Genomic DNA, 230,686 nt, shown 5'->3' with positions numbered 1-230,686 from the left:
TGCCCCCATTTGAGCCTTCGATCACGATGTCTCCTACATCGTCGACATAATAAATATCATCGCCATCTCCACCACCAAGTATATCAGCGCCCGCGCCGCCGTTAAGAACGTCATTGCCAATGGTACCGACTATGGTGTCTTGACCCGAGGTGCCTGTGGCGATGGGCGTGTTTTGGGCCAAAACCGTGATGTTGATGTTGTCGATACCGACGTCGGTCTTACTGCTTCCGTAACGGAAGGTATCGTTTTGCATCTCTCCGATGAATATCTGATCAAAACCGTACTTGGGTAGAAAGGAATGTCCAAGCAGCTGATAAAATACACTGCCATCTGGTTTGGTTACGGACAAAGCAGCCTGGCTTGCGCTTGCATCATATTCAAGTTTCACGTGATACCACGTGTTGAGCGTCACCGTTACGGGGTTCGAGTGACTATCGTTTAGGGTTCTGAGGTTGAACCACGAAGGGACACGGTCAGCCCAGTTGACCGTAAAAGCCGAAGATAAGGAGGTCGCGTAATTAGTTGCGGTATTCGTTGATGGATTAATTGGGGTCTGGCTAGAATCCATGAAGTAGATTCCGGGGTAATTGCCCCAGGTCGTGTCGATGGGATTGAAATCGAATTCGATTTTGAAATTCTGATCCGTATTGACTTTTTGGAAGGTTGGGCTGATTCCGACAGCGGCCCAATTGGCCCAATAATCCCAGACCGAGGCTTTATAGTATCCACCCGATTGCCCACCCGTTGATTGCCAACCTACGGTGCTGCCAAAATTTGCCGTGTTGGTGGAAACCACGCTGGTGTAATTCGGATTGGTATCAAAATTTTCAGCGTAAACGACCGTATCCGTCGTAGCTTGCCCGGCCGTTACATTGACGGTGACCGTGGCACTGTCGAACTTGCCCTTAGGATCAACCGTCGTATAGGTGAACGTATCTTGACCGGTGAACCCAGCTTTTGGGACATAGAATACGGTTGATGCACCTTGCGCGATAAGAACACTGCCGTTGCTGCCACTTGTTGTGCCGCTGATGGTCAGAGCATCGCCGTCAGGGTCCGTGTCGTTGGCCAGTACATCAATTTTGACGAAATTTCCAGCCGTAGTGCTCGCGGTGTCATTGGTCGCGACGGGGGCTTGGTTTGGGTCTGTGACGGTTACGTTTACGGTGGCGGTGTTGGTAAGCCCGCCTGGGTCGGTGACAGTGTATGTAAATGAGTCTTGGCCGATATATCCGGCGTTCGGCGTATAGGTGACGGACTGCCCGCCCGCAGCAATCACGACCGTGCCGTTCGTGCCATTGGTTTTTCCGCCGATGGTCAGGGTGTCGTTATTGGCGTCCGTATCATTTGCCAACACATTGATGCCGACGGCCGTCCCTTGGGAGGTGGTGGCCGTGTCGTCCGTTGCCACCGGCGCGACATTTGCCGCTGCGACATTCACGGTCACGGTTGCCGTGTTCGTTTTTCCGCCTGGGTCGGTGACGGTATAGGTAAATGTATCCTGACCAACATAACCGGCGGTGGGCGTGTAGGTCACTGATGAGCCGTTCGCGGCAATCGAAACGGTACCGTTGGTTCCATTGGTCTTGCCGCTGACGGTCAGCGTGTCATTGTCGGCGTCCGTGTCGTTGGCGAGGACATCGATGGTGACTGGGATGTCGAGGTAAGTCGATGATGTGTCGTTGTTCGCTACCGGTGTTGTGTTGGGGTCGATGACGGTAAACGTGGCCGTGGCGGTGCTGGATGCAGTGCCGTCGCTGACGGTGTAATTGAAGCTCGCCGTTCCGACGAAGCCGGTGGTGGGGGTGAAAATAACATGTCCGCTGGGATCGACGACCGCCGTCCCGCCGACAAAGTTCGATACGCCGGTGATGGACAACGTATCCGCCACATCGAGGTCTAGGTCGTTCGCCAACAGAGACAGCTTATTTATGGCGCTGGGGGTGTTGAGATAGACGTTACCGATTGTGTCGTTGTTTGCAGTTGGTGCGGAATTGCCAACCGTATACGTAAAACTAACTGTGTTACCCGTCAGTCCGTAATCGCTGGCCGTTGCCCTAAATGTAAAGCTGTCGCCCTTAACGGCATTTGATATTGCAAGCCAGTCTGTCCCAGTAAAAGAACCATAACCAAACGTGAGTGAAGCCTGGGGTGCCAAGGCTTTGCCGAGAATGGTAACCAACCCAGCTTGGGTCGTGGCGTTGCTTAGGGTAAGAGTTAGATTGATTTTGTCGCTGTTGGGGTCGGTTGCCGAAAATACAGGCGTTGGGGTCGTGTCTACGGTTCCTAGAAAACTTGGACTGTTGACGGACACGGTCGGTGCAACCGCTTTATCTGGCGCATAGGTCCTAGCAACCACAGATCCGTTTGTTTGCCTATAAGCACCATTTGAATAAACAATTGGATGGATTTCGAATTGGTTGGATCCATAACCCCCGACCAAACCATTGACGTCATATATACTATAGTCTGAACTATAAAAGACAGTGCCAACGAGGCTTGCGCCTGCATTTGTATAGAAGTATCCAATTCCACCCTGTGTGGTGCCCGTACTTGCAGCAGAGCCCGCAACGGCTGTTTTGTCATGAATTGTATAACCGACAAAACTTTCATATGTGCCCCCTGTTACGGTGAATAGTGCTGTTGCGGCAAAACTATCCGTGTAAGAGGCAAAGACAGGCTGTGTCTCAATAAGTGTGGCGCCATTGGTTGAAAACGTATCATTCCCACCGGGCGCAGAAGGTGGGGTTGCGGAAGTTTGGAAGTCGCTGTCAGGAATTCGATTAACAATATCCGATGCCGTTTTGGTCCAACCACTTCCAGAGAACGTCCAGTTGTTAAATTGAGAGCTGCTGAGGGTAGTGCTTTTTGTGCTGTGAGCTGTGAAGAAATCAGTAACGATGATAATGTCATTACCCTTGATGATTTTTAGATCCAGGTAGCTTTTTTCAAATGCATAGCCAGAAAATGTATTAAAATCGATGCCGGTAAATTGGAGTGTCCCGCCATCGTCGATGACCTTATCGGCACCCCATGTACCACTAAACACATATGTGTCCGCACCAGACCCACCCTTTAACGTGTCATTTCCCGCGCCGCTAGATAGAGTATCGTTGCCGCCATTTCCCAGAAGAATACTTCCTGTGGCCGCATTTGCATGCATAACATCGGCACCACTTGAACCATTAATGCTAATTGAAGGTAATAACCCGGTAATTGCATCTTGTTGGTCTTGGTGAAACGGAATGTCATAGAGTAAGGTGCCATTTGACAGGTTATGAAGTAATGTATTGACAACATCATTCACCTGGCTCTCAGTCGTCGCACCATATAAGTCTGTTACGAATGAAGCGGCAAAGCTGGAAAAACTACCAGTAAACTGTACTATCCCCTTGAGCCCAGCACCAAAAACATTAACAGCTGAGGAAAGCGCCTCGAGTGCATTTGTTAATGTGTATTGTGCCTCTTGAGATGAGACGTACTTCGCAATTTCCGTTGCAAGAGAGAAAGTGGACATGATGAAGTTAAAGTCATGAATCGCACTCTTAATTAAAGCAATGTCAATAGAACCCTGAGGGTTTTGTAACCAATTCGTTATCCCTTTATCATTTAATTGTTGTATTTTAATTTCGGCTTGATGGATCAGGTCCGTGGAGATGCGTAGGGGCTCAGCTTTCCGTTGTGCGCTGCTGTAGCTAAAGTACGTTGAGCCCGCAGTTAGGGCTGCGCTTATCGCTGCTGCCCCTAGAACCGTCCACCCAACTGGGTTTGTCGCCAAGGCAAGACCTGCAATAATCCCTACTGTTCCACCAACAGCTGGGATTGTAATGCCCTCACCAACTATGCCTTGGTGTATTGCATTTGTTGTGGTACGCAGATCACTAAATGAATTAATAACATTATTGCTATCTGTTGAATAGTTTAGGTCTCGTGATTGTAAAATCCATAATGATTGGCTTGATGAAATTAGATCCGTAATAACGGAATCGGAAGGCCTCACATATTCATTGCCGACTTTAACATAAAAGCCATTTTGAATACTTTGAGTACCGCCTACAGAAATAGGAGCCAAAATAGGTATTACATAATTGGTGCTATTAATTGTAATGATGGCTTCAGCCATTTCGCGTCAATGCCCCCTCATGTAAACGCACGTTGACGTCCTAAAAAATCACGCAAAAAATACCCACAACTCTCGTATGATGAACTACCATTTTGCAGGGCTAAAGTCTATCTATAGGGTTCTATAGGTTGTTCTGCGCCATTGACGCGCGTACGATTATTCATATTAATGAATTTATGCAGAAACGTGCCCCCCATGGACAATCGTCTCACCGATTTTCTCTCCCGTTTGAACGCCGCGACCACGGCGGATGAGGCGTGGGAGATGACCGTGGCGTTCATGGAACAGATGGGGGCAACTTCATTGGTCTATGCCGCCGGTGAAAAGCTTGACGATTACTCCATGTACACCACCACTCCCGATTGGTGGATGGAGCGTTATACCGAAAAGCAATATGCCTTTCATGACAAGCAGCTTCATCACTGCATGAACTATCTCAACACGTCGTTTCTGGACTTGGGCAGTTTGAAGGCCCAGACCTTTGACGGTTCCGCTGAAGACAAGGTTTCGCTGGAGTTTTCCGAGACCGGCATCGCGTCCGTGGTGACGCTGCCTTTGCGGTTGCCGTGGGCGGATCGCTCGTTTGGTGGGATGTCGCTGGCGTGCGATATGTCCATGCCAGAATTGCAAATGTTGTTGTCCGAAAATGGCCAGATCATTCACTTGGCCGCCATGTATTCCCACTCCATCATCCAAACGTTATTGCGCAACGAGCAAGCCCAGGCCGCGCCGTTGTCCGCTCGGGAAAAAGAGTGCCTTTTGTGGTTGGCGCGCGGATTAAACAGTGAGCGGATCGCCGACCGCCTCAACATTGCGCGCATCACCGTCGACACCCACATCGGCAGCGCCAAGCGCAAGCTGGGAGCGGCAACGCGGGAGCATGCGCTTGCCATGGCGATTCAACTGGGCATCATCGCGCCATAACAGGACGTTTCATGGATACCCAAACGCTTGATTTCATCACAACCATTTCACGGTCCTCGTCAGTTGACGTGGCGTGGACAAGCACGACGCGGCATATGGAGAGTTTAGGGGCGGACACCGTAAACTATGCTTTTGGTCCAGTGGACAATTTGGCCTTTATGAGCACCGCGCAGCCGGGGTGGATCGAACACTATATGCAAGAAAATTTCGACCAGGTCGACCATACGGTTCACCATTGCATGAGCCAGCTGACCCCTATTGTATCCGGAGCCGAATACAACACAAAACGAGGCGATATCGGCGAAAGAGCACTTCTTATGATGAGGGACGCAGAGCAGGTTGGCATTAAGACCGCCGTGACCATTCCCCTCAGACTTCAGCGCGACGGTGATGTCGGCGGTTTCTTCTTTGGGACCGACCAAAATACAAAAAACTTTATGGGATTGTATGAGGGAGTTTCGACCCAAATCACATTGGCGGTATTGTACTCCCACACGATTATTCAAGATTTATTGCGTCAGGAACAAGCCAATGCGGTGACGTTGACCACCCGCGAACGAGAATGCTTGTTATGGCTTGCGCAAGGCCTGAACAGCGAACAAATATCTGACCGCCTGATGATCGCTCGGATCACGGTGGATACACACATCGGCAGTGCCAAGCGTAAGCTTGGAGCCTCGACGCGTGAACACGCATTGGCGCGTGCCATTCAATTGGGGCTTATTGCCCTGTGAGGGGCGGTGAAGCTATGCCGCAGCTTTGTCGTTCGTATTGATACGAAACCCTTTCGTAACGATACGCATCGAAAGGCCTCCCTACGTATTGGATGCACCGATTCGTCTTCGTTTTGAAGACCATTACACCCCACCCCTTTCGTAACGATACGGGTCGCTGCACGCGGCCTGTTTTTTTGCGCATGTTGTTTCGTAACGGAATATGAGGTTTCGGGAGCGGGTTTGGCAATTTTGCCTTAGGCGGTTCGCATGCCTTAGCTAAGGCGCTTTGGAACTGATTTTCCCTTAGCTAAGGGAAAATACAGATCAAGGCTGATGGTCGAAAATAGAAACGCATGGTTTGGCTAAGGGGCGGTTCCCTACGTTAAGCGCAAGCGGTGAAACAGAAGGAAGCCCTAAGGGGATGGCGACAGAAACGGCCTTAGCTTACGCATTGCCAGTCCGGCGTTACCTCACACGTGAGGAAGCGGCGGGATGGCTCGGCGTGTGCGTGGATACGTTTTTGGCTTTCGACATCCCTTACGTAAACCTCGGCCCACGCTGCAAGCGCTGGGACGTGGTTGATATCGAAGCCCATGCGGAGCAGAATAAGGCACACAACAGCGCCCGAACTTCTGCACAGCAGAAAGGACGGCAAACATGCGTATCTTTAAACGCGAAAATTCCACCAAGTGGTGGGTTGATTGGACAGACCAGAAAGGTCGCCGCCACCGCAAAAGCACTGGGGTTGACGATAAAAAGTTAGCTGAGGCTTTGGCGGCGAAGTGGCAACAAGAGAGTTTCTTAGAACAGCATTTCGGAGTGATCCCGGAATTTCCGTTTCAAGAGGCACTATTGCGTTACGGACAGGAACGCCTAAGGGATAATCCGGTGTCGTATAAGGCGAGCGTCAAATCCCGCCTGCAAAGGCTGATGGACAGGTTCGGGGACAAGACCCTAACCGACCTAACCCATGCGGTGATCCGCGAATGGGTGGATGAGCGATTGGGGGAAGTCAAACCCGCAACCGCGTTGCGCGATCTTTCTACGTTACGGGCGATCATGAACAAGGCGTTCCGTGAAGGCCTATTGGCTCAGGTGCCGCCGTTCCCTCGTATGAAGAAAGACGCGGGGCGGTGTCGGTGGCTGACGGTGGAAGAAGAGAAACGCTTGCTGATGGCGTCCAAGCCCCATCAGCGCGCGTTGATTGCCTTCGCCGTCGATACAGGGGGCAGGCGTTCGGAATTGCTCAAACTGGATTGGCAAAATGTCGATTTGGCGCGAAGGTTCATAACGTACACAAAAACCAAGAACGGCGAAGATCGCACGATCCGTCTGACGGATCGCGCCAAGCAGGTGTTGACGGATTTAGGCCCCAAAGAAATCGGTCCCGTCTTCACCTATCGCGGCCAACCCATGAAAGACGTCAGCACGGCCTTTGCTAAGGCACGTGTGCGGGCGGGGTTGGATGATTTTCGCTTTCACGACCTGAGGCACACCTTCGCCTCACGGCTCGTGCAGCAAGGCGTGTCGCTGTACGAGATTATGCACCTGACGAGGCACAAAAGCTTCCAGATGGTGCAGCGCTATGCGCACCTGGCTCCTGACTTTCAGGAGCGGGCAATCGCGGCGCTAAACGCCTATGGCACAGTTTCGGCACAGTCGGCCTAAACGCCATAAGCGGAAATGGGTGTAAGTCATTGAAGGAAATGGCGCACCCGGCGAGATTCGAACTCACGACCTCTGCCTTCGGAGGGCTAAACTCTTCAATTCCGGGAGATTCCTTATTGTTTATTTACATTGATAAATCAATAAGATAAATGCAAAGATAGTTCCATACGATGCCGTAAGAGTCCGATAAAGTGCTTCCGCATGCTTCCGTTGTGCTTCCGTGAAGCGGGCTTGTAGAGGATGGATATGGATTTTGCCCAAGCTCACCAAAAAGACCATTGATGCTGCCAAGCCTAAGGAAAAAGACTACATCCTGTGGGACAACGACCTGCCGGGTTATGGCCTGCGTGTCTTTCCATCGGGGAAAAAGTCGTATTTGGTTCAGTATCGACACGAGGGCCGCACCCGCCGCTTCACCATTGGTCTGCATGGGCCATATACACCTGATAAAGCCCGCAAAAAGGCCATGACTTTACTGGGGGCCATCGGCGAGGGTGCGGACCCTTCTGGTGATCGTTCCAAGGCTCATAAAGACACCACACTTGAGAAACTCTGTGAGCTTTACCTCACCGAAGGATGCTCCAGCAAAAAGGCCTCCACAGTCGCCACAGACAAGGGTCGTATTGAACGGCACATCAAACCACTCCTCGGCAAACGCCTTGTCCGATCCGTCACCCAGGATGATGTGATCAAGTTTATGAATGATGTCGCCAACGGCAAGACCAAGACGGACGATAAAACCAAAACCCGAGGGCGGGCCATTGTCCGGGGTGGCAAAGGTACGGCGACACGCACTGTCGGTCTGCTCGGCAGTATCTTCACCTTTGCTGTGCAGAAGGGATTGCGGACGGACAATCCCGTTCACGGCGTGAAAAAATATCCGGACAAGCGCAATGATCGCTTTTTGTCCCCCTCAGAAATCGGAAAGCTGGGGGCCATTCTGAAGCGGGCAGAGGACGAGGATATTAACTCGACAGCCGTAACAGCTCTTCGCCTGCTGATCTACACGGGCTGCCGTAAGTCGGAAATCCTGACCCTGAAATGGGATTATATCGACTGGAATGCCCGATGCTTACGCCTACCCGACTCAAAGACCGGTCAAAAAATTGTACCGCTAGGAACGCCGGCCCTCGAAGTGCTCAAAGACATCGAGAAAATTGAGGGTGAAGATTTCGTGCTGCCCAGTTCCGACAAGGGCAAGCACTACACTGGCCTTCAGAAGGTTTGGAATACGATCCGCGCGTGGGAAGGGCTGGATGATGTTCGAATCCATGACCTTCGCCATAGCTTTGCCAGTGTTGCAGCACAAGGTGGTGATAGCTTGTTGATGATCGGCAAAATGCTTGGCCACAAGGACCCTAAAACGACGCAGATATACGCTCATATGGCAGACCAAGCTCTCCACGAAGCCGCTGAACGGATTACAGAAACTATATCTGCCGTTATGAACAAGGGTGCCGAGATGCAACAAGCCGAAGGTCAAGACGATGACTGACGAAACATCACAAACCCAGCATGATAACGATAAGCATCAAAGTGGAAACATGATCCTCATGACTCTTAAAGAGCGTTGGGATTTACAATGCACCTTTTACAAGGCAGGGGTAATCGCCGCACTTTATGATGCACTGCAGCTGGCACGAGATAGCGGACAAAGCCCACCAGAGTGGGCTATTGAAGGAGCATTAGCCGTTGTCGGTGAACGTCTAAAATTTGGCTTCACAATAGGCAAGGGGGCAAAAGGTAACGAACTGTCCAACTACCAGAAAAACATGTCGCATTTTCGGCGCTGGCAGGTCGTGCAAAGACTGCGGAGCCAAGGAATAAAATGGGATGATGTGTTCATCAAGGCAACCAAATACTTAAAAGATACGTTTGCCGAGGCTGGACCTAGCGCGATTCAAAAGTCATACAGCCGTGTCCAATCTGACCTGAAAGACCCCGAGAAAGCTTTGCAGTATTATTCCGCGTTTGGTGAGGTTCAAGAACTCACAGATACTCCGAATATCCCCCTCAAAAAATAGCCCCTATTTCGTCAGGAAGTTTTGCCGTCAATACAGGCGTATCTCTAGGACATCGAATCAGCCTCGTGATGTCCAGGAGAAAGACATGTCTAAGATGCGCCCGACGGAAACGGCAGCATACGTGAAATGTTCCACGTCCACCCTCGCCAAAATGCGCATGCGTGGTGACGGACCACCTTACGTGAAAGCCGGCAAGCGAATTGTGCTGTATGACCGGGAAGAGGTAGACGCCTGGCTTGCAGAGCGTAAGCGGTATTCAACATCTGAATATCAGGCCTGCTGACATGATCACGGTCCATAAAAAGTCAGTAAACACAGGGTCTTTACCTGATTCATTTTGTGCACACATTGGCACCAAAAGCGCACAATCCGCCGCAATCCGCCAAGGTATTGCGGATGCTCGCAAGCGCGGGGTTGAGTGGGGCGTGTTCGGAAAAGAGTTGGCCAAACGTAACCGGCTCGAAGCTGACGCCTTCGCCTACGCAACCCTTCCTGTACTCAGGGAAATCGGTTTTAGCGGCGCTTTCTACAAGAAGGACGGCACTCCCAGATATTTGGCATTGGCACGACAGCTGAATGCTCTCAACGTGCCGACCGCCAATGGCGGGAAATGGTACGCGACAACAGTACGCCGGGTCATCGACCGGCTCGGCCCCACCTTTAAAGACGAAATCTTGCAGATGCGCCTGAAAACCAAGTGTGCAGAAGCATTGGAGGCGGAACAGAAGCTCAAGGAGTTGCTGAAATGATGATCAAGGGAAAAGCCTACAAGAAGTTGCTTGCAAAGGCGAAGCGGTACGAGAGTGATCTATGTATCAAGATGCAGAAGGCCGTTGAGGCGGGTGATCTTAAAAAAGCAGATCAGCTACTCATGCTCTATCTTGAGTCGTTCTATTGCAAGTTCGTCGCGCTAGATAAGGCCTACAAAAAGATACGTCGCCGGAACCGCCCTGCTGTAACAGACCCGGAAAAAATGGCTAAAGCCCTTAATCCATTTGAGGGGTCGCAGGAGGTAGTAAAGTTGCTGATGCTCCCCCGCGAGGATAAGCCGGACCACGCCCGTATCGTATGGTCATTTGGCCTAGAGCAACGGGCTTTGCAGATACTTGTCGCGAAAGCCCTCCGTCCGTTTGCAAAGCTGGCCGAAAACCAGTTCCTATTTGATGGCGGGATTCAAAATGCAATCAGGGCTGTCCTGCAATACCTCGAAGAAGGCTATGAGGCTATTGTCGAGGTAGACATCAACTCTTGCTACAACAGCTATAACGAGGAGAAAGTACTTAAACTTCTCCCACCCCTGCCTGAAGACATGGTGAAGAAGGTGATCATTGGTAAACACCTTCCGCTCTCCCTACAGTGTTCAGGCTTCACCTTCGACACTACGGAGCTTCAGTTGGGCGACGATATTGCGTCCGATGATTTTTCTGAAGCTATCGTAGAGGCCCGGCGGGGCATCCCACAGGGGTCGTCGGTATCGCCACTTGTTTCAGACATGTTGCTGGCCACGACAATCGAGCAACTGGATATTCCAGAAGCGGTTCGGTTGGTCGTTTACGCTGACAACTTTCTGATCATGGCCAAGACCGTGGCCGAGGCGACAACGACGGCATTAGCTCTGAGGGAGGCTCTCTGTAGCCACCCTGCCGGGCCGCTATCGTCGAGGATATTGAATGCCGGGTGGGCAAAAGAAGGGTTTCCTTACCTCGGTCATGCCTTCAAATTCTTAGGGAATAAGTTTTATGTCGAGCCGACTACCGAAAACCGTGAGAAATTTGATCGCACGTATGAGAAGCTGCTGAAGAGTGCCTTGAATGCTTCGTTAAGCGCAAAAAAACAGCAAGGCCGGTTAGCAAAAGCAGAACGGTATGTGCGGTCCTGGTGTTCTGTGTTTCGGCTGTGGGATGGCATGAAAGAATTCCGCCTGGAGCGACTGACACATACCCGCAGTTTGAAGATGAAGATCGAGTCCAAGTTTCTGATACCACCATCAGCCGCCGAGTAGCTTCTGTTGATTGTGTCTAAAACTGTCCAATCCGACAAATCGGACAATTCGAAATCGAGTCATATCAACCACATAAATAGGTTGGTTGCTGCCGTGCTCATAGAGGGGTGTAATGGATAACAAAGTACGCCACAGACTGGATCAACAGACTGATAAAAACGGCCCACTTATTCCAGGAATGACCAGACCATGTTGGATTTGGAAGGGAGCGTTTGACAATCAGGGATTTCCCCGGTTTTGGTATAACGGAACAACTGCTTACGCAAACCGAGTGCGTTTCGTTATGGAAGGTGTCCCCATTGGTCCAGAAGACCATGTAGTAACGCTCTGCCGAAATCGCTCATGTGTCCGTCCAGCGCATCATGTTTTAGGCACTGAGCTGGACGCTCAGATATTAGGCTGCGGTGGTCGCATGGGCCCAGGCGACCAATACATCATGCGTATGATGTATGAGAATGGTGAAATTCAAGTCGGACACATTGCCCTGAGTTATGGGATTAGCCCGCACGTAGCTGAAGCTATTTTGCTTGAGGGGGGGCTGGATATTAAAAACCCTACTTGCACCTTGCCCGTACCCAGTTAACGTCTTAGACGGGACCAAAGCCTTTCGTCCCTCCATTTTTCAAGGAGGAGACGAACATGAACAGCAGCCATATTCTCGAACTTAATCGCAGCGAACTCGCCGAGCTGATCTTAGTCCATAGGCGGGACACTCCCACATTCCGCCCCCAATCCATTAATCCGTGGATGGCAATGTCGCTTATGCAGAAGGCCATCAGGCGCGGCGAGGTAAAGTGGGCGCTCACTGGAGCAGCAACACTTCTCCAGGACTCTCCTGAGCGCCTGTGGCGGCGTCTTGGCATCACAGCCTTCGAGGACATAGGCGTGGGGGATTTTGACGCTGTGGCGCTCACCACGGCGGGCCTAACCGGGAAGGTGTGGCGTAAGGGCGTGGGTGGAGAATGGGCCGTGGCGAGCTTCCTGGTCCAGCGCCTTTGCCGATCGGTCAAATGCCGGGCGGCAGATGATCTCGCGATGGTGTGCATGGAGCATCCTTCGCTGGAAGCGGACCGCATCGAGTTTGCAGTACTGTCAACACCGGACCTGATGGAAATCGTCACAAGTGAAGACACCCTGTCTCGTCGTTCTCTGGCGCTGTGGTTCGTCATGGGAACAGATCGGTATCGCGGGGACGGCCTTCAGAAACGTCGCGGGGAACCTCAGGCGGTCATGGATGCACTCTGTGATCATGGCTATCCCGACACTGTCGTCGAGGTCTGCCGCGAGGGCCTGAAAAAGACCGGTGAAATTCTCCCGGCATTCATTCCCCTGCTCTGGCGGGAACTGGAACACTCAGACAGCCACGTAGAACCCGACAACATGCCGCCGGAAAAGATCATCAACGGTGTTCCCAGCTGGGCCTACGGTTTTCACACTCGTGACGGAAAAAGCTCTCTACGGGCGTTCCGGAACATGGACTGCGAAACCACCCGCTGGCTCAAGGATGCTGTTCCCGCCAAGGATCATGGATGGGTCCTGGGCGAGTTGTTGTTCCGCGTGGAAAGTGGGGGCGTTGACCAGAGGCTCCAGTGGACGGCTGGAAATTGCATAAGGCACATGGCCGACTTTGAAACTCACGGCATTGCGGAAGCCGAAGCCAAAACAGGGCTGGCGCTGTTTCGGAAGGATCTGCCGCTGTTGAATGAGGCCCGACACAACGTCATTTCCAACCTTTGATAAACATCACTTATCGGAGGTCACAATGAAGCCGCTCGACACCCTCAATCCCTGTGAAATTTCCAGTTCTGATCTTGTCCGGTCATACGTTCGCCAGTCCGTGAGTGAGAATACGCGCCGCGCATATCGGGCCGACCTGAAACACTTCACAGCGTGGGGCGGCATCATCCCGGCGAGCGATGTCATGGTGGCCGAATATCTGGTCGAACATGCCGGGGAGCTGTCCATCGCCACCCTCACCCGACGTCTGGCATCCATCAGCAAGACACATGCCGCCAAGGGCCTTCTCAGCCCCACAAAATCTGAACTGGTCAAATCCACCATGCGGGGTATCAAACGTGCCCACGCGGCCCCTCAACGGGCTGCCCAGCCCCTCCTTGTAGAGGACCTCATGCGGATCATGGCGATGCTTGGTGACGACGTGAAGGACGTGCGGGATCGTGCCCTTCTGCTGACTGGCTTTGCGGGTGGGTTCCGGCGCTCAGAGCTGGTGGGGTTGAATGTCGATGACCTGGAGTGGGTGCGTCAGGGACTGGTGATACACCTGCGTAGATCCAAGACAGATCAGGAAGGACAGGGCCGCAAGGTTGGTGTCCCCTATGCCCGAGGGCGTTGGTGTCCGGTGGAAAGCCTCAAGGCGTGGATCACGATAGCGGAGATCGAAGGTGGCCCGATTTTCCGCCCTGTCACCCGTCACGAACGGATACAGGATGCCCGTTTGTCCGCAGAGGCGATCAACGGTGTGGTCAAAGAACGGGTGGGAGCCATAGGGATGGACCCAAAGCAGTTTTCCGGCCATAGCCTGCGCGCGGGTCTCGCCACCAGCGCCGCGCAAGCCGGTGTCGCTACCTGGAAAATCCGACAACAGACGGGCCACGCATCCGACGCCATGCTCGCCCGCTATATCCGGGACGGGGAGCTGTTCACTGATAATGCCTCTAGTGCACTGTTATAAGGCAGTTATTTTCCGTAATCACGTTAACTGTTGCTTATGAGGTAAAACCGCAAAATCAAGCAAATTTCTATATGCTGTATGTGAAGCTTCCGCTGGCAACAAAATGGCTAAAAGTGTAGTTTCAAGGCATCAAGTGATTCGAGGGAGGGCTTAATGCTTAATTGGAATAACCTGTTTTGCTCTGACAGACTCCCAAAGCGTGTTGCGCGTGAGAAGACATCTACAAATAACTTTTCAAGCAATGAGCACCGCACCCCCTTCGAACGAGATTACGATCGAATCCTTTTTTCTACGCCAGTACGACGTATGGCAGACAAAACTCAGGTTTTTCCACTTGAAAAGAACGACAGTGTACGCACCCGCCTGACTCATTCACACGAGGTTTCGAACCTTGCCCGAAGCATAGGCGTTGCTCTTGTGCACAACACCGACGTTTTCAAAGATATACCATCTGCAAAGCGAGATGTTCCCGTAATTCTTGCTGCAACAGGTTTGGCTCATGACCTGGGAAACCCCCCGTTTGGTCACCAGGGCGAAAAAGCTATTGGCAGTTGGTTCAGTGACTTGTTTGATACATGGGAAGAGGAGGGCAAAAAGCACGGCCTTACTGATCGCATGAAACGGGAGTTTGTGGAATTTGAGGGCAATGCTCAGACCTTGAGGGTTGTTACTAAGCTTCAGCTTCTCAACGATGGTCGAGGCCTTAATTTGACGTTAGGAACGTTAGCTGCGCTGATGAAGTACCCTGTCCCTGCTGACAAAGTTGATAAAAGCAAACAGGGTAGTAAAAAATTCAATTTCTTCAGTTCCGAGGATGATGTCGTAAATCAGATATGGTCTGCGACGGGCTTGGCTTTAGGTATACGGCATCCCCTGACTTTCATCATGGAAGCGTGTGACGATATTGCGTATTCAGTATTGGACACAGAAGATGCTGTCAAAAAGGGTTTGGTATCGGTATCTGATGTTCTGTCTTGGCTTAGCCTCCAGGTAAAAAAAGACGAAAAAGATGGGGGCTCCGGGCGACAGTTAACCGAGAACGTTTTTAAGGCAGCTGAAGCTGATTTTAACAATTACCGTTCTGAAAAATTGTCACCTTCAGAATTTAATGACGTCTCGATGCAGAAACTAAGGGTGCATGCAATTGCAGCCATGGTGAACGAGGTGGTACAACGTTTCCAACAAGTTGTTCCAGAGATGCTCGAAGGGAACTATCACAAAGAGCTGATAGATGATTCTGCTGCGGGTCACTTGCGAGACGCGCTTAAAGATTTTGGGTTTGAGCATGCCTACAAGCACAGATCGGTTTTAGAGATAGAACTGAAGGGCTATCATGTCATTCGTGATTTGATGAATTATTTTTGGAATGCAATTGAAGCGACCAGAGAAGGTCGGGCAACGCCATTCCATCGTTACGTATATGGGCGTATCTCCGAAAATTATCGACGCGTCTCTGACGATGATCTTGATGAATTGCCGCAGGTATATCGTGATTTGCAGTTGTTAACAGATATGATCGCAGGAATGACAGATGGTTTTGCCATATCCCTGCGGGATGAATTTAGGCGATTAAATGAATCTGCAACCAGTCAATAGCGAATCCGCCCTCCAACGAAGGTTGAAACGCTTTTGGTGCGATAACCGGAAGCGCAAGCGCGGGCTGCTTAGCTTTGTGGAAAGTTTGCATGATGTCGGAGCCCCGGCTGTGTTTGGGGGCATGGTCCGTGATTTCGCTCGCGGGGGAGCTGTTCATTTTAGGTCAGACGTTGATATGGTCGTGTCTACGGATGATGCAGATCACCTAGACTGGTTTTTGCGGAATTATGATAGTGTGCGAAACAAGTTTGGCGGCCATCGTGTGCGACTTGACCGTTGGCTAGTCGATGTTTGGCCAGTTGCTAATACATGGGCCTTTAATCAAGGATATGTAGATGGCGGTGAACTTAAAGACCTAACACAAACAACATTCTTCAACTGGGACGCAGCCGTCTACGAAATATCTACAAATCACCTGCACTTAATTGATAGGTATATCGAAGACGTAGAGGAAGGCCATTTAGATATTAACTTAGAGGCGAACCCCAATCCGTCAGGAATGGTGGTTCGCGCATGGAAACTAATGCGCTCCATGGAAGCATCTATATCGCCAGAATTAGCCGTTTATATATGTAACTTTATCTATGAGCATAAAAACGAGTTGATCCACTCTTATGCATCGAAAGCAAGTTATTACTGGATTACCCCAGAGACACTAGACCAATTTTATGGCTTGCTAGATGAGCATTTAACGGCTTTTCCTTCTTGCTCATTTAAGTTACCTCCACGCCAATCGAGTATATTTGAACTATTAGAAAATTAGATCGAATATACTGGCAAAGGCATTGCCGTTAAATGCGTATCTGCAAAGGTATTCGCTGTTTAGCCGTCTAGCTAGATGTTCTCAAGATAGACAAACACTACCGAAAGCAGTAACCTCGCCCGCGGAGCAGTACGCGCTGTTCTGGGGCTTTACAACCTCGTAGCAAGCGGTCTGGTGAGACCGCAAAATCACCCCTGACCTCTTATGGTCGGGGAGCCTGTGACGTATGTCCAGGTTCTCCGAACTAAAGGTCACAGGGGCCGTCTTGCTACGGTTTGTAAACTCCCCGATCACCTGAGATCAGGACGAGATCACCTTGCGGGGGCGTACCGCAAGCTCTGATTTCCGGGGGGGACTGATGAGAGCCGAAGGAACACCTGTCCTGGTGACGGGGAAGACATCCCGGCCTCTGGAGACGATAGAAATCGGCGGTCGAGTTGGTCGCCATGATGAGCAGTGGCTTCAGCGTCTCATTCACCGTCACCCCACATGCCTACCCATGGATCAGATTGAACCGGGCTTGCCCGCTCTGGTGCCGGTGTGCATGGAACTGCCGCTGAAAAGCGGCCTGCTCGATAACCTGCTGATGACCACCGAAGGCGACATTGTCATTGTCGAGGTCAAACTGTTCCGCAATCCCCAAGCCCGGCGCGAGGTCGTGGCCCAGGCGTTGGATTACACTTCCAGCCTGTTCGGTATGACGTATGCGGACCTGGAAGGGGCGGTGCTGAAATCCGATTTCGACAGAGCGGAGAAGCCAGCCCGTCTCTATGACCTGTTCCCCGATGCGGACACCCTGGATGAGGCCGCATTCGTAGATGCGGTGAACACCAATCTCAAGAACGGGCGGATTGTGGTTCTGGTGGCCGGGAATGGCATCCGTTCGGACGCAGAGGAACTGGTTGGCGGTCTTCAGTCCCACGCGGGCTTTCATTTTACCTTCGCCTTGGTGGAGCTGGCGGTGTTTCAGGGGGCAGCGACGGACGATCTTATGGTGGTTCCGCGGACTTTGGCCAAAACCTGCATGATTGAGCGTGGGATCGTGCGTATTGACGACCAGAGGAGCGAGTTTCTGTCGCCCGCCATGGTAACGACGACAGCGGCCGCTCCTCAGTCCATATCCTCGGAGCAATTCTTTGAGGCCATCCGGCAACGCACCCCAGACCTGCCCGCTGTGCTCAAGAATTTCATCGCCAAGTGTGCGTCCATCGGCGTTTATCCCGAGTTTCGTAGGTCCCTGAACTTCAAGTGGGACAGTCCTTCCGGCAAAACCATCAACATGGGCTTCATCACCCGCAACGGCCAGGTTTGGACGGATATGAGCGGTAGGATCGCTCGGAAATACGTGGAAGACTTGGCGGAACTCTTTCAGGGAGAAATCACCCAGTCCGCCAGTGGCTCCATGTACGTAAAGGTCGATGGCCATGGTCCACGGATCGAGAACTTGGTGGATCGGCTGGATGGCTGGGTTGACGCGATGGAGCGCCATCAAGGCCGTATTCTTCAGGAAACTACGAACGAGGCTCATGATGGCTAAGGATTGGACACCGGAAAGGCTCAAGGCCCTCACTCCCAGGGAACGGGCCCGTCTGTACGAAAACGCCGAGAAAGCAGGATCACCGGCAGCCGGGGCCTTGATGCAGATGATCTTAGACTTGGGCTTGGCGCTTGATGATGGCACATGCGTGGGTATGGACGATCCCCTTGTCGTGGAAATGCACCGGATAGTTTTTTCAGATGAAGCGCACGCTGCTGCGGCCAAGGCAGTCGCACAAGGCATCGCCCCCATGGCGGTCATCGACCCCATGATCGCTGGAAAGCTCAGGGACCGTTATGGAAAGCACAACATGACTACCCATACGGCGGGAGGATTTGTGGCCGACCTGATGCGGGAGATGGGCTATCATGACACCGGTCGGCGGGTCACGTTGCCAGATGGATGCGTGGCGCGCTCGGCCAAGCTATGGGATCGCAAAATCGGATAGCCAATGGCATTCATCTTCTACGACACGGAAACCACGGGGCTGGCGGCTGGGTTCGACCAAATCCTCCAGTTCGCCGGGATCGTGACGGATGATGACCTCAATCCAATCGAAGAAATAAATCTACGCTGCCGTCTCCAGCCCCACGTCATTCCGTCGCCGGGAGCGTTGGTGATCACCGGTGTTCGTCCGTCCGACATTGCAGGGGCGAACCTGTCGCACTACGAGATGATCCGGGAAATCCGCGCCCTGATCGAGCGCTACGCTCCTGCCGTGATCGTCGGCTACAACTCCATCAGCTATGACGAGGGGATGCTGCGCCAGGCCTTCTACCAGACGCTCAACCCCACCTACTTGACCAACACCGGCGGCAACATGCGCATGGACGTGCTTAAGCTGGCCCATGCTGCCTCGCAGTACGCACCGGATGTATTGCAGGTGCCGTTGAACGACAAGGGTAAGCCGAGTTTCAAGCTGGAGCTTCTGGCCCCGACCAACGGGCTGACGCACCTGGACGCGCATGAGGCACTTTCCGATACCCAGGCCACACTGGACCTGGCGCGGTTAATCCGGGATCGCGCCCCGGCAGTGTGGGAAGCGATGAGGCGCACGAGTTCCAAGCAAGGTGCGCTTGCAGCGTTGGATGAGGACGTGTTCTGTTCGTCCGAGATGATGTTCGGCCAGCCCTCGATCCTCGCCACCAAGATCGCGGCCAATCCCGACAATCCGTCTGAGGTCGCCGTGTTCGACCTGTCCCACGACCCGACCCCGTACCTGGATACGTCCGAAAAGGATATGAGCTCACTGCTCCGCATCAGCCCGCGCCCCATCCGCATCATCAAGGCCAACCAAAGCCCCATCGTCACTCCGCATACACTCAGCCATCCGGGGGTGGCGGGGCACGGTCAGACGATGGATCAATTGATGGATAAGGTGCGTGCCGTGCGTGAACATCCGACCTTCGCCCGTAACGTGGCGGGGGCCGTCGCCACCCGCTACCCGGAAAGAGAAGCGCCAGCGTATGTGGAGCAACGAATTTTTGAGGGTTTTCCCAGCGCCGCCGATAACGCACTTATGGAGCAGTTTCACGCCGCCCCATGGGCAGATCGCCCGGCCATCGTCTCACGTATCCAGGATGCCCGTTTGCGGGAACTGGGCGAACGCCTGATCTATCTCGAACACCCGGACGCCCTCACAGCCGAAACGCGCCAGGGTCATGACGCATGGCGAAAGAAGCGGTTTCATGCCGAGGGCGATGTGCCTTGGGTTACCGTTACAAGCGCGTATGGGGAGTTAGACGAGATTAAAGGTGATCCGCGCGCCCAAGACGGGATGCTGGCGGAAATCAGGGAGTTTGTTGATCTACTCCGATAACCCCGAGGTTCGTTAACAACTGAAGAGAGCTGCAGCAGTCTATATACTTGTTGTTAGCTCAGAAAGCTCTCGATCTCTCTCCGGCGCACGTAAACACCGTGGACCCGAACTGGATCGCCTGTGATTTTCACCAGCATATCCCCCTCTCCCAACAGAGATTCAGCACCTGTTTCGTCGAGAATAATTGAGGACTCAGAGCTCTTTTGGACTTTGAGCGCAATTCTAGCCGGGATATTGCTTCTGACTAAGCCGCTGAAAGTTTTAGCATCCGGACGTTGAGTGGCGAGAACAAGGTGAATCCCTGCAGCACGCGCCAACTGCGCAAGACGCACAATCTGAGTTTCTAGGTCTCTATCTTGGATAACCAAGTCCGCGAGTTCTTCTATAAAAGCAACGATGAAAGGCAGCTTTACGCCTTTTGCTCGGGCTTCGATAATGTTGGTCACCCCAATTTCGCGGAACGTTTCATAACGACTATCCATCTCCGACACAAGGTCAAGAAGGCGTTCCCGCGCTGGGCCAATTCCCAATGCGACGTCATCACCCCACAGATACTCGTTCCCTTCGTAAACAGAAAATTCGACCCGCTTTGGATCAATCAACGCAACCCTCATGCTTGCCGGAGTGTGTTGCATCATAAGAGAGAGGATGAGTGCATGCAGACAAACACTTTTTCCCTGGCCAGTTGCTCCACCGACCAAAAGATGAGGGCTCAGGCTACTTGCGAGATTCAACGAGAAGGGGGCACCCAAAATATCAACGCCGGGGAAGACGTGTAGTTCGTCGGGGTCAGAAGCCTTAGCACTGGTCCATTCACGCAATTTTGCAAATGGGACCGTTTCCCAAGTAGCCTTCAGACGCGGAATATCTAAAAATACTAATCTTGCCTCGTCTCCCAGGGTAACCGTAGGTATTGCCCCTTGAAGTCCCAATACAAGGCTTAAACGATCCATTCCCCTTTGGAGTTTAGGGAGGTGATTTACATCTGACAAAAACACTCTATAGCGAGTAACTCGCGGACCATGAGTGAAACCTTTGACGTCTGCCGTTACACCAATATCAGCTAAAGCTTTTACTAGTTCAGCAGACACATCTTTCGGCTTCTCCTGTTCGCCAGTTGCTTCTTCATCATTACCTTTTGGCGTTTTGGCAGAGGTTGGCAGCTCTGCCCGTCGATTAATCAGGGTTTCCAAAAACCTGTCAAAGTCCTCATCATTCGCTCTCCAATCGTCCATCATTAATTGGGCACCTCTGTGCCAGTGCATTCGGACAGCAGCACGGAACGAATCCATAGTTTCGATTGGAGACGCATTATTCATCTGAGCATGCGTTACGACCATTCCAACCCACACCCCAATATCCTCTTGCGTGAAAAGAGAGGCGGCAGGGATTTCTAGCCCCTTCGCGTCAATGCCCTCTTCTAACAGTGGGCCCATTGCCAAAGAACGACCAATGCACAGGCGTGCCACATTAGCCTTTGTGGACAGGCCTAGGCCTTCCATAAGTGTTACCGTGTGTCGGTCGGCAACTTGGCTTGTGCGATAGCGGGAACTGAGTATTTGCTGAATAGATAACTCGCTCATCGATCTTCCCGCTCAAAATACTGACCTTCTCTGGCCGATGTTCTGCCAATTCCATCACCAACATCCACATGGTCAAGGAGGTATGTTTTACCAACACTGTTAGCTATCTGCTCGTAAAAACTGTGATCAATCTCTTCATCCTGAGATAGCAGAATTACCTGTCTAGCAACATCACCGGTCCAAAATTTAAGGATGTTAGCTCGATGTTTGCTGTCCAATCGACCCAATGGCGTATCCACAACCATTGGAGCCGGTACTCCAGACACCTTCGCCAGTCCGGCAATCAATGCCGTGGCGAAAATTTGATTTTCACCCGCAGAACGATCGAACGTGATTTCTTTGCCAGATTTGCCCAGAATCAACGTCGAACCATCGTCGTTAATTTCTATCTTTGACACTTGGTCCTTATGAGCAAGCTGTTTGTAAACTTTTGTCATTGCAGAGCCTAGCGCCTTCACCTTCAAAGGGAAGAGTGCAGGTACAACGGCATCAATGACTTTTCGAACACGCTCAGATTTTTCGAGCTGTGCACGAGCTGGACTTGAGTCATCAAGTTTTTTTCGTTCTCGCTCATATTCAGCTTTTTGTGAGGTTACTTGAGCTTCAAGGGCATGGATTTTTCTATCGTCAGCACGATTATCCTCTGCCAATTGGTCAATACGGTCTTGCGCCTTCTGTAATTCGTTTTTCAGAGCCGTGAGTGTGCCATCACGGTCAATCCCCTCGAGCTTGCTGATTTTTCGTCCAAGCTCATCAATTCTTTGGTATGCGGACTTTTGCTCACTGAGCAAGTCCTGCACCTCTTGCTGTCCCAATGACAAAGAGCCGAGAAAGTTTTTTGCTTTCTGGCGAAGGCGGTCGTCCATGTATGTGTGAACAATCTCTGATGCACAATCATCAGGAGGCGGATAAAACAAGCTGGCCCAAGCGGCCTCAATGCGCCCTTTAATTGCCGTAAGCTGTTCTCCAGTCAGTGGAGGCTCCACTTCAGGTGCTGTCGCATCAACAAACGCTTTCTCAAACTCAAGTTTGCGCGGCTCCAAAGACCGCTTATCCGCTTCCCAGTCATATAACTTAATTTCTGCTTCAAGCTGTTGCCGGAACGCTTCAAGGAGTTCTTTAGAGACGAGGTGGAATGGCAAGCGACCAGCAAGAACTTCCTCGAGTTTCCTTTGGCTTTCTTTCAGTTTGTTACGAAACTGTTCGCGTTCCTCCACGAGGTCCTTGACGTTAGCGATATCTCCGCCGCCACCGCCAGCAGCAGTAATCCGCTCAATTAACGCCTCGCGTTGAGCCTTTAGACGTGTTTGCTCATCTTGAGCCTCCGCCTCCTTTTTCTTAAGCTGCTCTAATGTGTGTTGATTGTTCGTAAGGGTATCAAGCAGATTTGCGAGGTTCTGCTCATCAACAGATGCAACCTCCCCCCGCTTTTTGTTTTCGAAATTACGAAGCCGGTCAGCGAGGGTTCTTAAAAGGACAACACCGAGTAAACCTTCCAAGCCTTGTTTGACTTGCTCAACGCGCCCCTGATCGGCGAGCTTTTTGACTTCCTCACCGTCAAAAAAGAAAAAGGGCGCAACGTGAGCGGGGACGAAAACTTCGTCCAACATCTCTGACAAATTAAATCCACCACGCCCATCAACTTTTGGAGTTTGAGGTACGCCGCGTACCACGTTGCGAACAACAGCCTCTTCCTCTACGGCCCATGTGCCATTCGAGCGGAAATACCATTTTCTGGCTATATCGACAGATTTGGTCCGTGTTTTATTGATCTCTACACGAACCATCATTGTATCGCGACCTTCGCGCCGGGCTTCGCCGTTAAACGCTTTCTCCAAAAAAGTCGGATATCCGCGATTCTCGTCCGTCTTCAATCCTGCTCGCGCTAAATGGACGATCGCATCTTTTCCGTAAAGACATAGATACAACGCTTCTAAAATTGAAGTTTTGCCATAGCCATTCATTCCCCCCACAAGAACAATGTTCTTGCTGTTCTTTGGCTCTGGAAATTCGAATACCTGTGACTGGTATGACTTAAAACAAACCAGTTCAATCTTTGAAATCCACACGAACGCTCCCCCTAATGGCTCAGTCGATCCGTCCAATAATTTCTTCAATACGAGCGTAACTTCCAGCTGCTCGCTCTTGATGCTGCTTCTCACGCTGAAGAGTCACCAACTCGGTAATAACATCCACGGGAACATCAAACTCAGCACAGACCTTCTCTAAAATGGCTCGTGCATCGTCGTCCTGCCATAGAGGCAAATCACTAAGATAGCCGTCATCAACTAGGGCCTCGTCATCCATCTGCTACCCCCTTCTCGTTCTGAAGTTCTTGTGCCCAATTTTCGTGGATCAAGTTTATCTCTGCGTCGGTAATTAACCTGTCACCAAAACGTTCTTGCACATCCAACAATCTTTCGAGGATTAATTTTCTAGCCTGAATTGTAAACGGACCAGGGATATGCCTACCCGACGCGGCAAATGTTAACTTGCCGTTCCTCCGTATAGCTTGGCGCATAGACGGGTCATTGCGGATTTCTCGAAGCCAGTCCCGAAATTCAACAAGAGGCAAATACTCGTGGTTGCCGGCATCAATAAACCCTTGAAGGCTTTTGTCTTTTTCCACGACCGTGCAAGTCCAACAGCCGAAGCGGCTGCTTGATGTTCCGCAACCAGGTGCTTCATCGGAACTTAGCACGACAGGACACTCCCCACCTTCAGATTCTCTATATAGTTTAATTAAATCTATATGTGTTCCACCCCATGGCGCAGGAAAATACCCTAGAATTTCCCAAACGTCATCAAGTGATAAATCAACAATGGGGCGATAGACATACGCACCTGGGAGCTTGTCATGCTCTGTTAAGCGTCCTCCTCGCTGATTACGAAACTTTTCGATTGAGCGCTGACGTGTTTGGCTCTCGTCACGACGTACCCCCAGGACCACGATAGCTGCTCCTGCTTCTGAAACGTACTTCTTGATATAGCCGCTGGTCGGCATGATTTTCAGGCGGTCTGTACACCAGCGCATTGTCATATTTGGGCTGGGGTATCCCTTACCGATTAGCAATACCCAGAATGTCTTGTCCGGGTCTGGTGTCGTGCGAGCAACAGTAATTGGCAATTCCAGGCTTTCTGCTGCATCCTTAATTCGCGAGCTCACCTTATTCAGGTGGGCCATCACAAGAGGGCTTTCGACCAGAGTATCATTTGATACGATATAGACGGGGCGTGTGCGCTTCGAAGGTGGAATATCTAATAGCGCCTCAAAGACGGCATGGGCGACGACGGTGCTGTCCTTGCCACCACTAAATCCAATAATCCAAGGATAGTGTTGATTTTCAGCTAGATATTCTTGTTTTACCTCATCAACGACGATACGCCACCGTTCGGCAATCGAACTGATGTCTCCGTTGTGATCGGCATAGCTAGGTGATTGATTATTCACTATTATTTTCTCATTATTGTGGGGCAATGCATGGAAATCCAAGCTGCAGATAGTTTGATGCCCCAAACTCTAAAAGACAACCTAGTTCGGTGGTGAATTAACTGTCAAACGCAGATGCCCATTTAGTTGCATCTGCCATAGCCAATAAGTGAAATGTTTTGTCGTCAGCACGCCAGTTGCTTCCGCCATGCTTCCGTCAATAAATAAGGAGTTAGCGACAAAACGCTAACTCCTTGTAAATATGGCGCACCCGGCGAGATTCGAACTCACGACCTCTGCCTTCGGAGGGCAGCGCTCTATCCAGCTGAGCTACGGGTGCTTACGGGGCGCACATTAGCGATAAGGTCGCATCACCGCAAGGTTCCACTTACACATAGTGCGGACTTGCCGCGGGTCTTCATTCGGTCAATTATATGAGGAACTTGGCCTCACGTGGGGCGAGGGGGCGCGCATTGGGAAGGTGAGACGGTTAGACATGCTCAAAGGCTTGTTGGAAAAATTTCGCAAGGGCAAGACCCTCGATTACGAAGAAGCCAAGGAATTGGCGCGAAATGAAGACGTCAAGGTGCGCCAAGAGGTCGCCGAACATCCCAACGCGCAACCGGAAATTCTCTATTTTCTCGCCACCGATAAGGTCGCGTCCGTGCGCGCCGCTATTGCCGACAATTCCGCCACCCCGCGTCAGGCGGACGTGCTGCTGACCAAGGATGAAGATGAAGGCGTACGCAGCCGGCTGGCGGCAAAAATCTCAAAGCTGGCGCCGGGCCTGAGCGCCAATGAGGTCGATAAGCTACGACGAATGACCTACGAGGCGTTGGAGACCCTGGCGCGCGATCAAGCCACCAAGGTTCGCCAAATCGTCGCCGAAACGCTCAAGGACATGGCCGACGCGCCGCCCGAGGTGATCCGCCACCTGGCCGAGGATTCCGAGCTGATGGTGTGCGCCCCGGTGCTGGAAAATTCGCCGGTGCTGACCGAATACGATCTGCAACAGATCATCAACCTGAATCCCGTCGAAGGAGCGTTGAGCGCGATTTCGCGCCGTTCCAACCTGACCGACGAGGTCATGGAAAAGATTTTCGCCGCCAACGACACGGCGGCGGTGGCGGAGCTGCTGGGCAACGGCTCGGTTTCCATTAAAGAAGATTTGCTGGAGCGGATCTGCGATCGTTCGCGCACCGTCAAATCGCTGCAAGACCCCTTGGTGCATCGTCCGACGCTGCCCAAGAGTGTGGCCTTGCGGCTGGCCGATTTCGTCGCCGATCATTTGATCAAGGCGTTGCTCAATCGCAAGGATTTGGACCCTGAAACCGCCAAGGCGGTACGTGAAGAGGTCTCTTGGCGGCTTGATCTCGCGGCCGAAGAGGAGGCGACGGCCGGCCAAGAAACGGCTTACGCCAAAGCCAAAAGGCTGCACGCCGAAGGAAATCTGGTGCCCGATATGGTGGACAGCGCGCTCAAGGCCGGACAAAAAGAGTACGCCATCGCCGCGCTGGCCGTTCTGGGCGAGATGACGCCGGGCACGGTCGAACAAATTGCCCGCTCAAACAACCCCAAGGCCATTGTGGCGCTCAGTTGGAAAGCCGGTTTGCAGCCGGAAAGCATCTTGCTGATGCAAAAACGCCTGGGCGCGATCACGCCGAGCAAAGTGATCAAAACGGAAGGGGGGCTGTATCCTCTGACCGAGGACGAAATGGAATGGTTGCTGGAGTTTTTCGGCAACTAAGTCAGATACCCGCCTTACGGCTGGGACATCAGGCGGTCAAGCGCCTGGGCGTTGAGGGCATCCAGTTCGCCGCTTGCGCGCATCGCGTTGAGGACCTCGGTGAGCGGGCGCAGTAGATGCGTATTTTTGCGGTGAATGTAATGGTACATAGGCGCGCGCAATAACGGGGCGCCGTGTACATGAAACGATGCGTTTGGAAAATTGCGAGACCTTTCCACCAGACCCACACGGCGAATTCCAATGGCGACGTCGATGCGGCCTTGTTCAAGCATCGTAAACAGTTGCGTGTAGGTGCGGACCTTGCTCACGCTCATATTGGCCGTGTTGCGTTCGGCATAAATTTCGCCGTTGATGATCGCTGTTTCCAGGCCCTGGATGTCTTTCCAATCATTGATCAATGAATGATCGGTTTTGTCATCGTGGCCCATAAATGCGACGGCTTGCAATTCGGTCACGATGACCGGCACGGCGATCAGATTGGGGTACGTTTTCCCCATGTCGGCGATGCGAATGGTTTCGGCATCGCAATCGCCTTCATTTGCGAGCATCAATGAACGACGGTTGGGCAGGTCGACGAATTCGACGTTGCGCCCAATGCGTTTGTACGCTTCAACTATAAAATCGGCGGCGATCTGATGAATGGCGTTGGTCTGATTTGTGCAAACCAAGATCGGCGCACTGGAATCGGGCGGCGAGTCCGCCATCTCCTTGGCGTAAGCGTTCGAGGTCGCGGCGAGTGGCATGAGAAGCGATCCGCTCAACAGCACCAACCGAGGAAACGCCAAAGCGCGATCAAGCCATCCTTGAAGGGGTTTGTCTATATTCATCGTACCATTCAAGGTGGGAATCGATGAGGCAGGTCTTCAAGGTTTTTTTTATCCCAGGGATCGAACACGCAAAACATGCGTCTAGAAATGTTCCAATTTCGATATTATATTAGGTCAATCTCATATAGATCGGCCCTGCAAATTGCAGAGAGCCTGGTCAGGTGAACAAAAAAACGACGAAAACAGTGAGGATTACAGATGGGTTACGCAGATATCGAAACCACCGATAAAGGCTTTCTGGTCAACCTGGACGACTGGAACGAAGACATCGCCAAAGAAATCGCCATCGCCGAAGCGATTCCCGAGTTGACGCAAAAGCACTGGGATCTGATCAACTTCCTGCGTGACGAATACATTAACAACAACGCCAATCAGCCCAACGAACGCAACATGGTCAAAGCCATGGCCGCCGTTTGGGGCGAAAAGCCGTCGACCAAGGACCTGTATGACCTGTTCCCCATGCAGCCGTCCAAGCAGGCGACCAAAATTGCCGGCTTGCCGGAAACCAAGCGCAAGGGCGGCTACTAAGCCCCGCTTGACGTCGGTTTGAAAAAGCCCCCGCGCCGATGTTGCGCGGGGGCTTTTTGCGTTTAAGGCCGCAGACCCGGGTTGGCCGGGTTCAGCGCGGTGATGTCGGCACGGATCACCGATTGTTCGGCGATCAGGTCGTTGACCACCGCGCGGCACGCTTTGTAATGCGGGGTTTCCTTGTGCGCATTCAAGGCGTCCGGGCTGGCGTAGATTTCATAGAGGTAAAAGGTGTCGGGCTCGTCGCGTGCTTCCAAGACGTCGAATGCGATGCAGCCGGGTTCGTCGCGCACAGAGGCCTCGGCGTTGGGCAGCATGGCGTCGAGAAACGCTTTCCGCACGCCGGGCTGCAATTGGGTTTTGACGATGATGCAATACATGACTATCTCCTGGGGAACCAACGATGACACCGCAAGTAAGGGAAACCACCCGTGAATTCAAGACCCAACCCTTTCAACGGCCTGCGCCACCTCGCTTTTAAAGTGCCGAATCTGGAAGAATGTGAAGACTTCTACGTCAACATCATCGGCATGAAGGTACTCAATCGCGCCAGCGCCAATCTGGTGTATCTGACGCTCGGCAACGACAATCTGTCCTTGGGGCGGTGTTCAGCGGATGCTGCGAAAGAGGCAAGGGCGGACGGCGGCTGGATGGACCATTTCGGCTTCATCGTCGACACCAAACAAGACCTGGAAGACTGGTACCGGTTCATGAAAGCCCAGGGGGTCGATGTATTGGACACGCCGCACGATCACAGCGACGGCGCGCGCAGTTTTCATTGCAAGGATCCGGCAGGCAACATTGTGCAGCCGCTCTATCACCCCGCTGTTTCAGGCCAGAAGTTTACCCCGGGACAGGCTTAAAGTGCGCATTCCATATGCACGCTGGGAAATACGCATGCATCGCTGAGGCGGACATCGATGGAGCCGCAGGCGCGAAAATCCAGTGCGGCGTAAAAATTGCGCGCCGACAAACTGGAATAGCATTCGAAGCGGCTGATGCCGCTTGCCCGGGCGTCCGTTTTGCAGCGTTCCACCAGCGCGCGGCCAATGCCTTGGCGGGTCCAGGTGGGATGGGTGGCAAAATGACGGATGTGGCCGAGGCCGTCGCGTTCGTCCCCGGTTCCGGGGCGCTGTGGGGTCCAGCCGCCGCAACCGACGATCAAGCCGTCCGGACTTTCGGCGACATAGTAGGTGCCGGACTGCAACAGAGCGGGGTTGGCCTTACAGATCAGCGGCAGAGCCAGATCCAGCACCTCCGCTGAATAATCGCGCGCCAGCAACAGGCTGTAAGACGTTTTGAGCAGCGCGCTGACGGGCGCGCTATCATTAGGGCTGGCCGGGCGGATGCGCACGCCGCTCATGGCGCGGGGACGTTCAATGTGCGCAACACCATTTCGATATGCAGGCGTAGATTATAGACCTCGTCGGTGTACGACAGCGGCACGTGTAAATCGCGCACTTCGTCGGCCATGGTCGACAGTTCATTGATCAAGGCTTGGCGCTCGGTCGGATCGGAAGCGTTCAGCGCGGCTTGTTCGATGCGGATCAAATCCTTGTACCAGCGATAGATGCGCGAGCGGATGCGCCAGCGATACGCCGGCGGCAGGATTTTCGCCAACGGGATCATCAAAGTGATCAGCGGAATCACCATGACCTTCAGCCGGTCCACCAGCACCGCCGCCCAAAACGGCAGGTAGCGTTCCAAAAACGACGGGCCGTTTTCCAGATAGCGCCGCGCGTCGTCGCTCAAGGGGTAATCGAGATAGCGGGTCGAGGGGAACTGCCCAGGTTCTTCGAACACACCGCCGGAACCGTGAATTTCCGCCGCCGCCTGCACGATCAATGTCTGCAACGCCGGGTGCAAGTCTTCGCGTGCCGCCAGGGTTGCCGCAGGGGCCAGCAAGGTCGTGTCATGGGTCGGAATGTTGTCGCTGAGACTGATGACCCCTTGATGCAAGGTCACCGCCGATAGATAGCGGTGTTGACGGGTATAGGCGGCGGCGCGATCGAAATTCAACAACGACAAGCGCGGCTGGCGCAACAGTTCGCGGATCAATGTCGCGTTCGGCGAGCTGACGAAAAAGGCCGCATCGATGCCGCCCGACAGCAACGCGCGCACGGCTTCGTCCGACGACAGATGCGCGATGACGGGGGCATCCGTGGGAATGCGGTTGAGCGCTAGCAGTTGTTGCGCCACCGCCCAGGTGCCGCTGCCTTCGGCGCCCGCGGCGACCTTGAGGCCGTTCAGATCGATGACCTTGGTGACGTTCAAACCCGCCCGCACGAACACCCACAAAGGTTCGAAATACAGCGATCCCAACGATACCAATTCGGGATTGGCGGCGGCGTCGCCGGTGCCGCCTTGCACGAACGCGACGTCGGCTTTGCCCGACGACAGCAGCGCGATGTTTTCGATCGAACCTGCGCTTTGCAGCACGTTGAGCTTGATGCCCTGGCGCGCCAACACATCGTGATAGCGCTTGGCGAACGCGTAATATGCACCGCTCGGTCCGCCGCTGGCGATGGTGATTTCACGCGGCGGCGCGGGTTCGACGAACTGATAGGCGAACACAAAACCGGCCAACACCACGACGATGGAAATGGCGGCGATGCGTAGGCTGTCTTTGTTCATCGTCGGTCCTTTCTCGCGTTAAGCCTTGGCCGGTTCGAGTTTGTTCATGCGCAACTCGGTGCGGATCATCCACAGCGACGTGGCGAACGACAATGCGTCTGCGGCAAGGCCGGGGATCGACAGCACCAGCATATCGTGGGTGGTCCAACTGAGAATAGCCACCAGCATCAACGCCCGCATCACCAAAGTATTGCTCAGATAACGCGCGATGCTGAACAGCGCCAGCGCCAACGACGAAAACACCGACGGCAAACCCTGCCAGGTCAGATACGCGCCGATGGCGATCAACGGCAAGGTCAGCAGATATATGATCTTGAAACCGGGACGCTTGCCCAGCGGCAGGGCCGCCAACGCTTGACCCAGGCCCAACGCGTTCATGATGCTGCCGGTGAACGCGCCGAGCAAAAAGAAGTGGGTGGAAAACGCTACGTGCACGGCGGCTTGCGCCCACAATAGGCCGCGACGGGTCTTGTAGAGCGGCCACGTCGCGCCAAGCGCAACGCACACAACGCCGACCAGATTAGCGGCGGGATTGGCGAGAAGAATGTCGAGCATGGGGAGGCCTAAGAAAGCGGTTGGTCGGTTCAGCCTGTACTCCACGAGCGCGGCTTGATCATGCCGGCGATCTTACAGGTCTGCTGCACATAACCATAGGGAAACAATTCGAACAATCGATTGCGCGAAGCCCCCTGGGATTTCATGAATTGGATGACGTCGCGGCCGCTGGGGGCGACGCCGTGCTCAGCATGCCAATCGCGCACATAACGGATCACGCTCCAATGCTCGTCGGTCAACACCAAGTCCTCGGCGGCGGCCAGTTGTTCGGCGATCTCTTCGGTCCAATCGGCGGGGTCGAGCAGATAGCCTTCGTCCCCGGTCGGTGCGGTTAGTGTGCTCATATCCACGTTCCGTTTAAGGGTTGGTGGTCTGGTCCGGCTGACTGGTGAGCTGGACGAAGATGTCTTCCAACTCCGGTTCCTTGGTGGCGATTTCAGCGAACTTGAGGCCCGCGTCCTGCACCGCGGTGATGATGTCGGACGACTTAATTTGACTCGGCTGATAGGTGAATTCAAGCTCGCGCTGGTCTTTGAGGGTGACGTTGAAGGCGTTGAGATTGTCCGGCACGGCGGCCAGATCCTCGGTCAGCATCACGGTGACGCGTTTGCTGTCGAGCTTTCCCATCAGATTCTTCGTTTCATCGCAAGCTATGAGTTTGCCGTGGTTGATGATGGCGATGCGATCGCACAGCTCTTCGGCTTCTTCCAGGTAGTGGGTGGTCAGCAACACGGTCACGCCGTCTTCGTTGAGCTTGCGCACATAGGCCCACAATTGGCGGCGCAGCTCGACGTCCACGCCGGCGGTGGGTTCGTCCAGCACCAACACCGGCGGCGTGTGCACCAGCGCTTTCGCCACCAAGAGGCGGCGGCGCATGCCGCCCGAAAGCGTGCGCGCGTAGGCCGAGGCCTTGTCCATCAAGCCGACCGCTTCGAGAATTTCGTCGGTGCGCCGCTGATCCTTGGGCACGCCGTATAGGCCAGCCTGAACTTCCAGCGCTTCGCGGGGCGTGAAATATGGGTCGATGTTGAGCTCTTGGGGCACGATGCCGATGGCGCGTTTGGCGGCGCGGGTGTCGGTGGTGATGTCGTGATCCCAGATGCGCACGTCGCCGGACGTTTTCAGCACCAGCCCGGCGAGAATGTTGATCAACGTCGATTTGCCTGCGCCGTTGGGGCCCAGCAGGCCGAAAAAGGAGCCGCGGGGAATGTCCAGGTTGAGATTCGAAAGCGCGCGCATCTCGCCGCGCTTGCCCTGAGCCTTATAGGTTTTGCACAGATCGCGGATTTCCACAGCGTTGGTGGGGGTACTGTTGGCGAGGGAGGTCACGAAATTAAGCTCCTTGGGGCGTTGCAACCGGCGGCGCTTGGGGTATCATCCGCTGAACGCGCGTGCTCATGTTTGGGGGAAATGTAAGCCCTTTGCGTGGGCGTGCAAGTCAATATATAGAGTGTGCACCCTATACCATCTTGTCCGGAGGAACCCCACCATGACAGACACGGCCCCGACCACCGTGACGTCCACCACCGTCTCTTGCGATGGCGATGCCGAATCCGGTGGGCATCCCCGGGTTTACGTGAAGATCGACGTCAAAACCGGCAAGGCGGTGTGCCCGTATTGCTCCAAGGTGTTCGTGCTCGACCCCAACGCCAAAGCCGCAGCGCATTAAGCGCCCGGGCAACATGGCATGAAACACGTCTTTTTGATCGACGGCTCGGGCTTTATCTTTCGGGCTTATCACGCACTTCCGCCGATGACGCGTCCCGACGGTACCCCCGTCGGCGCGGTCTACGGTTTTACCGCGATGTTGCTGAAGCTGGTGGAAGACACCGACGCCGACCACATCGCGGTGATTTTCGACCGCGCGCGCAAGACCTTTCGTTCCGACATTTATCCCCAATACAAAGCCCATCGTCCGCCGCCGCCCGACGATCTGATTCCGCAGTTCGAACTGGTCCGCGACGCCACCCGCGCGATGGGTCTCAAGGCCGTGGACATGGACGGCTATGAGGCCGACGACCTGATCGCCACCTATGTGCGCCAAGCGCGCGAACAGGGCGCCGAAGTCACCATCGTGTCTTCGGACAAGGACTTGATGCAGTTGGTCGGCGAGGGCGTGGTGATGATGGATGCGATGAAAAATCGCATTATCGGCCCCGACGAAGTTCTGGAAAAGTTCGGCGTCGGCCCCGATCGGGTTATCGACGTGCAGGCGCTGGCCGGCGACAGCGCCGACAATGTGCCGGGGGTCGAAGGCATCGGCGTCAAGACCGCCGCGCAGTTGATCAACGAGTACGGCGATCTCGAAGGTGTGCTCGCCAACGCCCAAAATATCAAGCAGCCCAAACGCCGCGAACGCCTAATTGAACAGGCGGACAACGCGCGGGTGTCCAAGCAACTGGTGACGCTGTGCCAGGACGTGCCGGTCGAGGTGCCGTTGGATGACTTCGACGTGGTCAAACCCGACGTCGGCACGCTGTTGGACTTTTTGCGTGAGCAGAATTTCAAGTCGCTGGTGTCCAAGGTCGAGGCGCGCGGCGTGTCGATCGGCGACAACGGCAACAAAACCAAAAGGGCCGCTTCGAGCACTACGCAGAACGTCAACGCGGTCCCGGCGGTCGAAATTCCCACCGCCCAGGCCGAATATGAATTGGTGCAGGACGAAGAGGCGCTCAAACGCTGGATCGCCGCCGCGATGGAGGCAGGCGTGGTCGCGGTCGACACCGAAACCACGTCGCTCGACGCCATGTCGGCGGACCTGGTCGGCGTGTCGTTGTGCGTGACGCCGGGGCGGGCGTGTTACATCCCGCTGGCACACAAAGGCGCGGAAGCCCAAGGCGGGTTCGATTTCGGCGACGGCGATGGGCAAGGCGATCAAGGCGCGCCGGAACAAATTCCCCTGGCGCAGGCGTTGGCGCTGCTCAAGCCGATGTTGGAAGATCCGGGCGTGCTCAAGGTCGGACAGAATATCAAATACGATCTGTTGGTGCTGAGCCGTTACGACCTCGATGTCGCTCCGGTTGATGACACCATGGTGCTCAGCTACGTGCTGGAAAGTGGTCAACACGGCCACGGCATGGACGAACTGGCGCGCCTGCATCTGGGATACGAAACCATCAAATTCAAAGATGTCGCCGGCACCGGCAAGGCGCAGGTGACGTTCGACCGGGTCGCGCTGGACAAGGCGCTGGACTATGCCGCCGAAGACGCCGACGTGACGCTGAAGCTGCACAAGATGCTCAAGCCGCGCCTCGTCGCGCAGCACATGAGCACGGTTTACGAAACCTTGGAACGGCCGCTGATCCCGGTTTTGGTGCAAATGGAACGCCACGGCATCAAGGTTGACGCCACTGAACTGAAGCGTCTGTCGGACGATTTCGCCAAGCGCCTCGGCGATCTGGAAATTGAAATCCACAAACTCGCCGGACAGGAATTCAACATCGGCTCGCCCAAGCAACTCGGTGAAATCCTGTTCGACAAACTGGGCATCGAAGGCGGCAAAAAGGGCAAGACCGGGGCCTACGCCACCGGTGCCGACATCCTCGAAGGCTTGGCCGCCGACGGCCACGAATTGCCCGCACGGGTGTTGGATTGGCGGCAATTGGCCAAGCTCAAAAGCACCTACACGGATGCGCTGATCGGGCAGATCAATGCCGAGACCGGGCGCGTGCACACCTCGTATTCGATGGCGGCGACGTCGACCGGACGCTTGGCGTCATCGGACCCCAATCTGCAAAACATTCCCATCCGCACCGAAGAAGGCCGCAAAATCCGCAAGGCCTTCATCGCCGAGCCGGGACACAAATTGCTCAGCGCGGATTACTCGCAAATCGAACTGCGGCTGCTGGCCCACGTGGCGAACATCCCCCAGCTCAAGGACGCGTTCCATGCGGACCTCGACATTCACGCCATGACCGCGTCGGAAGTGTTCGGCGTGCCCATCGACGGCATGGACCCGATGGTGCGCCGTCGCGCCAAGGCCATCAACTTCGGCATCATTTACGGCATATCCGCGTTTGGCTTGGCGCGTCAGTTGGACATCTCGCGCGGGGAAGCGGGCGATTACATCAAAGCCTATTTCGAGCGCTTTCCCGGCATCCGCACCTACATGGACGGCACCAAGGCCTTCGCCGCCGAGCACGGTTACGTCACCACGTTGTTCGGGCGGAAATGCCACGTCGGCGGGATCAACGACAAGAACCCCATGGCGCGCGGCTTTTCCGAACGCGCCGCAATCAATGCGCCCATTCAAGGCGGCGCGGCGGACATCATCAAGCGCGCCATGGTGCGCCTGGGCGATGCCTTGGATGGCGCCGGCTTACACGCGCGCATGCTGCTGCAAGTCCATGACGAACTGATTTTCGAAGTTCCCGACGGCGAACTCGACGCCACCCGCGCCTTGGTTAAAGAGGTAATGGAAAATGCCGCGACGCTCGATGTGCCCTTGGTGGTGGACGCCGGCGTGGGCGACAATTGGGACGAAGCACATTGATGTTGCTGAAAAAATGGTATGTTCTATAGATAAAGGTGCCCATCTGTAATGGACGCATAGAGCGCCGTTCAATGGGGGAGAAATGCCGCCATGCCCGTCGATGTCCGCAAGCTGATCTTCAGCAAACAAGAATTGCGTCTGGCGTTTCAAAAATACGCCAAGGACAAGAACATGAACGTTCCCGATTCCCATGTCGAGGACGTGCAGGTGATCGACGGCAGTCAGGGGCGGGTGATATCGGACGACACGCCCGAAGGCCTCAAGGTCGTGCTGCATTACACATCTCACGACCCGCACAATCCGTTTCGCGTCCATCTCAGCGAAGATCAAATCTTGGAAGCATTGATCGGCATGTGCCGTGGGTTAAAAATTCCCCTGCCGCGCCGCGGCACAAAATATTTGCAAAAGCATAAAGACGCCATGGCCCTGACCATCGGCATGAGCGAACAAGACATTCGCCAAACGCAAAGCGCCAGCACCACCTAATCGTCACTTCACAAAATTTTCCACGCAGCGTCCTTGAACTGAATGCAGTGCGCACGGTTGCGCATGCACCGGGGAAATTGGGGCGCGATTGATGAGTGATACATCGAACATGCTGACCTCGCAATTCGAGGTCTACGTCGGTCAATACAAGTCGTCGACGCAACAGATATTGCAGACGACGTCGTACACATTTCGCGATTTCAGTGTGTTGGACACCGCGCTGGCGGCGCTGAAAAGCGTCTTTCAAGAGGCCGACGCCGCGCTGGCCAAATACGGCACGGAAAAGACGCCGATTTCCACCAGCGACGAGATGCAGTTGACCATGCTGGGCGAGCGGCTCAAGGCCTCGATCGAATCGGTCAACAGCCTGTTTCCCACCATGCAGGCGGCGGATCTGACCTACATTCAAAGCGCCAAGGTTGCGACGCTGGATCAGGTCAAGCTGAAGGGCTTGGAAGAAAAGCTGAAGGTCGAAGACGCGGCGTTTGCAAAAAACCTCACGTCGATGATTCCGCCCGGCCCCGGCGACAGCCCCAAAATTCCCGGCCAAGACGAAAAGTTCCCCGACACCGATGGGGATCAAATTCAAAACATACCCGAAGCCGATGAGATCGATTTGATCGAAGGCTGGGCCCCCCTGCCAACTTAAGACAAAAGGATCGTTCGCCATGGCGCGTGCTCCCAGAACTTCCGCTGCATCGTACGCCTTGTTCAAACAGCGTGCCTGGGCAGAGCTGACCCAGCCCGCCACGGCGGCGATGAACACCGGGCAGAAATCGACCCAGCTGTATCGAAACTGCTACACCCCGTTGTTGGACGCGGTGCCCGCCAAGGTGCCTTTGGCTGGACGAGATCTGCTGACGGCGATGCAGACGCTGCTGTTCAACGCCGGCCTGACCAATGCCGGCAACGCGCGCCGGGTGCACATTCAAGGCGGCAACGACCTGACCAATGTCGAACGGTTGGAATATGAGGCATGGTCCGACTATCTGGGCCACTGGGCAATCACGCGTTTGTTGTGCTGTTGTCTGGTGTCGGAACCGGAAGACCTCAGCGCCAATGCGATCGCAGGGCAGCGCGGTTATCTGCACATCTACGCGGCAGGCGGTCGGGTGGAAAACAACAATTGGCGGGTGGCGTTCAACATCCATCCCGTCGACATACCCGCCGCCGTGGGGGCGGTGTGCCCGATCTTGGACGCCAACGCCGATATCGGTCATTTCAAGGTGTCCGCGCCGGGCTCGGCGAGCAAGCCGGATTCGCTGATCGTCTACATGCGTCGACGGGCCGCGACCTATGCCGGCATCCGCGCGGCTTTGGTCACGGCGCTGCAAAACTTGCAAATCCAGCAAACCTTCGCACCGATGTGGGAAGAGTTTCAATTGGGCATGGCCGAGGCGGCGGAACCGCCGCGCGTGACGTGGCCGACTGCGGGACACGGCATATCCATCAGCTTCGGGCGGTTTCGCTGTCTGGTGACCGCGATCGCGTTCGAGACGGCGTTGGCCCAGGTCGCGGGCGGCGTGTTGGGTAATTTGACCCAGCCGCAATTCGACGCCCGGGTCGATCTGGCGTTTCCCATCTACGGCATGCCCATCGCCACGCCCCACGACCAGAACCAACTGGCGTTGGCGGCGAACAACGCCGACAACCAAGCCTTCATGCAGGCGTTCGCGCTTTATAAAAACCGCGCCGCGAACACCTACACCAACGTCAACGCCGTGTTCGCCAACCGCACCGCTTATCCCTAAGGCGCAGAAAAAAGGACGCCGCCATGGCGACTACCACGCAGGGATTTGCGGCTTTGTTGGATGTGTACGTCCGCCAGTACCGCGCCCAGGTGCAAGCCGAACTGACCCGCGCAAAATGCAATTACCGCACCGTGGACAACATCGCGCTGATCGACAAAGACATCGTAGCGCTGGCGCAGGTGTGTACCCAGGCCGACAAGTTGCTGATCCAAGGCAGTGAGGCCACGACGGCGACCACAACCACGACCTACGCCCAGGCGCGGATGATTTCGATGTTGGTGGGCGCCAATGCGGCGGCGCTGAAAACCCACCTGTCGATGGTCGCGGGCGCGGACCTGCGATACATCGCCGGTCCCAACGTGGCGGTCTTGGATCAAGCGCGACTGAAAGAATCGGCACGTCGCTTGCTGGACATCGACGACGCCTTCATCGCCAACGTCGACAGCACCGTGGGCGCGCTGCAAAAGGCCTTGGCGGCGACGTTTCCCAAACCCGAACCGTCCCAAAACCAACCGATACCCGATCCGGGGCCGATGCCAATTCCGGATCCCAAACCCGATCCAGAACCCAAACCGGAACCCAAGGGCGACAGGTTCGAGTTCAGCTACGAACGGCGCACACCAACCGGCCCGGCAGACATGTTTTTCGCGCCGCCGTCGCCCTTAGACGCCTGAGCCCGCGTGCTGACACAAAGTCGTTTTGATCATTTGGATTTAAGGAGAACACATCATGGCCCGCGACCCACTTTCGTCCGTAGATTCGTACACGACCTTCAAAGGATGGGCCTTGCCCGTGCTGAAAGCTCACGCCGGAGATGACATGGATGAGAAATGTGAGGCCTTGTACAATGAGTGCTACACGCGGTCCTTACACCCGGCGGTGCCGCCCAAGATGGTGTTGCGCAACCGCGACCTGTTTTACGGCATGCTGTCGCTGTGCAACGGCGTCGGCAATCACAAAGTCGCCGCGCAAAGCTACGGAATCCTCAACGTCGCCGGGTGTGCGATGGAATATCGCCGCACCCTGACGGAGACGGGTATCGTGCTGTCGAACCAAGCGCTTGGCGCGAGCGACGATTATTTGCATGTCTACGCCCTGGACGACCGCGATGAAACTGTGAATTGGCGGGTGGCGGCGAACGTCGTTCCGGTGGACATCCCCGAGGCGACGCGGCGCATCGCCCAAGTCATGGATCATTTCGCCAATGTTGGGCATTTCAAAGCGACCGCGCCCGCCGACGCGGCGAAACCCGATTCCGTGATTGTCTATATGCTCAAGGACGGCGCCTACGCCGCCACCCGCGACGCCGTGCTCAATGCGCTGGCGGGGTTGAACATTCAAGAAACCTTCGCGCCGATGTGGGACGAATTGTCCCCCGGCATCGCGGTGGCCGCCGAGCCGCCCCAAGTGGAAGGCGAGGGCGGCTCCAGCTTCGGCACCTATCGCTGTCTGTTGACCGCGATGGCGTTCGATTATGCGGTGCAGACTCACGCGGGTGGACAGGCGCAGAATTTAACTCCACTCGATTTCGGCGGTGAGGTCGACATCTATTTCGCCCGCTACGGCGTGCCCAACAACGCGCCGCACGATCAATATCAACTGGTGATCGGCAATCAGCCGCAGGTGCCGGCCGCGCGGACAGCCTATGTGTCGCAAAATCAGTGGGACGCTTACTTGCGGGCCTATGCCTTGAGCAAAGGCGATCCCGCCGACACGTACATCGGTCAGGGCGTGGACAACAACCCGGTGATCATTTAGCGATGCGTGCGTACACACGCACGCCCAACAGCGCGGCCAGCACGCCGGTGTGGACCATCGGCATCAGCAGGTCGGCTTTGACCATCCAGATGTAGTGCAGGCAGCCCAGTGCGGCGGCGGCGTAAACCAGCTTGTGCAGACGCAACCACGCCTTCGCGCCCATGCGCTTGATGGCGCCGTTCCACGACGTCGCGGCCAGGGCGCTCAAAATCACGAACGCGATCATGCCCACCGTGATGAAGTTGCGTTTGACGATGTCTTTCCAGATGTCGCCCCAGGCGAAGAACTGGTCGATGGCGACGTAGTTGACGATGTGCAGCGCCACGTAAGCGAACGCCCACAAGCCCACCATGCGGCGCAAGCGCACCGGCCAGCGCCACCCGAACAGGATCTTCAACGGCGTCGCGGCCAACGCCACCAACACCATGCGCAACGCCCAATCGCCGAGGTAGCGGTTGATCGCCTCAATGGGGTTGGCGCCCAAGCCGTCGGTGAGCGCAAGGCCCGCCAGCCACGCCAGCGGAACGCTCAGCGCGACGAACACCAGCCACCACGCGGCCCGGTAGGGGATCGAAAACGAAGGGCTCGTTTGGGTCATGGTCGAGGTGCGCGCGCTCATCAGAAATACTTCGCCAAATCCATGCCACTATACATGTGTGCGACCTCATCGGCGTAGCCATTGAACATCAAGGTCGGTTCCTTGAAGAATTTGCCGATGGGGCGTTCCTTGGCTTGGGACCAGCGCGGGTGGGAAACCTCGGGGTTCACGTTGGCATAAAAGCCGTATTCGTTGGACGCCGCCAAATTCCACGACGTCGGCGGTTCTTTTTCGGTGAAGGTGATGCGCACGATCGATTTGATGCCCTTGAAGCCGTATTTCCACGGCACCACCAGACGTACCGGCGCGCCGTTTTGCGGCGGCATGACCTCGCCGTAAACGCCGGTCGCCAGCAACGTCAGCGGGTTCATCGCTTCGTCCATGCGCAGGCCTTCGACGTAGGGCCATTCCAGCACGCGGCGGTTTTGGCCGGGCATGCGCTTGGGGTCGTGCAGGGTTTCGAACGCGACGTACTTGGCCCGCGAGGTGGGCTCCAGGCGCTTGATGATGTCGGCCAGCGCGACGCCCGCCCACGGCACCACCATCGACCAGGTTTCGACGCAGCGATGGCGGTATATGCGCTCTTCCATTTGATGGGGGCGCAGCAGGTCTTCGACGTCGTAAACGCCCGGCTTGGCGACTTCACCGGCGATTTCGATGGTCCAGGGCTTGGTGACGAAATCCTTGGCGTTGTCGAACGGGTCGTCCTTGCCGGTGCCGAATTCGTAGAAGTTGTTGTACTCGGTGACCGATTCGTACGGCGTGGTCGGGGCGTCCACCGTGTAGGCGCTTTTGACCAGATTGGGCAGCTTTTCGCCTTTGACCCAGGCGGCGAAGGCATCGCGGCCGAACACGCTGCCGGCGATGCCGCCGGTGATCGCGGCGGCGGTGCCCTTCATGAAGGCGCGCCGTTGGAGGTAGATTTTTTGCGGGGTGGCGTCCGATTCGCGCAACTGCCAGGATTTCGGCGTTTTGATCAGCATGGGTCGGCTCCAATGATTTCGAGTGACTATAATGTAGGCGTCAACTGAGGCGGTTTCATGATCTAATTCGGTGCATCTCGCCAAAGGTTACGCTCCAACAAAACGCCTATGTTCCCCTTCGCAAAAGTTGATGTATAAGTTCCCCATGCGCACGCTTTATCACAATTGGCTATCGCCCCATTGCCGCAAAGTGCGGATCGTGTTGGGGGAAAAGAAGCTTGAATTCGATCTCGAGGTGGAAAAAACCTGGGAGCGCCGCGAGGCTTTTTTGCGCATCAACCCCGCCGGTGAAGTGCCGGTTCTGGTCGAAACCGCCGGTACGGCGATTTCCGGCGGACAGGTGATCGCGGAATATCTGGACGAATCGACCCCCAATCCGCCGTTGTTGGGCGCAAACCCGATGGAACGCGCCGAAGTGCGCCGTTTGTGTCAGTGGTTCGACGACAAATTCGACCGCGAAGTGGTGGTCAATCTGGTCGGCGAAAAGGTCATGAAACGATTCTTACGCCTCGGCTCGCCCGACAGCACGGCGATCCGTGCGGGCAAAACCAACGTCAAGCATCACCTCGCCTACATCGGCTATCTGGTCGAACGCCGCACCTGGCTGGCGGGCGATCATTTCTCGCTCGCCGACATCACCGCGGGCGCGCATCTGTCGTGCATCGATTATTTGGGCGATGTGCCGTGGATGGACTATCCGCTGGCCAAGGATTGGTACGCGCGCATCAAATCGCGCCCCAGCTTCCGTCCGTTGCTGCACGACCACATTCCCGGCGTGCCGCCGCCCAAGCACTATTCAGATTTGGATTTTTAGTAATAAACGAGCCCCCAAAAGCCGCGAATTGAGGACAAACGTCACAATTCCTCGGCGAAGTGCTCCAACAGGTGCGCCAGTTCGACGACTTCGTTTTTGAACTTGGCGCGGGCTTTCCAGTTGGGGTGCACGTTTTTGAGATTGCGTTCCTGGCGGATGCGCACCAAGCCGGTGGCCGGTTCGGCGAAGCAGAACATCTTTTGCGTCTTGGGGTCGTCCAGCAATTTGATGAAGTGGCCGTCCTTGTTTTCGAACGCGTGACCGGTTTTGACCGCAACGTCTTCGGCTTCACCCAATTCCAGGTCCAAGGTGGCGAAGCAGTCGAACAGCTTTTCTTCCGGGTCGACGTAGACCAATTCCATCTCGCCCTCGGGCTTGGGGTCCAAAACGATCACGTAGTGATGGACGTATTCCTTACCGATGCGGTCGAGTTTCAGGCACACCGCATGACCGTCTTCTGTAGAGCGGATCACCAACGCGCCGCAGCCGATTTCATGGGCTTGGCGATGGGTCGGACCGTCGGCATCCCCACTGGAGTTGAGGGGGAATTCGGGCGTTTCGAGATGGTTGTTGCTCATGGGCCTGTCCAGATTTGTAATTGCGTTAGCGCTAATATAAGAGCCCCGGGGTCGGGTTTCCAGGCCGATTACTCGACACCCGAATCCAGGGCGTGCAGATTGGCGCCGGCGGCCTCTGCCGCTTGCGACGAGGGGGCGTGTTCGATCACCCGGTTCCAGTCGGTTCGCGCCGCGCTTTTGCGCAAGGACAGACGGTGCACGATGCCCCGTTCCAGCAGCCCTTCGGGGTGGTTGGGGTTCAACGCCAAGGCGCGGTTCAAGTCGTCGAGCGCCAGATCCAGGGCGTCCAACTGACGATACGCCGCGCCGCGCATCACCAACGCTTCGACGTTTTCGGGATCGGAATAAATCACCCGGCTGAGGTCGTCAGCGGCTTCCCAATAGGCGCCTTGCAAGGCCAGGGCCTGGGCGCGGATGAGAAACGCATGGGTGTCGTTGGGGGCCAGGTTCAGCGCTGTATCCGCCACGGCGGCGGCGCGTTTTGGATCGCCCGCAGCCACCCACGCGCGCGCGCTTTGCACCAAAACTTGCGCCTTGAAGGCCGCACCGGCATGGACCGCGTCGGCGAGCTTTTCCAGCCCTTGCGCAGCCTCGCCGTAGTGGCCGATTTCCATCAAGGCGGCCAAGGCGCAATGTCGTGCGGGCAAACCCCCGCCCAGCCCTTCCCATTGGGTGGCGTCGTCGAATGCCGCCTCGGGGCTGACTTTCGCTTTGCCCATGCAGGCGTGATAACGGTTTTGCGCCTCGGCGGTGGTTTCGCCATGCGCGGCGCCGATGGCAAGCATGAACATCGTCGCGCCGACGCCGAGCAGGGTTGTGGCTTGTGTTGTGCGCATCATGGTGGCTACAGTTGCCGCGCGCTCACCAAAAAGCAAGCATGGCAAAATTTCATGACCCAAAAAACGCCCCATCTGTTTTGTTTCGGCCTCGGCTACAGCGCCAGCTGGCTGGCCCTAGATCTGCAACGCCAAGGTTGGCGCGTCACCGGCACCCATCGCCCCGGCGATGATGGCGGCGCGGGCGCGCTGGTGTTCGATCGCAACCACCCCTTGGAAAATTTCGACAAACTGTTCGCCGACGTTACCCATGTGTTGCTGTCGGTGCCGCCGGATGCGGCAGGTGATCCGGTGCTGGATCTGCACGGCGACGATCTGGCGCGCCATGCCCAACATCAAGGCGGCATTATCGAATGGCTGGGCTACCTGTCCACGGTCGGGGTTTACGGCGACACCGGCGGCAAGCCGGTCAACGAAACGTCCCGGCTGTTGCCGACCCAGGAACGTTCGCGCTTTCGCGGTCTGGCCGAAACCCGTTGGCAGAACCTCGCGGTGCGCAGCCGTTTGCCGCTGCACGTGTTTCGCCTGGCGGGCATTTACGGACCGGGACGCAGCCCCCTCGATAAGGTCCGCGCGGGTCGCGCCCAGCGCATCTCTCAGCCGGGGCATTTGTTTTCACGCATCCACGTCGCCGACATCGCTCAGGTCTTGAAGGCGTCGATGGCCAGGCCCAATCCGGGCGGCATCTACAACGTCTGCGACGACGACCCGGCCCAGCCCAGCGATGTCATCAAGTACGCCTGCGAGCTGCTGGGTGCGCCGGTGCCAGATGAAATTCCCTATGAAGAAGCGGTGAAAACCATGTCGCCCATGGCGCAAACCTTTTGGGCCGACAATCGCTTGGTGATGAATGACAAAATCAAGGACGAACTGGGCGTGGTGCTGGACTATCCCGACTACAAATCCGGCCTGCAAGCGGTGCTGGCGGTGGAAGGGATGAAGGCGTGACGGCGCTTACATCAACGGCGTGAAACGCTTTTCGTTGGCGTCGTAGCTGGACAGTTCACCCTCGGCGATGTCGAGGTACCAGCCGTGAATTTGCAACGTTCCGGCCTCGACCCGTTCGCGGATGAACGGGAAGGTCATGAGGTTGTCGAGCGACACCAGCACCGCATGGCGTTCGCAGGCCCGGTCCAAATCCTCGCCCTCGATGTGCGGGTCGGCGGCCTTGGCGTGCTCGTAAGCCTTGTCGACGATGCTGGTCCACGCACCGACAAAGCGGCCCGCGACCTTGTTGCCTTCTTGGCCGTGAATCATGGCTTTGACGCCTGAACAGTGGGCGTGGCCGAACACCACCACGTGCTCGACGCCCAATTGTTCAACGGCAAATTCCAACGCCGCCGAGGTGCCGTGATAGGAGATTTCGCCGTTTTCGTCTTCTTCGTAGGGCGGCACCAGATTGGCGACGTTGCGAATGGCGAAGACGTCGCCGGGATCGGTTTGCAGCACGATCGCCGGGTCGACCCGCGAATCGGCGCACGCGATCATCACCACCTTGGGCTTTTGGCCTTCGCGCACCAAGCGGCGGTAGAGGTCCTTGCGTTCGGAAAAGTAACGTTCGCGGAAAAACGTGAAGCCGAAAATGAGTTTGTTGAGGATGGGGGTCATGCCGTCTCTCTATCCGGATTCTCAAGGTCGTTCAACAGGTTGCCCAGCGTGCGCGTCAGCCGCCTGAGGTCGGCGGTCTCCGACAGGCGGTGATCGCCGTTCTTGACGAACTGGATCTCCACATCGTCCGTGACCAAGGCATCTTGCAGCTTGAGCGCCGTCGCCCAAGGCACGTCGCGGTCCTGCATACCCTGAATCAAACGCACCGGCACCTGAATATTGAGCGGGTCGCGCAGCAAAAGATGGTTCTTGCCGTCTTCGATCAAGGCTTTGGTGATGATGTAGGGGTTGAGCGGATCGTAATCGCTGGGCAGGGCGACGTGACCTTCGCGGTCCAATTCAGCACGCTGCGCGTCGTTGAGCTCGTTCCACATCAAGTCTTCGGTGAAGTCCGGCGCGCTGGCCAAACCGACCAGACCCCTCAGCCGTTCCGGGCGCTCGCGCGCCACCAGCAACATCAGCCAGCCGCCCATCGAGCTGCCGACCAGAACTTGCGGGCCTTCGGTGAGATGATCCAAAGCATACATTGCATCGGCGGCCCACTGGCCGATGGTGCCGTCGACGAACGCGCCCGACGATTTTCCATGCCCGGTGTAGTCGAACCGCAAAAAGGCCCGGCCTTGGTCTTGGCACCACGATTCCAGCGCCAGCGCCTTGCTGCCTTCCATGTCGGACTTGAACCCGCCGAGAAACATCACCCCGGTCGGCTTGTCGCGATTCTTGCCGGGAGTGAAGTGGTAGGCGATCGTCGCGCCGTCTTCACGGGTGACGATTTGCGGTGCTGAGTTGGGGCCATTGGAAGTTGGGGCTTGCATTTCTCTGGACACCTCACTTATGAACTGCAACCATTCTTTATGCCGTGCCAGACCTTTCATTGTAAAGAACGGCGAAGACCGAAGGGGCTATGAGCATTACGCAGAACCATACCATTCTTAACCCGGCCGCCAAACGCGCACCGGACACGGGAACCGTTGGCGGCGGGGAAAATCCGTCTCAAAAGCCGCCGGTGACCATTTTGCAGGTGCTGCCCGCACTCGGCGGCAGCGGCGGGGTGGAACGCGGCACGGTGGAAATCGCTGGCTGCATTTCGGCGCAAGGCTGGGGCTCTTTGGTGGCGTCCAACGGCGGCGAGCGGGTTTATCAGCTGCAACGCGCGGGCGCGGATCATTTCCAACTGCCGCTGCATTCTAAAAATCCGCTGACCATCTATGCCAACATTTCCAAGTTGGAAAAGCTGATCAAGGAACAGGGTGTGGACATCGTGCACGCCCGTTCGCGGGCCCCCGCGTGGAGCGCCTATTACGCCTGCCAACGTACCGGCACGGCGTTCGTCACCACCTTTCACGGCACCTATTCCGTCGGCACGGCCTTGAAAAGGTTCTACAATTCGATCATGACCCGGGGTGACCGGGTGATCGCCATTTCCAAGTTCATCGCCGGACATTTGAAGCAGATGTACGGCGCGCCGGGCGACAAGATCCGCATTATTCATCGCGGCGTCGATCTGGACAGCTTCAACGCTGGGCTGGTCAGTGCCGAGCGGGTGGTCAAGTTGTCGCAAACGTGGCGTCTGGAAGACGGTTATCCGGTGGTGATGTTGCCCGGGCGTCTGACCCGCTGGAAAGGCCAGGCGGTGTTCATCGAAGCGATCGCGGCGCTGGGGCGCAACGACATACGTTGCGTGCTGGTGGGTTCCGACCAGGGCCGCACCGGTTACCGCAAGGAATTGGAACGCCTGATCGAACAAAACGGCCTCAGTTCGGTGGTGCGCATTTTCGACCACTGCGACGACATGCCCGCCGCTTACATGATGGCCGACGTGGTGGTTTCGGCCTCGACCGATCCCGAAGCGTTCGGCCGCGTGGTGATCGAGGCCCAGGCCCTGGGCCGTCCGGTGGTGGCCCCCGATCATGGCGGGGCGTGCGAAACCATCATCGAGGGACAGACCGGCTGGTTGTTTCCCCCTGGCGACAAGGCGGCGTTGGCCGAAGCGTTGCGGTCGGCGTTGAGCCTGGATGAAGACGGCCGCCGCGCCTTTGCCGAGCGCGCGTTGACGAGCGTGCGCGAACATTTTTCCAAGGACGCGATGTGCGAAAAGACCCTCAACGTCTATCGCGAGGTGCTGCGCGAACGCGGCAGGGACGTGTAACGGCGTGAACGAAGCGGGCGAACGCATTCTCATCATCAAGCTGGGCGCATTGGGCGATTTCGTCCAAGCGTTGGGGCCCATGGCGGCGATTCGCCGCCATCATCAAAACCGCCCCGGCGGCGCGCATGTGGTGTTGCTGACGTCCAAGCCTTACGTCGATCTGGCCCGCGCCAGCGGTTTGTTCGACGATGTGTGGGTCGACGAAGAACGCCCCAAGGCGTGGCAGATCGGCCGCATCAGGCGGCTGCGCCAAAAGCTCAAGTCGGGAAAGTTTACCCGCGTGTACGATTTGCAGACGTCCGATCGCTCGAGCTTTTATTTTCATATTCTCGGTCCGGGCAAGCGTCCCGAGTGGTCGGGCATCGCGCGTGGTTGCTCGCACCCCCACGACAATAGCCAGCGCGATCTGATGCACACCATCGACCGGCAAAAGGAACAGCTGGCCAAGGCGGGCATCCACGATGTGGGGCTGTCGGACCTCAGCTTCGCGGCCAAGGACGTCAGCGCGTTCGGCATCGAAAAGCCGTTCGCGTTGCTGGTGCCCGGCGGCGCGCCGCACCGTCCGGCCAAGCGCTGGCCTGCGGAACGTTTCGCCGAGCTGGCCAATCGGCTGTATGCCGCGGGCGTCACCCCGGTGGTGCTGGGGGGGCGCGCCGAACAGGCGATCGCAGCGTTGATCGAACACGATGCGCCGGGAACCGTGAATTTGTGCGCCAAGACCGATTTCATCGACATTGCGGTATTGGCGCGCGGTGCGGCGCTGGCGGTCGGCAACGACACCGGGCCGATGCACATGATCACGCTGGCGGGCTGTCCCAGCGTGGTGGTCTATTCGTTCGAAAGCGACCCGGCGCTGTGTGCGCAACGCGGACCGCGCGTCAAAATCCTGCGCAAAGAGAGCCTTGAAGCGCTTTCCGTTGCTGAGGTTTGGGACGCCGGGGTGCGCATTGGCGCACTGGACTCGCACGCGGCGACATAAGCCCCGACAGAGGCACCTTGACAGGGCCCTGAATCCCCTTACATTCCCGGGTTTCAAATATGTTTTCGTGCGATTTTGCAAGGTAAGGCACAGGTTTCATGGTTCAGCTGACACTTCCCGACGGTTCCATCCGCAAATACGACGCCCCGGTGACGGGTGCCGACGTCGCGGCTGAAATCGGTCCGGGCCTGGCGAAGGCCGCTTTGGCGGTTAAAATCAACGGCGAGATGGCGGATTTGTCCCAGACCATCACCGAAGATAGCGCGTTCGCCATCGTCACCGCCAAGGACGAAGAGGCGCTGGAACTGCTGCGTCACGACGCCGCGCACGTGATGGCCGAAGCCGTGCAAGAACTGTATCCCGACGTGCAGGTGACCATAGGTCCGGCCATCGAAAACGGCTTTTATTACGATTTCGCCCGCGCCGAACCGTTTACGCCCGACGATCTGGAAAAGATCGAAAAGCGCATGATGGAAATCGTCGACCGCAACGAAGAGATCACCCGCGAAGAGTGGGACCGTTCCGAGGCGATCGAATTCTTCAAGGAAAAGGGCGAGCACTACAAAGCCCAGATCATCGAAGCGATCCCCGAAGGCCAAACCATTTCGCTGTATCGCCAAGGCGACTTCATCGACCTGTGCCGTGGCCCGCACTTGCCGTCCACCGGCAAGCTGGGCAAGGCGTTCAAGCTGATGAAGCTGGCGGGTGCGTACTGGCGCGGCGATTCCAACAATGAAATGCTCCAGCGCATCTATGGCACCGCCTGGGCCGATAAGAAGCAACTGGCGGCTTATCTGCACATGCTGGAAGAGGCTGAAAAGCGCGATCATCGCCGCCTGGGCCGGGAAATGTCGCTGTTTCACCTGCAAGACGTGGCGCAGGGCTCGGTGTTTTGGCACCCCAACGGCTGGACCATGTACCGCGCGGTGCAAAACTACATGCGCGCCCGCTTGGAAGAGGCCGGTTACGTCGAGGTCAACACCCCGCAGATGGTCGACCGCAGCTTGTGGGAAGCGTCCGGACACTGGGAAAAATTCCGCGAGAACATGTTCGTCGCCGAATCCGAAGACCGCATCTTGGCCATCAAGCCGATGAACTGCCCGTGTCACGTGCAGATTTTCAAGCAAGGCACCACCAGCTATCGCGATCTGCCGTTCCGCATGGCCGAGTTCGGCTCGTGCGCGCGCAACGAACCGTCCGGTGCGTTACATGGTTTGATGCGGGTGCGCGCGTTCGTTCAGGACGACGCCCACATCTTCTGCACCGAAGACCAGATCGAGTCGGAAACCAAGGCGTTCATCGCCTTGCTGTCGTCGGTCTACAAGGATTTCGGCTTCGAAGACTTTGTGGTCAAATTCTCCGACCGTCCGGAAAAGCGCGCCGGCACCAACGAAACCTGGGACAAGGCCGAAAACGCCTTGCGCCAAGCGTCCGAGGCCGCCGGGGTGGAAATGACCCTCAATCCCGGCGAAGGCGCGTTCTATGGACCGAAGCTGGAATTCGTGCTGCGCGATGCCATCGGCCGCGACTGGCAGTGCGGTACCTTGCAGGTCGATTTCGTTTTGCCGGAACGTCTGGATGCCGCCTATGTCGGCGAAGACGGCGAAAAGCATCGTCCGGTGATGTTGCACCGGGCCATTCTCGGTTCGTTCGAGCGCTTTATCGGCATCTTGATCGAAAACTACGCCGGGCGGCTGCCGTTGTGGTTGGCGCCGGTTCAGGCGGTGGTCACGACCATCACCTCGGACGCCGACGATTATGCCGAAGACGTCTATAAGGCCTTGAAAAAGGCCGGTATTCGCGCCGAAATCGACATCCGCAACGAAAAGATCAACTACAAAATCCGCGACCATAGCCACAAGAAAGTTCCGGCGATTTTGGTCGTCGGCAAGCGCGAAGCCGAAGAAGGCAAGGTCGCGGTGCGCCGTCTGGGCGGCAAGGATCAAGAAATCCTTGCGCTTGCAGAGGCAATTGATATCCTCACTGCCGAAGCAAAGGGCCCGCTCGCCGGGAGCTAAGCCTCGCTTCATAAAAAAGTTCAGCACTGTAAATTTTTAAGCGCCGCCCGGAGGCGCACAACTGTAGGAGAAGGGCCATCTCCCGCCCACCTTTTAACAAGAAACCGACCATTGATGGACCGCGCGTCAATGAACGCATCACCGTAGACGAAGTCCGACTGGTCGGACCCGATGGTGAAATGATCGGCGTAAAACCCACCGCAGAAGCCATTGAAATTGCAGCGGGCCACGGCCTGGATCTGGTTGAGGTATCGCCCAACGCAGAACCGCCGGTGTGCAAAATCCTCGACTACGGCAAGTACAAGTACGAGGAACAGAAAAAGCGCAACGAGGCGAAAAAGAAGCAGAAGGTCATCGCGATCAAGGAGATCAAGATGCGCCCCGGCATCGACATTCATGATTATGAAGTCAAGATGAAGGCGGCGCGCAAGTTCCTCGATAACGGCGACAAAGTGAAAGTCACCATCCGCTTCCGCGGCCGCGAAATGGCGCACCAGGATCTCGGCCTCAAGGTCTTGATCAAGATGCGCGATGAGCTGGAAGAACTGACCAAGGTCGAACAGATGCCCAAATCCGAAGGGCGTATGATGACCATGGTGCTGGCGCCGAAATAACTCTCGCCGCCAAGCCGCAAGAATTCAAAACCCCCGTCCCAACTGGGCGGGGGTTTTTGCTTTTTTCGTGTCGTTCGGGCGTGCACGGCGGTCAGGGAAGTGATAACTTTCCGCCATGACCGACGCCATCACCAAAGCCCAGTACGACGAACTGTCACGCCAGATCGTGCAGCTCTATGAATATATGGAGCGCATCAAAACTGAAATTGCCACCGTCAAGCATCCCAATGCGCCGGTCGATCATTTCAACAAAGCGGCCGATCAATTGGCGGCCATCGTGCAAGCCACCGAAGACGCCACCAACACGATCATGGAAGCGACCGAGGCGACATCGAGCATCGCCGAAAGTCTCAAGGACCGCATCCGCATCGGCGAGGTCACTGACGATCTCGACAAAATCATCGAACATTCCAACCACGTGTTCGAGGCATGCACCTTTCAAGACATCACCGGCCAGCGTATCGGCAAGATCGTGCAAACGATGAATTTGCTGGAAGGCACGTTAAGTTCGTTGGTGGTGATCATCGGCAAGGATTCGATCGCCGCGCTGCCGGTACGCCCCGTCGAAAAGCCAAAAGATGGCGACGTGCCGATGGACGGCCCGGCGTTGGAAGGCGAAGAAAGCGTCAGCCAAGCCGACATCGACGCGATGTTCGATTGAACGAACGCAGGCGGTTCAGCTCGTTTTCATTTCGTGCGCTTCACACTGATTTTTCATTTCGCGCGCTTCACGCGCAGGCCCGCCATGCGCCCGCGTAGATAGGCGCCCAGCGCCGCGATGTCCAAATCGCGGCGAAACGCCGAACGCCACACCAGCCCGATTTGACGCGGCGCACCGTTTGTTTTGAGCGGGCGGACCTCCAGGTTGGTGGTGTTGATCATGCCCGAACTGAGCGCGATTTCCGGCAGGAACGTGATGCCCAGACCGTTGGCGACCATTTCGGCGAGGGTGTAAAGACTCGACGATTCAAAGTTGCCGCTTTGGCGCGCACCGCTGCGCAGTCCGGAAAGTTCGCACGCCGCCAAGGCATGATCGCGCAGGCAATGGCCGTCTTCGAGCATCAACAATTCATCCGTCGGCAGGTCGGCGGGCGACAGGCTGCGTTTTTTCGCCAAAGGATGATTGCGCGGCAACGCCACCCAAAAAGCGTCGTCGCCCAAGGTCATGGATTGCAGCGCGCCGATGTCGTAGGGCTGGGCGATGATTGCTGCTTCAAGATCGCCGCGGTTCAGTTGGTCGATGACTTCGGCCGAGCGGCCTTCCTTCAAATACAGCTTCAAGTCCGGATAGGCCTCGCGCAAACCGGCCAGCACGCGCGGCAACACGAACGGCCCGATGGTCGGAATCACGCCCAAGCGCATGCGCCCGCTGAGCGGTTGGCTGGCGGCGCTGGCGACCTCGGCAATTTCGCGCGCGCCGTCGAGCACCACGCGGGCCTTGTCCGCGATCTCCAGCCCTAACGGGGTGGGTTGGACCTTGCGCCGGGTGCGTTCCACCAGTTCCGCCTGAAGCAGCGTTTCCAATTCGCGCAGTCCCGCGCTGAGCGTCGATTGGGTGACGTGGCAGCGATCGGCGGCATGGCCGAAATGGCGCAGATCGACCACCGCGATGAGGTATTCCAGTTGGCGCAATGTCGGCAGATACATAATCGATTCCTTCGATAACTGAAAGAAATTTAATCCATTGGATCGATTTATTCAAGATCCGTATGTTTGCTCTCAACGAACACCCAAGCAAACACCAAGCGATCACCGCAACCGACAAATCTGGAGAACAAACATGAGCAACACCGATAAAAAATCCGTGACCATCGAGAACCTCGAAGCCGCTTTCGCCGGCGAGTCGATGGCCAACCGCAAGTACCTCTACTTCGCCCGTCAGTGCCGCGCGCTCGGCGCCGTCGATGTGGCCGAAGTTTTCGAAGCCACCGCAGAGCAAGAGACCGCCCACGCTTTTGGCCACCTGGAACTGCTGTACCCGTCCAAAGAACTGACCGTGGACCGCATGCTGGAATTGGCGGTCGAAGGCGAGACCTACGAATACACCGAAATGTATCCGAAGTTCCGTCACCTCGCCCTGGAAGAAGGCCGCATGGACGCGGTCAAGGAAATGGACGAGCAGATTGAAGAAAGCCGCGAACACGCTGAAATGTTCGCCGCCGTGCTCGAAAAGGCCGCCAAACGCTTCGCCGCGCTGGCCAAGGTCGAAGAGCGCCACGCCGGTCACTATCAGGACGCGCTGGACAAGGTTCGTTCCAACGCCGCAGCCGCCGAATAAGCAAACAAAACAACACGACATACGAAAAAGGAAACCAAGCTATGAATAACCAAAAGTACATCTGCGTTGTCTGCAACTACGTCTACGACCCGGTCGTCGGCATGCCCGAAGACGGTATCCCCGCCGGCACCGCGTTCGCCGACATCCCCGACGACTGGGCCTGCCCCGATTGCGGTGTGTCCAAGGAAGACTTCGAAGTGATGGAGGCGGCGGCTTAAGCCGCCCCTCTTCACCGCCCCCATTTTCAAGACATAAGGACCAAGCCATGAACGCCCCCCTTTATCACGCCGACACCGTTATCATTGGCACCGGCATGGCCGGGATCACCCTGGCGCGCGAACTGCGCAAGCTGAATGGTGAAACCACCATCATGCTGATCACGGGGGACGATGGTGCGGTTTATTCCAAACCGATGATTTCCAACGCCTTCGCCCAGGGCAAGTCGCCGCAAGACTTGGTGCAGAAAACCGCCGCTCAAGTGAGCGAAGATTTGAACGCCCAGGTTTGGAGCGACACCCAAGTCATCGCGATCAATCGCAAGGATAAAGCGGTGATCGTCAACACGGGTAAGGGCCGCGAAGTGATCGGTTACGGCAATCTGGTCCTGGCGGTGGGCGCAAGCCCGCGCCCTTATGAGGTCGAAGGCAGCACCGCGGTGCCGCTACCCGCCGTCAACAACTTGCGCGACTATGCCCAGTGGCGCGAAGGATTGGGCGAACAGGCTCGGGTTTTGCTCATCGGTGCGGGTTTGATCGGGACCGAATTCGCCAACGATCTGGCCGGCGCGGGGTACAGCGTCGATGTGGTCGACCCTGCGCCGCAACCTCTGTCGCGGCTGTTGCCGGACGATTTGGGCCAAGTGATGCAAGATGCGCTCAGCGCCATCGGCGTTCGCTTTCACATGGGCCGGGTGGTCACCGGCGTGGTGGCGGACGAGCACGGCAACATCGCCCGTCTCGACGATGGCAAACGGGTCGTGTTCGACCACGCGCTCACGGCCATCGGCCTGGTGGCGAACACCGGATTGGCGCGCACCGCGGGCCTGAGCGTAGATCGCGGCATTCGCGTCGATGGCTATCTGCGCACGTCGGACCCGAATATTTATGCGCTGGGCGATTGCGCCGAAACGGATGCGGGCATGTTGCCGTTCATCCTGCCGTTGATGGCTGAGGCCCGCGCCCTGGCGGGGACCTTGAGCGGCACGCCGACCCAAGTGTTTCTGCCGGCGCTGCCGGTGGCGGTGAAAACCCCTGCTTTGCCGGCCGTGGTGTGCCCCCCCAAACCCGGCGCGGTGGGCGAATGGGTGATCGAAGGCAGCGGCCAGGACCGCCGTGCCTTGTTCATCGGCGCGGACGGCGAGACTTTGGGGTTTGCGTTGACCGGCCTGGAAACCAAGGCGCGTCAGGCTTTGGCCAAGAACATGCCGGAGCTTTTGGCGGCTTGAACACGAGATGACCGGCGGTCCAGCCCCTCAGTCTCCCCCCAGACTTGAACGGACCGCCCGTCCGCCCCTTCGCCTCCTCCCCCCAAACGTGAGGCGAAGGGGCGATTTTTTGTGCCGCCCCGCCGGCTGCGTAAGTCAATGATCGCAAGCGATTCAGCCCTTGCATTGGGGTCGCCGATTGGCTATAACCCGGCCTTCCTCGCACGTCTGCGGGAAAGATCGTTACGGGCGGCATGGCAGGGCATGCCTGGACCGCCTTTGAAATGCAAAACCGGATGCACCCTCTTCGGCCGTGCATCCACAGACGAAGGATAAGCAAAATGCCCAAGCTGAAGACGAAATCCAGCGCCAAGAAGCGCTTCCGTCTCACCGGTAGCGGTAAAGTCCGTTCCGGTGCCGCCTGCACCCAGCACATGTTGCGCCGCCGCTCTCAGAGCATGAAGCGCAAAGCCCGTGGCACCATGATCCTGTGTGATGCCGACGCCAAGCTCGTGCTGAGCTACATGCCGTACGCGAAATAAGCGTCGCAGCGATTTAGAGACGGAGAAAAGATATGTCCCGTGTGAAACGTGGTGTTACCACTCACGCCCGCCACCGCAAAGTCATCAAGGCAGCCAAAGGCTACCGCGGCCGTAATAAAAACGTTTTCAGCGTTGCCGTTGAAAAGGTCGAAAAAGGTCTGCAATACGCCTACCGCGACCGCCGCACCAAAAAGCGCGAATTCCGCAAACTGTGGATCCAGCGTATCAACGCCGGCGCACGCCTCAGCGGCCTGACCTACTCGACCTTCATGAACGGCCTGTCCAAGGCCGGTATCGAGCTGGACCGCAAGGTTCTCGCCGACCTCGCCGTGCGCGAGCCGGATGCGTTTAAAAGCTTGGTGGAACAGGCCCAGGCCGCTCTCGCCAAGTAAGACACCGGATCGGATAATTCCGATCTGAGCGTTATTTCGAGAGGGGCTGGCGCCTAACGCCGGCCCCTTTTGTGTGTTTAAGGGGAACGAACGTGTCGGACACGATGGATAAACTCAAAGCCGATCTTCTCGCTCAGGTGCAGGCCGCGGACAGCCTTCAAGCGCTCGATGAGGTGCGCGTCGCAGCATTGGGCAAAAAGGGCGCGATCACGGCCCAGATGAAAAATCTCGGCGGCCTGGAGCCCGAACAACGTAAAGCCGCAGGCCAAGCGCTCAACGCCATCAAGGACGACGTCGCCGCCGCCATCGAGGCGAAAAAAACCGCCATGGCGGACGCCGAACTGAACGCCAAGCTGTTGGCCGAAAAGATCGACGTCACCTTGCCCACGCGGCCCGAGCGCGAAGGCTTCATCCATCCCATCAGCCAGACCATCGAAGAGGTCGTGGCGATTTTGGGTGAAATGGGTTTCGAGGTCGCCGAAGGTCCGGAAATCGAAGACGACTGGTACAACTTCACCGCCCTGAATATCCCCGAAGACCATCCCGCACGTCAGGAACACGACACCTTTTATCTGCCCGGCGTCGGTGAAAAGGGTCGCAAGGTTTTGCGCACCCACACATCGCCGGTGCAAATCCGTACCATGATGCATTCCAAGCCGCCGCTGCGCATCATCGCGCCGGGACGCACGTACCGCTGCGATTACGACGCCACCCACTCGCCGATGTTTCATCAGATCGAGGGCTTGGTGGTGGATGAAACCACCCACATGGGGCACCTCAAGGGTTGCCTGATCGATTTTTGCCGGGCCTTTTTCGGCGTCGACGAGCTGCCGGTGCGGTTCCGCCCCAGCTATTTCCCGTTCACCGAACCGTCTGCGGAAGTCGACATCGGCTGTTCGCGTAAGGGCGGCGAGTTCAAGATCGGCCATGGTGAAGACTGGCTGGAAATTCTCGGCTGCGGCATGGTCAACGGCAAGGTTTTGGAAAACTGCGGCATCGATTCCACCAAGTATCAGGGCTTCGCCTTCGGCATCGGCATCGAGCGCTTGGCGATGCTGAAATACGGCATACCCGATCTGCGCACGTTCTATGAATCGGATCTGCGCTGGTTGCGTCATTACGGATTCCAGGCCTTGGATGTGCCGTCGATGGTGGGAGGGTTGAACCAATGAAATTCACGCTGAGCTGGCTCAAAGATCATCTCGACACCGACGCGACCTTGGACCAAGTGGTCGAACGTCTGACGATGTTGGGTTTGGAAGTCGAAGGCGTCGAAGACCGTGCCGAAGGTTTGGAAGGCTTCGTCGTCGGCGAAGTGCTGGAAGCCGAAAAGCATCCCGACGCCGACAAGCTGCAAATTCTCAAGGTCAACAACGGTCGTGAAATTCTTCAAGTCGTGTGCGGTGCGCCCAACGCGCGCAAAGGCCTGAAGGGCGTGTTCGGTGCGTCCGGCATGTACGTGCCGGGCCTGGACGTGACGCTGAAGGATGCGACCATTCGCGGTGTGGACAGCAAGGGCATGATGTTGTCGGAACGCGAAATGGGCTTGTCGGACGAGCACACCGGTATCGTCGACCTGGACCCAAGCGCCGAAGTCGGTGCCCGCGCCGTCGATGTCATGGGCCTCGCCGATCCGGTGATCGAAATCGCCATCACGCCCAACCGTGGCGACTGCCTGGGCGTGCGCGGCATCGCCCGCGATCTCGCCGCCAGCGGCTTGGGGACCTTGAAGCCCCATGGGATCGAAGCCGTTAAAGGCGTTTTCGACAGCCCCATCGACGTCAAGCTCGACTTCCCGGCCGGTGCCGAAACCGCGTGCTCGCAATTTGCCGGGCGCTATGTGCGCGGCGTCAAAAACGGCCCGTCGCCGAAGTGGATGCAGGACCGCCTGCTGGCGATTGGTCTGCGCCCGATTTCGGCGCTGGTCGACATCACCAACTATTCGACCTTCGATCTTGGCCGCCCGTTGCACGTGTTCGACGCCGACAAGGTCAGCGGCAACATCACCGCGCGGCTGGGCCGTGCGGGCGAAAAACTGCTGGCGCTTGATGGCAAGGAATATGCCATCGACGAAGAGATGTGCGTGATCGCCGACGACGCCAAAGCCGAAGCGCTTGCGGGCGTGATGGGTGGCGAAGAAAGCGGCTGCACCGAAGACACCGTCAACGTGTTCATCGAAAGCGCCATTTTCGATCCGGTGCGCACCGCGGCGACCGGGCGCAAACTCAACCTGATGAGTGATGCGCGCTATCGGTTCGAGCGTGGCATCGACAACGATTTCGCCGTCGATGGGTGCGAAAACGCCACCCGTTTGATTTTGCAGCTGTGCGGCGGCGAACCGTCCAACACCATCGTTGCCGGCGACGGCCCCGATTGGCGGCTCAAAATCGATTTTCGCCCGGCGCGCGTCAAAGGCTTGACCGGCGTCGAGGTCGACGAAGCGGAAATGGAACGCATTCTCACGGTGCTCGGCTTCATCGTTCATAAGGGCGCGGATAGCTGGCAGGTCGAAGCTCCCGCGTGGCGTGGCGACATGGTCGGCGAAGCCTGCGTGGTCGAGGAAATCGTCCGCGTACACGGCTATCACAACATCCCCCACGTTTCGATGGAGCGCACCGATGCATTGCCTCACCCGGCGGTCAGTCCGGTGATGCGCCGTCGGCGCGGCGTGCGCCGCACCTTGGCGGGCCGTGGTTTGGTCGAGGCGGTGACCTATTCGTTCCTGCCCAGCACCCATGCGGAGTTGTTCGCCGGCGACGGCGGCGTGCCCGAGAGCTTGCGGCTGAGCAATCCGATTTCAGCGGATCTCGACGTCATGCGCCCGTGCTTGCTGCCCAACCTGATTGCGGCGCTTGGGCGCAACGACGCGCGCGGTTCTCACGATGGCACGCTGTTTGAAGTCGGTCCGCAGTTTGCGGGCGACGGCGTCGACGACCAGACCTTGGTCGCCGCCGGTGTGCGCTCGGGTCAAGCGGTGGGGCGCAACTGGGCAGGTCCGCCGCGCAACGTCGATGCGTTCGACGCCAAGGCCGACGCCATCGCGGCGTTGTCGGCAGCAGGCGCGCCGGTCGATAATCTGCAGGTCTTCCCCGCCGAAGCGGGCGGCCCCGGCTGGTATCACCCGGGGCGTTCGGGCAGTTTGCATCTCGGCCCCAAAACGGTGCTGGCGAATTTTGGCGAGGTCCATCCCGGCACGCTGAAAAAGATGGGCGTCAAAGGCCCGGTGGTGGCGTTTGAGGTGTTTCTCGACAACTTGCCACAGTCTAAGGCGAAAAAGAGCCAAGCCCGTCCATTGGTCAAGCTGTCGGCGTTTCAGTCTGTAGAGCGTGATTTTGCGTTCTTGGTCGATGAAACCGTCGAGGCCGCGCAAATCGTGCGGGCGGCTCTGGGCGCCGAGAAAGGCCTGATCAGCGACGTGCAGTTGTTCGACGTCTATCAGGGCCAAGGCGTGGCGGAGGGCAAAAAGTCCGTGGCCATCCAGGTGACGTTGCAGCCGTTCGACAAGACCATGACGGATGAAGAGATCGAAGCCGTAGCTACAAAAGTTGTCGCTAGCGTGGGAAAATCCACCGGGGGTCAACTGCGCACTTGAATAAACGCCAAATTGATGTACATACAACCGTATGCTTTCGGGTCCCGGTTCCGATGTTCGCTGAATTTTGCCGAGATCAAGTGTAATGATGCAAGTAACTTATTGTTTATCTTGCGTTAACACACGCGCATTATACCTTAGTGGTAGTATAAAGGGTGAAAGTGGTCTTACCAGACGGATCTGATAGCCCCAAGAGCATGCAATTGCTGAGTTTTACGCTGAAATGGGGATGGCGGCGTAAAGTGCTGAGTTGTTTTTATGTGCAATTTTGAGGGATTTGGAACTGTTCAATGGCACGAAATGAAACTCTTACCGGAGTTGAGCGTTTTTTCGACGATGACGAAATCATCGTCAGCAAAACCGATCCCACCGGCCGTCTCGTTTACGCAAACGACGTTTTTTTGCGTCTTGCAGGCATGACGGAAGCGGAAACCATCGGCCAACCGCACTCGGTCATTCGTCATCCGGATATGCCACGCGCAGTCTTTAAGCTGCTGTGGGACACGATTTCGTCCGGCAAAGAGCTGTTTGCCTATGTGGTCAACCGCTCGAAAAACGGCGATCATTATTGGGTTCTGGCGCACGTTACGCCCAGTTTCGATACCAACGGCAAGATCGTCGGCTATCATTCCAATCGTCGCACGGCGGACCGCAAGGTTCTCGAAAACGTGATTATGCCGCTCTACAAGAAATTGCTCGATATTGAAAACAGCCATGCCAACCGCAAGGACGGCATGAACGAAGCTTATGACACGCTGCTGAAAATTCTTGAGGAAAAGGGGGTCGCGTACGATGAGTTCATCTTCTCTCTCCAAAGCTAAAATCGCGATCATCGTCACCGCGGCGTCCGCTATCGCCGCCGAAGCTACGGTCTTGGCCGGCGCGCCGACGTTCGTCAACGAAATCGTCATCGGCATCGGGGTCTTGAGCGCCATAGGTGGTTTATTGTTGCTGACCAAGGCCAATAAGGAATTTCGCCGCACCATCGATGTGTGCAAACGCATCGACGAAGGCGATTTCGAAGCGCGTATTATCGGCATCGTCGAAGGCGGCGATTTGGGCGAAATGCAGCAGACCATCAACTCGATGATCGACCGTTGCGACGCATATGTCCGTGAATCCATGGCGTGTCAGGAATACGTGTCGCGCAACAAATATTTCCGCCGGATCCTGCCGGGCGGCATGAAGGGCACGTTCCTCAACGCCGCCAACGTGTTCAACGGCGCGACCGAGGCGATTGCATTGAAGGTCAAGAACTTCTCTGCCGTTGCAGACGATTTTGAAACCAACATGAAGCACGTGGTCGATACCGTTGCATCTGCAGCGACTGAGCTGCAATCCACCGCGCAGGGCATGGAAAGCACGGCGCAAGCCACCAGCCAACAAGCGACGACGGTTGCTTCTGCCGCTGAAGAAGCATCCACCAACGTGCAAACGGTTGCATCCGCTGCGGAAGAGCTGTCCAGCTCGATCAGCGAAATTTCCCGCCAAGTTGCGCAGTCGACGCAGATCGCTGGTGCTGCCGTGGTCGAAGTCGATGGCGCCAACGAAAAGGTCCAAGGCTTGGCGACGGCCGCGCAGAAAATCGGCGAGGTTGTGGCTCTGATCACCGACATCGCCGATCAAACCAACTTGCTGGCCTTGAACGCGACCATCGAAGCGGCACGTGCCGGTGAAGCCGGTAAGGGCTTCGCGGTGGTGGCGTCGGAAGTGAAAAACCTTGCCAACCAGACGGCCAAGGCGACCGAGGAAATCTCCGCGCAAATCGGCGGTATCCAAAGCGCTACGCAGGATGCGGTTACGGTCATCGGATCCATCGGCGGCACCATCAACAAGATGAACGAGATCACCTCGGCCATCGCGGCGGCGGTCGAAGAGCAGGGCGCAGCGACGCAAGAAATTGCGCGCAACGTGGAACAGGCCTCTTCGGGTACCACCGAAGTGACGACGAACATCGTTCAAGTTACCCAGGCAGCGAACGAAACCGGTCACAGTGCTCATGACGTCTTGGGCGCTGCGGGCGAATTGTCCAAACAGGCCGAAGTTCTCGGCACGGAAATGGATAAGTTCGTGATCGAGATGCGCAAGGTCATCTAAGCGTCGTTTCATTTCATATCGTTGAAGCCGGGCCCGGTTTGGCCCGGCTTTTTCGTGTCTGGTGTGCGCGCCTGCAAATCGCCTCATTCACGCCCTGCCGCCGACGCAAAGACGGTGTTGAATGGATCTATCGAAAATGGAAATTGCGTGAAGTACAGGGGACGAAGGCAATGCGTTTGATATTTCCACTATCGATCGCCGGTGCTTTGGCGGTTGTCGCTTGGCCGCTGGTCGATACAACCGATGACCCGGCGATGTCGTTCATCGACGCAAGGACGACAAATTTTCCAGTTCAGCGCGCGGCATGGGTCGGTGACGACGAAAAGCGCAATGCGATTTTAAGCAGTGCGGTTTGGGTTGCCCATGAATCCGCCCCTCCGTTGATGGTCCGAACCAGTATGGCTGATAAGCGGAATTTCTTGCCATAAAGCGCGCCTGCGGGCACCATAACGCCATGAAGCAAGGGGATAATCGATCAAATTTGAGGGCCGACGATCGGTTTGCGAATCGTGGTCGAGCGGCGTCGCAGCGTATGCGGCCGATGGAACGCTACGGACGTTTTCTTCCCTGGTTCGGCGGGGCTTTTGTCGCCAGCTGTGTGATCGGCGGGGTAGCCGCTTACCTTGTCAAAAATAACGATGCCAGTGTTCCAGCAACGATAGAGTTGTCGATCCAAGAGATAAAGAACGCAAGTGCTGCAAACCGGGCGCATTTAGAAAATGGATCGCAAACTTTGCCCCCGACCGCACCTCCACCGCAGCCACCGCAATTGGTGGAGGTCGATTCATATCCCGCAGAGAACATGAGCCCTCTCGTCGATTGGCCGCAGATTTCCGGTACATATGGATATATGGATGCCGTCGCCATCGGCGGCGACAACCCGACGGCGTTGACGGCGCGCCAATTGAACAATGACGATGTGTTAACGGCGAGCGGGTGGGCCGGCCATCAGCTACTCGGCATGTCCATGTCCAAAGTGGTGCTGGCGGTGTGCGACAAGATTGTGGCCAATGTGGCGGTGAAAAATGCCCGTCCGGATGTCGCCAAGGCTGTTCACCCTTATCTCGAAAATTCAGGTTGGTCGGCGCGCTTGGCGGTGGCACATTTGCCCCGTTGCGAGGGGGCTGTGTTATCGGCCTTCGCCCTTGGGCCCAAGGGCCCTAATTTGTGGCCATTGGCCCAGTCCTTCGCTTTGAATTTGCCGCCCAAAAACGAGGCAAAAGCGGCTTTGTTTTCATCGCGAGCGGATGTCCTCGAACGTAGCATGCGTCAATTACCGCAATCACAAAAAATCACCATCAACGCATCGACGCTACGGGTACGTTCGTGCGGCGGTGCGCAATGCACGGTGATGGGGCGTGTCGCCAAGGGCGTCTACTCAGGCTTCGTCGTTGAACATAGAGACGGCTGGGCATTGATCCAACTGCCCACGGTTTCGGGGTGGCTGTCGGAAAAACACATTCGCGTGGGCGGTTGATCCAACGTCCGATCTGCGGCGATGGAATTTGTACTGTTCACCGCCTTCACGCTTTAAGCTACCATCCAGCCGATGACGGGCACCGACGGAGCGCATAACGATGTCAGAACATTCACATTTGATCTGCGCCTACCTGCTCGATGGCCGTGGCAGCGGACAAGAAATCGACTGGGCGGGTGTGAACAGTTGGACCGCAGATCAGGGTGCGGCTTGGGTTCATTTGGATTGTGCCGACCCGGATACGGAAAGCTGGCTTCGAGAACACAGCCGACTCGACACCTTCGTCGTCGATGGTCTACTGGCGGAAGAATCACGGCCGCGTTGCGATTGGTATGAAGACGGCGTGCTGCTGGTGTTGCGCGGCGTCAACCTCAACCCCGGCGCGGTGCCGGAAGATATGGTCTCCATCCGCATGTGGATCGATGAACATCGAGTCATATCCACCCGATTTCGCCGCCTGATGGCGGTGGAAGACATCCGCGCGCAACTGTCGTCCGGTAAGGGGCCGACGACGCCTGGACATCTGGTGGCGCGGTTGGCGGCTCGAATGACGGATCGTATGGGGCCGACCATCGAAGGTCTAGGGGATTTGGTGGTCGATTTGGAAGGTCAGTTGATCGGTGCCGATTCCGGCGAGCCCCTGAACCTGCGCGACCTGCGCACTCAGCTCATCGATTGCCGGAGGATTGCAATCACCTTGCGGCGATATATCAACCCTCAACGAGAAGCATTGGTACGGTTGTCGCAATTGGATGAGCAATGGCTCGACGACCGAGTCGAAGGCCGCCTGCGCGAAACCATTGACCGCGTCACGCGCATGACCGAAGAGCTGGATGAAGTGCGCGAACGTTCATCCATGATTCAAGACGAACTGGTCAACCGGGCCTCTCAACGCATGGAACGCACGATGTACACCCTGACCATCGTCGCCACCATCATGTTGCCGCTTGGTTTTCTGACGGGGCTATTGGGCATCAACGTGGGCGGCATTCCCGGCGGCGATACGCCGTGGGCGTTCTGGGTGGTGTGCGCCATCATGGCGATTTTGGTGCTGGTCGAAATCGTGGTTTTGCGACGGTTCAAATGGATATGACGATGGCTAAACGGTTGTTTCGGTTTTGCGGACTGTTGGCGTTCGTGCAGGTCTTGCTGATTGCCCATTTGGCCATCGCCGCCGATGCGGTGGTTGATTTCGACAAGCAGGCTCGGACCTGGGACCGCGCGGTTGAAAAGATCGAAAAACGTGTCGGCAGCGGACGCACCGGCAGTTTGGAAGAGCGCGACCTGCGCGCAGAATTGAAAACCATCGCCGACGCAGCCGTCGCGGCGCGAGAGGCTGCGCTCAAACAAGCCAAGCAAAGCAAGGGACTGTTGGATGCACTGGGTCCACCGCCCGCAGAAGATGCAAACACCGAATCCGAAGTGATCCAAAAACGCCGCAAGGAACTCGGCAAGGATTTGTCGACGTTTGAAGGCAATGCCAAACAGGCAGGCTTGATCATCGCCAAGGTCGATCAAGCATTGGCAAAGATAACCTCCCGTTCGCGCAGTCGGCTGAAAGACGTCCTGTTCGATCGCTCGGTCAGTCCGCTCAACCACAAGGCCTGGGTGATCGCCGCGCCGGAAGCCGCGCAGTTGTTCAAAGCGTCATTTGTCGAAGCACCCGAAAAGTGGTGGATGGAACTGCAAACCAATCCATCCGAACTTGTGTCGTTGTGGCGCAACCTGACCATTGCCCTGATGGCCGCGGTTGCGGGGTGGGTTGTGGGACTGTGGCTGCGCAGACGGTTCGGTCGGGTTCAGGGGGGGGAACAGCCCAGTTACAGCCGCCGACTGCTGGCGGGCTTGGCCGAAGGCGGCGGACGGTCGTTGGCGCCGATCATTTTTGTGGTGCTGGTCGGCGGGCTGCTGTTCGATCGCGAATTGATCCAAGATCCGCTGAAGACGGTTGTCGAAGGCGTGGTCAGAGACTTGGTGCTGTTCTTTTTCGGTTACGCTTTGATCAATGCCGGTCTGACCCCGCTACGCCAAGAATGGCATCTGCTCGATTTCGGCCAGACCGCTTCGCGCATTCTCAGCTTTCGCTTGAAACTGGCCTTGGGTGTGTTTCTCACCTTCGATGGTTTGTATCAAGCCACGTCATGGGCGACCCCATCCGAAGAACTGGGCAGCGTGGCGGCGTTTTTGTTCACCCTCAGTCTGGTGCCGTTGTTGATCTCGATGATGAGTTCACGCATATGGGGGGCATTAGCCGCATTCGAAGAGCCCAATGCGAAGACGCCGGAATCGCAGTTTCCCCGGCTGCGTGCATTTATGACCATGGGGCTGGTGGCGTTGCCGATCGCCGCGGTGATCGGATACCCGGGATTGGCGGCGTATCTGATGCGCGCCATCGTCATGAGCGTATTGGTGCTGGCGGGTTTTGGCTTGCTCAGAAGCGTCGGTCGCGAGAGCTTGGCCATGTCGTTGGACAGCGGCGGCCTCGTCGGCCGCGGCATCCGCAATATCTTTGCCTTAGATAGTGAAGCCGGCGAACGTACGTTGTTTTGGCTGCGCACCGTCTTGGACCTGATCTTGTTGACGGTTGCGGCGTTTGTGTTGTTGCCCATCTGGGGGCTCGGCGCCGAGGAATCGGCGATGTCGTTGGCCAAGCTGATGCGCGGCATTCAAATCGGTTCGTACACGCTTTCGCTGGTCGACATCTTGATCGGCCTATCGATCTTCTTGGCCATCATCTTTGTGACGCGGTTGATCCAAAAAGGTCTCGAACGTCACATTTTGCCGAATTTGACCAAGGATAAGGGGGTGCGCGATGCCCTCAAAACCGGGGTTGGTTACATCGGGGTGGTGGTCGCCTTTTTGGCGGCTGTCGCGGTGCTCGGCCTCGACCTGACCAATTTGGCGTTGATCGCTGGCGCGTTGTCGGTCGGGCTTGGTTTCGGTTTACAAAACGTCGTCAACAACTTCGTCTCGGGTTTGATCTTGCTGGCGGAACGTCCGATCAAACCGGGCGATTGGGTGGTCATCGGCGGCCACGAAGGCAAGGTCAAAAAGGTCAACGTGCGCTCGACGGAAGTGGAAACTTTTCAGCGCGCCAGCGTCATCATTCCCAATGCCGATTTGATCGCCACGCCGGTGGTGAACTGGACCCACAAAAACATTCTCGGCCGGGTCGAGGTCATGGTCGGGGTCGCCTATGGCACCGATCCGCGTTTGGTGAAAAGTGTGCTGCTCGATTGCGCAAAGTCGCACCCCAACGTTATGGGTTATCCAGAGCCATCGGTGCTGTTCACCGACTTCGCCGACAGTTCGCTGAACTTTGAACTGCGGGCATTTCTTTCCGACGTCGAACAACGTCTGCAGACCGGCTCAGACATTCGCTTTGCCATTCATGACGCTTTCAAGGAAAAGGGCATCGAAATTCCTTTCCCGCAACGCGTTTTGCATATGGCGCCCGCCACACCTGCGCCAAGCGTCGAACCGGGCACGGACGTTTAGCGACAGCAATCTCTTATTATTGTGTGGCTTGCTCGATGGAGTCGGTGACCAAGGCCCGGCATGTTACGCTGACATCCGGCGCTGATGCAGGAGTAAGCTTGACCGCAAAAAAAGTCACGGCGGCGAGACGCTCTCCTAAAGAAACGGTCTCAGCAATCGTTCCGGCTGGTTCGTGGGCAAATTGACCGCCGATACGATTGCGAATGCGTTCCCGGACGGATAAGGGTGTGGAATAGTCGGTCAAACCGATCCTAAACATTTTGAGAAGCGTACTTTTTCGTATCTTGATGCACTGTTGGCGCAGGTGTTCGATGTCTTCGATATTCTTGGATTTGATGCTAAATAAAATTTCTATTTCATTGCTGGTAGACATGTAGCGTACGATTGATGTGGCATCGACACCTGGTGTGGATGAGAGGTTAGCTGCCGTGTCCAACGCAAGTCTGCGGATGCTTTTCATGCCCGCGTCGAAAAGTGTCATCGGTTCTTTTTGTAGGTATGTAAATGTGTCCGTGACTTTTTCCTGTGAATAAGCCGGAGCGCTAGGAATGCCAATACAGAAGGCAACGATCGGTATGTGTAAGTATTTGGAAATCATCTCGACCTCTCTTTGTCACACAGAATTTTGATTCTTTTGTAAACTAGAAGATACGACAGGCCACATAAGAGTGTGGCCGATATGGTGGAGAGAAAGCAATGTTCCTTCGAGTTTTGAATGATGACCAAAAACGCGTGTTGGTGGTTATCGCCCATCATCTGGTCGTTTCGGATCACAGCATTTCGGAAAAAGAAGGCGATTTGCTGGACGAACTGCTCAACGGCTTGCACACCAACGTGCCGGTGTCTCCACAACAACTGTACGCGAAACCATCCCTGGACGTCTTCGACACACGTGAAGTGAAAATTGCGGCCATGCTCGAAATTCTGACCTTGGCGTGCGGCGACAATATGTTTCCTGATGCCGAATCGAAAATGGTTCGCAAACTTGCGCGAGACTTCGGTTTTACCAATGACGAATTCGAACAGATGAAAGCATGGGGCGAAAACAACGCAGTATTGCGCGACCAGGCGCTGGCGATGATGGATGCAACTTGAACGCTGTTGAGAGTCGTAACAAACTTACGTGCAGCGATGCCGGACGGCTTTCAGGTGGTCGCCATCCTGTCTGCCGGAGTACCCGTTTGGTGCTGCCAAACACAAGAGTTCCTTTTCTCATGGGGACATGAGCATAGTCCAGCTCATCCATTGTCTGATGGCGAAACATAATTTAGTGTCGTTCGAACTTGGCCGTCCGCAGGGTGACGGGCGTGCCTGCATATATTTTGATAGGGGGAGTCCCAAACGACATGAAACGCATTCAGGGCCTTGCCGCAGCTGCGGCACTCAGCTTTATCGCAACGCTGCCGGCGTACGCCGCCGACGCCGTCAAAATCGGCATGATCACCACGCTATCGGGCGGGGGCGCATCGTTGGGTGTCGATATTCGCGACGGTTTTGAACTGGCGCTGAAACAAAAGAACGGCATGCTTGGCGGTGTGGCGACGGAACTGACCGTTGTCGACGATGCGCGCAAGGTCGAAAACGCCAAGCAGATCGCCACCCGCATGATCAAGCAAGACGACGTCGACGTGGTCACCGGCATTGTGTGGTCGAACCTCGCCATGGCGGTGGTGCCGAGCGTCACCCGTGCGGGCAAGGTCTACATCAGCCCCAACGCCGGCCCGTCCGATCTGGCCGGTAAAGGATGCGACGCCAACTATTTCAACGTGGCGTGGCAGAACGACAACCTGCACGAAGCCATGGGTCAGTACGTCACCGACAAGGGCTTCAAGAACGTCTATCTGATGGCGCCGAACTATCCGGCGGGCAAGGACGCGTTGGCAGGTTTCAAGCGTTACTACAAAGGCGCTGTTGCGGCCGAGGTCTACACCAAATTGGGCCAAGTCGATTACGCCGCGGAAATCGCCAACCTGCGTGCGGCGAAACCCGACGCGGTGTTCTTCTTCCTGCCCGGCGGCATGGGCATCAACTTCGTCAAGCAGTACGCCCAAGCTGGTTTGACCCAGGATGTGCCGTTGTTCGGCCCGGCGTTTTCGTTCGACGAAGGTATCCTCAAGGCTGTCGGCGATGCGGCGATCGGCACCTTCAACACGTCGCAGTATTCGCACGATTTGGACAACGCCGCGAACACGGCGTTCGCCAGTGCGTTCGTCGAAGCATATGGCCGCAAGCCGTCGCTGTATGCGTCGCAGGGCTATGACGCGGCGATGCTGCTCGACAGCGCCATCGCCAAGGTCGGCGGCAACGTCAAGGATGGCGACGCGTTCCGCGCGGCGCTGAAGGCGGCGGACTTTACCTCCGTGCGCGGGGCGTTCAAGTTCGGTCCCAATCAGCATCCGGTTCAAGACATCTATGTCCGTGAAGTGGTCAAGGATGGCGAAGGCGTCACCAACAGGTTGGTCGGCAAGGTGTTCACCGATCATGCCGACGCATACGCCGCCGATTGCAAAATGTGATCGCACAAACATGCTGGGGCCGGGGGCGCATGCGTCCCCCGGCCCCGTTCTTTTTTAAGTGATCTCCCGACATGACGCTGGTTCTCTTTCTCGAACAAACGCTCAACGGTCTTCAGCAAGGCGTGATGTTGTTTTTGCTGGCGGCGGGTTTGACGCTGGTGTTCGGCATCATGCACCTGATCAACTTGGCGCACGGCTCATTGTATATGGTCGGTGCTTACGTCACCGCGTCTGTGACGCTGGCCAGCGGCAATTTCGCCATCGGCGTTTTGGCGGGCATGGCGGCGGCGGGCGCGACGGGTGTGGTGATCGAACTGCTGGCGTTGCGGCGCTTGTACGCACGCGATCATTTGGACCAGGTTCTGGCGACGTTCGGCGTGATCTTGACGGTCAACGAACTGACCAAGATCATCTGGGGGCCGCAGGCGTTGTTTCTGTCCACGCCGACGTGGCTGTCGGGCACCATCGAAATCATTCCCGGCGCGCCGTATCCGGCTTACCGCCTGTTCATCATTGCGGTGGGGCTGTTGGTCGGCATCGTGTTGCGTCACCTAATCGTCAACACCCGTCTGGGCATGTTGATCCGCGCCGGCGCCACGCACCGCGAAATGGTCGGGGCCATGGGTGTGGACATCGACCGTCTGTTCACGGTGGTATTCGGCATCGGCGCGATGCTGGCGGGACTGGCGGGCGCGATGGCCGGCCCGATGTTGGCCATCGAGGTCGGCATGGGCGAAAAAATTCTCATCCTCACCTTCGTCGTGATCATCATCGGCGGCATTGGTTCGGTGCGCGGCGCGTTGGTCGGCGCATTGCTGGTGGGGGTGGTCGACACCTATGGCCGGGCGTTCTTGCCGATGATCATGCGGACGTTTTTCGAACCGTCCACCGCCGACAGCGTCGGCGCGTCGCTGTCGAGCATGAGTATCTACGTGCTCATGGCGGTGGTGCTGATTTGGCGGCCGCGCGGCTTGTTCCAGGCTTACGGCGGGTGATGTGATGGGCTGGAACGTGAACCGTCGAACGATCGTCCACAGCGTCGGCTTGCTGATTCTGGCGACCTTGCCGGTGGTCGCGGAAGCGATGGGCGAGCCGTTTCTCACCACCATCGCCAGCCGGGTTCTGATCTACGCCATCGCGGCGGTGAGCCTCGATCTGATCTTGGGCTTCGGCGCGATGGTCAGTTTTGGCCACAGCGCGTTTTTCGGCATCGGCGCGTACGTGGTGGGTATTCTCACCCACCATGCGTTCAACAGCGAAGCCATCGCCTTTTTGCCCGGCGATTGGACCGGCAGCACCGCCGCGGTGATCCAGTGGCCGCTGGCGATCTTGACGGCGGGCTTGTTCGCCTTGGTGATCGGCGCGTTGAGCCTGCGCACCCAAGGGGTCTATTTCATCATGATCACCTTGGCGTTCGCGCAGATGCTTTATTACTTGATGATTTCGCTGCCGACTTACGGTGGCGAGGACGGGCTGAATTTGTGGGAACGTTCCAACCTGCCGCCGTTCGATCTTTATGACGATCGGGAATTCTATTATTTGGTCCTGGCGCTGTTGTTGGCGTTTCTGGGTTTGACGCGCCGCATTGTCAGCAGTCGCTTCGGTATGGTGCTGAAAGGCTGCAAACAAAACGAGCCGCGCATGAAGGCGCTCGGCTTTCCAACCTATCGCTACAAACTTACGGCGTTCGTGATCGCCGGGATGGGCGCAGGACTGGCCGGGGCATTGGCGGCCAACCACACCGAATTCGTCGGTCCCGGGATGATGCATTGGACTCGTTCGGGCGAGATCATGGTGATGGTGATCTTGGGCGGCATGGGCACGTTGATCGGTCCGGTGCTGGGCGCGGCGACCTTGTTGCTGATGGAAGAGGTGCTGTCGAATTTCACCGAACACTGGATGGTGATCTTGGGGCCGTTCTTGGTTTTGGTGGTGCTGTATTTGCGCGGCGGCATTTACGGCTGGCTCACCGGACGGAGGAACGGCGATGACTGACCCGGTTCTCGAAGTGATCGAACTGACCAAGTCGTTCGGCGCGGTGACGGCGTCGGACGGTTTGACGTTTTCGCTCAAACGCGGCCAGATCCATGCTTTGATCGGTCCCAACGGTGCGGGCAAGTCCACCGCCATCGGGCAGTTGAGTGGCGAGATTGCGCCCGACAGCGGGCGGGTGCGTTTCGACGGTCGCGATGTCACCCACATGCCGACGTATCGCCGCGCGCAGTTGGGTTTGCAGCGCTCCTACCAGATCACCAGCCTGTTTCCCGACTTCACCGCCGAAGACAACGTCGCCATGGCGATCCAGGCGCAACAGGGTCATAGCTTTCAGTTTTGGGCGCGCGCGCGCCGCGACCCCAGCTTGCGCCAACCCGCGCGCCTGGCGCTCAAACGGGTCGGCATGGAAGACAAGGCCAACCTGAAAGTGACCGAGTTGGCCCACGGCGAACAGCGCCAACTGGAACTGGCGATGGCGTTGGCGGCGGGGCCGACGGTGTTGCTGTTGGACGAGCCGATGGCGGGCATGGGCCAAAGCGAAAGCTTGGCGATGATGGAAATCCTGCGGCCCTTGAAAGGCGAGGTCAGCATTTTGCTGGTGGAACACGACATGGACGTGGTGTTCGCCTTGGCCGATGTGGTCAGCGTGCTGGTCAAGGGCAGCGTGCTGATGACCGGCAGCCCCGACGAGGTGCGCGCCAATACCGAGGTGCGCCGGGCCTACCTGGGTGACGAGGGCTGACATGGCGCTGTTGGAACTGCAATCCGTCGAGACGTTTTACGGCCCCAGCCAAGCGCTGTTCGGCGTCGACCTGTCCATCGCGGCGGGCGAGGTGGTAACCTTGATGGGCCGCAACGGTATGGGCAAAACCACCACGGTGCGCACCATCATGGGTTTGAGTCCGGCGGCAAGCGGCACGATAAAATTCGACGGTCACGACCTGCGCAAGCTGCCGCCGCACCGCATCGCCCAGTTGGGCATCGGCTATGTGCCCGAAGGCCGACTGGTGTTCTCAAACTTGACGGTGTTGGAAAACCTAGTGGCGACGGCGGCCAATCACGGCCGTGCGGCGGAGCCCTGGACCGTCGAGCGGGTGATGGCGTTGTTCCCGCGTTTGCAAGAACGCGCCAGCCAATACGCGCGCACGCTGTCGGGTGGCGAACAACAGATGCTCGCCATCGGCCGCGCCCTGATGACCAATCCGAAATTTTTGATTTTGGACGAAGCGACCGAAGGCCTTGCGCCGATCATCCGCGAAGAAATCTGGGCCGTTTTGGAGTACAATCTCAAAGATTCCGGCCAGGCGATTTTGGTTATCGACAAACACCCCAAAGCCATGGCGCGCATCGCCGATAAACACTTCGTCATGGAAAAAGGCCGTGTGGTGTGGAGCGGCACGTCCGAGGATCTGTTGGCGGACGAAGCCATGCAGCACCGGTTCCTCGGGGTTTGAAAAGGATTCGTACCACCGTGAGCATCGATCCGGTTCAGGAACAACGTTTCAACGTGCGTGCCGCCGTGCCCGATCATCTGGCTATCTTCGCCCAGTGGCGGGCCATGTCGGACGCATACAAGGCCGCATGCACGGACGCGAAACTGGATCAGGCCTATGGCGATGCGCCGTCCGAAACGTTGGACTTCTTTCCCGCGATGGGGGCGCATGCGCCGACGCCCGTGGTGCTGTTGATTCACGGCGGCTATTGGCAAGCCCTGGACAAAGCCGACAACGCCTTTGCCGCGCGCGCGTTCAATGCCGCCGGAATTGGCGTGGCGGTGGTCAATCACACACTTTGCCCCGACATCAGCCTCGATGGCATTACAGATCAAATCCGCCAAGCATCACTGTGGCTGTGGCGCAACGCTGACGCTCTGGGCTGCGACCCCGATCGCATGTTCGTCGTCGGCCATTCCGCTGGCGGCCATTTGGCGGCGATGATGATGTGCACGGATTGGCGTGCCATCGATGCGCAAGCGCCGGTCGATCTGTTCAAAGGTGGCGTGGCGATTTCGGGTCTGTTCGATTTGACCCAGTTGGTCGAGACGACCATCAACGCCAAGGTCGGCTTAGACCGGCAAAGCGCCATGGTGCTCAGTCCGATGCGCCTGATACCCTCATCGACAGCACCGTTCATCGCGGCGGTGGGCGGTGCGGAAAGCGACGGCTTTCACGAACAGTCCGACAGGCTGCGCGATGCCTGGGGCGATCATGGCGTTACGGTCGAACGCCTGACCGTTCCCGGTGGCCATCACTTTCAAGCGTTCGAGGCCTTGCTTGATCCACGCGCGCCGGTATTTGAAAAAACGCTGCTTTTGATGTCGTGAAGCGGTGCCGCGTGGGCGCTTTTTTTATTCGCGCTCGTCGTCATGTTCCTCAACGTCGATACCCGTCATCGCGTCACACAGAACGTTGACTCTGGCACACCGGCATTTGCATTTATCAGGGTTTGCGAGGTTGAGTTCCGAACGGCTTATCAGGGGTGTTTTGCACTCGGCGCATATCTTTCCAACGCCTTCGGCAAGCCTTTTGCGCATCCTCTTAAATTCTTCATCTCTCAACATACGCATTGTCCCCCAGCAGACCAGCATTTGGGATTAAATGCAATAATCGCACCAATTGCGCGGGTCCTATAACATCTTGGTTTTAAACGATCAGTGATTCGAGGACAGGATTGAAGCGTGGTTTTTTGTTGCACAATGCAATTTTGATGCAATCTGCGAAACGGTAGCTGAGGTGAAATGCGCGGGTGGTTTTGCCCTATTTGAGCGGCTGAGTGGCATACATCTTGATGGATATGCCGCCGTGGGACACGGGCGGGGTTTGCTGCGTGAACGGCAGTTTGGTCTGCTTAGCCAATGAATCGGCATTGGTCACCAGACCGACTCGCCAGCCGGAAAAGCGCTCTTTGAGCGTCTGGCCAAGCGCGCTGTAAAGCGGATACAGATTTTTCATATTCCCGATGCGGCTGCCATAGGGTGGATTGACGATCACCAAACCGGGCGGGCCGTCTGGCGGGGTCAGCTCGCTGACCGGCTGTTGGGCGAATTCGACCAGATGGGCCACCCCGGCCCGCTCGGCATTGGCGCGGCTCATGCGGATTGCACCAGCGTCGCGATCATAGCCGAAAAAGTGAACGTCGGGCATCGGTCGGCCAGGACGCGCACGCAGATCGCGCCAGACGGTTTCGTCGAAATTCACCAGATGCTCAAATGCAAAGTGACGGGTCCGGCCGGGATAGAGACCTGCGGCAATTTCTGCGGCCTCGATAACGAACGTGCCCGAACCACACATGGGATCGACAACCGGTTCGTTGCCTTTGTATCCGCACTGTCGCAGAAACAGCGATGCGAGCGTCTCGCGCATCGGCGCCTTACTGACGGCTTCCTTGTGGTCGCGCTTGTGTAGCGTCGCCCCGGAGGTGTCGATGCTGATGGTGCACATGTTGTCTTCGATGCGCGCCTTGATGCTGACGTCGCCCTCGCGTGAGATGGGCGCGCCAAGAACGTCGTGGATGGCCTGTTCGATGCGCTGTGCCGCCGCACCGGAATGATAGATACGCGAGTTTTTGCACGTCGCCTCGACGCGAATGGGAACATCCGGGCGCAGGATGTCGCCCCAGGCAAACTGGCGTGCGCGCTTGTCCAACTGCGAAAGATGCTGAGCGCGAAAAGCGTCGATGCGCACAAGCACCCGACTGGCGCCACGAATTTCGAGATTCGCGCGCCACACATCGGTCCAGTTGCCCCGGATCGTTACGCCGCCCACCACGGGTGTAGGCTTGCGGAATCCCTTTTCCACGGCTTCCGCGCGGAGCACGTCTTCCAGACCCGGCGTCGCAACCAGAAATATTTCAAGATTGTTATCCGATTTCATCGCACATCAGTATCGTGCATCCACACCGCCGTCGATAACTTTGTGCATAAACGCCATCAACTGACACATATGCGGGCGTTTTTTGAGAATATGGCGATCGCGCCGAGCGCGACTATGGCAGCCGTGATGTTCGGGTCCGTGACAACACTGGAAATGTTTTGATATTCAGCAGTCCGTTGGACAACCAGCAAGCAATATTGAGGGCTCGCGGGGCCAAAACCCCATAACGACGTTGTGTGATAAGTGAGGATAAGAAAACGTGGGGTGGTCGGGCTGATGCTTGAACCTCAATTATTCCTGAGTATCGACGTTATTCTTCTCCAATTGTGCCATCAGTGTGCCATCGAAACTTGAGATGATGATCAGATACGCACACCCAGACCAGCATCAGCACAGCCGAACGCGCGGAGGTATTGCGGGGCGGCTTGAACAGTTTTTGTCGTTGTTTCAGACATCACAAAAGCCGACGATTGCGGGTCGTTGAAAGCGAAAATGTTTTCCGGTTTTAGGTTCATGCAAACCCCGCGCAGAACCCTGCCAGATCCGCCATGAGCCATGGTGATGACCGGCATATCGTTGGGAATTTCGTTAAGCCAGTTCCTGAGCCTTCTGGCTACATCAGCAAAGCATTCACCGCCTTCGGGTATGGCAAAGTTCCAGCGATCGGATTGTTCCAGTTTCACATCTTCGGGGTAGCGCGCCGCGATTTCGCCCATAGTCAGTCCTTCCCAACGCCCATATGAGCGCTCCATCAAGCGATCGTCGAACAGAACATCGGCATAGGAAAGGCCGAGTTGTTCGCAAAATATGGAGACAGACTGCCGTGTTCTTGCAAGGGGACTGGACCACAGTTGGCAGCGTCCCAGCTCTTCAATGACGGGGCGCAAGGTCTCAGCAATAGCCCGAATTTGCCCGATCCCGTTTAAGGTCAAGGGTGAATCATGCTGGCCTTGGTACCGGCCTTCGCGGTTCCATTGCGTTTCGCCGTGGCGCAGCAACACGATACTGGGAGGTGTCTTTGGGGATTGATCGGTCATAGTGTTTTGTCTCATATCCATGCACTGGGTTCAATGAGCCTGAAGCGTCTCCCGATGTCTGTGAGTTGCGTCTCGCTACCAAGCCCATATACTCCTGCATGAAGGAATGGGGAAAAGCATGAGAATGAGCAAGCGTGTTTGGATTGGCATTACATTTATCGTGTTTGTAATGTGCATGGGGAACGCACAACGCGTCTTTGCATCCAATGTGAGTGGAACCCTGGTTATCGTCACGTCCTTTCCACCGACGCTGTTTGAAAAATTTAAAAACGCATTCGAACAAAAGTATTCGGACGTCACGGTGTTCGTGCGCAGCAAAAAAACGTCTGCCGCAATATCTTTTATCAATGAGCGCGTGAACGAGCCGGCCGACCTGTTTTGGGCTTCGGCCCCGGATGCATTTGAAGTGCTCAAGGAAGCGGGGCACCTGCAACGGGCTTTTTTACAAACTGACGAAGATGGCGCGCGTATAGGCTCGTACCCGATTGATGACCCGGATGGGTTTTATAGGGGGTTTGCCGTTTCAGGATATGGCATCGTTTGGCATCAAGACTATTTAAAGCGCCTCGGCCTCAAGGCTCCGGAAAATTGGCGCGACCTGACGGATCCTTCCTACGCGCACCATATCGGCATTTCCGCACCATCTCGTTCCGGTACCACTCACCTTATTGTCGAAAGCATTCTACAAAGCCAAGGGTGGGAAAATGGCTGGGCGACCTTGTCGGAAATTGGAGGGAACCTGGCCACGGTTACGGCGCGTAGCTTTGGCGTGATCGATGGTGTGTTGGCGGAACGGTTTGGCATCGGCGCGGCGATTGACTTTTTAGGCATGTCGGCAAAAGCAACCGGATCGCCTGTTGATTTCGCCTACCCCGCGGGAACGGCTTTTTTACCCGCCAATATCGCCATCGTGAAGCGTTCCACCAACCCCATCGCAGCCAAGGCGTTCGTTGATTTTGTGCTATCCGACCAGGGGCAAATGCTTTTGTTCGATCCTGAGATCAGCCGCTTGCCGGTGATGCAATCTTTATACGAATCCGCACCAGCACATTTTGCAAACCCCTTCGGCGATGAACTGACCAATAAGGGTATCGCCTTCGATGCGCAGCTTTCGCGCCAGCGTTATCAGCTGGTCAATTCCATGTTTGATGTGATGATCACGTTCCGATTGCAAGCTCTGCGGCGCACATGGAAGGTCATTCACGATGCGGAGGAGGCACTCAAAAATGTGAATGCACCACATTTGGTCGAACAGGTGAAAGAAGCCAGACGTCTGGCGAGTCAAGTTCCCGTTTCCGCTGATGACGCGGCGTCGTCTGAATTGTCGGCAGTTTTTGTGCGTCACAAACCGGGCTTGTCGGTTCCGTTTCGTCAAATCAAGCTAGAATCCGAATGGGCGACGTTTGCGCGCGATCATCAAGATCGCGCTCACAAATTGGCCAGTGACGCGCTGAATGCACTGCAAGCCCAAACCACAAAGAGCAGATCATGAGCACGCCGTTCCGCATTGGTATCCGTGGACGCCTGTCCTGGGCATTCGGTGCGGTGGCGGTGGTGACCATGGTTGCCACCGTGGTGGCCTGGGTGTCTTTTACGCGTCTCGGCGATACCTTGGAATTGATTGTCGGCAGCAACGTTCCGGCGGTGACATTGGCGGCGCAATTGGCGGAACGTGGCGGCGCAATCATTGGTACGGCGCCGGCACTGTCATCGGCCAAAGACGATTCCGAACGTGAACGTCTTTGGTTGCAGTTGTCTGCGCGTCTGCGAGATATGGGGACTGTCTTGGACGCAATGGAAAAGGCAGGCGCGCAAAGGGCGGTGCTCTTAGATTTCAAGGAGGCGGTCAGCGCGTTGAGCCTCAATCTCAAAAATCTCGACACGGTGGTTAGCTTGCGTCTTGCGCGCACGGCGAGAAAAGAAGAATTGATTGAAAGGTTGCGTTGGGCATCGGCTGATTTCTTGGATGAGATCGAACCGATGATCGACGACACGCGCTTCAATATTAGTCTGGCGCTCAGTCGCAGCGGAACGGTGACCGAAACGTCCGGGACCTTGAATGGGGAAATGGCCAAGCAGCGTTCTTTGTTTATGATCAATGCCGACGGCAGTTTGTTGGCAGAACTGATCGGGCGTGCAGCCAACATTCCCAACATAGATGCGTTGCGTGGAACGGAACTGTTCTTTCGTGAAATTGAAAGTCGTATCGATGCCAACTTTCGCACTGTCGAAGCAGTGCCCGGTGCGTTGTCGTTGCGTCAATCAATCAAGGATATTCAGGCCTTCGCCAATGGCTCCCAAGGGGTGTTCGCGTTACGCACGCAAGAGCTTAAAGACTTGGAAGACGAGCGTGATCTGTTGATCAAGAATCAAGCCCTTTTAGAGCCCTTTCATGTTTTGATCACTCAGCGCGTCGATGAAGAAATTGCCGCGGCCCTGAGTTCCGCCGAACGCTCGCAGGCGTCTATTCGTCAAGGACGACTGTGGTTGGTCGTTGCCGTGTTCGTCAGCTTGGTGGTTGCGGTGCCGTTCGTGTGGTTGTACGTCGGGCGTGGGTTGGTGGGGCGGATAACGCGATTGGATGAAAGCATGCGTACCATCGCCGAAGGTGATTTGAGTGCCGATGTGCCGGTGGGGGGCGAAGATGAAATCGCACAGATGGCCCAATCGCTGAGAACCTTTCGCGATACCTTGAGCGAAACCCAGGCCGAATTGGTGCAAGCGGCTAAATTGGCGGCGCTCGGTCAATTAACGGCGGGAATTTCACACGAGATCAATCAGCCATTGGCGGCCATTCGTCATTACGCGCGCAATGCCGGATTGCTGATCGAAAAGGGCCGCAATAGCGAGGCACAGGATAATCTCAACAAAATTGGCGAGCTTTTGGAAAAGACCAATCGCATCACGGGAAGCCTCCGCGACTTGGCGCGTAAACCGAAACGCGATTTGCGGAGAACCGACCTTGTCACGGTACTCGATGATGTGCTGACGCTTTTGGAACGCCGGATGAGTGAGCACAATATCGAAGTCAACGTGCTGATTGACGAAACCTGTCGCTATGTTTTAGGCGGCCAGGTGCGTCTGGAACAAGTGGTCCTCAACCTGATTAACAACGCCATCGATGCCATGGTGAATGCACCCGTGCGTCGCCTTATTATTTCAGCTCATACACTGGATAATTGGGTTGAACTGCGGGTTCGCGATACGGGTGTGGGCATGGACGACGAACATCTGAAAAAAGTTTTCGATCCGTTCTTCACAACGAAAGATGTTGGCGAAGGGCTTGGATTGGGGCTGTCGGTTTCTTACAACATCATCAAGGATTTTGGCGGTACCATGCGCGTGGAGAGTCGCGTCGGAAGTGGCACGACGTTTTGGCTGCGGCTGAAACCTGCGCCATGACATAGAGGGTTTGTACGTGAACGACATCAACCGCATCATACTCATAGATGACGAAGACGAAGTGCGCCTGTCGGTGTCTCAGACACTGGAACTTGAAGGTTTCGATGTAAAGTCGTTCAGTGGCGGAAAAGAGGCGCTGGAATATATCACACCCAGTTGGCCGGGTATTGTGGTGACGGATTTGAAAATGCCGCGCGTCAACGGCCTGGATGTTCTGGCTGGGGTTATGAACATTGATGCGGACCTGCCGGTGGTGATCGTCACCGCCCACGGCGACATTCCCGTTGCCGTTCAAGCCATGCGCGACGGTGCGTATGATTTCATGGAAAAAACGGCAGCCCCAGAACAATTGGTGAGCATTGCCCGCCGCGCGCTGGATATGCGCAAGCTGGTTTTGGAGAACCGCGACTTGCGCCGCGAACTGGATGCGGGTGGCGAGTTGGAAGGCCAAATCATCGGTAAAACGTCTGCCATGGAAAACCTGCGAAATTTGGTTCTGAATTTGGCTGACACCGACGTTGATGTTTTGTTGGTCGGTGAAACCGGTACAGGTAAAGAGGTTGTTGCGCGGTGCTTGCATGATTTTGGCCGACGCAGAAAGAAACCCTTTGTTGCTTTGAACTGTGGTGCATTGGCTGAAAGCGTCATCGAAAGCGAACTGTTCGGTCATGAAGCGGGGGCCTTTACCGGGGCCAACAAACGGCGCATCGGCAAAATCGAATACGCCGAAGGCGGGACGTTGTTTTTGGATGAAATTGAAAGCATGCCAGCGAGCTTGCAGGTTCGCATGCTGCGGGTGTTGCAAGAGCGAACCTTGGAACGGGTGGGGGGAAACGATTCCGTATCCGTTGATGTTCGCGTGGTGGCGGCGTCAAAGGTCGACCTGCGGGAAGCGGCCAGTGCGGGTACATTTCGCGAAGATCTTTTGTATCGTTTACAAGTCGCGCAAGTGGCGCTGCCACCGCTGCGCGATCGTATTGACGATGCACCGTTGTTGTTCCGCCATTTCGTTGACGGTGCGGCGGCTCGCTACCGTCGCCCCGTCCCCATCGTAGGTGAAGACAAGTTGCAGGAATTGATGGTTCACACATGGCCCGGGAACGTCCGCGAATTGCGCAATGTGGCGGAACGTTTCGTGCTGGGGTTGGGCGATCCGAACGACCAGGGCGGGGTGGTGTGTGAAGGCGATGGAAATGCGCAAACGCTCCGTGATCGCATGGCTTGCTTTGAACGTGCAACCATCATATCCGCCCTTCGCGAACATCACGGTCGGGTAGGCGAGACCGCCACGGCGCTGGGCTTGCCGCGCAAAACGCTGTACTTGCGGATGCAGAAGTATGGCCTCAATCGCGATCACTTTTCGTAACTGGGTTGACCCATGAGCCAGGCCGTCATGGGTCACTGTTGACACATGACGATACGCCGTGTGCGGCTAACGTTCTTAAAATATTTCATGAATTCAACGGATTGGTGTTTCCGCTACCCATTGGCACGGTGATTGCTCTGGGTGCTTGGATATGCGGGGGCGGTGAGCGCTTCCAATCACCAGGGAGGTTAGTTTATGAAAAAGTTTATGACGCTCGGTGCCGTGGCGGCGTTCGCTATGACCATTGCATCGGGGGCAGCAATGGCTGCGGAAGGAACACTCACCATTGTGACGTCGTTCCCCAAGGATTTGACGGCGGTTTTCAAGGACGCGTTTGAGAAAAAGAACCCCGGTTTGACCGTAGAGGTTCTTAACAAAAAGACCTCGGCAGGCATCAAGTTCATTCAGGAAACAACGGCCAACAATACTTCTGACTTGTTTTGGGCATCGGCTCCCGACGCATTTGAAGTGCTGAAAGGCGACGGCTTGTTGGCCAAATATACGCCGAAAGCCGAAGGTATTCCCGATAAGGTCGGCGCGTTTCCGATCAACGACCCGGACGGCTATTACATGGGCTTCGCCGCGTCCGGTTACGGTATCATGTGGAATACCCGCTATACCAAGGCTAAGAAATTACCCGTTGCGAAAGAGTGGGCGGATCTCAAGGACCCCATCTATCACGGTCACGTCGGCATGAGCTCGCCGTCGCGTTCCGGCACCACCCATCTGACCGTTGAAACGGTCTTGCAGGGCATGGGTTGGGATGCCGGTTGGGCCGAGTGGAAAGAAATCGCCGGCAATTTCAAAACCGTAACGGAACGCAGCTTCGGCGTTCCCGATGGCGTCAACAGCGGCCAGTTTGGGTATGGCATCGTGATTGACTTCTTCGGCTTGTCATCTATGGGGTCTGGCTTCCCGGTTGATTTCGTTTATCCCGAAGTCACCACCTTGGTTCCAGCCAATGTCGGCATCGTTAAGGGTGCGCCCAATCAAACCGCTGCCGAGGAATTCGTCGAATTCCTGTTGTCACCGGAAGGTCAGGAGCTGTTGTTGGATCCGAAGATCCGCCGTCTCCCGGTCAACCCCAAGACCTATGCAAAAGCACCGGAAGGCTTTCCCAATCCGTTCAAGGATAAGTCGATCGGTGCGGCTGTGAAATTTGATCTGGATCTGTCGAAGAATCGCTACAACGTCGTCAACGCCTTGTTCGACGTTATGGTGACCTATCGCATGGATGATTTGGTCGCAGCCGTCAAAGCCATTCAGGAAGCTGACGCCGCCCTGAAAGGCAAGAGCAACCCCGCTGCTGCCGCGCTGGTCGCCGAAGCCCGCGCTTTGGTCGCCAAGGTTCCGGTCGATGAAGCCACGGCAGGCAAAAAAGAGTTTGCAGCGATCTTCAAGAAATCCCGCAAGAAAGCGAGCGACCAGGTAGAAGGCCGCCAAGCTGAAGTCGAACAGGAATGGGACACTATGGTTAAGGCGAATTACGCCAAGGCCAAAGAGTTGGCCGAAAAAGCCAAATCGATGCTGTAAAGCGTTCCACTGCGCAAGCCGTCCCTTCGGGGACGGCTTGGCATTTTCGACAATGATTCAGATTGGGACGCGATATGTCATTGCAATTAACTTCGGTACAGCGCGGACCGGCCGTGGTCGGACTCTTGATCGCGTTGTTTTTGATCATGTTCTTGGTCGTGCCAGTCGGCCAAGTCATCTTCGTCGCTTTTCAAGACCCCGGAACGGGCGAGGCGACGATCATCAACTTTGTCGATTTCTTCCGTAACTCGTTATTTCGAGAATCTTTCTTCAACTCATTTTACGTTGCCGCCATGTCGGTCGTGGTGGCTTCGCTCATCGCCATGCCATTGTCGTATTTCACCACCCGATTCAATTTCGGGGGCACGGTGCTGATTCAAACCTTGGGCATCATACCGCTGATCATGCCGCCGTTCGTCGGTGCGGTGGCGATGCAATTGTTGTTCGGCGCAAACGGTTCCGTGAACTTGTTGTTGGACGAATATTTCGGCTTCACGATCCCGTTCATGGAAGGCCTGAACGGCGTGATCTTTGTCGAAAGCATTCATTATTTTCCATTCATTCTCATCAATCTGTCGGCGGCGCTTAGCAACATCGACCGATCGATGGAAGAGTCCGCGCAAAATCTGGGCGCAAGCGGACTACGTTTATTTCGGCGTATCGTATTTCCCCTCGCCATGCCCGGCTACGTCGCCGGTGCTGCCTTGGTATTTATTAAGGTGTTCGACGATCTGGGCACGCCGCTACTGTTGAACGTCAACACGATGCTGGCGCCGCAAGCGTACCTGCGGGTCTCGTCCATCGGCATTTCCGATCCCATGGGCTATGTCATTTCGGTAATCCTGGTCGCCTTTTCTCTGTTGTCGTTGTGGGTTTCCATGCGGGCCTTGAAAGGCAAGGACTACGCCACCGTGCAAAAAGGTGGCGGCGGTTTGATGAAACGCGATTTGCGGCCGTGGGAAAAAGTCGGCTGTTATGCGGTGGTCGTGTTGATTTTGGTGCTGGTGTTGTCCCCGCATCTGGGGCTGTTGCTTCTGTCGTTCGGCACCATTTGGTCATACGCCGTTTTGCCCGATGCCTATACGTTCGAGCACTACATAACGGTCTTTTCGACCGCGACCCAGTACATCACCAACACCCTTTTGTATGCGGGACTGGCGGCGTTGATCGACGTCATCTTGGCGACGGCTATCGCGTATGTCGTGTGGCGCACCGATCTGGTTGGGCGCAAGTGGCTGGATTACGGCGCCACGGCCGCATTGGCGGTTCCCGGCGTGGTCATCGGTATTGGTTATTTGCGGACGTTCCACAGTGTCAACGTGCCGCTCATCGATGAGCCGTTGGCGACCTGGTGGGTGATTATCGTTATCGCCATGACCATTCGACGTTTGCCTTACGCTTTGCGTTCGTGTGTCGCCGCGATCCAACAAGTCAGTGTCATGTTGGAGGAGGCTGCGGAAAATCTTGGCGCGACCAAGGCGCGCACGGTGTGGCGCATCGTGATCCCGTTGATGTCCGGCGGGATTCTCGCGGGCTTCGTGACCAGCTTTGCAACGGCGGCGGTCGAGCTGTCGGCGACCATCATGTTGGTGGCGCGTGAAACCGATGCGCCGTTGGCGTATGGCATCTACGAATTCATGCAAAGTGCAGCGGGGCGTGGCCCCGGTGCGGCATTGGGCGTGATCGCGGTCTTGTTCGTCGGTCTCGGCACCTATGCATCTCATTTGATTATTGAACGCGGGAAAAAAGCCCGTGAGCCCAAATCCATCGTCGCGGAGGAGACCTAACAAAATGACCAATGCACATGAAAATGCTGGCGTTGTGATTGAAGATTTGAATTTGTCGTTTGGCGACACTCATGTCTTGAAGGGCGTTGACCTGACCATCAAGCAAGGAGAGTTCTTTGCCTTTTTGGGACCATCCGGTTCGGGAAAGTCGACGCTTCTGCGCGCCATCGCCGGGTTTGGCCCAACGCCGAGCGGACGCATCTTGATTCAAGATCACGATGTTGCGGATTTGCCGCCGTGGAAGCGGGACGTGGGCATGGTGTTTCAAAGTTACGCCCTGTGGCCACATATGACGGTACGCAAGAACGTCGCCTTTGGGTTGGAAGAACGTAAGCGGCCCCAACACGAAATCAACGAGCGCGTGGACAGGGCGTTGGATATGGTTGGGCTGTTGGATTATGCCGACCGCAGGCCTTCACAATTGTCCGGTGGACAACAGCAGCGCATTGCCTTGGCGCGAACCATCGTGATTGAACCGAAAGTGCTTTTGCTGGATGAGCCGTTGTCAAACCTGGATGCCAACCTGCGCATCCAGATGCGTCGCGACATTCGTGATTTGCAGCAAAAACTCAAACTCACCACGATTTTCGTCACCCATGATCAAGAAGAGGCGAACACCACATCTGACCGCATGGCGGTATTGGACCAGGGTGTCATTCAACAAGTCGGTGCGCCCATCGACCTGTACGACAAACCGGCCAACTTATTTGTGGCGAAGTTTCTCGGCACCGCGAACATTCTCAAAGGTTCGGTCATCACCGATGAAAGTTCATTGGTGTTTCGCACGGACAGGGGTATGGATGTGCCGCTCAGCCAGGGCTACTCGCACGGGCGATCCATCGTCTTTCGTCCGCAAAATGTCGATGTGTGCGCGGCGGGAACCGGCGGCGGTGACGCGCACGCAAAGCTCAATGGGAATGTAGAGCATATGGAATTCCTGGGCTCGATCATTCGTTATGGCGTGGATGTAAACGGCGACCTCGTTCTCGTCGACCACGCTCATAAAAGGGGTGAAGACATCTTCCATGTCGGTGAAAGCGTCGATCTTCTCATCGACCGCGAGAGCATCCTTGTGTTGGCCGCTTAACAGATTGTTATTTAGGGGAGAATGGTGCGCCCGACAGGATTCGAACCTGTGACCCCCAGATTAGGAATCTGGTGCTCTATCCTGCTGAGCTACGGGCGCCCCGGCATGCGGCGCAGGCCGCGTGTGCGACTTGGCTTATAGCACAATTTGGCGGTTGGAAAACACCATTGCGCCGTCGCCTTAAAAGCTCTGCTTGATCTCGAAAAACACCCGGTCGTTGTCGCCTAGCCCCTTGAACGGCGTGCGGGTGCCGTCGTGATAGAGCGTCACCCCACCGGTGACGCTCAGCGCGTCTTGCAGGTCGTACTCGACAGAGGCGCGGGAAAATCCGCCGCCGCGGGTCAACGGCGACAGGCGCGTGGTCAGTGCGGTGACGTGCAGGCGTTCGTGGAGGAAGTCGGCGCTGTAGCGCAGCGCGTATTCTTGAGAGTCCTTGCGCAGGCCTTCCGCGCTGAGCGCACCGCTCCAACCGTGAAGGCGGCGGTTGACGACTTCGAAACTAACGCTGCCATCCGGCAGTCCGGAATACTCGACGCCGAGCAACAGGTCGGTGCGGCGAAAATCCTTGCCCGGTTCGCCTTGGGTTTGCAGGCCCGAGGTGTGGGCCGCTTCGCCCTTGAGCAGCCAGTTGCCCAGCGCCACGTCGCCGGTTGCGCCGAACATGTTGACGCGGGCATGGCGAATGCGGGTGACGCCGTTTACGGCTTCCTTGTGACCGGCGTCGTCATACATGTTGGCGGCATGCAGCGACAAGTCCCAGCCGGAAAAATTTCCCCGCACACTAACGGCCAATTCCGCGTTGTCGAGTTCGTCCGCAGGCAGGTCGTTTTGCGGTTGGGCGCCGTTCGATGGGTCGTAAGCGCTGTAGGCTGGCGCGGTTTCATTGAAGCGGATGTGCGGGATCGCCAGCGCCGTCGTGGTCCACGGACCGCTGACGTAATCGACGCGTGCCATTGCCAGCGCAAGGCGCACGTCTTCGATGTCGACCATGCCCAACTCGCGCCGATCCAGCGGATTGATCACATCGACGACGCGCAGGTTTTCCGACGTGCCCCAGACGATGATTTGACGTCCGGCGGTGAGCTCCCAGCCATCGCCGAGGCGGGCGTTGACGTAAGCCTCGCCCAGATTGATGTCGTGCTCGTACGCGTTTTTGACCGTGTCGTTGTAGTCGCTTCGCCCGCGCACGGTATAGACCAATTCATGCGCGGCGGAGCCTTCGACCAACACCCGCACCGGCACCGCGAAGCGGTCGGGAAAATTGCCTTTCAACTTGGCCGTCGCTTTGGGCCGCATGCGGCTGAGGCCGCGCTTATCGCTTTCGCCGACGGCGGGCGAGTTTTGGGTGTAATCATACGCAGTGGAAAACGACACGCTTCCCGACAATGACCACGGCGAGGGCGGCTGAACTGCGACGGTGCTTTCAGGGGGCGGTGCTGCGTCGTCGTCGAACCCTTGCAAGGCGTCATCGATTTGTGGGGTGGCCGGCGAAGCGGGCGGCGGATTGTCAAAACCGCCCAAAATATCGTCGAGCGTGTCCTGCGCCCGTGCGCCGTCACCCATCGCAAAGGCGAGGCTCACAACCACCGGCAGGGCGAAGCGGGCATACATGGGCGATTACAAACCTTTTTCCAAACGGCGCAAGGTGAACAGATTGTCGTCCAGGGTTTGGTTGTAGCGGACGTTGGAAAACGTCATGTCGGTTTTGTGTTCGGTCACTTTGTTTTTCTTGGTGGTCATGGACATGGCGGTGACGGTCCACACACCGTCGATCTGTTCCAACCCGGTGACGTCGAGGTACTTGAGCTTGTCGCCGGTGTCGGTCCAATGCACAGCACGCACCACGATGAAGTTGTCTTGACGCACGAACACCACGGATTTTTTGTAACCGGTCTGTGCCATTTCTTCGCGGGTTTTGGGCTTGGCTTCGATGACCCAGGTCTTGGCGCCGCGCACCTCGTCCTCTTTGAGGATTTTGAAATCATATGCGTCGAGGTTTCTGCGCGTCATGTCGGAATAATTGAAATCCGATCCCATGAAGCTGCCGGACTTGTCGGTTGACGCAATCCGCTTGGTCTTTTTCAGCGCGGGCAGGAACAGCCATTGATCGTCGTCTTTTTCGTACGCGTCGTAATCATAAGTGAGAAAGCCCGTGTCTTTGACGTCGGCGGGTTCCAAGAAGAACATGATGCGGCGGCGGTCTTCTTCGCCCTTGTCGGTGATCAGATCCTTATCGAACGACTTCATTTTGCGCACGCGGGTGTCGCCGTTCTTATCGGTCAAGATCATCTGCATTTCGGCGATGCGGTTGTCGCCGTCGTCGCGGTCATCGACTTTGACCATGATGTCGCGCGCGCTCAAATCTTGCGCGGCAAGCGGTGTCGTATTCAGGCAAAGGATCAGGGCGGCAAAAAGCGCGGATGCGGTTTTCATGTGTGGGAACTCCAGTTCAATAGTCAGAGTCGTCGGGCAACAGGTGGGCTTTGTGCAACAGCGCCATCAGCGCAGGGGCAAGGAAGAAGTCCGCCAACAGCGCCAATATGATGGTCAGTCCGGTCAACCAGCCGAAGTTGATCAGGTTGCTCATGGTCGATTGGGTGAAGATGAAAAAGCCCAACGACAGAACCACGGTCGTCACAAACATGGCCCGCCCGGTGCTGAGCAGCGTTTCGCGCACCGCCTTGTGCACGCTCGCCGTTTCATGGTGGTAGCGGCGATAATTGTGCATGAAGTGGATGGTGTCGTCGACCGCCAAGCCGATGGCGATGGAACCGATCAGCATGGTGAACAGGTCCAGCTTGATCCCCAGCCAGCCCATCAATCCCAGCACGAGGAAGATCGGCGTCAGGTTCGGAATCATCGCCAGCAAACCAATGCGCACATTGCCGATGAACGCGATCATCATGATGGTGATGACGCCCGCCGCGATGATATAGCTGTTGGCCATGGAATAGATGGTCGCTTCCATGGTGCGGCCCAAAAGCGCGTTCATGCCGGTGACGGTGATGTCGACGCCATCGCCCAGCACGGTGCGGAACTTTTGCGTCAATTCTTGGTCGAGCGTTTGCAGATAGATGGAATCGACCCACGGCATCTTGGCGGTGAAGCGCGCCTTTTGGAACTGACTGTCGACGAAATCCTCAAGGTCGTCCGAACCGGTATTTTCGAACAAGAACAATTCCTGCGCGATCAGGTCGCGGTCGTTGGGGATGGCGTAGAAGGCAGGATCGTTGGCGTGCAGGGCACGGTTGGATTCCTTGAGGATGTCCGCCAGCGACAGGGTTTTGCCGACGCTGTAATGATCGGTCTTGAGCACTTCGATCTCGCGGTTGAGCTGCTCCAGACCTTGCATGATTTTGGGCTCATAGAGACCGTTTTCGTGTTTGGTGTCGACCACCACTTCGACCACGCTGGCGCCTTTCATGCGCAGATCGACGAAGTCGGTGGCGGCGCGCGCGGGCTCGGTCTTGGGCAGCCAGGTAAACGGCTGGTGGGAAAACTGCAATTGCGCCACGCCGAACGCGGCGACGGACAAGATGATCATCGTGACGATCACGACCAACGGTGCGCGGTTGACGGATACCCGCGCCACCCACGACAGGAATGTGTCCATGCGGGCATGGCGTTTGTGGGCGCGGTCGCTGGACTTGGCTTTGAGCGGTAAGATGATCAGCAATGCGGGCAGCATCACCAAAGTGAGGAACAGCGACAGCAAGATGCCCAGCGCGGCGAGAATGCCAAGGTCGGCAATCGGCGCGACTTCAGCTCCGGCGAACGACGCCAGACCTGCCGCGGTGGTCAGCGACGTCATGACGATGGGCAAGCCCGAATGGCCGAGCGCGTGGACCACACCTTCACGGCGATCATGGCCGCGCTGCACATGGCGAAAGAACACCGACAACAGGTGCACCGACGCGCCCACCCCGACCGCCAAGAGAAACGACGGCATGATCTGCATCGGCAGCGTCAGCGCCCGCCCGGTGATGGGCAACAAGCCCATGGTGCCCAGCACCGAAGCGATGACGACCAACAACGGCAAGACGACGCCGGACACACGGCGAAACATCAACAACAAAATCACGGCAATCACGCCGATGGCCAACAACAAGAATCGCTTGAGATTGGTCTGCATGGATTTTTTCAACACATCGACGATCACCGGCGATCCCGCGACATGGACCTTGAAGTCCGGTGCGTCGTAAGAATTGGCAATGCGGGTGACGGCGTTCACCAGCTCGGTATTTTCCTCATCGGTCAGATAGACGCGTTCGGCTGGTTGGCCGGTTGGGGCGTCGAGGTCCTCGAACCCGCCGAGCGCATCGTCTTGCGTTACACCTTGCGACGAAAACGCATTGGTGCGGATCACGATGGTGGTGATTTTTTGGTCTTCGGATAGCAGCAGGTTCTCAAACAGCGGATTGGCCAGCGCCCGGGTGCGTTTTTCCGCATAGCCCGCCGCGTCCGTCGGCCACGTTTCGAACAAGTCCTCGACGATCAATTCGTCTTCGTGACCGAACGTGTTGCGGGCGTTGATCAGGCTGTTGATGTCGTCCAGATGCGGGGTGTTGTCTTGCAGTTCGTGGTGCAGCTTTTCGAGCTTTTTGAGAAACTCCGGGGCGAACACGTCGGGCGCTTCGATGGCGATCATCACCAATTCATCGCGTCCGAATTGATCGCGAAAAGCGTTGTAGGTCAACAACGCCGGATCTTCCTTGTGCAAGAAACTTTCGGTCGCCGTGTCGATGACGATTTTCGGCAGCTGACTGGCTAGTGACCCGACGAGCGCAAGGCTCAGGATCAGCGCGATCCATGCCCGGCGGGCAACCAGACGGCCAAAGGCCTCAAAACCGGTTTCGATGCGTTGTCTGAGCGTCTCAGCCATGATCAGGTCTCTCTTGCGGGTCAGGTGTCTTGCGCATGCCGCTCAACAGCATGTCGGCGATGGTGTCGGCGGCGTCGATTAAGGATATCTCGGTATTGAGGCTCACGCCCTGGGGCGCCATCGCGGCGACGCGTCGGCGAATCGGTGTGTTGGTGGCGTAAAGCGAACACGCCCCCATCAACATCATGTGCACCAAGAACGGATCGACCGGATTGAAGCGTCCTTGCTGGACGCCGTCTTTCAAGGTTTGTTGCAACGCGCCGACCACGCGACCCATCAACGGTAACACGGTGTCGGGCAGGTTGCGCCCGCCATTGGCGACCTCGCGCATCATGATGGCGCTGAACTGTTCGGGGTGCTCGCCATCGACCAAGATGCGCGCAAAGGTGCGCACGCGCTCTTCCGGGTCCTCGACGGTTTGCAGCATGTGTTGCATGCGCGTGCCCTTGGCGGCGAAGATTCGTTCCAGCACGGCGCTGTAAAGCGCATCCTTGTCGCCAATGCGGTAGTACAGCGTCGCCTTGTTGACGCCGGCCGCTTTGGCGATTTCATCGACGCGCGCGCCTTCAAAGCCCTTTTCGGCGAAAGCGGCGGTGGCGATGTCGAGGATGTCGTCGTTGGACGGCATCGGGCGTGCGGATGGTGAAGACATAATTTCAACCAATTGGTTTAACCAAACGGTTGAAATATGATTTAAGCACAAAGATCTGTCAAGCGGCTCGTGTGTACGAGGCTCAACTCATTGGAAATGTTGAATTTATGAGGTTAATTAAAGAAATCGACCGGGATCGAGTAGTAGAGGGTCGCGGATTCCGTACCCGGATTGGTTTTTCCAAGAGACGCATTGGAATAGTGTGAAACCGCGATGCCAAGGCGCGAGCGATCGTCGAAACGATACGCTGCTTCGATCTGCGAGCGGAATTCCAAGGCATAGTCGAGGTCCAACTTGGCATTGCCGCCATGGTAATAGTGGGGGGCGAAGCTGGGGGTGACGACAAACCGTTTGCCCAGGTAGATGTCCATCAAGATGCCCGCGCCCAAGAACACCTGGGTGGAATCGTTTTTCGACACCGCTGCGGCGACGAACGGCTTGACCAGATCGAACAGCTTTTTGTCGTGGCGGTACTCCACGCGCACTTCGACGCCTTCGTCTTTTTTGCGGTTCCAATCGTAGGTGCCCGCGCCGATGGACAGGAACGCCGGGTCGTCGGCATACGCGGACGGTGCAAACGCCGTGATGGCGGCGCTGGCGAGCAAACCTGAAACGATGGCTGTAACGAAACGCATGTGCGGACGAGTCCCTTCCTCTTTGGTGGAGGCATTAAACGGGAAAAGGGCTCCGAAATCAATGTGCTTTAAGCGCACGGCTGGCGTTGGCGGCGGGAACGTTGCGATTAGGTCACGATCAGAACGTGGGCAGATCGTGGGCCATGGCGTCGGCCGCGCGGGACAGGGCCCGCGAAATGCCGGGTTCCATCCCGGAATGACCGGCGTCGGCGACCACCACAAGTTCGGAATTCGGCCAAGCCAGGTGCAGGGTGTGGGCGGTTTGCATCGGGCAAATCACGTCATAGCGTCCTTGCACGATGATGGCGGGCAAAGGCCGCACGTCGTCGAGCCGGTTGATCAATTCATTCTCTTGCAAAAAAAGGTCATGCTTGAAGTAATGCGCCTCGATCCTTGCCAAGGTCAGGGCGTAGTGGTCGAACGCCTTTCCCCCCGTTGGAACGGCGTGGGGCAGCAGGGTCGAACACAGGCTTTCATAACGCGCCCAGGCCCGGGCGGCAGGCAGATGCACCGTGGCGTCGGGACTGAACAGGCGCTCGCAATAGGCATCCAGCAAAGCCGTGCCGCTCAACCCGCCCACATGCTGAGCAAACGCGCCGTGGTGTTCGGGGAAAAAGCCCGCCATGCCGTTCAAAAACCAATCCACTTCGGGTTTGGTGCCGAGAAACACGCCGCGCAAAATGAAGCCCAGGCAACGTTCCGCATGGCGGGTGCCGTAAGCCAGAGCCAGCGTCGCGCCCCACGAACCGCCGACCACCAGCCATTTGGCGAAACCGAGGTGTTCGCGCAGCTTTTCCATGTCGGCCACCAAGTGATCGGTGGTGTTGTTTTCCAAGCTGGCGTAAGGGGTCGAGCGCCCGGCGCCGCGCTGATCGAACAACACGATGCAATATTTATCGGGATCGAAATAGCGCCGTTGCGTCGCGACCGTGCCCGCGCCGGGACCGCCGTGTACGAAAATAACCGGTATGCCGCCCGGGTGGCCCGACAGTTCATAGTATATGCTGTGGCCGTCGCCGACATCGAGCATCGAACTGGCGTAGGGTGTGATCGTCGGGTAAAGGCCTGTGTCGCGGGCGCTGTCCATGGGTTTTTCCATACGGTTGGTGCCGAGCGGTGAGACTTTCGCCTTGATCGGGCGAGGCAATTATACGGAATATAGGATGTCGTTGGATATCAAAGAAGGACCCGTCATGGCATTTGCCCGGATTTTTTTCGCCGTCGTTGCGCTCGCGCTTTGCGCACCGGCATGGGCGAATGGGCCGTCGTCGCTGACGGATGGCGGACAGGCCGTGGTCAAAGATGTGGTCGATGGCGACACGGTGGTGCTGGATGACGGCCGTCAGGTGCGACTGGTGGGCATTCAAGCGCCGAAGCTGCCGCTGGGCCGCCCCAACTACCCCGTTTGGCCGCTGGCGGAAGAGGCCAAGGCGGGTTTGTCCGACATGATTTTAAATCGCGCGGTGGCGCTGCATCTGGCCCCCACGCCCGAAGACCGCCATGGCCGGGTGTTGGCGCATTTGATACGGGCCGACGACGGCATGTGGCTGCAAGGCGAGATGCTCAAGCGCGGCTTGGCGCGGGTCTATACCTTTCCCGACAACCGCACCTTGGGGGGGGAGCTGTTGGATTTCGAACGCCAAGCCCGCGGCGATGTCCGAGGCATATGGGCGCTGCCGTATTACGCGCTGCGCACCATCGACAACGTGCGTTACGACGTCGGCACGTTTCAACTCGTTGAAGGCCGGGTTCTCGACGTTGCCAAGGTCAAAAAACGCATCTATTTGAATTTCGGCGCCGATTGGCGCAGCGATTTCACCGTCAAGGTGGAGACGCGCAATGAAAAGCTGTTTGAGGACGCAGGTATCGACCTGCTGGCGTTGAAGGGCAAACGGATCCGGGTGCGCGGTTGGATCAAGTCGCAAAACGGGCCGATGATCGAATTGGATCACCCTGAACGGTTGGAGCGCCTCGACCTCGATTGAACGCGCCGAGAGGTGACAGCCGCAAAATCCGTGCTTATATTTTCGACTATGAAAAACATACCGACCCTTGGCGTTCGTCGCCTGATCGCGCTGCTGCCCGCTTTGTTCGTGGTGGCGGCGTGTTCCGCCAATCCCGCAACCGGCAAGCAGAGCTTCACGGCGTTCATGTCGCCGGAAAAAGAGCTTCAGGTCGGCGCTGAAGAACATCCCAAGATGATCAAGCAATTCGGCGGCGCTTTTACGGATAAGGCGTGGAACGAATACGTGCGCGATATCGGCTTGAAGCTGGCCAGCTATTCCGAAATGCCGGACCTGCCGTGGACCTTTACGGTCTTGAACGATACCCAAGTCAACGCCTTCGCACTGCCGGGCGGTTATGTCTATATTACCCGCGGCTTGTTGGCGCTGGCCAGCGACGAGGCGGAGATGGCCGGCGTGCTCAGCCATGAAATCGGCCACGTCACCGCGCGCCATACCGCGCAGCGCTACAGCACCACCGTTGCCACCAATCTGGGCATCCAGGTGCTCGGCGTTCTGACCCAGGCTGCGGGCGTGGGTGGCGCGGAAAACATTGCCGCCGTGGGCGCGGAACTGGCGTTGAAAAGTTATTCGCGCGAACAGGAATTGGAAAGCGACATGCTTGGCGTGCGCTACCTGTCGCGCGCCGGATACGACCCTCAGGCGATGGCGAGCTTTTTTGAAAAACTCAGCGCCCATCAGCGCATCGAAGGGTTGATCGCGGGCGATCCCAATGCGGCGGAAAAGCATAACATCCTCGCCACCCACCCGCGCACCGCGGACCGTATATCCCAAGCCATCGATTTGGCGGACAAAAATGGTGCGGGCGGCGTGCGGCGCGAGGTCGACCGTTATCTCGCCAAGATTGACGGCATGGTGTTCGGTGACGACGTTGACCAGGGTCTGGTGCGTGGCACTGCTTTTGTACATCCTGCACTGCGCTTTCGCTTCGACGTTCCGGAAGGTTTTTCCATCCACAACATGCCGGAACTGGTCCTGGCGGTGGATAAAAACGAAAACTCCATCAAGTTCGCCGATGCCCCCGTCAAAGACGTGCGCGAAGCCGGCAGCATGGATCGCTATCTCACCCAAAAATGGAGCGGCGACGCCAACATGTCGCATGTCGAATGGCTCGACATCAACGGCATGAAAGCCGTGACCGGCGGGGCGACGGTGTGGACCGGCAAGCGCAACGTCGAAGTACGCCGCATTGTGGTCGAGCAGGACAAGGAACACTATTGGCGCTTTCAGTTCGTCGCCGGGACCGAAGACTTCCAGCGCCTCAGCGAAGCGTTTCGCAGAACCACCTACAGTTTTCGCACCATCTCGCGTTCCGAAGCCGCAGCGGTGCACCCATGGCGGCTGCGCGTGGTCACGGTGGGCCGAGGCGTGACGTTCAACGATCTGGCCGAGTCCATGGCCGTGGATGAGTACAAAAAAGAATGGTTCGAGGCGCTAAACGGCATTGGCACCGACGATCCCTTGATCCCCGGCATGCGGGTCAAGGTGGTGAAATAAGCACGCGAGTGTGGACGACAAAAAAGGCCGGTGCTAATGCACCGGCCTTTTTTAAAAGTTTCAGGCGTTCGCTTAAGCCGCGGTGAGCAGCTTTTCGAGCTTCTGCTGGGCTTTTTCCAGGTCGATCTTTTCGACCGCCGCCACTTCGCTGGCCAAGCGTTCGATTGCTTGCTCGTAGATCTGGCGTTCGGAGAACGACTGGTCCGGCTGGTCGGCGCGGCGGTGCAGGTCGCGCACCACTTCGGCGATGGAAACCGGATCGCCCGAGTTGATCTTAGCTTCGTATTCTTGGGCGCGGCGGCTCCACATGGTGCGCTTGACGCGCGCGCGGCCTTTGAGCGTGCTCAGTGCGCCGTCCATGACTTTCTTGGAGCTGAGCTTGCGCAAACCCGCGTCGCTCACCTTGCCAACCGGCACGCGCAGGGTCATGCGCTCGCTTTCAAACGAGATCACGAACAATTTCAGCGGGTGTCCGCCGATTTCCTGCTTTTCCACGCCGAGAACTTTGCCAACGCCGTGGGTCGGGTACACCACGTAGTCGCCGGTGTTGAACATCAGTTTATCTGCCATTTGTCGCCTTCTAGATCGATCGTTATGAAGCGCTATTCAGCGCGTTTTTATGAACTTCGTGCGCTATTCAGCGCGTTTTTGCTATTTAGGCGCTTGATGCGCACTTTGCGTCTTCGTGGACGGAACAGCAGCGAAAACCGACGAGTAAAGCCTCACAGTCGTGACTGTGCGTCAGATTTGGCTGTGCGGGGTGGACGGCGTTCGCGCCACGTTTCGTCCTGAAAATCCTATGTTTGGTCCTCAAACATTTGGTTTTGAATCCTTGAGCCGTGACATTGTGCAAACCGGCAATCGCACCGGAGCAAGGTGCACGGAAGCTAAACAAAGGAAAGCCGGCCCCGGGGACCAGCTTTGAAAGACTATATCACAAATTAACCAAAAATACACCCCTTTCGGCGCGTTCTCGCCGCAAGGGGTGCGTTTTTGGGCCAAAAGCCGGCTAAACGGCATGGAAACAAATCGGTTGGTTAGGCCCCTTGGACCCGTCGAAACCGTACTGCCGCCGTTCTGAAAGGATTAGTCGCCCTTGCCGGGGTTGGAGCTCAACATACCTTCTTTGTCGGGCTTGCCGTTCCACTCGTCGGCGTCGGCGGGGCTTTCGCCCTTGCGGGTGATGTTGGGCCATTCGGCGGCGAACTTGGTGTTGATATCCAGCCATTTTTCGATGTTGGGCTCGGTATCGGGAAGAATGGCCTCGGCCGGGCATTCGGGTTCGCATACACCGCAGTCGATGCATTCATCGGGGTTGATGACGAGGAAGTTTTCGCCTTCGTAAAAGCAATCCACCGGGCACACTTCGACGCAATCTTGGTATTTGCACTTGATGCAGTTTTCGACGACGACGTAGGTCATTGTTAACTCCGACTATGGCATAGGGGGCAATCTTTGGCGTTTTGTTTACGCGATTTGGTCAAATCGCTCAAGCAACATTAAACCATAAAAGTTATGTGGATAATCGCTCGAGCACACGTTTGCGCGCCTCGCCACTGTCGCGGTCCGAAACATATAACAATCCCGAGAGCCTACGGACCAGATTGGATTCATAATCATGTAGCTCGCCGTCGGCGTAGGCCACTTCCCAGAGCATTTCGATCAGTTCGACGCGCTCAGAATGCTCGAAATTTTCCTTGATGGTGCGGGTCAGGGTGTAAAGCTCGTTGGACTCGGAAATGGCGGTTTCGGCTTCGCCCAGCAACGTTTCGGTTTCACTGACGGATAAATCGAAGCGGTCTTTCAGCAAGCGCAGCACCACGGCGCGCTCGTCCTCGCCGAAGGTTCCGTCCATGACCGCGGCTTCGACCAACAGGGCGGCGGCGGCGCGTTGCAGGTTGTCTTGCTTAACCTGTTGTGGGGTTTCGGCGACGGCGAACAGTTTCTTGAGGCTGTTGAGCATTACGAGATTTCCTTTGCGCGCTTGCGCCGTTTGGAGACGGTGAGGTTCAGCGCTTCAACCAGCACCGAAAAGCCCATGGCGAAATAGAGATAGCCTTTGGGGATGTGTTGGCCAAGCCCGTCGGCGACCAGCGTCATGCCGACCAAAAGCAAGAAGCTCATCGCCAACATTTTCACTGTCGGATGTTCGGACACGAACGCCGACAACGGCCCCGACGCCCACAGCATGATCAGCACGGCAATGACGATGGCAGCGGTCATGATGCGCAGGTCGTTGACCATGCCGACGGCGGTGATCACGCTATCGAGCGAAAAGATCAGGTCAATCACCGCGATTTGCGCGACCACCGCGAGCAACGTGTCGAACACCTGGGTTTTCGGCGTTTCTTCGCCAGCTTCTTCGATGTTGTGGTGAATCTCACGGGTCGCCTTGGTCAGCAAGAACAGTCCACCGCCGATGAGAATGATGTCGCGCCACGAAATCTCTTCGCCCAAAATCGTCACCAGCGGCGCGGTCAGGCCGGCGATCCACGCCAGGGTGAACAGCAGCATCAGGCGCGTGATCAACGCCATGCCGATCCCCAGGCGACGCGCCAGGTCGCGTTTGGCTGCGTCGACCCGGTCGGTGAGAATGGCGATGAACACCAAATTGTCGATGCCCAGCACCGCTTCCAACGCCACCAGCGTCAATAGGCTGATCCAGGCTTCGGGGTTGAGTAACAGATCCATACGCGGAACTCCTCAGGTGGGCGCGGCGGGGGCGGGAGAGAGGATTGTTATCGCACAGGACCGGTTTGGTCAAAAAGAAACCCCGGACTTCCGGGGTTCCCATTGCGCTATGTAACGATTGCTCTAGGCAGCGTAGATCACGCCACCGTTACTGGTGGCACTGAGGTCGCCCCGCGTCGCGGATGCAAAGCGGTCGCGTAGCGAGCCGACTTGTCCCGCTAGCACGCGACCGACGTTCGGCACCAAGTCCAGCGCCGCCAACGGTTCCAACGCGCGGGGGCTGAGGCGGGCTTTGTCGAGCGTCTTCGCCACCACCGCATCCATGGCTTGGACGGCGCTGTAAGCCCCCGCCATGAACGGCGACATCGGCATGTTGGTTCGGGCGATACGCGCCAGTTCGGCGCGGGTGTGTTCGACGGCGACGCTTTGCGAGCCATACGTCGGAATGTCCTCGCTGTCGATGTGCTTGATGATGAGGTTGTAGAATTTGGTCAACTCTTCGATGGTCTGCTCGCGTTCAACCGTTTCGGTCTTGTACGGCATCAGAACTTTGTCGCGCCAGTAATCGAGAAAACGGATATGCAGTTCGGAATGGTCCTGCAGTTTCTCGCGCTGCAAAAGGCCGTTGGTGACCTTATAGGCCAAGCCTTCTTCTTCGTTGAGGAAGTGGATGTAGAGATATAGGGAAATGTTGTCGATGACATTGCGCGAAATACCGTCTTGGCCGCGTTGCAACGCCTTCAGTCCATGGCGAAATAAGATCACCAACATGGCGTGCTGCATGTCGTTGTAACAATGTTCGGTGCGCAAAAAATTCGGTAAATCCTGGATCGCCGTGAGTTCGTCGGTTGAATAGGTCATCGTGCCCCCTCCTGATGCGTAGTCTGTAGCGCTTGAAGTGCGCCTTATCCCAAACGAGATGATTTATTTTTTTAAGTGTGCAGAGGTCGGCACGCGGACACCAACGTGCATTCGGGGTAATGCATTGGGCAAAGGTATTACAGCTGCATGAGATGTAATTCATATACGCAGGGCTAGGTACGATTGGGCAAAGCGTGCGCGCACGGCTTGTCGATTCTGGATACGAAATTGCGTTAAAAAAACCCCGGACTTCCGGGGTTTTTTGTCTATAATCTCTTGAGGTGTTTATGCGGCGTAAACCAAGCTACCGCTATTGGCGGTCCCGAAGATCGAGCTGCGATCCGCTTGGGTGATTGACGCAAAGCGATCACGCAAGGAGCCCGTTTTGCCCGTCAAAATGCGGCCGACGTTCGGCACCAAGTTCAATGTTTCAAGTGGTTTCAGTGCGCACGGGCTGAGTTGGGATTTGTTGAGGGCGCCTGCAACCATGGGATCCATGGCTTGAACGGCACTGTAAGCCCCCGCCATGAACGGTGACATAGGCATCCTGGTTTGCGCGATGCGGGCCAATTCGCTGCGGGTGTGTTCTACCGGAATGCTGTCTTGACCATATGTGGGGATATCCACGGCGTCGATGTGTTTGATCAGCAAATTATAGTAGGACGACAATTCTTTGATGGTCTCTGCCATGTCGATGTCTTGTCTTTTATATGGGATGAGGATTTTGTCACGCCAGTGGTCCAAGAACCGCACATGAAATTCGGAGTGATCTTGCAGACTCTCGCGGTTTAAAAGACTGTTCGTGACCTTATACGCCAAGCCCTCTTCTTCGTTGAGGAAGTGGATATAGAGGTAGAGGGAAATGTTATCGATATAGCGGTCGGCCATTTTGTCTTTGCCTTGTTGCAAGGCGAGTAGCCCATGGCGAAACAAGATCACCAGCATGGCGTGCTGCAAATCGTTGTAGCAGTGTTCGGTCCGCAAAAAATCCGGTAAGTCCCGAATGGCGGTTAGTTGATCTGTTGAATATGACATCGGAGGGGTCCTAAGCAATGTTGTTGCCAGTTATACAACGCATCAATAATGTAAATAGCGCGCCGACTGGTTTTGTTGGTGTGTGCCGGCTAGTCTGACAATTTCATCACATAAATGCCAATGGCCTTAAGGTGTAGTTTGAAAGGCAAAGGTAGGGGGGAGAGTTTGGCGATAGAACAAAAGTATTACGCACGGTTGTTGTGTGAATTTGTGGCTCTCGTGTGGAAGAAGTAGGCGCTAATCGAGTTCGCGCAGTTTGTCGATGGCGCGTCGTTCGGCCTTGGTCGGGCGGCCCGCGCCGGCGTCGCGTTCGGCGGTTTTAGCGGGGGCGAAGGGTTGGTCCGCTTTGGCGGGAGGCGGCGGGCTGAGGTCTTCATAGAGACCTTGCGCTTCGGGGGCCGGTCCGCGCCGGGTGCCCACGTCCTTGATTTTCACCACCCAGACCCGCGTGCCGGTGGCGAAGGTCAAGATGTCGCCGAGGCCGACCATCACATGGGCCTTGGTGATGAGTTGTTCGTTGACGCGTACCTTGCCCGCCTGACAGAACTTTCCGGCCAGGGTACGGCTTTTCAAAAAGCGCGCATGCCAAAGCCACTTGTCTATGCGAATGCGATCCGCGCCGGTCATGACTTCAGCTTAAGGTCTTTCAGTTTGGCGAACGGGCTGTCGGGATCGAACTGCGGCTCGCGGGCCTTGGCGCTTTGCTGAGGACGTTTCGCCCCGCCTTGGCGGCGGCTTTTGTCTTTAGGAGCGCGTTTTTTGGGCGCGCGATCCGGTTTGGCTACGCCCTCGCTCGATTTGGCTTTAGCTGCGGTGGCGTCCGGTGGTGTGACGGGCTTGGCTTTGCGCGGTTTGTTTTTGTGCCCTGGTTTGTTCTGGGGACGGTTGCGCCACGATTTCGGCGTCCACTTGCCATCCTTGTCGGCATGAAATCCGAGACTCACCATGATGCCCGGTAAGTCACCGGCGGCACAGCCCGCCAGCGACAAGAAGTCTTCGTTGGCCTCGAACGCGCCCTTGGTGGCTTCCAGGCGCTTCCACGCCAGCTCGGCGATGCGTTCCAACATATCGGCGCGCACGAACAGCGCACCTGCGGGATGGAACCCCGCCGCACGCAGCCAGCCTTCGGGTTCGTGCTTTTCGCGTTTCAGCGACACCCGGCCCGCGGGCGGCGGCGCCAGCAAGGGACCGGTATCTTCGAACACGCCCCACAACAGCACCGAGAGTTCCGCTGCAGCCGGACGCAGCAACGCCGGAATATAGATGAGGTGGCGGCCGATGCGCACGCCGAGGCGGCGCAGTTCATGGCGGTCCTCGCGCGACAGCGCCTTGATTTCTTCATCCGCTTCGTGACGCGGCAACGCGCCCAAACTTTCGGTCAATTGGTACACCAGGCCACGCGCCACGCCGTGCAACGGGGCTTCGCGGGCCGCCAGCAACAGGCCCAATCGGTCGCGCACAAGATCGCCCGCCCACGCGTTGAGGCGCTTTTCGATGCGTTCTTTTTGTTCGTGTTCCAACAGATCGCTGGACAAGGCCGAAATGTGGGGGCGCAGCAATTCACCACCCTTGGCGAACTTGGCCACCGGCTCGCCGCGCCAATGAACGCGGCCGTCGGGGGTGAAGGTGAAGGCACCGTCGGCATCGGCCTCAAGCATTGCGACGCGGTCGGCGATTTTGGCGCGAAGCGCCTTGCCGGCCGCAGAGTCGAGGATCTTCGCCGCCAACGAGGTTTCGCTTTCGGTCGGCACGAAGCGAAAACCGCTCAAGTTGCCCAGGTGATGGCCTTCGACTTCCAACGTGCCGTCGTCATGCAACGCGGTGGCCAAAGGTACGTCGTCTTTCAGCGTTTTCACCAGTTGACTGGTGCGCTTGTCGACGAAGCGCTGGGTGAGTTTTTCATGCAAGGCATCAGACAGGGTGTCTTCGATGGCGCGGGTGCGCTCCTGCCATTGCAGCGGGCTTTGCAGCCATGCGCCTTGGTGGGCGACGAAGGTCCAGGTGCGGATCGCGGCGATGCGTCCCATCAAGGTGTCGATGTCACCGTCGGTGCGTTCGATGCGCTTGACCCGCTCCGCAATCCACTCATCGGGAATGCGGCCTTCGGTGCTCATCAGGTGCTGATAGATCCGCCCCAACAGCTGGGGGTGTTCATCGGTGTGGATTTTGCGGAAATCGGGAATGCGCGCCACATCCCACAACGTGCGCACGGCGTCGGTGCTGGTGGCCAGGGCTTGAATGCTTTCGTCGCCAAGCAGGGCGTCGAGAACCTGTTCGTCGTCGGCTTCGCGCGCCCGGCGCAGGGCACCGTGATCGGGGCGTTCGGCCAGCGAGTCTTTGAGCTTTTTAATCGAACCGAAATCCAGTCGAGCATTGCGCCAAAAGACGAACGGCAGCGGTGCGAAATTGTGCTGTTCGATAGCTTCGACCGCATTGGCGCCGAGCCCGGTAACATCGCCGGTGGTGCCGAAGGAACCGTCGTTCATGTGCCGTCCGGCGCGCCCGGAGATCTGTGCCAGTTCGGCGGGCTGCAGGTCGCGCATGATACGGCCGTCGAATTTGCGTGTGGCGGCCAGCGCGACGTGATCGACGTCCATATTCAGGCCCATGCCGACCGCGTCGGTGGCGACCAGATAATCGACGTCGCCGGATTGGAACATTTCGACCTGGGCGTTGCGGGTGCGCGGGCTTAGCGCGCCCATGACAATCGCCGCGCCGCCCGATTGTCGGCGGATCAGCTCGGCGATCGAATAGACGTCGTTGGCGGAAAACGCGACGATGCAGCTGCGCGGTTTCAACCGGGTGAATTTCTTGTAGCCGGTGTAACGCAACGTCGACAGGCGCGGGCGGGTCTGGAACTCGACTTCGGGCACCAGCGCTTGGATCACACCCTTGATGGTTTCGGCACCCAAGAACATGGTTTCCAGGCTGCCACGATAATTCAACAGCCGGTCCGTGAACACATGGCCGCGATCGGCGTCGGCGCACATCTGGATTTCGTCGATGGCGGCGAATTCGAAGCCTTGGTCGGACGGCATGCTTTCCACGGTGGTGAGAAAGTAGCGCGCGTTGGCGGGCACGATCTTTTCTTCGCCGGTGATCAACGCAACCTGTCCCACCCCCTTGGCTTTGACGGCGCGTTCATAATTCTCGCGTGCCAGCAAGCGCAACGGAAAGCCGATGACACCGGAGCCATGGGCGAGCATGCGCTCCATGGCCAAGTGGGTCTTGCCGGTATTGGTCGGGCCCAATACGGCGGTGATCTGCGCGCGTTCGCGGGAAGTATCTATTTGCATGGGCGAAGTTTTAGCCTTGTTTGCGTTGGTTTTCCAGCAAGGAAACAAGCGGCACGAAAGACACCGGTAAAACCGCTTGGCTGGTGAAATCCCCTTGAGCGTCTTTGCGTCCGAGCAAAAGCATCTGCGGGCCCAGGTGGGGGCCTTGAGGAATGACCATGCGACCGCCGGGCGCGAGCTGTTCAATCAGCGCTTTGGGGATCGGCCCGTCAACGGCGGCGGTGACCACGATGGCGTCGTACGGGGCATGTTCAGCCCAGCCCAGGGTGCCATCGCCGCACTTGATGTGAACGCCCGAAAATCCTTGGCGTTCCAACGCGGTGCGGGCGTGATCGGCCAGGGCCTCCAAGCGCTCGACGCTATAAAGATCGGCGCCAAGCTCCGCCAGTATGGCGGCTTGATACCCTGACCCGGTACCGATTTCGAGCACCCGTTCGCCGCCTTGTAGGTCTAAGAGGTCCGTCATCAAGGCGACGATGTAGGGCTGCGATATGGTCTGTCCATGGCCGATGGATTGCGGGCGATTGGCGTAGGCCACGCCGAGCGGCACCGGGTCGGGAATGAAGGCCTCGCGCGCCACCCGGGCGACGGCGTCGATGACGCGATCGGAAAATCGGCTGCGCCCGGTCCAAAATGCGGTTTCAGCGGCCTCGCGCTGAATGGCGTGCGCCAACGCGCGGGCATGGCCGTCACGCGGGCTTTGGGCATCTATGGGCGGTGCCAAAAGCGGTTCTCCGTTCGATGGTTCAGCCCAACATCTCTTCGTCGGCTGCTTTGCGTTGTTCGTCGCGGCGCTTGCCGACGACCTTTTTCAACTGGTTATCGACGGCATTGAACGCGTCGCGCAGCGCGACATGGACGTCTTCGTGTGCAGGGTCTTGGCCACGGTCGTTATGAACGATGTGGCCGGCGCCCGGCACGGTCATATCGATGTTGAAGTGAAACAGCTTCCCTTGAGCTTGAGATTTGTGCGGCAGTTCGACAACCACGCGACAACTGGTGATGCGTCCATATTGAGACTCGATTTTATCGATGCGCTCAAAAATTTCGCTTTCCACGGCATTGGAATGGTCGCATCCGTGAAAACTGATCTGGACGGGAACTTGCATGATCGCTCTCCCCTTGGAGTTTGGATTGGATACAGGGACGGCGGGCCGGACGGTCCGCGAAAAGGTGGGATTTTGCCGATGTCATCACGGGAAAACAGCGCGATTTGAGCATCTTGGAATGTCCATTGTTCCTGTTCTTTCAGTATACGCCCGCCTTCGCGCCTTCGCGAGTCCCTTGCGCGCGGTGCTGCGGAATAATTTAGCCTGCCCAGACTTGCGCAACGGGGCGTTTTCGCCCATATCTCGCGGGTCTTAGGACGCGGTTTCACGTGCGTAACAGATACAGATAAGGAACAGATCACCGTCATGAGCAAGGAAACTTTCTCCTTTCAAACCGAAGTCAGCCGCTTGTTGGACATCGTTGCGGGCTCGCTGTATTCAAACCGCGAAATTTTCCTGCGTGAACTGATATCCAACGCGTCCGACGCGTGCGACAAGCTGCGCCATCAGGCCTTGACCGCACCGTCGCTGATCGAAGGCGATCACGATTTCAAGATCGAACTCAGCATCGATGAAAAAGCTAAAACCATCACCATTTCGGACAATGGCGTGGGTATGAACCACGACGACCTGCTGGCGACGCTGGGCACCATCGCCAGTTCCGGCACCGGGGCGTTCATCGAGCAGTTGGGCAAGGACGAGAAAAAGAACCTCGGCTTGATCGGGCAGTTCGGCGTCGGGTTCTATTCGGCGTTTATGGTCTCAGATAAGGTCGAAGTCACCACTCAGAAGGCCGGAGAGAAAGAGAGCTGGCTATGGGTGTCCGACGGCAAGGGACAATTCACCATTGAGGAAGTCAACGGCGACGCGGCGCGATCGGAGCGCGGCACCACGGTGGTCCTGCACCTGAAAAAAGACGCCAAGGAATTTCTAGAGACCTCGCGCGTCACCCACATCGTCAAAACCTATTCCGACCACATCGGTTTTCCGGTCGTGCTCGGCGAAGAGACCCTCAACGCCGTGTCGGCCATCTGGACCCGTGCGGCCAAAGACGTGACGGCGGAACAATACAAGGAATTCTACCACCATTCCGCCCATGCGTTCGACGAGCCGTGGCTCACCATTCACAACCGCATCGAGGGTGTGGTCAGCTACACCAACTTGCTGTTCATACCGTCGATGCGTCCGTTCGATCTGTTCGATCCCGAACGCAAGGGGCATGTGAAGCTGTATGTGAACCGGGTGTTTATCACCGAACAGGCCGCCGGACTGTTGCCGCCATACCTGCGGTTCCTGCGCGGTGTGGTCGACAGCGAAGACCTGTCGCTCAACATTTCGCGCGAGATGCTGCAAACCGATCCGAAACTTGCCAAAATTCGCACCGGCCTGACCAAGAAGGTCTTGTCCGAACTGAAGAAAAAGGCCGACAAGTCGCCCGACGATTATGCCCAGTTTTGGGACAATTTCGGCGTGGTCCTGAAGGAAGGCCTGGTCGACGACTTCGCCATGCGCGACAGTTTGCTTGAATTGGCGCGCTTCAAGTCCACCGCGGAAGACATGACGTCGTTGACGGGCTATGTGGAACGCATGAAGGATGGCCAGGACGCGATCTATTATATCGCCGGCGAAGATGCCGCACAGGTTGCGACCTCGCCGCATCTGGAAGGCTTCAAGGCCAAGGGCGTGGAGGTGTTGCTGCTCACCGATCCGGTGGATGAGTTCTGGATGCAGCATATCACCCAGTTCAGCGACAAGTCCTTCAAATCGATCACCCGTGGTGCGGCGGACCTCGACGCCATCAAGTCCGACGCAAGCGAAGCCAAGGCCGAAGACGACAAAGCCGAAGACGCGCCTGACCTGGACACCCTGATCGCCGCCATCAAGCTGGAACTGGGCGAGAGCGTCAAGGACGTGCGCGCCTCCAAACGCTTGACCGAAAGCCCGGTATGTCTGGTCGCCGACGAGGGCGACATGGACGTCAATATGGAACGCTTATTGCGCCGTCACGGGCAAATGAAAAGCGGCCTTCCTCGGGTTCTGGAAATCAACCCAACGCATGCTATTGTTAAAAAGCTAGCGGAACGTGCCGGTGGAAATGCCGACGATGGCTTGCTCAAGGATGCGGCGCATCTGCTGCTCGACCAAGCACGCATCGCCGATGGCGAGGCGCCGGCAGATCCGGCGGCATTTGCAAAACGTCTTGCGTCGGTGATGGTCCACGCTCTTTAATACGATTTAGAATGTGGAGCTGAAATTCGATAGCAGGAGGAGGCATTTATGACGACTGTGAAAAAACTCGCAACGGTGGGTTTTGCAACCCTGTTCGCCTTGGGCGTGGCCGCGTGCTCGCCGGAAGTCGGTTCGCCCGAATGGTGCGCGCAGATGAAGGAAAAACCCAAAGGCGATTGGAGCAGCAACGAAGCGGCTGACTTCGCGAAAAACTGCATCATGTAATCGTTTGGGGCTTCGTCCCGGATGACGTGAAAAGCGCGGTCCTTCTAACAGGGGCCGCGTTTTTTGCGCTCAGGGCTTAAGATCTTTGAGTTTCAAGATCGACGGGTCATAACCCGTGGCGGCGGCCTCTTCGTACCATTTGACGGCTTGATCGCGGTCGCGGGGCACACCGATGCCTTTTTCGTAAATCTCGCCGATGCGGTGGTAACCCTTGGCAAAGCTGTTTTCGCCCGCCGTTTGGTACCATTTGATGGCCTCTTGAATGTCGGGCGGCATCCCCCCCCCGCCTTTCTCGTGCAATTCGCCAAGGTGGTAATAGCCAAGCTTATAGCCATCGTCGCCGGCCAGTTCGTAGAAATTCTTCGCTTGCTCGATGTCCTGTTCGACGCCCCAGCCGTTTTCAAAGCAGCGGCCCAGGTTGTCTTTGGCCTGGGCATGTTCGGCGCTGGCCCTTTCGAACATGATGAAGGCCACGGCGGCATTCTTTTCCACGTATTCGCCGTTCAGGTACATCATACCCAGGTTGTTGATGGCAGGGGGATGGTCTTGCAGCGCGGACGCTTTGTAGAGGTTGTAGGCCTTGGAGAGATCCTTGGTCACGCCGCGACCCAAATGGTAAATCAGGCCGAGGCTGAACTGCGACTGGGCATGTCCGGTTTCGGCCAGTTCCTTGAACTCCTTGATCGCTTTGGCCCACTTGCCTTGACGCACCAAAACCAGGCCATCCTTATAAGCGGCGTGCGCGACCGGCGCGCTCAAGCCAATGGCGAGCGACGCCAGGGCGGCCATGAAAAGGGTGGTCAGGCGTGTAAAAGTTTTCATGGCGCCACCATAGCAAAACCCCCGGCCCTTTAGAAAGGCCGGGGGTGAGTTGCGGAACAATTTTTTGGAGATGCCGTTACGATGCGTTGAGATTGCGCAGCACGTAGCTGAGAATCCCGCCGTGACGGTGGTATTCGACCTCGTCCAGCGTGTCGATGCGGCATTTGGCGACGACGGTCTCAGACGATCCGTCGGCGCGGGTGATGGCGACCTGGACGTCCTGACCGGGGGTGATGCCGCCTTCGATGCCGGTGATGTCGAAGGTTTCGTCGCCTTTGAGGTTCAAGTCGGCGCGGGTTTGGCCGTTTTTGAATTCAAGCGGCAACACGCCCATGCCCACCAGGTTGGAACGGTGGATGCGCTCGTAGCTTTCCACCAGCACGGCTTTGACGCCCAAAAGCTTGGTGCCCTTGGCCGCCCAGTCGCGCGACGATCCGGTGCCGTATTCCTTGCCCGCGATCACCACCAGCGGGGTGGCGTCGGCCATGTGGCGCATGGCGGCGTCGTACATGGTGGTCTGTTTGCCGTTGTAAACCGAGAACCCGCCTTCGGTGCCGGGGGCCAGTTCGTTCTTGATGCGGATGTTGGCGAACGTGCCGCGCATCATGACTTCGTGGTTGCCGCGGCGCGAACCGTAGGAATTGAAGTCCTCGGGCCGGACTTGATGTTCGCTCAGATACTGACCGGCCGGGGTTTCGGGCTTGAAGCCACCTGCCGGGGAGATGTGGTCGGTGGTCACCGAATCGCCCAGCACCGCCAACAGCTTCGCGCCTTTGATGTCGGTGACGGCATCGGGTTCCGGCGCCAAGCCGGTGAAGAACGGCGGGTTTTGAATGTAGGTCGAACCGGCGTTCCAGCTAAAGGTCTCGCCGGTTGCGGTTTTGACGTTCTGCCATGCCTTGGTGCCTTTGAAGACATCGGCGTAGCGTTTGGCGAACAAATCGGCGGTGACGACCTTGGCGACCGTTGCGGCGATTTCGGCGTTGGTCGGCCAGATATCCTTGAGATAGACCGGGTTGCCGTCTTTGTCTTTGGCCAGCGGGTCGTTGATGATGTCGCGCGTCATCGACCCGGCGATGGCGTAGGCCACCACCAATGGCGGGGATGCCAGATAGTTGGCTTTGACGTGCGGGCTGATGCGGCCTTCGAAGTTGCGGTTGCCCGACAACACGGCAGTGGCGATCAAATCGCCCGACGTGATGGCGTCGGCGATCGGCGCGGCCAACGGGCCGGAGTTGCCGATGCAGGTGGTGCAGCCGAACCCGGCGATGTTGAAACCCATGGCATCGAGGCTGTCTTGTAGCCCGGCGTCTTGCAGATAGTCGCCGACCACTTGAGAGCCGGGCGCCAGCGAGGTCTTCACCCACGGTTTGGATTGCAGACCTAAGGCGCGGGCTTTTTGCGCCACCAGACCGGCGGCGATCAGCACGTCGGGGTTCGAGGTGTTGGTGCAGCTGGTGATCGCGGCGATGACCACGTCGCCGTCACGCAATTTGTAATCTGCGCCGGCGACATCGGATTCGCGCGGCGCGTCGGCGCCGGCCATGTCCTTGAGGGTGGTTTTGAAGCCGCTTGCGGCGCTTTTCAGATCGATGCGATCCTGCGGGCGCTTGGGGCCGGAAATCGACGGCTCGATGGTGGAGATATCCAATTCCAACGTCGACGTGAACACCGGGTCAGGGGTGGAGCTGTCGCGCCACATGCCTTGCGCCTTGGCGTAGGCTTCGACCAAGGCGATGCGGTCATCGTCGCGCGCGGTGAGCTTGAGATACGTAATGGTCGCTTCATCCACCGGGAAGATGCCGCAGGTCGCGCCGTATTCGGGGGCCATGTTGGCGATGGTGGAACGATTCGGCAGGCTCAGGTGATCCAGCGCCGGGCCGTAGAATTCGACGAACTTGCCGACCACGCCTTTTTGGCGCAGCATTTCGACGATGCGCAGCACCAAATCGGTGGCGGTGATGCCTTCTTTCATTTCGCCGGTCAGCTTGAAACCGACCACTTCGGGGATCAGCATCGACACCGGCTGGCCCAGCATCGCCGCTTCGGCTTCGATTCCGCCCACGCCCCAACCCAAAACGCCCAGGCCGTTAACCATGGTGGTGTGGCTGTCGGTGCCGACCAAGGTGTCGGGGAAGGCGACGGTCTTGCCGCTTTCGTCCTTGGTCCACACCACTTGAGCGAGGTTTTCGACGTTGACCTGATGACAAATGCCGGTCGACGGCGGCACCACACGGAAGTTGTCGAACGCCTGCTGGCCCCAACGCAGGAACTCATAGCGTTCCTTGTTGCGCTCGAATTCCAGCGCTTCGTTCTTTTCCAGGGCGTCGCCGGTGCCCGCAAAATCGATCATCACCGAATGGTCGATGACCAGATCGACGGGGCTCAACGGGTTGATTTTCTTCGGATCGCCGCCGACCGACACGATCGCGTCGCGCATCGCGGCCAGATCGACCACCGCCGGAACGCCGGTGAAATCCTGCATCAGGACGCGCGCCGGGCGATACGCGATCTCATGTCCGCCCTTGGCGTCGGACGCCCACGAGGCCGCAGCCTTGACGTCGTCGGTGGAAACCGTGCGGCCGTCTTCGAAGCGCAACAGGTTTTCGACCAGGACTTTGATGGAATAGGGCAGTTTGGAAACATCGCCGAGACCCGCCTGTTGGGCTGCTTCAAGGCTGAAATAATCGTAAGACTTACCGTTTACCTCAAGGGTGCGGCGGGTTTTGAGCGTGTCCTGTCCGGCCATTTGGGGCTCCTTACCGTTTTTGAGCGTTGTGTATTCAGTCTGCTGTCTGGCCACGTTGAGCGGCCGCTTATGTTGCGGCGCAGCATTCGGTGCGTTTTCTATACACGATTAACATCCGCCAGAACAGCGATAATACACTTTCGGGTAGGTTTTCGTGTGCGGTCTGTGGATATCGTAAAGTATTGCAATGGGTATAGCGATTTTGCGTTGAGTTGAAAACCATCACATTTCCCACTTTGTGACATATTCCGACCACAATGTGAGGCTTTAATCATCTGCATCGGATGGCTCATCCCCCTCCCCCAAGAGCGAGCCTCCCGATGTTACAGCTCCTCACAACACAGGTGAAACAAGTTCTGATCTGATTGTTCTTCTTCTAAAGGCTCCCTCCCAACTGCCCTTTCTTTGAGGAACCTAGATTTACTTGCAGTGCTGACCAACTGGCCGGGTTCTTAGGAACCCGGCCATTTTTTTGCATAAACCAAGATTTGTTTTTTTGAGCCAACTTGTATTTGGCGGGGGATCGTTTAAGGTCCGAGGCCTAACGAGGGGCAACACGATTTTTCAAACATGACCGATTTCGACATGACCCGCTTTCGAGGCGAAAATTTGATGTGCGTGCGTGGGGAACGCACCGTTTTTCGCGACCTCGACTTCGATTTGAACGCGGGCGGCGCATTGGTGTTGATCGGCCCCAATGGCGCGGGCAAATCGTCGCTGTTGCGCATGATGGCGGGATTGTTGCGCCCGGCCGATGGCCGCATGTTGTGGGGCGACGAAGATGCGTTGGACGAAATCGACGAACATGGCGCGCGGCTGCATTACGTCGGCCATCACGACGCCGTCAAACCGGTTCTGACGGCGGCGGAAAACATTGGCTTTTGGGCCCGCTTGCGCGATCGGGGCGAGGATGAGATCCGCACCGCGCTCGACGTGTTCGCGATCCGTCATCTTTACGACGTGCCGGGACGGTTTTTGTCGGCGGGGCAAAAGCGCCGCGTCAACTTGGCGCGGATCATCGCCGCGCCCGCGCCGTTGTGGTTGCTCGACGAACCCACCACGGCGTTGGACAAAGCCACCATCAAGCGTTTGGAAGCGGCCATTCAAGCTCATCGCGACACAGGCGGCATGGTGGTGCTGTCGACCCATGCCGACATCGACACGCCGGGAGCGGAAACCCTGAACTTGGCCGATTTCACATGCACCGCGCCGCTTGACGAACATGTGATGGTCTAGGGCGGGCGCTATGGGAAAATTCATCGAACTCGTCAAACGCGACATCGCCCTGGCCTTTCGCCAGGGCATGGACAGCCTCATGGTGGTGGCGTTTTTCATCATCGCGGTGGTGCTGTTCCCGTTCGGCGTCGGCCCGGAAGTGAACACCTTGGCGAAAATCGCCGGCGGCACGATCTGGGTGGCGGCGTTGCTGTCGAGCATGCTGTCGTTGGAACGCCTGTTTCAGACCGATTACGACGATGGTTCGTTGGAATTGTTGGCGCTGGCCCCGGTTCCGTTGGAAATCACGGTGCTGGCCAAGGTCGCGGCGCATTGGCTGACTACGGGACTTCCCTTGATCGTTACCGCGCCGCTGTTGGCGGTGTTGATGCAATTGCCCGACGACGGCTTTTGGACCCTGTTGGGGGCATTGATGCTGGGGACACCGACGCTGAGTTTGATCGGCGCTGTCGGTGCAGCTTTGATCCTCGGATCACGGCGCGGCGGGGTGCTGTTGTCGCTGCTGGTGTTGCCGCTGTACATCCCGATCTTGATTTTCGGCGTGTCTGCTGTGGACGCGGCGATCTTCGACCAGGCGGTGCGTCCGCATATGCTGTTTCTCGCCGCGTTGCTGGTGGGCTCTTTGGCGTTGACGCCATGGGCGGCGGCGGCGGGCCTGCGCCAAGCCCTCGAATAGTACGGCCAAATGGTCGCATTTGCCTCATTTCCGCCATCTGGACGGGGCACAGTCTGGCTAAATCGAGGTTAAACGGGTAAAACCGATGCCCGCAGAGATGCAAACGAAAAAAACAAATGCGTTTTACGCTTGAATGACGACAGGGACTCTATGCACCGCTTTGCCAATCCAACTCGATTTTTGAAAATTGCCACCGCCGTTCAGCCATGGATGGCCGCGATCACGATTTTGCTGTTCGCCGTCGGCTTGTACATGTCCTTTTTCACCGCGCCGCCCGATTACCAGCAGGGTGAAAGCGTGCGCATCATGTACGTGCACGTACCCGCCGCGTGGATGGGGATGTTTTGTTATGCGGCGATGGCCATCGCGTCGGCGGTGGCGTTGATCTGGAAACATCCGCTGGCCGATGTTGCCGCCAAGTCGACCGCACCGGTCGGCGCGGCGTTCACGTTTTTGTCGCTGGCGACCGGTTCGTTGTGGGGCAAGCCCATGTGGGGCACGTGGTGGGTGTGGGATGCACGTCTGACCTCGATGCTGATCTTGTTGTTTCTCTACATCGGCTACATGGCGCTGCAAGGCGCGTTCGACGACCGTGCGCGCGGCGCCAAGGCGTCGGCCATTTTGGCGTTGGTGGGCGCGGTGAATCTTCCGATCATCAAGTTCTCGGTCGATTGGTGGAACACCCTGCACCAGCCCGCCAGCGTGATCAAAATGGGTGGCCCGTCGATTCATCCCGATATGTTGTGGCCGCTGTTGATCATGGCGGTTGCCTTCAAGACTTACTATGTATGGGTTCTGTTGGTGCGTATCCGCCAAGAACTGACCGCCAACAAAGTCCGGATCCTGCGCTTAAAGCAGGTTCACGGCGGCTGAGGGAGCACCAGTCATGGCCGAATTCTTTTCCATGGGCGGGTACGGCGCGTACGTGTGGCCGTCTTACGTGATGACGGCGGTGGTGATGATCGTTTTGTTGGTCGTCAGCCTGCGCGGATTGAAAACCACCGAAGCCACCTTTGAACGGTTAAAGGGCGAAACGCGCCCCAATAAAAACGACGCGAAGGAGAGCCTCAATGGCGATGAAGCGTAAACACAAACGTCTCACATTCGTCATCGTCGCCATGGCGCTGGTCGGCGTTGCCACTGGCTTGGTGCTGTATGCGCTGGGTGACGGCGTGTCGCTGTTCCACAGCCCGACCGACATCGTCGTCAAGCAACCCGACCCCGATCAAAGCATCCGCCTGGGCGGTTTGGTCGAAGAAGGTTCGGTGCAGCGCGCGGAAGGTTCCGCGGTGGTGCGCTTTCGCGTCACCGACATGGAAAACACCGTCGACGTGGTTTACGAAGGCCTGCTTCCCGATCTGTTTCGCGAAGGCCAAGGCATCGTGACCACCGGCAAGGTGGTCAACGGCACGTTCGTAGCCGAAGAGGTGCTCGCCAAGCACGACGAAAATTACATGCCGCCCGAAGCGGTCGATGCCTTGAAAAAGTCCGGCCAGTGGCAGGGCGATGAAGCGGGAGCCGCAAAATGATAGTAGAGCTCGGCCATTTCGCGTTGATTTTGGGTCTGATGGTGGCGTTCTTTCAAGCCACCGTGCCCTTGATCGGCGCCGCGCGCGGCGATGTGCAATGGATGCGCTTCGCCGGCCCAGCCGCCGTCGCACAAGCATTGTTTGCTGTGCTTTCTTTTGCGGCGCTGACCTATGCGTATGTGGTGTCGGATTTTTCGGTGCTCAACGTGGCGTCGAATTCCCATTCGATGAAACCGATGCTGTATAAAGTTTCCGGCGTGTGGGGCAACCACGAAGGTTCGATGATGTTGTGGGTGTTGATCCTCGCCATCTACGGACTGGCGGTGGCGACCTTCGGGCGAAATTTGCCGCCCAGCCTGCGCGCCCGTGTGCTGGGCATCCAGGCGCTGATCGCACTGGGTTTTTACCTGTTCATTTTGCTGACTTCGAACCCGTTCGAGCGCATTTTTCCCGCGCCGATGGATGGCCGAGGCCTCAACCCGCTTTTGCAGGACCCCGGTCTCGCGTTCCATCCGCCGCTGCTGTATCTCGGCTACGTCGGTTTTTCGATCGCTTTTTCGTTCGCCATCGCGGCGCTGATCGAAGGCCGCGTTGACGCCGCGTGGGCCCGTTGGGTGCGGCCTTGGACGCTGGCGGCGTGGGGTTTTCTCACCGCCGGTATCGTGCTGGGATCGTGGTGGGCGTATTACGAGCTCGGCTGGGGCGGTTGGTGGTTCTGGGACCCGGTGGAAAACGCGTCGTTCATGCCGTGGCTGGTGGGCACCGCGTTGCTGCACAGCTCCATCGTGGTGGAAAAGCGCAACACCTTGAAAGGCTGGACGATCTTTTTGTCCATCGTGGCGTTCTCGTTTTCGCTGCTCGGCACCTTCATCGTGCGCTCCGGCGTGCTGTCTTCGGTGCATTCGTTCGCATCCGATCCGGCGCGTGGCGTGTTTATCTTAGGCCTGTTGTTGGCGGTGGTCGGTGGTTCGTTCACCTTGTTCGCGGTGCGCGGACCGGAACTCAAAGCCGGCGGTTTGTTCCAACCGGTATCGCGTGAAGGCTCTTTGCTGCTTAACAACCTGTTGATGACGGTTGCGGCGGCAGCTGTGTTGCTCGGCACCTTGTATCCGTTGTTCTTGGATGCGCTGGGTGGCGGCAAAGTGTCCGTCGGTCCGCCGTTCTTTAATGCGGTGTTCATTCCCTTGATGGTTCCGGCCATCATCGTGATGGCCTTCGGTCCGTTGATGTCGTGGAAACGCGGCGATGCGGGGCGTGCGCTCAAGCAATTGGCCGTGGCGTTCATCGTCGCGGTGATCACGGTTGTGGCCAACTGGCTGGTGATCGAACGCGCCAGCTTCCTGTCGGTTCTGGGCACGGGCCTTTCGGCGTGGCTGGTGGTCGGCACGCTGACCGAGATCGCGGTGCGCATTCGCTTGTTCAAAACCGATCTGGGCACGTCGTTGCGCCGCTTGGTCAACATTCCGCGCTCCAGCTGGGGCATGACGTTCGCCCACGCAGGGCTCGGCATCGCCATCGCGGGCATGATTGGTTCGACCGTGTGGAAGCAAGAAAGCATCCAGGTGATGGCCGTCGATCAATCCGTGGACTTGGCGGGCTACACCTACACGCTCAAGGGTGTGCGCGACGTCCAGGGGCCCAACTACGTGGCTCAGGTCGGCGCGGTCGAGGTGACGAAAAACGGCAATCACTACACCTGGCTGTATCCCGAAAACCGCGTCTATCCGGTGCAGGGCCGCCCCACAACCGAGGCGGCGATCGAAACCACGTTCTTGGCCGATCTTTACGTTGCCCTCGGCAACAAAGAAGAAAACGGTTCCGGCTACGTGATGCGCATCTACCACAACCCGCTGGTGCTGTGGCTGTGGCTCGGTTCGTTGATGTTGGTTTTGGGTTCGCTGGTCAGCTTGACCGACCGCCGTCATCGCATCGGCGCGCCGGAAAAGACCAAGAAGCGTGCCTCGGCTCAATCGGCTCAACCGGCCCCAGCTGAATAAGACGGATAAGGAACGCATTCATGAAACGTTTTTTATACGTCATTCCGTTGCTGGTTCTGGTGGTCGTTGGCGGCTTTTCGATCCTGCAGCTCAAACAGGTGAGTGGCGGCAAGTCGGTCAACATCTTGCCGTCGGTGTTGATCAACCGCGAAGTGCCGCCGTTTGAATTGGATCCGATTCAAGGGCGCGAACGCGGCTTCGGCTCCAAGGATTTGTTGGGGCAAGTCACCATCGTCAACTTGTTCGGCTCGTGGTGCGTGGCCTGTCAGGCTGAGCATCCGTTTCTGATGACTATCAAGGAGCAAGGCTTGGTGCCGATTTACGGCATCGACTGGCGAGAAAAGAACCCCGAAGCGGGGCCGAAATGGCTGGCCAAGTACGGCGATCCGTACACGCTGATCGGCGACGATCCAAATTCTAAAGCCGCCATCGCGTTCGGCGTGACGGGCGCGCCGGAAAGCTTCATCGTCGATCAAAACGGGGTGATCCGCTATAAGCAGATCGGTCCCATTACGCCGGAAGTGTGGAAAAACACCTTGTGGCCGCTGATACAGGAGCTGCGCAAAACATGATTCGCACACTCGCCGCCGCGTTGCTGCTTGCCGTGTTGGCGCCTATGAGCGCCCACGCCGTCGAGCCGAACGAGATTTTGAGAGACCCCGCCCTGGAAGCACGCGCCCGCGAAGTGGGTAAGGAATTGCGTTGCGTGGTGTGTCAGAACCAATCCATTGACGATTCCAACGCCGAGTTGGCGGGCGACATGCGGGTTCTGGTGCGTGAACGCATTGCCGCGGGCGACACCAATCAACAGGTGCTCGACTACATGGTCGATCGCTACGGCGATTACGTGTTGCTCGACCCGCCGTTCAAGACCGCGACGCTGGTGTTGTGGATCGGTCCGGGCGTGATTGCCGGTCTCGGCCTGGTTTGGGTGGTGATGATGTTTCGCCGCCGCAAGGCCGCCGACGGCCACACCGAATTGGCTACCGGCGTTCAGGCCGAACCCTTGAGCGACGCCGAACGCCGTCGCCTGGACGAACTTTTGAAGGAAGATAACGCATGATCGCGTTTTGGAGTGTTGCCGCTGCGCTGACCGTCGTCGCGCTGGCGTTCATGATCGCGCCATTGGCGCGCAAGGCCAAGTCCGAGGCTGCTGCGCCGGGACGCGGTGATTTCGACATCACCGTCTATAAGGATCAACTGGCCGAGGTCGACCGCGATCTGGAACGCGGGGTGTTGAGCGAAGATCAGGCATTGGCCGCGCGTACCGAAATCGAACGGCGCATGTTGGCCGTGGCGCAAGAACAAGACAGCGCCCTCGAAATCGCCGAAACGGCCAAACCCAAATCGTCGATGGCGTTGATCGCCGCGATCATGGTCGCGGTGCCGCTGGGTGCGGTGGCGTTTTATCTTTATCTCGGCCAGCCCGAATTGCGCGATCAACCGTTGGCGCAACGCCAGGTGATGCAGCAGCAAGCCCAGGCCCAAGGCCAGGGCGAGGGGGGCGACACCCGCGCGCGGGCAATGGAATTGCTCGCCCAATTGGAACAGCGCCTCAAGGACAATCCCAAAGACATCGAAGGCTGGCTGATCCTCGCCCAGGTCTACGAGGCGATGAACCGTCATACGGATGCGGCGAACGCTTATGAGAACGTCGTCAACCTCACCGAACGCCATCCCGAAGCACTGACCGCGTGGGCCGAGGCGCAGATCATGGCCGAACAGACGGTGGTGATTCCGGAGGTGGCGAAACTGCTCAAGGAAATCAAGCAAAAGGACCCGACCGAGCCGCGCTCGTACTTTTATTTGGCGCTGGAACGTCAGCAGCACGACGACCTGCGGGGGGCCTTGGACGAATACGTTCAGTTGCTCGAACATTCGCCGTCCGATGCCGAATGGGTCGAACAAATTCAAGATCGCATGAAAAGCTTGGCCAACGAAATGGGCATCGATGTGCCGGTGGTGGCGATGTTGCCGCCAGCAGGTCCGCCCGCTGACGCGACGGCGGATGCGCCGGGGCCGACCGCGGAACAAATGCAAGACGCGCAGCAAATGACCCCCGAGGAACGCCAGGCCATGGTGCAATCTATGGTCCAACGCTTGGCCGACCGCTTAAAGGAAAACCCCGACGACTTGGCTGGTTGGCAACGCCTCGCCCAAGCTTATCGGGTGATGGGCGATACCGCCAAGTTGGCCGAAGCCGAAGCGCAGATTGCGCGTCTGCAGGGCGGCGCGACGGGCAGCGCAACAGGTGGTGCGGCTGCGGCGCCAGGCCCCAGCGTTCAACAGATGCAGGATGCTCAGCAGATGTCGACGGATGATCGTCAAGCGATGATCCAGTCGATGGTGCAACGTCTGGCCGATCGCTTGAAGGAAAACCCCGACGATCTGGCCGGGTGGCAACGCCTGGCCAAGGCCTACCAGGTCATGGGTAACGCCGATGGCGTGGCCGAGGCCGAGGCGCAGATCAAGCGTCTGCAAGCTCAATAAAAAAAGCCCGGTGAAAGCCGGGCTTTTTTGTGTCTACGCGTTCGAGATCAGTCGTCTTCGAAAATGCCGCGTTGAGCGTTCTTGTGGCAGGCCACGCAGTCGGCTTTCGACTTGACGTTTTTGCGTTCCCACATGCGGGTGAACTCGCTTTCGCTGTGTTTTCTGACAAAGCGCGGGGCGGTGACGATGCGTGTGGGCGGGTTGTTCAGATCGACCTTATCCATCCATTTCTTGGCGGCACGGGTGGACTGAACGTCGGCGGCATCGTTGAGATGATAGTTCAACACGTAAGCCTGGGTTTCGGCGTCCAGCGAGGCGTCTTCGCCGAAGTGGTTGGGCAGGTCCGAAATAATCTTTTTCCAAGTCGCTTGAGGCAGCATTTGCGGAAAAAAGGTCATATGGCATTCGCCGCACGCGGCAATGACTTTTTGATCGGTGATCGGCGTGAAGCTTTCGGCATGTGCGACACTGGCCGTGACGGCCAATGCGGCGGCAAGGAAAAGAGCTTTTTTCATGATTTGTTTTCCCCCAATTGAAAATAACAAGACAGGCGGTTGGGGAACGGCCCTAACCGCCTGCTTGAATCGAACGCGTTACTGGCTGGACAGGTAGGTGATCCAGTCGACTTTTTCCTGCGGCGTGCATTCGCGGCCGATCACGCCTTGGCAGTTGCGCAAGAACCACTTGTCGACCTTCTTTTTGTCGGTGAAGCGGTCCGGGGCGCGCGACACCGCCATCGGGTCGATGGCTTTGCCGGTGCGGGTCTGACCCGCCTGCTGCGGCGTCGCGCCGTGACAGGTGGTGCATTTGGGCGTGTCGGGTTTGCCGGTGCCGTAGTTTTTGGTGTACATGGCCGCGCCGTTGGCGGCATTGCCTGGGCCGGCGCCCTGGGCCATGAAGCCGGCGATGATGTCTTCGCGCGGACCGGCGGACGCCGGGCTTGCCACGGCGGCACCGAATGCGGCGGCTAAAGTGAGTGTGCAGGCCAACGTTTTGATGGATTTCATGTCTCAGTTCTCCTTCGGGATCTTGATTTTCTGGTCGTCGAAACGACCACTGTAATGATCGGTGTGACAAGCGCCGCAATTGGATTTCACGCCCACCTTCTTCAGCTTGAAGTATTCCGGTTTGACGTCTTCGTGTTTGCGTTTCCAATAGGGCGTTTCGGTGATCTGTAAAGGCGCTTCGGGGTTGACGTTGCGAAACCGGTTGGCGGCCTCAGTATCCCAATTTTCGCCGCCATAGCGCGTCAGGTATGCGGTGATTTCGATGACGCTGTCTTGGCCGATCGTCGCGTCCTCGCCGAAATGATCATCCAGCCCGGCCATCATCTTGGTCCAGCTGTCGATGGGCAGCAGACTGGGGTGGAACGGTTTGTGGCAATCGCCGCATTCGCTTTCATAGGTGTCGTTGGGCGGCAAATATAACAATCCCGAGGGCGGCATGGTCGAAAACGCCCACAGCATGCTGCCTGCCAAACCGACGAACACGAATATAACGATGGCAGCGGCCAAAGGACGTGCTTTTCGGTGTTGCAGCGCAGGGGTATCCTTGGGCACGTTTTTCAAGCCGGTGATCATGGCGCGCACCAGGTTTTCACCGGTGAGCTTGATTTCCACGAACACCCCGGCGATGTGCAGCACGATCATGGCCAAAAGCAAAATGACGAAACCGGTGTGGATGGTCTTGGCGATGTCGCCGATGATGTAATTGGCGGCCCCGGCCAAGGGCCCCTGGTTTTCCTCACCGCCCAAAACCATCAATCCCGACAGGGTGATGACCGTCAGCACGAACAACAGGCCGAACACCATCAACGAGCCGGTCGGGTTATGACCGATATAGTGTTTGACCGGTCGCAGGGTGATCAGCTCCTTCATGTGCTCAAGGATGTGCACGGGGCTGAAGGTAAAGGTTTCCAGGCGCGAGTACTCGCTGCCGAACAAGCCCCAGGTCAGGCGGAACACCAGCAAAATCACGGTGATGTAACCGGCCCACAGATGCAGGCCCATGGTGTTTTCGGGAAACACCCAGCCGGTGAGAAAACCGATCAGCACCATCGCAACTAAGGTCCAATGGAAAATACGGGTCGGCAGGTCCCATACCTTAACGTTGCGGCCGGGTGTCTTTGCGTCGTCGGTCATGATCGCGGTCACACTTCCCCAAATTATGGCACGCCCAAACGTCCGCTTGGTTGCGCACACGCGTTGTGGTTCGGTTTAATTGTATTCAGTTGTCATAATCTAGACTAGGTAAACTGAATTAATGCTGACCTTGTCATTCAGCGCGTATTCATCTTGGATGGGGCATGCTCGATTAGCAACTGAGCGTGCTTGGCACGTGCCCCGAACGGGCCGTATGCGCCGGGGATAAAAATCGGGCAAAGGCCCTCGGCTTTATGCACGCCCACACAAAAACAAGTGGATGATCCCATGGATGACCGACTCCCCCACACCTCTAAAGTCACACCGCAAAGTATGCAATCCAAAGACCGTACCGTCAAAGTTTGGGATATTCCGACACGGATTTTTCACTGGAGTTTGGTGTTCGTCGTGGCGGTGGCCTGGGTGTCGTCCGAAGCCGACGGCGGCGCGTTTTGGATTCATGTCTATGCCGGGACGCTGTTGCTCGGTTTCGTCGCCTTTCGCGCCGTTTGGGGCATGATCGGCAGCCGCCACGCGCAGTTTGGAGATTTCGTTCATGGGCCCGAGGAAGTTACCAGCTACACCACGCGCCTGATGGCCTTTCGCCCGCCCTATTCGCTTGGCCACAACCCGCTGGGCGGTTGGATGATCGTGGCGATGATCGCGGTCATCTTGCTGGCCGTTTTGACCGGCATGATGTCGTCGGAAGACGGCTATGTCGGCCCGTTGGCGCACATCGGCGGCGGCCTGTTGGGCGAGGCACACGAAGGTTTCGCCAATTTTTTGCTGATTTTGATCTTCGTTCACGTGGTGGGGGTGTTCGCCCACGGCGCGCTCACACGTGAAAACCTGCCGCGCGCCATGATCACCGGCGACAAGCATGTTCCCTCCGGCGTACCCGGCGAAGACATCAAACCGGTCGGCATGGTCCGCCCTTTGATTGCGCTCGCCATCGCGGTGGTGGTCGTGCTTTACTTCATGCGCTAGAGCGAAGGGGTTGCCATGACAAAAAATCGTCGCCAGCTTGGTCTTAAATACGTTTTGGTCGCTTTGACGATCGCTGTTTTCGCGGCCTCTGCGGTTCCCGCTTTTGCCGACGAGGCGGACCAGGACCGCGCCCGCGCCGCGATGTTGCGCGGCGAGGTGGAGCCGCTGCCTAAAGCCCTGATCGCCGTCGAAAAACATTTTAAAGGCGATGTCATCGAGGTTGAACTCGAAGAAGAAGATAAATTTGCCCGCGGCCCGACCTTGGTCTATGAGATCAAGCTGTTGACGCCGGAAGGCAACGTCCTAAAACTAAAAGTTCATGCGAAAACGCTTGAGATTCTGGACGTTGACGGTAACGATGACGAAAATTACAAGCGTGACGATTGATCCTGTCGCGCGAACGTTGATCCATATTTGGGGGCGAACACATGCGAGTTTTGGTCGTAGAAGACGAACCGGACCTGCGCCGACAAGTCAGCCGCGCGCTGATGGAGGCGGGTTACAGCGTCGATGAGGCGCCGGACGGTGAAGAAGGTCAGTTTCTCGGCGACACCGAACCGTACGACGTGATCGTTTTGGACTTGGGCCTGCCCAAAATCGACGGCATTTCGGTTCTCAGCCATTGGCGTCAGGCCGATCGCGACATGCCGGTGTTGATTCTCACCGCGCGCGACAGCTGGAACGAAAAAGTCGGGGGCTTCGACGCTGGCGCCGACGACTATCTCACCAAGCCGTTTCACATGGAAGAGTTGCTCGCGCGCGTGCGTGCCTTGATCCGCCGTTCGGCCGGTCACGCGACGCCGGTTCTCGAATGCGGCCCGGTCGAGTTGGACACCCGCACCGGCAAGGTAACGATGGACGGCACGGCGGTGTCGCTGACCGCACATGAATTGAAAGTGCTGTCGTATTTCATGCATCACCAAGGCCGGGTGGTGTCGCAGACGGAATTGATCGAACACATCTACGATCAGGATTTCGACCGCGATTCCAACACCATCGAAGTGTTCATCGCGCGATTGCGCAAGAAACTGTCGTCGGAACTGATCAAAACCCATCGTGGCCGGGGCTATTCAATGTCGCCGCCCGGCGAAACCGTCTGACGGCGCGGCGCGATGCTGGGACGTTCCGTCAGTTTACGTCTTATCTTGATCTCTGTGGCGTGGATCGTTGCGACCCTGGCGGTCGGCGGCTGGGTGCTCAGCCAACACTTCCGCACCCATGTCGAAAACTCGTTCGATTATGGTCTGGAACGTCACGTTGAAGAGCTGCTGTCGTATACCGAAGTGGTGGACGGCAAGGTCGGCTTGAGCCGCCGCCCGACCGATCCGTCATACCTGCGTCCCTTGTCGGGCTGGTACTGGGAACTGACCGCGGATGGTGTGGTGATCGAACGCTCGCGCTCGCTGTGGGATCAGGTGTTGCCGATCAAACCGATCCCGAACCGCGGACAAGCGACCAGCTTTTTCATGTATGGCCCGCGCGAGGAAAAACTGCGCGTGGTGGCGGAAGCCTTTACCTTGCCAGGCTACGACAAAGACGTGCTGATCTACTTCACCGGTCCCGCGTCGGTGATCGATCGCGCCACCGAAGAATTCACCGAAACCTTGACCACATCCCTGCTGTTGCTGGGGCTGGGGCTCATGGCGGCGGTGGTGTTGCAGGTGATCTTGGGACTCAGGCCTTTGAAATTGGTGCGCCAGAAGCTGGGGGCCATTCACGCCGGTGAGACGGAACGTATGACCGGCGTGTTTCCCAGCGAGGTCGAGCCCTTGGTCAACGATCTCAATAAACTGCTCGACCACAACGCCGAAGTGATCGAACGCGCCCGCACCCATGCGGGCAATCTGGCCCATGCCTTGAAAACGCCGTTGGCGGTTCTCGGCAACGAAGCGGACGGCATGGAAGGTCAGTGCGCCGCGACCTTGCGTGAGCAAGTCTCGACCATGAATGACCTGGTCACCCGTCATTTGGCGCGCGCGCGCGCCGCGGGCGGCTTGGGCGTGCCGGGGTTGAAGGCCGACGTGGGGGAAATCGCGTCTGGGCTTAAGCGTACCTTGCAACGCATTTACCAGCGCAAAAACGACGGCGCGGGGGTGAGCATTGCGCTGGTCAACGTACGCGAACACTACGTTGTCGGGGATCGCCAGGACGTCGAGGAAATGCTCGGCAATCTGCTCGACAACGCCTGCAAATGGGCGGCCAGCCGGGTGCGTGTGACGGGTGCCCGCGAGGGTCGCGAAATCGTGCTGTCGATTGACGACGACGGCCCCGGAATCCCGGCGGATCTGCGTGACGACGTGCTCAAACGCGGTAAGCGCTTGGACGAAGCCACCCCGGGCAGCGGCTTGGGGCTGAACATCGTGCACGAGCTGGCGGAGTTGTATCACGGTTCGCTCTCCTTGGACGAATCGGATTTGGGCGGCTTGAGCGTGCGTCTTCGTTTGCCGGCGGCCTAAGCCCAGAGGCTCGTGCCCCCGACTCTTCACTTGCCTTTTTGTGTAGGAATCCGCATAAAACGCGCTCAAAGATGCCGTCGGCCTTCCTCCCCAGCCGGCCGGTTCTGAACCGAGACCTATAGCTGAACAGGGAAGCAGGCTTACCTGCCAAGAGGAATTGACCATGAGCACTTTCAAAACCATCGATGATCTGGATGTGGCCGGTAAGCGCGTTCTGGTACGCGCCGACTTGAACGTTCCGATGGCCGACGGCAAGCCGTCCGACACCACTCGCATCGACCGTTCCGCCCAGACCATCAAGGACCTCGTCGCCAAGGGCGCCAAAGTCATCATCTTGTCGCACTTCGGCCGTCCCAAAGGTCAGGTGGTGCCGGAAATGACCTTGAAGCCGGTTGCCGAAGCCATGGCGTCCGCACTGGGCTGCGCTGTCGCGTTCGCCACCGACACCATTGGCGACAGCGCTAAGGCGGTTATCGCGGCGATGCAAGACGGCGATGTGGCGATGTTGGAAAACGTTCGCTTCCACGCCGAAGAAACCGACAATGATGACGGCTTCGCCAATGCCCTGGCGGCGTTGGGTGACGTTTACGTCAACGACGCATTTTCCACCGCACACCGCGCTCACGCCTCCACCGAAGCTCTGGCGCGCAAGCTGCCCGCGGCAGCCGGCCGTTTGATGCAGGCGGAATTGGAAGCCCTGGGCGGTGCGCTCGGCACCCCGCAAAAGCCGGTGGCGGCCGTGGTGGGCGGCGCCAAGGTTTCGACCAAGATGGAAGTGCTCGGCAACCTGTCCAAGAAGGTCGACATGATCATCATCGGCGGCGGCATGGCCAACACCTTCCTGTTTGCCAACGGTCACGACGTCGGCAAGTCGCTGTGTGAAAAAGACATGGCTGACGAGGCGCGCAAAATCGTCGCCGACGCGGCTGCCAACGGCTGCGAAATCGTGTTGCCGGTCGATCTGGTGGTCGCCGCCGAATTCGCCGCAGGCGCCGAAAACAAGGTCGTCGGCCTCGACGATATCCCCGCCGACATGATGGCCTTGGACATCGGCCCGGCGACCATCGCCGACGTCGAAAAGCGTCTCGCCACATGTAAAACCTTGGTGTGGAACGGTCCGTTCGGCGCGTTCGAAATCGAACCGTTCGACAAGGGCACCAACGCCGCCGCTCAGGCAGCGGCGCGCTTGACCAAAGCCGGCACGCTGTTGTCGGTCGCCGGTGGTGGCGACACGGTCGCGGCCCTGGCACATGCCGGTGCGGCTGACGACTTCAGCTACATTTCGACCGCCGGTGGCGCGTTCTTGGAATGGATCGAAGGCAAAACCCTTCCGGGCGTTGCCGCGCTGGAAGGTTAAGCCTTACGTAAGCCTTGAAAACCCCGGCTCCATGAGCCGGGGTTTTTTTGTTTTTGTTAACGGGCTGTTAAGGGGGCTTATTCCCTTTTTTGGCGAGTTGTGATATAAAAGTGTGTCCGCGTCTGTGTTCGATGCGTCATCTGCTGCTGAACACATACGACAGACACGAGTCGCGAGGCCGGGCATCCCCATGGTTTGAGGATGTTCCAGTTTCGCATTAGCGACAGAAGCGTTGCTTTGAATCGCTGCCCCGCTTGCGGGCGGGTGCGCCGGTTCCGAGAAAGGAGAGCCGATATGTCTGTAAATTCAGCAGGCTCAGCCGCCAACGTACAACAAGCACTCGTCGCTCTCCGCCAGACGGTACAGGCGGAGCAGGTCGCGGCGGTTGTTGTGACTGAAGCTGCCAATCAGGCAGTTCAGCAGGCACAGCAAACCACCGCAGCCCAGGACGCTCAAAAGGGGGCCGTGCCCCCCGCCGGGCGTGGTGAAGTGGTTGACGTTAGGGCCTGAGCGGACGTTCGCGGTTGCGTTTGAGAAATCTGCGTAAACGCGAACATCAGGACAGACCAGCCAACGCAGACCCGTTCATCCCTTTGGGATGGACGGGTCTCTGCGTTTGAGGGCGTTTGCCAAAGGAAATCTTTTGGGGAGCAAAACTTTTCACGGCGTGCCGGACCTGCTAGGATGCTGCCGCATTTGACAAATGGTTAAGAAATTTGGGGCATACTGGCGCTTATGGCTGATATCACCAACGTTTCCACTCCGGTCGTTCGTCCCGCCGTGCAGCGCGCGTCGGTCGATGCCGCGCGCCCCGTTGCGGCCCCGGGCGCTGCCCCTGCCGCCGCCAAGGGGTACGGTGATGCGGGCGAAGTGTCGCGCCGCGCCAATGTCCTCAACAATGTCGAAACGCCGCAGAACCAAGCTTCGTTGAACCGCTTGGATCGCATTTTGTCGTCGGGCCAGCCGCTGCGCGGCGACGTGCCGCGTGGGTTTTATCTCGACCTAAAGGTTTGAACCCGCCGCCTGTCCTGTATTCGACACCCCCAGCCCAGATTTGGGCTTTTTTCACGCCCTCGCCTTTTCAGGTTTCAGGGGGCGCTGGTATCGAACGAAAGGTAGCTTCATGGCCACGCACGCCGAACTCGCCGTCAATCTGTTGCGCAACGCGGCGGTGTTCTTTCGCGACATCGGGGCGCAAAACGCCGAGCTGAAAGAGCAGATGGACGTGAACGCGCGGACCTACGACGCGGTGGCCGATATGTTGGAACAAGACCCGACTGGCGAAATGCCGCTGCCGTCCGACTCGTCTTCATCGTGATCTAACGTCGTGACCTAACGTATGCGATAGCCGTCGTGGCAGGCATTGCAGCTGGCGGTGATGTTTTGCAGTGCGGCGAACACGCTTTGCTGGGCTTCAAACGTGTGCTCGACATCTGCGTTCATTGCCGCCTGGGAAAAACGGCTCGCCGCACGGTGCAGTTCGGTGCCCGCATTGCGCATGCCGTCGGGCATGAACGGCGCCATATGCGCCGCGCCGTGATCGTCCAGCGATGACAGACCCAATCGCGCCTCGGCAATTTTGCCTGCGGTGGCGGCGTCGCCTTCGGCTAGGGCGGCCAAGATATCGTCCAACGCATGCAGGTGATCGCGCATATTGCCGAGTAGGTGCTCTTGCATCGGCGCGGGCATCTCGATCAAGGTGCGGTCATCGGCCTGCGCATTTGCGCTGAGTGTGACGCCAACCAGAGCGCTCATCAACCAAGTCAGGGGTTTGCGGGTGTTCATCGGAGACTCCTCGTAAATCTGGGGTTTGTCGAGCATAGGTGGATTGCTGCGCCTGTTGTATGATTGCAATCATACGAATGAGGAGATTTGTCGATGCCGGTGATGGATCTGGCCGCACGCTTGGGTGGCGCGGCGCGTATTGAAACGTTTAAGGCCGACACCGTGTTGTTTCATCGCGGCGATGTGACCCGACACATGTTCGGCGTTGTGGACGGGCAAGCCTATTTGCGGCGCACCACCATCGAGGGGGCGGAGATCGTCGTCCATCGTGCGCTTGGCGGCGACCTGTTCGCCGAAGCGGCGTTGTTTTCATCCAGCTATCATTGTGACGGAATCGCGGTGGCGGGCGCGCGGATCGCTTGGTTCGAGAAAACGGCGCTCCTGGATATGATGCAAACCGACGGAAGGTTCGCGGTGGCATTTTGCCGCCGCATTGCCGGGCAGGTGCAGCGGCTGCGTTCGAACATTGAATTGCGTGCTATCCGTTCGGCGGAAGACCGCATCATGGCGGCGCTGTCGCTGCGTCTGGGCGAGGGCGAAACGCGATATGAACCTGCTGGATCGTGGAAGGGGTTTGCGGCCGAAATCGGTCTCACCCATGAAGCGCTCTATCGTGCGCTCAAGCGTCTGGAGCAAGCAAAACGGCTGCGTCGCGACGGGCCCGTGGTCGAGCTAGGCGTCTAGGCCCAACAAATTGCAGGCGAAATCGCGTGCCGCAAACGGGCGCAAGTCGTCGGCGCCTTCGCCGACGCCAATGGCGTGAACCGGCAGTTGGAATTTATCGGCCAGCGCCACCACCACGCCGCCTTTGGCGGTGCCGTCCAATTTGGTCATCACCAATCCGGTGACGTTGACCGCTTGCTTGAAGGTTTCCACCTGGGCGTGGGCGTTCTGGCCCACCGTGGCGTCGAGCACCAAGATCACGTCGTGGGGCGCGTCGGGGGTGACTTTTTTGATCACGCGGACGATTTTTTCCAACTCTTCCATCAGGTGCGATTTGTTTTGCAGCCGTCCGGCGGTGTCGATCAGCAACACGTCGACGCCTTGGTCGCGGGCTTGTTCCATGGCGTCGTAGGCCAGGCCCGCCGCGTCCGCGCCGATGTCGCGCGCGATCACCGGCACACCGGTGCGCTCGCCCCACACTTGCAGCTGTTCGATCGCGGCGGCGCGGAAGGTGTCGCCTGCGGCCAGCATGACTTTTTTGCCTTGCTCGGAATACTGTTTGGCGAGCTTGCCGATGGTGGTGGTCTTGCCCGAACCGTTGACGCCGCACACCAAAACCACATGGGGTTTGAGTTCGGCGCGGATTTCCAGCGGTTTGGCGACCGGTTCCAAGATAGCGGTGATGTCGGCGGCGAAGGTCTGGCGGACTTCTTCGTTGCTGATTTCCTGATCAAAACGGGTCTTGGCCAAGGCTGCGGTGATTTTCGCCGCCGTGCTGACGCCCATGTCGGCGGTGATGAGAATCTCTTCCAGCTCTTCCAAGGTGGCGTCGTCCAAGCGGCGTTTGCCGGTGAACAGATTGCCGATGCCGCCGGTGATGCGCACCGAGGTTTTACCCAGGCCCGCTTTCAGTCTGTCGAACCAGCCCATTTATTCCGCCGCCTGTGAGTTGTGGTGTGAAGAGATCAGTTCGCCGCCGCCATTGGTGCCGTCGACACCGACGATGTCGATGCCCAGCAGTTGACCTGCCGTGGCGGTGCCGTCCAAGCGCACGGGCGCGAAGGTTTCGGTTCGGCCGAAGGTCGGTTTTTCCACCAGCACGATTTGATGGGTGCCGACCAGGCTGTGCAGATGGCGCTTCAGGATCGTTTCGCCCGCGTCGCGCAAGCGCTTGGCCCGGGCCTTGGCGATGTCGCCGGGAACTTGGGGCATGCGCGCGGCCGGGGTGCCGGGGCGAGTCGAATAGGGGAACACGTGCAGGTATTGCAGGCCCATGTCTTCAACGTTGCTCAGCGTGGTGGCGAACATCTCATCGGTTTCGGTGGGAAAGCCCGCAATCAGATCCGCGCCGAACACCACATCGGGACGCACCGCGCGGGCGCGATCGACTAGGGCGCGCACGTCGGCGACGGCGTGGCGGCGCTTCATACGCTTAAGCACCATGTCGGCGGCGGCTTGCAAGCTGAGATGCAGGTGCGGCATCAGGCGCGGTTCGTCGGCCAGCAAGGTGAAAAACCCGTCGTCCAGGCGCGCGGGGTCGAGCGAACTGAGACGCAGCCGCGCCAAGTCCGGCACAGCGTCGAGAATGGCGCGGATCACGCTGGTGAGCCCGGTGCCGTTGGCATCCGTCAAACCGGTGTCGGATCCATAGGCGGCGATGTCGACGCCGGTCAGCACCACTTCGAGGTGACCGGCTGCGACCAGCTTTTTCACCTGCGCGACGATCTGGTCCAGCGGCACGGACCGGTTGGGTCCGCGCGCGGCGGGAATGATGCAGAACGTGCAGTCGTTGTCGCAGCCCTGCTGGACCATGACGAACGCGCGGGTGCGGCCGTCCAGACCGCTGACCAGATGACCGGCGGTCTCTTTCACTTCGTTGATGTCGGACACCACGATCGAGGTCGGGTCGTTTTGGCCCAAGCCGCCATTGGGGCCGAACAGTTTCGCGCCGTCGAGTTTTTCCGCGTTGCCGACCACCCGTTCGACCTCATCCATGGCGGCGAATTTCGCCGGGTCCAATTGCGCGGCGCAACCGGTGACGATGATGCGCGCGCCGGGGCGTTCGCGCTTGATGCGGCGAATGGTCTGGCGCGCTTGGCGTTCGGCTTCCGCGGTCACGGCGCAGGTGTTGATGATCACCGCGTCGTGGACGCCGGCTTTGGCCATTTCGTCGCGCATGACCTCGGATTCCAAGGTGTTGAGGCGACAGCCCAGCGTGATGATGTCGGGGGTGATGGAATCGGTGGGACTCATCAGTCGTCCCCCAACAGAGACGGATCGATGGTGCCGACGAAGCTGGTCGCCACCGGGCCGGTCATCAAAACGTTGTTGTCGGGCATCCATTCGATGTTCAGCACGCCGCCGTCCAACACCACGTCGGCTTTACGGCCGGTCAGGCCGCGCCGGGCGGTGGCGACCAGCGCCGCACACGCGCCCGAACCGCACGCCTGGGTGATGCCGGCACCGCGTTCCCACACCCGCATGCGGATACGTTCCGGCGTCAGCACCTGCACGGCTTCGACGTTGGTGCGTTCGGGAAACAGCTTGTCGTGTTCGACCATCGGACCGAACACATTGAGGTCGATGGCGTCGGCGTTGTCGACCATGAACACCGCATGCGGATTGCCCATGTTGACGCCGACCGGGTTCTTCAACGGTCCGGCCTCGATGTTCAAGTGTTCGGTATCGCGGGCTTCGGCCAGCGGCAGGTCACGCCAATCGAGGCGCGCGGGGCCCATGTCCACACTATAAAGCCCGCCACCGACGTTTTCGCAATCGAGCAGGCCGGAAATGGTTTCGACGATCACATGGCTGGTGGCTTTTTCACGCATCACCAAACTGGCGACGCAGCGCGTCGCGTTGCCGCACGCACCGCTTTCGGAGCCATCGGGGTTGTAGATGCGCATGAAGACGTCGGCGATGGCGTTGTGAGCTGGTTCCATGACAATGAACTGATCGCAACCGACACCCCGGCGGCGGTCGGAAATGGCGCGCACGACGTCACGTGACAACGAAAGTTCGTTGTCACGGCCATCGAGGATGACGAAGTCGTTGCCGAGTCCGTGCATCTTTATGAAATCAAGCGTCGCCATGGTGGCTTTATATGGGGGGATAGGCCTACAAGTCCAGGCTTTTGGCGTGTGCCGACAGGCATCGACCGAGCGATCAGCGCGAATTGCGATTGGACTCGGCGGCCAGGGTTTCAACCAGTTCGAACACGTCACGCCTGACCGCGGGGTCCTTGATGTTCATGTAAGCCAGCAAAAGGCGTTGCTTTTGCAGCTCTTGCCCACTGGTATCTCTGTCGCTGTGCCCTTCGTTCTCGGACGCGGCGGACTGATTGTAAAAGTAGCCGAGAGCAATGCCGGTGGCCTGGCTGATGCGATAAAGATGGTTGGCGTAAATACGCAAGTCGCCGCGTTCCAGTCGTCCCACAGTGCCGGGAGCAAACCCGGCTTGGCGGTCCATGTGCGCAGCGCTGAGGCCAAGCGACATTCGTATCGCCTTGAGGCGGATAGGAATTACGTGATCGAGAGTGGAAAGTGAAGTATCGGTTGGATCGAGCCCTGCCGGGGTGTGGTCGTCGGCGTAATTAATTTCGCCCTTTTTGCGCCCAGGAGGCTCCACCATCATATAACTTCCCATCCCAATGCACGGCTGTTAAACAGAAGTTGTATTGCATTTTTTGAGAATTATAATGGTTGCACACCCTTGAGTATACAATAAATTTTCATACAATCATTTGGTGTATCTTTGCGCAAGCGTGACGAAGCGCCGGTGATCGCAGTTTTCGCCAAAAGTGTACCCAAGACCGGTCGTGACGCCCAAATGACAACCGGTCCACGGGCCACGCCCTGTCGAGGTCTATGCACACCTATTTAAAGGGCTGAAAAAGGATTGTCAGAAAGTGTCGCCGTCGCTTATGGCTTCCGCGTCGGCAATGGATTTCACCAATTGAAAGACCCGCGCACGTACGCCGGGGCTGGCGATGCGAAAATAATTGTGCACCAGTTTGATGGATTCCGGCTGGGTCATCGGGTCGTGCTCAAATCCGGATGCGGGTTGATCCGAAAGGGATTTGATCTTGCTGGCCGACGGCATGTCCTCGAAAAAATAGGATACATCGACGTTCAAGGCCTGGGCCAGTTTGAAAAGGTTGCTTGCGCCGATGCGGTTTGCGCCGTTCTCGTATTTTTGGATTTGCTGGAACGTAACATCCAGTGCCTTGCCGATTTCGGATTGGCTGATCCGCAACCCCACGCGGCGCGCCTTGAGACGTTGACCGACATGAATATCAATGGGGTCCGGGATTTCTTTGGGAGGGCGTCTGCTCATATGCGGGCTCCAAATTATTCCATAATTCGTTGTTATGAATACCAAGTAGACAACCAAACGTCACTGTGAATCAACTCGTTTGAAGTGCGTTAGAGTGTTGGGGGATCGTAGACAAGTCAACTGCCGAAGTCGCGCAAACAAAGGCGTAAATGGCGAAAGGTGTTGACTCTCATATGCAAGACGGCGTAGATAACCGCGTTCATCAGCCCCATGCGCTGAATTCACTTCGTCCCGAGGGACGCCGTCAGTCCGCGAGTTTCGCGCACTGGCGCGTTTTGCGTTTTGTCTAACGTATCGGGAGCAAGGCTGGGTGAACACCGAGTTTTGAACAGATCACGATGGATGTGAGTACATGTTTGAAGGTTTGAGCGACAAGCTTGGCGGGGTATTCGACAAGCTGACACGACGCGGCGCGCTGAAGGCATCGGATGTGACCGAAGCCATGCGCGAAGTGCGCGTTGCGTTGCTCGAAGCGGACGTCGCTCTGCCCGTGGTCAAAGATTTCATCGCCAAGGTCTCCGAGGCCGCCGTCGGCGAAGCCGTGCTGCGGTCCGTCACCCCGGGCCAGATGGTGGTCAAGGTGGTGCACGACCATTTGGTCGAGATGCTGGGCGCGGAACCCGAACCGCTGCGCGTTTACGGCAATCCGCCCAACGCCGTGTTGATGGTCGGTCTGCAGGGTTCCGGTAAAACCACCACCACCGCCAAGATCGCCGCGCGTTTGACGCGTCTGGAAAAGAAAAAGGTCTTGATGGCGTCGCTGGACATCTACCGTCCCGCCGCGCAACAGCAGCTGGAACAATTGGGCCAGCAAAACACCATTGCCACCTTGCCGATCGTGTTCGGCGAACAGCCCGTCGCCATTGCCAAGCGCGCCATGCAAGTGGGCCGTACCGAAGGCTACGACGTGGTGATGCTCGACACCGCCGGTCGTCTGCACATCGACGAACAGCTGATGAAGGAAGTCCAGCAGGTTCGCGACGCCGTCAACCCCGGCGAAACGCTGTTGGTGACCGACGCCATGACCGGCCAAGACGCGGTCAACGTCGCTAAGGAATTCCACGACAAAGTCGGCATTTCCGGCATCGTTCTGACCCGCGTCGACGGCGATGCCCGCGGCGGTGCGGCGCTGTCGATGAAGGCCGTCACCGACACCCCGATCAAGTTCTTGGGCGTCGGCGAAAAAATCGACGAGCTAGACGCCTTCGACGCACGCCGCGTGGCAGGTTCGATCCTCGGTCAGGGCGACGTGGTCGGTCTGGTGGAGCGCGCCGCCCAGGTTATCGACAAGGAAGAGGCCGAGAAAGCCGCCGAACGCATGCTCAAGGGGCAGTTTACCCTCGACGACATGGCCAATCAGATCGGCCAGCTGCGCAAGATGGGCGACCTCAAGGGCCTGATGGGCATGATCCCCGGCATGGGCAAAATCAAAAAGCAGATGGCCAATGCCGACATCGACGAAAAAAAGATCGCCCACCAAGAAGCGATCATTCGTTCCATGACGCCAAAAGAACGGCGCAACCCGAAACTGATCAACGGCTCGCGACGCAAGCGCATCGCGGCTGGGTCCGGCACCACGGTGCCGGAAGTGAACCGCCTTTTGAAGCAGTTCGCGATGATGAGCAAGATGATGAAGAAAATGGGCAAAATGGGCGGCAAAGGCATGCCCGGAATGCCCGCAATGGGGGCCGGCGGCATGCCCGACATGTCCAGCCTGCCACCAGGAATGATGCCGCCTTTTAAATAAGACGGCCTTGAAGATGAGTTTTTTGGATTAACGATCGTACTCAAGCAGTACACAAACACTGAAAAGGATAGCGAGAACCATGTCTCTGCGTATTCGACTTTCCCGTGGCGGCGCGAAAAAGCGTCCCTACTACCGTATCGTTGTTGCGGATTCCCGCAGCCCGCGTGACGGCCGCTTCATCGAGCGCGTCGGCACCTACAACCCGATGCTCGCCAAAGACAGCGACCAGCGCGTGGTGTTGGAGGCCGAGCGCGTCCAGCATTGGATCAGCCAAGGCGCTCAGCCGTCCGATCGCGTAGCGCGTTTCTTGGGCGCTGCCGGCCTCGCCGACAAGCCGGCGGTTCCCGAGCAGACCAAAAAGAACAAGCCGAAGGCCAAAGCTCTCGAGCGCATCGCCGAGAAAGAAGCCAAAGCCAAGGAAGCCGCCGAAGCCGCTGAAGCTGAAAAAGCCGCCGCTGCCGAAGCTGCCGCCGCGCCTGCTGAAGAAGCTCCGGCTGAAGAAGCCGCTGCTGAAGCTCCGGCCGAGGATGCGGCCGAGGGCTAACGCCCTGGGCCCTGTCTTCGCCAAGGTCTGGCTTGCTAATGGCTGACCGGCTCGCAAACGCTGATCTTATCTGTGTCGGACTTTTGGGTTCGGCGCGTGGACTGAAAGGCGAGCTTCGCGTCAAAAGCTTTACGGCCGACGCAAGCGCCATCGCCTCTTACGGTCCGCTGACGGATGAAACCGGCGCACGGACGTTCGAGCTGAAGGTCACCGGCAAGCATAAGGACCAACTGGTGGTCCGCATCAAGGGGGTCAACGACCGCAACGCGGCCGAAGCCCTCAACGGTACGAAGCTTTATATGCATCGCGACCGCCTGCCCGAAACGGAAGAGGACGAGTTTTACTTTTCCGATCTTCAGGGCCTGGATGCGGAGCTGGTGGACGGAACGCCATTCGGCCAAGTGGTCGAAGCCGAGGATTTCGGCGGTGGACCGTTTATCGAGGTGAAGACCCCCGGTCACGGCCGGGTTCTGGTGCCGTTCACCAAGGCGGCGGTGCCGGTGGTGGACTTGAAGGCCCGTCGGGTGGTGATCGATCCGCCCGATGGTTTGTTGGAACCGGGCGATCCGGAACCGCAAGACGGTGAAGAGGCGTGAGGCCATGAGTGACGGCGCAACATCCAAGGCCCACTCCGGGTCTCCTTGGCAAGCGGTTGCGTTGACACTGTTTCCGGACATGTTTCCGGGATCGTTGGGCCAATCGCTGGCGGGCCAAGCGCTTGAAGACGGGCGCTGGACGCTGGAAACGGTGGACATCCGTGGGTTTGCACGCGATAAACACCGCACCGTGGACGATACCCCGTGCGGGGGCGGCGCCGGAATGGTGATGCGCCCCGACATTGTGGATCTGGCGATCCGCGATGTGCAGGACAAAACCGGCGGCAAGTTGCCGCTGATCTACATGACCCCCCGGGGTCGCCCGCTGACCCAAAACCGGGTCCGGGAACTGGCTTTTGGGCCGGGGGTCGCGGTTTTGTGCGGGCGTTACGAAGGGGTCGACCAGCGCGTGCTGGACGCCCACGACGTCGAGGAAATCTCGATCGGCGACTACGTGTTGTCGGGCGGCGAGGTGGCGGCGTTGGTATTGATGGACGCGTGCGTGCGTCTGATCCCGGGCGTTATGGGATCGGGCCGCTCGCACGAAGAAGAGAGTTTCGAAGAGGGTTTGTTGGAATACCCTCTGTATACGCGCCCCACCGAGTGGCAAGGGCGCACGGTGCCGGAGGTGTTGCTGTCCGGTCACCACGGAAATATCCGCGCGTGGCGGCGCGAACAGGCCGAGGCCGTTACAAAAGATCGACGGCCCGATCTGTGGAAAGCTTACAAAGCCGCGTCCGAGTGATCGGAACGGCACGAGAATTGAGTTTGAGTTGACAGTTTCGTCGGGGTGCGCCCCGGCATTGAATTTGGAAAAAGAAGGACTGAGTGCCATGAACATCATCGAAGAGCTCGAAAAAGAGCAGCTTGGCAAGCTCACGGCTGACAAAGACCTCCCGGATTTCGGTCCGGGCGACACCGTGCGCGTCCAGGTGAAAGTTATCGAAGGCGATCGCGAACGTCTGCAGGCGTTCGAAGGCGTTTGCATCGGCCGTAAAAACGCCGGTCTGAACTCCGCGTTCACCGTGCGTAAGATCTCCAGCGGCGAAGGCGTGGAACGCGTGTTCCCGCTGTACTCGCCGAACGTCGCCGCCGTTGAGGTCGTGCGTCGTGGCGATGTGCGTCGCGCCAAACTGTATTACCTGCGTGGCCGCACCGGTAAGTCCGCTCGTATCCGCGAGCAGACCGACGGTCACAAAGCCAAGCTCAACGCCGCCGATAAGGCCGTTGCGTCTCAGATCAAGGCCGATCGCGACGCCGCCGCCAAGGCGAAGAAGGCCGCTGCGGCCGAAGAAAAAGGCGAATAAGCCTCTTTCTTTCCGTGGCACCGTTCAGGCCGGGCCGTCGGGTGATCGCGCAAGCGTGATCGCCGGGCGGCCTTGGCTGTGAGCGCGCCACAACCTATCTCTATTTACCGTGTGGTCCTTAGCCCCGGTTAAGGACTGCGTGACTTCACCGCGAACGTTGCAGGTTCTGAAAATGCCCAAAACCCTCTTCGATAAAATCTGGGATGCTCATCTGGTCGATGTCCAAGATGACGGCACGTGCCTCATTTACATCGACCGTCACTTGGTTCACGAAGTGACCAGCCCCCAGGCGTTCGAGGGTTTGCGCTCGGCCGGACGCCAAGTGCACCGCACCGACGCGACGCTGGCGGTGGCCGATCACAACGTGCCGACCACGGACCGTTCCAAAGGCATCAGCAATCCGGAATCGCGCATCCAGGTCGAAACCCTGGAAAAGAACGTCGCCGATTTCCACGTACCGTACTTTGAAATGGACGACGTGCGCCAAGGCGTGGTGCACATCGTCGGTCCCGAACAGGGCTTTACCCTGCCCGGCACCACGATCGTTTGCGGCGACAGCCACACCGCCACCCACGGCGCGTTCGGCGCATTGGCGTTCGGCATCGGCACCTCGGAAGTCGAGCACGTGCTCGCCACCCAGACGCTGCTGCAAAAACCCGCCAAGAACATGCTGATCAAGGTCACCGGCAAGCTGCCCGAACACTGCAGCGCGAAAGACATCGTGCTGGCTGTGATCGGCAAGATCGGCACCGCGGGCGGCACCGGTTATGTGGTCGAATACGCGGGCGAAGCCATCGAGGCGCTGAGCATGGAAGGGCGCATGACGGTCTGCAACATGACCATCGAAGGCGGCGCGCGCGCCGGCCTGATTGCGCCTGATGAAAAGACCTTCGCCTATCTGCAAAGCCGTCCCATGGCACCCAAGGGCGGCGCGTGGGAACAGGCGGTCGCCTATTGGCAGACCCTCAAATCCGACGACGGCGCGCACTACGACGCGGTGGTCGAACTGGATGTCACCGACTTGGCCCCGCAGGTCACCTGGGGCACCAGCCCGGAAAACGTGCTGTCCATCGAAGGCACCGTGCCCGACCCGGCGAATGAGCCCAACGCGGAAAAGAAGACCGCCATCGAGCGCGCCATCGCCTATATGGATTTCAAACCCGGCCAAGCCATCGACGGGGTGAAGATCAACACGGTGTTCATCGGTTCGTGCACCAACGGCCGCATCGAAGATTTCCGCGAAGCCGCCGCCGTGGCCAAGGGCCGCAAGGTGGCGGACGGCGTGCGCGCACTGGCTGTGCCGGGTTCCGGTCTGGTCAAGGAACAAGCCGAAGCGGAAGGCCTGGATAAAGTCTTTATCGAAGCCGGTTTCGAATGGCGCGAGCCGGGCTGTTCCATGTGCTTGGCGATGAACGACGATCGTCTGGCGCCGGGCGACCGCTGCGCATCGACCTCGAACCGCAACTTCGAAGGCCGTCAAGGCAAGGGCGGACGTACCCACTTGGTTAGCCCCGCCATGGCCGCCGCCGCGGCCATTACTGGTTGCCTCACCGACGTGCGCAAGCTGAGCTAAGGGAGAGAGACGTCATGGAAAAATTCACCAAGCTCACCGGCGTCGCGGCGCCGATGCCGATCCGCAACATCGACACCGACATGATCATTCCCAAGCAGTTCTTGAAGACCATCAAGCGCGAAGGTCTGGGCGTGCACCTGTTCGATGAAATGCGCTACCTCGACGACGGTTCGGAAAACCCCGATTTCGTGTTGAACAAGGACGCTTACCGCAAGGCCACCATCATCGTCGCGGGCGACAACTTCGGTTGCGGCTCTTCGCGCGAACACGCCCCGTGGGCGCTGAAGGATTTTGGCATCAAGGTTATCATTTCGACCAGCTTCGCCGACATCTTCTACAACAACAGCTTCAAGAACGGCATGCTGCCGATCCGCGTCGATGAAGAGACGCTGGGCAAATTGATGGACGATGCCGAACGCGGCGCGAATGCCACGCTGACCATCGATCTGGAAAACCAGACCATCTCCGGCCCCGACGGCGGCGAGGTCAAATTCGACATCGACCCGTTCCGCAAGCACTGCTTGTTGGAAGGACTGGACGATATCGGCCTGACCCAGCAAAAGGCCGATAAGATCGACAGCTACGAAGAAAAACAGAAGTCCAGCCAACCCTGGCTTTTCGCCTAATCGCACCACATGACCCAGGGCGGCAGCCCGACGAGACCCCCCGTCGCGGCCGCTCTTTGCTGTAAGGAAACAACATCGTGTCCAACACCAAAAACATTCTCATGCTGCCCGGTGACGGCATCGGCCCCGAAGTGATGGCCGAAGTCAAAAAGGTCATCGACTGGTCCAACGACAAACGCGACACCGGTTTCAAGGTCGAAGAAGATCTGGTCGGCGGCGCGTGCTTCGACGCCCACGGTTGCGCCGTGACCGACGAGACCATGGACAAGGCCCAGGCCGCCGACGCGGTTCTGCTCGGCGCGGTGGGTGGCCCGAAGTGGGACAACGTCGCGCGTGAACACCGCCCCGAAGCGGGTCTGCTGCGTTTGCGCAAAGAGCTCGATCTGTTCGCCAACCTGCGCCCGGCGTTGGTGTTCGATGCGCTGATCGACAGCTCGACCCTGAAGCCCGAGGTGGTGCGCGGCCTCGACATCATGATCGTGCGCGAACTGACCGCCGGCGTATACTTCGGCCAACCGCGCGGTGAAGAACTGCGCGACGGCGTGGCTTACGGCTTCGACACGCAGATCTATTCCGAACCGGAAATCGACCGCGTCGCCCGCGTCGCGTTCGAGCTGGCGAAAAAGCGCAACAACAAAGTCACCAGCGTTGAAAAAGCCAACGTCATGGAATCGGGCGTGTTCTGGCGCAAGATCGTCAACAAGGTCCACGAGGCCGACTACGCCGAGGTGGAGCTGAACCACATGTACGCCGACAACTGCGCCATGCAGTTGGTGCGCTGGCCGGGCCAGTTCGACGTCATCGTCACCGACAATCTGTTCGGCGACTTGCTGTCCGATTGCGCGGCGATGCTGACCGGTTCGCTGGGCATGCTGCCGTCCGCCAGCTTGGGCTCCAAGGATCCGGAAACCGGCAAAATCCCCGCCATGTACGAACCGGTCCACGGTTCCGCCCCCGACATCGCGGGCCAGGGCAAAGCCAACCCGTTGGCGACCTTGCTCAGCCATTCGATGATGCTGCGCTACAGCTTCGACATGATCGAAGACGCCGACATGCTCGACCAAGCGGTGCAGAACGTGCTCGCCCACGGCCTGCGCACCGCCGACATCATGACCGACGGCATGACCTTGGTGTCGACGTCCGGCATGGGCGATGCGTTGATCGAAGAGTTGGAGAAGCTGGCTTAAGGCCGTAAATCCTTGCTTTTTGAACCCCGCCCAGGTATGAAAAGCGCAGATTTTAATGAGGACGCGACATGAGCCATCGTTTGGCAAAATGTGATCTGATTTCCGCCCGGCCTGATTGCGGCTGCGGCGCGCTTTCCTTTGCGAAAACCACCATTACCAAAACCACCACTCGCTGTTAGCGGGCTTTTGGTTTTGCAGGTAAGCAACCAGGCCCGCGGACAGCTCTGCGGGCCTTGGTGTATGGGCCCGAAGAGTGCGGGCCCAAACTGAGGAGATAAAAGGCAATGGGTTACAAAGTCGCAGTCGTCGGCGCCACGGGAAACGTGGGCCGGGAAATGCTGCAAACGATGGTCGAGCGCAATTTTCCCGCCGATGAAGTGGTCGCGCTGGCCAGCCACCGTTCGGTCGGTCGTGAAGTTTCTTACGGCGACGACACGGTTTTGAAGTGCCAGGATTTGGCGACCTTCGATTTCAAGGGCACCGACATCGTGTTGTCGAGCCCCGGCGCGTCGGTGTCGGCGGAATTCTCGCCCAAGGCCGCAGCCGCGGGCGCGGTGGTGGTGGACAACACCTCGCACTTTCGCATGGACCCGGACGTGCCGTTGGTGGTTCCGGAAGTGAACCCCGACGCCATCGCGGGTTACACCAAGAAAGGCATCATCGCCAACCCCAACTGCTCGACCATTCAGATGCTGGTGGCGTTGAAGCCGCTGCACGATCTGGCGACCATCAAACGCGTGGTGGTGGCGACGTACCAGTCGGTATCCGGCGGCGGCAAAGCGGCCATGGACGAACTGTTCAACCAGACGCGCGGCGTCTATATGAACGAACCGGCCGAAAAGAACCGCCAAATCTTCACCAAGCAGATCGCCTTCAACGTCATTCCGCACATCGACAAGTTCATGGATGACGGCATGACCAAGGAAGAATGGAAGATGGTGGTCGAGACGAAAAAGATCCTCGATCCGAACATCGAAGTTTGCGCCTCGTGCGTGCGCGTTCCGGTGTTCATCGGCCATTCCGAAATGGTCAACGTCGAGTTCGAAAACCCCATCGACGAAGAGCAGGCCCGCGCCGTACTGCGCGAAGCTCCGGGTGTGAGCGTGATCGATCATCGCCAAGACGAAGGCTACGTCACCCCGGCCGAATGCGCCGGCGAAGACGCGGTGTTCGTGTCGCGCATCCGCAAGGACGCATCGATCGAAAACGGTCTGAATTTCTGGTGCGTGTCCGACAACCTGCGCAAGGGCGCCGCGCTCAACACGGTGCAGATCGCGGAAATTCTCGCCAGCGATTACTTGGGCAAATAAGTTTCCAAGTGCCTCTGAACACAAACCGTCCCAGCCATCGGTTGGGGCGGTTTTGTTTTGCCCTATTCTGTTTTGGGCGGGGGGTAGTGCGGCAGTTGTGCGGTGTCTGCATGATTGAAGAAGGCGTTGATTTCGTCTTGCTCCATGACCCGGTCGGGCGAGATTTGCTCAGGTTCGTGCTCGCGGCGTTCTTGGGTGTGTTTCGCTTCGTGGCGGCGGCGGTCGGGACCGAAAAAACCGGGCGCGTTGACGAACGGGCGCGGGCGCTCGATTACGTTGCGTATCCGTGAAAACAACGTGTGCGCGGATATGGGTTTGACCAGAAATTCGGTGACCCCGGCGTCGCGCGCTTTGGAAATCCGCCAATATTCCGAATGGGCGGATATCATGATGATCGGTACGAACGTATTGATGGCGTCATGGGTGTGGCGCATCATGGTGGTGAATTCGATGCCGTCGAACGGCGTCATTTCCCAATCCAACAGAATGATGTCGGCGGGCCAGGTTTGGATGATTTTCAAGGCTTCGGCACCATCCCCGGCTTCACGGATATCTTGAGCGCCGAGCGTCGCCAAAATGCGCCGAATGATCGTGCGCATGAAGGCGTTGTCGTCAGCAATCAGGAACTTGACGTTGGCTAGATAACTGCTCTGGCCCATGTGACGCCGTCTCCCCAACACCGAAGATGTTCACAATACCATGGCGGAATTCGCCAAACAACCGAGCGCACGGTAGAGGTTAGCGTCCTCAGCCTGTCGTGTGCGGACCGAGATCGACCACGTCGCCGTCATCCATCAGGTCGCTGCGACGTTCGGTGCCGCGGTGCGGTAGGTCCCGGCGACGCCGGTCGGGACCGAAATATTCGTCGGCACGCACGAATTGGCGGGGTTTTTCAATCACCGACTGAACGCGTTTGATCAAGGATTTTGCGGATATGGGCTTGGTGAGGAATTCATTGATGCCCGCATCACGCGCTTGCATGATGTTGTGCAAATGGGAATATGCCGTGACCATGATGACCGGGGTGAACGGCTCGGGACTGTCCGGACCTTCACGCAGCCAACGCACGAACTCCATGCCGTTGACCGGGCTCATCACCCAATCAACGATAATGATGTCCGGCTTGAACGATTTGACTTCATCTTTGGCCCGGGCACCGTTTTCGGCTTCGTGAATTTCGCGAGCGCCGAATTGGTTGAGAATGCGTCGAGTCAATTGGCGGCTGAAGGCGTTGTCATCTATGATCAAAAACCGGACCTGTTCCAGATACCCATGTTCCGACATGATGTTCCTCAATGTTTGGGTCGCGGCGCCCTTGATATTAGTCACACTATAATGAGTAAAATCAAGTCAGTCGACAGCGCCCATCGTGAGGGCTTGCCTTGATTTATCAACGGGGGCATATTGCTATTTCGCAGGTGCGAAAAGAAAAGATCAGCGGAGGCCTCCCCATGCCCAGCACACAATCGCTCCAAAACCAGCGCCCCCGGCGCAGCGTTTTGTACATGCCCGGCTCAAACGCCCGCGCCCTGGAAAAGGGCCGCACCCTGGCGTGCGATGCCTTGATCATGGATCTCGAAGACGCGGTCGCGCCGGACGCCAAGGAACAGGCGCGCGCCGAAATCGTTTCCGCGCTGGCCGCAGGTGGATATGGTCAGCGCGAATGCATCGTACGTGTCAACGGCCTGGATACGCCGTGGGGCTATGAAGATATCGCGGCAGCCGCGACATCGGGTGCGGATGCGATCTTGCTGCCCAAGGTCGAAGGACCGACCACCATTCATCAAGTCGAGCGCATCATGGAAGCCCAAGGCGCGCCCGCGCACCAAAGCATCTGGTGCATGATGGAAACCCCACTTGGCATTCTCAACGCCCAAGACATCGGTTCCGCCAGCCCACGGGTCGGCGGGTTGGTGATGGGCACGTCCGATCTGGCCAAGGATCTGCGCGCCGCGCACACCCGCGAGCGGGTGCCGATGCAGGCATCGCTAAGCCATTGCCTGCTGGTCGCACGCGCCTATGGGCTGGCGATCGTCGATGGCGTGCATCTGGATTTGGATGACGACGAAGGCTTCGCGTATTCGTGTGAGCAAGGCCGCGATATGGGTTTTGACGGCAAAACGCTGATCCATCCCAAGACCATCGCCAAGGCCAACGAGATCTTCGCCCCGTCGACCGACGAGGTTGCGTGGTCGCAAAAAATCATCGAAGCTTTCGAAGCCGCCCAATCCGAAGGTAAGGGCGTGGTCGTGGTCGATGGCAAACTGATCGAAAACCTGCACGTCGAACAGGCGCGCCGCTTGGTGCATTTGGCCGATATGATCGGGAAAATGGAAACCGCGTAGACGGCATCAGCACGAAATTCAGAGGGACCGACATGTCGGGTGTGAAAAAAACGGGAGCGGGGAATTTCTTCGAAGATTTTCAGCTCGGTCAAGTTCTTGAACACGCAACGCCACGCACCGTGACGGAAGGCGACGTGGCGCTGTACTGCGCGCTTTACGGATCGCGTTTCGCGGTGCAGTCCGCCGACAGCTTCGCCATGGACATCGGCTATGAAGCCGCGCCCATCGACGATCTTTTGGCCTTTCACGTCGTGTTCGGAAAATCGGTACCGGATGTATCGTTGAACGCGGTGGCCAACCTGGGCTACGCCGCCGGGCGCATGGTGACGCCGGTTTATGCGGGCGATACGCTGAGCGCGGGTTCCAAGGTCATCGGCCTGAAGGAAACCTCAAGCGGCAAAACCGGCATCGTTTACGTTCACACCATCGGCGAAAACCAACGCGGTGAATTGGTCGCGGATTTCGTGCGCTGGGTGATGGTCAACAAAAAAGACCCGTCCACGCCCGCCCCAAACGTGCCGGAAAGTGGCCCGGTGGTGCCCGATCTACCCGACTGCGTCGGGGCCGAGCACCTTGCCGCGCCGACCGATTTGGACATGGCGGAATACAATTTCCAACTTGCCGGCAGCCCGTACGCATGGGGCGATTACACCGTTGGCGAAAAGATCGACCATGTCGACGGCTTCACGGTCGAAGAAGCCGAACACCAGCTCGCCACGCGTTTGTATCAAAACAGCGCCCGCGTTCACTTCAATCAGCACAGTGAAAAAGACGGACGGTTCGGCAAACGCATCGTCTATGGTGGTCATGTGATTTCGATCTGTCGCGCGCTGTCGTTCAACGGCCTCGCCAATGCGTTCAAGATCGCCGCGATCAATGGCGGCGCGCATGTGTCGCCGATTTTCGCCGGTGACACGGTCTATGCGTGGAGCGAAGTGCTCGACAAAATGGAACTTCCCGGCCACCCCGGCGTCGGCGCGTTGCGACTGCGTACCGTGGGCCTGAAAGACAAAAGCGCCCAAGACTTCCCCTATAAGGATGAGGCGGGCAAATACGATCCGGCGGTAGTACTGGATTTCGACTACACTGTTTTGATGCCCCGGACTTGAACGTCCCGGGTTTCGTTGACACACCCGTTGGGGGACGGGACACTGAACAAAGGACCTCTATAAAAGAGAGGGGAGAACCGGCACATGCCAAACAAGACCAGACCGCTTTCACCGCATTTGCAGGTTTACCGCCCGCAAATCACATCCATTCTATCGATTACCCATCGTGCCACCGGCGTAGTACTGGCGTTTGCCGCGTTGCTGCTGGCGTACTGGCTGGCATCCGCGGCGTACGGGCCGGAAGCGTTCGCGCGTGCGCAAGGGGTGCTGGAATCGTGGTTCGGTCGCTTGGTGCTGTTCGGCTTCACGTTCTCGCTGTTTTATCACATGTGTAACGGCATCCGGCATCTGGGCTGGGATATGCTGTGGGGCTTCGAGATGCCCAAGTTGCGCATCACCGGCGCGATCGTGGTGATCGCCTCGCTGTCGCTGACGGTGCTCAGCTGGTTGATGGCTTACGGCCACGTCGGCAAGTTGTGAGGAGGAACCGGACATGATCAACACCCCGCAACAAGCCCGCAGCCTGCAATCCAAACTGGGACGCGTGCGCGGTCTCGGATCGACCCGAGAAGGCGTGCACCACTGGTGGGCCCAACGCATGAGCGCGGTGGCCTTGCTGCCGCTGTCTTTGTGGTTCATCTATTCGCTGATTTCGCTGACCGGCAGCGATTACGCGGCCTTTCACGCCTGGCTGGGCGAGTTTGGCAATGCCGTCTTCTTGGTGCTGTTCGTGGTGGCGATGTTCCACCATGCGCAGCTCGGCCTGCAAGTCGTGATCGAAGATTACGTGCATTCCGAAGTCTGGAAAATGGGCATGCTGCTCTTCGTGAAGTACGCCACGGTGGTGTTCGCCGCCTCTGCCGTCTTCGCCGTTCTCAAAATCTCGCTTGCTGGATGATCGATTATGACTGAAGCCTATCCCATCACAGATCACACCTATGACTGCGTGGTTGTCGGCGCAGGCGGCGCAGGTTTGCGCGCCACGTTCGGCATGACCAAGGCCGGTCTCAAGACCGCTTGCATCACCAAGGTGTTCCCCACCCGCAGCCACACCGTGGCGGCCCAGGGCGGCATCGGCGCCGCGCTTGGCAACATGGACGAAGACAGTTGGCAGTGGCACATGTACGACACAGTCAAAGGCTCCGACTGGCTCGGCGATCAAGACGCCATCGAATACATGTGTCGCAACGCGCCCCAAGCCGTGTACGAGCTGGAGCACTTCGGCGTGCCGTTTTCGCGCAACGAAGAGGGCAAGATTTATCAGCGTCCTTTCGGCGGCCACATGAAAAATTTCGGCGAGGCCCCGGTGCCGCGCGCATGCGCCGCGGCGGACCGCACCGGCCACGCAATCTTGCACACGCTTTATCAGCAAAGCCTGCGTCATGACGCGGAATTTTTCGTCGAGTTCATCGCCCTTGATTTGATCATGGACGAAGACGGCGAATGTCGCGGCGTGATTGCGTGGAACTTGGAAGACGGCTCCATTCACCGTTTCCGTGCCCAGACCACGGTGCTGGCGTCGGGCGGTTATGGTCGTGCTTGGTTCTCGTGCACCTCGGCGCACACCTGCACCGGCGACGGTCACGGCATGGTGGCGCGCGCGGGTCTGCCGCTGCAGGACATGGAATTCGTGCAGTTCCACCCCACCGGCATTTATGGCGCGGGCGTGTTGATCACCGAAGGCGCGCGCGGCGAAGGTGGTTACCTGACCAATTCAAACGGCGAACGCTTCATGGAACGCTACGCGCCGACCGCCAAGGACTTGGCATCACGCGACGTGGTGTCGCGCGCCATGACGGTTGAGATCCTCGAAGGCCGTGGCGTCGGTGACGAGCAAGACCACATCATGTTGCACCTAGAACATCTCGGCGCGGACATGCTGGCGGAACGGCTGCCGGGCATTTCGGAAAGCGCCAAGGTGTTTGCCGGTGTCGATGTGACCCGCGATCCGATTCCGGTGATTCCGACTGTGCATTACAACATGGGCGGCATTCCCACCAATATTCACGGCGAAGTCTTGCGTCCGACCAAGGACGATCCCGACGCGGTGTGTCCGGGCTTGATGGCGATTGGCGAAGCGGCGTGTGTTTCGGTGCACGGGGCCAACCGTCTTGGCACCAACTCGCTGCTCGACATCGTGGTGTTCGGCCGCGCCGCCGCGTTGCGCGCGCGCGATACGTTGAAAGCCGGTGCGGAACAAAAATCCCTGGCCAAAGACAGTGCCGACAAGGCGCTGGATCGTTTCGATAAGATGCGCCACGCCAACGGCGAATTGCCGACGGCGAAAATCCGCGACGACATGCAACGCACCATGCAACGCGACGCAGCGGTGTTCCGCGACGCCACTGTGCTGGCGGACGGCAAAAAGAAGATCGACGACATCGTCGGCGGTCTGGGCGAGATTTCCATCAACGATCGCTCGATGATCTGGAACTCCGATCTGGTCGAAGCGTTGGAATTGGAAAACCTGCTTGCCTGCGCGCAGGCCACCGTGCATTCGGCATTGAACCGCGAAGAAAGCCGTGGCGCCCATGCCCGCGACGACTTCCCTGAGCGCAACGACGAAACGTGGATGAAGCACACCGTGGCGTGGCTTGACGACGGCAACACCGTCAAACTCGACTATCGCCCGGTGCACACATGGACCCTGACCGACGAGGTCGAATACATCGAGCCGAAAGCTCGTGTGTATTAAGCGGGGAGGACAGAGACATGGTTGAATTCAATCTTCCCGCCAATTCCAAGGTCATGCGCGGCAAGCTGCACAAGGCAGACACCGGGGTGAAGAACCTCAAGCGTTTCAAGATCTATCGCTATGATCCCGACAGCGACGCCAACCCTCGCGTCGACACCTACGAGGTCGACTTGGACACTTGCGGTCCGATGGTTCTCGACGCGCTGATCAAGATCAAGAACGAGATCGATAGTACTCTGACCTTCCGCCGTTCGTGCCGCGAAGGCGTGTGCGGTTCGTGCGCGTTCAACATCGACGGCACCAATACGCTGGCGTGCACCAAACCGATTAAGGACATTCGCGGTGACGTCAAAGTCTATCCGTTGCCGCACATGCCGGTGATCAAGGACTTGGTTCCGGATTTGAGTGTGCCGTATGCGCAGTACGCATCAATCGAGCCGTGGTTGAAATCCGATACCCCCGCGCCGACCGCCGAACGTCTGCAAAGCGTCAGCGAGCGCAAAGAGCTCGATGGCATGTGGGAATGCATCCTGTGCTTCTGCTGTCAGACCAGTTGTCCCAGCTATTGGTGGAACGGCGACCGGTATCTCGGTCCGGCGATCTTGTTACAGGCATATCGCTGGATAGCGGACTCGCGCGATGAAGCCAAAGGTGAACGTCTCGACAACATCGACGATCCGTTCCGTCTGTATCGCTGCCACACCATCATGAACTGTACCAACACCTGCCCCAAACATCTCAACCCGGGCAAGGCGATTGCGGAAATCAAGCACCTGTTGCTCAAGCGCCGCTAAGCCTGGTTCATCGCAAAGTCAAAGGCCGCTGATTTCGATCAGCGGCCTTTTTTGTTCAGATGATCGAATCTTGTGATGATATTGCAATTTTACTTAGCATCGTCGAACTTGCTTCCCCACATAACGTGATATGCCGATCATCTCGGGTTATCGCGACGGGCACGCGCGGAATGTCTGTGGGTGAGTAAAAGGCGAAAATATAGTCATTATTAAGTGCATGTGGGGGTAGGGTTATTTGATGACGGGCATCAACGTGCTTTTCTTCAGCCCGGTTTTGACCAGGACTTGGCTGATTGTCGTTTGTTTTCTTATGCCTTGGTTCGCGTTCGCGCAGGACGCACCGCGTACACTGGATGCAGGGTGGCAGTATCGTTGGGGCGATTCCCCTTTTGACGCTACCGGCACGCCCGAATGGGTACTCGAAAACGCCGAGCAGGCCGCTTGGCGCGATATCGATTTCCCATCCAACCCACCGGGTCGAGATGGTCAACGCAATGTGTGGTATCGCGTTACGCTTCCCGATGGCGCGTGGCGCGATCCGGTATTGTATATCTACAGCGTGGACTTGATCGCCGAGGTCTATCTGGACGGCAAGCGCATCTATCATTACGGAACGTTCGATCAAGACGGGCAGGGGCAGTTCGAAGGTTGGCCATGGCATCAGATCGACCTGCCGGCAGAGTTTTCGGGTAAGCCAATTTATTTTCGGGTCTATTCCAGCTACAGCGACATCGGCCTATGGGGCGAGGTGATGCTGATGGAGCGCCTCGATCTCTATCAGAAAATCGTCGTCGGCTCGACGGAGCAAATTGTCATCGGCGGCTTGTCTTTGTTGATTTCATTGGTTGCCTTGATGTTCGCTCTGGTTCAGTCGGAGCGGCGGGCGTATCTGTTGATTTCCCTGTTTACCCTCGCGTCGAGCATCATGCTGCTGTCGCAAAGTCAGATGAAACAGTTCGTGTTCAACGCACCTTTGGTGTGGGACCACTTCGGCGCAACCGCGTATTTTTCACTTCCCATCATCATGGCCTTGTTGTTCGGCACATGGTGCCGCGGCCGACATATGAAGTTGATCACCCCCATTTGGATCGGTCATTCCGGTTTTGTCGTTTTCGCCATTGGTGGGTCAGTCGCCGGACTGCTTGAACTGTCGAGCCTATATCTGGTCTTTGACGCCTTGCTGACCTTTAGCCTGATCGTCTTGTTCACTGTTGCGTTTTCGAGATTTAAATCCGTCGCCAACGAGGTTAAAGCGGTCATTGTAACCTTTGCGGTATTCAGCCTGTTCCTGCTGGTCGACATGGGCGTCGCCCACAACGTTCTGCCCTGGACTCGCATGCCGATCGCGTGGGGATTGTTGGTGTTCTCCCTGGCCATGATTGTGATTTCGTTGCGTCGCTTTGCGTTGACCCAACAAGCGCTGGTGGAACTGAACGCAACATTGGAACAAAAAGTCGATGACCGCACCAAAGAGCTCGAACTGCTGGCTTCCGTCGATCCCTTGACCGGCATGACCAACCGGCGTGCGTTCTACGAAGAGGCGGAGCGGATTTTTCAAAGTAGCAAACGCTATGGCCGCAATATGTCCGTGCTGATGTTGGACATCGATCACTTCAAGCGGATCAACGACACCTATGGTCATGCCGTCGGGGATCAGGTTCTGGTCGAGATCGCCAGCTGCTTCCGTCAAGTGTGTCGAGAGACCGACCTGCCGGCGCGATTTGGAGGGGAAGAATTCATCGTGTTGCTGCAAGAAGCCGACCAAGATGCAGCCTTGAAAACGGCCGAACGTTTGCGTCAGGCGATTACCGCAATAAATGTCGTTGGGTCTGAAAATACCATTACGGCCAGTATCGGCGTCAGCCAGTTGAATGAAGAAACGAACAAACTCGATGGTTTAATCTTGCGTGCGGATAAAGCCATGTACAGCGCAAAGGCGAAGGGTCGAAACAACTGCCAAGTTGGATGAGTTGGAGCGCAGATTAGGTCATCCATCGAGCGTTGTTTTGGTTAAGAATGTTGGTTGATGTTACAATAGCTCAAGGGAATGGGGCGCAATCTGGGGACGCAATAGAATTTGTGTGAAAGATGACCGGGCAATGGATTTCTCGCAAATTACGCATATGCACATTTCGTGGCTGCAGGATATTTTGAGTAATATTCAGAATCCGGCTCGGCTCGATCCCGACCAGATCGCGCGAGACGATGCGTGCGAGTTGGGAAAGTGGATCAATAGCGTAGATGCCCGATATCGGCACTTACCGGAATATGCCGAATTGGACACTGTTCACAGGGAACTGCATCAGGCCGCGTCCGATGCAGTTGTCCTCGCCCAAGCGGGGAAAATCAAAGAATCAAGAGAATGCCTTTCCATTGACGGCAGTTGCGTCGAGACATCGAAGCGTGTGTTGGATTGCGCCGCAAGATTGCTGGCAAAGATGAACGCGTAAATGAACCTGCGGGGAACTGTCGGTGGTGCTGACAGGAATGCGCTTACGCATCGTTTCAGGTTGGCAAAAAGAGAAGGCCGCCGGTCGAAACCAGCGGCCTTAGGGGGGCCGCTTATCGAGTGTGCGGTCGATAAGCGGCGACATTCAGCAACCGGACGTGGGATCTAGTTGCTGGTGCTGGGTGTGAACAGTGTTTCGCCTTCGAGCTTAAAGTTGCCGATGGCCGCTTGTCCTTCGGCGGAAATCAGCCAGTCGATAAAGGCTTGTCCGTCTTTGGCCTTCACGTGCGGGTGCTTGGCTGGGTTGACCAACATCACGCCGTAAGGATTAAACAGGGCAGGGTCGCCTTCGCAGACCAAGGTCAGGTCTTGCTTGTTTTTGAAGCTGATCCAGGTGCCGCGATCGGAAAGGGCGTAGCCGCCGCTACCGGCTGCGGTGTTCAGCGTCGCGCCCATGCCGGAACCGGTGCTGCGGTACCAAGAACCCGTGGGCTCACCCGATTGCACGCCGGTGGCTTTCCACAAGGACTTTTCGCGCTTGTTGGTGCCGCTGTCGTCACCGCGTGATACGAATACGCTTTGAGAGGTTGAAATTTTCGACAAGGCATCCGTGGCGGAAGCACAGCCGCCGACATGCGCAGGATCGGCCTTGGGCCCGACGATGACAAAGTCGTTGTACATGACCCCGTATCGTTTGACCCCGTAGCCTTCCGCGACGAAGGCTTCTTCGGAGGGACGATGATGCACGAACAACACGTCGGCGTCGCCGTTGCGCGCGATCTTCAAGGCCTGTCCGGTGCCGACCGCGACGACGCGCACCTCGACACCGGTTTTTTGGGTGAACTGCGGCAGCAGATCATCGAACAAGCCGGAGTTCGCGGTTGAGGTCGTCGATGCAACGGTAATGTATTCGTTCGCCGTTGCCGTTGTGACGGCGGTCGCCGTGCTCAGCAACGAAGCCAACACCATCCACACAAAGCGCTTCATCGTTTTTCCCTTTCCAATATCGGTTCTGGGGGGGGCTCGAACCCGATATGATTATATTGTCATAGCGCATAAGCTAAATGTTTCGATTGATCTGGTCAATTCATCCGTTCAAATTATTTGTATCGAGAAGATCGCGCGAAAGACCGTGCCGCAGGAGCATCCACGTCATGACAGGTCACGAGGCAAAGGTCCGCCTGAAAATTCAATTGAACGGCACCTCGATCGGGCCGGGCAAAATCATGCTGTTGGAAAGCGTGGTCCGCGAAGGCTCCATTTCATCGGCGGCCCGTGCAATGGGGATGGCCTATCGCCGCGCATGGCATTTGCTCAACACGCTGCAAGAAGCCTTCGACCAGCCCGTCATCACAACCGAAATGGGTGGTAAGGAAAAAGGCGGGGCGACGCTTACACCGCTCGGTAAAGATCTCATTGATCTCTACCGAGCGGCAGAAGCAAAAGCATGCAAAGATTCCGAACCGCTTTTGAAAATGCTTGCAAAGCATGCGCCATAGAATTCCATTATCGAACTACAGCAACATTTTCACTGCGGTTGGTGAGGTATCATGGGTTTTGAGCGCTATGAAACCTTGTGCGCGCGCTCACTGTCGCAGTGAGGCGCGAACCAATTTTCGGTATAAGCGATTGCGCGCGTGGAGATCCCGTGGTTCGACCCAATTATAGCCAATGTGCCGCCAGTCGGGGTCTTTGGGGTCCAAGCCAAGAGTTTTGATATAGCCGTCTTCAACCACCAGAAATTGGTTTTGGTAGGCGAGCAGATAGCCGCCATGTTGGGCTTGGACGATTTGCGCCTCTTCATAGGATGCGCACCAAATGTTGATGTGCCCATTGCACCGGGGCGGATACAGCAGGCGACCGAAGCTGGTGTCGTCGCGCAGGCTATGCACGGCGTGCCCCCAGCCTTGGAATCCAAGCTCACGTGCGATGACGGTCAAGCAATGGCGACGCCGAATATGTGCGGGCAAAGCGGTATCGTCAAAATGCTGCAACTCGTGCAGCGTTCGGATGCGTGCAAGTGCGCGCGGGTGTGCGTGTTGCACGTCGCGTTGAAGCTTTCGAGCGTGTGATTTAAGTGAATCAACAATATCAGCCATGACTGTTTCCTCTTGTGTGGATCGGCCCGCTCCGAATGATCCAAGAAAACGATTAGGATGATGGTGTTGAGGTCAGCAGGGGCTATCGGCTTTCGGCAGGTAAGGCGTCCCTGATCACCTTATCCACTCTGTCTAAACAAACCCGGCATTAAGATCAACTCTGTTTAGCCGCCTACCTGTGCGGCGAACCAGATGATCGCCCAAAAGGCCGGGACCAGTGGGTAATATCGAGCACCCTCGCCGTCGTTGGCGGCGATCTTTTTAAGCGCCAAGCCATTGGCAAGCAGCCACACCACTGGCGCAGCCAGGCCCCAATATATCAGTACCGATGCAAAAGCGTCGCTGCCTTGACCAAGGGTAATGCCGTTTGACGACATCATCACCATCCACAGCGTCGGCATCAAGGTGGCGAAGCCGAAGATGAAAACCATGGTGCGTTGGGCTTTGAGGGTTTCTTCGGGGCTGCGTGGGTCTTCGCGTTCAGGCATGGAAAAATCCTCATGATTAGGTGAGCGCCGACTATTCCCCTGTTCGGGCGCGGCGTCAACGTGGTGGCTGCGATGGGCGTTTGTGGATGGTGACCTTGGACATGACTTTGAGCGCCGACAGATCCTGTGCGCCCTCCTCGGTGATCATGTGAAAGACGCCTTGTTCAAAGCGGATGGGAAAGGTCACAAACACGTGCCCCTCGCCTTTATCCAATGCCGATTTGGGCAACTGATCGGCCAAGGTGGTGCCGGTTTGCAGCAAAAACCAGCTCAGTAACTCTTCGGTGGAAAAGGCCGTGCCGGTTGCGTTTTGAATGAAAATTTCCGCGTGCTCACGCTCGCTCTCAAAGGTTTCGATAACGGCGGCGTCGAGGCCAAGGTCGCGGCCCTTGGGATGATGGAAGGTCATGTCGAGGCCGATGTGCTGCACCTCGAAGGTAAACTCGGCGGTCTCGCGTCCGGCTTTGAGGGGCGTTGGCGGCAAGGTCAATCCCAATCACGGCGGTTGATGGCATATTCGCCCCGCGCGCACTTGAACGGTTGGATCAGCATTTGATCGAGGCGCGCTTCGTGATCTTCGCGAAACATATCGAGGCCGATGGTCATGGCTTCGTGGCCGGCCCCCGGTTGGGCGGTGTAGGTGCCGAACAAACGATCCCACCACGGAAGGTTAAAGCCGAAATTCGAATTGCATTCGCGCGGCACCGCCGAATGATGCACGCGGTGCATGTCCGGGGTGACCACCAACCAACGCAGCACCGCATCCAGACCCAACGGCAAACGCACGTTGGCGTGGTTGAACATCGAGGTGGCGTTGAGAATGATCTCGAACGCCAACACCGCCACCGGGCTGGCGCCCAGCAACGCGATCACCGCGAACTTGATGGCGAACGACAGCAAAATTTCAATGGGATGAAAGCGCGCTCCGGTGGTGACGTCGTAATCGATGTCGGTGTGGTGCATGCGGTGCAACCGCCACAGCAGCGGGATCGCGTGGACCATGACGTGCTGCAGCCAGATGAAAAAATCCATCAGCACCACGACCAGCACCAACTCGACCCAACCGTTCCAGGCAACGATGTTGAATACGCCCCAGCCGTGTTCCTGGGCGACGAAGGCGAACGCCACCGGAGCCATCGGCAAAATCACCCGGGCAAGCGCTGTGTTGAGCACGACGATGCCGAGGTTGGAAAACCAGCGCAGTTTTTTGGACACATAGAGCGGACGGCGCGGCGCGGCCAGTTCCAACAGCGCCATCACCGCGAAAATGCCGATAAAGGCGGAGAGGCGGATGACGGGTTCGTTATCAAGCAGGCTTTCGCCGATCATGAGGTCGTCTTTCTGTTACAGGCTTGCTTTGTCTTGGGCTTGCACCAGTCTGCCCCGGACGGCGCTGGGTCGCAACCCCCGCTTCGACAACTTTTGGCGGCAAAATAACCGTTATCGCTCAAGCGTTGGATGGGTCGTTAAAGTACAGAAAAAACAGCTATTTACTTAAGCTCCATCAGTTCTTAGGCTTACATTTGTGCAGTTGCAAAATAAAAGGCTGAAGGCCTGTCATGTCCGTTCCTGATGGAGCACCGCCGAAAGGTCCGCTCGCCGCTTATCGAGAGCGCATTTTTTCGGGCGAATTGAAGCACGACCCCGCCCAAGCGCTTGCGGTGGAAAAGTTGCAAAGCCTGCACAAAGCCTTGCAAGAATACGAACCGCGCTCCGGTCCGGTGGGGTGGAAGGAACGCTTCGGTCTGGAGCGTCGCCGCGAGGACCCGCCCCAAGGCATCTATTTCTATGGCGGCGTTGGGCGCGGCAAGTCCATGCTCATGGATATGTTTTTCGAAGACGCGCCGGTCAAGCGCAAGCGCCGGGTGCACTTTCACGCCTTCATGCAGCAGGTGCATATTCGTCTCAACGAATACCGAAAATTCAAGGGCCGCGAAGCCGATCCGATCCCGCCGGTTGCCGAACAGATCGCGGCGGAAGCGGCGCTGTTTTGCTTTGACGAATTTCAAGTCACCGACATCGCCGACGCGATGATCCTGAGCCGCCTGTTCGGGGTGCTGTTCGAAAAAGGCGTGGTGGTGGTGTCGACCTCCAACCGCCCGCCGTGTGACTTGTACAAGAACGGTTTGCAGCGCGACGCGTTCTTGCCGTTCATCGATCTCATCGAACGCAAGATGGACGTGTTGCAGCTCGACGGCAAAACAGATTACCGCCTCGAACACATGCGCCAGTTGGACGTATACCTGTATCCCGACGATGCCGCGGCGCGCGCCAAGCTCGAACAGGCGTTCGTCACCCTGACCCACGGCGCGCGTGCCCACGCGGCGACCATACCAGTGCAAGGGCGCGACATCGCGGTGCCGAAAGCCGCCCAAGGCGTGGCGATGGTGCAGTTTAGCGATATTTGCGAACGACCCTTGGGGCCCGCCGATTATTTGGAATTGGCGCGGCGCTTTCACACCTTGATCATTCCCGGCATTCCGCAAATGAGCGCTGAAAACAAGGACGTCGCGCGACGGTTCGTCACGCTGATCGACGCCATGTACGAAGGCCACGTCAAATTGATTTGTTCCGCCGAGGTCGGGCCGATGGAGCTCTATGTCGAGGGCGAGGGCGCGTTCGAATTCGAACGCACATCCTCGCGTCTTGTGGAAATGCAATCAGAGTCATACATGGTACTGAAACACGAAAAACGCGGGGATTGAGGAACGAAAAAGAGCGAAAAAAGACGATCAGGCACAATCCTACCCTTTTGGGCTGTTTTTGCCTTGCCCCGGGCAGGGAATCACGCTAGGAACAAATGGGTTTTTGTGCAGCGCAGCATGGCGCGCCCCGGCTGAGAACAAGGCCGGAATAGAGATTGAAACGCTGCGAACGCAGCCGAGATGGACAGATAACCGGTTGCACACGCAACCGAACGTGAAACGAACCAGACGCCGACCGAAAATCACGGTGCGTCACGAGACAGGGATAGGGTACTTAAAAATGGCACGCAGCAAAATCGCACTTATCGGCGCAGGCAACATCGGCGGCACGCTGGCTCACTTGGCCAGTCTCAAGGAATTGGGCGACATCGTCATGTTCGACATCATGGACGGCGTGCCCCAGGGCAAATCGCTGGACATCGCCCAATCGTCGCCGATCGAAGGGTTCAACGCGCAGCTCAAAGGCACCAAAAGCTACGCGGGCATTCGCGGTGCGGACGTGGTCATCGTCACCGCGGGCGTGGCGCGCAAGCCGGGCATGAGCCGCGACGATTTGCTGTCGATCAACGTCAGCGTTATGAAGCAAGTCGGCGCTGGCATCAAAAAGTACGCGCCCAAAGCTTTCGTGGTGTGCATCACCAACCCGCTCGACGCGATGGTGTGGGCGCTGCGTGAGGCCTCGGGCCTGCCGCCGCACATGGTCGTCGGCATGGCGGGTGTTCTCGACAGCGCGCGCATGCAATTGTTCATGGCCGAAGAATTCAACGTCTCGGTTGAAGACGTCACCGCGTTCGTGCTCGGCGGTCACGGCGACACCATGGTGCCGCTGCCGCGTTATTCCACCGTCGCCGGTATCCCGGTGCCCGATCTGATCGCCATGAAATGGACCACCCAGGCGAAAATGGACGAAATCGTCCAGCGCACCCGTGACGGCGGCGCGGAAATCGTCGGGCTGTTGAAGACCGGATCCGCTTACTACGCCCCCGCCGCCGCAGGCATCAAGATGGCCGAAGCCTATCTCAAGGACAAAAAATCCGTGATGCCGTGCGCGGCATATCTGAAGGGCGAATACGGCGTCAAGGACATGTACGTCGGCGTGCCGGTGGTGATTGGTGCCAAGGGTGTGGAACGCATCGTCGAGATCAAACTCGATCGCACCGAAAAGGCATTGTTCAACAAGTCGGTGAAGGCTGTGTTTGGTCTCGTCGACACCATCAAGAAACTGGAAGCCGGCGCAGCCGCTCCCGCGAAAAAGGCACCGGCCAAAAAAGCCGCTGCGAAAAAGGCGCCGGTGAAAAAGGCTCCCGCAAAAAAGACACCTGCAAAAAAGACACCGGCGCGCAAGGCAGCACCCAAAGCGGCAGCCACTGCGTCGGGCACCACGCCTGAGGCCGCGAAGTAAAAAAACTGAGGCAGGGTCCCCATATTCATGGGGCCCTGAGAGGACAGAGACATATGAACATTCACGAGTATCAAGCCAAGCAGCTGCTCGCCAAATACGGCGTCGCGGTGCCCAACGGCAAGGTGGCGTACACCGCGCCCGAGGCCGAGGCCGTCGCCAAGGAATTGGGCGGCCCTGTGTGGGTCGTTAAGGCGCAAATTCACGCCGGTGGTCGCGGCAAGGGCGGCGGCGTCAAGGTGGTGAAATCCATCGAAGACGTCCGCGCCACCGCCAACGACATGCTGGGCATGCAACTGGTCACGCATCAGACCGGCCCCGAAGGCAAGGAAGTGAAGCGCGTCTATATCGAGGAAGGCTGTGACATTCAGCGCGAGCTGTATCTCAGCTTTTTGATCGACCGCGCGACCTCGCGGGTGACCGTCATGGCGTCGACCGAAGGCGGCATGGACATCGAAGAGGTCGCGGCGAAAACGCCGGAAAAGATCATTCACGTGACCATCGACCCGGCCATCGGCATGCAAGGATTTCACGCTCGTAAATTGGCGTTCGGTCTGGGCCTCGAAGGCAAGCAGGTCGGCGCGGCGGTGAAGTTGATGCTGAGCATGTACGATGCGTTCAACGCACTCGATGCGTCGATGATCGAGATCAACCCGCTGGTGGTTACCGGCGAAGGCGCGGTGATGGCGCTGGATGCCAAAATGAACTTCGACGACAACGCGCTGTTTCGTCAAAAAGACGTGGCCGAACTGCGCGACGAAGACGAAGAAGATCCGGCCGAGTTGGAAGCCGCGCGTCACGACCTCAACTACATCAAGCTGGACGGCAACATCGGCTGCATGGTCAACGGCGCCGGTCTGGCGATGGCGACCATGGATATCATCAAGTTGTTCGGCGGCGATCCCGCCAACTTCCTGGATGTCGGCGGCGGCGCGACCAAGGAACGCGTCACCACGGCGTTCAAGTTGATCCTGTCGGATGCCAACGTCGAAGGCATCTTGGTTAACATCTTCGGCGGCATCATGCGCTGCGACGTCATCGCCGACGGCGTGGTCGCGGCGGCGCGCGAAGTCAGCCTCAACGTTCCCCTCGTGGTGCGCCTTGAAGGCACCAATGTCGAGTTGGGTAAGAAAATATTGGCCGAGTCGGGACTTCCCATCGTCTCCGCCGACGATCTGGGCGATGCCGCAGAAAAGATCGTTCAGGCCGTTAAGGAGGCTGCGTAAGATGTCCGTACTCGTCGATAAAAATACCAAGGTCATCTGCCAGGGCTTCACCGGCGCGCAGGGCACCTTCCATTCCGAACAGGCTATCGCTTATGGAACCAACATGGTCGGCGGTGTGACGCCGGGCAAAGGCGGTTCCAAACATTTGGACCTGCCGGTGTTCGACACGGTCGCCGATGCGGTGGAAAAAACCGGCGCCAACGCGTCCGTGATTTACGTTCCGCCGCCGTTTGCAGCCGATGCGATTTTGGAAGCCATCGACGCCGAAGTCGAACTGGCGGTGTGCATCACCGAGGGCATTCCGGTGCTCGACATGGTGCGGGTCAAACGCGCCTTGGCCGGTTCCAAAACCCGTTTGGTCGGCCCCAACTGTCCGGGCGTGATCACGCCGGGCGAATGCAAGATCGGCATCATGCCGGGTCACATCCACACCCGTGGGCGTGTCGGCATCGTGTCGCGTTCGGGCACCTTGACCTATGAAGCCGTGGCGCAGACCACCGAAGCGGGCCTCGGCCAGTCGACCTGTATCGGCATCGGCGGCGACCCGGTCAACGGCACCAACTTTATCGACTGCCTGGACATGTTCTTGGCCGACGATGAGACCGAGTCCATCATCATGATCGGCGAAATCGGCGGCACGGCAGAAGAAGAAGCCGCCGAGTTCCTGAAAGCTTCCAGCGTCAAAAAACCCGTGGTCGGCTTCATTGCCGGCGTCACCGCACCGCCGGGACGCCGCATGGGTCACGCCGGGGCGATCATTTCCGGCGGTAAGGGGACCGCAGGTGACAAGATCGAAGCGATGAAAAGTGCGGGCATCACCGTCGCTTCGTCGCCGGCAACGCTGGGCAAGACCATGGTGGAGGTCCTCAAGGGCTAAGCCCGAGGATTGAACGCATCACATCACCCGGCCCGCTTCGGCGGGCCGGGTTTGGGGCAACCGGGGTAGACAACGAGGGCGGGTGGACGAACAAAAGGTTCGACATCCCGCAGAGGGATCATGGCAGGATCTGCGGATACATTTTTATCGGGCGCGAACGCGCAATATGTGGCGGAGCTTTACGCCCGCTATACGGAAGACCCCTCCCAGGTGGATCGCTCGTGGGCGGCGTACTTCTCCAAAATGGACGACGAGGAACGCGAGATCCTCGTCGACTTGCGCGGCGCGACATGGGCGCCGTCGGATTCCGGGGTGATCGGCCAATTCGGCAGCGGCGGTTTGATGGAAATCGAACCCGAGCGCGACGCCGTCGCGGTGGAAGTGCCGAACCTGGGCTTCGTCACCGCAGGCACGGTGCGTCCCAGCGCGGACGTCATCCGCGCCGCGACCAAGGATACCGTTCGCGCATTGATGTTGATCCGCACGTACCGGGTGCGCGGCCATTTGATCGCAAACTTCGACCCGCTCGGCCTTGAGGGACGGGTCCAGCATCCGGAACTCGATTACCGCACCTATGGCTTCACCGACGCCGACCTCGACCGGCCGATTTTCATCGACAACGTGTTGGGATTGGAAACGGCGACCTTGCGCGAAATCCTTCAAATTTTGAAGGAAACGTATTGCGGCTCCATCGGCGTCGAGTTCATGCACATCCAGGAACCCGATGAGAAGGCCTGGATTCAACGGCGCATTGAAGGTATCCGCAACCAGACCGACTTTACCATCAAGGGCAAGCGCGCGATCTTGGAACGTCTGGTGGAAACGGAAGGCTTCGAGAAATATCTCGACGTCAAATTCAAGGGCACCAAACGCTTCGGTCTCGACGGGGGCGAAAGCGTGGTGCCCGCCATCGAACAGATCATCAAGCGCGGCGGGCAATTGGGCGTCAAATCGATCGTGCTGGGCATGGCCCATCGCGGCCGCCTGAATGTTTTGGCGTCGGTGATGCGCAAGCCCTACATGGCGATCTTTGCCGAATTTCTCGGTCTGTCGGCGACCCCGGAAGACTTAGAGGTTTCAGGCGACGTGAAGTACCACCTCGGCGCATCCGCCGACCGGGTGTTCGACGGTCAATCCATTCACTTGTCTTTGACCGCCAATCCGTCGCATCTGGAATGCGTCAACCCGGTGGTGTTGGGTAAGGTGCGTGCCAAGCAGCGTCAAATGGGTGATGAGAAGCGCGAGCAGGTGATGGGCTTGCTGTTGCACGGCGACGCCGCGTTCGCGGGCCAAGGGCTGGTCCCCGAAACGCTGGATATGTCGCAATTGCGCGGCTACCAGACCGGCGGCACCATCCACATCATCATCAACAACCAAATCGGCTTCACCACGCACCCGTCCTATTCGCGCTCTTCGCCCTATCCGTCCGATGTGGCGAAGATGATTCAGGCACCGATTTTTCACGTCAACGGCGACGATCCCGAAGCGGTGGTGCACGTTGCACGCATCGCCATGGAGTTCCGTCAGGAGTTCCACAAGGACGTGGTCATCGACATGTTCTGTTATCGCCGTCATGGCCATAACGAGGGTGATGAACCGATGTTCACCAACCCGATCATGTATAAGACCATCGCCAACCATCCGACCACGCGCGAAATCTATGCGCGCAAGCTGGTCGAACAAGGCGTGATCTCTCAGGCCGACAGCGACAAGATGGTCGAGGCTTTTGCCGCGCATCTGGACAAGGAACGCGAGGCCGCCAACGGCTACAAACCCAACAAGGCCGACTGGCTGGAAGGCAAGTGGGCGGGGCTGTTTTATATGGAAGGCGCGGAAGAACTGCGCGAAGACGACACCGCGGTCGAGATGGACGTGTTGCGCGAAGTCGGATACGCGCTGTCCGAACCGCCTGCCTTGTTCCACACCAACACCAAAATTCTGCGTCAGATGAAAGCCAAGCGCAAAATGATCGACACCCAAGAAGGCGTCGATTGGGCCTTGGCCGAAGCGTTGGCGTTCGGCACGTTGCTGATCCAAGGTCACGGCGTGCGACTGTCGGGCCAGGATTCCGGACGCGGCACGTTCTCGCATCGTCACTCGGTTCTGGTCGATCAGGAAAACGAAGAACGGTTCATCCCGCTCAACAACATACGCCCCGGCGAACAGGCGCACTATGAAGTAATCGACAGCCCCTTGTCCGAAGCCGGGGTTTTGGGCTTCGAGTACGGCCATTCGCTTTCCGATCCCCATTGCCTGACGATTTGGGAAGCGCAGTTCGGCGATTTCGCCAATGGTGCGCAGGTGATCATCGATCAATTCGTCTCTTCGGGTGAAACCAAGTGGTTGCGCATGTCCGGCTTGGTCATGCTGCTGCCACACGGTTTCGAAGGTCAGGGACCGGAACATTCGTCGGCGCGTCTGGAACGCTATCTGCAATTGTGCGCCGAAGACAACTGGCAGGTCGTCAACGTCACCACACCGGCGCAGTTCTTCCACGTGTTGCGTCGTCAGCTGTGTCGCAATCTGCGCAAGCCGTTGGTGGTGATGTCCCCGAAATCGTTGTTGCGTCACAAACTGGTGGTTTCCAATTTGGGCGAGATGGGGCCGGGCACGCGCTTCCATCGCGTGCTGCCCGAACACGACCGCTTGGTTCTGGATAAGAAAATTCGCCGCGTCATCGTGTGTTCGGGCAAGATTTACTACGACTTGTTGGAAGAACGCCGGGCGCGCGAAATCGACGATGTAGCGATCATCCGCCTTGAGCAGCTCTATCCGTTCCCGTGGAAAGGCTTGATGCAGCAGTTGGGGCGTTATCCCCACGCCGAGGTGATCTGGTGCCAGGAAGAACCCGCCAACATGGGGGCATGGTTCTTCGTGTCGCAACGGATCGAGACCATCGTGCGCGATCTCAATCACGACATCATGACGGTGAACTACGTCGGTCGTCGCGGTGCCGCAAGCCCGGCGACCGGCTTGGCGCGCCGCCACGTCGAAGAGCAAAACTGGATCATCGATCAAGCGTTGAGCGGTGACATGAACAAATTGGTGCAGCCGCATCAACGGCCGCAATACTAACGAACTGAATGGATAAGGCCGCAGGGAACGCCTCTGACGAGCCGAACGAAAGCGAGAGGACATAATGTCTACCGAAATCAAAGTGCCTGTTCTGGGGGAATCGGTCACCGAGGCAACGGTCGCCAAGTGGTTTAAACAACCGGGCGAGGCGGTGCAGTTGGATGAGCCCATCGTCGAGTTGGAAACCGATAAAGTAACGGTGGAGGTGCCCGCACCGGCAGCCGGCGTGCTCAAAGATATCGCGTTCGCCGCCGGCACCGATGTCGGCGTCGGCGCGGTGCTCGGCACTATCGATGAAGCCGCCGCGGCTGTGGCTGCTCCGGCCCCGGCTGCAAAAGCGGAATCGGCGCCTGTTGTGGAGGCACAAGCCGACAGCGATAGCGATGCACCGCTGTCACCGGCGGTGAAAAAGCTCATCGATGAAAACAGCATTGATCCCGATCAGATCAAAGGCACCGGCAAAGACGGTCGTATCGTCAAAGGCGATGTGCTGGCGTATCTGGAAACTCGCCAAGCCACACCTGCGGCATCCCCGGCGGTGCCTGCCCCCGCAGCGCCTGCGCCCGCTCCGGCACCTGCTCCGGCTTCCTCTTCGGCGCCGGCACCCGCCGCCGCGCAATATCCGCCGCGCCCGATTGGGCCGCGCGAAGAACGTGTGCCGATGACGCGATTGCGCAAACGCGTTGCCGAGCGCCTCAAGGAAGCGCAAAACACTGCGGCCATGCTCACCACCTTCAACGAGGTGGACATGACCAACGTCATGGACCTGCGCACACGCTTCAAGGACGGCTTTGAGAAAAAGCACGGCGTGAAACTGGGCTTCATGTCGTTCTTCACCAAAGCGGTGGTGACCGCGTTGCGTGAACTGCCCGCCGTCAACGCGGAAATCAACGCTGGCGACATCATCTTCAAGAACCACTACGACATCGGCATTGCGGTCGGCACCGAAAACGGTCTGGTGGTTCCGGTGGTGCGCGATTGCGACACCTTGGGCTTTGCCGAGATTGAGCAGTCGATCAACGATTTCGGCCGCCGGGCGCGCGAAGGTCGCTTGACCATGGAAGAAATGTCGGGTGGTACCTTCACCATCACCAATGGCGGCATCTTCGGCTCGTTGTTGTCGACGCCGATCCTCAACCCACCGCAATCGGGCATCTTGGGCATGCACAAAATTCAGATGCGTCCCATGGTCATGCCCGACGGCTCCATCCAGGCGCGACCGATGATGTATCTGGCGCTGTCGTACGATCATCGCATCGTCGATGGTCGTGAGGCCGTGACCTTCCTGGTTCGGGTCAAGGAATGCATCGAAGATCCCGACCGCATCATGTTGGACGCCTAAGAGAAAGCCGGAGACCGAGTACATGACCGACAACGCATTCGACGTCATCATCATCGGCGGCGGGCCGGGCGGCTACGTCGCCGCCATCCGCGCCGCGCAACTGGGCTTCAAGACGGCGTGCGTCGACAAACGCGACACGTTGGGCGGCACATGCCTGAACGTGGGCTGCATTCCATCCAAAGCGCTGTTGCAGTCGTCGCACTTGTTCGAAGAAGCCGGACACGGCCTCGCCGCGCACGGCGTCAACGTCGCGGCGCCGAAGTTGGACTTGAAAGCCATGTTGGCGCGCAAGGATTCGGTGGTTGGTGATTTGACCAAGGGCATTGCGTTCTTGTTCAAGAAAAACAAAGTCACCCATATCGTCGGCGAAGGCGTGATCACCGCGCCCGGCCACGTGCAGGTCGGCAAAGACGCCTACAACGCCAAGCACATCATCATCGCCACAGGATCCGAACCCGCTGCCTTGCCGGGCGTCGAGGTCGATGAAAAGCAGATCGTGACCTCCACCGGTGCGTTGGATCTGCCAAAGGTGCCAAAGACGATGGTCGTGATCGGCGGCGGCGTGATCGGATTGGAATTGGGCTCGGTGTGGCGGCGTCTCGGTGCCGACGTCACGGTGGTTGAATTCCTGCCGGCGATCTTGCCGGGCATGGACGGCGAAGTGGTCAAACAGGCGACCCGTACGCTCAAGAAACAGGGTCTGAATTTCAAGACCGGAACCAAGGTTACCGGCGCGAAAACCGCCAAGAGCGGCGTCACCTTGACGCTTGAGCCGGCGGCGGGCGGCGACGCGGAAACGCTTAAAGCCGATGTCGTCCTGGTGGCCATCGGGCGGCGTCCGTTTACCGACAAGTTGGGTCTCGGCGACATCGGCGTCGCCATGGACGCGCGCGGCTTCGTGACGACCGACGGTCACTTCAAAACCAACGTCGCGGGCATCTATGCCATCGGCGACGTCATCGGCGGCGCGATGTTGGCGCACAAGGCCGAGGAAGAAGGCATCGCGTGTGTTGAACTCATCGCCGGCCAAGCGGGCCATGTGAATTACGGGGCGATCCCAGGCGTGGTCTACACCCACCCGGAAATCGCCGCCTTGGGCAAGACCGAAGAGACCTTGAAAGCCGAAGGCGTTGCGTACAGCGTCGGAAAATTCCCATTCATGGCCAATTCCCGCGCCCGCGCGGTGGGCGACACCGAAGGCTTCGTGAAGATTCTCGCCGACGCCAAAACCGATCGCGTGCTGGGCGCGCATATCATCGGTCCCGGCGCGGGCGAGTTGATTCAAGAAATTGTCCTGGCGATGGAATTCGGCGGCTCAAGCGAAGACATCGCGCGCACCAGCCATGCCCATCCGGGCACGGCCGAAGCCGTCAAGGAAGCCGCCCTGGCATGCTTGGGCCGCGCCATTCACGTCTAGGTGGCCCATAGAAAAGCCGTTCTTGTCACACACCAAATCGGGCCTGCGTGGTATAATCAACGCAGGCCCTTTTGTGTGAGACGCATGGAGGCGTCATGCTTGAAATTCTACCCGAAAGCAGTGGCAACGTGGTCGGCGCACGCATCGCAGGCCGTCTTGGCGGCGATGAATGCAAGCTGTTGGCCGTGCGCATTGAAGAGTTGATCGACGAACACAAAGCGGTCCGGCTGCTGTTGGACGTGTCGGAATGCGACCGCGTCGACCCCGCGGCGGCGTGGGAAGAATTTATCATGGGCGTGAAGCACTGGAACGAATTGGAACGCATCGCCATCGTCGGCGGTGCAAAGTGGAGCGAGGTCGCGGCAGGTACGCTCAATCGGCTTGCCTATGGCGAAGCCGAACACTTCACCGCCGACGAACTGCCCGGAGCATGGGTGTGGGTGCGACGCTAAGCGCGACGTTTATAATTAGGCGCTCAACGCACCGAGGGCCAAATCCGTGAATTGGGTGCGCACTTCCCCGTCGGTTTGGATGTAGCACGTCACGCCGTTGATGGTGTGAGCAAAGGCCAAATTTCGCGCCATCAAGTCTTTGAGAATGTTGGCGGCTTTTGTGCCGGACATGTGCAACAGCTCGCCAATGTCTTGTTCGCACAGCTTGGCGATGTGTACCATGGCCAGCACCCGCGCTTCGTCGATGTCGATGGCGCCGTGGGTGGCAACGACCATGCGTTCGGCGGCATACCGGCTGATGAGGAGGATTTCTTCGGATGCCCCGGACAATTGGCAGATGTACGGAACGCGCACGGCGTCGTTTCCCGCAAGGGCGACACGAGCCGCGCGGCGGGTGATCTCATCCAGACAATACATCGGTTGAGATGACGTATTCTGCGCTGTGGAAGTCATGGCGAGCACCGATATCTAGGTTCCTTATGGTTGTGCTCATTTAACCATGGTTGTATCGGGCTGTAAAGAATTCCGCCCGGCGCGATGCCGGGCGGAGAGGTTCAATGGTTCTTAAAATTGAACCATTTCAGGCGGCTGGAGGCCGAATTACTTTTCTTTGAATTCGCCACCGCTGGCCAAGGTCAAGGCTTTGCGGATGGCTTCGGGCGACGCCATGATGTTCATGAAGCTGTTGTCGCCCATCATCGACAGATCCGGGAAGTTGATGGCAATGCGGAACCGTGCGTACAACGCGTAGACGCGATCACCGGACACCACGATTTCATAGGGCAGATGCGCAGTCGAACGCAGTTCTTTGAAATCGATTTCACCCATGATGAATTCGTCAGCGCGGAACTTTTCGTTGTTATTGTTCAAGTCGCCCGACAGACCGACGGCGAAGTATGTTTCTTCCTTGCCGGGGACGTCGACGCGGGCGACTTTGGTCACGCCGGCGGTGTTGTTGGCGAGTGCGGCTTCGACGCCGGCAACGGCGCTGGCGTAATCGTTGTACGACGCCAACTTGGACGGATCATCGAAGTATTCCATCAAAAACGCATAGTGGTAGTCACGCAGGTCGGCATCGGTCAGACCTTTGTCCGGGCCGAATTCCCCTTGGTTGCCGAGCGCGGTGTTCAGCGCTGCGGTGACATCGGCCATGTTACCGTCCATGCGGTAAGCGGCGGCCATGTAGCTGGGGTTGGTGTAAGAGACTTGGATTTCGCCGTTGACTTCGGTGACGGAAATACGTTGAACGACGCCATAAGCGCCGAATTCGGTTTTGGCGGCGGCGGCTTTCAGTGCATCGCTCGTGACGATGATGACGGTCGCGCCTTTGTATGGCGAGTATGTGCCGGCAACTTCAAAGCCCGCCCCTTGCAGCTTTGCAGTGGCGTCGGCGACGCTGGCCTCCATGGAACCTGCGCCTTTGCTGGCGAGGAAGAAGGGCTTCATTTCGCCAGCGGCGTGAGCCGGGGCCTGGAACGTCAGCAACGCCACGAAAGCCATGGCGATGAGCGTAAGTGTGCGGATCATTTTTGTTATCCCCCTGTTTTCATTTGAGGGATCTTTCATATTAGAAAAAAGAAAAGTGTGGGTAGTACAATGCGCGCACACATTTCGCGTGGTTTTTCCGAGGCTTGACTTTTACGTCACGGAAAAAAGAAAGATATTACGCAAAACTGGATTAGTTTTTTCTTTTTGCGCGGGGATGTGTGTGAGAATAAACCGCCTGCAAGCGCGCGGCGTCCACATCGGTATAGCGCTGGGTGGTGCTTAACGAGGCATGCCCCAAAAGCTCCTGAATGGTGCGCAAGTCGCCGCCCCCGGCAAGCAGGTGGGTGGCGAAGCTGTGGCGCAACGCATGCGGCGTGGCGCTGTCGGGCAGCCCCAGATAAGCGCGCATGTCGCGCACCATGGCCTGGGCCACCCCCGCTTGTAAGCGTTTGCCGCGCACGCCCAAAAACAAGGGGCTGTTTGGCGTCATCGGATATGGACTGGCTTTCATGTATGCGCTTATGGCCGCGCGCACCTTGGGCAGAACCGGAACCACGCGTTGCTTGTTGCCTTTACCGGTGACGACCATGGTGTCGCCTTCGGGCACGTCCTTGACATCCAGGTCCAAGGCCTCGGCGATGCGCAGGCCGCAGCCGTACAGCAGCATGAGCAGCGCCCGGTCGCGTTTGCCGACCCAGTGTTCAGTGGCCAGCACGTCGGCCAGTTCGACCATTTCCAGCGCCTCTTCGACACTCAAGGCCTTAGGTAGGGATTTGGGCAATTTGGGGGTGCGCACGGCGTGTATGGCAGCGTTGCTGAGCACGCCTTGGCGTTCGAGGTATTTATATAATGTGCGCAAGGTCGAAAACCGCCGCGCGATGGTGGCGCGGCTTTTACCGTCTTGGCCAAGGCGCGCCAGCCAGCCGCGAAAGTCCACCGCGCGCAAATCCGCCAAGTCGCGCACGCCCGGCGCAAAACCCAGGTGTTCGCTGAAAAAGGTCAGAAACGCAGCGATGTCACGGCTGTAATTGTCGAGCGTGTGGGGGCTGGAGCGTTTTTCGTGCTTCAACCAATCGAGCCATTCGCTCAACGCGCGTTTCAACGCGGGCTCGGCGGGGATGAGCTCCAGCGCGCCGGGCAGGGTGGGAGCGTCTAGGTGTTGGTGAGCCATTTCTGGAACAGCTTTTCGCAGACGCGGGCCAGGAAATTGAGCAAATCCGTGCCCTGACCGGCGTGAAACGCGCCGGACATGTGCGAACCCAGTGCGATCAGGCCACCCGCGGTGGTGGCGCTGGGACGCAAACGCGCCAGCGCGGCGGAGCGAATGTCGAGATGCTCGTCGCCGAACACGGTGCCGTCGTCGAGCATGTCGCGGATCAAGGCGACGTCGCCGCCTTCGCCGATCTGCGCGTCCAGATAATTGAACGGCAGCATGCGCACGCCGGGCAGACGCAAGGCCGTCTCGGCCTTGGTGTTTTGTTCGAAACCGAACGCCACAGCATCGACGTCCAACAGCAACGGCAAGTCCTGGGTGATGATCCGCGCCATGTGCTGCGCGTCCTGGGCCGACAACAACGCCAGCACCGCAGCGTGGGTACGGGTCAGATAGGTCATGTTGGTGCGGCTGGTTTCGATCACGTCCTGGGTGCAGGCGGTGAGGTTCTGGATTTCATCGCGCAGCCGGTCGACCATCACGGATTGGAAGTCGACGACGCCGTCGGCGCGTTGCACCGCCGTCGGGCCCTGCATCTGTACCAAGACTTCGGGATTGCGCGAAAAGAAATCCGGATTGTCGAGCAAATACTGGCCGATATCGTCGTCACTCAACAGTGTCTCGGTGGTTTGGATGTTCATGGTCATGGGCGCCCCTCACAGTTCCGAAGTCTCGGACCGAATCGTAATGGCTCATCATGAACCATTTTCGTTAATGCTTTCCTTCCGTAAGCTGGGGGCATGACGCAGATCGATTCGCTCCCAGACACATACCCCCCCGGCGCACGCTGCGGCGTTCTGCTGCCGGGGCCGTTCGGCCAGGTCTACGATTACCGCGTGCCCGAGGATCTCATGCTTGGTGCGGGTGATTTCGTGCGCGTGCCGTTGGGCCCACGCAAAATGCTCGGCGTGGTATGGGGGCCGGGGGCGGGCGATGTCGCGGACGGCAAGCTCAAGGCGGTGATCGAAAAATTGCCTGCCGTACCGATGGCCGAAATCACCCGGCGTTTCATCGACTGGGTCGCGGGCTACACGCTGTCGAGCCCCGGGGCGGTGCTGAAAATGGCGATGAGCGTGAGCGACGCACTGGAACCGCCCAAAGGCGTCAAAACCTACCGACTGGCCGAACCGCAGCCCGAGATTAAACTGACCGCCACCCGCGAACGGGTGTTGGCGGTGCTCAAAGACGGCCCACCGCTGAGCGCGGCCGAAGCGGCGATGGAGGCGGGATGCTCGCCCGCCGTGGTCGCGGGATTGGCCAAAGCGGGCGCGCTGGTGGAAGCGTCGCGGCTGCGCGAGAAAGTTTGGCCGCAACCCGACCCGCATCGCCGGGGGCCGGATTTGTCCGACGCCCAGCGCGCCGCCGCCGCCGATTTGGCGGCGAAAACCAAGGCGGGCGGTTATGCGGCGGTGCTGCTCGACGGGGTGCCGGGCTCGGGCAAGACCGAGGTCTATTTCGAGGCGGTGGCCGAAGCGCTGAAAAACGCTCAGCAGGTGTTGGTGCTGTTGCCGGAAATCGCCCTCAGTTCACAATGGCTGGCGCGGTTCGAGCGCCGCTTCGGCGCGCGCCCCGCCGAATGGCATTCCGATCTGGGCGCGCGCGATCGCCGCGAAACATGGCGGGCGGTGGCCGACGGCAAGGTCAACGTGGTTGTGGGTGCACGTTCGGCGCTGTTTTTGCCCTATCGCAACCTGGGTCTGATCGTCGTCGATGAAGAACACGACCCGGCGTTCAAGCAAGAAGAAGGCGTCATCTATAACGCCCGCGACATGGCGGTGGTGCGCGCGCATTTGGGGGCCATTCCGATCTGCCTGGCATCGGCGACGCCGTCGTTGGAAACGGCGGTCAACGCCGAAAATGGCAAGTACACCTTGCTGCATCTGCCCGAACGCCACGGCGGCGCGGTGCTGCCGGAACTGGACCTGATCGACATGCGCCGCGAAAAGCTGCCCGCGACGCGGTGGCTGTCGCCGTCCTTGGTCGAGGCACTGGACCAGACCTTCGCCGCGGGCGAACAGGCGATGCTGTTTTTGAACCGCCGCGGCTATGCGCCGCTGACGCTGTGCCGCACTTGCGGGTTCCGTCTGGCGTGCCCCAATTGTTCGGCGTGGCTGGTGGAACATCGGGTGCGTGGCCGGTTGCAGTGCCATCACTGCGGCCACACCATCGCGATGCCCGAACGCTGCCCCAATTGCGAGGCCGAGCACAGCTTTCATGCCTGCGGTCCCGGGGTCGAGCGGGTCGCGGAAGAAGCCCGCATCGCGTTTCCCGACGCACGGGTGGCGCTGGCCAGCTCCGACACCCTGACCGGACCGCGCGCCGCGGCCGACTTGATCGAACGCATCGAACGCCACGAGGTCGACCTGATCATCGGCACCCAAATTGTCGCCAAGGGCTATCACTTTCCCATGTTGACCCTGGTCGGCGTGGTCGATGGCGATTTGGGCTTGGCGGGCGGCGATCTGCGGGCCGCCGAACGCACCTATCAGCTTTTGTACCAAGTCGCCGGGCGCGCCGGGCGCGGCGAACGCGCGGGCCGGGTGCTGGTGCAAACCTACCAGCCCGATCATGCGGTGATGCAGGCGATGAAATCGGGCGTGCGCGATCGCTTCATCGCCGAAGAGGTCAAGGCGCGCGAAGACCTTCATATGCCGCCGTTCGGGCGCTTGGTGGCGGTGATTGTGTCAGGCGCTCACGAACATGCCGTCGACGCGCAGGCAGCCAGCCTCAGCCGCTATGCCCCACATTACGATGGCATCGAAGTGCTGGGCCCGGCGCCCGCGCCGTTGGCAATGCTGCGCGGACGTCATCGTCGGCGCCTTTTGATGAAGCTCAAACCCGGCATCGCCCCCCAGCCGGTGGTGCGGGAATGGCTGGAGCGCCTGGGGCAGGCGAAACGGCGTGAAAAAGGTGTGCGAATCCAAATCGACGTCGATCCGCAAAGTTTTTTATAGGCGTGCGCATATCAGAAAACATAAATATGCGGCATTGCGAATGTTTGAGATCGTCGAGGGGAAGAGATTTTTTTGCGCCTCGATAAGGGCGGAATTCGGCGAGTCTTGAAACATTATGAAACCTTTTTATGCGCATTTCCTAATATATGGAAAAAAGCATATAAACCGATCGGCTGGAAATGGGGCAAACCCCTGGATTTCTGCGAAAATAAATATGCGAAGAGTCGCCTTGCAACACCCATACCCCTGTGTTAGATAACTGCCGCGCTACGCATGGGCAGCAATTATTTTGTGTGTGCAAAGCGGACGATTTAGAGGGGCTTTCGCCCCCGGGCTAAACACTCAGGTCAGGGATTCTCCCAGGTGTCATCCGAGACCACAGGTACCACAGGCCTCGCGGGCCGTTATGCCGCCGCTCTTTATGGGTTGGCCGACGCCGCGTCGAGCCTCGATAAGGTCGCCGAAGATCTCAAGTCTTTGAGGTCGATGATTAATGACAGTGCCGATTTGCGCCGCGTGATTTCATCACCGGTTCTCACCCGTGGCGAACAGGTTAAGGCTATGATGGCGCTTTGTGCCAAAGCCTCCATGGACGATTTGACCAGCAATTTTGTTGGCACCGTCGCCCAGAACCGCCGTTTGCCTGCACTGCAAAGCATGATCGCGGCGTATCTCAATGAATTGTCGCGTCGCCGGGGCGAAGCCACGGCGCAAGTCACAACGGCCAAGAAGCTTTCCGATGCTCAGCTTCAGGCTGTTTCCGATGTGTTGAAAAAGGCAGTGGGGAGCAAAATCTCCATTGAAGCCGATGTTGACGAAAGCCTGCTTGGCGGGATGATCGTCAAGGTCGGTTCGCGCATGATCGACTCATCGCTTAAAACCCAGTTGCAGCAGTTACACCTCTCCATGAAGGGGATTGGATAATGGATATCCGTGCCGCGGAAATTTCCGCAATTCTGAAAGATCAGATCGCTAATTTCGGTACCGAGGCGGAAGTCGCCGAGGTTGGTCAAGTGCTCTCCGTCGGTGACGGTATCGCGCGCGTTTATGGCCTTGATAACGTCCAGGCCGGTGAAATGGTTGAGTTTCCGGGCGCCGTCAAGGGCATGGCTCTGAACCTTGAAGAAGACAACGTCGGTGTTGTTATCTTCGGTGACGACCGTGGCATCAAAGAAGGCGATGTCGTCAAGCGCACTGGTTCCATCGTTGACGTTCCGGTCGGCAAAGGCCTGCTGGGCCGTGTTGTCGACGGTCTCGGCAATCCCATCGACGGCAAGGGTCCGATCACGGACGCCACCCGCGGTCGCGTGGAAGTCAAGGCCCCGGGCATCATCCCGCGTAAATCGGTCCACGAACCGATGCAGACCGGCCTGAAGGCGATCGATAGCTTGATCCCCATCGGCCGCGGTCAGCGCGAATTGGTCATCGGTGACCGTCAAACCGGCAAAACCGCCGTCATCATCGACACCATCTTGAACCAAAAGAGCATCAACCAGTCCGCGACCAACGACAGCGAAAAGCTGTTCTGCATTTATGTCGCCGTCGGTCAGAAGCGCTCCACGGTTGCGCAGTTGGTGAAGACGCTGGAAGACAACGGCGCGATGGAATATTCCGTCGTCGTCGCTGCGACCGCATCCGACCCGGCCCCGATGCAGTTCCTGGCGCCCTACACCGGCGCGACCATCGGTGAATTCTTCCGCGACAACGGCCAGCACGCGGTCATCTTCTACGATGACTTGACCAAGCAGGCTGTCGCTTATCGTCAGATGTCGCTGTTGCTGCGCCGCCCGCCGGGCCGCGAAGCTTATCCGGGCGACGTTTTCTACCTGCACTCCCGTCTGCTGGAACGCGCCTGTAAATTGGGCGACGCCGCCGGTAACGGTTCGTTGACCGCACTGCCGGTGATCGAAACCCAGGCCGGTGACGTGTCGGCATACATTCCGACGAACGTGATTTCCATCACCGACGGTCAGATCTTCTTGGAATCGGAACTGTTCTACAAAGGCATCCGCCCGGCCGTGAACGTCGGTCTGTCGGTTTCCCGCGTCGGTTCCTCCGCCCAGATCAAAGCGATGAAGCAGGTTGCCGGCTCGATCAAGCTGGAACTCGCTCAGTACCGCGAAATGGCTGCGTTCGCGCAGTTCGCTTCGGATCTCGATCCGGCGACCCAGCGCTTGCTGGCTCGCGGCGCGCGCTTGACCGAGCTGTTGAAGCAGCCCCAGTACAGCCCGCTCACCGTTGAAGAGCAGGTCGCCGTGATCTATTCCGGCGTGAAGGGTTACCTCGACAAGATCGATACCAAGGACGTGACCCGTTACGAGCATGCGTTGCTCGGCGAGCTGCGCTCTAAGGGTGCGGACATTTTGGCCACTATCCGTAACGATAAGGCCCTGTCCGAGGAAACCGAAGGCAAGCTGGCGAAGTTCATCGAAGACTTCACCAAGTCTTTCGCCTAAGTGTTAGACCTCAAGGAGCGGAGCGGGACAACGTCTCATGCCTAACCTCAAGGACCTAAAGAACCGGATCGACAGCGTCAAATCGACGCGCAAGATCACTTCGGCCATGAAAATGGTCGCGGCCGCCAAATTGCGCCGCGCCCAAGATGCCGCCGAGTCCGCCCGCGCTTATTCCGAGCGTATGGACACGGTGCTGCGTTCTCTTGCCGGCTCTTTCGCCGGTATGGAGGGCGGGCCGAAGTTGCTTGCCGGTACCGGTGACGACAAAACCCACCTGGTGGTGGTGTTCACATCCGACCGCGGTTTGTGCGGCGGTTTCAACGGCTCGATCGTACGTGAAAGCCGTCGACTTGTTCACGACCTCAAAGGTCAGGGCAAGACGGTGAAGCTGCTGTGCGTCGGTCGCAAGGGTGCCGATCTTCTGAAATCCGAATTCCGCGGCGATATCATCGATACCGTGATCGGCGTCGGGGGCAAGAAGGGCATCCAGTACCACGAAGCGACCGCGGTCTCCGACCGGATCACGGAAATGTTCGAAGCCGGCGAATTCGATGTCTGCTCGATCGTTTTCAACAAATTCCAGTCGGCGATGACGCAGATCGTCACCAAGCAGCAACTGATCCCGTTCGCTTCGGATGAAGCCGACAGCGGTGACGATGCTGACAGTGGCGAACTGAAGGCCGCATACGAATTCGAGCCCGAAGAAAGTGAAATCCTCGAAGTTCTGTTGCCGAAGAATCTCGGCGTTCAGGTCTTTCAGGCGATGCTGGAAAGCTCGGCCTCGGAACACGGCTCGCGCATGACGGCCATGGACAACGCAACCCGCAACGCTGGCGATATGATCGACAAGCTTACCCTGACGTACAACCGTTCGCGTCAGGCGGCTATCACCAGTGAATTGATTGAAATTATCTCCGGCGCGGAAGCGCTGTAAGAGAAACGCTGAATACGCTTAAGGAGCTCCAGCGATGGCGAAAGACAATATCGGACAAATCACCCAGATCACGGGCGCTGTTATCGACGTACGTTTTGCGTCGGGCCAACTGCCCAACATTCTGAGTGCCTTGGAACTGCAACACGAAGGCAAGCGCCTGGTTCTTGAAGTTGCTCAGCACTTGGGCGAAAACATGGTGCGCACCATCGCCATGGACTCGACCGACGGCTTGCAGCGCGGCCAGGACGTGACGGACACCGGCGAACCGATTTCGGTTCCGGTCGGACCGGAAACGCTGGGCCGCATCATGAACGTCATCGGCGAGCCGATCGACGAACGTGGCCCCGTCGTGACGAAGACCAAAGCGCCGATCCACAACGAAGCGCCGGCCTTCTCCGAACAGTCCACGGAATCCGAAATTCTGCAAACCGGCATCAAGGTCGTCGACCTGGTCGCACCGTACGCTAAGGGCGGTAAGATCGGTCTGTTCGGCGGCGCCGGTGTGGGCAAAACGGTTCTCATCATGGAACTGATCAACAACATCGCGAAGGGCCACGGCGGTTACTCCGTGTTTGCCGGTGTTGGCGAACGTACCCGTGAAGGTAACGATCTGTACCACGAAATGATCGAATCCGGCGTTATCGACCTCGAAGGCACCGGCTCCAAAGCCGCGCTGGTCTACGGTCAGATGAACGAACCGCCGGGAGCCCGTGCTCGCGTTGCGCTGACCGGCTTGACGCTGGCCGAATACTTCCGCGACCAGGAAGGCCAGGACGTGTTGTTCTTCGTCGACAACATCTTCCGCTTCACCCAGGCCGGTTCCGAAGTGTCCGCGCTGCTCGGCCGCATCCCGTCGGCTGTGGGTTACCAGCCGACGCTGGCCACCGACATGGGCGCGCTGCAAGAACGCATCACCTCGACCAAAAAGGGTTCCGTCACCTCGGTCCAAGCTATTTACGTCCCTGCGGACGACTTGACCGACCCGGCGCCCGCAACGTCGTTTGCGCACTTGGATGCAACCACGGTTCTCAGCCGTCAGATCGCCGAGCTCGGCATCTATCCGGCCGTGGATCCGCTGGACTCCACGTCGCGCGTTCTCGACCCGCGCATCGTCGGTGAAGAGCACTACAACGTCGCGACCTCCGTGCAGCAGATTTTGCAGACCTACAAAGGCCTGCAGGACATCATCGCCATCTTGGGCATGGACGAGCTGTCGGAAGAAGACAAGATGATCGTGGCGCGTGCGCGTAAGATCCAACGCTTCCTGTCCCAGCCGTTCCACGTGGCCGAAATCTTCACCGGCTCGCCGGGTAAGCTGGTCGCCTTGGAAGACACCATCAAAGGCTTCAAGGGCATCGTTAACGGTGACTACGATCACCTGCCGGAAGCGGCCTTCTACATGGTTGGCACCATCGACGAAGCGATCGAAAAAGCCAAGGAAATGGCTGCCGAGGCTGCCTAATCTTACGACCCAGTTTTTCTGGGGTTTGGAGTAAAAGCACATGACCGATAGGGTCGAATTCGAACTGGTATCGCCTGAGCGGCTTGTGAAGTCGCAATCCGTGAGCATGGTCGTCGTGCCATGTTCCGAAGGCGACATCGGTGTGCTGCCCGGTCACACGCCGCTGATCGGCACCGTGCGCCCCGGCGTCGTCGACATCCACGAAGACGGTAAGGTGTCGGAAAGCATCTTCGTTTCCGGCGGGTTTGTCGAAGTCACTCCGGAACGCTGCACGTTGTTGGCGGAAGAGGCCAAGGCTGTGGGCGATCTCAAGCAGGACGAAGCGCAAGCGCGCCTCGAATCCGCCAAGAAAGCCTTGGAAAAGGCTTCCAGCGAGATCGACAAAAGCAACGCAGAAGCGGAAATCAAAACCGCCGAAGCCATGCTTGCGGCGCTGGGCGTCGCTCCTACGGCGCACTAAGCGGCACACGGATCAAGGCTATCGCCTAAACGTTGAAAACGGGTCTCCTGCAAAGGGGGCCCGTTTTTTGTGTGGAATGTGGGGGCTCGGTTTGGGCCTCGACCAACATGCGCCGAGGTCGGGTTACTTCAGATATTCCATATAACCCTGGTCGGCCTTCAAAATGTGGTTGAGCAACCATTTTTTGAGAAACTCCAACACCTCGTTGATATTGATGGCGTCGGGTTTGGTCTTGTAGATCGTGGCAATGTCCTTGACGGTTTTTTTGATGTCTTCGTGCATCGCCAAGTGTTTGTCGACATCGGGGTAGTCGGAGTTGACGAACAGCTCTTCTTCGCGCTCGAAATGACGTTCGACATAGTCGATCAGCAAGGCGATGGTCTGGGCGATCTCTTCATCCGAAAAACCGCGATCCACGCGCATAAATAGCTCGTTGGTGATGTTGACCAACGTCATATGGTCGAAATCCACGATTTTGTGGCCGACTTTGTAGCTGTCACTCCATTGTATGAACGTCACGAATCTGTAATCCAACTGCATTAGGCGCGCATGAAATTAAAACCATAGCGCTATGAGGGTCAATGTTTCATTTTTACGACGTATTAAAGTCCATGGGATGATGCTATTGGTTGTTGAATGCAATTTTGGACGCAGCGCATTTGTTAAAATTCATGCATGGGAAGTAGGGCGATGAGATTGCTGCTTGTGCGTCACGGCAAAGCCGAATTCGGGCCGGAAGAGGCCGACCGCCATCTCAGCGCCCGTGGTCGTGCGGACGTCGAGGCCGTGGCCGAACATCTTAAAACCCAAGAGATCACGGTGGGCCGTGTGGTGCACAGCACCCTGTCGCGCGCACGTGAAACGGCGGAAATACTAGCTGAAAAGATAGCGCCCGGCGTCCAGTTGGAGGAACTTCCGGGTATCGAGCCGTGGGGCAACGTGACGGCGTTTGCAAAGCTGGCGGAAAAATGGACAGAAGACACCATGGTGTGCGGTCACGAACCGTTTATGGGCGAAGCCGTCTCTTATCTGATGGCTGGCAATGCGCACGCCGGCATGGTCGAGGTTAAAACCGGTACGGTCATGGCTTTGGCGCACAACCCCTATGGCGATAGCTGGCAGATGCGTTGGATGTTGACGCCGCGTCTGGTGCGCGGCCCAAAACGGGGTGAGGACTGAGCATGAAGCTGTATCTGGTTCAACATGCCGAGGCCCTGCCCAAGGAAACCGATTCCAAGCGTCCGCTCAGTGAAAAAGGTCGCAATGACGCGGCGAAGATTGCGGCGTTTTTGCTCATAGCCGATGTGCGGGTCGACGAGGTCGTGCATTCGGGCAAGGCGCGTGCCGAGCAAACCGCAAATATTTTGTCGAAAGACGTGTGGTCGGGCCAAGCAGCGGTCGAAATCGAAGGTCTGGGGCCCAACGACAGCACGGACCATTTGATGCACAGCGCTGAAATTTCCGGCGGTGATTTGATGGTGGTCGGCCACATGCCGTTCATGGCCAAGATGGCAGCCCGCTGCCTGACCGGATCGGAAAACGGCATGGCGGTCGCGTTTGAACCTGGCACGGTGGTGTGTCTGGAACGTATCGACGACAGCGAGACGTCAGGTGGTTGGGCGCTCAATTGGATGCAACGTCCCAGCATGCTGGGCGAACATAAAGAGGTTTAGCGCCCCTTTTTGCCCTTGCGGCGCGATCCGGCCCCCGCTTTGGCGGCGGCGGATTTCGACACCCCGGCCAGATCCAACCCCAGTTCGTGGGCTTCCAGGCGGCGGATTTCGTCGCGCAGCCGCGCGGCTTCTTCGAATTCCAAATTGGCGGCGGCTTTTTTCATGCGTACATCGAGATCTTGGATGTGCTGCTTGAGGCTCTTGCCGACCAGATGGGCGTCGCCGCTGTCGCCGGTATCGACGGTGACGTAGTCCTGCTCGTACACCGAGCCCAAGGCGTCGGCGATGTGCTTTTTGACGCTGGCGGGGGTGATGCCGTGTTCCTTGTTGTAGGCCTCTTGCTTGGCCCGGCGGCGGTTGGTTTCGGATATGGCGTAATTCAAGCTGTCGGTCATTTTGTCGGCGTACAAGATCACCCGGCCATCCAGATTGCGCGCGGCCCGGCCGATGGTCTGCACCAGCGAGGTCTTGGAACGCAAAAAGCCTTCCTTATCGGCATCCAAGATCGCCACCAGGGCGCATTCGGGAATGTCCAAGCCTTCGCGCAGCAAGTTGATGCCGATCAGCACGTCGAACGCGCCCAGGCGTAGATCGCGAATGATTTCAATGCGCTCCAGGGTCTCGATGTCGGAATGCATGTAGCGCACCCGCACGCCGTGTTCGTGCATGTATTCGGTCAGCTCTTCGGCCATTTTTTTGGTCAGCACCGTGACCAGCACGCGCTGCGCCTTGGCGGCGGCGGCTTTGCATTCGCCCAGCAGGTCGTCGACTTGGCTGGAAACGGGGCGGACGATGCATTCGGGGTCGATCAGGCCGGTCGGGCGCACCACCTGTTCGACGAACACGCCGCCGGTGCGTTCCAGTTCCCACGGCGCGGGTGTGGCGGACACGAAGATGGTCTGCGGGCGCATGGCGTCCCACTCTTCGAATTTCAGCGGGCGGTTGTCGATGCAGCTTGGCAGGCGAAAGCCGAATTGCGCCAGGGTCGATTTGCGGTTGAAGTCGCCCCGGTACATGCCGCCGATCTGGGGCACCGACACGTGGCTTTCGTCGGCGACCATGATCGCGTCTTCGGGCAGGTATTCGAACAAGGTCGGCGGCGGGGCGCCGGGCGGGCGTCCGGTCAGGTAGCGCGAATAGTTCTCGATGCCGCTGCAATGGCCGGTGCTTTCCAGCATCTCCAAATCGAAGGTGGTGCGTTCCTCGATGCGTTGGGCCTCGATCAGTTTGCCTTCGGATCGGAACTTTTCCACCTGCGCCTTCATCTCCGCTTTGATTTGTGGAATGGCCTGCAACAAGGTCGGGCGCGGGGTGACGTAGTGGCTGTTGGGGTAGATGGTGATTTGTTCCAGGTCGGCGTTTTTTTCGCCGGTCAGGCTGTCGACCTCGTAGATGCTTTCCAACTCGTCGCCGAAAAAGCTCAGCTTCCAGGCTCGGTCTTCGTAGTGGCTGGGGAAAATCTCCACCACGTCACCGCGCACTCGGAAGGTGCCGCGGCCGAACGCCGCATCGTTGCGTTTGTATTGCAGCGTCACCAGCGAACGCAGCAGGTCGTCTTGGGTATATTCCTCGCCCGCCACCAGCTTGACCACCATGTCGGCATAGGTTTCGGCCGAGCCGATACCGTAAATGCACGACACCGACGCGACCAAGATCACGTCGCGGCGTTCGAACAGCGCGCGGGTGGCGCTGTGGCGCATACGGTCGATCTGTTCGTTGATGGAGGCGTCTTTTTCGATGTAGGTGTCGGTGCGCGCGACGTAGGCCTCGGGCTGGTAATAGTCGTAGTACGAAACGAAGTATTCCACCGCGTTGTGGGGGAAAAAGTCCTTCATTTCCGCGTAAAGCTGCGCCGCCAAGGTCTTGTTGGGGGCAAGCACCAGCGCCGGGCGCTCCACCTGGGCGATGGTGTGGGCGATGGTGAAGGTTTTGCCCGATCCGGTGACGCCCAGCAGAACCTGGTTCATTTCGCCGTCGTTGAGGCCTTGAACGAGTTCCTTGATGGCGTTGGGCTGGTCGCCCGCCGGTTCGAAATCGGACACCAACTGGAACGGTTTGCCGGCACCCGGCTGGGGGCGTGGGACTGGCTGGGCATCGGCGTGAAATCCGGGTTTGATGAGATCGCTCATACCCTTGAGTTATAGGACGAAAGGCCGCGATCGCAAGGGTTATGATCGACTCGCGTTGGTTTGAGAATCCGGTTATATATTTGTTAACCAAAACCAGGGGGAGGCGAGGTGTAAATGAATCATCCCGCAAAATTTCCGGCCACAGCCATGCCGGATTCGGAATGGTGGAAGGCCTTGTGGCCTGATCCAGAGGGCATTTTAAGGCGTTTGGGCATCGATTTCGGGACCTCGGTCCTGGATTTGTGCTGCGGCGACGGTCATTTCACCGTGCCGTTGGCCCACATCGTCGGCGGCATGGGCCGGGTCATGGCCATCGATCTCGACAAAGAGATGCTGGAAAAGGCCAAATACCGGGCTCAACGTGCCGGCGTGACCAACGGCACCATCCGTTGGATTGAATGCGACGCGTGCTCGCTGCACAACGTCTTGCCCCACGCCCCCGACTACGTGCTGGTCGCCAATACCTTTCACGGCGTGCCGGACAAGCCCCAATTCGCGCGCGAGGTGTTCAACGCGCTGAAACCGGGCGGACAGTTCGCCATCATCAACTGGCACCACCGCCCCAAGGAAGACACCACCGTTTTGGGCGAGCCGCGCGGCCCGCAAACCAACCTGCGCATGACGCCCGAACAGGTGATGGACGAAGTCCTGCCGATCGGATTTCGCCTGCACGGCGTGGTCGAGCTGCCGCCGTATCATTACGGCATCGTTTTCGACAAGCCGAAGGTGTCGTAAAACGAAAAAAACGGCGGGATTGGACGTTTTCCCCGTTGCGGCAGGGCGCGCTCGGCGTTAGCTTGCCGCAAATCAACTTTCTTTTTAGCAGGACAAGCACCATGGCCTTTATCGCTGACCGTTTGAGCCGCATCAAACCGTCCCCCACCATCGCCGTTTCCACCAAGGCCGCCGAGCTCAAAGCCGCCGGCATGGACGTGATCGGTCTGGGCGCGGGCGAGCCGGATTTCGACACCCCCGACCACATCAAGGCCGCGGCCAAGGCCGCCATCGACGCGGGTGAAACCAAGTACACCGCCGTGGCGGGCACCGTCGCGCTGCGCAAGGCCATCTGCGAGAAGCTCAAACGCGACAACGGCCTCGAATACACGCCCGATCAGATCCAGGTGGCGTGCGGCGGCAAGCAGAGCATCTACAACGCCATGATGGCGACGCTCAACCCCGGCGACGAGGTCATCATCCCGGCGCCGTATTGGGTGTCGTATCCCGACATCACACTGCTGGCCGAAGGCACCCCGGTGTTCGTCGACTGCACCGTCGAAAACGGCTTTAAGATGACCGCCGACCAGCTTGAAGCGGCGATCACGCCGAAAACCAAATGGCTGATCTTGAACTCGCCGTCCAACCCGACCGGCGCAGCCTACAGCTTCGACGACATGAAGGCGCTGACCGACGTGCTGGTCAAACATCCGCACGTGTGGGTGATGACCGACGACATGTACGAACACATCGTCTACGACGATTTCAAGTTCGTCACCCCCGCCCAGGTCGAGCCGAAGCTCTATGACCGCACCTTGACGCTCAACGGCGTGTCCAAGGCCTATTGCATGACCGGTTGGCGCGTCGGTTACGCGGCCGGTCCGCTTGACGTGATCAAGGCCATGAACAAGGTCCAGTCGCAATCGACCACGCACACCTCGTCGATTTCCCAGGCTGCCGCGGTGGCCGCGCTGAACGGCGATCACAGCTTCATCGCCAAGAACAACGCCGCCTTCAAGGGCCGTCGCGATCTGGTGGTGAAAATGCTCAACGAGGCCGAAGGCCTGGTGTGCCCGACCCCCGAAGGCGCGTTTTACGTCTATCCGTCGTGCGCGGGCGTGATGGGCAAGACCACGCCGGACGGCAAGGTGATCAACACCGACGAAGACTTCGTGACCTACTTGTTGGAATCCGAAGGCGTCGCCGCCGTGCACGGCGAAGCGTTCGGCCTCAGCCCGTTCTTCCGCATTTCCTACGCGACCTCGAACGAAGCGCTGACGGAAGCCTGCACCCGCATCCAACGGGCCTGCGCCGCGCTGAAATAAGCGCTGTGTGACGTAAACAAAAACGGCCTCCAATTCGGAGGCCGTTTTTTTATGCCGAGGTTCCATCTGGTGGCATTATTTCGTTCACAAACAGCCCCGCCCAACGTCTGTTTCCTGACGAGGACTTGTCCCACCGATCAATTTGGGGAGGCCGCCTATGGCGATGGACGTTGTGACCGTAGCGTATCTGACCGACTGCACCATGCAGGCGACGCGGATTCATTTCGAATTGGATATTCCGGTGCCGCCGGGTCAAGCCAAGGCGCTCAAGGCGGCCATGGAAAGCGGCGACTGGGCGAGCGTCAAGAGCACGGCTAAGGCCTTCGCGCCGGTGGCGGTGTCCGGGGCCTTGGATTATTTGATCAGCGTCGCGCCGCAAAAATCCGCACCGCCGAAAAAGCCGGCCTAAACCAAAACCGTCTGTGCGGGGAGAAACCACATGATTTTCAACAACGTCGACATCAAGGTCATCACCGATTTCACCGCTTACACCGACACGGTCTGCTTTCAGGTCGCGGTGCCGGTGGCCAAGGCCGATGCCACCAAGATCTACGAGGACTTGGCGGCGGGCGATTGGCAGACGACCGAAGGCGACATCACCGCGGCGGTGAACAAATCCGCGCCGAAACAGATCCAAACCTTGGTCACGGCGTTGTTGGCGGCCTACAACGGCACCACCACCGCCCAAGCCGCGAAGGTTGAAGAGAAGAAAGACGACGCCAACGTCGACAACACCCAGTAATCGTAAAATAAGCCTCTGTTTTCCTTGGCTTCGGGCCTTAAGAGTCGTACCATTTTAGCTATAAAAAAATGGCATTAAGGCCCGTGCGGCCTATTTCCGCCGCCCGGCCCGACCAGGGAATAGGGAGGCTGTCCATGACCAAATCCAAGTCAACGCCGCGCTGTGTGGCGCTCATCGGTCCGTATTTGAGCGGCAAGACGACGCTGCTGGAAAGCCTTTTGGTTGCGGCGGGCGCCGTGCACCGCAAGGGGATCGTTCGCGACGGCAGTACGGTCGGCGATGGCGCGCCGGAGGCGCGCGGCCGTCAGATGTCGACGGAACTCAACGCCGCCCATTGTGACTATCTCGGGGACCCGTGGACCATTTTAGACTGTCCCGGGTCCGTTGAATTGTTACAGGAAAGTCTCGGCGCGCTGATGGTCGCCGACGCGGCCATAGTGGTCTGCGAGGCCGACCCGGCCAAGGCGCTGACGGTCGGCCCGGCGTTGCGCATGCTCGACGAATACGACGTGCCGCACATGCTGTTCATCAACAAGATGGACCAAGAAGGCGGCAGCGTGAAGGCGACCTTGGAAGCCTTGCAAGAACATTCGCGCCACCCCTTGGTGTTGCGTGAAATTCCCATTCGCGAAGGTGGCGCCGTGACCGGTCATGTCGACCTGGTGTCGGAACGCGCCTTCAAGTGGCGCGATCATCAGGCCTCGGAATTGGTCGAGCTGCCCGAAAGCGTGCTGGAAACCGAACTGGGGGCGCGCGAAGAAATGCTCGAAGCGTTGGCCGATTTCGATGACGCCTTGCTGGAAGAGCTGCTGGAAAACGTCACCCCCTCGACCGAAGAGGTCTATGACAACCTGTCGCGCGATCTCGCCCATGACGACATCGTGCCGGTGTTTTTCGGTTCCGCGGAACACGACAACGGCGTGCGCCGGTTGTGGAAGGCGCTGCGTCATGAAACGCCGGAGGTTTCGACCACGGCGGCGCGTCTGGGCGTGCCTGAGGGCGGCGCCATCGCCACGGCGCAAGTGTTCAAGACGATGCATGCGGGCCATATGGGCAAGCTCTCTCTCGCGCGGGTGTGGTCCAGCGAGCTTAAGGACGGCCAGGAATATCCCCAAGGACGGATTTCCGGGCTCTATCGGGTGATGGGCCAGAAATTCGATAAGGTCGCGGCGGCCGCGGCGGGTGAAATTGTCGCCTTGGGGCGTCTCGACGGCGCGCACACGGGCGATACTTTGGGCTATGACGGGGCCGCATGGCCGGATCCTTTGGCGCCGCTCTATTCCATGGCGATCGAAATGCAGGGCCGCGCCGACGAAGTCAAATTGACCGGCGCGGTGCACAAGCTGTGCGAAGAAGACCCGTCTTTGAAATTGGAACACGACCCGGTGACCGGCGAATTGGTTTTGTGGGGGCAAGGCGAAATGCACCTGCGCATCGCCATGGACAAGTTGACCGGACGTCATGGACTGGCCGTCAATGCCAAGCGCCCACAGGTGCCTTATAAGGAAACCATCCGCAAGTCGACCACGCGGCGCGCCCGGCACAAAAAGCAATCGGGCGGCCACGGTGAATTCGGCGATGTGGAAATCGTCATCAAACCGCTGGAACGTGGCGTCGGCTTTCAGTTCGAAGACGCCATTCACGGCGGCGCGGTGCCGCGTCAATACATTCCCGCAGTGGAAGCAGGTGTGAAGGAATATCTGTCGCGCGGTCCGTTGGGCTTTCCGGTGGTGGATATCCAGGTGACGTTGACCGATGGCCAACACCACGCCGTGGACAGCTCCGATTTCGCTTTTAAAAAGGCTGCGCAGTTGGCGATGCGCGAAGCCATGCCGGATTGTCAGCCGGTGCTGCTGGAACCCATCTGCGAGGTCAAGGTCTCGGTGCCCAACGCGTTCACCTCCAATGCGCAGCGGGTGATTTCGTCGCGGCGCGGGCAAATTCTGGGTTTTCAGCCGCGCGACAATTGGCACGGCTGGGATGAGGTGACGGCGCATCTTCCGGCGTCGGAAATGCACGATCTGATCATCGACCTGCGCTCGCAAACCCTGGGGGTCGGCACGTTCGGATTTCGCTACGACCACCTGCAGGAACTGACCGGCAAACAGGCCGACGACGTGGTTGCATCGCGTTCTGAATAAATGGGGCGGAATAAAAAAATGGCCGGGCTCTAGGAGCCCGGCCAGTTCGAAAGGGAGGTCTCACGTCCTGGGGGAGACGGAGAGTCTCTAAAGGAGGTTCCGCAGAGCATCAGAGGGGGAGGGGAGGTAACTCTGCGGCCTCCCGATGCGACCAACCATGTTAGCTACATCGTGTAATGCTTATATAAGGAAATACTAATTAAGTGTCCAGAGAAAAAAACGCATTTTTTGTGTAGCTTTGGCAGGGTATTTGCCGGGCGCTCAGGTCATAATTGGTTGATATAAATATATTATTTTATAATTTTTAGCCATTTCTATACTAAAGTATGCAACCTTTATTTTGTTAAAAACGGCATGAAAAGCCACTTAGTCGTGCGCCCAGAATGCTGTGGCATGGTTATCTCGGTCTGGAATCGGTGTTTGAAACGCAAAAAAATCGGAGTCTGCCGCCCGAATACGTTCCCGTGGAACATTTTCGGGCGCACAGCACCCCGATCCTCTTGTTACGGTCTGCTTGTGCAATCCCGAGGGGATGCAATCAGTCCGATTTGCAGGTTTTGATGCCGAACGGCAAATAGGCCGGGCACCAGCCGATAACGGCGGTGAACAGCGGCACGATGCCGATCAGGCCCCAAATGGCCAGTTCGTGATCGCTGAGCATCGCGAACGTGACGGCGGCCACGCCGATGACGATGCGCAAGATGCGGTCGATACTGCCGACGTTAGATTTCATGGGTCTCTCCTCGATTGCGAAATTTCAAATCGGTGCCAAGAAAACCACGTTTTGAAGCACTTGTCTTCAATCGCGTCATAGGAACGCGCACGCCGAGGCGTAGGCAGGGCGGATGGTGACAAAGCGGCCAAAAAAAAGCCCTGGATCATAGAGATCCAGGGCGAGTCTAACAGGGAGGCTTCACGTCTGGGAGACGTGGGACTCAACCGGCCCCAAAATTCCCGGGGGAGGGTATTGGGAGAGTGGGGCCGGGAGCCCGTCCGGACCGAGGTCCGAACGTTCATGCTGCGATGCAGCATCGAACTGAAGTGAATATACGGAACGGGGCGAAAATCCACCACCTACAGTTTGGTAACGCAGGTATGCGCAGGGCGCATGGCTTGGGGAGGGTGCAATCATCGTGCAGCCCAAGGCCAGCAAGGGATTGCGTGGTTGGGCGCGGGCCGTTTTTGACGCGCATGGCAGCGCTGAAAAATGGCGGAAATGTTACGGTATTGTGGCGGCGTTAGCTTTTCGGCAGATGATCTGCGCGAATCCGGTTGAGCAGGAAGTCACGGAACACACCGACGCGTTTGGAATTCCGCAGCTCTTCGGGATACACGAAATAGGTGTTGAAGCTAGGCCCGGCCAGTTCAGGAAGCACCTGCACAAGATCTTCAGCGTGGCTGGTCATATAGTCGGGCAGCGCGCCGACGCCGATACCGCTGCGTACGGCGCGGTAGATGCCGTAAATGTTGTTGACCTTCAGCGCCGGTCGGCGGCTGCGGCCGCTTTGGCCGGCTTCCATCAGCCAGTTGAGATTATCGACCGGCGTGATGGCGTCTTCGCCGTAGATGACCAGGCGGTGATTGTCCAGGTCCTCGGGATTGCGCGGCATACCGTAGCGTTTGATGTAGCTGGGCGAGGCATAGACCCGGTAGTGCACTTCCATCAATTGGCGCTGCACCAGGTCGGGCTGGGTCGGCGGGCGCAGGCGAATGGCCACGTCAGCTTGGCGCATCGAGATGTCCAATTCGTCATCCGACAACACCAACGACACGTCGATGTCGGGGTAACGCTCCAGGAAATCCTTGATTCGCGGCGTCAACCAGATGGAACCGAGCCCGGTGGTGGTGGTGATGCGCAACTCACCCTGGGGGCGTTCGCGCGAATCGCGGATCTGCGCGGTGGTGAACGCCAACTTGGAAAACATTTCCTTGGTGGTGACGTCCAGAAGTTCCCCCTGCTCGGTCAGAATAAGGCCGCGGGCGTGGCGGTGAAATAACGCCACGCCGAGGCTCTCTTCCAACGCACCGATCTGGCGCGACACCGCCGATTGACTGAGGTTGAGCATCTCGCCTGCGTGGGTGAAGCTGCCCGCTTCGGCCACTGCGTAGAAAATTCGCAGTTTGTCCCAGTCCATTACACCGGTATCGGGGTCGCGCAGGCGGTCCATGTCGGTTCCTTACGATGAAAAGGCGTCTTACTTGGATTCCAGTTCCGCAATATAGCGTTCTGCATCCAATGCCGCCATGCAGCCGCTGCCTGCGGCCGTCACGGCTTGTTGATAGGTGTGGTCTTGGACGTCGCCGGCGGCGAATACGCCGGGGATCGAGGTCATCGGCGTGCCCGGCTTAGTGATGATGTAACCGGCATCGTCCATATCCAACTGGCCTTTGAAAATGGCGGTGTTGGGGCTATGGCCGATGGCGATGAACACGCCGTCGACGTTGAGCACGCTTTCTTCACCGGTTTTGACGTTTTTCAGCCGCACCCCGGTCACGCCCGGCGGGGTCAAGGATCCGCCCAGCGGCAAGGCGTTGCCGCCTTGATTGCCGAGCACTTCTTCCAACACCGTGTCCCAGATCACTTCGGCCTTAGGGTTCTTGAACAAGCGATCTTGGAGAATTTTTTCCGAGCGCAGTTCGTCGCGGCGGTGGATCAACGTCACTTTGCTGGCGTGATTGGTCAGATACAGCGCTTCTTCGACCGCCGTGTTGCCGCCACCGATGACCGCGACTTCCTTGCCGCGATAGAAAAAGCCGTCACAGGTCGCACAGGCCGACACGCCCATGCCCATGAACGCTTCTTCGGACGGCAAGCCCAGCCAACGCGCGGAGGCGCCGGTGGAAATAATCAGGCAATCGCAGGTGTAGATGTCGCCGGAATCGCCCGTCAGCTTGAACGGACGCACCGAAAGGTCTGCCGCAACAACGGTGTCGTCGATGATGGTGGTGCCGACATGCTTGGCCTGGGCTTCCATCTGTTCCATCAACCACGGGCCTTGAATGGTTTCGGCAAAGCCCGGGTAATTCTCGACATCGGTGGTGATGGTCAATTGACCGCCGGGTTGCAGGCCGCGCACCATGATCGGTTCCAGATTGGCGCGCGCGGCGTAGATGGCGGCGGTGCAACCCGCGGGGCCGGAACCGACGATCAGGGCTTTGCTGTGGTGTGTGGTCGACATATGAAATCGTCTCCGAATATGTGGCTTGTGGCGGGCCGTGCCGCGCGCAATAAATTTTCCCTAAGATAGAAACGCCAGCGCTATGAAGCAAGCGCCGCGGCTCATGCCATGTGGGGAAAGTTGGTCTTATTCACAGGTCTTGAGCCACGAATCCAGTTCACGGTTCTTGAGAACAGTCTGGACGCCCGATTGGGCGGCGCGTGCGCAGATGTCGGCCCAATCGCGGAGCGCATCTACTTGATCGCTATATTCGACCGCAATGACCGCTTTAGCAGCGTGCACGAACGGCTCAAACGCGTCGCACCACCCCTGTACGTGGCAGTCTTCCAGCAGTGCCCAATCGAACTGTGCGCCCAGTTCGGGCAGCAGTTCCGGAGCATTTTTCAGCGCGATGCTCAAACCCCGCGCGTGGGCCTCTTGGGCCAGCCATAAATTGAAACTGATCTGGTCGTCGCGGGTCAGGTTAAAGCCGGTATCGTTGTCGAATCCGTTGATGTTGTCCGGCTCGATCGCGTCAAATCCTTTATCGCGGCACAGATCGAAGCGTGCGCGCAGCACCGGGGCCAATGCGTCGATGGCGCGGATATCCAGCCACCGTTCACCGACCCAACCGCTGTAGTTGTTGCCAAGAACCGCCGGGGGAAAAGCATCTGCGTCACGCCGCCAATCTTCCCACGCGCCGACGTTGATGTAACACACCAACCGCGTTCCTTTGGATTTCAGCAGGGCAATGGTGTCCGGGGGGGCGTCGAACAGGTCCAAATCCAAAATATCCACGGGCCGCTTGAAGTCGAACGGTTCGCTCAACTGCCAGTCGAATGTGTCGCCAGGGTCAGGGCGCCAAATCATAGCTTCGGCGCCGGCTTTTGGGCTAAAAACGGCGAATAAAGCCAATATCCAACCGATATGAATGCCAATTTTGAGAGGCGTATACATCTAAACGTTGATCCTGTCGCACAGTGAAGAGGATTTTTCTGAAGCACAGGGCAGGATGATTTTATGCAAACCCGTGCGTTTCCCCCTTGCTCAGCCCGCGTGAGTAATATAATTACAAGCGCAACAAGGAGCCTAACCCGAAATGAACGATTCCCGCGTAAAACTTGATCAGATTGATCGCCGCATCCTGCACGACCTGCAAGACGATGGTCGCATCACCAACGTGGAACTGGCGCGTCGTGCCGGCATTTCCGCGCCGCCGTGTCTGCGCCGGGTGCGCGCTTTGGAAGAAGCGGGCTTCATTCAGGGCTATCACGCCGATCTCGACGCCCGCGCGTTGGGCTTCAACGTCACCGTCTTTGCCCAGGTCGGACTGAAAAGCCAGGCCGAAACCGACCTCGACGCGTTCGAAGGTCTGGTCAAATCCTGGCCGGAAGTGCGCGAGTGTCACATGCTGGCCGGCGAAACAGACTTTTTGCTGAAGGTCGTCGCGCCGGATTGGGAAGAATACCAACACTTCCTCACCACCAAGCTGACGGCGGCGGATAACGTCAGCCACGTCAAGTCGGCACTCAGCGTGCGCACCACCAAGCAGTTGCCCGGCGTGCCGATCGAACTCGAACGTATCTGACGCATCCTCCACCGCCACTGTTGATCCAGTCCCTCACGCCGATACGCTTTCGCGCGTCACCGCCAAGTGATGTTCGAGCGCTTCGATGCGCGCGCGCAAGGCGTCGATTACCGTTTCGTCGAACAGGCGTGGAATGTGACGCGGGCAGTTTTCATCCCAAGCCTTGATTTTGAACACGATGGTCGGGTGCGGCGTGTCGAGCGGCGCATCGTGCATGATGGCTTTGAGGTTGTCGTCGAAACTGACGAAGGCCTCGCCCCATAGCTTCAGCCGCCGGCGGTTTGCGTAATCCATCACGAACAGCATGGCGTTGGGGTTTTCGCTGAGATTGCCCTGGGTGATGAACTGTCCGTTGCCGGGGCGTTCGGACAGCATCAAGGTGGTGGCATTGACGACGCGCACGAACCCGGACTCGCCGCCACGGTGCTGAATGTAGGGCATGCCCGCCGCGTTGGCGGTGGCGATGTAGAGCGAAGTGCGGGTGCGGATGAAATCCATCTGCTCGTCGGTTAACCGATCGCGCGCATCGGGATGATCGGACAAGCGCTGCATGGCGTTGCGCGTGCCCATCAGACTTTGGATTTTTTTAACGGCGCTGGTGAACGCCAAGTGGGTGAAGTGGGGCATTGGGTGTCTCCTGTTTAGCCGATATGATCGGCGGGTTGGGTGGCGATAAAGGCGGGCCGTTGCTCGATGGCGTCGTGCCAGGGAGCAAGATCTGGGCGCAAGCTGCGCCAGTCGAGATCCGGCAGGCGGAAGTCTAGATACGCCAGCGCCGTGGCGGCATTGATATCGCCCAAGGTCAATGTCGCCATGTCGGGGGTGACGGGCAGCGCCGCAAGGCACCGTTCGATTTTGGCGACCTTGCGCGCAATGAAAGTTGCAGATGGCGATGCGTCTGTGCGGCGGGTCTCGACCACGACGCTCAGCGCGAAATCCATGATCAGATCGCCCAGCGCACCGTGATTGAGAACGCGCCAGCGTTCGCCGCTCTGGTTGGGGATCAGCGTTGGCCCATCGGCGATGGCGTCCAGGTGCTGACAGATCAAGCGGCTGTCGAGCAGGGGCGTGCCGTCATCCAGAACCAACGCCGGAACCAGTCCCGCCGGGTTGACGGCGAGCAGGTTCGGGTCGTCCTGAAACGGATTGGCGACGATCTCCTCGACCCGGTCCATCAAATTTCGTTCGCGAGCAACGATGCGGGCCTTGCGGGCGAACGGCGACGGCGGGGCATAGAACAGTTTCATCGGAAGTCTCCTGAGTTGAAATGATATGGTACATACTAGTAGGTACAATTCTGGTTCGGTATAAAGCGGGTGCTGCGAAAAAGGGCATGAATCGGATCCTTTGGGAAATACCGATTAAGCGGCGCTGGCGCTCAACGTGCGTAGAGTGGATTTGGCGCCGCGTACCGCTTGCTTGAATGGCGCCGGGTCTTGGTGAATGCGGCTCAGCACGTACCCGCCTTGCACGATTGCCCCCAACATCATGGCAATGTCGTTGGGTTTGAGCGACGCGGGCAGGTCGCCGTCCTTTTGCGCTTCGCGCACGGTGGCGGCGAGATGCTTTTCGAAATAGGTGAAGAAGTCCTGCACGATCGGATTGAGCACCGGATCGGCAATGGCTTGTTCATTGGACAAGCGGCCAAAGCGGCAACCCTTCAACGCTTCACGCGGGGTATCGAGATACGCCTCGATGCGTTTGATTGCGGGAAGGCTCGGGTCCAAGCGGGTGTCGAAATTTTCGCGCAATTGTGCGCCGATTTCTTCCAATGCCGTGGCGGCCAATTCGCGTTTGCCTTCGAAGTGATGATAGAGGCTGCCTTGCCCGGCACCGCTGGCGCGCAGCACCGCTTTGGGGCTCATGGCTTCATAGCCGCGTTCCCACAACAGGTCTTTAGCTGCATCGATCAAAGCGTCGCGTTTGCTGCTCATATCATCCTCCGTGAGCGGCAAACATACCAGTAGGTACAGAAGTGGTCAAGTGGCCTTAAAATGCCAAGTCGTCGGCGATAGCCTCCAGGCCTTTCACGGCGCAAGCTTCGTCCAAGCTGCCACCCGGAGCGCCGGACACGCCGACTGCACCGATCAGTTCGCCGCCGGTTTCGATCACCACTCCGCCGCCGAGCATCAACACGCCGGGGATGTCGCGCACGCCGCTGGCTTCCTTGCCCGCTTGCGAGTTGTCGGCCAGTCCGGTGGTGTTGGCGCGAAAGCTCACCGCCGTATAGGCCTTCAGCGTCGCGGTGCGCGGCGTGTGCGGACCGGCGAAACGATCGCGGATCAGCGCCTGGGCGTTGCCGCCCTTATCGACCACCGCCACGGCGATCTGAAATCCCTCCGCCCGGCAAGCCTCAAGCGTCGCTTGGGCCAATTTGACCGCCAGCTCCGGTGTCAAAGATTTGGTAGTGAAGGTACCTTCGGCTTGAGCGGTGCCAGATATCAAACTGATACCCAATGCAAGAGCACTTAAAACTCTCGTAATGTTCATATCGGTTCTCCCATTTGTTTGATTGGAAGCATGGTGTCGCTACCCTTTCCATTTGTCAAAGTTCACATACTTTGCACTGGTAGAAGAAAACCGAATACGATGGCGCTGATCAACATCAAGGAGATGATCAGTTTAATGCTCCAGAGCGGGAGCGGCAGATCAGCCGGGGGGAGCTGCAGAAAAATGTCTTCCATGAGAAACCTAACGATTTTCTTCTGCGTAAAGATAATCAAAGCGATGAGTAACAAGACCAGCACAATGGTCATTAAAACGCTTTTTTCAAAAAACTCTGCAGCGGCTAAATACTGGACGGCTCCATTAAGGGTATACCAACGGTTCGAACTGCCCATGAACCATTGCCATCCATATAACACGATGAATAGGAGACATGATATTAGCGCTGCTACGGTCAGCCCTTGCCATGCACCAATAATCTTAGTTTTAGGCATAAAAGACACTTCACTTTGTTGATCTGTGAAACCGTGAGCATGTTATGGTTGTCGACAAGTCTACTCATCACCTCAAGTTTGAGAAACAAAAAAGGCCGCCCCACGAAGAGGCGGCCTTTTGCATGTTCTGCATGAGCGGATCGCTTACTTGTAATCCACCTTGACGATCTCATAGTACTTCGAGCCACCCGGCGCCTTGACCTCGATGCTGTCGCCGAGGCTGCGGCCGATCATCACGCGGGCCAGCGGGGACCCGACCGAGATGGTGCCGCTTTTGAGGTCGGCTTCGTGTTCGCCGACGATCTGGTAGGTCTTTTCTTCCTCGGTTTCTTCGTCCACCAGCAACACCGTCGCGCCGAAACGCACCACGTCGCCGGACAGCTTGCTCGGGTCGATGACTTCGGAATGGCTGATGATGGCCTCGAGTTCCAGCAAGCGGCCTTCGATGAAGCTCTGGCGTTCGCGCGCGGCGTGGTACTCGGCGTTCTCCTTGAGGTCGCCGTGCTCACGCGCGATGCCGATGGCCTTGACCACGGCGGGGCGCTCGACGTCTTTCAGCGTGCGCAGTTCGTCTTCCAATTGTTTGAGACCGGCTGCGGTCATCGGGATCTTGTCCATCGGACGGTGCTTCCTTGCTCGATGGTGAAAACTCAAAGGTGGGGACGCAAAAGCCCAAAAAGACGGCGGCCCTTGATTTCAAAGGGCCGCGCGCCGGGTATTCCGGTCCGCGTTTTATAACGCCCGGTAAGGATAAGCCTGCAACGGCTTGACTTCAAGTGCCCCCGTCTGCAAAGCGCGAATGGCGTCCGCAGCCGCCGATGCGCCGGCGATGGTGGTGTAGTGGGGCACGTTGTTGGTCAAGGCCGAACGGCGGATCGAGAAGCTGTCGGCAACTGCGGCCGCGCCCTCGGTGGTGTTGACCACCAACTGCACCTCATCGGACAAGATCGCATCGACACAGTGCGGGCGGCCTTCCAAGACTTTATTGACCTTGGTCACGGTGATGCCGTGTTCAGCCATGTAGTCAGCGGTTCCGCCGGTGGCGATGATCTTGAAGCCCTGATCGGACAGGCGCCGCGCCACCTCGGTGATGGCGGGTTTGTCCGAGTCCTTAACGGAAATGAACGCCGTGCCGGTGGTCGGCAATTTAACGCCCGCCCCCAACTGAGCCTTGGCGAAGGCTGTTTCGAAATTGTCGTCCAGGCCCATCACTTCGCCGGTGGATTTCATTTCCGGACCCAAGATGATGTCGACGCCGGGGAAGCGGGCGAACGGGAACACCGCTTCCTTGACCGCGACGTGTTCGATCTTGGGCGTGTCACCCAAATCGAAATCGGCGATTTTTTCGCCCGCCATGACGCGCGCGGCGATCTTGGCGATGGGAATGCCGGTTGCCTTGGCGACGAACGGCACGGTGCGCGAGGCGCGCGGATTGACTTCCAGCAGATAAACCGTGGTGCCTTGCACCGCGAACTGGATGTTCATCAGGCCGACCACCTTGAGCGCGATGGCCAAGGCTTTGGTTTGGGTGCGAATGTCTTCGATGATGGCGTCCGACAGGGAGTAAGGCGGCAGCGAGCAAGCCGAGTCGCCCGAATGGATGCCGGCCTCTTCGATGTGCTGCATGATGCCCGCGATGTAGACATCGCCGGTGCCGTCGGCCAAGGCGTCGACGTCCACTTCGACCGCGCCTTGCAGGTAGCTGTCGAGCAGCACCGGGCTGTCGCCGGAGACTTTGACCGCGGTGGTCATGTAACGCATCAGGTTGGCGTGGTCGTGAACGATTTCCATCGCCCGGCCGCCCAACACATAACTGGGGCGCACCACCAGCGGGTAGCCGATTTGTTCGGCGACCTTTTCGGCTTCAGGTATGGACCGCGCGATGCCATTGGCGGGTTGTTTGAGGTCCAGCTTGTGCAGCAGGTCCTGGAACCGTTCGCGGTCTTCGGCCAAGTCGATGGCGTCCGGCGAGGTGCCGAGGATGGGGATGTTCGCCGCTTCCAGCGCGTGGGCCAGCTTCAGCGGAGTTTGGCCGCCGAACTGCACGATCACGCCCATCACTTCACCGGCCATCTGTTCGCGGCGGATCAGCTCGATCACGGTCTCGGACGTCAGCGGTTCGAAGTACAAGCGGTCCGACGTGTCGTAATCGGTCGACACGGTTTCGGGGTTGCAGTTGACCATGATGGCCTCAAGCCCAACGTCCTTCATGGCGTAGGCTGCGTGCACGCAGCAGTAATCGAATTCGATGCCCTGGCCGATGCGGTTGGGACCGCCGCCCAAAATGACGACCTTTTTGCGATCAGTGACGTCGGCTTCGCATTCCGGCGGATTGATGCCGTCGCCTTCGTAGCAAGAATACATGTACGGCGTCTTGGACGGGAACTCGGCGGCGCAGGTGTCGACGCGCTTGTACACCGGGCGCACGCCCAGGCTGATGCGCCGGGTGGTGACTTTGCCCAGATTGGTGCCGGTCAATTCGGCCAGACGTTCGTCGGAAAAGCCCATTTTTTTGAAGCGCATCATCTGCACGGCATCAGTGGGCAGGCCGTTGTTGCGCAGCTCTTCTTCGGCCTTCACGATGCCTTCGATCTGGGCCAGGAACCACGGTTCGTACTTGCACGCCTGGTGGATGCGTTCCAACGTCAGACCGAAACGGAACGCCTGGGCGATGACCAGCAAGCGGTCCGGCGTCGGGGTCGACAGCGCGGCGACGATCTTGTCGGTGTCGGGCGCATCGGCGTCGACGCCTTCGATCTCGATTTCATTGAGGCCGGTGAGCCCCGTTTCCATGGAACGCAAACCCTTTTGCAGTGATTCCTGGAACGTGCGGCCGATCGACATCGCTTCGCCCACCGACTTCATGGCGGTGGTCAGCAGCGCTTCGGCGCCGGGGAATTTCTCGAACGTGAAGCGCGGGATCTTGGTGACCACGTAATCGATGGTCGGCTCGAACGACGCGGGCGTGATGCCGCCGGTGATGTCGTTCTTGAGCTCGTCGAGCGTATAGCCGACCGCCAGCTTCGCCGCGATCTTGGCGATGGGGAAGCCGGTGGCTTTCGACGCCAGCGCCGAGCTGCGCGACACGCGCGGGTTCATTTCGATGACGATCAGCGCGCCGTTTTCCGGGTTGACCGCGAACTGCACGTTGGACCCGCCGGTGTCGACGCCGATCTCGCGCAGCACCGCCAGGGATGCGTTGCGCATGATCTGATATTCTTTGTCGGTCAGCGTCAGCGCCGGGGCGACGGTGATGCTGTCGCCGGTGTGCACGCCCATGGGGTCGATGTTTTCGATGGAACACACGATGATGCAGTTGTCCGCTTTGTCGCGCACCACTTCCATCTCATACTCTTTCCAACCCAGCACCGATTGTTCGATCAGCACTTCGTGCACGGGCGATGCCGCCAGACCGCCGGATACGATCTCGTCGAATTCCTGCATGTTGTAGGCGATGCCGCCGCCGATGCCGCCCATAGTGAAGGATGGGCGGATGATGATCGGCAGGCCGATGTGCTCCATCTCCTTGCGGGCTTCTTCCAAGGACTTGACCACGGCGGAACGCGGCGTGCTCAGGCCGATCTTGTCCATGGCATCGCGGAACAACTGACGGTCCTCGGCCTTGGCGATGGAATGCTCGTTGGCGCCGATCAGCTCGACGTTGTGGCGTTTCAGCGCGCCGTTTTCACTCAGTGCCATGGCGGCGTTCAGCGCCGTCTGTCCGCCCATGGTCGGCAAGATCGCGTCGGGCTTTTCCTTCTCGATCACCTTTTCCAGCATCTGCGGGGTGATCGGCTCGATATAGGTGGCGTCGGCCATGCCCGGATCGGTCATGATGGTCGCGGGGTTGGAGTTCACCAAGATCACCCGGTAGCCTTCTTCGCGCAACGCCTTGCACGCCTGTGCGCCGGAATAATCGAACTCGCATGCCTGACCGATGACGATCGGGCCCGCGCCGACGATGAGAATGCTTTTGATGTCTGTACGTTTGGGCATTATTTGGCCTCCATCAAGGCGACAAACCGATCGAACAGATAGTGGCTGTCCATGGGGCCGGGGCTGGCTTCGGGGTGGTGTTGGACGGAAAAGACCGGCTTGCCTTCGAGCTTGATGCCTTCGAGCGACCCGTCGAACAGCGAGGTGTGGGTTTCCACCACGCCCACAGGCAAGGTGTCGCGGTCGACCACGAAGCCGTGGTTCTGGCTGGTGATTTCGACTTTGCCGGTTTCCAGGTCCTTGACCGGGTGATTGGCGCCGCGATGGCCCATGTGCATCTTGTGGGTTTTGGCGCCCAGCGCGATGGCGAGCATTTGGTGACCCAAGCAGATGCCGAACAGCGGCGTGCCGCTTGCGATCACGGCCTGGATCATCGGCACCGCGTATTCGCCGGTCGCCGCCGGGTCGCCGGGGCCGTTGGACAGGAATACGCCGTCGGGCTTCATCGCCAAGATATCTTCGGCGGTGGTCACCGCGGGGACCACGGTGACGCGGCAGCCGGTGTTGGCCAGACAGCGCAGAATGTTTTTCTTGGCCCCGAAATCGACCGCGACGACGTGATGCTTGGGATCGTCGAGCAGGCCGTAGCCGCTTTCCAACGCCCATTCGGTTTCGTGCCATTCGTGGATTTCTTGGCAGGACACTTCCTTGGCCAAGTCCGCACCTTCCAGCGACGGCCAGTTGGCGGCCATGGTCACCAGGGCTTCGGTGTCGATGCCGCTTTCTTCGACCTCTTCGGCGGGCAGGTGGATGATCACGCCGTTGGGCGCGCCGCCGTCGCGGATGCGCCGGGTCAAGCGCCGCGTGTCGACGCCGCTGATCGCCACCAGTTCGTTGGCCTTGAGCCACTCGTCGAGCCCCGATGCCGCGCGGTAGTTGGCCGGATCGGTGATGTCGGCGCGCAGCACGCAGCCGCGCACGGCGGGCTTATCGGTTTCGACGTCTTCGAAGTTCGCGCCCACGTTGCCGATGTGGGGGAAGGTGAAGGTGATGATCTGACCCGCGTAAGAGGGGTCGGACAGGGTTTCTTGATAGCCCGTCAGGCCGGTGTTGAAACACACCTCGCCCAGCGCCACGCCGGTCGCGCCCGCGCCTCGGCCCCAAAACACCGCGCCGTCCGCCAGTACCAGGGCGGCGTTGCAGCCGGCAGGGCGGGTATGGTTGAGGTGATCGGTTTGCGCAGAAAGATTCGTCCCCTCCGTCTCGGCGGGGGCGTTCTGAGTGGGGTCGGCCATGGGCGACGTTCCTCTAGGCTGGAGGGCCTCAAGATCAGGAGGTGGAAGCCGACTTGAGAGGCGGTCGGTGCGCTGAGGTCGAGCGCAACGCCTCGCAAAGCGGCGATTTGGGTGTATTTAAGGTAAAGCGGGCGCGCCGTCAAGACTCTGTTACATAAAAATATGTTTTATTTTCAATGCGTTACAAACTTTTGAACATTTGCCTTTGGGACCGTTTTCGGCTAATCTCTCGCCTTTCCGCAGAATCGCCCCGTTGGGGGGTGGTGATTCAAGCGCAGAGGCTCCCATGCTCAGAGACCAAATCAAAGAATCGATGAAAACCGCGATGAAGGCCAAGGACGAAGTCGGCCTTGCCACCACGCGCCTGATTCAGGCCGCGCTCAAGGACCGCGACATCGCCGCGCGCTCCAAAGGCAACATGGACGGCATCGGCGAGGATGAAATCCTGGGCATGCTGCAATCAATGATCAAGCAGCGCCGCGATAGCATCGAGATGTACGAAAAAGGCGGCCGTCCGGAATTGGCGGAGCGCGAATCCCGTGAAATCGACGTGATCGAAACCTTCTTGCCCGAACAGATGGGCGCTGACGCGGTCAACGCGGCCATCGACGCGGTGGTCAAGGAATTGGGCGCGACCTCGATGAAAGACATGGGCCGGGTGATGGCGGTTTTGAAAGAACGCCATGCGGGCTCCATGGACTTCGGCAAGGCCAGCGGCCAGGTCAAGGCGCGCCTGGGCAGCTAACCGATACTGCGGCTCGTGTTTGGCGGGGCGCTTTTTCTTGAAAATCCACCAACCTTGCCCACCTAAAGGGGTGCGCTGTTGCGCCGTTCCTGCGTTGTCATTCAACGCCGGTAAGGGAGGTGGTTGAAATGCCTGAAAAATCAAACCAGGCCAGCCCGAACACTCGTACGCCTGGACATAACGAAGTCGATGCAATTCTCGCCCGGTTGCGGGTTGAGTTTATCGAAAACACCCGCGATCAATTGGACGAAATTGAAACCCGGATCGATTGGCTCGAGTCCGGCCGCGAAATCAGCGCCGACGATCTGTTCGACGTGCAGCGCAACATCCATAACATCAAAGGCCAAGGGGCGACTTTCGGCTTTCCCTTGGTCGGGCGGGTGGCGCACCTGTTCGAGGATTATCTGGAAAACGTCGGCGGCGTGAAGATCGAGAACATCAAGGATCTGCGTACGTACATCGAAACCATGGCGAACCTCTTGATCAGTGGGGAAAACTTCACCCCACCCCAAACCGAAGAGCTTCTGCGCAGCTTGCCGATGGGCCGCGCGACATCATTTACCACCCAGAAGGTCCACGACGTCGAAGTGCTGTTGGTGATGCCTGCGGGATTGCAGCGCCGTTTGGTCGCTACCGAATTGCTGTCGTGCGGTTTTCACGTCAATCGTGCTTACGACAGCATGGAAGCCTTGGCTTACGCCTTGGACATCACGCCCGATATCGTGTTCGCCAACTACGATATGACGCCGTTCAACGGCTGCGAATTGGCGCGGGTGTTCGGTTCGATCGAACGTTTGCAGGACATTCATTTCGTCTTGTGCACCAGTTACAAGCAAGGCGATGCGCATTTGCGCGGCTTGCCCAAAAACGTATCGGTGGTCGAAAAACGCCGGAATTATACCGAGAGCCTCAGCACGTTGTTGATGGAGTGGGGCGTGTTCGGGCATATGGCCTCGTAAGGCGCGAAACTCACGAAGTCTGTGGATAAGTTTGTGGATAAGCTGTTAGCAGGGTGTGCAAAACATGTGCGCCCTATATAATAAGTATCACGCTCGTTTTGGCGTGCGATGCGGGTATGATGCCTCGGTTGTTAAATTTGACCACGCCCTAAGGTCCGCATGACGATACCTACCCGATTTTTGGATGATCTGCGCGAACGCATCGGCTTGGCCGATGTCGTCGGCCGTCGCACGCGCTTGACCAAAAAGGGCCGCGAGCATCAGGGGCTGTGTCCGTTCCACAAGGAAAAGACCCCATCGTTCACGGTCAACGAAGACAAGGGCTTTTACCATTGCTTCGGCTGCGGCGCGCACGGTTCGGCGTTCGATTTCGTGATGGAGACCGAGGGGCTTAATTTCCGCGAGGCGGTGGAAAAGCTCGCGTCCGAAGTGGGCATGCAGGTGCCCCAAGACAGTCCCGAAGAACGCCAGCGCGCCGAGCGCAAAAACACCCTCTACGACGTGGTCGAAGCGGCGTGCCGCCATTACGAACAGGCCCTGCGCAGTCCCGAAGGCGCGCACGCGTTGGCGTATTTGCGCGGCCGGGGGCTAAGCGACCAGACCATCGCCAAGTTCCGTTTGGGCTTTGCCCCAGATCGTCGTGATGGCATGAAAACGGCGCTGGGCGGCCAAGGCATCCAGGAAGCCGAACTGGTCGCGGCGGGCATGATCATCAAACGCGACGACGGCTCCACCTACGACCGGTTTCGCGGCCGGGTGATGTTTCCGATTCTCGACCGCCGTGGCCGGGTGGTGGCGTTCGGTGGCCGGATACTCGGTTCGGACAAGGGCGTCGCGAAATATCTCAACAGCCCCGAAACCGATTTATTTCACAAAGGCAGGTTGCTGTACGCCATGGATAGCGCCCAGGTTGCTGCGCGCGCAGGGCAAACCTTGATCGTCACGGAAGGCTACATGGATGTGATCGCGCTCTATCAGGCCGGCTTTGAGGGCGCCGTGGCGCCGCTCGGCACCGCGCTGACGGAGGAACAAATCCTCGAGCTGTGGAAGATCACCCCCGAACCGGTGCTGTGTTTCGACGGCGACAACGCCGGCCTGCGCGCGGCGGTGCGCGCTTCGGAACGGGCCTTGCCGTTGATCAAGGCCGGTGTCGGCGTGCGCTTCGCGACGCTGCCCCCGGGCGAAGATCCCGACAGTTTGGTGCAGGCCAAGGGGCCGGGCGCATTTGCCGAGGTGATCGCGGCGGCCAAGCCGCTCAGCCAAGTGTTGTGGGAACAGGAATGCGCCGCGGGCGCGACCGATACCCCGGAAGGGCGCGCGGCGCTGCAAAAACGTCTCGACGACCACGTGCGGCGTATCGAAGACGCGACCGTGCGCAGCCATTTTCAGTCCACCTTCAAGGACCGGGTATGGCAATTGGGGCGCACGAAACGCGACGATCGCAGCGGAGGAGGAAGCGCAGGGCGCGGTTTCAAGCCTGCGCGTACGTTCAAGCCACAGCGCGCGGAGGTGTTCGAAGGCGAAGCCAATAAACATCAAGCCGTCAAATCCGCGCGTGTGGACATGACCCGTTCGCGCGAAGAGATTTTACTGGCGACGTTGCTCAACCATCCCGACCTGTTCGACGACGTTGGCGAACGGCTTGGAAGTGTTGCATTTACGACGCTTGAGCTTGACAACCTTCGCCAGGAAGCTCTAAAGACACTGGCCGGGGAAACTCGTCTTGACAGGGCGGACTTTCAACGCCACCTCAGGGACAGTGGGTATGCGACGATTCTGGACTCGCTTTTGAGTTCACGGGTTTTCGGACATGCCTACTTCGCCCGCCCCGATGAGGATATGTTATCTGCGTTGGAAGGCTGGAACGAGACGTACGAATTGTATTGTAGGCGTGACCTGCAAGCCGAGCTTGACGATGCCCAGCGGCAGCTAGCCGCACATATGACGCCGGAAACCTTCGAAAGGTTCCGAGCCTTGAAAATGCAAGTGCAGTCGGCTGCAGAACGGAACGCCAAATAGCCCCTCAACGATGGGGCTTTCGGTGCTGGTTGGGCCAAGTTTTGGCTGAAATCGGCACAGGTGGTTGAAATTTTCGCGCACGTTTGGGGCAGAGGGGCCCTCGGCGGAGTGCGACACGGGAAAGAACGAACGCGTCACATGGCATCGAACAAAAACGCCCAAAAGACCCAGCCCACAGACGGCGACAACCAAGACGGTCCTTTGCTGGACGCACTTGGCGCCAACGTTAAAAAAATGGTCAAGCTCGGCAAGGAGCGCGGCTTCGTCACCTATGACGAGCTGAACAAAGCCCTGCCGCCCGACCAAGTGTCTTCGGAACAGATCGAAGACACCATGAGCCAGTTGTCCGAAATGGGCATCAACGTCATCGAAGGCGAAGAAGGCGACGACCTGGCCGAAGGCGAGGTGGCCGCGGCTGACGACGACGATGCCGATGATGACGGCGACGACGAGAAAAAGGCCAGCGGCAACGTTTCCGACAGCGATGTCGGGCGCACCGATGACCCCGTGCGCATGTACCTGCGCGAAATGGGCTCGGTCGAACTGCTGTCGCGCGAAGGCGAAATCGCCATCGCCAAGCGCATCGAAGCCGGCCGGGAAATGATGATCGGCGGCATCTGCGAAAGCCCGCTGACCATCCGCGCCATCGTCGCGTGGCACGACGCCTTGATCGCCGAACAGATTTTGCTGCGCGACATCATCGACCTCGACGCCACCTATGGCGGCGGTCCGGGCGGTGCGTCCAACGGCGATGACGACAGTGCGGCCGAGGGCGGTGACGACGCCGAAGAGGCCAAGGCGCCGGAAGTCGAAGAAAAACCCGCCGCTAAACCGGAAGCAAAGCCGGCGGGCGACGATACCGATGACGCCGACACGGAAGGCGAAGGCGGCGAGGGCGAAAAGTCCGGCGACGACGACGAGGAAGACGACGCCGAAAACAACCTGTCCTTGGCGGCGATGGAAGCCAAGCTCACCCCGGTGGTGGTCGAAACCTTCGAAGAAATCGCCAAGACCTATAAAAAAATGCACCGCCTTCAGGTCAAGCGCCTGGATGCCATGCAAGGCGGCGAAGAATTCAAGAACACCCAGGAAAAACGCTACGAAAAGCTGCGCAAGGAGTTGATCGAGCTGATGGACAACGTGCATCTTAACAATGCGCGCATCGAACAGCTGGTCGATCAGCTTTACGACTTGAACCGGGCGATGATGAGCCTCGAAGGCAAGCTTTTGCGCATGGCCACCAAGTCCCGCGTCAAACGCGAAGACTTTATCGAGCATTATCAAGGCCACGAACTGGACCCGAACTGGCTGAGCCAGATCAAAAAACTGCCGGGCAAGGGCTGGGAAAAATTCATCGACAAATACAGCGACGAAATCGAAACCATTCGTGGTTCGATCTCGGAACTGGCCGAAGAGGCCGGTCTGCCGGTGCCGGAATTCAAGCGCATCGTCTCGACCGTGCAAAAGGGCGAACGCGAAGCCGCCAAGGCGAAAAAGGAAATGATCGAGGCCAACCTGCGTCTCGTGATCTCCATCGCCAAGAAATACACCAACCGCGGTTTGCAGTTCCTCGACCTCATTCAGGAAGGCAACATCGGCCTGATGAAGGCGGTCGACAAGTTCGAATACCGTCGCGGCTACAAGTTCTCGACCTACGCCACGTGGTGGATCCGCCAGGCGATCACGCGCTCCATCGCGGATCAGGCGCGCACCATCCGCATTCCGGTGCACATGATCGAAACCATCAACAAGCTGGTGCGCACGTCGCGTCAGATGTTGCATGAAATCGGTCGCGAGCCGACCCCGGAAGAACTGGCGGTGCGCTTGTCCATGCCGTTGGAAAAAGTCCGCAAGGTGCTGAAGATCGCCAAGGAGCCGATTTCCCTGGAAACGCCGATCGGCGACGAAGAAGATTCGCACCTGGGCGATTTCATCGAAGACAAGAACGCGGTTCAGCCGCTGGACGCCGCCATCAACGGCAACCTGCGCGAAACCACCACCCGGGTTTTGGCTTCGTTGACGCCGCGCGAAGAACGCGTGCTGCGCATGCGCTTCGGCATCGGCATGAACACCGACCACACCTTGGAAGAAGTCGGCCAGCAGTTTAGCGTGACCCGCGAACGTATCCGCCAGATCGAAGCCAAAGCGTTGCGTAAGCTCAAGCATCCGAGCCGCTCGCGCAAGCTGCGCAGCTTCCTGGATTACTGATCGAAAGATCTGCTTCACATCCGAAAGGCCGGAGCATGTCGCTCCGGCCTTTTGTGTTTTTGATCGAAATAATGGTCAATGTGGCTGGACAATTACCAAATGTGAGGGTATCTGTTCGATAAATCGAACAGATAGAGGTGCCTATGTCCGCGCATAACGTTATGTCGTTTGACGATCTTTCCGCCGTCAAACCCCAGGTCGAAGCCACCCGTGACGAGATCATGCTGGGCGGCAATCCGCAGTCGACCACCTGGTTGATCAGCGAGTCCCCCGACGGCAAGATGTTCACCGGCATCTGGCAGTCGGACCGTTTCCATATCCGCTTGCGTCAAAACGGCGAAACCGAATACTGCCATATCCTCGAAGGCGTGGTGCGCCTGACCGATAGCGAAGGCAACATCTCGACCTTTTCGGCGGGCCAGGCCTTCACCTTGGGGCCGGACTTCGACGGCGAATGGGAATCGCTCGGCCGCGTGCGCAAACACTTCGTCGTTTACGCGCCTTAAGACCTCCCGGCGGGATCGACGGCTCCCTTAGCGGAAATCCGCCTCAAAATAGAATTTCAAAGATGCGCTGCCGGACCCGCCGTTTTCCGCGACGTCCACGGTCACATCAAATTTCGTCGTGAATTGGCACGGCAGATTGACCCGCACGGTGCGGCTGCCGAGATCATTATAAAAGGTGTCGACTTCGGTGACGTCGATGACGACCTGAAACGAATAGTGCGTCGTGGGGCAGCTTACGACCTTCGTCACGATCACGTCGCCGAGCACTTCGGTCCTTCCGGGATCCAACGTGTGCTCGGGATAGTGTTTGGTGGCGCCATCGACATTGAGGTCGTAAATCCAATCGTTGCCGATATCGCCGCGCGCGTATTCGACTTGCAACAGCGTAACCTTGAAATTTTTGCTGGCCATGGTGCATCCCCATCTGTGGTTTCTACGATTGAGACGCACGGTGACGGTGCATGTGAAGTAGGCAATATAGGGCTTTTCGGGGTGGGGCCAGACTTGCTATAAGCAGGGGCGCCCCGCAACGGGGCGCGCGCGTCGAGAGAAGACGCACCCGATGCATTTGGAGAATGCAAGGGGGCCTGTAGCTCAATTGGTTAGAGCCGACCGCTCATAACGGTCTGGTTGCAGGTTCGAGTCCTGCCGGGCCCACCATTCCCCTATGAAGTTTTAGCCACAGCTTGACACAGGGACATACCTTCCCACCGGCCTAGACTCTGGCGGTTGCATGGTGTGTGGCCGATTCGGGGTTGGGGTTCGCTGCCAATACGCTGGCCGGGCACCTTTCCGCGGTCAGCTATGGCTATGAAGGCAAGGGCCTCGTGACGTGCGGTGCCCCGACCGCACCCGGATCGGCGTCAACAACACACCCACAATCAAGCGGGTACAAGATTTGATAGGGGCGGATGGCCTGCTCGGGCCCTGCCGAGTTTGCAGCCGTAAAGCGAAAAACTCTATCTTGGCGACAAGTTTGTGAAATCTGGTCTTTAACGACGACTAGAAAGTCAAAACATGTTCAATATCAAGAGGCTGATTTAGAAGCCCTTTGATATGGCATGCCTATAGTCATCTTCTCCAGATAATCAAAGAACCGTTCGGTTTGTATATCGAGTCGAGTATACGGGCTCTGGGCGCTCTTTTTGCTAGAATTGAATAAAAACAAATCCCTTGTCGGTGAATATCTTTTTGACCAAAATGAAGATGGCACCGAGTTCAAAGGCAAAAAAACATGTATCTCAATGGGTTCCGGTTCTGTCTGGCATTGGCCGCTAAGGCGTGCTTTCCGACACACGGAAAAGGGCTACATGCGGTTTTTTTGATGTCATGCGTTCTGTTCGGCTTGCTTTTGGTGCCCCTTCCCGCCAAGTCTGCCGACCAAGTTTCCCTTACATCTGAAGAAGTTCAGTGGATCCAGGATCACAAAAAAATCAGCGTCGGCATCATGTCCGACTGGCCACCGTTCAACAAAGTCGATTCCAGCGGGCAGTCTCACGGCATCAGCGCAGAGATCATTGCCGCCGTCGGTGATCGTGTCGGCCTGCAGATCGAGTTGGTTCCCGGGGTGTGGAAAGACATCTACCCGCAACTGGTGGAGCGCAAGCTGGATGCCTTGATGGACGTCACGCCGAAACCCGCGCGCGAACCGTTGATGAATTTCACCGACGAATATCTGTCCATTCCGCATGCCATCATTGCACAAAACAACGCGGCCCAACTCAACACGGAAGCCGACTTGGCGGGGTTGACCGTGGCGCTGGAAAAGGGCTTCGGCAATGTGAGGTGGTTTCGCGAAAATCACCCGGATGTGACCATTGTCGAATACCCAACCACGCGCGATTGCTTGGAAGCCGTGGCCCAAGGCAAGGCGGATGCCTACGTCGGCAATCGCGCCGTGGCGACGTACATCATGAAACAGGAGGTGATGCACAACCTCACCGTCCATGGCCGTTTGACACGCGCGCCGACCATTTTGGCGATCGGCGTACGTAAAGATGTGCCGCTGTTGCAGAGCATTTTGCAAAAAGGTTTGGCGGAGGTCGAAACCACCGCCAAGCAAGACATTCTGGCCCGTTGGACGGGGATCGGAGGCGGTTCGGGCACTGAGGCGAAGGTTAAGTTAACGCCCACGGAAAGGGCTTGGTTGCAACAAAATCCAACCATCACCGTCGCCAACGAAATGGATTGGCCGCCGTTTGATTATGTTGATGGAGGCGTGCCGCAAGGGTTGAGCGTCGATGTGATGAATCTGATTGCGCAAAAGACGGGATTGCGCGTGAAGTATGTGAACGGATACTCGTGGGCGGAACTTCTCGAACGGTTTAACCGCGGTGATATCCTTGTGCTTCCGGCCCTCTATTGGACCGATGAACGCGCCAAGACCATCGATTATACGAAAGCCTATGCGGTCACCCCTTCGGTTCTGGCATTGCACAATGATCATGCGGATTTAAACACCCTTGATGCGCTCAAAGGACACAAGATCGGCGTGGTCAAGGGATTCGCCACCGCAGATTTACTCGCGCAAAGGTATCCAGACCTGGAACTGGTTGAGGTCGGCAATGTCCTGGATGGGTTGCAACGTGTTTCGGTCGGTTCGATAGACGCCTTTTTCGGAAGTTTGGGCGTTATTTCGTTTACGCTCGACACCAACGTCGTGCCCAACATCAAGTTGTCGTTAGACCCGGGCTTGAAAACCAACAATGAAACCGAATTGCGGATGGGCGTTTTAAAGACGACCCCGGACTTGTACAGAATCCTCCAAAAAGGTCTGGACGCCATCACCTCAGCAGAACTGCGTAGTCTGCGCAAACGGTGGCTTCCCATTGCCGAATTGAACGTGGATGTGTCCTCCGCGCAACCGGTTCAGGACATCGTGATCCCCCAAGATGAAGCGCCGTTGCTGATATTGGTTGCGGGAACGCTGGTTGTGTTCGTCGTTTTGGTGGTGCTGATGCGGTTGCTGCTGAAGTCTACCAAGTACGACAGAGTCGCGCTTCAAATGGGGGGGGTGCGCTTTCGCATGGTCATGGTCGGCACCCTGGGCATATTGGTGATCTTTGTCGCGGCTGTCGGGTGGTTCGCTTACGAGCACAACCGATCGCGCATCGTGGCAGGGGTGGGGCTCAATCTGCGCACGGTTTTGTCGAGTACGGTCGAGCGGTTGCGGATCTGGCGCGAGGAAAAAGAATCCTTGGTCGCGCAATTGGGGCAGTCGCCGGAGCTGTTCAACCTGACCCGCGATTTGATCAAGATCCCACGCAATGCGCAAGCTCTGAGGGCGTCGGCGATTCAGACTGAAATACGCGCCGTTTTTCTGCGTAACGAAAAAACCAATGGGGCACGGGATTTTTACATCATTTCCCAAGACGGCACGACTCTGGCCTCTATGGATGACAGAGGCTTGGGTCAGATCAATCCCATCATGAACGTGTATCCCGAACTCTTGAAGCAATCGTTCGAAGGCGAGAGCGTCTTCATTCCGCCGTTGAACATCGGTCCTTCAAAATCTGAGAACGACGAGCCCCGGTCAGCAATGTTCGCCACTGCCCCAATCAAGGATGCCAGAGGCGTCGTCTATGCCCTACTGGTCCAGGCTTTGGATCCAGCCGGCGATTTTACGCGCATCCTACAGACAGGAATGATCGGCGAAAGTGGCGAAACGTATGCGATCGACAAACAGGGAAGGCTGATTTCCGCAAGTCGGTTTGAAAAGGAATTGGTGGACATCGGTCTGCTGAATAACGGTCAGCGTAGCATCTTCAATGTGGTGTCGCGCGTGCCCATGGACGATGGCGCAGGGCAGCTCACCTTCATGGCGCAAGAAGTGCTGAACGGAAAATCTGGTATGGACTTGACCGGTCATGCGGATTATCGCGGTATTCCGGTTTTGGGGGCGTGGGTGTGGCTGAACGACTGGGGGGTTGGCGTTACAACCGAAATAGATGCGAACGAAGCGCTTGAACCCGCCATCACACTGCGCAACACATTCGTCTTCATCATCGGTTTGACGCTGTCACTGTCGGTAGGGGCGACCCTGTTCACCATGGCGTTGGGCGAACGTACCAGCCGCGCACTGTTGCGCGCCAAGGAAGAATTGGAAGACCGCGTCAAAGCCCGAACCCGTGAGGTCAAAGAGCAACGCGACCTGGTCAGGGCGGTGATGAGTTCCATGACCGTGGGCGTTGTCGCATTCGATAAAAATTTGAAGCTTATTGCGTGGAACGATCAGTATCTGAAGGTGAGAGGCTATCCCGAAGAACTGGTCTTCGAAGGGGCATCGTTCGAGGATCTCACGCGATACGATGTCGAGCACGATGAATTCGGCGATCAAGACCCGGAGCGAGCCTTTGCGGAGAAGATTGAAACTGCGCGCCGCTTCGAAGCGCACAATTTCGAACGCAAACGCCCAAATGGCAAGTACATCGAAGTGCGTGGCGGACCGATTACGGGGGGAGGCTTCGTCAGCATCTTTGCCGACATCACCACACGCAAGCAAACAGAGCGTGCGCTCAACATGGCGTTGGAGGAAAATAAGCGCCAGACCGAACGCTTTCGCAATCTCACCAGCAATCTACCTGCAATGGTGTTTCAGTTCATGGCGTTGGGGCCGGAGCAAATACACATCACCTATGCCAGTCCCTTTATGAACGAAACTTTCGAATTCGGCGACGCAGATGAAAACGATGTCACGGATATTTTTTACGAACATTTGCACGAGGCCGATGACCAGAACGTGCGCGAGGCGTTCCGCGAGGTGATCGCCAGCAATGGATTTTTGAAAGAGCGCTTTCGCATTCGCCGCGCCAACGGTGAAGTGCGTTGGCTGGAAGCCGCCGCGCGTTGCTATGAGGTTACCGACGGCTTCATGCAATGGGATGGCTTGATCCTAGACATTACCGAACGCAAGAAAGCCGAAGAGGCACTGCGCGAAAGCGAAGAACAAAATCGCTTAATTTTGGAGTCTGCCGGTGAAGGTATTTTTGGCCTCAATGCCGACGGCACCACGGCCTTCGTCAACCCCACGGCGTGTCAGATACTTGGCTTCGAGGCAGAGGATTTGGTGGGAAAAAAAATGCATGAGTTGGTTCACCACAGTTATCCTGACGGTTCCGCTTATCCGCGTGAGAAGTGCCACATGTTTGCGGCCTATCAAGATGGTGAGGTGCGTCGCGTCAACGACGAGGTGTTGTGGCGTAAGGATGGAACCAGTGTTCCGGTTGAATACACCGCAACGCCAATCCACAAGTTAGGAGATGTGGCCGGTGCGGTGGTGACGTTCCAGGACATCACTCTGCGCAAACAAGCCGAAAATGCGTTGCTGGAAAGCCAGCAGTTGTTGAACAGCGTCATCGACAACAGCGCCGCGGTTATCTTCTTTAAAGATAAGTATGGCGTCTATCAGTTGGTCAACCGACGCTGGGAAGAGGTGACGGGGGTGAAGCGCGAAGATGTGATCGGTAAAACCGATTTCGATGTCTTCCCCAAAGACATGGCCGAGCAGTTTTGGGCCAACGATCTCGACGTTATTCGCCGTATGGAATTGATCGAGACGGAAGAAAAAGTCTCCAAAGATGGTGTGGAAACCGTCTTCCTATCGCTCAAGTTCCCATTGGTGGATGCGGATGGGAACGCCGATGGCATTTGCGGTATGTCCACCGACATCACCGATCGCAAGCGCATGGAATCCGAAATCACCGATGCGCGCGACAAGGCCGAAAGCGCCACCCGCGCCAAGTCTGCGTTCCTCGCGGCGATGAGCCATGAAATCCGCACGCCGATGAACGGCGTGGTGGGTATGATCGACTTGTTGCGTGAAACGGAACTGGACACCGAACAGGCGCAGATGATGACCACAGTGCGTGACAGCGCTTTTGCACTGCTGCAGATCATCAACGACATTTTGGATTTCTCGAAAATCGAGGCGGGCAAGTTGACGTTGGAAACCATTCCGGTTTCGATCCGCGATGTAGTCGAGGGGGTCGCGGAAACATTGATTCCCAACGCCACCGCGAAAAAAGTTCGGTTCGTCAATTTCATCGACCCCGCCATCCCACACTGGGTGTTGAGTGATCAGGTGCGTTTGCGCCAGATCTTGTTCAACCTTTTGGGCAATGCCGTGAAATTCACCGAAACCACAGAGGATCACCAAGGCTTGGTGAAGCTGCGCGCCGATCTGGTGCAAGGCGAAACTGCGGGCAAGGCGACGGTCAGATTCGCGATCATCGACAACGGTATCGGGATGAGCCCGGATGCCGTCAAAAATTTGTTCAAGCCGTTCACACAGGCTGAAAGCTCGACCACGCGGCGGTTCGGCGGCACCGGACTGGGGTTGTCGATCTGCAAAAACCTTAGCGAACTGATGGGCGGTGAGATCAAGGTTGAAAGTGCCAAAAACAAAGGGTCCACCTTTACGGTCGAGCTGTCCTTCAAGGTAGATGACAGCCGTTCCCCGCCCAAGGATGAACCCAGTCTGGCCGGGCTGCGCATGTTGCTGGTCAGCAACGAAGACTTGTTCTTCGAGCATATCCCTCCTTACATTGACGGGCGTGGCGGCACCCATGAGAACGTCAAAAACTTATCCGAGGTTGAAGCCGTTGCCAGCCAAGCGGTCGATGATGCAATGCCGTTTGACATCGTCGTGTTCGGCGCAGATTTCGGCAGAGACAAGATCGACACCGCGATCGACGTCTTGCGCACCAACGCCAAACTCAAGGGTCTACGTTTCGTTGTCCTTACCTCGGACCGCAAAGCCAAAAAAGGCATGGTGTTGCCGGACGAAGTCGTGGTCGATACCAGTCCGATGAAGCGTTCGCGCTTCCTCCACGCCCTTGGCGTGGCCAGCGGTCGGTGCAGCCCCGACATCGAAGACAGTCATGAAAAGCTGACAGCTGGCGCAGCCAAGGCGCCGACCCCGGACGAAGCCGCCGCACTGGGGCGCTTGATCTTGGTGGTCGAAGACAACAAGACCAATCAAGACGTCATTCGCCGCCAACTCAATGCCTTGGGCTACGCATGCGAACTGGCCGACGACGGCCAGAAGGGGCTTAATGCCTGGAAAACGGGTCGCTATAGCCTAGTTCTAACGGATTGTCATATGCCGGAAATGGATGGTTACGAAATGACCGGTGCCATCCGTGCGGTGGAGAAAGACCAAGGTGACATCGACCATATGCCGATTGTCGCCATCACCGCCAATGCTCTGCAGGGTGAAGGTGATCGGTGTTTGGCGTCGGGCATGGACGACTATCTGACCAAGCCTTTGGAAATGGCGTTGCTCAAAAAAGTCCTGGCAAAGTGGATGCCCGTCAGTGTGGAGGGAGACCTGGCACGCCCAGACGAACCGAAACTCGACGCACCCAAGTCCGCACTGGCGTCGACGGACGTCATTGATCCGAGTTACCTGCGTGAAACCTTCGGCGACGACGACCTGATCAACGAGATCTTGAAAGACTACGTCGCGCCGTCCAAAGGCATCATCGATGAAATCGATGCGGCATTTGTGGCCAGGGATGCTGACGGGGTCGGCAAAGCCGGGCACAAACTGAAATCGTCGTCCCGCGCCATCGGCGCGAACGCCCTGGCGGACTTGTGTTTCGAACTGGAAAAAGCCGGAAAAAGTGCTGACTTTGCCTTAATCGAAACCCTTTATCCACAATTGGCTCCCGCGTTCAACGCCGTCGTAACCCATATCGAGAATTTGTGAGGTGCACATGGTTCAGTCACTTGAAAATCTCGTTGTTCTTCTCGTCGATGACGAACAATTTATTCGCCAACTGGTTGCCCGCTTGCTGCGCGATATGGGGGTAAGGGAAGTGATGACCGCCGAAGACGGCGAAGACGCCGTTAAAAAACTGAACACCTATGCCGGACGTATCGGGTTGGTCATCTTGGATCTGGAAATGCCCAACAAGAACGGATTTCAGGTCATTCAAGAGGTTCGCCGCGGAACCCTCAATATTGACCCGAACTTACCCATCATCATCCTCACCGGACACGGTCAACAAGGTGCTGTGAAATCAGCAGTGAAACTTGGCGTGCACGGTTTTTTGGTCAAACCCATGTCCCGCGATGCCTTGGAAAAACGCATCAAGGTGGCGTTGAGTTCCGGGCCCATCGACCCCGCCCGTTTGGAGAAGCAAAATCATGAGTGACTCATCAACCGGTCTTGCCGGTTTGACGTATTTGATTGTCGATGACGAGGAATTCATCCGCACCCTGATCGGGCGGATACTCGAAAAGATCGGTGGGGTAAACATTCGCACCGCCAACAGTGGTACTGGAGCGTTGGCGACCATCGATGCCGACGGTGCGCCCGACATCATCCTGTGCGATCTCAACATGCCTGAAATGGATGGCATCGAATTTCTGCGCCATCTGGTGGAACGGGATTTCAAAGGTGGTGTCGCTTTGATCAGTGGCGAGGACAAGCGCATTCTCGATACCGTGGCGCAATTGGGCATGGCGCAGAATTTAACCATTCTCGGTGCGCTGTCTAAACCCATTACCCCAGCTGGATTGCTGGAGCTTTTGCAAAAATTCCTCAATAGAGCCGAAGCCCGTGGCCCGCGCGCGGGCGTTGAAGTCAGCGCCGCAGAACTCAAGGCCGCGCTCGACGGCGGCAAGTTGACGGCGTATTTCCAACCCAAGGTTTCGGTGCAAACGCGCCAGTTGGTCGGGGTGGAAACACTGGTGCGTTGGATCGATGTGGACAAAGGCTTCATCCCTCCCGACGCGTTCATCTCGGTAGCGGAAAACAACGGCCTGATCGACCAGCTGACCGACACCGTGTTGGCGGTGGCCATGCAGCAAGGCGGCGCTTGGTTGGAAAACGGTCTGGATTTGAAGATCGCCGTGAACCTCTCGATCGACAATCTGAACCGTTTGGACCTTCCCGAATTTATTGTTGCCGCAGCTCAGGGCGCAGGTATGAATCCGCACCATGTGGTGTTGGAAGTGACAGAAAGCCGCTTGATGCAAGATGTCATCAAGCCCTTGGAAATTCTCACCCGCTTGCGGCTCAAGGGCATGGCGCTGAGCATCGACGATTTCGGCACCGGCCATTCATCTATGGAACAGCTTAAACGCATTCCCTTCACCGAATTGAAAATCGATCGCGCTTTCGTCAACGGCGCCGGGCGCGACAACACCGCGCGCTCAATCTTGGAATCCAGCGTGGACCTGGCGAAAAAGCTCGGCATGTCGATCGTGGCCGAAGGGGTCGAGGATCAAGAGGATTGGGATTTGGTTGCAAGCCTCGGCGTCGACCTCATTCAGGGTTATTTCGTTTGTCGTCCGTTGCCGGGGCCAGATTTACAGGACTGGCTTTCCGATTGGAATGCCCAGACCCAATAGGATTTACCATGGACTTCTCCGCCCTCACCATATTGATTGTCGATGACGAACAGTTCGCCCAGATGATCCTGTCGAAGGTCTTGCAGGGGCTAGGCGTGAGCGTTGAGCGCATCCTGATAGCCGACACGGGGATGGCGGCGCTGGAGCAACTCGAATCCCACCCCGGCACCATAGATCTGGTTATTAGCGATATCGAAATGCCGGAAATGACTGGGTTTGAATTGGCGCGCAAAATTCGCTACGGCATCGTTGAGCGCTATCGCAAAATTCCCTTTCTCATGCTGACTGGCCAAGATACCGAAGACAACGCCCGCAAAGGCCGGATTCACAAAATAGACGGCTTTATCGTCAAGCCACCCAAGCCGGATGATCTGCGCCTGCGCATCCAGACGGCTTTGAGCTGATTGAAATTTTAAAGTACTCGGGCTTGATGGCCTAAAATCAGAGTGAGCTTTCGGACTTTTAATCCCCTCCCTCGACGGAAGCACCGCTCAGGGAGAGACGGAGGTAATTTCGGGCACTTCCTGCAAAAACGTCTTGCTCACCAGATCGGTGGCTTGGTTGTGCAGGTAGCGGTTCATGAACATGTTGAAGGCGGAGTGGTGGCGCAGTTGGTCGACGACCAAGGGGCTGGTCACGCGCAAGATCCAACGATAGCGGTGTTCCCCCGGATCATCCAATGTTTCGGTGGTGGTCACCTCGCGTACTCCGGGAATGTCGGCCAAAATGTTACGTCCGCGTTTGACGATCAATGCGGCGTCCGACGCATCGCAGTTGGGCAGGTTGAACTTAATGATGTGATCGACCAAGTTCCATGGCTGGCATTGTTCCAACACCTCAGCCGCACGGCCGGCACTACCCCACACGCGCATCAGGCGGTCGGCCTCTTCCTCGACGACCTGTCGAACGCCGCTGAGCAGGCTCAGGTATCCGTCTTTTCTGTTTTTCGTGTTATCGCGCAACAGGTGCGCCGCGCGGTCGGTCAGGGCCGTGAAATAGTTGATCTTGGCGATGCCGTTGGCGATGAGGCGGCGAAACTGATCATCGGTCAGACCTGAACTGCCATGCAATACCAGCGGCATGTTCAAGGCTTCGTTGATTTGGCGCAACCGGACAAAATCCAGGCGGGGCTTACCGGTGTTGCGACCGTGAACGGTGCCGATGGATACGGCCAAGAAATCGACCTCGGTGTAGCGAACGAAACCGGCGGCTTCGGCGGCGGTTGTAAGGACGATCTCGTCACCGTTATCGGGGACGTAACCCATCTCAGCTTCGACCGGTATGCCACAAGCATGGGCCACCTTGACCACCTCTTTGGTGAGATCGATGTTTTGTTGCAGTTCCAAGTTCGAACCGTCGATCATCAGGCTGTTGCAGCCGTGGCGGATGCCCGAAACGATCCCAGCCAAATTTTCACCGTGGTCGAAATGTATCGCCACCGGCACGCTGCTCATGCGCGCCGCAGCCTCGACCGCCGGGGCAAGCAGCGCCAAATTGAAATGAGTGAGATGAGGTTCGGCCAAGCCGATGATTACCGGCGCCCGACACTTTTCGGCGGCATCGATGATGCCTTGCAGCATGTCCAGATTGACGACATCGAATGCCCCGACGGCGTACTTATTTTCATAAGCATGCCGAAGCATGTCGCGCATGTGTACCAGTGCCATCGTACCTATCCCGCCTTACTGTCTATTTTTTGATTTTGGGAAATAGAGAACTTGGTGTGTCTCATCCTCATCGTCCAGTTGGTTTTTCAACAATGTATCCATCAGTCCGAGAACAGTGTTCAAAATCATTCCTGCATGGCCGTGGTAGTAGCGCAATGTGCATGGCACCGGTTCGTGAAGACCGCGGTTTTCTTCGGGCTGAAAATCCACCCACGCCGCCACCGGTAAATCGTGAAAAGCGCGATCCACGATGATCCAAGCCTCGTTTTGCAAAATCAAATCCAGGGTCTTCAGTCCCGGCAACAGCAGACGGATACTCGGCGGCGTTCGCTTCAGCGCACGCAACGCGATGTTGTAGTGCACGGCCTCGACCTGATCGGGCCATTGTGACAAAACCGGGACCTCATCGTGGCGCGTGTACATGCGGGTGTTACTCGTCTCCCGCCAATTCGTCTTCGCCTTCCCATCCAGCGGCCTTCGCCTTGTTCAGCGCATCCTCTTGAATGCGCATGAAATTCGCACGGATGTCGTCAGGTAGGTTGCCGACTAAAAATCCGTACTTTTCCCACTCGGCATTAACTTTGCGCCACAAATCCTCGATGCCCGGCGCAAGCCACCCTTCGCATGTTTCGGACTCGGGGATCAGGCCAAATACCCACGCATCGCGAATGATCTTGGCGGTATCGGTCATGCCTCCATTGAGGTCGTTGTCGATGCCGACGTAGCGTTTCAGTTCACTCATAGTCGAGACCCTCTGTTAACTGGTGAGGCTGGCGAACAGGCTCGGCAGCTTTTCTGGCAAGCGGTCGACATGATCGACCACCGTATAGTTGTTGGCCCCAAAGATCCGTTTGACATAGGTGTCGGCATTGGGGTCCAAAGTCAGGCAGTAACTTAGGATACCCTTTGAATACAGTTCCTCAACCGCCTTCTTCGTGTCATGACGCAGGTGTTGAGGATCGCGTTCGTCGATGTCGGCCGGTGCGCCATCGGTGACCAGCAGCAAAAGTTTGCGCCGTTCTGGCTGTTTCAAAAGATGATGTCCGGCGTGGCGCATGGCAGCGCCCATGCGCGTGGACAGGCCACCCTTCATGCCGTCTAGGCGCGCCTTGGCCTCATCATCGAACTTCTGCTTGAAGTCCTTGAAGCGATAATAATGCACATCGTGCCGTCCGTCGGAAGCAAAGCCATGCAAGGCGAACGGATCGCCGATGCCGTTGATGGCGGTGGCCACCAAGGTTGCGGCCTCGCGGGTCAGTTCCAGAACCGTTTTTTCCGAACCATCCATTTTTTCATTGGTCGATTCCGAGAGGTCAAGCAGCACCGTCACCGCCAAATCGCGGTTCTTGATCACGTTGCGCATGGTGATGCGCGGGTTGGGTTGTTCACCCATGCGGATCGAAATCATCGCATCGACGGCGGCGTTGATGTCGATCTCATCGCCATCTTCCATATTGCGTTCGCGCTGCACGCCTGCGGGGCTGAGCATATCGATAATCTGCCTGATGCGGTGCGCCACCGGTTTGTGTTCGGTGAGAATGCGGTCCACCTCTTCGGCATCGCCCTTGGTCGCGCGGCGCTCATATACGGTCGCCCAGTCGGGACGGTAGAGTTGCACCTGGTAGTCCCATTCTTGGTAATGGAACGGCTCCGATATGGGTTCCTTGCCCCACATCTCGTTAAAGCTGACGGTCGCTTCACCGGCATCTTCGTAGGGCATGAATTTGGTGGAACAAATCCAGATTTCCTGCGCGTCATCGCCGGCCAGTTCGCAATCGACCTCATTGGCCATTTCAACCGCACTGACATATTTGCGCACTTGGCGTTGGCTGGCGGGAATGTATTCGACGCCATGCTGGGTCCAGTCGAATTCCTCGAACTCCCAAACGAAACGATTGTCGTCGCGATACGGAATGCGGATCGATTCCAAAATGCGCAGGCTGGGCACGTCCTTGCGTTCGGCAAAGAGGTGAAACAACTCCATGCCCAGATCCCAGGAAAACTGATTGTCGTCTTGTCGAGTCTCGATCTCGGCGTGGAACCGGTCGGCCATGGCGTCGAGTTTTTCGTCGCCGGTCGTCTGTGACGCGTCGTTGAGGCAATAAGCGAAACGCTCCAACAGTTTCACCGTGGGGTGTTCCAACTTGCCTTGGTGGTCGATGGCCAACAAGCTGCCCCACAGTTTTTTGAGGCCGGGGAAATCCTTGACGGCTTGATACTCGACCCGCGCGTCCTCAATCAGGCCGATGAAAAACATCTGCGCAGGGCTGATGGCCTCCGCCGAAATCGGTGCGGTGGTGTAACAGATGTGCGCGGCCAGATGCGCCACTTGTGCGCGGTACAATTCAAGGCCCGCGATATCGCCAATGGGGTCCACGGCATCGGGCAAGTGCATCACGTGGTGCTCGATGTAAGGCTTGAATCCTTCGTAGTCGGCTGCGGTGGGACGCAGGAAAAAATCGCGGCCCCACAGTGCGCGCAGATAGAAATTGAGTTTGCGCTGGGTGTCGATGAACAACGTGCCGCGCCGTTCCTTTTGCAGCATCTTCTTGCTGTCGGCGCTTTCCAGGTTGAAGTACTTGACCAGATTGTTCAGATCGCGCCGGTATGCCTCCGCACCGAAATTGGCCCAGCGCTTCAGACCAGACAAAGTTAGCTTGGACAGCAACTCGTCGATGTTGCCGAGCATTGGTCGCAGTCCGCGCGACGCCTTGGCCGAAAGCTGGTGCACCAATGTCAGGTAGCCGCGCAGAAGTTCCGGGTCGCCCAAGCGCCGCGCCGCCGTAGGCAGGCTGGAGAACAGCAGGGCAATCACTTCGCCCGACGTCATGGACGATAGCTTCATCGCCGCCTCAATGCAGTCGCGGATCACATCCTCGCCGCATTCCTGAACCACGGCGGGCATTTCTTCCAGATACGACAGCACCACATCGTGACCGCGGCCCAGGTTGCACAGGCCCTTGGCACCTTCCAGATAGTCGCTCAGCCCCGCCGGTGACATCACGCGGGCGGCTTCGTGGAAGGTGGCTTCCAAGGTGTCCTGGATCTCAGGGCCGGCTTTCGCCAGACACGCTTTGTAGTCTTCGAGATCGATGGTCATGACCGAACCTCACGCTGCCAAAGTGGATGGACGTCTTCGCTTTAATTGACGAAGAAGGTGTGAACGGCGGCATCGAGCGTTTCGCGCATGTCCGGGTCGTCGGTGAGCGGCGTCACCAAAGTCATTTGGCACGCGGCGGTCGGCTCGACGCCTTCGGCGATCATCTGGCCGGCGTAAACCAACAAGCGGGTTGAAATGCCTTCGTCCAAGCCGTGACCCTTGAGGTTGCGGGTGCGGTGCGCGATTTGCACCAGCTTTGCCGCGATATCGCTGGAAACGCCGGATTCCTCGGCGACGATCTCGGATTCCAGTTCAGCGCTCGGATAATCGAAGTCCAACGCGCCGAAGCGTTGCTTGGTCGATTGTTTGAGATCCTTCATCAGGCTCTGGTAACCCGGGTTGTAGGAGATCACCAACTGAAAGTCCGGGTGCGCCTCGATCAGTTCGCCCTTTTTGTCGAGCGGCAGGGTGCGGCGGTGGTCGGTCAATGGGTGGATGACGACGGTGGTGTCTTGGCGTGCTTCGACCACTTCGTCGAGATAGCAGATCGCACCGATGCGTGCGGCGGTGGCCAGCGGGCCGTCCTGCCACTTGGTGCCGTCTTTGTCCAACAGGTAGCGGCCCACCAAATCCGACGCGGTCATGTCTTCATTACAAGCCACCGTGATCAACGGTCGACCGAGCTTGTGCGCCATGTACTCAACGAAGCGCGATTTTCCGCAACCCGTCGGACCTTTCAGCATCACCGGCATGCGGCGTGCGTAAGCAGCTTCGTAAAGCGCTTCCTCGTTGCTGACCGGTTTGTAAAACGGGGCCTTCTTGATTTTGTACTGTTCAGCGATGTCGTTACCCATGACGCCAACCTCTAAATTTTTACGTTGTGTTCGCCACCCGGAAATTTGGGCGGGGCCAAAAAAGCCCCTGGCCTAGCCAAGGCCGGACCAGGGGCTTGGTCGGTTCGGGATCGAACCCGGCGCCGGTTAGACCGGCTTGCCGCGGAAGACCACCATTTCCGCGCCCTTGGATTGGGCGTAGTTGTCGTAGCCCACCAGACGGACGTGGTTGTTGGGGTGTGCCTTGTGACAGGCTTCGGCTTCGTTCAAAACGCGGTCCACGTCGGTTTCGCCAAACAGCGGCAGTTTCCACATGTACCAATAGTGATCGAAGGCATTTTCCGGTTCGGTATGTTCGATGGCCGGGTTCCAGCCTTTCGAGACGATGTATTCCACCTGCTTGCGGATGCCGTCAGCGGACATGGTCGGCAAGTAGGAGAAGGTTTCGAACTTGCGGCTGCTGGTGTCGTTCAAGCTCGACTTGTAATCTTGCATTTCGCTCATTTTCTGTTCCTTGTTCTCAAATCGAATTCAGTAAGTTTTCTGTCCGGGGGTGGGGTGACCGCAAGGGCCACCCCAGCAACGCGGACGTTCAAACCTTACCGGTGAGCAACGTCGAGCTTGTCGACGGTGTCGAATTCGAACTTGATTTCTTTCCAGGTTTCCATGGCCATCTTGAGCTCTGGGCTGCTGCCCGCGGCGTTGGTGAGGATGTCCTTGCCTTCCTTCTCGAGTTCGCGCCCCTGATTGCGGGCCTCGACGCAAGCTTCCAGCGCCACGCGGTTGGCGGCGGCGCCTGCGGCGTTGCCCCACGGGTGACCCAAGGTGCCGCCACCGAACTGCAGCACGGAGTCGTCGCCGAAAATGGAAACCAGCGCCGGCATGTGCCACACGTGGATACCGCCCGAGGCAACCGGCAGAACGCCCGGCATGGAGCCCCAGTCCTGGTCGAACATGATGCCGCGGCTGCGGTCTTCCTTGACGTAGGAATCGCGCATCAAGTCGATCCAGCCCAAGGTCGCGTCGCGGTCGCCTTCCAGCTTGCCGACCACGGTGCCGGAGTGCAGGTGATCGCCACCGGACAAACGCAGCATCTTGGTCAACACGCGGAAGTGGATGCCGTGATTGGGGTTGCGGTCGAGCACGGCGTGCATGGCGCGGTGGATGTGCAGCAACATGCCGTTGTCGCGACACCAGTTGGCCAAACCGGTGTTGGCGGTGAAGCCGCCGGTCAGATAGTCGTGCATGATGATCGGCGCGCCGAGTTCTTTGGCGTATTCGGCACGTTTGTACATTTCTTCCGGGGTCGGTGCGGTGACGTTCAGGTAGTGACCTTTGCGTTCACCGGTTTCGGCTTCGGCCTTGTTGATCGCTTCCATGACGAAATCGAAACGCTGACGCCAGCGCATGAACGGCTGCGAGTTGACGTTTTCGTCGTCCTTGGTGAAGTCCAGGCCACCGCGTAAGCATTCGTAAACGGCGCGACCGTAGTTCTTCGCCGACAAGCCGAGCTTCGGCTTAATCGTGCAACCCAGCATCGGGCGACCGTACTTGTTCATCACGTCGCGTTCGACCTGGATGCCGTGCGGCGGACCGCCACAGGTCATGACATAAGCGTGCGGGATGCGCACGTCTTCAAGACGCAGCGAACGCACAGCCTTAAAGCCGAACACGTTGCCGACCAGCGAGGTGAGGATGTTGACCACCGAACCTTCTTCGAACAGGTCGATCGGGTAGGCGATAAAGGCGTAAAACGCTTCGTCGTTGCCTGGCACGTCTTCGATCGCGTAGGCGCGGCCTTTATAATAGTCCAAATCGGTCAACAAATCGGTCCACACCGTGGTCCAGGTGCCGGTCGACGATTCCGCAGCCACAGCGGCAGCAGCTTCTTCACGCGGCACGCCTTCTTGCGGGATGACCTTGAAGCAGGCCAGAAAATCAGTGTCTTTCGGAGTGTAATCGGGCAGCCAGTATGTCTCCCGATATTCCTTCACCCCGGCTTGGTAAGTTTTCGCCATGTTGCGTTGCTCCTAGTTGTGCCCCCTGTTTGTGTGCAGATAATTCCAACTCCACACCTTGGGCTTTCGACTTCATGGCAAAAATCTAGTTGACGAACGAAATAACAAACAGTTAATTGTTTTTATATTCATCATTTACAAAAGTATATGGATAGATGTTTCACGCAACCCTTCAACAACTGCGCCTGTTTGCCTCAGTGGCGCGACACAAGAGCTTCACCCGCGCGGCAGAGGAGGTGCACCTCACCCAGCCGGCGGTGTCCATTCAGGTCAAACGCTTGGAAGATAAGATCGGCATGCCCCTGATGGAGCAGATGGGGAAAAAACTGCACCTGACTGTTGCTGGAGAGGAAGTATTCGACGCCTGCAAGGATGTGCTGCAGCGCCTCGGCGAACTGGAAACGGCTTTGGACGATCTGCGCGGCGAAGTGGCCGGACCGTTGAACGTAACGGTGGTCAGTTCCGCGAAATACTTTCTGCCCCACTTGTTGGGAAGTTTCGTGCGCCGATATCCGAAGGTCGAGCCACGACTGAAAATCACCAACCGGGCAAATGTATTGAGCAGTCTGGCCGCCAACGAAAGCGACATATATGTCATGGGCCAACCGCCCGAAGATTTGCCGGTGGTCGAATATCCGTTCTTGGAAAACGTACTGGTCGTCGTCGCGCGCCCGGACCATCCGTTGGCCGACGAAAAGGCCATCACCTTGGAACGTCTCGCCGATGAACGTTTCGTGGGTCGGGAAAGCGGTTCGGGTACGCGTAAAGCTGTCGAACAAATGTTCAACGATCAAAATCTGAAAATCGTTCCCTACATCGAACTCGCCAGCGCCGAAGCGATCAAGCAAGGCGTCATCGGCGGACTGGGCATTGCGGTTCTATCGCTGCACAGCCTGCACTTTGAATTGGATGCAGGCGCATTGGTGGCGCTGGACGTCAAGGGCTTCCCCTTGCGCAGGCGATGGTACGCCGCACACCGTAAAGGCAAGCGGTTATCGCGCGCGGCGCAAACCTTCCTCACGTATCTGCAAGAAGAAGGCGAGCAAGAAGTCGCCCACTTAATCGCGGTTGGGCACGATAGACAGATCTGATCGCCGTAGATGCGTCGGTTCCGCTCAGTGGCAACTCCAGATCTTCGTCGCGTCGTTGGAAATGACAAAAGGTGTCGGTTCCATTTTGGAATGTCGCAAAAAGGGTTTTGGGAGGCTAAAAATCACAATTCAACGTGTCATTTATCACGCCTTGAGTTGTCGCCGGATTGCATTATCACAGCTTAATGTGTCGCTGAATTTAGCAAGGATGTTATGAATTCTGATGGTTAAATCAGGTGGGTTGCCAAGGTCTTGATGATCTTCCCCTTACTGACGGGGCCAGTTGTCCCTAAGCGGACACCCAAACCGAATATCCAAAACGCCGCCTCTTTGAGACGGTGTTTTTGATTTCCCTACTTTGTCAGCTCCATTTCTTGAAAAGCTTTTAACGCTCCTGGGTGTGTGGGGGCGAGACGGCTCTGGATCATGTTCTCTAGCTTTAGAATCGCGAACGAGTCGTGCAGTCTGCGAAAATCATCAATATGTGCGAGGACTTGTTTCGCCACGGTATAGACTTTGTAGTCAGGTGTATCCGCAGATGTCACCAGTATGCCTTGAACGCCAAAACTCGCCACATCACCGGATGTTCCCTCATACAAACCACCGGGAATCACGGCATGACGATAATAGGGGTTCTCGCTCACCAAATTATCAATTTGGGGCCCGGTGACGTTCACCAGTTCGGCATCGCAAGAGCTTGCAACTTCCGAAATCGCGGCTGCTGGATGACCGACCGTGTAGACCATGGCGTCAAATTGATTGTCGCAAAAGGCATGGCTCATGTGCGCCGCGTCCAATTCGGTGGTCTCGGAGAAGTCCGCAGCGGTCATGCCGAAGGCCGCCATAACCACCTCCATCGTGCCACGTTGTCCCGAACCGGGGTTCCCGATGTTCACGCGCTTTCCCTTTAGATCGGCAAAGCCCTTAATTCCCAATCCCGGGCGGACAACAAGTGTAAACGGCTCAGAGTGGAGCGTGAGAACCACGCGCAAATTTTCAAATGGGCCGTCTTGTTTGAATTTCGAAGTCCCATGATATGCGTGATAAACCCAGTCGGACTGGGCAATCCCGAGATCCAGGCCACCATCACGAATGGTGCGAATGTTGTAGACCGAACCGGCCGTGCTTTCGGTAAAGCACCGTAGAGCGTGCTCAGCGCGCGCATCATTGACCAGCTTGCAAATCGAACTGCCTGCCGGGTAGTAAACGCCCGTCACACCGCCTGTTCCGACGGAGATACCGCCCTGTCCGGCATCAGCCTGAGTGCTCGCGCCGAAGATGGTCAAAGCCACTGTCAGGGCGCCGGACAACATAGATTTCAAACTCGATTTCAAACGCATCATCTTTTTACCTAGCCTTTGAAGCAGCTTTTTGGTCTGCTTCTGTGTTTTTTCATCTCGTCAATCAAATGTGTAGCCGTGTAATCAATACCCGGCTTCTCGTGAAAACAGGGATCTCACCCGGTTGAATGCATGCCCCGCCAGCGAATAGGGCTTGCTGTCTGCGTACACCCGCCCGCGCATAACGTGCTTAACGCCAGAACCGGAAAACTGAGAACGGTCTGTGAGCTTGACCGTCACTTGGTACAAACCGTGCTCCGGGGCCAATTGCTTGGCGGCATCTTCGCGCACGGGAATATCGCCGCCGTGCAGAGAGGCCAGCAAGGGTTCATCCAGAAACGCCACCGGAACGGATTGCACATCAACGATCACGCCGTCCAAAACGGAATAGTCACTGGCCTCAGGATAAAACCGCGCAGCGCTTCCGATCTCGATCAACGCACGGTTTCGATCGTCGACATATGCGTTCAGCTTTCCGCTGTCAGAGTCAACCAACAGAAACAAGGGCTGGTCTGGATTGATCCACCGCCCGGAACTCAAATCGGGATTGATATCCGTGATTGTACCGCTGAAGGGCGCGGCCACGGACAATCTGGTTTGTTGTACGAGCAAACCGTCCAAGCGTGCCTGCTCTTCGGACAATTGCTCCTCAAAGATACTGAGTTGGCGGGCGGCTACCTGACTGACGGCGGATTGTTCTATCGCCAACTTGATCACGCCAAGTCGACGTCTCGACTGGCCAATGTCTTGTTGCAGCTCGGGACTCGTAAGACGGAAGATGGTGTCGCCCTTTTTCACGGCACGCTCTTGCGTCGGGTAGTCGATCAACATGGCCGTTTGAGGAGCGTGAACGATCAAGCGCTGCTGTGGCGCGAGAACACCGGGCATGGACAAACGGAAGCTTTGCGGAACGAGAGCAAAAACGAGAAGGATGCCCAGCAACATCATCATACGCCGGGCCCTTTTTTGACCCAGCCAAGCCTTGCGGCCTTTGACCCAAATGCCAATTTCTTTGACGACAGGCTGAACCAGCAACAACCAAACTTCCAGCCCACCCATGATGATGCCGAATGGTTTGCCGAACATGATATATGCCAGCAATGCAAGACTTGCGAAGATGATGGCCCGGACCGTCCATGTCAGCCAGGCGAATCCCATCAAGAATGTGCGAAACCGTCGAGACGTTGTTTCCGGCGCGGGCCCAGGCCATCCCAAAACAAAGCGGCGCAGTCCCCATTTCCCCATTGCGAAACTACGGCCTTGGAGATTTCGAATGCCCAATGCGTCCGACAGGATGTAATAGCCATCGAAGCGCATAAACGGGTTGAGGTTGATGACCAAAGTGCCGATCCACCCCGTGCTCGCCAGAACGAAACAGGCCGTGCGTGCAGGGCTATCGGGCAAAATCAGCCAACCCCAGGTGGCAATAACTGCCAATACCGTTTCGGCCAAGATGCCGGCCGAGGATACAAAAAGCCGTTCACGGTTTTTTTCCAGCCGCCAAGTATCGCTGACATCCGTATAAGCCAAAGGTGCACCGAGAATGAAGGCCAAGCCCATCACCGGCACACGACAGCCATATCGTTTGGCCGTTAGGGCATGACCCAGTTCGTGGACGATCTTTGAAATGACGATGGCAGCTAGCAAGACCGCAACCCCTTGCAGATCCAAAAATCCTGCAAAGGTGGTGAGAAACTCATCCCACTGCCGCGTCACCAACGCTAGACCGCTGAGCCCGGCCAGTGTCACGAACATCCAAAACCAACGGCTAAAGGCAAAGTCCAATGCGTCAGCCATCACCCCGAGAAATTTATCGGGGCGGACCAGGCGGATACGAAAAAAGACGATCGAAGATAAAGATTTTTGAATTTTTCCGGCCCAACCAGGGTGCGGCAAACGGACAGGTGAAGACACCCGGCGCAGCAGTTGGTTTTGGTTGAGGTATGCGATGAACGCGCCCAACTCCCGGTGCGTGAGATGGTAGCGCGTTTCGGTCCGGATTGCGTCCAACACAGCCTCAACCGAGCCAAGCTTCCAGCGGGACAAAATCTCATAGGCCAGTGGGCGCAGTTCCAGATAGCGGTTTCGCAACGGATCGAAAATCAGCCATACGGCTTCTCCGCCGACATCTTTTGAACGGCCCATCAAACGCAATTCTTCACGTAGTGGCGGCAAGGCTTCAATGGTGGACTGTGCAGTCGCCATCTTTTCCCCCTATAGGCCGACAAACTGCCGAAGGGCGGCAATGGGGCGGCGCAACACGGCATAAGCCAAAGGAATGTTGCTTCCCTCCAATCGCGCCGTGCCCCGGGCTCCCAAAAAATCTCCATTCAAGGCATCAACGAAATCCGCCCGATAGCGATAAGCTAGGTTCCCCGCTGCGGTCGGTTGAGCCTGATAGCCGATGCTTGTCAATTGCGCGGCAATTGGATGGGTCGGGTCCATGTCCAGGAACAGTGTCGCGTCATCGCCAGTCGTTAGGGGAATCAGAGCGGCTGCCGACAGATCGATTTGGGCTTCCAGACGGTCCGGCTGCGCCACGGTCATCATGCGCTGTCCGGCCTTTACGGGCTGGCCCCGCCAGTTGAAGCGGTGATCATATAGGACCACGCCGCCGCTAGGTGCGGTGATGCGGTGGCGATTCAGCTTTTCCTTGGCGTTGTCCAGTTCCTGGCGGCGCAACTCCACCTTAAGTTCCCAAATGGCCAGCTTGGCCTTGCTTTCCAGATTTTGATAGGCCTCGTGGCGGAAGCGCTCCAGCTCCGCAATGGTCACAGCCAGAGAACGCTTGGCAACATTGTACCGCATGGCCAGTTCGGTTTGATCCATGCGGACCAGAACTTGCTCGGCTTTGACGTTTTGATAGGGCTCGACTTCGACCTCTGAGACGATGCCGTCAAACGGCGCTGTAATGGGAGTGGGTTTTTTTGCCACAACTTCTACGGGGGCCAGCGCGGTCATCGGCACCGGCCACACACCAACCAGAAGCAATCCAATTGCACCGCCGATCAGCCAACGGCGACGATTGACGCCGCGAAAGCGGCGCAGCCAAGGGCGGTCATCCAATGCCACGAGTGCATGGCCATAGCACTCGGCCATCGGTTCGGCGATCAAGCAATCTTTGTTTTCAAACGCTGATGCACGCATCACCAGCAACACGCCAGCCAAGCCGCCATCTGGGTGTTTAAGCGCCATCCACATGGCGTGCGCAGGCAGTCCTCCCGCGATCTCTTCAGGTGGGTTCAAGGCGGCGGTCTGAAACGTTTCGATGGTATCGCCGGTGCGGTTGTCGGCAACGTCACGCAACCAATCACCCAGAACGCTGTTGCTCTCCACGGCACTTACGTCGGTCGCCGCCAAAACGGCCCATCCTCCGGCTTTCGGGCGGATCAAAAATGCCAAACTGTGCTGATGGAGCCGTGCGGTTTCATTGACCAGATAGTGAGCCAGAGTTTTGGGGTCACGATACGCGCGGACTTCTCGTTCGACCAACAACGCCGCGGACAAATGCAACAAACGGCTATCGACGCTTTCCGTTTTGGGACGCGGGGTATTCATTGGCCCCCTCCTGTGGATGAAGCGAAATAGGCCACCCCACTTTGTCCCGGCAACAGTTCCGGTGTCTCTCCGGTCAAAATGCCTTCAATTTTGACCGTCTGGCTTGCCGCATCGACGGCTGCACCAACACGATCAATTGATCCTGAGTAGCGTTTGCCGCTGCCGCTCGGCACGAAAGTGAACGGCGCTTGGACCGTGATCCAGGACAGCCACGCAGCCGGGGCGATGATTTTCACCCGTAAGGCGCCAGCCCGTCCAATCCGCACGATCGGAGTTTTGGTGTCGACACTTTCGAACTGCCGCACGTCTTGAGACAGCACCACACCGTCATAGGGCGCTATGATGTAACACAATCGCGCCCGGCTTTTTGCCACATCTAACTGGGCCCGTGCCTTTGCCAAGGCCGCTTGTGCCAAAGCCAAATCCAACGCACCCGCAGCCTTAAGCTTATCCAGGCGTTTGGCATTTTTCAGTTCGGCCGCAGCACCTTCGACGCTTGCGGCGGCGACACTTTGCTCAGCTTCGAGAATATCACAGGCAAAGCCCGCCAGCGTGTCGCCTTTCACAAAGCTTTGCCCTTCTTCAAAAGGCAAGTCAGTGAGGCGCCCGCTCATTTTCGAAGACAAAACGACTTCGTCCTTGGCCTGCAGGATCGCATGGGTGGAGAGGTCCGAACGAGCCGACTGGGCCTGACTTGGAGAGCCAGCCAAACAAAAAGCCAATGTCGTGATGATCACGAACCGCATCATTGCGATGCACCTTTCCCGTTCTCTTCAGACTTACAGGTCCAGGTTTTCACGAACGAAACCGATGAACATGGAAAAGACGTCAGTTTCTTGTGTCTGGTCCGGCGCAGAGTTGTCGTTGGCAGCCTGAACAGGAGCGGCTTGTTCCGCCATTGCGTCGTTATCGCTACCGCCGTCAGCAAAATACTGACGCTTGAACATCCCGTTATTTCTCCAGGCGTTTTCCGTTTCCGCAATGGCCGTGGCCAGTGTTTTGACATCCCGCGTATTGGGCAGGTCGTTGTAGATGTTTACGCCGCTGGAAAACATCAAACGTCCCAGAGCATTTTGCACTTGGCCGTACTGTTCGTCCCGGCGGAGCTTGGACACAAGGCTGTCGAGTTCCAGCTTGATCAATTGCAGCTCACCCATGTTTCGGGCATTGGACTGACTGCGTTGAAGCTTTTCAATCTGCTCGTTGACATCCGCTAGCGCATTCGTCGTCGAAAAGGTGGTTACGGCCTCGTCGTAATCCAGATACGCAATGTTGACCTGTGCCATTACGGCCATACCTAGGGTTTGGCGGCGCAGCAGGCTGACCGTTTCCTGTTTTTGCGCAATTTCAACTTCACCCGTTCCCCTGAGAAAATTGAGAAGGTTCCACGAAACCTTCAGTCCCATTTCGTTCCAGTTTTGGTGCAGGAGGTACTTGTTGCTGTCAAAGTTGGTCGAGTATGAAAACTCAAGCCCCGGGAACATCCGGGCAATGGATTTTTTGATTTCCAGAGCCGCGATGCGTTGGTTGTAGCCCGCTTCGATGATTTCCGGACGGGACTGAAGCGCAATCAAGCTTAAGCGTTCCGGCGTTGCGCCAATGTCTTTGATCGGTTGCGGAGTTACGTCGGGCACTTCCAAACGGTAATCCGTTGACGGCACAATATTCATCAGCTTCGCCAACTCCATTTTGGATTGAAGCAGGCCTTTGCGGATTGTACGCAACTGTAACAACTTGTCGTACAGTTCGCGTTTGTAGCTCAACGTATCAAGTGGGTCTTGCAAGCGGTCGACCTGAATCCGGTTGGCGGTTTCGATCGCCGCGTTGACACGCAGCAACATGGATGTGACTTGATCCAGCAACCGTTGCGATGCCACCGCACGCCAGTAAGCACTGCGGACATCTTGGAGGAGCTCACGCACAACGCGTTTGTGGCGCTCCTGGGCCATCAATGACTGGTTCGCAGTTTGTTTGAGGTTGAAATAATTGACCCCAAAATCGAGAACATTCCAGGTAAACCGCAGGTCTGCAGTTTGGTGTGCGTTTTCCGTGGAACTCGATGTTGTCAGGGATTCGTTGCCACTATCGACGGAAACACTATTCGAAGCCGACATGTTGGAACGCCGGCTGGTCGACGCAGAGGCGATGGCTTGGGGCAGAAAATCCCAGTATCCAGATGAAATGCGATCCCTGGTGATATCTTCTTCCAACGCATCCAAGCGGGTTTCAAAATTATAGATCAAGGCTCGGGCCATGGCCTCGTGCAGTGTGACGGCTTGGCCTGGCTCAAGTTCTTGTTTCTGAACCGCGTTCATGGTGTCGATCATCAGCTTTTGCCGTTCGCCAATGGTCAACGGTTCTGTCACCACGGCACAGCCCGTGACAAACAGTGTAAAAATCACAGTGGTGAACGACCTAGACAGGGTCGAGCGATGTTTCATTTCAGCTTCCCGGAAAGCGCACTTTAAATCATATTTTATGGTTATTGGGTTATGCCTGAATTAGACGCTCTTGCCAAATGTCTTTCGCCAGACGTCCCGCAGCCAGCTGATCAGAGAAACCGTCATGAGCTAACATGGGCCCATCGACTTGAGTTTCCTCGCCTTGGCCGTCTTGTTCGCCATCCAAGGCGGCGAGCAACTGCTGCATCCACTCAAGAGAGGCTTGCGGACCAGGCTGTCCCCCTTCTTCCGCTGATTGCCCTGTATCACCTTGGTTAGCGCCTTGCGGTTGCCCTGCGCCCGATACATCGCCTTCCAGAACAACAGGCTCGATGGAGATGACGGCGTCAACTTCTTGGCCATCCAGGCGCTTCATTTTAATTTTGACTTGGTATGTCGAGGTATCGTCATCGGGGCGCTCGCCCTTCAGGATCATCGTCCCCGTGGCCCCATCCGTTTCGATTCTCATCCATGCGGGTAAGCCTTCTTCAACCGAAACCGTGACCTTGCCTGCGCCACTGTTGTCTTTGGCTGAGATGACATAACTTTGGATGGCAGACACTTTACGCCCCGGACCATCCGCTCCATTGTCTTGTCCAGCCTGACCGGTGTCCAAGCTGTCCTGTGCTGTGGTCTGGTTGGTTGCTTGCGTGGCCGTGGCTTGGGCGGTCGCCTGGGTGGACGCAGCCGCCGCAATACTGGTCGCTGAACTGGACACGGAAATCGCGATGTCCTGTACCGTTTGCTGACTGGTGCCGATGCCGCTGAACATCACCGTGTTGGTCGACTGTGTCGCCGTTGTTTCGATCACCGTCTCCGTTGGCGGCTCTGGCGTTTGTGTCGGCGTCGGGGTAATCGGCGTCGTCACCACCGGAGACGCAATGGTCGGCGGTGGCGAGGTCGGTGCCGGCGGTGTCGGCGCCGGTGGCGTGGGTGTCGGTGCCGGCGGCGTGGGGCGCGGCACATGAACGGTTTCTTCGACATTGGTGACGTTGACCGTAATGGTCTGGACGGTTGTCCCACCCCGGCCGTCGGACACGGTCACCTCAACCACATAGCTGTTGTTTTCGCCCACATCCGTCGGGTTTTCATAATCCGGTGCAGATTTGAACGTCAGTGACCCGGTGGTCGGATCGATGGAAAATTTCCCACTGTCCTCACCGCCGGTAATCGAGAAGCTCAAAGTGTCACTATCCGCATCGGTCGCGGTCACGGTGGTCACAGTGGTGGTGTTTTCTTCAACCGTGATGGTTGCCGTTGATCCACCGCCGTTGGACGTGATGTCCGGAGCAGTGTTTGGTGTCACGTTGAACGTGATGGTGTTTGCCGAGGTCGAGTAGGTGCTGCCGTCATGGACCTGGAATTTAAAGTTGTCGTAGCCGTTGCCACTCTGATTGTTGGCCGGGACGAAACGCAGCTTTCCGGCATCAATGTCAGCCTTGGTGATTTCCTGGTTCAACGTCACGTCGACCCACGAGGTGCCGTTGTTGTATTGCAGCGTACCGTTGCTTTCCAAGGTCGTGATTTTGACCTTAGTCATCGCGTCGCCTTCGGTATCGCTGTATCCAAAATCACTGGCTTTGACGACGACGGATGTGTTCAGCGCCGTCGTCAAAGTTTTGTCCGCCGCCGTCGGTGCATCGTTCACCGCCGTGACGTCCACCTGCATGGTGTAGGCGGAAGAAGAGTAGGAGGTGCCGTCGGAGACCTTGAACCCGAAATGGTCGTAGTTGGTGCCGCTGGCATTTGCGGCCGGAACGAAGCGCAGTTTTCCGGCATCGATGTCGGCCTTGGTGATTTCCTGGTTCAACGTCACGTCGACCCATGAGGTGCCGTTGTTGTATTGCAGC

216 protein-coding genes, 3 tRNA genes and 1 pseudogene (1 of these 220 cut by a window edge) are annotated in these 230,686 nt (G+C 57.7%); 130 read left to right on the top strand and 90 right to left on the bottom strand.

Annotated elements, in window-relative coordinates:
* Positions 1-4,123 carry the 5' portion of a beta strand repeat-containing protein gene (locus tag VIN96_RS10570; RefSeq protein ID WP_331896039.1) on the bottom strand. 1,577 nt of this gene lie to the left of the window's left edge, so only the first 4,123 of its 5,700 coding nucleotides appear in the window; the start codon lies at positions 4,121-4,123; its stop codon lies beyond the left edge, outside the window.
* A gap of 195 nt (positions 4,124-4,318) precedes the next feature.
* On the opposite strand from VIN96_RS10570, the gene VIN96_RS10565 reads away from it, so the two are divergent.
* The 15 genes from VIN96_RS10565 (at position 4,319) to VIN96_RS10495 (ending at position 19,864) form a co-directional block, all read left to right on the top strand.
* Positions 4,319-5,047 (top strand): helix-turn-helix transcriptional regulator, encoded by a 729-nt coding sequence (locus VIN96_RS10565; protein ID WP_331896037.1) that lies wholly within the window; start codon positions 4,319-4,321, stop codon positions 5,045-5,047.
* Positions 5,048-5,058: 11 nt separating this feature from the next.
* Positions 5,059-5,781 (top strand): helix-turn-helix transcriptional regulator, encoded by a 723-nt coding sequence (locus VIN96_RS10560; RefSeq protein WP_331896036.1) that lies wholly within the window; start codon positions 5,059-5,061, stop codon positions 5,779-5,781.
* A gap of 639 nt (positions 5,782-6,420) precedes the next feature.
* Entirely contained in the window at positions 6,421-7,431 is a 1,011-nt protein-coding gene (locus VIN96_RS10555) for a site-specific integrase (protein ID WP_331896034.1), read from the top strand.
* Between the two features lie 253 nt (positions 7,432-7,684).
* Positions 7,685-8,926 (top strand): tyrosine-type recombinase/integrase, encoded by a 1,242-nt coding sequence (locus VIN96_RS10550; RefSeq protein ID WP_331896032.1) that lies wholly within the window; start codon positions 7,685-7,687, stop codon positions 8,924-8,926.
* A complete protein-coding gene (locus VIN96_RS10545) occupies positions 8,919-9,455 on the top strand; it encodes a hypothetical protein (protein ID WP_331896031.1) in 537 nt (178 codons plus the stop codon). The genes VIN96_RS10550 and VIN96_RS10545 overlap by 8 nt, the downstream gene beginning before the upstream one ends.
* A gap of 85 nt (positions 9,456-9,540) precedes the next feature.
* A complete protein-coding gene (locus VIN96_RS10540; RefSeq protein ID WP_331896030.1) occupies positions 9,541-9,738 on the top strand; it encodes a helix-turn-helix domain-containing protein in 198 nt (65 codons plus the stop codon).
* A 1-nt stretch (position 9,739) separates the two neighbouring features.
* Positions 9,740-10,204: a hypothetical protein gene (locus VIN96_RS10535; protein ID WP_331896029.1), complete on the top strand. Its 465-nt coding sequence runs from the start codon at positions 9,740-9,742 to the stop codon at positions 10,202-10,204.
* Positions 10,201-11,457: a reverse transcriptase domain-containing protein gene (locus VIN96_RS10530; protein WP_331896028.1), complete on the top strand. Its 1,257-nt coding sequence runs from the start codon at positions 10,201-10,203 to the stop codon at positions 11,455-11,457. The genes VIN96_RS10535 and VIN96_RS10530 overlap by 4 nt, the downstream gene beginning before the upstream one ends.
* A 639-nt stretch (positions 11,458-12,096) precedes the next feature.
* Positions 12,097-13,194, top strand: coding sequence for a hypothetical protein (locus VIN96_RS10525; RefSeq protein ID WP_331896026.1), 1,098 nt, complete (start codon positions 12,097-12,099; stop codon positions 13,192-13,194).
* 25 nt (positions 13,195-13,219) lie between these two features.
* A complete protein-coding gene (locus VIN96_RS10520; RefSeq protein WP_331896025.1) occupies positions 13,220-14,149 on the top strand; it encodes a tyrosine-type recombinase/integrase in 930 nt (309 codons plus the stop codon).
* Between the two features lie 153 nt (positions 14,150-14,302).
* Positions 14,303-15,745 (top strand): dGTP triphosphohydrolase, encoded by a 1,443-nt coding sequence (locus VIN96_RS10515; RefSeq protein ID WP_331896024.1) that lies wholly within the window; start codon positions 14,303-14,305, stop codon positions 15,743-15,745.
* Complete coding sequence (locus VIN96_RS10510) at positions 15,723-16,508, top strand: hypothetical protein (protein ID WP_331896022.1); 786 nt, start codon at positions 15,723-15,725, stop codon at positions 16,506-16,508. The genes VIN96_RS10515 and VIN96_RS10510 overlap by 23 nt, the downstream gene beginning before the upstream one ends.
* Before the next feature lie 499 nt (positions 16,509-17,007).
* Complete coding sequence (locus tag VIN96_RS10505) at positions 17,008-18,045, top strand: hypothetical protein (protein ID WP_331896021.1); 1,038 nt, start codon at positions 17,008-17,010, stop codon at positions 18,043-18,045.
* A complete protein-coding gene (locus VIN96_RS10500; RefSeq protein ID WP_331896019.1) occupies positions 18,035-18,493 on the top strand; it encodes a hypothetical protein in 459 nt (152 codons plus the stop codon). The genes VIN96_RS10505 and VIN96_RS10500 overlap by 11 nt, the downstream gene beginning before the upstream one ends.
* 3 nt (positions 18,494-18,496) lie before the next feature.
* The gene (locus VIN96_RS10495; RefSeq protein ID WP_331896018.1) at positions 18,497-19,864 is read left to right on the top strand and encodes an exonuclease domain-containing protein; all 1,368 of its coding nucleotides are present in this window, start codon (positions 18,497-18,499) and stop codon (positions 19,862-19,864) included.
* Positions 19,865-19,917: 53 nt separating this feature from the next.
* Here the strand turns inward: VIN96_RS10495 and VIN96_RS10490 are convergent, their stop codons facing one another.
* The 5 genes from VIN96_RS10490 to VIN96_RS10470 all read right to left on the bottom strand — a co-directional run bounded on the left by VIN96_RS10490 (position 19,918) and on the right by VIN96_RS10470 (position 25,217).
* Positions 19,918-21,447 carry a DNA translocase FtsK gene (locus tag VIN96_RS10490; protein WP_331896016.1) on the bottom strand — a complete coding sequence of 510 codons (1,530 nt, stop codon included), beginning with the start codon at positions 21,445-21,447 and terminating at the stop codon, positions 19,918-19,920.
* Positions 21,444-23,516: a DNA sulfur modification protein DndD gene (gene dndD, locus VIN96_RS10485; RefSeq protein WP_331896014.1), complete on the bottom strand. Its 2,073-nt coding sequence runs from the start codon at positions 23,514-23,516 to the stop codon at positions 21,444-21,446. The genes VIN96_RS10490 and dndD overlap by 4 nt, the downstream gene beginning before the upstream one ends.
* 19 nt (positions 23,517-23,535) lie before the next feature.
* Positions 23,536-23,754 (bottom strand): DNA modification system-associated small protein, encoded by a 219-nt coding sequence (locus tag VIN96_RS10480; protein WP_331896012.1) that lies wholly within the window; start codon positions 23,752-23,754, stop codon positions 23,536-23,538.
* Positions 23,747-24,898, bottom strand: coding sequence for a DNA phosphorothioation system sulfurtransferase DndC (gene dndC, locus VIN96_RS10475; protein WP_331896010.1), 1,152 nt, complete (start codon positions 24,896-24,898; stop codon positions 23,747-23,749). The genes VIN96_RS10480 and dndC overlap by 8 nt, the downstream gene beginning before the upstream one ends.
* Positions 24,899-25,140: 242 nt before the next feature.
* Positions 25,141-25,217, bottom strand: a tRNA-Arg gene (locus VIN96_RS10470).
* Between the two features lie 156 nt (positions 25,218-25,373).
* Here VIN96_RS10470 and VIN96_RS10465 point away from each other — a divergent pair.
* Positions 25,374-26,624 carry a DUF2336 domain-containing protein gene (locus VIN96_RS10465; RefSeq protein WP_331896008.1) on the top strand — a complete coding sequence of 417 codons (1,251 nt, stop codon included), beginning with the start codon at positions 25,374-25,376 and terminating at the stop codon, positions 26,622-26,624.
* 14 nt (positions 26,625-26,638) lie between these two features.
* On the opposite strand, the gene VIN96_RS10460 is transcribed toward VIN96_RS10465, so the two are convergent.
* A complete protein-coding gene (locus VIN96_RS10460) occupies positions 26,639-27,367 on the bottom strand; it encodes a transporter substrate-binding domain-containing protein (RefSeq protein WP_331896007.1) in 729 nt (242 codons plus the stop codon).
* Between the two features lie 282 nt (positions 27,368-27,649).
* On the opposite strand from VIN96_RS10460, the gene VIN96_RS10455 reads away from it, so the two are divergent.
* On the top strand, positions 27,650-27,979 hold the full coding sequence (locus VIN96_RS10455) for a TusE/DsrC/DsvC family sulfur relay protein (RefSeq protein WP_331896006.1): 330 nt from the start codon (positions 27,650-27,652) through the stop codon (positions 27,977-27,979).
* A gap of 62 nt (positions 27,980-28,041) precedes the next feature.
* Here VIN96_RS10455 and VIN96_RS10450 read toward each other — a convergent pair whose 3' ends face one another.
* Positions 28,042-28,359: a putative quinol monooxygenase gene (locus VIN96_RS10450; RefSeq protein ID WP_331896005.1), complete on the bottom strand. Its 318-nt coding sequence runs from the start codon at positions 28,357-28,359 to the stop codon at positions 28,042-28,044.
* 51 nt (positions 28,360-28,410) lie between these two features.
* Here VIN96_RS10450 and VIN96_RS10445 point away from each other — a divergent pair, with 51 nt between their 5' ends.
* Positions 28,411-28,842 carry a VOC family protein gene (locus VIN96_RS10445; RefSeq protein WP_331896003.1) on the top strand — a complete coding sequence of 144 codons (432 nt, stop codon included), beginning with the start codon at positions 28,411-28,413 and terminating at the stop codon, positions 28,840-28,842.
* Here the strand turns inward: VIN96_RS10445 and VIN96_RS10440 are convergent.
* From VIN96_RS10440 to VIN96_RS10420, 5 genes are read right to left on the bottom strand one after another with little or no spacing between them, the layout of a single operon-like run.
* Positions 28,839-29,342 (bottom strand): GNAT family N-acetyltransferase, encoded by a 504-nt coding sequence (locus VIN96_RS10440; RefSeq protein WP_331896002.1) that lies wholly within the window; start codon positions 29,340-29,342, stop codon positions 28,839-28,841. The two genes, VIN96_RS10445 and VIN96_RS10440, sit on opposite strands and share 4 nt — an antisense overlap.
* On the bottom strand, positions 29,339-30,613 hold the full coding sequence (locus tag VIN96_RS10435; RefSeq protein ID WP_331896001.1) for a TAXI family TRAP transporter solute-binding subunit: 1,275 nt from the start codon (positions 30,611-30,613) through the stop codon (positions 29,339-29,341). Before VIN96_RS10435 ends, VIN96_RS10440 begins: the two co-directional genes overlap by 4 nt.
* Before the next feature lie 18 nt (positions 30,614-30,631).
* The gene (locus tag VIN96_RS10430) at positions 30,632-31,168 is read right to left on the bottom strand and encodes a YgjV family protein (RefSeq protein ID WP_331896000.1); all 537 of its coding nucleotides are present in this window, start codon (positions 31,166-31,168) and stop codon (positions 30,632-30,634) included.
* Between the two features lie 29 nt (positions 31,169-31,197).
* Positions 31,198-31,512 carry a TusE/DsrC/DsvC family sulfur relay protein gene (locus tag VIN96_RS10425; RefSeq protein WP_331895998.1) on the bottom strand — a complete coding sequence of 105 codons (315 nt, stop codon included), beginning with the start codon at positions 31,510-31,512 and terminating at the stop codon, positions 31,198-31,200.
* A gap of 13 nt (positions 31,513-31,525) precedes the next feature.
* On the bottom strand, positions 31,526-32,497 hold the full coding sequence (locus VIN96_RS10420) for an ABC transporter ATP-binding protein (protein ID WP_331895997.1): 972 nt from the start codon (positions 32,495-32,497) through the stop codon (positions 31,526-31,528).
* A gap of 160 nt (positions 32,498-32,657) precedes the next feature.
* Here VIN96_RS10420 and VIN96_RS10415 point away from each other — a divergent pair, with 160 nt between their 5' ends.
* The 7 genes from VIN96_RS10415 to VIN96_RS10385 all read left to right on the top strand — a co-directional run bounded on the left by VIN96_RS10415 (position 32,658) and on the right by VIN96_RS10385 (position 39,655).
* Complete coding sequence (locus VIN96_RS10415) at positions 32,658-32,837, top strand: zinc-finger domain-containing protein (protein ID WP_331895996.1); 180 nt, start codon at positions 32,658-32,660, stop codon at positions 32,835-32,837.
* A gap of 18 nt (positions 32,838-32,855) precedes the next feature.
* Positions 32,856-35,660: a DNA polymerase I gene (polA, locus tag VIN96_RS10410; protein ID WP_331895994.1), complete on the top strand. Its 2,805-nt coding sequence runs from the start codon at positions 32,856-32,858 to the stop codon at positions 35,658-35,660.
* Positions 35,661-35,750: 90 nt separating this feature from the next.
* The gene (locus VIN96_RS10405; RefSeq protein ID WP_331895992.1) at positions 35,751-36,146 is read left to right on the top strand and encodes a hypothetical protein; all 396 of its coding nucleotides are present in this window, start codon (positions 35,751-35,753) and stop codon (positions 36,144-36,146) included.
* A 91-nt stretch (positions 36,147-36,237) separates the two neighbouring features.
* Positions 36,238-36,795 carry a hypothetical protein gene (locus VIN96_RS10400; RefSeq protein ID WP_331895990.1) on the top strand — a complete coding sequence of 186 codons (558 nt, stop codon included), beginning with the start codon at positions 36,238-36,240 and terminating at the stop codon, positions 36,793-36,795.
* 19 nt (positions 36,796-36,814) lie between these two features.
* Entirely contained in the window at positions 36,815-37,897 is a 1,083-nt protein-coding gene (locus tag VIN96_RS10395; RefSeq protein ID WP_331895988.1) for a hypothetical protein, read from the top strand.
* A 23-nt stretch (positions 37,898-37,920) separates the two neighbouring features.
* Complete coding sequence (locus tag VIN96_RS10390) at positions 37,921-38,571, top strand: hypothetical protein (protein WP_331895986.1); 651 nt, start codon at positions 37,921-37,923, stop codon at positions 38,569-38,571.
* A gap of 55 nt (positions 38,572-38,626) precedes the next feature.
* On the top strand, positions 38,627-39,655 hold the full coding sequence (locus VIN96_RS10385; protein ID WP_331895984.1) for a T3SS effector HopA1 family protein: 1,029 nt from the start codon (positions 38,627-38,629) through the stop codon (positions 39,653-39,655).
* On the opposite strand, the gene VIN96_RS10380 is transcribed toward VIN96_RS10385, so the two are convergent.
* Positions 39,648-40,253, bottom strand: coding sequence for a sulfite oxidase heme-binding subunit YedZ (locus VIN96_RS10380; protein WP_414675606.1), 606 nt, complete (start codon positions 40,251-40,253; stop codon positions 39,648-39,650). The genes VIN96_RS10385 and VIN96_RS10380 overlap by 8 nt on opposite strands.
* A gap of 20 nt (positions 40,254-40,273) precedes the next feature.
* Positions 40,274-41,236: a protein-methionine-sulfoxide reductase catalytic subunit MsrP gene (gene msrP / locus VIN96_RS10375; protein WP_331895981.1), complete on the bottom strand. Its 963-nt coding sequence runs from the start codon at positions 41,234-41,236 to the stop codon at positions 40,274-40,276.
* Positions 41,237-41,381: 145 nt separating this feature from the next.
* Between msrP and VIN96_RS10370 the strand changes: the two genes are divergently transcribed.
* Positions 41,382-42,050: a glutathione S-transferase family protein gene (locus tag VIN96_RS10370; RefSeq protein ID WP_331895980.1), complete on the top strand. Its 669-nt coding sequence runs from the start codon at positions 41,382-41,384 to the stop codon at positions 42,048-42,050.
* Between the two features lie 41 nt (positions 42,051-42,091).
* Here the strand turns inward: VIN96_RS10370 and VIN96_RS10365 are convergent, their stop codons facing one another.
* Positions 42,092-42,628 carry a hypothetical protein gene (locus tag VIN96_RS10365; protein ID WP_331895979.1) on the bottom strand — a complete coding sequence of 179 codons (537 nt, stop codon included), beginning with the start codon at positions 42,626-42,628 and terminating at the stop codon, positions 42,092-42,094.
* Positions 42,629-42,696: 68 nt separating this feature from the next.
* On the bottom strand, positions 42,697-43,467 hold the full coding sequence (locus VIN96_RS10360; RefSeq protein ID WP_331895978.1) for a tetratricopeptide repeat protein: 771 nt from the start codon (positions 43,465-43,467) through the stop codon (positions 42,697-42,699).
* Between the two features lie 51 nt (positions 43,468-43,518).
* Between VIN96_RS10360 and VIN96_RS10355 the strand changes: the two genes are divergently transcribed.
* The gene (locus VIN96_RS10355) at positions 43,519-44,412 is read left to right on the top strand and encodes an SDR family oxidoreductase (protein WP_331895976.1); all 894 of its coding nucleotides are present in this window, start codon (positions 43,519-43,521) and stop codon (positions 44,410-44,412) included.
* Between the two features lie 6 nt (positions 44,413-44,418).
* On the opposite strand, the gene VIN96_RS10350 is transcribed toward VIN96_RS10355, so the two are convergent.
* Together VIN96_RS10350 and VIN96_RS10345 are read right to left on the bottom strand one after the other, a co-directional pair.
* Entirely contained in the window at positions 44,419-45,072 is a 654-nt protein-coding gene (locus VIN96_RS10350; protein ID WP_331895975.1) for a carbonic anhydrase, read from the bottom strand.
* Positions 45,069-45,887 carry an alpha/beta hydrolase gene (locus VIN96_RS10345; RefSeq protein WP_331895973.1) on the bottom strand — a complete coding sequence of 273 codons (819 nt, stop codon included), beginning with the start codon at positions 45,885-45,887 and terminating at the stop codon, positions 45,069-45,071. The genes VIN96_RS10350 and VIN96_RS10345 overlap by 4 nt, the downstream gene beginning before the upstream one ends.
* Positions 45,888-45,976: 89 nt before the next feature.
* Between VIN96_RS10345 and VIN96_RS10340 the strand changes: the two genes are divergently transcribed.
* The 5 genes from VIN96_RS10340 to VIN96_RS10320 all read left to right on the top strand — a co-directional run bounded on the left by VIN96_RS10340 (position 45,977) and on the right by VIN96_RS10320 (position 51,493).
* On the top strand, positions 45,977-47,221 hold the full coding sequence (locus VIN96_RS10340) for a glycosyltransferase family 4 protein (RefSeq protein WP_331895971.1): 1,245 nt from the start codon (positions 45,977-45,979) through the stop codon (positions 47,219-47,221).
* Between the two features lie 4 nt (positions 47,222-47,225).
* A complete protein-coding gene (locus VIN96_RS10335) occupies positions 47,226-48,200 on the top strand; it encodes a glycosyltransferase family 9 protein (RefSeq protein WP_331895970.1) in 975 nt (324 codons plus the stop codon).
* 98 nt (positions 48,201-48,298) lie between these two features.
* Entirely contained in the window at positions 48,299-50,218 is a 1,920-nt protein-coding gene (gene thrS, locus VIN96_RS10330) for a threonine--tRNA ligase (RefSeq protein WP_331895968.1), read from the top strand.
* Between the two features lie 77 nt (positions 50,219-50,295).
* On the top strand, positions 50,296-50,832 hold the full coding sequence (infC, locus tag VIN96_RS10325; RefSeq protein WP_331896065.1) for a translation initiation factor IF-3: 537 nt from the start codon (positions 50,296-50,298) through the stop codon (positions 50,830-50,832).
* A gap of 115 nt (positions 50,833-50,947) precedes the next feature.
* Complete coding sequence (locus tag VIN96_RS10320) at positions 50,948-51,493, top strand: hypothetical protein (RefSeq protein ID WP_331895967.1); 546 nt, start codon at positions 50,948-50,950, stop codon at positions 51,491-51,493.
* A 53-nt stretch (positions 51,494-51,546) separates the two neighbouring features.
* On the opposite strand, the gene VIN96_RS10315 is transcribed toward VIN96_RS10320, so the two are convergent.
* On the bottom strand, positions 51,547-52,479 hold the full coding sequence (locus VIN96_RS10315) for a hydrogen peroxide-inducible genes activator (RefSeq protein ID WP_331895966.1): 933 nt from the start codon (positions 52,477-52,479) through the stop codon (positions 51,547-51,549).
* 133 nt (positions 52,480-52,612) lie between these two features.
* On the opposite strand from VIN96_RS10315, the gene VIN96_RS10310 reads away from it, so the two are divergent.
* From VIN96_RS10310 to VIN96_RS10250, 13 genes are all read left to right on the top strand, one after another.
* Positions 52,613-53,110, top strand: coding sequence for a rubrerythrin family protein (locus VIN96_RS10310; RefSeq protein WP_331895964.1), 498 nt, complete (start codon positions 52,613-52,615; stop codon positions 53,108-53,110).
* 41 nt (positions 53,111-53,151) lie between these two features.
* Complete coding sequence (locus VIN96_RS10305) at positions 53,152-53,328, top strand: rubredoxin (RefSeq protein WP_331895962.1); 177 nt, start codon at positions 53,152-53,154, stop codon at positions 53,326-53,328.
* A 47-nt stretch (positions 53,329-53,375) separates the two neighbouring features.
* Positions 53,376-54,554 carry an NAD(P)/FAD-dependent oxidoreductase gene (locus VIN96_RS10300; protein ID WP_331895960.1) on the top strand — a complete coding sequence of 393 codons (1,179 nt, stop codon included), beginning with the start codon at positions 53,376-53,378 and terminating at the stop codon, positions 54,552-54,554.
* A 320-nt stretch (positions 54,555-54,874) separates the two neighbouring features.
* Positions 54,875-55,075, top strand: coding sequence for a 50S ribosomal protein L35 (rpmI, locus tag VIN96_RS10295; RefSeq protein WP_331895959.1), 201 nt, complete (start codon positions 54,875-54,877; stop codon positions 55,073-55,075).
* Between the two features lie 32 nt (positions 55,076-55,107).
* A complete protein-coding gene (rplT, locus tag VIN96_RS10290) occupies positions 55,108-55,467 on the top strand; it encodes a 50S ribosomal protein L20 (RefSeq protein ID WP_331895958.1) in 360 nt (119 codons plus the stop codon).
* 104 nt (positions 55,468-55,571) lie between these two features.
* Positions 55,572-56,639 carry a phenylalanine--tRNA ligase subunit alpha gene (gene pheS / locus VIN96_RS10285; RefSeq protein ID WP_331896063.1) on the top strand — a complete coding sequence of 356 codons (1,068 nt, stop codon included), beginning with the start codon at positions 55,572-55,574 and terminating at the stop codon, positions 56,637-56,639.
* Positions 56,636-59,059 (top strand): phenylalanine--tRNA ligase subunit beta, encoded by a 2,424-nt coding sequence (gene pheT, locus VIN96_RS10280; RefSeq protein ID WP_331895957.1) that lies wholly within the window; start codon positions 56,636-56,638, stop codon positions 59,057-59,059. Before pheS ends, pheT begins: the two co-directional genes overlap by 4 nt.
* 290 nt (positions 59,060-59,349) lie before the next feature.
* A complete protein-coding gene (locus VIN96_RS10275) occupies positions 59,350-59,880 on the top strand; it encodes a PAS domain-containing protein (protein ID WP_331895956.1) in 531 nt (176 codons plus the stop codon).
* Positions 59,852-61,156, top strand: coding sequence for a methyl-accepting chemotaxis protein (locus tag VIN96_RS10270; protein WP_331895955.1), 1,305 nt, complete (start codon positions 59,852-59,854; stop codon positions 61,154-61,156). Before VIN96_RS10275 ends, VIN96_RS10270 begins: the two co-directional genes overlap by 29 nt.
* A gap of 38 nt (positions 61,157-61,194) precedes the next feature.
* A complete protein-coding gene (locus VIN96_RS10265) occupies positions 61,195-61,584 on the top strand; it encodes a hypothetical protein (protein WP_331895953.1) in 390 nt (129 codons plus the stop codon).
* A 113-nt stretch (positions 61,585-61,697) separates the two neighbouring features.
* Positions 61,698-62,633: a hypothetical protein gene (locus VIN96_RS10260; protein ID WP_331895952.1), complete on the top strand. Its 936-nt coding sequence runs from the start codon at positions 61,698-61,700 to the stop codon at positions 62,631-62,633.
* A 100-nt stretch (positions 62,634-62,733) separates the two neighbouring features.
* The gene (locus VIN96_RS10255) at positions 62,734-63,726 is read left to right on the top strand and encodes a zinc transporter ZntB (RefSeq protein WP_331895950.1); all 993 of its coding nucleotides are present in this window, start codon (positions 62,734-62,736) and stop codon (positions 63,724-63,726) included.
* Between the two features lie 2 nt (positions 63,727-63,728).
* Positions 63,729-66,131 carry a mechanosensitive ion channel domain-containing protein gene (locus VIN96_RS10250; protein ID WP_331895949.1) on the top strand — a complete coding sequence of 801 codons (2,403 nt, stop codon included), beginning with the start codon at positions 63,729-63,731 and terminating at the stop codon, positions 66,129-66,131.
* Between the two features lie 16 nt (positions 66,132-66,147).
* On the opposite strand, the gene VIN96_RS10245 is transcribed toward VIN96_RS10250, so the two are convergent.
* Complete coding sequence (locus VIN96_RS10245) at positions 66,148-66,729, bottom strand: hypothetical protein (protein ID WP_331895948.1); 582 nt, start codon at positions 66,727-66,729, stop codon at positions 66,148-66,150.
* A gap of 98 nt (positions 66,730-66,827) precedes the next feature.
* On the opposite strand from VIN96_RS10245, the gene VIN96_RS10240 reads away from it, so the two are divergent.
* The 7 genes from VIN96_RS10240 (at position 66,828) to VIN96_RS10210 (ending at position 72,965) form a co-directional block, all read left to right on the top strand.
* Positions 66,828-67,226, top strand: coding sequence for a hypothetical protein (locus VIN96_RS10240; RefSeq protein WP_331895946.1), 399 nt, complete (start codon positions 66,828-66,830; stop codon positions 67,224-67,226).
* A 251-nt stretch (positions 67,227-67,477) separates the two neighbouring features.
* Positions 67,478-68,647, top strand: a complete 1,170-nt coding sequence (locus tag VIN96_RS10235; RefSeq protein ID WP_331895944.1) for an ABC transporter substrate-binding protein — start codon at positions 67,478-67,480, stop codon at positions 68,645-68,647.
* Between the two features lie 71 nt (positions 68,648-68,718).
* Positions 68,719-69,642, top strand: a complete 924-nt coding sequence (locus VIN96_RS10230) for a branched-chain amino acid ABC transporter permease (RefSeq protein ID WP_331895942.1) — start codon at positions 68,719-68,721, stop codon at positions 69,640-69,642.
* Positions 69,643-69,658: 16 nt separating this feature from the next.
* Positions 69,659-70,642: a branched-chain amino acid ABC transporter permease gene (locus tag VIN96_RS10225; RefSeq protein ID WP_331895940.1), complete on the top strand. Its 984-nt coding sequence runs from the start codon at positions 69,659-69,661 to the stop codon at positions 70,640-70,642.
* Positions 70,635-71,384, top strand: a complete 750-nt coding sequence (locus VIN96_RS10220) for an ABC transporter ATP-binding protein (protein ID WP_331895939.1) — start codon at positions 70,635-70,637, stop codon at positions 71,382-71,384. Before VIN96_RS10225 ends, VIN96_RS10220 begins: the two co-directional genes overlap by 8 nt.
* Position 71,385: 1 nt before the next feature.
* Positions 71,386-72,096, top strand: a complete 711-nt coding sequence (locus tag VIN96_RS10215) for an ABC transporter ATP-binding protein (RefSeq protein ID WP_414675605.1) — start codon at positions 71,386-71,388, stop codon at positions 72,094-72,096.
* 17 nt (positions 72,097-72,113) lie between these two features.
* On the top strand, positions 72,114-72,965 hold the full coding sequence (locus VIN96_RS10210; RefSeq protein ID WP_331895938.1) for an alpha/beta hydrolase: 852 nt from the start codon (positions 72,114-72,116) through the stop codon (positions 72,963-72,965).
* Positions 72,966-73,398: 433 nt separating this feature from the next.
* On the opposite strand, the gene VIN96_RS10205 is transcribed toward VIN96_RS10210, so the two are convergent.
* Both VIN96_RS10205 and VIN96_RS10200 read right to left on the bottom strand, forming a co-directional pair.
* Entirely contained in the window at positions 73,399-74,514 is a 1,116-nt protein-coding gene (locus tag VIN96_RS10205) for a class I SAM-dependent RNA methyltransferase (RefSeq protein ID WP_331895937.1), read from the bottom strand.
* Positions 74,515-74,876: 362 nt separating this feature from the next.
* Positions 74,877-75,551 (bottom strand): histidine phosphatase family protein, encoded by a 675-nt coding sequence (locus VIN96_RS10200; protein ID WP_331895936.1) that lies wholly within the window; start codon positions 75,549-75,551, stop codon positions 74,877-74,879.
* A gap of 124 nt (positions 75,552-75,675) precedes the next feature.
* Between VIN96_RS10200 and VIN96_RS10195 the strand changes: the two genes are divergently transcribed.
* The 6 genes from VIN96_RS10195 to VIN96_RS10170 all read left to right on the top strand — a co-directional run bounded on the left by VIN96_RS10195 (position 75,676) and on the right by VIN96_RS10170 (position 84,726).
* Entirely contained in the window at positions 75,676-77,043 is a 1,368-nt protein-coding gene (locus VIN96_RS10195; protein WP_331895935.1) for an ABC transporter substrate-binding protein, read from the top strand.
* On the top strand, positions 77,040-78,953 hold the full coding sequence (locus VIN96_RS10190) for an ATP-binding protein (RefSeq protein WP_331895933.1): 1,914 nt from the start codon (positions 77,040-77,042) through the stop codon (positions 78,951-78,953). Before VIN96_RS10195 ends, VIN96_RS10190 begins: the two co-directional genes overlap by 4 nt.
* 16 nt (positions 78,954-78,969) lie before the next feature.
* Entirely contained in the window at positions 78,970-80,319 is a 1,350-nt protein-coding gene (locus VIN96_RS10185) for a sigma-54 dependent transcriptional regulator (protein WP_331895932.1), read from the top strand.
* Between the two features lie 195 nt (positions 80,320-80,514).
* Positions 80,515-81,852, top strand: a complete 1,338-nt coding sequence (locus VIN96_RS10180; RefSeq protein WP_331895931.1) for an ABC transporter substrate-binding protein — start codon at positions 80,515-80,517, stop codon at positions 81,850-81,852.
* A 74-nt stretch (positions 81,853-81,926) separates the two neighbouring features.
* Positions 81,927-83,639 (top strand): iron ABC transporter permease, encoded by a 1,713-nt coding sequence (locus VIN96_RS10175; RefSeq protein WP_331895930.1) that lies wholly within the window; start codon positions 81,927-81,929, stop codon positions 83,637-83,639.
* A 4-nt stretch (positions 83,640-83,643) separates the two neighbouring features.
* Positions 83,644-84,726 carry an ABC transporter ATP-binding protein gene (locus VIN96_RS10170; RefSeq protein ID WP_331895928.1) on the top strand — a complete coding sequence of 361 codons (1,083 nt, stop codon included), beginning with the start codon at positions 83,644-83,646 and terminating at the stop codon, positions 84,724-84,726.
* A gap of 22 nt (positions 84,727-84,748) precedes the next feature.
* On the opposite strand, the gene VIN96_RS10165 is transcribed toward VIN96_RS10170, so the two are convergent.
* From VIN96_RS10165 to pip, 7 genes are all read right to left on the bottom strand, one after another.
* Positions 84,749-84,825: transfer RNA gene (locus tag VIN96_RS10165), tRNA-Arg, on the bottom strand.
* 81 nt (positions 84,826-84,906) lie between these two features.
* Positions 84,907-86,337 (bottom strand): DUF1302 family protein, encoded by a 1,431-nt coding sequence (locus tag VIN96_RS10160; protein ID WP_331895927.1) that lies wholly within the window; start codon positions 86,335-86,337, stop codon positions 84,907-84,909.
* Between the two features lie 6 nt (positions 86,338-86,343).
* Positions 86,344-87,159: an outer membrane lipoprotein-sorting protein gene (locus tag VIN96_RS10155; RefSeq protein ID WP_331895925.1), complete on the bottom strand. Its 816-nt coding sequence runs from the start codon at positions 87,157-87,159 to the stop codon at positions 86,344-86,346.
* Positions 87,160-87,175: 16 nt separating this feature from the next.
* Complete coding sequence (locus tag VIN96_RS10150) at positions 87,176-89,608, bottom strand: efflux RND transporter permease subunit (RefSeq protein ID WP_331895923.1); 2,433 nt, start codon at positions 89,606-89,608, stop codon at positions 87,176-87,178.
* Positions 89,601-90,260: a TetR/AcrR family transcriptional regulator gene (locus VIN96_RS10145; RefSeq protein WP_331895921.1), complete on the bottom strand. Its 660-nt coding sequence runs from the start codon at positions 90,258-90,260 to the stop codon at positions 89,601-89,603. Before VIN96_RS10145 ends, VIN96_RS10150 begins: the two co-directional genes overlap by 8 nt.
* 113 nt (positions 90,261-90,373) lie before the next feature.
* A complete protein-coding gene (locus tag VIN96_RS10140; protein WP_331895919.1) occupies positions 90,374-90,895 on the bottom strand; it encodes an acyloxyacyl hydrolase in 522 nt (173 codons plus the stop codon).
* Between the two features lie 118 nt (positions 90,896-91,013).
* Entirely contained in the window at positions 91,014-91,982 is a 969-nt protein-coding gene (gene pip, locus VIN96_RS10135; protein WP_331895917.1) for a prolyl aminopeptidase, read from the bottom strand.
* Between the two features lie 76 nt (positions 91,983-92,058).
* On the opposite strand from pip, the gene VIN96_RS10130 reads away from it, so the two are divergent.
* Both VIN96_RS10130 and VIN96_RS10125 read left to right on the top strand, forming a co-directional pair.
* On the top strand, positions 92,059-92,880 hold the full coding sequence (locus tag VIN96_RS10130) for a thermonuclease family protein (protein WP_331895915.1): 822 nt from the start codon (positions 92,059-92,061) through the stop codon (positions 92,878-92,880).
* Between the two features lie 48 nt (positions 92,881-92,928).
* Positions 92,929-94,416 (top strand): M48 family metalloprotease, encoded by a 1,488-nt coding sequence (locus VIN96_RS10125; protein ID WP_331895913.1) that lies wholly within the window; start codon positions 92,929-92,931, stop codon positions 94,414-94,416.
* A 72-nt stretch (positions 94,417-94,488) separates the two neighbouring features.
* Here the strand turns inward: VIN96_RS10125 and VIN96_RS10120 are convergent, their stop codons facing one another.
* The 10 genes from VIN96_RS10120 to VIN96_RS10075 form a co-directional block, all read right to left on the bottom strand.
* Positions 94,489-94,986: a CarD family transcriptional regulator gene (locus VIN96_RS10120; RefSeq protein ID WP_331895911.1), complete on the bottom strand. Its 498-nt coding sequence runs from the start codon at positions 94,984-94,986 to the stop codon at positions 94,489-94,491.
* A 516-nt stretch (positions 94,987-95,502) separates the two neighbouring features.
* Entirely contained in the window at positions 95,503-95,838 is a 336-nt protein-coding gene (gene fdxA, locus VIN96_RS10115; RefSeq protein ID WP_331895909.1) for a ferredoxin FdxA, read from the bottom strand.
* Positions 95,839-95,929: 91 nt separating this feature from the next.
* On the bottom strand, positions 95,930-96,379 hold the full coding sequence (locus VIN96_RS10110; protein WP_331895907.1) for a TerB family tellurite resistance protein: 450 nt from the start codon (positions 96,377-96,379) through the stop codon (positions 95,930-95,932).
* Complete coding sequence (locus tag VIN96_RS10105) at positions 96,379-97,107, bottom strand: TerC family protein (protein WP_331895905.1); 729 nt, start codon at positions 97,105-97,107, stop codon at positions 96,379-96,381. The genes VIN96_RS10110 and VIN96_RS10105 overlap by 1 nt, the downstream gene beginning before the upstream one ends.
* A 123-nt stretch (positions 97,108-97,230) precedes the next feature.
* Positions 97,231-97,968, bottom strand: a complete 738-nt coding sequence (locus VIN96_RS10100) for a hypothetical protein (RefSeq protein ID WP_331895903.1) — start codon at positions 97,966-97,968, stop codon at positions 97,231-97,233.
* A 285-nt stretch (positions 97,969-98,253) separates the two neighbouring features.
* Complete coding sequence (locus VIN96_RS10095) at positions 98,254-99,003, bottom strand: hypothetical protein (protein ID WP_331895901.1); 750 nt, start codon at positions 99,001-99,003, stop codon at positions 98,254-98,256.
* A gap of 237 nt (positions 99,004-99,240) precedes the next feature.
* Positions 99,241-99,630 carry an RNA-binding S4 domain-containing protein gene (locus VIN96_RS10090; protein ID WP_331895899.1) on the bottom strand — a complete coding sequence of 130 codons (390 nt, stop codon included), beginning with the start codon at positions 99,628-99,630 and terminating at the stop codon, positions 99,241-99,243.
* Positions 99,627-102,299, bottom strand: a complete 2,673-nt coding sequence (locus VIN96_RS10085; protein ID WP_331895897.1) for a helicase-related protein — start codon at positions 102,297-102,299, stop codon at positions 99,627-99,629. The genes VIN96_RS10090 and VIN96_RS10085 overlap by 4 nt, the downstream gene beginning before the upstream one ends.
* A 10-nt stretch (positions 102,300-102,309) precedes the next feature.
* On the bottom strand, positions 102,310-103,023 hold the full coding sequence (locus VIN96_RS10080) for a protein-L-isoaspartate(D-aspartate) O-methyltransferase (protein WP_331895895.1): 714 nt from the start codon (positions 103,021-103,023) through the stop codon (positions 102,310-102,312).
* A gap of 22 nt (positions 103,024-103,045) precedes the next feature.
* Positions 103,046-103,408, bottom strand: coding sequence for an HPF/RaiA family ribosome-associated protein (locus VIN96_RS10075; protein ID WP_331895894.1), 363 nt, complete (start codon positions 103,406-103,408; stop codon positions 103,046-103,048).
* Between the two features lie 306 nt (positions 103,409-103,714).
* Between VIN96_RS10075 and htpG the strand changes: the two genes are divergently transcribed.
* Together htpG and VIN96_RS10065 are read left to right on the top strand one after the other, a co-directional pair.
* On the top strand, positions 103,715-105,577 hold the full coding sequence (htpG, locus tag VIN96_RS10070) for a molecular chaperone HtpG (protein WP_331895892.1): 1,863 nt from the start codon (positions 103,715-103,717) through the stop codon (positions 105,575-105,577).
* Positions 105,578-105,625: 48 nt separating this feature from the next.
* Positions 105,626-105,802: a DUF3012 domain-containing protein gene (locus tag VIN96_RS10065; protein ID WP_331895891.1), complete on the top strand. Its 177-nt coding sequence runs from the start codon at positions 105,626-105,628 to the stop codon at positions 105,800-105,802.
* Positions 105,803-105,871: 69 nt separating this feature from the next.
* Here VIN96_RS10065 and VIN96_RS10060 read toward each other — a convergent pair whose 3' ends face one another.
* Together VIN96_RS10060 and acnA are read right to left on the bottom strand one after the other, a co-directional pair.
* Positions 105,872-106,624 (bottom strand): tetratricopeptide repeat protein, encoded by a 753-nt coding sequence (locus tag VIN96_RS10060; RefSeq protein ID WP_331895890.1) that lies wholly within the window; start codon positions 106,622-106,624, stop codon positions 105,872-105,874.
* A gap of 76 nt (positions 106,625-106,700) precedes the next feature.
* Positions 106,701-109,373 (bottom strand): aconitate hydratase AcnA, encoded by a 2,673-nt coding sequence (gene acnA / locus VIN96_RS10055; RefSeq protein ID WP_331895888.1) that lies wholly within the window; start codon positions 109,371-109,373, stop codon positions 106,701-106,703.
* A gap of 570 nt (positions 109,374-109,943) precedes the next feature.
* On the opposite strand from acnA, the gene ccmA reads away from it, so the two are divergent.
* From ccmA to ccmI, 9 genes are all read left to right on the top strand, one after another.
* A complete protein-coding gene (gene ccmA / locus VIN96_RS10050) occupies positions 109,944-110,609 on the top strand; it encodes a heme ABC exporter ATP-binding protein CcmA (protein ID WP_331895887.1) in 666 nt (221 codons plus the stop codon).
* 10 nt (positions 110,610-110,619) lie between these two features.
* Positions 110,620-111,285, top strand: a complete 666-nt coding sequence (ccmB, locus tag VIN96_RS10045) for a heme exporter protein CcmB (protein ID WP_331895886.1) — start codon at positions 110,620-110,622, stop codon at positions 111,283-111,285.
* Between the two features lie 150 nt (positions 111,286-111,435).
* The gene (locus tag VIN96_RS10040) at positions 111,436-112,158 is read left to right on the top strand and encodes a heme ABC transporter permease (protein ID WP_331895885.1); all 723 of its coding nucleotides are present in this window, start codon (positions 111,436-111,438) and stop codon (positions 112,156-112,158) included.
* A gap of 13 nt (positions 112,159-112,171) precedes the next feature.
* Positions 112,172-112,372 carry a heme exporter protein CcmD gene (gene ccmD, locus VIN96_RS10035; protein WP_331895883.1) on the top strand — a complete coding sequence of 67 codons (201 nt, stop codon included), beginning with the start codon at positions 112,172-112,174 and terminating at the stop codon, positions 112,370-112,372.
* Complete coding sequence (gene ccmE, locus VIN96_RS10030) at positions 112,362-112,814, top strand: cytochrome c maturation protein CcmE (RefSeq protein WP_331896059.1); 453 nt, start codon at positions 112,362-112,364, stop codon at positions 112,812-112,814. Before ccmD ends, ccmE begins: the two co-directional genes overlap by 11 nt.
* Positions 112,811-114,811 (top strand): heme lyase CcmF/NrfE family subunit, encoded by a 2,001-nt coding sequence (locus VIN96_RS10025; RefSeq protein ID WP_331895881.1) that lies wholly within the window; start codon positions 112,811-112,813, stop codon positions 114,809-114,811. Before ccmE ends, VIN96_RS10025 begins: the two co-directional genes overlap by 4 nt.
* Before the next feature lie 20 nt (positions 114,812-114,831).
* A complete protein-coding gene (locus VIN96_RS10020; RefSeq protein WP_331895879.1) occupies positions 114,832-115,383 on the top strand; it encodes a DsbE family thiol:disulfide interchange protein in 552 nt (183 codons plus the stop codon).
* Positions 115,380-115,874 carry a cytochrome c-type biogenesis protein gene (locus VIN96_RS10015; RefSeq protein WP_331895877.1) on the top strand — a complete coding sequence of 165 codons (495 nt, stop codon included), beginning with the start codon at positions 115,380-115,382 and terminating at the stop codon, positions 115,872-115,874. Before VIN96_RS10020 ends, VIN96_RS10015 begins: the two co-directional genes overlap by 4 nt.
* Complete coding sequence (gene ccmI / locus VIN96_RS10010; RefSeq protein ID WP_331895876.1) at positions 115,871-117,301, top strand: c-type cytochrome biogenesis protein CcmI; 1,431 nt, start codon at positions 115,871-115,873, stop codon at positions 117,299-117,301. Before VIN96_RS10015 ends, ccmI begins: the two co-directional genes overlap by 4 nt.
* Before the next feature lie 47 nt (positions 117,302-117,348).
* On the opposite strand, the gene VIN96_RS10005 is transcribed toward ccmI, so the two are convergent.
* The 3 genes from VIN96_RS10005 to VIN96_RS09995 form a co-directional block, all read right to left on the bottom strand.
* On the bottom strand, positions 117,349-117,816 hold the full coding sequence (locus tag VIN96_RS10005) for a hypothetical protein (RefSeq protein WP_331895875.1): 468 nt from the start codon (positions 117,814-117,816) through the stop codon (positions 117,349-117,351).
* 78 nt (positions 117,817-117,894) lie between these two features.
* Positions 117,895-118,308, bottom strand: a complete 414-nt coding sequence (locus VIN96_RS10000; RefSeq protein WP_331895873.1) for a DUF1924 domain-containing protein — start codon at positions 118,306-118,308, stop codon at positions 117,895-117,897.
* 3 nt (positions 118,309-118,311) lie between these two features.
* Positions 118,312-119,442: a cytochrome b/b6 domain-containing protein gene (locus tag VIN96_RS09995; protein WP_331895871.1), complete on the bottom strand. Its 1,131-nt coding sequence runs from the start codon at positions 119,440-119,442 to the stop codon at positions 118,312-118,314.
* A gap of 288 nt (positions 119,443-119,730) precedes the next feature.
* On the opposite strand from VIN96_RS09995, the gene VIN96_RS09990 reads away from it, so the two are divergent.
* The 7 genes from VIN96_RS09990 (at position 119,731) to VIN96_RS09960 (ending at position 125,560) form a co-directional block, all read left to right on the top strand.
* The gene (locus VIN96_RS09990; RefSeq protein ID WP_331895869.1) at positions 119,731-120,429 is read left to right on the top strand and encodes a cytochrome b/b6 domain-containing protein; all 699 of its coding nucleotides are present in this window, start codon (positions 119,731-119,733) and stop codon (positions 120,427-120,429) included.
* 15 nt (positions 120,430-120,444) lie between these two features.
* Positions 120,445-120,816, top strand: coding sequence for a PepSY domain-containing protein (locus VIN96_RS09985; RefSeq protein WP_331895867.1), 372 nt, complete (start codon positions 120,445-120,447; stop codon positions 120,814-120,816).
* 41 nt (positions 120,817-120,857) lie between these two features.
* The gene (locus VIN96_RS09980) at positions 120,858-121,529 is read left to right on the top strand and encodes a response regulator transcription factor (protein WP_331895865.1); all 672 of its coding nucleotides are present in this window, start codon (positions 120,858-120,860) and stop codon (positions 121,527-121,529) included.
* Between the two features lie 12 nt (positions 121,530-121,541).
* Positions 121,542-122,885 carry an ATP-binding protein gene (locus VIN96_RS09975; RefSeq protein WP_331895864.1) on the top strand — a complete coding sequence of 448 codons (1,344 nt, stop codon included), beginning with the start codon at positions 121,542-121,544 and terminating at the stop codon, positions 122,883-122,885.
* A 163-nt stretch (positions 122,886-123,048) separates the two neighbouring features.
* Complete coding sequence (locus tag VIN96_RS09970) at positions 123,049-124,242, top strand: phosphoglycerate kinase (protein ID WP_331895862.1); 1,194 nt, start codon at positions 123,049-123,051, stop codon at positions 124,240-124,242.
* Between the two features lie 735 nt (positions 124,243-124,977).
* Positions 124,978-125,256 carry a hypothetical protein gene (locus tag VIN96_RS09965; protein ID WP_331895860.1) on the top strand — a complete coding sequence of 93 codons (279 nt, stop codon included), beginning with the start codon at positions 124,978-124,980 and terminating at the stop codon, positions 125,254-125,256.
* Positions 125,257-125,365: 109 nt separating this feature from the next.
* Positions 125,366-125,560: a hypothetical protein gene (locus VIN96_RS09960; protein ID WP_331895859.1), complete on the top strand. Its 195-nt coding sequence runs from the start codon at positions 125,366-125,368 to the stop codon at positions 125,558-125,560.
* A gap of 14 nt (positions 125,561-125,574) precedes the next feature.
* Here VIN96_RS09960 and VIN96_RS09955 read toward each other — a convergent pair whose 3' ends face one another.
* Positions 125,575-126,027, bottom strand: coding sequence for a hypothetical protein (locus VIN96_RS09955; RefSeq protein WP_331895858.1), 453 nt, complete (start codon positions 126,025-126,027; stop codon positions 125,575-125,577).
* Positions 126,028-126,120: 93 nt separating this feature from the next.
* On the opposite strand from VIN96_RS09955, the gene VIN96_RS09950 reads away from it, so the two are divergent.
* Positions 126,121-126,711: a Crp/Fnr family transcriptional regulator gene (locus tag VIN96_RS09950; protein WP_331895857.1), complete on the top strand. Its 591-nt coding sequence runs from the start codon at positions 126,121-126,123 to the stop codon at positions 126,709-126,711.
* Here the strand turns inward: VIN96_RS09950 and ftsY are convergent.
* The 5 genes from ftsY to VIN96_RS09925 form a co-directional block, all read right to left on the bottom strand.
* Positions 126,700-127,620: a signal recognition particle-docking protein FtsY gene (ftsY, locus tag VIN96_RS09945; RefSeq protein WP_331895856.1), complete on the bottom strand. Its 921-nt coding sequence runs from the start codon at positions 127,618-127,620 to the stop codon at positions 126,700-126,702. The genes VIN96_RS09950 and ftsY overlap by 12 nt on opposite strands.
* On the bottom strand, positions 127,621-128,943 hold the full coding sequence (gene mtaB / locus VIN96_RS09940) for a tRNA (N(6)-L-threonylcarbamoyladenosine(37)-C(2))-methylthiotransferase MtaB (protein ID WP_331895855.1): 1,323 nt from the start codon (positions 128,941-128,943) through the stop codon (positions 127,621-127,623).
* On the bottom strand, positions 128,943-129,758 hold the full coding sequence (gene dapF / locus VIN96_RS09935; RefSeq protein ID WP_331895854.1) for a diaminopimelate epimerase: 816 nt from the start codon (positions 129,756-129,758) through the stop codon (positions 128,943-128,945). The genes mtaB and dapF overlap by 1 nt, the downstream gene beginning before the upstream one ends.
* A 97-nt stretch (positions 129,759-129,855) precedes the next feature.
* Positions 129,856-130,323, bottom strand: a complete 468-nt coding sequence (locus VIN96_RS09930) for a helix-turn-helix transcriptional regulator (RefSeq protein WP_331895853.1) — start codon at positions 130,321-130,323, stop codon at positions 129,856-129,858.
* A gap of 267 nt (positions 130,324-130,590) precedes the next feature.
* Positions 130,591-131,025 (bottom strand): helix-turn-helix transcriptional regulator, encoded by a 435-nt coding sequence (locus tag VIN96_RS09925; protein WP_331895851.1) that lies wholly within the window; start codon positions 131,023-131,025, stop codon positions 130,591-130,593.
* Between the two features lie 352 nt (positions 131,026-131,377).
* Between VIN96_RS09925 and ffh the strand changes: the two genes are divergently transcribed.
* From ffh to VIN96_RS09880, 9 genes are all read left to right on the top strand, one after another.
* Complete coding sequence (gene ffh, locus VIN96_RS09920) at positions 131,378-132,772, top strand: signal recognition particle protein (RefSeq protein WP_331895850.1); 1,395 nt, start codon at positions 131,378-131,380, stop codon at positions 132,770-132,772.
* A gap of 79 nt (positions 132,773-132,851) precedes the next feature.
* Positions 132,852-133,316 (top strand): 30S ribosomal protein S16, encoded by a 465-nt coding sequence (gene rpsP, locus VIN96_RS09915; RefSeq protein WP_331895849.1) that lies wholly within the window; start codon positions 132,852-132,854, stop codon positions 133,314-133,316.
* A gap of 38 nt (positions 133,317-133,354) precedes the next feature.
* Complete coding sequence (gene rimM, locus VIN96_RS09910; RefSeq protein ID WP_331895848.1) at positions 133,355-133,912, top strand: ribosome maturation factor RimM; 558 nt, start codon at positions 133,355-133,357, stop codon at positions 133,910-133,912.
* Between the two features lie 4 nt (positions 133,913-133,916).
* Complete coding sequence (trmD, locus tag VIN96_RS09905) at positions 133,917-134,657, top strand: tRNA (guanosine(37)-N1)-methyltransferase TrmD (RefSeq protein WP_331895847.1); 741 nt, start codon at positions 133,917-133,919, stop codon at positions 134,655-134,657.
* Between the two features lie 88 nt (positions 134,658-134,745).
* A complete protein-coding gene (gene rplS, locus VIN96_RS09900; protein WP_331895846.1) occupies positions 134,746-135,219 on the top strand; it encodes a 50S ribosomal protein L19 in 474 nt (157 codons plus the stop codon).
* Between the two features lie 166 nt (positions 135,220-135,385).
* A complete protein-coding gene (gene leuC, locus VIN96_RS09895; RefSeq protein ID WP_331896057.1) occupies positions 135,386-136,792 on the top strand; it encodes a 3-isopropylmalate dehydratase large subunit in 1,407 nt (468 codons plus the stop codon).
* A gap of 14 nt (positions 136,793-136,806) precedes the next feature.
* Complete coding sequence (gene leuD / locus VIN96_RS09890) at positions 136,807-137,418, top strand: 3-isopropylmalate dehydratase small subunit (RefSeq protein ID WP_331895844.1); 612 nt, start codon at positions 136,807-136,809, stop codon at positions 137,416-137,418.
* 77 nt (positions 137,419-137,495) lie between these two features.
* Positions 137,496-138,605, top strand: a complete 1,110-nt coding sequence (gene leuB / locus VIN96_RS09885) for a 3-isopropylmalate dehydrogenase (RefSeq protein WP_331895842.1) — start codon at positions 137,496-137,498, stop codon at positions 138,603-138,605.
* A 284-nt stretch (positions 138,606-138,889) separates the two neighbouring features.
* Positions 138,890-139,915, top strand: a complete 1,026-nt coding sequence (locus VIN96_RS09880; RefSeq protein ID WP_331895840.1) for an aspartate-semialdehyde dehydrogenase — start codon at positions 138,890-138,892, stop codon at positions 139,913-139,915.
* 62 nt (positions 139,916-139,977) lie between these two features.
* On the opposite strand, the gene VIN96_RS09875 is transcribed toward VIN96_RS09880, so the two are convergent.
* Both VIN96_RS09875 and VIN96_RS09870 read right to left on the bottom strand, forming a co-directional pair.
* Positions 139,978-140,574 carry a response regulator gene (locus VIN96_RS09875; RefSeq protein WP_331895838.1) on the bottom strand — a complete coding sequence of 199 codons (597 nt, stop codon included), beginning with the start codon at positions 140,572-140,574 and terminating at the stop codon, positions 139,978-139,980.
* Between the two features lie 88 nt (positions 140,575-140,662).
* Positions 140,663-141,199 (bottom strand): response regulator, encoded by a 537-nt coding sequence (locus VIN96_RS09870; protein ID WP_331895837.1) that lies wholly within the window; start codon positions 141,197-141,199, stop codon positions 140,663-140,665.
* Positions 141,200-141,366: 167 nt separating this feature from the next.
* On the opposite strand from VIN96_RS09870, the gene VIN96_RS09865 reads away from it, so the two are divergent.
* From VIN96_RS09865 to VIN96_RS09830, 8 genes are all read left to right on the top strand, one after another.
* On the top strand, positions 141,367-142,260 hold the full coding sequence (locus VIN96_RS09865) for a CoA ester lyase (RefSeq protein ID WP_331895835.1): 894 nt from the start codon (positions 141,367-141,369) through the stop codon (positions 142,258-142,260).
* Between the two features lie 41 nt (positions 142,261-142,301).
* The gene (locus VIN96_RS09860; protein WP_331896055.1) at positions 142,302-143,369 is read left to right on the top strand and encodes a MaoC family dehydratase; all 1,068 of its coding nucleotides are present in this window, start codon (positions 142,302-142,304) and stop codon (positions 143,367-143,369) included.
* Between the two features lie 84 nt (positions 143,370-143,453).
* On the top strand, positions 143,454-143,849 hold the full coding sequence (gene sdhC, locus VIN96_RS09855; RefSeq protein ID WP_331895833.1) for a succinate dehydrogenase, cytochrome b556 subunit: 396 nt from the start codon (positions 143,454-143,456) through the stop codon (positions 143,847-143,849).
* A gap of 13 nt (positions 143,850-143,862) precedes the next feature.
* The gene (gene sdhD, locus VIN96_RS09850) at positions 143,863-144,267 is read left to right on the top strand and encodes a succinate dehydrogenase, hydrophobic membrane anchor protein (protein ID WP_331895831.1); all 405 of its coding nucleotides are present in this window, start codon (positions 143,863-143,865) and stop codon (positions 144,265-144,267) included.
* A gap of 6 nt (positions 144,268-144,273) precedes the next feature.
* Entirely contained in the window at positions 144,274-146,064 is a 1,791-nt protein-coding gene (sdhA, locus tag VIN96_RS09845) for a succinate dehydrogenase flavoprotein subunit (RefSeq protein ID WP_331895830.1), read from the top strand.
* A 17-nt stretch (positions 146,065-146,081) separates the two neighbouring features.
* Positions 146,082-146,858 carry a succinate dehydrogenase iron-sulfur subunit gene (locus tag VIN96_RS09840; protein WP_331895828.1) on the top strand — a complete coding sequence of 259 codons (777 nt, stop codon included), beginning with the start codon at positions 146,082-146,084 and terminating at the stop codon, positions 146,856-146,858.
* Between the two features lie 238 nt (positions 146,859-147,096).
* Positions 147,097-148,827 (top strand): diguanylate cyclase, encoded by a 1,731-nt coding sequence (locus VIN96_RS09835; protein ID WP_331895826.1) that lies wholly within the window; start codon positions 147,097-147,099, stop codon positions 148,825-148,827.
* Positions 148,828-148,957: 130 nt separating this feature from the next.
* Positions 148,958-149,308 (top strand): CZB domain-containing protein, encoded by a 351-nt coding sequence (locus VIN96_RS09830; protein ID WP_331895824.1) that lies wholly within the window; start codon positions 148,958-148,960, stop codon positions 149,306-149,308.
* Between the two features lie 164 nt (positions 149,309-149,472).
* Here the strand turns inward: VIN96_RS09830 and VIN96_RS09825 are convergent, their stop codons facing one another.
* A complete protein-coding gene (locus tag VIN96_RS09825) occupies positions 149,473-150,294 on the bottom strand; it encodes a substrate-binding domain-containing protein (RefSeq protein ID WP_331895823.1) in 822 nt (273 codons plus the stop codon).
* 167 nt (positions 150,295-150,461) lie between these two features.
* Between VIN96_RS09825 and VIN96_RS09820 the strand changes: the two genes are divergently transcribed.
* Entirely contained in the window at positions 150,462-150,806 is a 345-nt protein-coding gene (locus VIN96_RS09820; protein ID WP_331895821.1) for a winged helix-turn-helix domain-containing protein, read from the top strand.
* Positions 150,807-150,893: 87 nt separating this feature from the next.
* On the opposite strand, the gene VIN96_RS09815 is transcribed toward VIN96_RS09820, so the two are convergent.
* The 4 genes from VIN96_RS09815 to VIN96_RS09800 form a co-directional block, all read right to left on the bottom strand.
* Positions 150,894-151,406 carry a hypothetical protein gene (locus VIN96_RS09815; protein WP_331895819.1) on the bottom strand — a complete coding sequence of 171 codons (513 nt, stop codon included), beginning with the start codon at positions 151,404-151,406 and terminating at the stop codon, positions 150,894-150,896.
* Between the two features lie 164 nt (positions 151,407-151,570).
* Positions 151,571-151,894 (bottom strand): hypothetical protein, encoded by a 324-nt coding sequence (locus tag VIN96_RS09810; protein WP_331895817.1) that lies wholly within the window; start codon positions 151,892-151,894, stop codon positions 151,571-151,573.
* Positions 151,895-151,949: 55 nt separating this feature from the next.
* Positions 151,950-152,378 carry a hypothetical protein gene (locus VIN96_RS09805; RefSeq protein WP_331895816.1) on the bottom strand — a complete coding sequence of 143 codons (429 nt, stop codon included), beginning with the start codon at positions 152,376-152,378 and terminating at the stop codon, positions 151,950-151,952.
* Between the two features lie 2 nt (positions 152,379-152,380).
* Positions 152,381-153,223 (bottom strand): sterol desaturase family protein, encoded by an 843-nt coding sequence (locus VIN96_RS09800; RefSeq protein WP_331895815.1) that lies wholly within the window; start codon positions 153,221-153,223, stop codon positions 152,381-152,383.
* Positions 153,224-153,453: 230 nt separating this feature from the next.
* On the opposite strand from VIN96_RS09800, the gene zapE reads away from it, so the two are divergent.
* The 8 genes and pseudogenes from zapE to VIN96_RS09760 all read left to right on the top strand — a co-directional run bounded on the left by zapE (position 153,454) and on the right by VIN96_RS09760 (position 164,387).
* Complete coding sequence (gene zapE, locus VIN96_RS09795; protein WP_331895813.1) at positions 153,454-154,599, top strand: cell division protein ZapE; 1,146 nt, start codon at positions 153,454-153,456, stop codon at positions 154,597-154,599.
* Between the two features lie 280 nt (positions 154,600-154,879).
* Positions 154,880-155,824: pseudogene (mdh, locus tag VIN96_RS09790) on the top strand (malate dehydrogenase); the annotation flags it as partial.
* Positions 155,825-156,054: 230 nt separating this feature from the next.
* Positions 156,055-157,224 carry an ADP-forming succinate--CoA ligase subunit beta gene (sucC, locus tag VIN96_RS09785; protein ID WP_331895812.1) on the top strand — a complete coding sequence of 390 codons (1,170 nt, stop codon included), beginning with the start codon at positions 156,055-156,057 and terminating at the stop codon, positions 157,222-157,224.
* Between the two features lies 1 nt (position 157,225).
* Positions 157,226-158,101, top strand: a complete 876-nt coding sequence (gene sucD, locus VIN96_RS09780; RefSeq protein WP_331895810.1) for a succinate--CoA ligase subunit alpha — start codon at positions 157,226-157,228, stop codon at positions 158,099-158,101.
* Between the two features lie 120 nt (positions 158,102-158,221).
* Positions 158,222-161,176, top strand: a complete 2,955-nt coding sequence (locus VIN96_RS09775) for a 2-oxoglutarate dehydrogenase E1 component (RefSeq protein WP_331895808.1) — start codon at positions 158,222-158,224, stop codon at positions 161,174-161,176.
* A 64-nt stretch (positions 161,177-161,240) separates the two neighbouring features.
* Complete coding sequence (odhB, locus tag VIN96_RS09770; RefSeq protein ID WP_331895807.1) at positions 161,241-162,518, top strand: 2-oxoglutarate dehydrogenase complex dihydrolipoyllysine-residue succinyltransferase; 1,278 nt, start codon at positions 161,241-161,243, stop codon at positions 162,516-162,518.
* Between the two features lie 22 nt (positions 162,519-162,540).
* A complete protein-coding gene (lpdA, locus tag VIN96_RS09765; protein WP_331895806.1) occupies positions 162,541-163,935 on the top strand; it encodes a dihydrolipoyl dehydrogenase in 1,395 nt (464 codons plus the stop codon).
* 95 nt (positions 163,936-164,030) lie between these two features.
* The gene (locus VIN96_RS09760; RefSeq protein ID WP_331895804.1) at positions 164,031-164,387 is read left to right on the top strand and encodes an STAS/SEC14 domain-containing protein; all 357 of its coding nucleotides are present in this window, start codon (positions 164,031-164,033) and stop codon (positions 164,385-164,387) included.
* A gap of 15 nt (positions 164,388-164,402) precedes the next feature.
* On the opposite strand, the gene VIN96_RS09755 is transcribed toward VIN96_RS09760, so the two are convergent.
* The 4 genes from VIN96_RS09755 to VIN96_RS09740 form a co-directional block, all read right to left on the bottom strand.
* Positions 164,403-164,840 carry a hypothetical protein gene (locus tag VIN96_RS09755; protein ID WP_331895802.1) on the bottom strand — a complete coding sequence of 146 codons (438 nt, stop codon included), beginning with the start codon at positions 164,838-164,840 and terminating at the stop codon, positions 164,403-164,405.
* A 147-nt stretch (positions 164,841-164,987) separates the two neighbouring features.
* Positions 164,988-165,914: a hypothetical protein gene (locus tag VIN96_RS09750; RefSeq protein WP_331895800.1), complete on the bottom strand. Its 927-nt coding sequence runs from the start codon at positions 165,912-165,914 to the stop codon at positions 164,988-164,990.
* A gap of 151 nt (positions 165,915-166,065) precedes the next feature.
* Positions 166,066-167,046 carry a tyrosine recombinase XerC gene (locus tag VIN96_RS09745; RefSeq protein ID WP_331895799.1) on the bottom strand — a complete coding sequence of 327 codons (981 nt, stop codon included), beginning with the start codon at positions 167,044-167,046 and terminating at the stop codon, positions 166,066-166,068.
* Entirely contained in the window at positions 167,028-167,735 is a 708-nt protein-coding gene (locus tag VIN96_RS09740) for a DUF484 family protein (protein WP_331895798.1), read from the bottom strand. Before VIN96_RS09740 ends, VIN96_RS09745 begins: the two co-directional genes overlap by 19 nt.
* Before the next feature lie 93 nt (positions 167,736-167,828).
* On the opposite strand from VIN96_RS09740, the gene VIN96_RS09735 reads away from it, so the two are divergent.
* From VIN96_RS09735 to VIN96_RS09710, 6 genes are all read left to right on the top strand, one after another.
* The gene (locus tag VIN96_RS09735) at positions 167,829-170,042 is read left to right on the top strand and encodes a primosomal protein N' (RefSeq protein ID WP_331895797.1); all 2,214 of its coding nucleotides are present in this window, start codon (positions 167,829-167,831) and stop codon (positions 170,040-170,042) included.
* Between the two features lie 363 nt (positions 170,043-170,405).
* Positions 170,406-170,966, top strand: coding sequence for a F0F1 ATP synthase subunit delta (locus VIN96_RS09730; RefSeq protein WP_331895796.1), 561 nt, complete (start codon positions 170,406-170,408; stop codon positions 170,964-170,966).
* The gene (atpA, locus tag VIN96_RS09725) at positions 170,966-172,498 is read left to right on the top strand and encodes a F0F1 ATP synthase subunit alpha (protein WP_331895795.1); all 1,533 of its coding nucleotides are present in this window, start codon (positions 170,966-170,968) and stop codon (positions 172,496-172,498) included. The genes VIN96_RS09730 and atpA overlap by 1 nt, the downstream gene beginning before the upstream one ends.
* A 37-nt stretch (positions 172,499-172,535) precedes the next feature.
* Entirely contained in the window at positions 172,536-173,432 is an 897-nt protein-coding gene (locus VIN96_RS09720) for a F0F1 ATP synthase subunit gamma (RefSeq protein ID WP_331895794.1), read from the top strand.
* Between the two features lie 34 nt (positions 173,433-173,466).
* Positions 173,467-174,894, top strand: coding sequence for a F0F1 ATP synthase subunit beta (gene atpD / locus VIN96_RS09715; RefSeq protein WP_331895793.1), 1,428 nt, complete (start codon positions 173,467-173,469; stop codon positions 174,892-174,894).
* 40 nt (positions 174,895-174,934) lie between these two features.
* A complete protein-coding gene (locus VIN96_RS09710) occupies positions 174,935-175,354 on the top strand; it encodes a F0F1 ATP synthase subunit epsilon (protein ID WP_331895791.1) in 420 nt (139 codons plus the stop codon).
* 123 nt (positions 175,355-175,477) lie between these two features.
* Here VIN96_RS09710 and VIN96_RS09705 read toward each other — a convergent pair whose 3' ends face one another.
* Positions 175,478-175,873 carry a bacteriohemerythrin gene (locus tag VIN96_RS09705; protein ID WP_331895790.1) on the bottom strand — a complete coding sequence of 132 codons (396 nt, stop codon included), beginning with the start codon at positions 175,871-175,873 and terminating at the stop codon, positions 175,478-175,480.
* A gap of 171 nt (positions 175,874-176,044) precedes the next feature.
* On the opposite strand from VIN96_RS09705, the gene sixA (VIN96_RS09700) reads away from it, so the two are divergent.
* Together sixA (VIN96_RS09700) and sixA (VIN96_RS09695) are read left to right on the top strand one after the other, a co-directional pair.
* Entirely contained in the window at positions 176,045-176,533 is a 489-nt protein-coding gene (sixA, locus tag VIN96_RS09700) for a phosphohistidine phosphatase SixA (RefSeq protein WP_331895789.1), read from the top strand.
* 2 nt (positions 176,534-176,535) lie between these two features.
* On the top strand, positions 176,536-177,027 hold the full coding sequence (sixA, locus tag VIN96_RS09695; protein WP_331895788.1) for a phosphohistidine phosphatase SixA: 492 nt from the start codon (positions 176,536-176,538) through the stop codon (positions 177,025-177,027).
* Here the strand turns inward: sixA (VIN96_RS09695) and uvrB are convergent.
* Entirely contained in the window at positions 177,024-179,156 is a 2,133-nt protein-coding gene (gene uvrB, locus VIN96_RS09690; RefSeq protein ID WP_331895787.1) for an excinuclease ABC subunit UvrB, read from the bottom strand. The genes sixA (VIN96_RS09695) and uvrB overlap by 4 nt on opposite strands.
* Before the next feature lie 114 nt (positions 179,157-179,270).
* On the opposite strand from uvrB, the gene VIN96_RS09685 reads away from it, so the two are divergent.
* From VIN96_RS09685 to VIN96_RS09665, 5 genes are all read left to right on the top strand, one after another.
* On the top strand, positions 179,271-179,891 hold the full coding sequence (locus tag VIN96_RS09685; protein WP_331895786.1) for a class I SAM-dependent methyltransferase: 621 nt from the start codon (positions 179,271-179,273) through the stop codon (positions 179,889-179,891).
* A gap of 101 nt (positions 179,892-179,992) precedes the next feature.
* Positions 179,993-181,195 (top strand): pyridoxal phosphate-dependent aminotransferase, encoded by a 1,203-nt coding sequence (locus VIN96_RS09680; protein WP_331895785.1) that lies wholly within the window; start codon positions 179,993-179,995, stop codon positions 181,193-181,195.
* A 157-nt stretch (positions 181,196-181,352) separates the two neighbouring features.
* On the top strand, positions 181,353-181,604 hold the full coding sequence (locus VIN96_RS09675) for a hypothetical protein (RefSeq protein ID WP_331895783.1): 252 nt from the start codon (positions 181,353-181,355) through the stop codon (positions 181,602-181,604).
* A 30-nt stretch (positions 181,605-181,634) separates the two neighbouring features.
* Positions 181,635-181,937: a hypothetical protein gene (locus VIN96_RS09670; RefSeq protein WP_331895782.1), complete on the top strand. Its 303-nt coding sequence runs from the start codon at positions 181,635-181,637 to the stop codon at positions 181,935-181,937.
* Between the two features lie 134 nt (positions 181,938-182,071).
* Positions 182,072-184,078 carry an elongation factor G gene (locus VIN96_RS09665; RefSeq protein WP_331895780.1) on the top strand — a complete coding sequence of 669 codons (2,007 nt, stop codon included), beginning with the start codon at positions 182,072-182,074 and terminating at the stop codon, positions 184,076-184,078.
* Between the two features lie 538 nt (positions 184,079-184,616).
* Here the strand turns inward: VIN96_RS09665 and VIN96_RS09660 are convergent.
* The 4 genes from VIN96_RS09660 to VIN96_RS09645 all read right to left on the bottom strand — a co-directional run bounded on the left by VIN96_RS09660 (position 184,617) and on the right by VIN96_RS09645 (position 188,106).
* Positions 184,617-184,811 carry a DUF2892 domain-containing protein gene (locus tag VIN96_RS09660; protein ID WP_331895778.1) on the bottom strand — a complete coding sequence of 65 codons (195 nt, stop codon included), beginning with the start codon at positions 184,809-184,811 and terminating at the stop codon, positions 184,617-184,619.
* Between the two features lie 505 nt (positions 184,812-185,316).
* The gene (locus tag VIN96_RS09655; RefSeq protein ID WP_331896054.1) at positions 185,317-186,213 is read right to left on the bottom strand and encodes a LysR family transcriptional regulator; all 897 of its coding nucleotides are present in this window, start codon (positions 186,211-186,213) and stop codon (positions 185,317-185,319) included.
* A 60-nt stretch (positions 186,214-186,273) separates the two neighbouring features.
* The gene (gene trxB, locus VIN96_RS09650; RefSeq protein WP_331895777.1) at positions 186,274-187,257 is read right to left on the bottom strand and encodes a thioredoxin-disulfide reductase; all 984 of its coding nucleotides are present in this window, start codon (positions 187,255-187,257) and stop codon (positions 186,274-186,276) included.
* A gap of 126 nt (positions 187,258-187,383) precedes the next feature.
* On the bottom strand, positions 187,384-188,106 hold the full coding sequence (locus VIN96_RS09645; protein WP_331895776.1) for an endo alpha-1,4 polygalactosaminidase: 723 nt from the start codon (positions 188,104-188,106) through the stop codon (positions 187,384-187,386).
* Positions 188,107-188,335: 229 nt separating this feature from the next.
* Here VIN96_RS09645 and VIN96_RS09640 point away from each other — a divergent pair, with 229 nt between their 5' ends.
* Positions 188,336-188,824: an Lrp/AsnC family transcriptional regulator gene (locus VIN96_RS09640; RefSeq protein WP_331895774.1), complete on the top strand. Its 489-nt coding sequence runs from the start codon at positions 188,336-188,338 to the stop codon at positions 188,822-188,824.
* 33 nt (positions 188,825-188,857) lie between these two features.
* Here VIN96_RS09640 and VIN96_RS09635 read toward each other — a convergent pair whose 3' ends face one another.
* From VIN96_RS09635 to carA, 8 genes are all read right to left on the bottom strand, one after another.
* Positions 188,858-189,451 carry a pyridoxamine 5'-phosphate oxidase family protein gene (locus VIN96_RS09635; RefSeq protein WP_331895772.1) on the bottom strand — a complete coding sequence of 198 codons (594 nt, stop codon included), beginning with the start codon at positions 189,449-189,451 and terminating at the stop codon, positions 188,858-188,860.
* A gap of 14 nt (positions 189,452-189,465) precedes the next feature.
* Positions 189,466-190,071, bottom strand: coding sequence for a glutathione S-transferase family protein (locus VIN96_RS09630; protein ID WP_331895770.1), 606 nt, complete (start codon positions 190,069-190,071; stop codon positions 189,466-189,468).
* Positions 190,072-190,185: 114 nt separating this feature from the next.
* Positions 190,186-190,758: a TetR/AcrR family transcriptional regulator gene (locus VIN96_RS09625; RefSeq protein WP_331895769.1), complete on the bottom strand. Its 573-nt coding sequence runs from the start codon at positions 190,756-190,758 to the stop codon at positions 190,186-190,188.
* Positions 190,759-190,813: 55 nt separating this feature from the next.
* Entirely contained in the window at positions 190,814-191,314 is a 501-nt protein-coding gene (locus VIN96_RS09620) for a heme-binding protein (protein ID WP_331895768.1), read from the bottom strand.
* A 62-nt stretch (positions 191,315-191,376) separates the two neighbouring features.
* The gene (locus VIN96_RS09615; protein WP_331895766.1) at positions 191,377-191,664 is read right to left on the bottom strand and encodes a hypothetical protein; all 288 of its coding nucleotides are present in this window, start codon (positions 191,662-191,664) and stop codon (positions 191,377-191,379) included.
* A 243-nt stretch (positions 191,665-191,907) separates the two neighbouring features.
* On the bottom strand, positions 191,908-192,381 hold the full coding sequence (greA, locus tag VIN96_RS09610; protein WP_331895765.1) for a transcription elongation factor GreA: 474 nt from the start codon (positions 192,379-192,381) through the stop codon (positions 191,908-191,910).
* 114 nt (positions 192,382-192,495) lie between these two features.
* Positions 192,496-195,759: a carbamoyl-phosphate synthase large subunit gene (carB, locus tag VIN96_RS09605; protein ID WP_331895764.1), complete on the bottom strand. Its 3,264-nt coding sequence runs from the start codon at positions 195,757-195,759 to the stop codon at positions 192,496-192,498.
* Positions 195,759-196,994 carry a glutamine-hydrolyzing carbamoyl-phosphate synthase small subunit gene (gene carA, locus VIN96_RS09600; RefSeq protein ID WP_331895762.1) on the bottom strand — a complete coding sequence of 412 codons (1,236 nt, stop codon included), beginning with the start codon at positions 196,992-196,994 and terminating at the stop codon, positions 195,759-195,761. Before carA ends, carB begins: the two co-directional genes overlap by 1 nt.
* A gap of 286 nt (positions 196,995-197,280) precedes the next feature.
* Between carA and VIN96_RS09595 the strand changes: the two genes are divergently transcribed.
* The 5 genes from VIN96_RS09595 to VIN96_RS09575 all read left to right on the top strand — a co-directional run bounded on the left by VIN96_RS09595 (position 197,281) and on the right by VIN96_RS09575 (position 203,431).
* Positions 197,281-197,739 carry a GatB/YqeY domain-containing protein gene (locus VIN96_RS09595; RefSeq protein WP_331895761.1) on the top strand — a complete coding sequence of 153 codons (459 nt, stop codon included), beginning with the start codon at positions 197,281-197,283 and terminating at the stop codon, positions 197,737-197,739.
* 128 nt (positions 197,740-197,867) lie between these two features.
* Positions 197,868-198,698, top strand: a complete 831-nt coding sequence (locus tag VIN96_RS09590; RefSeq protein ID WP_331895760.1) for a response regulator — start codon at positions 197,868-197,870, stop codon at positions 198,696-198,698.
* A gap of 159 nt (positions 198,699-198,857) precedes the next feature.
* Complete coding sequence (dnaG, locus tag VIN96_RS09585) at positions 198,858-200,717, top strand: DNA primase (protein ID WP_331895759.1); 1,860 nt, start codon at positions 198,858-198,860, stop codon at positions 200,715-200,717.
* A 138-nt stretch (positions 200,718-200,855) separates the two neighbouring features.
* Complete coding sequence (gene rpoD / locus VIN96_RS09580) at positions 200,856-202,925, top strand: RNA polymerase sigma factor RpoD (protein ID WP_331895757.1); 2,070 nt, start codon at positions 200,856-200,858, stop codon at positions 202,923-202,925.
* 143 nt (positions 202,926-203,068) lie between these two features.
* Positions 203,069-203,431, top strand: coding sequence for a cupin domain-containing protein (locus tag VIN96_RS09575; protein WP_331895756.1), 363 nt, complete (start codon positions 203,069-203,071; stop codon positions 203,429-203,431).
* Between the two features lie 27 nt (positions 203,432-203,458).
* Here the strand turns inward: VIN96_RS09575 and VIN96_RS09570 are convergent, their stop codons facing one another.
* Positions 203,459-203,842 carry a hypothetical protein gene (locus VIN96_RS09570; RefSeq protein WP_331895754.1) on the bottom strand — a complete coding sequence of 128 codons (384 nt, stop codon included), beginning with the start codon at positions 203,840-203,842 and terminating at the stop codon, positions 203,459-203,461.
* Positions 203,843-204,014: 172 nt separating this feature from the next.
* Here VIN96_RS09570 and VIN96_RS09565 point away from each other — a divergent pair.
* The 5 genes from VIN96_RS09565 (at position 204,015) to VIN96_RS09545 (ending at position 213,192) form a co-directional block, all read left to right on the top strand.
* Positions 204,015-204,091: transfer RNA gene (locus VIN96_RS09565), tRNA-Ile, on the top strand.
* A 664-nt stretch (positions 204,092-204,755) separates the two neighbouring features.
* Positions 204,756-211,139 (top strand): PAS domain S-box protein, encoded by a 6,384-nt coding sequence (locus tag VIN96_RS09560; protein WP_331895752.1) that lies wholly within the window; start codon positions 204,756-204,758, stop codon positions 211,137-211,139.
* A gap of 7 nt (positions 211,140-211,146) precedes the next feature.
* Complete coding sequence (locus tag VIN96_RS09555) at positions 211,147-211,587, top strand: response regulator (protein ID WP_331895750.1); 441 nt, start codon at positions 211,147-211,149, stop codon at positions 211,585-211,587.
* Positions 211,580-212,788, top strand: coding sequence for an EAL domain-containing response regulator (locus VIN96_RS09550; RefSeq protein ID WP_331895749.1), 1,209 nt, complete (start codon positions 211,580-211,582; stop codon positions 212,786-212,788). The genes VIN96_RS09555 and VIN96_RS09550 overlap by 8 nt, the downstream gene beginning before the upstream one ends.
* An 8-nt stretch (positions 212,789-212,796) precedes the next feature.
* On the top strand, positions 212,797-213,192 hold the full coding sequence (locus tag VIN96_RS09545; protein ID WP_331895748.1) for a response regulator: 396 nt from the start codon (positions 212,797-212,799) through the stop codon (positions 213,190-213,192).
* An 87-nt stretch (positions 213,193-213,279) separates the two neighbouring features.
* Here the strand turns inward: VIN96_RS09545 and VIN96_RS09540 are convergent, their stop codons facing one another.
* The 7 genes from VIN96_RS09540 to VIN96_RS09510 form a co-directional block, all read right to left on the bottom strand.
* Positions 213,280-214,455 carry a class II fructose-bisphosphate aldolase gene (locus VIN96_RS09540; protein WP_331895747.1) on the bottom strand — a complete coding sequence of 392 codons (1,176 nt, stop codon included), beginning with the start codon at positions 214,453-214,455 and terminating at the stop codon, positions 213,280-213,282.
* A 15-nt stretch (positions 214,456-214,470) separates the two neighbouring features.
* On the bottom strand, positions 214,471-214,878 hold the full coding sequence (locus VIN96_RS09535; RefSeq protein ID WP_331895746.1) for a hypothetical protein: 408 nt from the start codon (positions 214,876-214,878) through the stop codon (positions 214,471-214,473).
* 7 nt (positions 214,879-214,885) lie between these two features.
* Positions 214,886-215,197, bottom strand: coding sequence for a hypothetical protein (locus VIN96_RS09530; RefSeq protein ID WP_331895745.1), 312 nt, complete (start codon positions 215,195-215,197; stop codon positions 214,886-214,888).
* Between the two features lie 15 nt (positions 215,198-215,212).
* Positions 215,213-217,555, bottom strand: coding sequence for a nitric oxide reductase activation protein NorD (locus tag VIN96_RS09525; protein WP_331895743.1), 2,343 nt, complete (start codon positions 217,553-217,555; stop codon positions 215,213-215,215).
* A gap of 41 nt (positions 217,556-217,596) precedes the next feature.
* A complete protein-coding gene (locus tag VIN96_RS09520; RefSeq protein ID WP_331895742.1) occupies positions 217,597-218,409 on the bottom strand; it encodes a CbbQ/NirQ/NorQ/GpvN family protein in 813 nt (270 codons plus the stop codon).
* Positions 218,410-218,535: 126 nt separating this feature from the next.
* On the bottom strand, positions 218,536-218,892 hold the full coding sequence (locus VIN96_RS09515) for a ribulose bisphosphate carboxylase small subunit (RefSeq protein WP_331895741.1): 357 nt from the start codon (positions 218,890-218,892) through the stop codon (positions 218,536-218,538).
* 95 nt (positions 218,893-218,987) lie between these two features.
* Complete coding sequence (locus VIN96_RS09510; RefSeq protein ID WP_331895739.1) at positions 218,988-220,406, bottom strand: form I ribulose bisphosphate carboxylase large subunit; 1,419 nt, start codon at positions 220,404-220,406, stop codon at positions 218,988-218,990.
* A 155-nt stretch (positions 220,407-220,561) separates the two neighbouring features.
* Between VIN96_RS09510 and VIN96_RS09505 the strand changes: the two genes are divergently transcribed.
* Complete coding sequence (locus VIN96_RS09505; protein ID WP_331895738.1) at positions 220,562-221,497, top strand: LysR family transcriptional regulator; 936 nt, start codon at positions 220,562-220,564, stop codon at positions 221,495-221,497.
* 353 nt (positions 221,498-221,850) lie between these two features.
* On the opposite strand, the gene VIN96_RS09500 is transcribed toward VIN96_RS09505, so the two are convergent.
* The 6 genes from VIN96_RS09500 to VIN96_RS09475 form a co-directional block, all read right to left on the bottom strand.
* The gene (locus tag VIN96_RS09500; protein ID WP_331895736.1) at positions 221,851-222,840 is read right to left on the bottom strand and encodes a TAXI family TRAP transporter solute-binding subunit; all 990 of its coding nucleotides are present in this window, start codon (positions 222,838-222,840) and stop codon (positions 221,851-221,853) included.
* A gap of 81 nt (positions 222,841-222,921) precedes the next feature.
* Positions 222,922-225,042, bottom strand: a complete 2,121-nt coding sequence (locus tag VIN96_RS09495) for a site-2 protease family protein (protein ID WP_331895734.1) — start codon at positions 225,040-225,042, stop codon at positions 222,922-222,924.
* 9 nt (positions 225,043-225,051) lie between these two features.
* Positions 225,052-226,395, bottom strand: a complete 1,344-nt coding sequence (locus VIN96_RS09490) for an efflux RND transporter periplasmic adaptor subunit (protein ID WP_331895733.1) — start codon at positions 226,393-226,395, stop codon at positions 225,052-225,054.
* Positions 226,392-227,144 (bottom strand): efflux RND transporter periplasmic adaptor subunit, encoded by a 753-nt coding sequence (locus tag VIN96_RS09485; RefSeq protein WP_331895731.1) that lies wholly within the window; start codon positions 227,142-227,144, stop codon positions 226,392-226,394. Before VIN96_RS09485 ends, VIN96_RS09490 begins: the two co-directional genes overlap by 4 nt.
* A 30-nt stretch (positions 227,145-227,174) precedes the next feature.
* Positions 227,175-228,836 carry a TolC family protein gene (locus VIN96_RS09480; RefSeq protein WP_331895729.1) on the bottom strand — a complete coding sequence of 554 codons (1,662 nt, stop codon included), beginning with the start codon at positions 228,834-228,836 and terminating at the stop codon, positions 227,175-227,177.
* 49 nt (positions 228,837-228,885) lie between these two features.
* On the bottom strand, positions 228,886-230,686 hold a 1,801-nt coding region (locus VIN96_RS09475), incomplete at its 5' end, for an Ig-like domain-containing protein (protein ID WP_331895727.1).

Origin of the sequence: Magnetovibrio sp. (genome assembly GCF_036568125.1) — a bacterium.
In the GTDB taxonomy this organism is placed as follows: Bacteria; Pseudomonadota; Alphaproteobacteria; order Rhodospirillales; family Magnetovibrionaceae; genus Magnetovibrio.
This window is presented reverse-complemented; position numbering and strand designations above follow the sequence as displayed.

Coding starts and splice junctions, on each gene's coding strand:
- VIN96_RS10565 (WP_331896037.1), top strand. CDS start 4,319: ATGGACAATCGTCTCACCGATTTTCTCTCCCGTTTGAACGCCGCGACC.
- VIN96_RS10560 (WP_331896036.1), top strand. CDS start 5,059: ATGGATACCCAAACGCTTGATTTCATCACAACCATTTCACGGTCCTCG.
- VIN96_RS10555 (WP_331896034.1), top strand. CDS start 6,421: ATGCGTATCTTTAAACGCGAAAATTCCACCAAGTGGTGGGTTGATTGG.
- VIN96_RS10545 (WP_331896031.1), top strand. CDS start 8,919: ATGACTGACGAAACATCACAAACCCAGCATGATAACGATAAGCATCAA.
- VIN96_RS10540 (WP_331896030.1), top strand. CDS start 9,541: ATGTCTAAGATGCGCCCGACGGAAACGGCAGCATACGTGAAATGTTCC.
- VIN96_RS10535 (WP_331896029.1), top strand. CDS start 9,740: ATGATCACGGTCCATAAAAAGTCAGTAAACACAGGGTCTTTACCTGAT.
- VIN96_RS10530 (WP_331896028.1), top strand. CDS start 10,201: ATGATGATCAAGGGAAAAGCCTACAAGAAGTTGCTTGCAAAGGCGAAG.
- VIN96_RS10525 (WP_331896026.1), top strand. CDS start 12,097: ATGAACAGCAGCCATATTCTCGAACTTAATCGCAGCGAACTCGCCGAG.
- VIN96_RS10520 (WP_331896025.1), top strand. CDS start 13,220: ATGAAGCCGCTCGACACCCTCAATCCCTGTGAAATTTCCAGTTCTGAT.
- VIN96_RS10515 (WP_331896024.1), top strand. CDS start 14,303: ATGCTTAATTGGAATAACCTGTTTTGCTCTGACAGACTCCCAAAGCGT.
- VIN96_RS10510 (WP_331896022.1), top strand. CDS start 15,723: ATGAATCTGCAACCAGTCAATAGCGAATCCGCCCTCCAACGAAGGTTG.
- VIN96_RS10505 (WP_331896021.1), top strand. CDS start 17,008: ATGGATCAGATTGAACCGGGCTTGCCCGCTCTGGTGCCGGTGTGCATG.
- VIN96_RS10500 (WP_331896019.1), top strand. CDS start 18,035: ATGATGGCTAAGGATTGGACACCGGAAAGGCTCAAGGCCCTCACTCCC.
- VIN96_RS10495 (WP_331896018.1), top strand. CDS start 18,497: ATGGCATTCATCTTCTACGACACGGAAACCACGGGGCTGGCGGCTGGG.
- VIN96_RS10490 (WP_331896016.1), bottom strand. CDS start 21,447: ATGAGCGAGTTATCTATTCAGCAAATACTCAGTTCCCGCTATCGCACA.
- VIN96_RS10480 (WP_331896012.1), bottom strand. CDS start 23,754: ATGGATGACGAGGCCCTAGTTGATGACGGCTATCTTAGTGATTTGCCT.
- VIN96_RS10465 (WP_331896008.1), top strand. CDS start 25,374: ATGCTCAAAGGCTTGTTGGAAAAATTTCGCAAGGGCAAGACCCTCGAT.
- VIN96_RS10460 (WP_331896007.1), bottom strand. CDS start 27,367: ATGCCACTCGCCGCGACCTCGAACGCTTACGCCAAGGAGATGGCGGAC.
- VIN96_RS10455 (WP_331896006.1), top strand. CDS start 27,650: ATGGGTTACGCAGATATCGAAACCACCGATAAAGGCTTTCTGGTCAAC.
- VIN96_RS10450 (WP_331896005.1), bottom strand. CDS start 28,359: ATGTATTGCATCATCGTCAAAACCCAATTGCAGCCCGGCGTGCGGAAA.
- VIN96_RS10440 (WP_331896002.1), bottom strand. CDS start 29,342: ATGAGCGGCGTGCGCATCCGCCCGGCCAGCCCTAATGATAGCGCGCCC.
- VIN96_RS10435 (WP_331896001.1), bottom strand. CDS start 30,613: ATGAACAAAGACAGCCTACGCATCGCCGCCATTTCCATCGTCGTGGTG.
- VIN96_RS10430 (WP_331896000.1), bottom strand. CDS start 31,168: ATGCTCGACATTCTTCTCGCCAATCCCGCCGCTAATCTGGTCGGCGTT.
- VIN96_RS10425 (WP_331895998.1), bottom strand. CDS start 31,512: ATGAGCACACTAACCGCACCGACCGGGGACGAAGGCTATCTGCTCGAC.
- VIN96_RS10415 (WP_331895996.1), top strand. CDS start 32,658: ATGACAGACACGGCCCCGACCACCGTGACGTCCACCACCGTCTCTTGC.
- polA (WP_331895994.1), top strand. CDS start 32,856: ATGAAACACGTCTTTTTGATCGACGGCTCGGGCTTTATCTTTCGGGCT.
- VIN96_RS10405 (WP_331895992.1), top strand. CDS start 35,751: ATGCCCGTCGATGTCCGCAAGCTGATCTTCAGCAAACAAGAATTGCGT.
- VIN96_RS10400 (WP_331895990.1), top strand. CDS start 36,238: ATGAGTGATACATCGAACATGCTGACCTCGCAATTCGAGGTCTACGTC.
- VIN96_RS10395 (WP_331895988.1), top strand. CDS start 36,815: ATGGCGCGTGCTCCCAGAACTTCCGCTGCATCGTACGCCTTGTTCAAA.
- VIN96_RS10390 (WP_331895986.1), top strand. CDS start 37,921: ATGGCGACTACCACGCAGGGATTTGCGGCTTTGTTGGATGTGTACGTC.
- VIN96_RS10385 (WP_331895984.1), top strand. CDS start 38,627: ATGGCCCGCGACCCACTTTCGTCCGTAGATTCGTACACGACCTTCAAA.
- VIN96_RS10380 (WP_414675606.1), bottom strand. CDS start 40,253: ATGACCCAAACGAGCCCTTCGTTTTCGATCCCCTACCGGGCCGCGTGG.
- msrP (WP_331895981.1), bottom strand. CDS start 41,236: ATGCTGATCAAAACGCCGAAATCCTGGCAGTTGCGCGAATCGGACGCC.
- VIN96_RS10370 (WP_331895980.1), top strand. CDS start 41,382: ATGCGCACGCTTTATCACAATTGGCTATCGCCCCATTGCCGCAAAGTG.
- VIN96_RS10365 (WP_331895979.1), bottom strand. CDS start 42,628: ATGAGCAACAACCATCTCGAAACGCCCGAATTCCCCCTCAACTCCAGT.
- VIN96_RS10360 (WP_331895978.1), bottom strand. CDS start 43,467: ATGATGCGCACAACACAAGCCACAACCCTGCTCGGCGTCGGCGCGACG.
- VIN96_RS10355 (WP_331895976.1), top strand. CDS start 43,519: ATGACCCAAAAAACGCCCCATCTGTTTTGTTTCGGCCTCGGCTACAGC.
- VIN96_RS10350 (WP_331895975.1), bottom strand. CDS start 45,072: ATGACCCCCATCCTCAACAAACTCATTTTCGGCTTCACGTTTTTCCGC.
- VIN96_RS10345 (WP_331895973.1), bottom strand. CDS start 45,887: ATGCAAGCCCCAACTTCCAATGGCCCCAACTCAGCACCGCAAATCGTC.
- VIN96_RS10340 (WP_331895971.1), top strand. CDS start 45,977: ATGAGCATTACGCAGAACCATACCATTCTTAACCCGGCCGCCAAACGC.
- thrS (WP_331895968.1), top strand. CDS start 48,299: ATGGTTCAGCTGACACTTCCCGACGGTTCCATCCGCAAATACGACGCC.
- VIN96_RS10320 (WP_331895967.1), top strand. CDS start 50,948: ATGACCGACGCCATCACCAAAGCCCAGTACGACGAACTGTCACGCCAG.
- VIN96_RS10315 (WP_331895966.1), bottom strand. CDS start 52,479: ATGTATCTGCCGACATTGCGCCAACTGGAATACCTCATCGCGGTGGTC.
- VIN96_RS10310 (WP_331895964.1), top strand. CDS start 52,613: ATGAGCAACACCGATAAAAAATCCGTGACCATCGAGAACCTCGAAGCC.
- VIN96_RS10305 (WP_331895962.1), top strand. CDS start 53,152: ATGAATAACCAAAAGTACATCTGCGTTGTCTGCAACTACGTCTACGAC.
- VIN96_RS10300 (WP_331895960.1), top strand. CDS start 53,376: ATGAACGCCCCCCTTTATCACGCCGACACCGTTATCATTGGCACCGGC.
- rpmI (WP_331895959.1), top strand. CDS start 54,875: ATGCCCAAGCTGAAGACGAAATCCAGCGCCAAGAAGCGCTTCCGTCTC.
- rplT (WP_331895958.1), top strand. CDS start 55,108: ATGTCCCGTGTGAAACGTGGTGTTACCACTCACGCCCGCCACCGCAAA.
- pheS (WP_331896063.1), top strand. CDS start 55,572: ATGGATAAACTCAAAGCCGATCTTCTCGCTCAGGTGCAGGCCGCGGAC.
- pheT (WP_331895957.1), top strand. CDS start 56,636: ATGAAATTCACGCTGAGCTGGCTCAAAGATCATCTCGACACCGACGCG.
- VIN96_RS10275 (WP_331895956.1), top strand. CDS start 59,350: ATGGCACGAAATGAAACTCTTACCGGAGTTGAGCGTTTTTTCGACGAT.
- VIN96_RS10270 (WP_331895955.1), top strand. CDS start 59,852: ATGAGTTCATCTTCTCTCTCCAAAGCTAAAATCGCGATCATCGTCACC.
- VIN96_RS10260 (WP_331895952.1), top strand. CDS start 61,698: ATGGAACGCTACGGACGTTTTCTTCCCTGGTTCGGCGGGGCTTTTGTC.
- VIN96_RS10255 (WP_331895950.1), top strand. CDS start 62,734: ATGTCAGAACATTCACATTTGATCTGCGCCTACCTGCTCGATGGCCGT.
- VIN96_RS10250 (WP_331895949.1), top strand. CDS start 63,729: ATGGCTAAACGGTTGTTTCGGTTTTGCGGACTGTTGGCGTTCGTGCAG.
- VIN96_RS10245 (WP_331895948.1), bottom strand. CDS start 66,729: ATGATTTCCAAATACTTACACATACCGATCGTTGCCTTCTGTATTGGC.
- VIN96_RS10240 (WP_331895946.1), top strand. CDS start 66,828: ATGTTCCTTCGAGTTTTGAATGATGACCAAAAACGCGTGTTGGTGGTT.
- VIN96_RS10235 (WP_331895944.1), top strand. CDS start 67,478: ATGAAACGCATTCAGGGCCTTGCCGCAGCTGCGGCACTCAGCTTTATC.
- VIN96_RS10230 (WP_331895942.1), top strand. CDS start 68,719: ATGACGCTGGTTCTCTTTCTCGAACAAACGCTCAACGGTCTTCAGCAA.
- VIN96_RS10220 (WP_331895939.1), top strand. CDS start 70,635: ATGACTGACCCGGTTCTCGAAGTGATCGAACTGACCAAGTCGTTCGGC.
- VIN96_RS10215 (WP_414675605.1), top strand. CDS start 71,386: ATGGCGCTGTTGGAACTGCAATCCGTCGAGACGTTTTACGGCCCCAGC.
- VIN96_RS10205 (WP_331895937.1), bottom strand. CDS start 74,514: ATGAAATCGGATAACAATCTTGAAATATTTCTGGTTGCGACGCCGGGT.
- VIN96_RS10200 (WP_331895936.1), bottom strand. CDS start 75,551: ATGACCGATCAATCCCCAAAGACACCTCCCAGTATCGTGTTGCTGCGC.
- VIN96_RS10195 (WP_331895935.1), top strand. CDS start 75,676: ATGAGCAAGCGTGTTTGGATTGGCATTACATTTATCGTGTTTGTAATG.
- VIN96_RS10190 (WP_331895933.1), top strand. CDS start 77,040: ATGAGCACGCCGTTCCGCATTGGTATCCGTGGACGCCTGTCCTGGGCA.
- VIN96_RS10180 (WP_331895931.1), top strand. CDS start 80,515: ATGAAAAAGTTTATGACGCTCGGTGCCGTGGCGGCGTTCGCTATGACC.
- VIN96_RS10175 (WP_331895930.1), top strand. CDS start 81,927: ATGTCATTGCAATTAACTTCGGTACAGCGCGGACCGGCCGTGGTCGGA.
- VIN96_RS10170 (WP_331895928.1), top strand. CDS start 83,644: ATGACCAATGCACATGAAAATGCTGGCGTTGTGATTGAAGATTTGAAT.
- VIN96_RS10160 (WP_331895927.1), bottom strand. CDS start 86,337: ATGTATGCCCGCTTCGCCCTGCCGGTGGTTGTGAGCCTCGCCTTTGCG.
- VIN96_RS10155 (WP_331895925.1), bottom strand. CDS start 87,159: ATGAAAACCGCATCCGCGCTTTTTGCCGCCCTGATCCTTTGCCTGAAT.
- VIN96_RS10150 (WP_331895923.1), bottom strand. CDS start 89,608: ATGGCTGAGACGCTCAGACAACGCATCGAAACCGGTTTTGAGGCCTTT.
- VIN96_RS10145 (WP_331895921.1), bottom strand. CDS start 90,260: ATGTCTTCACCATCCGCACGCCCGATGCCGTCCAACGACGACATCCTC.
- VIN96_RS10140 (WP_331895919.1), bottom strand. CDS start 90,895: ATGCGTTTCGTTACAGCCATCGTTTCAGGTTTGCTCGCCAGCGCCGCC.
- pip (WP_331895917.1), bottom strand. CDS start 91,982: ATGGACAGCGCCCGCGACACAGGCCTTTACCCGACGATCACACCCTAC.
- VIN96_RS10130 (WP_331895915.1), top strand. CDS start 92,059: ATGTCGTTGGATATCAAAGAAGGACCCGTCATGGCATTTGCCCGGATT.
- VIN96_RS10125 (WP_331895913.1), top strand. CDS start 92,929: ATGAAAAACATACCGACCCTTGGCGTTCGTCGCCTGATCGCGCTGCTG.
- VIN96_RS10120 (WP_331895911.1), bottom strand. CDS start 94,986: ATGGCAGATAAACTGATGTTCAACACCGGCGACTACGTGGTGTACCCG.
- fdxA (WP_331895909.1), bottom strand. CDS start 95,838: ATGACCTACGTCGTCGTCGAAAACTGCATCAAGTGCAAATACCAAGAT.
- VIN96_RS10110 (WP_331895907.1), bottom strand. CDS start 96,379: ATGCTCAACAGCCTCAAGAAACTGTTCGCCGTCGCCGAAACCCCACAA.
- VIN96_RS10105 (WP_331895905.1), bottom strand. CDS start 97,107: ATGGATCTGTTACTCAACCCCGAAGCCTGGATCAGCCTATTGACGCTG.
- VIN96_RS10100 (WP_331895903.1), bottom strand. CDS start 97,968: ATGACCTATTCAACCGACGAACTCACGGCGATCCAGGATTTACCGAAT.
- VIN96_RS10095 (WP_331895901.1), bottom strand. CDS start 99,003: ATGTCATATTCAACAGATCAACTAACCGCCATTCGGGACTTACCGGAT.
- VIN96_RS10090 (WP_331895899.1), bottom strand. CDS start 99,630: ATGACCGGCGCGGATCGCATTCGCATAGACAAGTGGCTTTGGCATGCG.
- VIN96_RS10085 (WP_331895897.1), bottom strand. CDS start 102,299: ATGCAAATAGATACTTCCCGCGAACGCGCGCAGATCACCGCCGTATTG.
- VIN96_RS10075 (WP_331895894.1), bottom strand. CDS start 103,408: ATGCAAGTTCCCGTCCAGATCAGTTTTCACGGATGCGACCATTCCAAT.
- htpG (WP_331895892.1), top strand. CDS start 103,715: ATGAGCAAGGAAACTTTCTCCTTTCAAACCGAAGTCAGCCGCTTGTTG.
- VIN96_RS10065 (WP_331895891.1), top strand. CDS start 105,626: ATGACGACTGTGAAAAAACTCGCAACGGTGGGTTTTGCAACCCTGTTC.
- VIN96_RS10060 (WP_331895890.1), bottom strand. CDS start 106,624: ATGAAAACTTTTACACGCCTGACCACCCTTTTCATGGCCGCCCTGGCG.
- acnA (WP_331895888.1), bottom strand. CDS start 109,373: ATGGCCGGACAGGACACGCTCAAAACCCGCCGCACCCTTGAGGTAAAC.
- ccmA (WP_331895887.1), top strand. CDS start 109,944: ATGACCGATTTCGACATGACCCGCTTTCGAGGCGAAAATTTGATGTGC.
- ccmB (WP_331895886.1), top strand. CDS start 110,620: ATGGGAAAATTCATCGAACTCGTCAAACGCGACATCGCCCTGGCCTTT.
- VIN96_RS10040 (WP_331895885.1), top strand. CDS start 111,436: ATGCACCGCTTTGCCAATCCAACTCGATTTTTGAAAATTGCCACCGCC.
- ccmD (WP_331895883.1), top strand. CDS start 112,172: ATGGCCGAATTCTTTTCCATGGGCGGGTACGGCGCGTACGTGTGGCCG.
- ccmE (WP_331896059.1), top strand. CDS start 112,362: ATGAAGCGTAAACACAAACGTCTCACATTCGTCATCGTCGCCATGGCG.
- VIN96_RS10025 (WP_331895881.1), top strand. CDS start 112,811: ATGATAGTAGAGCTCGGCCATTTCGCGTTGATTTTGGGTCTGATGGTG.
- VIN96_RS10020 (WP_331895879.1), top strand. CDS start 114,832: ATGAAACGTTTTTTATACGTCATTCCGTTGCTGGTTCTGGTGGTCGTT.
- VIN96_RS10015 (WP_331895877.1), top strand. CDS start 115,380: ATGATTCGCACACTCGCCGCCGCGTTGCTGCTTGCCGTGTTGGCGCCT.
- ccmI (WP_331895876.1), top strand. CDS start 115,871: ATGATCGCGTTTTGGAGTGTTGCCGCTGCGCTGACCGTCGTCGCGCTG.
- VIN96_RS10005 (WP_331895875.1), bottom strand. CDS start 117,816: ATGAAAAAAGCTCTTTTCCTTGCCGCCGCATTGGCCGTCACGGCCAGT.
- VIN96_RS10000 (WP_331895873.1), bottom strand. CDS start 118,308: ATGAAATCCATCAAAACGTTGGCCTGCACACTCACTTTAGCCGCCGCA.
- VIN96_RS09995 (WP_331895871.1), bottom strand. CDS start 119,442: ATGACCGACGACGCAAAGACACCCGGCCGCAACGTTAAGGTATGGGAC.
- VIN96_RS09990 (WP_331895869.1), top strand. CDS start 119,731: ATGGATGACCGACTCCCCCACACCTCTAAAGTCACACCGCAAAGTATG.
- VIN96_RS09985 (WP_331895867.1), top strand. CDS start 120,445: ATGACAAAAAATCGTCGCCAGCTTGGTCTTAAATACGTTTTGGTCGCT.
- VIN96_RS09980 (WP_331895865.1), top strand. CDS start 120,858: ATGCGAGTTTTGGTCGTAGAAGACGAACCGGACCTGCGCCGACAAGTC.
- VIN96_RS09975 (WP_331895864.1), top strand. CDS start 121,542: ATGCTGGGACGTTCCGTCAGTTTACGTCTTATCTTGATCTCTGTGGCG.
- VIN96_RS09970 (WP_331895862.1), top strand. CDS start 123,049: ATGAGCACTTTCAAAACCATCGATGATCTGGATGTGGCCGGTAAGCGC.
- VIN96_RS09965 (WP_331895860.1), top strand. CDS start 124,978: ATGGCTGATATCACCAACGTTTCCACTCCGGTCGTTCGTCCCGCCGTG.
- VIN96_RS09960 (WP_331895859.1), top strand. CDS start 125,366: ATGGCCACGCACGCCGAACTCGCCGTCAATCTGTTGCGCAACGCGGCG.
- VIN96_RS09955 (WP_331895858.1), bottom strand. CDS start 126,027: ATGAACACCCGCAAACCCCTGACTTGGTTGATGAGCGCTCTGGTTGGC.
- VIN96_RS09950 (WP_331895857.1), top strand. CDS start 126,121: ATGCCGGTGATGGATCTGGCCGCACGCTTGGGTGGCGCGGCGCGTATT.
- ftsY (WP_331895856.1), bottom strand. CDS start 127,620: ATGGGCTGGTTCGACAGACTGAAAGCGGGCCTGGGTAAAACCTCGGTG.
- mtaB (WP_331895855.1), bottom strand. CDS start 128,943: ATGAGTCCCACCGATTCCATCACCCCCGACATCATCACGCTGGGCTGT.
- dapF (WP_331895854.1), bottom strand. CDS start 129,758: ATGCACGGACTCGGCAACGACTTCGTCATCCTCGATGGCCGTGACAAC.
- VIN96_RS09930 (WP_331895853.1), bottom strand. CDS start 130,323: ATGATGGTGGAGCCTCCTGGGCGCAAAAAGGGCGAAATTAATTACGCC.
- VIN96_RS09925 (WP_331895851.1), bottom strand. CDS start 131,025: ATGAGCAGACGCCCTCCCAAAGAAATCCCGGACCCCATTGATATTCAT.
- ffh (WP_331895850.1), top strand. CDS start 131,378: ATGTTTGAAGGTTTGAGCGACAAGCTTGGCGGGGTATTCGACAAGCTG.
- rpsP (WP_331895849.1), top strand. CDS start 132,852: ATGTCTCTGCGTATTCGACTTTCCCGTGGCGGCGCGAAAAAGCGTCCC.
- rimM (WP_331895848.1), top strand. CDS start 133,355: ATGGCTGACCGGCTCGCAAACGCTGATCTTATCTGTGTCGGACTTTTG.
- trmD (WP_331895847.1), top strand. CDS start 133,917: ATGAGTGACGGCGCAACATCCAAGGCCCACTCCGGGTCTCCTTGGCAA.
- rplS (WP_331895846.1), top strand. CDS start 134,746: ATGAACATCATCGAAGAGCTCGAAAAAGAGCAGCTTGGCAAGCTCACG.
- leuD (WP_331895844.1), top strand. CDS start 136,807: ATGGAAAAATTCACCAAGCTCACCGGCGTCGCGGCGCCGATGCCGATC.
- VIN96_RS09880 (WP_331895840.1), top strand. CDS start 138,890: ATGGGTTACAAAGTCGCAGTCGTCGGCGCCACGGGAAACGTGGGCCGG.
- VIN96_RS09875 (WP_331895838.1), bottom strand. CDS start 140,574: ATGGGCCAGAGCAGTTATCTAGCCAACGTCAAGTTCCTGATTGCTGAC.
- VIN96_RS09870 (WP_331895837.1), bottom strand. CDS start 141,199: ATGTCGGAACATGGGTATCTGGAACAGGTCCGGTTTTTGATCATAGAT.
- VIN96_RS09865 (WP_331895835.1), top strand. CDS start 141,367: ATGCCCAGCACACAATCGCTCCAAAACCAGCGCCCCCGGCGCAGCGTT.
- sdhC (WP_331895833.1), top strand. CDS start 143,454: ATGCCAAACAAGACCAGACCGCTTTCACCGCATTTGCAGGTTTACCGC.
- sdhD (WP_331895831.1), top strand. CDS start 143,863: ATGATCAACACCCCGCAACAAGCCCGCAGCCTGCAATCCAAACTGGGA.
- sdhA (WP_331895830.1), top strand. CDS start 144,274: ATGACTGAAGCCTATCCCATCACAGATCACACCTATGACTGCGTGGTT.
- VIN96_RS09840 (WP_331895828.1), top strand. CDS start 146,082: ATGGTTGAATTCAATCTTCCCGCCAATTCCAAGGTCATGCGCGGCAAG.
- VIN96_RS09835 (WP_331895826.1), top strand. CDS start 147,097: ATGACGGGCATCAACGTGCTTTTCTTCAGCCCGGTTTTGACCAGGACT.
- VIN96_RS09830 (WP_331895824.1), top strand. CDS start 148,958: ATGGATTTCTCGCAAATTACGCATATGCACATTTCGTGGCTGCAGGAT.
- VIN96_RS09825 (WP_331895823.1), bottom strand. CDS start 150,294: ATGAAGCGCTTTGTGTGGATGGTGTTGGCTTCGTTGCTGAGCACGGCG.
- VIN96_RS09820 (WP_331895821.1), top strand. CDS start 150,462: ATGACAGGTCACGAGGCAAAGGTCCGCCTGAAAATTCAATTGAACGGC.
- VIN96_RS09815 (WP_331895819.1), bottom strand. CDS start 151,406: ATGGCTGATATTGTTGATTCACTTAAATCACACGCTCGAAAGCTTCAA.
- VIN96_RS09810 (WP_331895817.1), bottom strand. CDS start 151,894: ATGCCTGAACGCGAAGACCCACGCAGCCCCGAAGAAACCCTCAAAGCC.
- VIN96_RS09800 (WP_331895815.1), bottom strand. CDS start 153,223: ATGATCGGCGAAAGCCTGCTTGATAACGAACCCGTCATCCGCCTCTCC.
- zapE (WP_331895813.1), top strand. CDS start 153,454: ATGTCCGTTCCTGATGGAGCACCGCCGAAAGGTCCGCTCGCCGCTTAT.
- sucC (WP_331895812.1), top strand. CDS start 156,055: ATGAACATTCACGAGTATCAAGCCAAGCAGCTGCTCGCCAAATACGGC.
- sucD (WP_331895810.1), top strand. CDS start 157,226: ATGTCCGTACTCGTCGATAAAAATACCAAGGTCATCTGCCAGGGCTTC.
- VIN96_RS09775 (WP_331895808.1), top strand. CDS start 158,222: ATGGCAGGATCTGCGGATACATTTTTATCGGGCGCGAACGCGCAATAT.
- odhB (WP_331895807.1), top strand. CDS start 161,241: ATGTCTACCGAAATCAAAGTGCCTGTTCTGGGGGAATCGGTCACCGAG.
- lpdA (WP_331895806.1), top strand. CDS start 162,541: ATGACCGACAACGCATTCGACGTCATCATCATCGGCGGCGGGCCGGGC.
- VIN96_RS09760 (WP_331895804.1), top strand. CDS start 164,031: ATGCTTGAAATTCTACCCGAAAGCAGTGGCAACGTGGTCGGCGCACGC.
- VIN96_RS09755 (WP_331895802.1), bottom strand. CDS start 164,840: ATGACTTCCACAGCGCAGAATACGTCATCTCAACCGATGTATTGTCTG.
- VIN96_RS09750 (WP_331895800.1), bottom strand. CDS start 165,914: ATGATCCGCACACTTACGCTCATCGCCATGGCTTTCGTGGCGTTGCTG.
- VIN96_RS09745 (WP_331895799.1), bottom strand. CDS start 167,046: ATGGCTCACCAACACCTAGACGCTCCCACCCTGCCCGGCGCGCTGGAG.
- VIN96_RS09740 (WP_331895798.1), bottom strand. CDS start 167,735: ATGACCATGAACATCCAAACCACCGAGACACTGTTGAGTGACGACGAT.
- VIN96_RS09735 (WP_331895797.1), top strand. CDS start 167,829: ATGACGCAGATCGATTCGCTCCCAGACACATACCCCCCCGGCGCACGC.
- atpA (WP_331895795.1), top strand. CDS start 170,966: ATGGATATCCGTGCCGCGGAAATTTCCGCAATTCTGAAAGATCAGATC.
- VIN96_RS09720 (WP_331895794.1), top strand. CDS start 172,536: ATGCCTAACCTCAAGGACCTAAAGAACCGGATCGACAGCGTCAAATCG.
- atpD (WP_331895793.1), top strand. CDS start 173,467: ATGGCGAAAGACAATATCGGACAAATCACCCAGATCACGGGCGCTGTT.
- VIN96_RS09710 (WP_331895791.1), top strand. CDS start 174,935: ATGACCGATAGGGTCGAATTCGAACTGGTATCGCCTGAGCGGCTTGTG.
- sixA (WP_331895789.1), top strand. CDS start 176,045: ATGAGATTGCTGCTTGTGCGTCACGGCAAAGCCGAATTCGGGCCGGAA.
- sixA (WP_331895788.1), top strand. CDS start 176,536: ATGAAGCTGTATCTGGTTCAACATGCCGAGGCCCTGCCCAAGGAAACC.
- uvrB (WP_331895787.1), bottom strand. CDS start 179,156: ATGAGCGATCTCATCAAACCCGGATTTCACGCCGATGCCCAGCCAGTC.
- VIN96_RS09685 (WP_331895786.1), top strand. CDS start 179,271: ATGAATCATCCCGCAAAATTTCCGGCCACAGCCATGCCGGATTCGGAA.
- VIN96_RS09680 (WP_331895785.1), top strand. CDS start 179,993: ATGGCCTTTATCGCTGACCGTTTGAGCCGCATCAAACCGTCCCCCACC.
- VIN96_RS09675 (WP_331895783.1), top strand. CDS start 181,353: ATGGCGATGGACGTTGTGACCGTAGCGTATCTGACCGACTGCACCATG.
- VIN96_RS09670 (WP_331895782.1), top strand. CDS start 181,635: ATGATTTTCAACAACGTCGACATCAAGGTCATCACCGATTTCACCGCT.
- VIN96_RS09665 (WP_331895780.1), top strand. CDS start 182,072: ATGACCAAATCCAAGTCAACGCCGCGCTGTGTGGCGCTCATCGGTCCG.
- VIN96_RS09660 (WP_331895778.1), bottom strand. CDS start 184,811: ATGAAATCTAACGTCGGCAGTATCGACCGCATCTTGCGCATCGTCATC.
- VIN96_RS09655 (WP_331896054.1), bottom strand. CDS start 186,213: ATGGACTGGGACAAACTGCGAATTTTCTACGCAGTGGCCGAAGCGGGC.
- trxB (WP_331895777.1), bottom strand. CDS start 187,257: ATGTCGACCACACACCACAGCAAAGCCCTGATCGTCGGTTCCGGCCCC.
- VIN96_RS09645 (WP_331895776.1), bottom strand. CDS start 188,106: ATGATTTGGCGCCCTGACCCTGGCGACACATTCGACTGGCAGTTGAGC.
- VIN96_RS09640 (WP_331895774.1), top strand. CDS start 188,336: ATGAACGATTCCCGCGTAAAACTTGATCAGATTGATCGCCGCATCCTG.
- VIN96_RS09635 (WP_331895772.1), bottom strand. CDS start 189,451: ATGCCCCACTTCACCCACTTGGCGTTCACCAGCGCCGTTAAAAAAATC.
- VIN96_RS09630 (WP_331895770.1), bottom strand. CDS start 190,071: ATGAAACTGTTCTATGCCCCGCCGTCGCCGTTCGCCCGCAAGGCCCGC.
- VIN96_RS09625 (WP_331895769.1), bottom strand. CDS start 190,758: ATGAGCAGCAAACGCGACGCTTTGATCGATGCAGCTAAAGACCTGTTG.
- VIN96_RS09620 (WP_331895768.1), bottom strand. CDS start 191,314: ATGAACATTACGAGAGTTTTAAGTGCTCTTGCATTGGGTATCAGTTTG.
- VIN96_RS09615 (WP_331895766.1), bottom strand. CDS start 191,664: ATGGGCAGTTCGAACCGTTGGTATACCCTTAATGGAGCCGTCCAGTAT.
- greA (WP_331895765.1), bottom strand. CDS start 192,381: ATGGACAAGATCCCGATGACCGCAGCCGGTCTCAAACAATTGGAAGAC.
- carB (WP_331895764.1), bottom strand. CDS start 195,759: ATGCCCAAACGTACAGACATCAAAAGCATTCTCATCGTCGGCGCGGGC.
- carA (WP_331895762.1), bottom strand. CDS start 196,994: ATGGCCGACCCCACTCAGAACGCCCCCGCCGAGACGGAGGGGACGAAT.
- VIN96_RS09595 (WP_331895761.1), top strand. CDS start 197,281: ATGCTCAGAGACCAAATCAAAGAATCGATGAAAACCGCGATGAAGGCC.
- VIN96_RS09590 (WP_331895760.1), top strand. CDS start 197,868: ATGCCTGAAAAATCAAACCAGGCCAGCCCGAACACTCGTACGCCTGGA.
- dnaG (WP_331895759.1), top strand. CDS start 198,858: ATGACGATACCTACCCGATTTTTGGATGATCTGCGCGAACGCATCGGC.
- rpoD (WP_331895757.1), top strand. CDS start 200,856: ATGGCATCGAACAAAAACGCCCAAAAGACCCAGCCCACAGACGGCGAC.
- VIN96_RS09575 (WP_331895756.1), top strand. CDS start 203,069: ATGTCCGCGCATAACGTTATGTCGTTTGACGATCTTTCCGCCGTCAAA.
- VIN96_RS09570 (WP_331895754.1), bottom strand. CDS start 203,842: ATGGCCAGCAAAAATTTCAAGGTTACGCTGTTGCAAGTCGAATACGCG.
- VIN96_RS09560 (WP_331895752.1), top strand. CDS start 204,756: ATGTCATGCGTTCTGTTCGGCTTGCTTTTGGTGCCCCTTCCCGCCAAG.
- VIN96_RS09555 (WP_331895750.1), top strand. CDS start 211,147: ATGGTTCAGTCACTTGAAAATCTCGTTGTTCTTCTCGTCGATGACGAA.
- VIN96_RS09550 (WP_331895749.1), top strand. CDS start 211,580: ATGAGTGACTCATCAACCGGTCTTGCCGGTTTGACGTATTTGATTGTC.
- VIN96_RS09545 (WP_331895748.1), top strand. CDS start 212,797: ATGGACTTCTCCGCCCTCACCATATTGATTGTCGATGACGAACAGTTC.
- VIN96_RS09540 (WP_331895747.1), bottom strand. CDS start 214,455: ATGGCACTGGTACACATGCGCGACATGCTTCGGCATGCTTATGAAAAT.
- VIN96_RS09535 (WP_331895746.1), bottom strand. CDS start 214,878: ATGTACACGCGCCACGATGAGGTCCCGGTTTTGTCACAATGGCCCGAT.
- VIN96_RS09530 (WP_331895745.1), bottom strand. CDS start 215,197: ATGAGTGAACTGAAACGCTACGTCGGCATCGACAACGACCTCAATGGA.
- VIN96_RS09525 (WP_331895743.1), bottom strand. CDS start 217,555: ATGACCATCGATCTCGAAGACTACAAAGCGTGTCTGGCGAAAGCCGGC.
- VIN96_RS09520 (WP_331895742.1), bottom strand. CDS start 218,409: ATGGGTAACGACATCGCTGAACAGTACAAAATCAAGAAGGCCCCGTTT.
- VIN96_RS09515 (WP_331895741.1), bottom strand. CDS start 218,892: ATGAGCGAAATGCAAGATTACAAGTCGAGCTTGAACGACACCAGCAGC.
- VIN96_RS09510 (WP_331895739.1), bottom strand. CDS start 220,406: ATGGCGAAAACTTACCAAGCCGGGGTGAAGGAATATCGGGAGACATAC.
- VIN96_RS09505 (WP_331895738.1), top strand. CDS start 220,562: ATGTTTCACGCAACCCTTCAACAACTGCGCCTGTTTGCCTCAGTGGCG.
- VIN96_RS09500 (WP_331895736.1), bottom strand. CDS start 222,840: ATGATGCGTTTGAAATCGAGTTTGAAATCTATGTTGTCCGGCGCCCTG.
- VIN96_RS09495 (WP_331895734.1), bottom strand. CDS start 225,042: ATGGCGACTGCACAGTCCACCATTGAAGCCTTGCCGCCACTACGTGAA.
- VIN96_RS09490 (WP_331895733.1), bottom strand. CDS start 226,395: ATGAATACCCCGCGTCCCAAAACGGAAAGCGTCGATAGCCGTTTGTTG.
- VIN96_RS09485 (WP_331895731.1), bottom strand. CDS start 227,144: ATGATGCGGTTCGTGATCATCACGACATTGGCTTTTTGTTTGGCTGGC.
- VIN96_RS09480 (WP_331895729.1), bottom strand. CDS start 228,836: ATGAAACATCGCTCGACCCTGTCTAGGTCGTTCACCACTGTGATTTTT.